This is a genomic window from Streptomyces sp. JLBG701 (genome assembly GCF_058544905.1).
In genome coordinates this window covers 220,623-451,308 of sequence record NZ_CM178588.1, presented here as the reverse complement: position 1 = coordinate 451,308, position 230,686 = coordinate 220,623, and the positions used below count along the sequence as shown (strand labels likewise).

Below are 230,686 nucleotides of genomic sequence, written 5' to 3'. Positions count from 1 at the left end.
ATGGCGTCCGTAGGCCGATCGGGGGACGGGCTCACCCGCCCCGGTGAGCGGCGGGAATCCCGCGTACCACCGGCGCACGACCGGCGTTGCCCCCGACATGAACCGAACCTCGCTCGTGCTGTGGCGCCCGCCGGGTCGTGCCGCGACGCCCTGTCTCTACGCCGAACTGACCAACGGGCCCTTGGCCCGTCCGCCGATCTACGCCCAGCTCGTCGCGGAGTGGAGGGCGAAGGGGCGTGCCGTTCCCGCGGACCCCGCCGTGCAGTGGGCGTCCTTCGCGGACCTTCCGGCGTGCATGGACGGGGCCACCGAGGACACCGACGACTCCTGAGGCCTCACTCGTCGCGCACCGGTGCCAGGACGGCCAGCATGCCGTTGGCCTGCCGCAGCGCCAGTTCCAGGGTCACCGGTGGGTGCAGCGCGCCGGTTCCGTCGGGCGGGATCAGCCATTCCAGGAAGCGCGCCGGCCGGTAGGGCGGGGGCACGGCGACCCAGTCTCCCCTGCTCGCGTACCGCAGGCCCGCCCCGACCCACCGGCCGGCCGGGTCGGGTGGCAGGAAGAAACCGATCCGTTGGGCGGCGGTGTCCACGAGCGTGGGGCCCGGCACGGGCAGCGACGGCTGCCACAGAATGTCCAGGGTGAGCAGGCCCAACTGCTCCGGAACGCTGAGCACGTCCCAGAACCGGCCCGCTCGCAGGAGCGCGATCCCGTCGCCCTGATCCCAATCCCGTTTGCACACCCGGGGATTCGGCGCGGCCGCGGCCAGCCACTCCACGCCTTGCGTCCACATCGCGTTCGTCATATACAGCTCCGTCGCGCGGGGGGTGCGCAGGGGGTTCGCACTCCAACCCGGCATATGCATGCTGGTAGATATTTCTACGCGGCGGAAGGGGTGGCGTGGGATGGCGTTTGCAGCCGGTTCGTTCGAACTCCGAGCGGGTGTGCGCTTCTTGCCTCCGGGCCGGGAGGTCACCCGTGGGAGACGGCCACCCTGCGTTCGGCGAGTTCAGTCACGACGGAGTCGTGCACGCCCTTCCTCTTGTGGGGGTCTCCCGGCATCCGCAGCCGTTGGAGGGCGGGCAGGCCGAGCAGCGTGTCGAAGGTCTCCAGGGCGGAGACCGTCGTGAAGCCGAGCCCGGTGAGAGTGGACAGGCCGGTCAGGGCTTGCGTCACGCTCTCGGAAGATGTGGAGGGCGCGGAGCATGGTGAGGTGCCGCAGGCCAACAAGCGAACTGCGGCGCTGAAACCGGAGATCGGTCCGGCCCTCCTGGCGGAAGGCGGGGGCGAGCAGGGAGGCACAGAACGCGTCCGGATCGGCGGCGCCCTCCCACAACCGCAGCAGGAAGTCGGAGGAGAGGTCGGCCATGAGGGCGTATCGGGCCGCCAGTTGAGGCGCTTCCCCGTCGTCGGCGACGAGGACAAGTTCCCGGATCGCCTTGCGGGCCCGGGCCTGCGTGGCTTTCTCCACGCCCGCGTGCAGCTCGGCCAGTAGCCGCCGGGTCCGACAAGACCGCAGCGGACGACGGTAGTTGACGGTGAAAAGCAATGGACGGCCGCCGAGACAGCCCCCTACTGTGTGACGCCACGCCCCAGGACCGGCGGAAGGAGGCGAGTCCCGTGAAGTTCACCCTCACCCAGCGCTCCCTCTGCCCTGCCCCGGCGTGCTTCGTCCGACCTGACCGGGAGCGCTCCACGCAGTAACGCCTCCCGGAGGAATCCATGACCGATCTGGTCATCCGCACGCTCGACGAGAGCGACGCCCGTCTCTTCGACGACATGCCCGACCCCCTTTCCGCCCGTGAAACGCACCGACTGACACGGCACCGCCCCGACTGGAAGAGGGTGGCGCTGCGCGACGGCACGGTCGTTGCCCGCGGCGCCTGGTGGGGCGGCCCCGACGACACCGAGCCGCTCAACATCAACTGGTTCGACGTGGCCGAAGGGGAGGAGGAAGCGGGCGCCGAGCTCTTGCGCACCGCCCCGTGGCGCGTGGGTCTTGAGCTGAACCTGCCTGCCGGATGGCGCGCCGAATCGGACCTCCGCGCTGCGGCTGAGACGCGCCTCACCGCCGTACGAGAAGCCGGATACGACCTTCTCGTCGAACGCTTCCTGTACCGGTGGACACCGGCGTGCGGGCTGCCCGAGCGCCCAGGTCGCCTCGTGTTCAGCGCCGAACCGGACGACGCGGTGTTCTTCGACGCGCTGCGCCGCATCCACTCCGTCACCCTGGACGCCCACGCGCTCAAGGCCATCGAGGAAGGGGGAGTCGACCAGGCCGCCCGCGAGGAGCTCGACTTCTTCCGGTGGTGTCCGTCCCCGCGCGAGTGGTGGCAGGTCGCACACACGCCCGACGGTGATCTCGTGGGCATGCACATCCCCGCCCACAACCCGTCCGGCCCGTGCATCGGCTTCATCGGCGTCCTGCCGCAGCACCGCGGACACGGCTATGCCTACGACCTGCTGACGGAGTGCACGCACTTCCTGGTCGAGCGAGGCGCCGAGTTCGTCGCGGGGGGCACGGACCAGGGGAACATCCCCATGGCCGCGCACTTCTCCAAGGTCGGATTCCCCGTCGTACGTGAACGCCTCAACTTCGAGGTGGCACGCCCCGCCTCCTGAACCGGCCGCCGCGGGCATCGGCGGACCTCACGGGGCTCATCCACGGGTCGCTACCCGTGGATGAGTCCCGTGGGTGCTGGGATGGACCCGGCAGAAGGGGATGGTGGTGGAAGGCAATCCGGACAGCGGGTCCGCAGTGGCGCCGGCGGAGCGTTTCGCTCTGGCGCAGCGTGCCGTCGCCGTGATCGGTACGACGCTCGACGAACGCAGGACGGCGGCGGAGTGCGCCGGCTTCCTGGTCGAGGAGTTGTGCGACGCCGCGGCCGTCGATCTCCTCACGCCTGAGGACTCACGGCACGCGGACCACGACTCGCTGCGCCCCGCGGCGGCAGCGGGGCGCCGCGAGCTGCTGGAGAGCCTGGAGATCGTGCCCCGGGGCGATGTCCTGGTGCGGGCGCTGGACGCGGGCCACCCGATCACCGCCTCCTTCACCTCCGCCCAGGGCACGCTGCTGGCGGCCCTGTCCGTCCCGTTGCTGGCGTGGGGGAGGGCGTACGGCGCGGTTCTCGCCGTACGCTCCGGCCGGACGTTCAGCGACGACGAGACCGCGATGGTGCACTACGTCGCCCGGTTGACCGCCGCCCATCTGCGGCACGCCGTGGAGCACCACCGGCTGGGCGCTACGGCGCTGCACCTGCAACAGGCCCTGCTCGCCGAACCCAGCCGCCCCCACCCCAACGTCGACATGGCCACCCGCTATCTGCCCGCCGGCAGCGACGCGGTGGTGGGCGGCGACTGGTTCGAGACCGTGCGCCTGCACTACGGCCGCACTCTTCTGGTCATCGGCGACGTCATAGGGCACGGCCTGGACGCGGCGGTCGACATGAACGCCTATCGCTCGATGCTGCGCTACGTCGCCTCCACCGACCTGCCTCCCCACCGGATCCTGCGCCGGATGGACGCGGCGATGTCCCAGGAGAGCAACCGCCGCCCCGCGACGTGCCTGCTGGCCCTCCTGGACCCCGCGCGGGGGACGGCCGCCTTCGCCGGCGCGGGTCATCTGCCGCCCGCCGTCTTCCACGGCGACGGCACATGCGAACTGATCGCCCTGCCCGTGGGGCCCCCGCTCGGCACGGGTCTGGCCGACTATGACATGACCACCGTCGACCTCACTCCCGAGGACACCCTGGTGATGTTCACCGACGGACTGGTCGAACGGCGCGACGAGGACATCGACGTCTCGCTCGACCGGCTGGCCCGTCTGCGGCTGCCCCCCGAACAGGACGTCACCCGGGTCCTCGACGAACTCCTGGTGCACCTTGGCGCCCATCGGGCGGATGACGACGTGGCCGTCATCACCGCGCGGCTGAGGCCTCGCCACGGCGGGGAGTTCACCGACTGATCCCGGCGCTCCTCACGGCAGCGGCTGCTCCGCCCAGATGATCTTGCCGTCGGGTGTGTAGCGGGTGCCCCACCGTTCCGTGAGCTGCGCGACGAGGAACAGGCCGCGCCCGCCCTCGTCCGTGGAGGCCGCATAGCGCAGGTGCGGGGCGGTGGTGCTGCTGTCGTACACCTCGCAGATCAGGTTCCGGTCGAGCAGCAGCCGGACCCGGATGGGCCCGCGGCCGTAGCGGATGGCGTTGGTGACCAGTTCGCTGAGGATCAGCTCCGTGGTGAACGTCAGCTCGTGCAGCCCCCACTTCGCCAGTTGCCGGGTGACATTGGCGCGCATCTCGGCGACGGCCGCAGGATCGGCCGGCACCTGCCAGTCGGCCACCCGGTCGGCGCCGAGGGTGCGGGTGCGGGCGACGAGCAGGGCGACGTCGTCGCTGGGCTTGGCCAGCAGCGGGGAGTCGAGGACGACCTGGCAGGTCTCCTCGGGCGACTCGCCGGCCCGTGCCAGGGTGGTGCGCAGCAGTTCCAGGCCGACGTCGATGTCCCGCTCCCGGTCCTCGACGAGCCCGTCGGTGTAGAGGACGAGCCGGCTGCCCTCGGCCAGCTCCAGCTCGGCCGTCTCGAACGGCAGACCGCCCACCCCCAGCGGAAGCCCGGCGGGCACCTCGGGGAACTCGACGCTGCCGTCCGGCCGGACCAGGGCCGGCGGCGGATGGCCGGCGCGGGCCAGGGTGCATTTCCGGGTCACCGGGTCGTAGATCGCGTACAGGCAGGTCGCTCCGGTGATCGCCGCGCTGCTGTCGTCCGCGGCCTCGTCCTGGTCGATACGGCCGACCAACTCGTCCAGGAGCCCCAGGAGTTCGTTCGGCGGCAGATCAAGGGCGGAGAAGTTGTGCACCGCCGTACGCAGCCGTCCCATCGTGGCCGCGGCGTGCAGCCCGTGGCCGACGACGTCGCCCACGACGAGCGCGACCCGGGCCCCGGACAGCGGCAGTACGTCGAACCAGTCGCCGCCCACCCCGGACTGTGCGGGAAGGTAGCGGTAGGCGAGGTCCAGGGCGCTCTGCTCGGGCAGGGTGCGCGGCAGCAGACTGCGCTGCAGTGTCTCGGCCATGCTGTGTTCGCGTGTGTAGCGGCGCGCGTTGTCGATGGAGATCGCGGCCCGGGCGACCAGTTCCTCGGCGAGGGCCAGTTCCTCCACGTCGAAGGGCTCCTGCTTCTCGGCGCGCCAGAAGCTGGCCACGCCCAGGACCAGGGCTCCCGCGCGCAGCGGGACGGTGATCAGTGAGTGGATGCCGTACTCCACGACCTGCGCCGAGCGTTCGAGGTCCTGCGCGCGCCAGCCGGGGGCCTCGCTGAGGCGGGGCTCGACGAGGGCCTGCCCGGTGTCGAGGCTGCGCGCCTGGGGCGAGGACGCGACGATGGCGATCCGCTTGCCCACCGGGTAGAGGGGAGCGTCGTCCCGGATGCCGCCGAAGGCCGTGCGGCGCAGTTCGGTCGCCGCCCGGGGTTCCTCGCCCTCCAGTACGGCGTCGAACAGGTCAACGGTCGCGAAGTCCGCGAATCGCGGCACGGCCAGCTCGGCGAGTTCCTCGGCGGTGCGGGTCACGTCGAGGCTCGTGCCGATGCCCACACCGGCGTCGTAGAGCATGTTGAGGCGCTCGCGCGCCACCTCGGCCCGGCCGGACAGGGCGCGCAGTTCGGTCGAGTCGCGGAGTGTGGCGACGCTGCCGGAGGGGCCGCCGCGTACGTCCGTGGCGCGCTGGTTGATGGCGAGGAGCCGGTCGCCGACGAGATGCACCTCGTCGGTGGCGACCCGTCCGGAGGCCAGCAGGCCGGCCGTGCCGGCGTCCAGGCCCAGTTCGAGGACCTTCCGCCCCTCGGCGTCGGCGGGCAGGCCGAGCAGCCGGTGTGCCTCGTCGTTGGCGAGCAGCAGGTCTCCCTCGTCGCCGACGATGATCACTCCCTCGCGGACGGAGTGCAGCACGGCGTCGTGATGCTCGTACATCCGCGTCATCTCGTGCGGGCCCAGGCCGTGCGTCTGGCGCAGCAGCCGTCTGCTCACGAGTGCGGTGCTCGCCGTGGCGAGGGCGAGCGCGGCCGCGGCGGCGACCAGCAGGAGCGGCAGCTGCCGGTCCGCGGTGCCGCCCACTTTCGCGGTGGTGATGCCGGCCGACACCAGGCCGACGACGGTGCCGTCGGGCGCCTTGACGGGAACGACGGCCTGGACCAGCGGTCCGATGGTGCCCGTGATCTCCTCGGTGACGGTGCCCCCGGCGAGCGCGGGGGCGATGTTCCCGACGAACTTCTTGCCGATGCGGTCCGGCTTGGGGTGGCTGTAGCGGATCCCCTCGGTGTTCATCACGACGATGAAGTCCACCTCGGACGCCTTGCGGGCCGCCTCCGCGCGCGGCTGGAGCACGGCCGAGGGGTCGGCGCTGCGCAGCGCCTCTACCGTGCCCGGCGCGTTGGCGAAGGCCTGGGCGACGGCGACCGAGCGGTTGCGGGCCTCCAACGTGGTGTCGTGCCGCACTTGGAGCACCTGGGCCACCGCCGCGGCCAGGACGAGCAGCAGCACGATCACCACTTGCAGGACGAACACCTGTCCCGCGACGCTGCGCCCGCCCAGCGCCGACCGCAGTCCCGCGATCGGCCGAGGCCGTCGTCCACCCGCGTCCGCCCGCCGGCGCTCGTACTGTTCGCGCACGCTTCGTTGCGCTCCGTGTCCGACGGTCCGTTGGGTGGGATCCTGTGTGCGCTGCGCGCCCGGACCGTCGCAGGGGCGGGTCGACCGGGCCCCCGATCGACCCCAGAGTCGGACCATGTGCCATGTCTACACTGCCGGGCCCCAGGAGGCGAGAGGCGTCACACACCGTGACGGGCGGGCGCTCGCGGGCCCGGGGGTTCAGGCCTGTTGCCCGTTCGGCGGGCGGCGTGCGGCGAGCAGCAGGGCGATGTCGTCGGGCCGGTCCGCGGCATGCCGGGCCTTCGCGATGAGCCGGTCGGCGACACTCCCGAGGGAGCGGCCGGCGCGGCCCGCGACGGGGGCGCAGGCCTTCGCCAGGGCGACGCGCAGGGCGGCGATGCCGTCGTCGATGTCGATGCCGGGCCGCTCGACCAGCCCGTCGGTGTAGAGCGCCAGGACGGCGCCGGGCTCGATCTCCAGCTCGGCCACCGGATAGTGGGCATGCGGATCCACCCCGAGCACGACGCCGCCGGGTATGTCCCAGACGCGGGTGTGCCCGTCGGGGTAGCGCAGGAGGGGCGGCGGATGCCCTGCCCGGGCGACCCGGGCCAGACCGGTGGCGGGATCCAGCCTGATGTAGCAGCAGCTGGCGAACTGGCCGGGGTCGAGGTCGATGAGCAGCAGGTTGGTGCCCGCCATCACCTCGTCCGGTGGACGGTCGCCGAGCGCGAACGCCCGTACCGCGCTGCGGAGTTGCCCCATGGTGGCCGCCGCCTGCACACCGTGCCCCTGGACGTCGCCGATGACCAGGGCCAGCCCGTCCCCGGCCTCGACCACGTCGTACCAGTCTCCGCCCACGTCCATGCCCTGCGTCCCGGGCAGATAGCGCCCGGCGGTCTCCACCCGCGGATGTGCCGACAGCCGGCGGGGGAGGAGGGCCTGCTGGAGTCCGCGGGCGAGGGCGGCCTCGGTGTCGTAGCGCTGGGCCTTCTCCATGGCATGGGCGATCAGCCCGGCGAGCGCGGTCAGCACGGACCGTTCCTCGGTGCTGAAGCCGCGGGGCCGGTCGAAGCCCAGGATGCAGGAGCCGACCGGACGCCCGGAGGCGATCAGGGGCAGGAAGGCCCGGGCCCCCTCGGTGGCGTCCAGGGCGATGCCGGGGTAGGCGGCCGCCAGTTGCTCCATCGAGTCGAAGAAGAGCGGGCGGCCACTGGTGAGCGTCTCCACGCCGGGCAGCCGGGCGTCCAGGCCCACCCCCTCGAAGGGGGCCAGGAACCCCTTGGGGAAGCCGGTTTCCCAGGACAGGTAGAGATGCCGCTCCTGGAGCAGATAGAGGGCGAGCCGGCCGCCGCCGAACGCGGGCAGCAGCTCCCGCATGACGACCTCGGACACCTGGCGGGCGGTGACGGCCTCGGTCAGCGCGATGGCCAGGACGATCGGGCGGTACAGCGGGGACATGGAGGTGATGCCGGGCGGCTGCTCGCCGAGTGCCGGGGCGGGTCCTGCCGGGGCGTCCGCGACACGGTTCGCCGGGCGGACCGTGCAGGTCAGCAGGGACGGACTCGGATGGACGGACATGGCGAGCCGGTCCCCGTCGGACGCGTGGGCCGCGGCGGCGGGCCGTCTGACGTGGAAGTGCACCGGGTCCGGTGACAGCAGGGCGCCGCGCAGATGGTCCTCGCACTCGGACTGGTTCAGCCAGGGCACGCCCTCCCACAGCGAACGGCCCAGGAGCCGGGTGCGCGGCACGCCCAGGAGCCGTGCGGCGCTCGGATTGGCGTAGACGACCAGGCCCAGCCGGTCCAGGCAGAACACGCCCTCCGGGAGCAGATCGGCGGCGCCGTCGGCCGCCGCTCCCGGTCCCGGATCGAGGACGACACCGCGCACCGCGAACGCGCCGGAGAGCCGGCCGGGCACGGCGCCCGCGTTCCAGAGGTCGATCAGCCGCAGGCCATCGTCCGCGGCCCGCACATACAGCGGCAGGGGCGGCGGACGCCCGCCGGCCGCCTCCCGCAGCGCTGCCAGGACCTCCCGCTCGTCACCGGGCGCCACGGCCCGCGCGAACGCCTCCACGCCCGTGGTGCACCGCTCCGAGTCCCCGCCCAGGAGGGCGTACAGGCCGTGGTCGGCGGTCAGCGCGTCCATCGCCGGATCCCAGGTGAAACGCGCGCTGTGCCCCGTGAGCGGGCGTTCGGCGGGCGGCCGTATGCACAGGGGTTCCCCGTCCCAGGCGATGGCCCGCTCGTCGTCGTGGGCCAGCTTGCGCAGGGCCGCGCTCAGATCGGCGGCCAGGCCCGCCATGCGGTCGCGCTCGGGCAGCAGCTCGATGGCGTCCGAGGCGGCGGGGCGCAGGACTGTCAGGACGCCGAACGGCTCCGACCCCTGCACCGCGACAGGCATGTACAGGGATCCGAAATGGAACGGCAGCCCCGCCGCGAACTGCGGATAGCGGCGCATCGTCTCCGTGGCGTTGGGGAGGACCACCTCGACGCCGAGCCGGTAGGCGTCGGCGACGGGGAACGGGCGGTTCACATGCATCCGCCACCAGGGACGGAACAGGCTCCCGGGCAGCCCCGCCAGCACGGCCAGCCGCAGCAGCCCCGGCGTGCCGGAGCGCAGATAGACGCCTCCGGCATGGCCTCCGGCCGCACGGATCGCCTCCGCCGAGGCGTCGGCCAGCAGCCCGGCCAGCCCGTCCGGCGTCCGGGTCTCACCCTCGGCTCTCCCAGTCATCGGCCCTACCTAGTCCGTGCGCCGCCACGCGCCCGACACAGCAAGAATGCGCCACTACGACCCCGGCCCGCACCTGCGCGATCAGCCGCCGGGCGTCCCGGGCGCCAGGACGTCACGGCCGCGACCCGGCCGGAGTGCCCCCATGATGCACGCTCGCCGGGCCCCGGTCGCCTCTCGCGTACCTTTCGCCTCCGGCTCGACGCCGCTGAGACGTATGAGTGTTGAGGGGCGTCTGGTTGCCGAAATGTTTCGGTTACTGGCCGTCAGATAGCCCAATTCCGTTAAATACCAAGGGTTATGCTGGCCCGGTCGAAAAGACTTGCTAGGTTGCTACTCGTTGGTAGCAAGCTGAACGGGGGCACGGGGAGCCGGTGCGCGCATGGCCGCGGACTCCTCGGGCGGGTTGGTCGGAGCGGACGGTCTGGCAAGGAAGCCAGACGGCCACGGCTTCACGACGTCATGCATCACGCGCCCTTCGGATTCAGCTTCCTCGCCCACTGATCCCGAACAGGTGAGACTCGTACATGGCTCGTTCCCTGGTCGATCTGCTGACCACGCACGCCACGCACCAGCCCGACCGGACCGCCTACCGCTACCTCGTCACGGGTGAGTGCGACGGCGAGGTCCAGGACATCACCTACGGGAGACTGGCCGGCCGGTCCCGAGCCGTCGCCGCCTGGCTCCAGGACCGCGGCCTGGCCGGCTCCCGCGCCATGCTGCTGTACCCGCCCGGCCTGGAGTTCATCTGCGGCTACCTGGGGTGCCTGTCCGCCGGGGTCGTCGCCGTACCGGGCGTGCCCCCGCAGGGCCGCTCGCAGAACCACCGCGCGCTGACCCGGATGAAGCGCCTGATAGCCGACGCGGACGCCAAGGTGATCCTGGGCGGCCGCGAGGTGATCGCCGCCCTGGGCGCGATGGCGGAGCACCTGCCCGAACTCGCCGACATCACCTGTGTCGCCACCGAGGACATCCCCGACGACGCGGCCGCCTCCTGGCGCGAACCCGACCTCACCGCCGACTCGGTCGCCTTCCTCCAGTACACCTCCGGCTCCACCTCCGCCCCGCGCGGCGTGATGGTCACCCACGGGAACCTGCTGGACAACGAGCGGGTCATCACCGAGCGGATGGGCCACACCCCGGATGCGATCGCGGAGTACGACCACGAACTCTTCGTCAGCTGGCTGCCCGTCTACCACGACATGGGCCTCATCGGCCCGGTCCTCAACTCGGTCTACCTCGGCACCACCGCCACTCTCTTCTCGCCCCTGCACTTCCTCCAGCGGCCACAGCGCTGGCTGACCGCCGTCAGCCACTACCGCCCGCACACCAGCGGAGGCCCCAACTTCGCCTACGAACTGGGCCTGAAGCACGCCACACCGGAACTCCTCGACGGCCTCGACCTGAGCAGTTGGAAGGTCGCCTTCAACGGCGCCGAACCGGTCCGGGCCGCCACCCTGCGCCGCTTCACCGAGACCTTCGCCGCGGCCGGCTTCCGCCGCGAGGCCCTCTACCCCTGCTACGGCCTCGCCGAAGCCACGCTGATCGTCACCGGCGGCTCGGTCCAGGCACCGCCCACCCTGATCGAGGCCGCCGAGAGCGGACCCCACGCCGGTGCGGCGGACGCGGCCGCCGTCGGCTCGGGCCAGGTCGGTCCCGGCACGACCGTGGTCATCGCCGACCCCGAGCGGCAGGAGGAGCTGCCCGAGGGCGAGGTCGGCGAGATCTGGGTCGCCGGCGCGAGCGTCGCCAAGGGCTACTGGCGCAACACCCTCGCCACCCGCGAGACGTTCCGGGCCACTCTCAATGACCGGGAGGGCCGCTTCCTGCGCACCGGAGACCTCGGATTCCTGCGCGACGGCGAACTCTTCGTCACCGGCCGCCTCAAGGACCTGATGGTCATCGACGGCCGCAACCACTATCCGCAGGACCTGGAGCTGTCCGCCGAGATGTCCCACCCGGCGCTGCGGCCCGGCTGCACCGCCGCGTTCTCCGTCGACGGGGGCGACGGGGGAGTGGAGGGCGAGCAGCCCGTCATCGTCGCCGAGACGGCCCCGGACGTCGTCGAGGAGGCCGAGAAGATCATCGGCCTGATCCGCAGCGCGATCGGCGAGTCCCACGGACTGTCGGTGCGCGACGTCGTGCTGGTCCACCCCGGCACCATCCCCAAGACGTCCAGCGGGAAGATCCAGCGCCGCGCCTCCCGCACGGCCTACCTCGACGGCACCCTCTCCGTGGTCGCCGCACCTGCCACGAGATGACGTCACCGGCCGGCGGCGCGCGCCTTGGCGTGCCGCCGTCGGCCGCGCCGGTCGGTCGCGGACCGGTCCTGCCGTCTTACGCCGCCCGGCCCCGGCCCGCGTCGGCCGTGTCGCTCCACCCACTGGGCGCACCAGCCGCTTTCCCACGCCTGAGCCCGAGTTCACGAGGACACCTGTCTAGATGCCTGCGAACGAGTCTCCGAAGCAGTTCTCCGGGAAATCCGTCACGACCCCCGAGGGGGTCCGGGCCTGGCTGACGTCGGCCGTCGCCGAGGAGACCGGCCTGGACCCGCTGGCCGTCGACCCCGACCGCCCGATCGCCGAATTCGGCCTGGGCTCACGCCAGTTGGTGACCCTGGCCGCGGGCCTGGCCGAGCGGACCGGCCGCGCCCTGGATCCGTCCTTCGTCTTCAACCACCCCACCATCGCGGCGATCGGCGAGGCGGTCTTCGACGACAGCCCCGCTGTCACGGTGGCGGCGGCGCAGGTCGAGACCTCCGTGCGGCCGGACGGTGACATCGCCATCATCTCGATGGCCTGCCGCTTCCCCGGTGGCGCGGACGACCCCGAAGCGCTGTGGCGGCTGCTGGCCGAGGGCGAGGACGCCATCGCCGAAGTACCGGCGGGCCGTTGGAACACCCAGGGGCTCTACGACCCCGACCCGGAGGCCACCGGCAAGGCCTACACGCTGCGCGGCGGCTTCCTCGACGGCATCGACCGCTTCGACGCGCCCTTCTTCGGTATCTCGCCGCGCGAGGCCGCCGCCATGGACCCCCAGCAGCGGCTCCTCCTCCAGACCACCTGGGAGACGATCGAACGCGCCGGGATCGTCCCCGACACGCTCAACGGCAGCTCCACCGGCGTCTATATCGGTCTCTACGACAGCGGATACCTTGCCTCCGCCGGGCTCGGCCAACTCGACGGACACGTCGGCACCGGTTCGGCGTCCAGCGTCGCCTCCGGGCGCATCGCCTACACCCTCGGCCTCCAGGGGCCGGCGGTGACCGTCGACACCGCCTGCTCCTCCTCCCTGGTCGCCCTGCACTTGGCCGCACGGGCGCTGGCGAGCGGCGAGTGCGACCTCGCGCTGGCGGGCGGTGCGACGCTGATGGTGACCCCGCGCGGGCACGTCGAGTTCAGCAGGTTGCGCGGGCTGTCGCCGTCCGGGCGGTGCAGCCCGTTCTCGACCGACGCGGACGGCGTGGTGTGGGCCGAGGGCTGCGGCCTCGTCCTGCTCAAGCGGCTCGCCGACGCACGCCGGGACGGCGATCGGATCCTCGCGGTCGTCAAGGGGTCGGCGATCAACCAGGACGGCCGCAGCCAGGGCCTGAGCGCCCCGAACGGCCCGGCACAGGAGCGGGTCCTGCGCGCCGCTCTTGACGACGCCGCTCTGCACCCCGACGACCTTGACTACGTCGAGGCGCACGGCACCGGCACTTGGCTCGGCGATCCCATCGAGGGCCGCGCCCTGGCCGCCGTCTTCGGACCGGGCCGCCCGGCCGAACGCCCGCTGGGCGTGGGCTCCTTGAAGTCCAACATCGGTCACACCCAGGCCGCGGCGGGCATCGCCGGCGTCATCAAGACCGTGCTCGCCCTCGGCCACGAAATGCTCCCCGCCTCGCTGCACGCCCAGATCCCGACCGAGCACGTCGACTGGACGGGCGGCAACCTGCGCGTGCACAGCGGCGCCCAGGCATGGCCGCGCGGCGGCGACCGGGTGCGGCGGGCCGGGGTGAGCGCGTTCGGGATCAGCGGGACGAACGCGCACGTGGTGCTGGAAGAAGCGCCGGACGATGTCGTGCAACAGACCGTCGAAGAACCCCGCACCAGCGGACCGACCCTCTTCCCGCTCTCCGCGCGCACCCTCCCCGCCCTCCAGGGCCAGGCGAGCCGCCTCCGCGAAGCCCTCGCGGCACAGCCGCACCTGCCGCTGCCCGCCGTGGCCGCGACGCTCACCCATCACCGCACCCACTTCGAGCACCGAGCGGTCATCCGGGCGAGCGACCACGACGAACTCCTGGCCGCGCTGCACGCCCTCGCCGAGCGGCAGCCCGACGCCGAGGCGGTCGTAGGCCCCGAACAGGCCCTTTCGCAGGGTAAGTTGGCGTTCGTCTTCCCCGGTCAGGGTGCCCAGTGGACCGGCATGGCCCGCGATCTGCTGGACCGCGACCCGGTGTTCGCCGACGAACTCGACCGCTGCGACGCCGCCCTGCGCCCCTACACGACCTGGTCGGTGACCTCCGTCCTGCGCGGCGACGACGGCGCCCCGTCGCTGGACCGCGTGGACGTCGTCCAGCCGGTCCTCTTCGCCGTGATGGTGTCCCTGGCCGCCGTGTGGCGAGCCCGTGGCATACGCCCGGACGCCGTGATCGGCCACAGCCAGGGTGAGGTCGCCGCGGCCTGCGTCGCCGGCGCGCTCAGCCTGAACGACGCGGCCGCGGTCGTCGCCCTGCGCAGCCAGGCCCTGACCCAGCTCTCCGGCACCGGCGCCATGGCCGTCGTCGCCCTTCCGCACACCGAGGTCGAGGCTCGCCTCGCCGACCTCGACGGCCGGGTTTCGGTCGCCGCCGTGAACAGTGGCCGCTCCACGGTGATCGCGGGGGATGTGGAGCCGCTGGAGGCGCTGCTCGCCGACCTCGACTCGCAGCAGGTGTTCGTGCGCCGACTCGATGTCGACTACGCGTCCCACAGCGCCCAGGTCGAGCCGGTCCGTACGACGATCCTCGACGAACTCGACGGCGTCACCACCTACCCGACGTCCGTCGCCTGGTACTCCACCGTCCACGGCGAGCCGGTCACCGAGGAGTTGGAAGCCGACTACTGGTACACCAACCTCCGTGAACCCGTCCGTTTCGCGCCCACCGTGGAACGCATGGTGGCTGACGGCTACCGCTACTTCGTCGAGCTGAGCCCCCACCCGTCCCTGCTCACCGCCGTACGTACCGTCGCCGAGGACTTGGGCCGCGACGACCTGGTCGCCGTCGGCTCGCTGCGCCGCGACGAGGACGGCCCCGCCTGTCTGGAGTTGGCCGCCGCCCAACTCCACGTCCACGGACGGCGGATCGACTGGCGCCGACTGGTCCCCGACATGGCACCGGCCGACCTGCCGACGTACGCCTGGGACCCGCAACGCCACTGGATCGAGCCCGAGTCCGCCGCCGGCGCCCCCGCCCTGTTCGACCGCGCCGCGCACCCGCTCCTTGGCATCCAGCTCCAGTCGGCCGACGAGACCCGCTGGACCTTCCGCAACGAGTGGTCCCCGGCCACCGCCGACTGGCTGCCCGACCATGCCGTGTTCGGGCGGACCGTGGTGTCGGGCACGACGCTGCTGGAACTGTGCCGAGCCGCACTCGCCGTGGCCCGCCCCGACGAGCCCGGCGACGTCACCGACCTGCTCCTCCTCACACCCCTCACGCTGCCCGACTCCGGCACGGTCGAGGTGTCCGTCGAGGTCGTCACCGCCGGTCCCGTACCGGAGGTCACCGTGCACAGCCGCCCGCGCGCCCAGGAGGCCACGGGCTGGACCCTGCACGCCACCGCGTCGGCGGCCGAGTCGGCGCCGGTGACGGTGGGGCCGCCGTCGGTGTGGCCGGAGGCCGCCGAGGAGGCCTGGAACGCGCAGACGTACGAGCGGCTGAGCGGCCTGGGCCTGGGCTACGGCCCGGCGTTCCAGGGCGTGCGGTCGGCCGTCATGACCGGCGCCGGAGAACTGCTGGCCCGGCTCTCGCTGCCGACCGAGGCCCGCGACACTGCCGACCCGTACCCGGTCCACCCGGCGCTGCTGGACGCCGCGCTGCAGGTGGCGGCCGCGTTCGAGGCGGCCGACGGCCGGGTGCTGCTGCCGGTCGCGTTCGCCCGTTGCGTGCTGCCGCCCGGCGGCGCGAGTGAACTCACCGCGTCTGTACGGCGATCCGGCGGCACCGGCACCGACCTCACGCTGGAAGTGACCCTGTGGGACACCGACGGACTCCCGGCGGGCCGACTGGAGGGCGTCCGCCTGAGGGCCGTGGACGCGGCCGACCTGAACAGCGGATCGGAGAACAGCCGACATCTGTACGAGGTCGCCTGGACGGCCGTGTCCGAGGTGCCCGCCGGGACGCCGGGCACCGGGTGGGCCGTCGTCGGTGAGGATGCGGACGCCGAGGTCGCGGATGTGGTGCGGGGTCTGGAGGCGGCCGGGGTCGAGATCCGCGAGTCGGGCGCGGACGTCGTTGTACGCTTCTGGCCGCGTCCGGCGCCGGAGGCCGAACTGGCCGCAGCGGCACAGGAGTTGGCGGCCGCGGCGCTGGCCGAGCTGCAGGCGCTGATCGCCCTGCCCGAGGGCGAGGCCCCCGCCCGGACCGTGTGGGTGACCCGTGGCGCGGTCGGCACCGGCGACGGGGACACGGTGCCCGGCCTGGCCCAGTCGGTGCTGTGGGGCCTGGCCCGCAGCACCCGCACGGAACACCCCGACCTCGGCCTGACCCTGCTCGACCTCGACGGCTCCGATGCCGCAGCTGCCCTGCTGTCCGCCGCGTCGCTCACCGACGAACCCGAACTCGCCCTGCGCGCGGGCACCTTGCTCGCCCCGCGCCTGGTACGGGCCCGCGCCGCCGACGAACTGCGGATTCCGGCCGAGGACCACTACGAGCTGGTCGGCCTCCCGGCGGACCCCGCCTTGCGTACGGCGGCCCCCCGGGCGTTGGCGCCCGGCGAGGTGAGGATCCAGGTGCACGCGGTGTCGCTGCACCCGAGGGCACCCCTTGTGAGCGGGGACGAGGTGCCGCGTTCCGTGTGCGCGGGTGTGCTGACCGAGGTCGGCGTCGATGGCGATGGACTCGCCCCCGGCGTGCGGGTCGTCGCCCTCGCCGACACGGCGCCCGGCTCTGAAGCCGTCGCCGACGCGGCTCTGGTCGTGGTGCTTCCCGACGAGGTGCCGTTCACGACCGGAGCCACCCTGCCCCTCGCGGATCTCCTGGGACGCGGCGCCGGACAAGACCGCGAACAGCTCGACGCGGCCCTGCGCGCGGCCGCAGCCGGACTGACGCGTCCCCAGGTGCTGCCCGTCACCGCCGCCCGCGAAGCCGTACGGCGGAGCGGGATCGCCACCGGCCGCCCCGTCGTCCTCGACCTGATCGGCCGCCCGACCCTGGTCCCGACCGACGGCACGGTTCTCATCACCGGCGGCCTGGGCGCGGTAGGCATGCACATCGCCCGGCTCCTGGCCGAACACGGCGTCCCCCGCCTGCTGCTGACATCTCGTCAGGGAACCGCCGATCCGCGCACCGCCGAGGTCACCGCCGAACTGGCCGCGCTCGGCGCCGAGGTCGAGGTGGCCGCGTGCGACGTCGCGGACGCCACGGCCGTGGCCGCCCTGCTCGACGGGATCGGCGACGAGTCGCCGCTGCGGGGCGTCGTGCACTGCGCCGGCATCCTCGCCGACGGGGTGATCACCGAACTGACACCGGAGCGCCTCGCCGAGGCACTGCGCCCCAAGGTCGACGGCGCCGCCCACCTGCACCGGCTCACCGCCGACACACCCCTCGACCTCTTCCTGCTGGTCTCCTCGGCAGCGGGCGTCATCGGCAACGCGGGCCAGGCCAACTACACGGCGGCCAACGTCTTCCTCGACCAACTCGCCCACCACCGGCGCGCCTTGGGACTGCCCGGCGTCTCCGTCTCCTTCGGCGCCTGGGCGGGCGAAGGCCTGGCCGTCGAACACGCCGACATGGAACGGATGGCCCGCCTCGGTCTCCGTGCCCTCACCCCCGACCAGGGTCGCGAACTCGTCGAACTCTCCTTGCGTCGCAGCGCACCCCATCTGGTCGCTTGGGCCCTGGACCTGGCCCGCCTGCGCGACAACACGGCGGCAACCGGCGGTACTTCGGCCGCGCTGTGGCGTTCTCTGCTGCCCGCGCCCCGCCCCGGCCAGGACGCCGGCGACGCCTTGGTCGACCGACTGGCCCGGCTGCCCGAGGCCGAACGTGCCGCACGCGTCCTGGCCCTGGTCCGCGAGGAGGCCTCCCGCGCCCTCGGCCTGCGCTCGGCGGAGTCCGTCCGCCCCGACCAGCCGCTGCGCGAACTCGGCATGGACTCCGTCACGGCCGTCGAACTCCGCAACCGCATCGGCACCCGCCTGGGCGCCAAACTCCCCGCCACCCTCCTCTTCGACCACCCCACCCCGGCCCGCCTCACCGACTACCTCCTTGCCGGCGTGCTCGCCGCAGGCGGTCACAGGACCACCCCCGCCGCGCAGCTGGGCCGCACCACGCGGGCGGCGACCGACGAGCCCCTCGCCGTGGTGGCCATGGCCTGCCGGCTCCCGGGCGGCGTGAACGACCCGGACGACCTGTGGCGGCTGCTCACCGAGGGCCGTGACGCGGTCGGTGCGTTCCCGGACAAGCGCTGGGACGTCGAGTCGCTGTACGACCCCGACCCGGAGGCGATGGGCAAGTCGTACGTCCGCGAAGGCGGCTTCCTGGACGACATCGAGTCGTTCGACGCGGGCTTCTTCGGGATCACCCCGAAGGAGGCGGCGGCCATGGACCCGCAGCAGCGGCTCCTGCTGGAGACGGCCTGGGAGGCGCTGGAGCGCGCCGGGATCGTGCCCGGTGACCTGGCGGGGAGCAGCACCGGCGTGTACGTCGGCATGTTCGGCAGCGACTACCTGGCGGGCTCCCGGCTCGACCAGCTCGACGGATACGTCGGAACGGGGTCGGCTCTCAGCGTCGCCTCGGGCCGCCTCGCCTACGCCCTGGGCCTCAACGGCCCGGCCATGACGGTGGACACCGCGTGCTCGTCGTCCCTGGTCGCCACGCACCTGGCGGCGCAGGCGCTGCGGTCGGGCGAGTGCGACCTGGCGCTGGCCGGCGGTGTGACGTTGATGGTGACCCCGCAGACCTTCGTGGAGTTCAGCAGGCTGCGCGGCCTGTCCCCGAGCGGCCGCTGCCGCTCCTTCTCCGACGACGCCGACGGCGCCATCTGGGCCGAGGGCGCGGGCATGCTCGTACTGAAGCGGCTGAGCGACGCGCGGCGCGACGGGGACGAGGTACTGGCCGTGCTGCGCGGCACGGCCGTCAACCAGGACGGCCGCAGCCAGGGCCTGTCCGCGCCGAACGGTCCGGCGCAGGAGCAGGTGATCCGGCGGGCGCTGGAGCGGTCCGGCCTCGAACCCGGCGACATCGACCACGTCGAGGCACACGGCACGGGCACCACCTTGGGCGACCCGATCGAGGCGAACGCCCTCGCGGCTGTCTTCGGCGACACCCGCCCCCAGGGCCGGCCCCTGTACCTGGGCTCGCTCAAGTCGAACATCGGTCACACGCAGGCGGCTTCGGGCGTGGCCGGTCTGATCAAGGTGGTGCAGTCGTTGCGCCACCGGACCCTGCCGCGCACCCTGCACGCCGACACACCCAGCCGCCACGTCGACTGGGACGACAGTGGTCTGGCGCTGCTCCAGGAGGACCAGGCCTGGCCGTCGACGGGGGAGCGGGTCCGACGCGCCGGCGTGAGTGCCTTCGGGATCAGCGGGACCAATGCCCACGTGATCGTGGAGGAGGCGCCGACCGCCGACGTGGTGGAGCCGACGGGTGAACTTCCGCCCGAGAAGCGGCTGTTCGTGTTGTCCGGGCGGGGCGAAGCCGCCCTGCGGAAACAGGCAGCCCGGCTGGCCCGGCACGTCGCCGACGGCGTGGCTCTGCCGGATGTCGCCCACACCCTGGCCCGCCACCGCAGCCACTTCGAGCGGCGCGCGGCGATCGTCGCGGACGACCGGAGTGAACTCCTCGACCGGCTGGGCGCGTTGGCGTCCGGACGGGCTCCCCTCGCACCGCTGCGCGAGGAGCAGACGGGCAAGGTGGCGTTCGTCTTCGCCGGGCACGGAGGTCAATGGGCGGGCATGGGCATCGAGTTGATGGCCGGCTCGGACGCGTTCCGCGAGGAACTGACCCGTATCGACGAGGCGATCCACCGGCACGCCGGCTGGTCGGTCCTCAACGTGCTGCGGGCGCCGGAGGAGTTCTCCCCGCTGGACCGCACCGAGTACCTTCAGCCGGTGCTGTTCGCGGTCAACGCCGCACTGGCCACCGCCTGGCGCGCCCTCGGGGTCACCGCGGATGCCGTGGTCGGACACAGCCTGGGTGAGATCGCCGCCGCGTACAGCGCGGGCGCCCTCACCCTGGACGACGCCGTGACCGTCGTGACCGGGCGCGCCCAGGCGGTCGTACCCCTGGTCGGGCACGGCGGCATGCTGTCCCTGGATCTCCCGCGCACGCAGGTCGAGGAACTGCTCGCCCCCTACCCGGACCGGCTGTTCGTCGCGGCGGTCAACAGCGCCCACTCCACAGCCGTCTCCGGTGACACCGACGCGCTCGGCGAACTGGTCCGCCACCTGGCCGAGCACCAGATCCGCGCCCGCCGCCTGTCGACACCGTTCGCCTCGCACACCCCCCTGATGGAACCGCTCCGCGGGGAGCTGCTGAGCGGCTTCTCCGGCGTCCGGGGCGCCCAGGCGCCGACCCCGCTGTACTCGGCGGTCACCTCCGAACCCGTGCCCGGGGACCGGCTGGACGCCGAGTACTGGTTCGCCAATCTCAGGCAGCCCGTCCGTTTCGCGGACACGATCCGACGCATGCTGGACGACGGCTTCCGCTACTTCGTCGAACCGAGCCCGCACCCCTCACTCACCGCCTCCATCGAGGCGGTGGCGGCCGAGGCCGGGATCGACGCGGTCGCCGTCGGCTCCCTGCGCAGGCAGCAGGACGGACGCGACGTCCTGCTGCGCAGGGTGGGCGAGCTGTATGCGGCCGGACACGCACCCGACTGGACGGCCCTGTTCCCGCAAGGCCGCCAAGTCGCCCTGCCCACCTACGCCTTCGCTCGCGAACGCCACTGGCTCGCCCCCGCCCCGTCCGGCGGAACCGCCGGCGGTTCCCCGGTGCTGGGCACGCACGTCGAGGCCAGCGACGAACCCGACCGGCACCTCTTCCAGAGCGACATCGACCTGCGCGACAGCCGCTTCGCCTACCTCACCGACCACCGGGTCACCGGCGAAGTCTGGCTGCCCGGCGCCGCCTTCCTGGACATGGCCCTCCAGGCCGCGTCCACGCTGACCGAGGGAGGCGAAGTCCACCTGGCCGACGTGCGGTTCCTCCAGCCACTGCGCCTGGACGAGGACCGCCCCGTACGGCTGCAACTGGTCCTGCTGCCCGAAGAGGACGGCCGGCGCACCTTCACCATCGCCTCCGCACCCACCGGCGAGCGGCGTCCGCGCTGGGAACGGCACGTCAGTGGACGCGTCACCACCGCTCCCGCCGAACCCGTCTCCACCACGGGCGAGTTGCCCGCCACGCTGCGCGAACGGTGCACGCAGGAGGCCGACCTGCCGGCGATCTACGCCCAACTCGGCTCCCTCGGCATCGAGTACGGCCCCGCGTTCCGCAACCTGCGCTCGGGCCACCGCACGGACACCGCCGCGCTCGCCCGGCTCGCCGACCGCTCCGCCGCCGGACATCTGCTGCACCCCACCCTCCTCGACTCCGCCTTCCACACGGCCGCCCTGCCCGGCAACGCCCCCCAGGGACGGGCGTTCGTGCCCGCCGGCTTCGGACAACTCCGGTTCACCGGGCTGCGTACGGCGCCCGCCTGGGTGACCTGTGAGCTGCGCTCCGTCCACGGCGACACCGCGATCCTCGACCTGCGGCTGTGGGACGAGCACGAGCAACTCATCCTGGAGGCCCGGGAGTTCGAGCTGGCCGCGCTGTCCCCGCTGGACGGCGCCCTCTTCGAGACCCGCTGGCAGCCCCGTCCGGCAGCGCAGGAACCACCCGCCGAGGGCAGCTGGCTGATCCTCGCGGACGAGACGGGCGTGGCCGCCGAACTGGGGGAGCGGCTCGGCTCGGAGACCCGGCACGTGATCGCCCGCAGGGGCGAGACGTTCGGTGCGGAGGGGCCTGGCCTGTACGTCCTCGACCCGGCCGACCCGCAGCACCTGACCCGCCTGTTCGACGCGGCATTCCCGGACGGGCCGCCCACTCGGGTGGTCCAGCTGTCCGCGCTCGACGCCCCGGCCGTCGAGGACGCCGCCACGGCCCGGGAGGCGGCGCGGCTGTGCTGCCTGAGCACCCTGCACCTGGTACGGACGCTCGCCGATCGCCCGCAGGGCCAAGCTCCCCGCCTGTTCACGGTGGTGCGCGGCAGCCAGGCCGCCGGTGACAGCACGCAGGTGACGGACCCGCAGCAGGCGCTCGCCTGGGGCTTCGGCCTTGCCGTGGCGCAGGAGCATCCCGAGCTGGCGGTCACCCTCGTGGATCTGCCGGCCGTGGGCGGTGTCGACGCCCTGTGGCAGCAGCTGCGGCACGCGGACGACGAACGCCTCGTCGCCCTGCGGGAATCGGGCCGACTCGTCCCGCGCCTGGCCCGTACCCGCGCCGACGACGACGCGAACACCGAGACGCCCGCGGACGGCGTCCACCTGATCACCGGCGGTCTCGGCGGCCTCGGCCGCGTCGTCGCCGAACGCCTGGTCCGCCGCGGCGCCCGCCGCCTCGCCCTGATGGGCCGGGGCACACCCGATGCGGCAACGGCAGCCTGGATCAAGGAACTTGAGCAGCGCGGTGTGAGCGTGCATCTCGCCCGCGCCGACGTCGCCGACCGTGACGGCCTGACGTCCGCCCTGGACGCCGTACGAGATGAAGCCGGACCGATCACCACCGTCGTCCACGCCGCCGGTGTCCTCGACGACGCCACGGTGGCGAATCTGACCGACGACCGTGTGCTGCGCGTGCTCGCCCCCAAGGTGCTGGGCACCGCCCTGCTCACCGAGTTGATCCCGGAGGCCGACAACCTGGTCCTGTTCGCCTCGGCGGCAGGCCTGCTCGGCTCGGCCGGACAGAGCCCCTACTCGGCCGCGAACGCCTTCCTGGACGCCTGGGCACACCACCTCTCCCGGACCGACCGGCGGGCGCTCAGCCTGGACTGGGGCGCCTGGGCCGGGGTGGGCATGGTGGCCGAGTCCGGTACTCGCGCCGCCGAGACCAGCCGGTCCGGCCTTGTGGCGTTCTCCCCGCAGGACGGCGGCGAACTCTTCGAGCGGGTCCTGGGCACCGCCCGGCGCCAACTCGCGCCGATCGCCCTGGACTGGGAGATGCTGTCGCTCGACCCGGACGCCGCACGCACCCGCCCCATCCTGGGCGACCTGGTCACCGCCCCGACCGGCACCGGCGACTCGGACGGCCTCGTCAAGAAGGTGTTCGAGGCGACGACGGACGCCGACCGAACCGCATGGCTCGAAGCCTACGTACGGGCCAGGGTCGGCGAGGTCTCCGGTGGCGTCGTGGACGTCTCCGCGGCCACGGCCCTGAAGGAACTCGGCCTGGACTCCCTGATGTTGGTGCGGCTGCGCAACGCCTTCGCCCGCGAACTCGGCGTCGAACTGCCCACCGCCGAGGTGTTCGCGGCCGCCGACATCCGCGCCCTGGCCCGCGCACTGGGCAACGCCCTGCCCGAACGGGCGGCCGGGACACAGGAACAACCGGTCGATCAGCGGCCCGAGTTGCCCGAGGTACCGGAAACCGAACTGCGGCCCGCGACCCGCGACGTCGTACGACTTCTCCGCAGCGCCCAGCCGGACATGCCCGACGCGGCACACGGAGTCGGCCTCGCCGTACGCCTCACCACACCCACCACCCGCGACACGCTCACCGACATCGTCACCCGCCTCACCGGCCGCCACGCCGCCCTGCGCACCGCCGTCGTCACCGGCACCGAAGGCGGCCGACAGCTGTGCGTGGACCGGGAGTTGACCACACCGATCCTGACCTGGACGGCGGTGGCCGCCGAGGACGAAATCGACCCCGCCGACCGGCTGCGGCAGCTGCTGGAAGTGCCGTTCGACCTGACGCGGCCGTCGCTGTGGCGCTTCGAACTCCTCGACGGCGGCACACGCGGCCAGACCCTGGTGTTCGGCGCCCACCACGCGGTGAGCGACCTCCAGTCCCTCCTGCTGGTGGCGGGGGAGATCGACGCCGAACTCTCCGGCACCGCACTGGGCTCCGAGGTCACCAACCGGGACATCGACCTCCTCATCCAGGCCCAGCAGACGGGCGGGGGAGTCGCGGCAACCGACTGGCGCGAAGCCTTCCACGGCAGTGAACGCCTCGACCTGACACTCGCCCGCCCGCGCCCGGCCACCCGCACCTACCGGGCCGGCAGCGTGACCGTGGCGATCCCGGACGGGCTCATGGAACAGGTGTCGACGGCCGCGAGCCGCCTCGCCATCACCCCTGCAGCCTTCTGCCTCGGCACCCTGACCGTGCTGCTGGCCCGCATGCGGGAGCGCGAGCGTTTCGTCCTCGCCGTCCCGGTGGACACCCGCATCCACGCCGACGCGTTCGACGCCGTGGGCTTCTACGGCGTACCCGTGCCGTTCCCCGCCGAGGCCCGCGCCGGTGAGCGGATCGAGGACGTGCTGCGCCGCACCGACGGCCGCCTGGAGCGGATCCTGGCCAAGGGCGCCATGTTCTCCGACGTCCTGGCCACCCTGGCCCGGCAAGGACTGCACCGGGCGAACGCGCCCCTGGTGGAGGTCTACTTCAACTTCGTCCGCTCCTCGCGCAGCCTGACCGGCTTGGAGATCCTGCCTGCGGGCACGGGCTACTCCGACCTCGACCTCATGGTCACCATGACGCCGGACGCGGGCCGTATCCGCCTCGACCACAACCTCGACATCCTGGACGCGGATACCGCCAGCGGACTGGGGGAGGAGTTCGTGCGGCTGCTCGCCGAGGGGGTGGAGGACGCGACGGCAGTGGTTCGTACGATCCCCGAGACCCTCCCGGCCACGACCGCGTCCCAGGCCACGGACCTGGTCCCGGCCACCTCCACCACCGATGACACTCCGAGCGCCTCGCCTGCCGACGAGCCCGCCATCCCTGCGCGCCGCACGCTCGCCCTCGCCGCCACCTTCGCCCTCGGCAACCTGCCGTTGATGTGCGAGGCAGCCGTCAACGACGGTGCGGAGGACGGCGGTTTGACCGTTGACGAGGCCCCGTACCACCAGGTGCTCGCGAGCCTGAGGGACCCCTCCGGCGTCTTCGCCGACCCCGCCACGGCGATGGGCGTGGTCCTGCTGCGCGCGGCGGACCTGGAACGCTTCGGCCCGGTGGACGACACGCTGCTCGCCGAGCTGCGCACCGAGTACCCGGCAGCGGTGCGGGCCCTCGTCGAACGGACCCGCAAGCCGCTGATCGTCGGCTTCCTGCCCACCGCTCGCGACAACGACCGTCTCGGGCGCTGGGAGCGCGAGATCGCCGCCGAACTCGCCGACTCACCCGGCATCGCGGTGCTCACCCCCGACGACTGGAGCGGGCACCACGCTGTCGACGAACCGTTCGACGAGCGGACCGAGCGGCTCGCCCACCTTCCCTTCACCCCGCGCTTCCAGGCGGTCGTCGCACTGCGCCTGGCCGAGCTCGTGCGGGCGGTGCGCCGCCCCACGCCGAAGGTGATCGCCGTGGACGGCGACGAGACCCTGTGGGGCGGAGTGGCCGGCGAGATCGGCCCCGAGGCGGTGGACCTGACCGGCCCGCGCACCCTGCTGGCACGCAGGCTGCTTCAGTGGCGTGCGGCGGGCGCACTGCTCGCACTGGTCAGCAACAACGACGAGGACACGGTCCGCGCCGTCCTCGACCGCCCGGACAGCCTGCTGAAGGCCGAGCACTTCAGCGTCCTGTCCGCCGCCTGGGGCCCGAAGCCGGCACGTCTGTCCGAGGCGGCCGACACGCTCAACCTCGGCGTGGACAGCTTCCTGTTCCTGGACGACAACCCGGCCGAAGTCGCCAAGATGCGCTCGGCGCTGCCGCAGGTGCTGTCGGTGACCTGCCCTCCCGCAGCGGAACTGGAGGCATTCCTGGGCCGGTTGTGGCCTTTGGTCCCGGCCGCGGCGACCGCCGAGGACGCGCTGCGGGCACGGTTCTACGAACAGGAACGTGAGCGGGACGCCGTACGCGAAGAGGCCGGATTCGAGGAGTTCCTGGCCCAACTGGGCCTGGAGGTCGACATCCGGGCCCTGGTCGAGGCCGACGTCGAGCGTGGTGAGCAACTGGTGTGCCGCACCAACCAGTTCACCCTGCGCGCCCGGTCGGCCGACGGCGGCGACCTCGCCCGCTGGCGGGAGCGCGGCGAGGTGTGGACGGCCGTCGCCCGGGACCGGTACGGCGACTACGGCCAGATCGGGCTGCTCGCCCTCCGCGCGGACGGCGACCAACTCGACCTGCTGGCCTGGATGATGAGCTGCCGGGCGCTCGGCCGGGGCGTCGAGGAACGCCTGCTCGCATGGCTGGCCGACCGCGCCGAACAACTCGGCTGCACAAAGGTCCGGTTGACGGCGGAGCGCACCGCGCGCAACGTTCCGGCCCGCCGTCTGCTGGCCGCGCTCGGCGGCGGCCACCACGACGACGAACGCCTCGAAGTCGTGGTCACGCCGGAACACCTGCGGGCCTTCCGCTCCTGGGAGAAGCAGTGACCGGGCCGGCCAAGGATGGTGGCGAGCCTCGGCCTCGGGCCGGGGCTGAAGGAAAGGACAGTGCACATCATGAAGGGCTCTCATGCGTGACGTGAACGAGGACGCGGCGGCACACGCCGGACAGCGGGCGGCGGCCGAGTCGATCGAGCGGGGCGGCATCGGGCTCGGCGTGGACGAGCTGCTGGCGAAGGTGATGGCGGCAGGCGGCGCCGAGCAGCCCGGTGCCACCTCCACCCCGCTCCCGGACGTGGACGGCCTGGCCGCCGCCATCGCCGCCGCGGCGGGCCGCTATCTGCCCGCCGGGCACCTGTCGCCCGACGCCGACTTCTTCGACGCCGGGGGCAGCTCCGTGCACGCCGTGGAACTCGTGGCGGAGCTGGAGGGCGAACTGGGCGTGGAGCTGGACCTGGACGACGTGTTCGCCGACGCCCGCCCGATCAGCCTCGCCCGACGCTGGCTGGCGGCAGCCGGGGCCGAGGTCGCACCGGTCGCCTCGGAGGTCCCGTCGCTCACCGCCGCGGCGTACTCGGCGGGTGCGGCGATCGCCCCGTCCGCATCCTCGACAGCCACCGCCTCACCGTCCTCGGGCGCCTCGTCGGCCATCACCTCGCAGGTCCCGGGCGCACTGCCGCTCTCCGCCGCGGGCACCCTCCCGGCCACCACCCCGAGCACCCTCCCCATCCCGGCCCCCCGCACCCCGCCGACGGTGACGACCGTCCACCTCCCCGACGACAGGAAGGCCCCCTACTCCACCGCCCGCCGCGAGGACCTCGACCAGATCCTGGCCGACCTCGCCCTCGCCGACCGGCTGCCCTTCACCGCCGCGCCCGAACCGCTCCCGCCCCGCCGGATCCTGCTCACCGGCGCCACCGGCTTCCTCGGCAGCCACATGCTCCTCGACCTGCTGCGGCACAGCGACGCCCACGTCTACTGCCTGGTCCGCGCCGCCGACGAGGAGACGGCCGTGGCCCGGCTCGGCGAGGCACTGCGCGGCTACCAGCTGCCCTGGTCGTCGGAGATCCGCCGCCGCGTGACGGTCCTCCCCGGCGACATGCGGCGCCCGCACCTGGGCCTGTCCGACGAGCTGTGGCACACCCTCGCCCACGAGGTGGACAGCATCGTCGGCGTGGCGGCGGCCGTGGACTTCCTGCGCGGCTACCAGTCCCTGCGCGCCGGCAACGTGCTCGGCGCGCTGACCCTGGCCGAACTCGCGGCCACCGGCCGCCCCAAGCCGCTGCACCACATCTCCTCGATCGCGGTGTTCAACGAGGTCGGCATCACCGCGATGGGCGAGGACGACCCGCTGGCCCACGCCGACCGCCTGATCGCGGGCTACGACCAGACCAAGTGGGCCGCCGAGGTCGCCCTGCGCCGCGCCCGCGACCACGGCCTGATCGTCTCGGCCCTGCGCCCCGGCGGCATCGGCGGCCACTCCAAGACCGGGGCGTACAACCCGCAGGACCTCAGCAGCGGCCTGATCTCCGCCTTCGGCCGCTTCCGCACGGTGCCCGCCTTCCGCTACCTGAACGCGGCGCCCGTGGACTGGGTGAGCCGGGTCGCGGTCGCAGTCGTCTGCGAACCGGACGCGTGGGGCTACGACTACAACCTGACCGGTGTGCCCAACACCCTCGACGACGTCGTACGCGACATGGCGTTCGGCGGTATGCACGTGCGCGTGCAGGACTGGGACGAGTGGCGCACCGACGCCGTGGCCCGCCTCGAAGCCGACCCGATACCCGAACTGGCCTTCCTTGCCCGGGTGTTGCAGAGCCCCACCGCCCTCAAACTGTGCGAGGCGACCCTGAAGGGTCCGGCGGCCACGGCCGACCGCACGGCCGCGCTCGTCGACGCGCTCGGACTGCGGCCCGCCGCCCGCTACGACGCGCAGGCGCAGCTCAGGACATTCGAGCGGCTGGCCGGCGACGGCCTGGCCCGGCTGCCGCACAAGGACGACCAGCCCTACCTCTGGTTCGCCGAGACGACCGAAGGCCACGTCGGCCCGGTCAACGCCCCCGCCGACACCCCCTGTTCGATGGCGCTGACCCTCTCCATCGCGAGCATGTACCAGCTGGTCAAGGAGCGCCGGGTGGACGTCACCGGAGAGGTCACCTGCACCGCCGTACACGCCCAGCCGCTGACCGTCGAACGCGGTGACGTCTGGATCCGCCCCGAGGAGGGCATCCCGCACCAGCACGGACTCAAGCACCAACTCCTGCGCTACCGGCTGTCGTTGCGCGACGCGGACGGAGGCCGCTGGTGGCTGGAGGGCCACAAGTACGCCCGGGCCCGCCGCGACCTGTGGCGCCAGACCCGCGCCCTGACCGTGGAGATCGGCCGCGAGGGCGAAGCGGCGAGCCTCGCGGGCGAGGTGATCGTGCCCGCCGACTCCTACGTCCGCGACCAGATCGACGGCATCAAGGTCGCCCCGCACCTGACCGGCCAGGAGAAGCGGGCCGCCAAACTGACCTGGCTCGCCTGGTTCGGCATGGAGATGGGCCGCGGCCTCCTCGGCCCGTTCACCCGGGCCGCCGCCGACCTCCTTGACCTGCGCCGCACCCCGACCCCGACGGAGCACCACCGATGATCTTCAGGACGACGCCCCCCAGGCAGGTCCGGCCGGCACTGCGCAAGGTCAGGACCACCACGGCCCTGCGCCCCCTGCACCACCGCCTCGACCCGGCCACCGTCGAGGAGATCCCCTTCCACGCCACAGACGGCGTCCGCCTCGGCCTGACCCGCATCGACACCGGCGCCACGGACCGGCCCGCCGTACTGATCCTGCACGGACACACCGCATCCGCCGACATGTTCCTGCTCCCCGAGACCCGCAACCTCGTCGACACCCTCCTCGACGACGGCTACGAACCCTGGCTCCTGGACTGGCGGGGCAGCTGCCGCCTGCCCTACAACGAGACGGGCCAGCGGTACACGTACGACGATGTCGCCCTCCACGACATCCCCGCCGCCGTCTCCCACATCCGCCAACGCATCGGCGACCGCCCCCTGTTCGTCGTCGCGCACTGCATCGGCTCCCTCGCCCTGTCACTGAGCATGACGGCGGGACTCGTCCCCGGCCTGGCGGGCGTGGTGTCGCAGGGCGTGTTCCTCACGCCGAAACTCGCGGGCCGCACGTCACTGATGATGACGGTGGCCGGGGAACTCCTGAAGACCCGGATCGACCACATCCCGGTCGACATCCGCAAGGTCGGCCTGTGGTCGAAGTACACCCCGCTGTTCGCGCTCGCCGCCCGCAAGGCGACCTGCCCGGACCCCACCTGCCAGATCCTGCACAACTCGGCCTGGGGCACCGGCGCCTCACTGTTCGTCCACGAACACCTGACGGAAGCGACCCACGACCGCCTCGCCCACCTGCTGGGCCCCGCCCCGCTGTGGATCCTGCCGCACCTGCGCCGCATCGAACTGGCCCGCAGCGTGGTCCGCTGGCACGACACCGACCACCGCTACCAGGCCCTCCCGCCCAACGCGCTGGACGCGGCGGGCCGCATCGACACCCCCGTCCTGCTCCTGGCCGGCAGCGAGAACGGCCTCTGGCTCGACTCCCAGAAGCTCTGCCACGACGTTCTCGCCCACCGCCAGCCCCAGTTGGACGTGACGTACACCGAGATCCCCGGCTACGGCCACCTGGACACGTTCCTCGGCAGGGGCGCCGCCCTCGACGTGTACGGACACATCCTCGACTTCCTCGGCAAACGGCGGTGACGGCGGCCTGCGAGGGCGGATACCGTACCCGGCAGTAACGGATCGCATCGCAGGAGGCCACCATGGCGCAGCTCGAAGTCGCCGGCGCAGCACTGACGTACGACGACGAGGGCCCCCGCGACAGCGAGGACGTGCCCCTGGTGTTCATCCACGGCTGGACGGCCAACCGCCACCGCTGGGACCACCAGACGGCACACTTCGCCGAGCGGCGCCGCGTCATACGGCTCGACCTGCGCGGGCACGGCGAGAGCAGCGGTGCGGGGGTCCGTACGATCGCCGAACTGGCCGACGACGTCCTCGCCCTCCTCGACCACCTGAAGATCGACCGCTTCATCCCGGTCGGCCACTCCATGGGCGGAATGATCGCCCAGACCCTCACCCTCGCCCACCCCGAGCGGGTGGAGCGCCTCGTGCTGGTGGACTCCATCAGCCGCATGACCTACAGCCGTGGCCGGGGCCTGCTGATGGGCGCGTCGACCCTCGTCCCCTTCAAACTGTTCGTCGCCGCGAACATCCAACGCGCCTTCGCACCCGGCTACCCGCGCGACGAGATCCGCGCCTACATCCGCGCCTCCGCGGACACCCCGCGCGAGGTCGTCATGACCCTCTACGGCGCCATGCGAGCCTTCGACGTCCTCGACCGGGTCGGTGAAATCACCACCCCCACCCTGATCATCCACGGCTACCACGACATCCAACTCCCGGTGAAGCAGATGCTGCGCATGGCGAAGGCCTACCCGAACGCGCTGGTCCGCATCATCGACGCCGGCCACGAACTCCCGGTGGAGAAGCCGGCCGAACTGACCGCGGCGCTTGAGGAGTTCGTGACCGGACGGGGTTGAGACGCGGACCGGCGCGGACTACTGAGAGGCGGGCTGCTGGGCCGCCGCCGTCCCATACGGCCCCTCGGTCGCCTTCAGCCACTGCATCGAGGTCAGCCGTACCGCGAAGTACACCGCGGCCGCCGCGGCGACGATCTCCAGGGCGTCGGCCGCCATGTACTGCGTCACGGCCGCCCGGATCTCCGCGACGCTCTCGGCGTCCTCGTAGCGCCCTCCGGCGAACCGGTCGAACACCGTGCCGGCGACGAACAGGCCCCACCACAGGTTCACCGGCCAGATCGACATCCGGTACGGCTCGCCGTCGCCCGGCAGCGGTGTGGCGGCCGTCCACATGTCGACGGCGACGCGGTACGGCATCCAGAGGTTCGCCAGGGGGATGAACCAGGCGCCGACGGCCCAGCCGGGACCGTTGCGGAAACGGTCCGGCGCCAGCAGCCCGGTGTTGCGGCGCATCCGGAAGAACCAGACGACAAAGAGGATCGCGCAGGGCAGATACACCATGCCTTGAAGCCTGCCGGCCGTCTCGTACAGCGAGTACGCGGCGTCCAGTTCCTCCTGCGGAGCGGTGAGAAAGCCCTGGTCGTCGTCGATGAGCGTGTAGATCCGCGCGCCGACGAACACGGCGAACAGATCGGTGAGGGCGACGGCCGCGAGCAGCGCCGACACGGAGACCAGAAGGGCGCGCGCGGAACGCGGCAGCCCGCCCGGAAGCAAGGGACGCGGACGGAGCTCACTGGACGCGGACATGATGATGGCCCCCCACGGGCGAGAAGACGGAACGGCCCGCGGAAGATCGCGCGCTGACGCACGATACGCAATGCCATGCGGTCCCGTCCATGACAATTCCGCAGGTCGGGGCGGAGCGGGATGCCATATATATCGGTGCTCCACGCCACGTTGCTCCACTACTGTGCGGGCAGCGAGCGATCCACGAGGAGTCGAGTCATGCCCGGTCGTCCCAGCGCGCGTTGACGTTCCAGGCCGTTGAACGGCCAGTCATCGCGTGCCGCCCTTGATGTTGTGGCACGGCGAGCCTTCCCCTGCCCGAACCGCGGGTGCGCCTCTCGCGCGCCGGGTGACGGGCCTCGTTGCCGGCAGTCCGAGGGATCCCGTGCCGTCCGCTTCCTCTTCTTCCCCTGTTTCCGATTCCGATCGACCTGCCCCGTCGAACCTCTGGCGAAATGGCGATTTCCGTCGGCTCTGGCTGAGCCAGACAGCCTCCCAACTCGGCGAACACACAAGCCTGTTGATCCTGCCGCTCTTCGCCGTCCTGACACTCGACGCCGGAGCCGACCAGTTGGGCGTCCTCCGCGCGGTGGGCCAGGCGCCGACCCTGTTGCTCTCGCTCTTCGTCGGCGCCTGGATGGACAGGTGGCGAACCCGCACGGTGATGGTGCTGACGGACGCCGGCCGCACCCTGGTACTGGGCGCCGCCGCCACGGCCGGCCTCCTCGGCTTCCTCGGTCTGCCGATGCTGCTCGTGGTCGCCTTCGCCGTCGGGGCCCTGTCCGTGTTCTTCGACGTGGCTTACCAGACGTCTCTCGTACGGCTGGTGAAACGCGACCAGTTGGTACAGGGCAACAGCGCGCTTGAGGGCAGCCGGTCCGCCGCACAGATCGCCGGCCCCGCGCTCGGCGGCGCGCTGGTGTCCCTGCTGTCGGCACCGATCGCCGCCGCCTCCAGCGCGCTGTTCTTCGCGCTGTCGTTCCTGTCGATACGACGGATCGGGCGCCGCGAAACGATCCCGCAGACCTCGGAAGGCCACCTCGGCTCCGGTATCCGGCGGCGGATCCAGGAGGGCGTGCGTTTCGTCGCCAGCGACACTTCACTGCGGACCGTGTGCCTGGCCTCGGCCGCCTTCCAGTTCTCCTTCGCGGCCCTGATGACCGTCTACCTGCTGTTCCTGCCGCGCCAACTGCACCTGTCCGGCACCGTCGTCGGACTGGCACTAGCGGCGATCGGACCGGGCGCGCTCCTCGGCTCCATGCTGGCTGCCCGCCTGCCGAGCCGGTTCGGCTACGGCGTGGTGCTCGTGGCCGCGGCGGCACTCGGCGACGGCGTGCTTCTGTGCGTGCCCGCGCTGCATGGCTCCTCGGCGGTGACGGTTTCCGCGCTCCTGGCGATCAACTTCGTGTTCGGGACCGCCGGCCAGTTGGTGAATGTCACGGTCATGGCGGTGCGACAGGCCGTCACCCCGGACGGGATGCAGGGCCGTGCGGCCGCGACGATCACGTTCGTCGGCATGGGGATGAGCCCGCTCGGCTCGCTGCTCGGCGGATTCCTCGCGGGGGAGTGGGGGTTGCGCGCCAGCCTGGTGGCGGCAGCAGCGGGCATGCTGCTGTCCCCAGTGGTGATGGTCCTGTCCCCACTGGCACGCCTGGGACGGACACTTCCGACCGCGCAGGACCCGCCATCGACGACCGCACACGACAGCCGGGCCATATGAGCGACCATTGTGCGGTGCGCACGCGATCCGCTACGTCTTTCGACGGCGTGCGCTGATCCGCCGGATCATGGCGGTCGCGGCGAACCCTCCCGTGGGAGGGTCGAGTAGATAGACGGGCAGGAGCGAGGAGGCGCCTGAGAGTAGGGCGGGGCCGAACTCGCGGGCGGGGTTGGCGACTCCACCGGAGAGGGTACCGAAGGCGATGATCTGGATACCGATCATGGTGCCGACAACCCATGGGGTGAACGGGCCGAGTCTGTGGCTGCGAATGCCGATACCGGCGGCGGCGACGATGACGGACATCGTGGCGGCCTCGACCGCGGCGACGGCGATCCAGGACCAGCCGGGGGCGGGCCGGATGACGGCGTAGTCCACGGCCGGAGCGGCGATCATCGGTCCCACACCAGTCGGCCGACCGCGACCCCGAGGACCGAGCCGACCAATATCGTGAATAATCCGCAAAGTATGCAGAGTGTGCAAGAGCTGACACCGTCGATATGATCAGTGCGGAGGCAGGGGTCTCGTCCCGCACGTTCTTCAACTGCTTCCCGAACAAGGAGGGCGGCCTGCTGCTGGGACCGACGGAGGTGCCACCGGCTTTGGCCGTGGAGTTCGTCGCGGCCGGCGCCGCGTCTCCCCGGGATGTGCTTGCCGACGTGACCCGGATGCTCTTGCGGGAAGTGACGGACAATCCGCCCGAGCGGACGCTCATGCGCGAGGTCTTCGCGCTGGCGGACAGTCATCCCCCCCCGTACTGGCCGCGATGTTGGGCCGTATCGACGGATTTCAGAGGTCGATCGCCGCCGCGGTCGCCCAACGGATGGGGCAACGGCCGGAGGACGAGATGCCGAGCCTGATCGCCGCACTCGCGCTGACCGCCGTGCGCACCGGCCTTGAACGCTGGTCGCGTGACGTTCCGCAAAGCACCGCGGACGACTCTCCGATCCCATACGTCGAGCGTGCCGCGGCACTCCTGCGCACCCTGTCGGCCGACTGAGCCCCGTCTGGCCGCGCAGAACGCTTTCCCGTCGAGTGACGTCGGCACCGCCACCTCGGCCAACAACTTCTGGAACCGGGGCAGCGGATCACGGCGGTCGCCTCGAACTCGACACCGCCCCCGGGCAAGGCTGCACCTTCCGCCTGGTCCTTCCCTCAGCCGACGCCTGACGGGAACGTCGCTGAGGAGCCGTATTTCGGGCGCTCGGCTGTGCGCAGAAGGACGGACTCCGGCACGTGGCGAGTGCGGGGTCGACTTCCTCAACGGAGGGGAGTGGAAGGGCTGGACGCGGGCAGCCGTCCTGTCAAGAGCAGTACGTCGACGGCGAACGGATCCTCGCCGGCGGCCAGGGCCCGTCTGGCACGGCGCCGTCCTGCCATGCTCCCTGCCCACCCCAGCAGGAAGGCCGCGGGCACGGAGACCATGGCGGGGTTGCTCTGGCCGAACCACGCGAAGTCGGCTGTCGGGACGAGCGCCGTCGGGCCACCCGACACGGCGGGGGAGAACAGGTACAGCCCAACTGTCAGCGACGTTCCGGTGTAGACCGTCCACAGCAGCCCTGTCCGGTTGAACCGGCTCCAGTAGAAGGTGTACAGGAGGGCCGGGGCCACGGTCGACGCGGCCACGGTCGTGGCGAGCTGGGCAAGGAAGCTGGCGGAGTGGCCCTGGGCGATCACCGCGAGAGCGATGCCCAGGGCGCCGAAGAGGGCCACGGCGACGCGGGCGGTGATGAGTTCGTTCGACGGGCCTGAGCGCCTGTTCCGCGCAATGTGGTGGTGGGCATCGCGGGCGAGGGCGCCGGCCGCGGCCAGTGTGGTGCCGCCGACGACCGACAGAATGCACAGGAACAGGGCACAGGCGACGGCGGTGAAGAGCAAACCGCCGAGGCCGTTGTCCGCACTCCCTGTCAGGCTGCGTGTCAGGAGCATCAGCGCGCCGTCACCGTTCGTCTGGTCGCCGAAGATCTCCCGAGCGCCGATCCGTGCCGCGGCGGCGAACCCCAGCAGCACCACGGCGGCGCACAAGAAGGCGACGACACCCGCTGCGTACCGAATGGAACGTCGTGCTGTGGCGGTGTCCTTCATCGCATAGACCCGGTTGAGGACATGCGGCATGCAGGCGCTGCCCAGAATCAGCGCGAGCTGACCTCCCACGAAGTCGAGGCGTGTGGTGCTCCCGATGCCGATCATGCCGCCACTGCGCAGGTAGTCGCTCGGGTGGGTGCTGCCTTTGGCAGCGGCGTCGATCAAGGCGTCGACGTCTCCGTGGAAGGTCCAGACGACGGAGGCGCAGAGCACGAGCATCGCCGCCCCGACCAGCGTCGCCGCCAGCACCTGCACCGAGGTGAGCCCCTTGGCGCCGCTGAGCACACCGCAGGTGACGACCAGACAGCCGATCAGCACGGTGCAGAGCTTCTGGATGCCGATACCTGTGAAGCCGAGCAGAGAGGCGGTGACACTGCCCGCGGCCATCAGCTGGACGATCAGGAACGGAGCCGTCACGGCGAGAGTGGCCACCGCGGCGGCGATCCGGGGGGCCGTTCCGGAAGCCCGCAGTGCGAAGAGGTCGCCCAAAGTGCAGGCGCCGCTCAGCCGGATGGGCCGCGCGAGGAGAAGGAGCATCCCGAGGGACAGGAACATGCTGGTCGCCAGGGTGATGCCGTCGAAACCCGTGGTCGCCACCACGCCGGTGACGGTGAGCAGCAGAGAGGTCGACGTGAAACTGCCGGCCAGCGCCAGTCCGCCTTTCCACGCCGGCAAAGTCCGGTCGCCGGTGTAGAACTCGCGCGCGGAGTGTTCGTCGAGGCTGGAGAAGACCGTCAGGAAGAGCGTCAGCATCATGAACAGCATGAATCCGAGCAGGACATGACTGTCCCCGGGCGCGGCCACGTGCAGGGTTCCGTGGGTCATCGCGCGACTCCCTTGGCTGACCCGCCGGCGTCGGTCACTCCTGTGTCGTATTGCGCGTACGCCCACTGCCAGGGGTCCAGCAGACGTGCGCAGCGACGATCGAAGCGGCGGGCCGTTCCCAGCAGGACGGCCGCTTGGGCGAGGTAGAGCAGCAGTCCCACGGTCACCTGCGTGGCGGGCAGCCGACGGGCCAGCAGATCGCCGGCCGTCGCGCCGAGGACGATCGTGACGGCGAGGACGATCGCGTTGGACGTCAGGAAGGCCCGGTCCAGTCGGAACGCCTGTTGCCGCGCTTGCCGGAGAGCCGGCGGGCCACCGTGCCGGTCGCGGTCATCCCCGGGCGCGGGTGGGCGGGGTCTGTGACGCATCGGTCTTCTCCTGGTCGGTGGACGAGTGAGCGCTGAACGGATGCCGAGTCGAACGCCCTCGGGCAATGACGGCGCAGAGCGGTGTCACGCGTCGATGACGGGCTGTTCTGCCTGGTCCGCCGCCGGGACAGCGGCAGGGCTCTCGTCCTTGGACGCGTCCGCGGTCTGGCCGGGACGTGGGTAGCGCGGCAGCGCGAACGTCAGCAGAAGGCCGAGCAGACCCACGCCGAGCAGGGCGAACAGCGTCACGTCGTACCCGCCGGTCTGTTCGGCCGTGCGCTGCGCCAGGACCGGGATCAGGCCGACGCCCACCAGAGTGACCAGGCCGAGCGTCATGCCCTGGATCTGTCCGAAGTCCCGCAGTCCGAAGTAACGGCCCACCAGATAGGGGCCGATGGTGGATTCGGCGCCGATCACCGCGCCGAGAAGTCCCATGGACAGGAACAGCGCCCACTGCCCTCCCCGGGCGGCGAAGACCACGGCGGTGCCCACCACGAGGCAGAGCACGAAGGGAGCGAAGGCACGCGGGGCCTTCGAACGGTCGAGGACCACACCGGCGAGGAGTTGTCCGGCGATCGACGCCACCAGCAGGACCGATACCGACAGGGACACGTCCGCGGCCGAGTAGCCGCGGTCGCCGAAGAGGGATACGGCGTTCAGTCGCACGCTCATCGCCACGCCGGCGACCAGGACGAGTACGGCGGCCAGGACCAGCCACGCTCGTGTGCGCAGGGCGGTGGTGAAGGGCACGCCGGGCAGTTCCTCACGCACGGGAGGCTGTTGCGTATCGGTTCCTCCGTCGGTCTCTCGCGGAGCCGGTACCGGTTCGGAGAGCAGGAAGAGCTGGGCCGGAAAGACGATCAGCAGGATGCTCGCCGCCAGCAGCAGATACGTCGTCCGCCAGCCGAGACCGTCGACGGAGAGCTGGCACAGCGGCGCGAGGACGGCGCCACCCAGGCTGGACGCGGCGCCGATGAACAGGGAGTAACCCGAACCGCGGTGCTCGGGGAACCACTCGGAGACGACCTTGTAGACGACGCCCAGAATGGCGACGTAGCCGAGGAGGGTGAACGCCAACAGCGCCAGGAGGAGTTGCGCGGTACTCGCTCCGACGACGGCGACGACCGCGGTGGCGAGGGCGTACAGCGCGGTGCCCGGTACGGCGATGCGGCGGGCGCCCCATCGGTCGACCCAGCGCCCGGCGAGGGGGAGGACGAGTGGCGCGAGCATGGTCGGGACATTGAAGATCGTCAAGGTCTGCGACTGTGACCAGCCGAAGTCCCGGGCGACGGGTTCGACGAGGAACGTGGTGGTCGTGACGAGGGCGGCCGGGCTGAGGGCCATGGCCAGAGTGCACGCCGCAGCCGCCTTCCAGGCCGATCGTGGGTAGCGGCGGACGGTCGCGAGGTAGTCACGCAAGGCTGTCTTCGCGGAAGCGGTGTCATCGACGGGCCGCAAGGGGTTCGGGCCGGACCGGGTAACGGACATCAGCGTCCCTCCTCGGGTGGGCTGGGGGCGCCCGCCGTCGGTCTGGAGCTCGGCTCAGGTCCTGGACGGCGGCGCGGCGGCACGGGGTGCGCCAGATGCTGCACTGTACGGTTCAGTACAGCCCGCGCGTCAATACCTCTGCGTCATGGTTCTTTCGCGAATCCGGCCGCAGCGACGGCTGGGTCGCCCGGAAGTCGAGGAGGAGTGAGTATGCGAGGGCGTGGCCCAAGAGCAGAGTGAGCCCAGGGCCGGCGTGGCCGGATGCGTCAGTGCGTCTCGGGCTGCGCGGTCCACGGAAAGACGTCGCCGGCCGCACGGAGCGGCGCGTCAGGCAAGGCGGCGGAGTCCTGGGAACGCAGGGCGCGCAGGAAGAGGGTCGTCGACCAGCGGGCGTGCGCGGCGAGCCGGGCGGAGTCGCGACAGGGCTCCGGGCTCAGGAGGGCGTCCATCTGCAGGCCGGCTGCCGCCGAGCGGACGAACAGCGCGGCGTACGCGTGGGCGTCCGGCAAGGTGTACCCGTGCCGCTGGCCGTCCTCCAGGAGTGTCGCGGCCACGACGTCGACGATGTGCGGTACGCCGAGCGCGCGCATCGCCTCGGCCAGTTCGGGACGCCGGGTCGTCTCGGTGGCCTGAACTCGGATCAGGGCGAGGTACTGCGGGGCGGTCGTCGCCTCGAGGAGCTTGGTGATGATGTGCGTCAGTCGCTCCTGCGGGTCGTCGACGGATGACAGCATCGCTTGATCCAGGTCGAAGTCCAGGGATGAACTGCCACGCTCGATCACGGCGCGGAAGAGTTCCACCTTGTCGCCGAAATGGGCGTAGACAGTGGTCTTCGAGACACCTGCCTGGGCTGCCACGACGTCCATCGACGTCTGGTCGAAGCCTCGGGCGAGGAATACCTCGACGGCCGCGTCGAGTACGGCCTCCCGCTTGCCCCGGGACCCCGTCGCCTTTCCGGGGCGTCCCTTGACCGCCATTTCACTCCTTCTCGGGCTCTGCCGACCCGGCAGGCGCCCGTATCGCTCTGCCTGTTGACCTCTGTGTGACCCTACCGTACGGTCAATAGTGTACTGGACGGTGCAGTGCAGTTAATTTCGGCTGAGTACACCAGCTACTGAACCCTCAAGGAGCAGCCCGATGAGTGACCAGCACCCGTTGTCTTCCGTGGTGTCGCGGCAGGTCGAGGCATCGCCGGGTGACCGCGGCCGGGTGATCCGGGACGCGGCGCGCGCTCTTGTGCCACTGCTGCGGCGCAACGCCCTGGAAGGAGAGGGGATCGGCGCGCTGACGCCCGAAACGCTGCAAGCCATGCACGAGGCCGATGTTTTCAAGATCATGCTTCCGCCGGAGCTCGGTGGGGACGCCCTCGGGGCGCGCGACACCGTTGAGGTGACCGCCGCCCTGGCTGAGGGGGACGGTGCGGCGGCGTGGACCGTGTTCGTGGCCGGCGGCATCCGCAATCTGCTCGGTTTCCCTGAGCAGACCGTCGAGGAGGTGTTCAAGGAAGTCGACACCTGGGTCGGGCCGTTGGCGGTGGGCGCCTCGGTGTTCTCGCCCGTCGTGGGATCGGCGCGAGCGGTGGAAGGGGGCTTCCTGGTCTCCGGCAAGTGGGCGTTCGGCAGCGGCTGCAAGCACGCCGCCTGGGCGGTCGTCGGCGTCGGATACGAGGACGCGAAGGGTCAACCCCGGCGTGCGATGGCGCTCTTGCGGCGCGAGCAGTACACGATCCTGGACGACTGGCATGTCATGGGATTGAAGGGCTCGTCGAGCAACGGCATCGCCGTCGAGGGGGAGGTGTTCGTCCCGGAGCACCGCTGCCTCGACATGGCAGATCTCCCCGCGACCATGAACCGCGTCCGCGAACGCTACTCGGGCATGGGGTTCCTCAACGGCGCGCGGGCACTGATGATCATCACCTGTCTGAGCAACGTCGCGATCGCTCTCGGGATGGCTCGGGGCACGCTGGACTGTTTCGCCGAGCAGGCACGGGCGCGCAAGCCGTTCAACCTGCCCTACCCCACGGTGGCGGACATGCCGTCCGCGCAGGTGGCCGCCGGCGCGGCCCGAGCGATGATCAACGCCGCCGACGCCGTGATTCTCCGGCACGCGGATGAAGTGGACCGTCGGGCGCTGGCCGGGGAGGAGTTCACGGCGGCGGAGGAGTCCGAGATCACCATGGACCTCGTCTACGCCGTCCGGCTGTGCGCGGAGGCCATCGACCGGCTCCAGCTCACCCTCGGTTCCTCCACCGTGAGCCTGAAGAACCCCATCCAGCGCTTCGTGCGCGACGTGCGGGTGCTGGCGACGCACGGTGCCATCCGGTTCGACCCGATGGCGGAGATCAGCGGCCGCCAAGTCCTGGGCCTGGAGCCCCTGTCCATGTTCGCCGGCGGACTGCCGCAGGTCGGCTGAGTCCGGTCCGTCCGCCGACAGGAAGGAAGTGATTTCGATGGTGAACAGTCAGCGCGATGACCGCCTGCTGAGGGGGGAGGCAGGTGGCATCGAGAGGCGACCGCAGCCGGCGGCGTCCCTGGACGAGAAGACACTGCGGGAGGCGTTCGGCTGCTTCCCCAGCGGGGTGATCGCGATCTGCGGGATGGACGGCGGCGATCCGGTGGGCATGGCCGTGAGTTCCTTCACCTCCGTGTCGCTGGCGCCCCCGCTGGTCTCGGTGTGCCTGCAGACGTCGTCGCGTACCTGGCCCAGGCTCAGGGCACTGCCCCGGCTGGGGCTGAGCGTGCTGGGCGAGGGGCAGGACGGCGTGTGCCGTGCGCTGGCGGGCAGGGACGAGGACCGTTTCACGGAGGTGCGCTGGGAGGAGGGGGAGCAGGGCGCGGTGTTCGTCGATGGGGCGGTCACTTGGTTCGACTGCACTCTGCGTGCCGAACTGCCCGCCGGCGACCACGCGATCGCCCTGCTGGAGGTGGGGCGCCTGTGGACGGTACCGGCGGCCGACCCGTTGGTCTTCCACGGCAGTCGGTTTCGGCGCCTGGACAGCGGTGAGCGGTCGGCAGTGCCTGCCTGACGTGGACTCTCCGGATGCCTCGGTGATGACCTTGACGAAAGCGAGCTCCCCCATGTCTCATTCACCCAATTCCGTAACCGCCGCCAGCAAGCGCCTGGTGACCGATTTCTTCACCACTGTCATCGCCGCTCGGAATGCCGACGCGGTCCATGAATACGTCGCCCCTGAACTGGTGCAGCACGGCGCGGACGTCCCGGACGGTGTGCAGGCCTACACCCAATACCTGAGGGCCTGCTTCCGGCGTGAGACCGGGACCTCGGGAGCGGATGGCGCCGCCCCGCCGCCGCAACCTGTCTTCACGATTGCCGACGACGATCTGGTCTGCGTCTGCCGCTACCTGCCGCAGCCCGATCCCGACATTTCCGGAGCCACGTTCGACTACTACACGTTCACCACCTTCCGAGTCCGCGACGGGCGGATCACCGAGCGATGGCCGTCCGTCAACAAGGTCGCCCTGCCGCAGCCGCCGGCACCGGACACACCATCACGTGCGGTCCTGGTGCGGACAGACCCCGAGAACGACACCGAGGCGAACAAACTCCTGGTGCGCGATTTCTACCGCTGCATCTTCGATGCGCAGAACCCCGGCGCGGTAAAGGACTTCGTCACGGAGGACTACCGGCAGCACACCTCCCTGTACCCCGCCGGCCGCGCGGGACTGGAGAAGTTCGTGCGCAATCAGTTCCCCAACGGGCCCCTGCCGACGCCGGCCGAGCCGCTCAACCCGCCGGTGCTGCTCCTCGCCGAGGGAGACATCGTCGTGTGCGCCGGGCTCATGCCCCAACCAGACCCCGACGTCAGCGCTGGGACGTATCCGTACTTCGTCTACGACGCCTTCCGGGTGCGAGGCGGGCTGCTCGCCGAGCACTGGAGCGGCGTCAGCAAGGCGGCTCCGCCCCGGCACCCCGTGCCGCCCCCACGCTCGCAGGACTGACCCCCCTTATTTCGCCTGTTTCCCGCTCCTCATCCATAGGAAAGGCTCCACCATGCCCAAACTGCACGTCGTGGTCGGCAGCACCCGTCCCGGCCGTCTCGCGCTGCCGATCGCACAGTGGGCTGCGAAGACCGCCGAGCAGCACGGAGGCTTCGACGTCGAACTCGTCGACCTGGCCGAGATCGGACTTCCGCTCCTCGATGAGCCCGCGCACCCGCGCACGGGGCAGTACGCCCACGAACACACCCGCGTCTGGAGCGCCACGGTGGACGAGGCGGACGCCTTCGTCTTCGTGACGCCCGAGTACAACTACGGCCCCCCGGCCGCACTGCTGAACGCGATCTCGTACCTGCACCGGGAGTGGCTGTACAAGCCGGCCGCCTTCGTCAGTTACGGCGGCGTGGCGGCCGGCCTGCGCTCGGTGCAGGTGCTCAAGCAGATACTGACGACGCTGAAGGTGATGCCGATCCCGGAGGCCGTCGCGATTCCCTTCGTGTTCCAGCTCATCCAGGACGGCCGCTTCCAGCCCACCCCGCCGCTGGAGACGGCGGCCACAGACATGCTCGACGAACTGCTGCGCTGGACCGAGCCACTGCAGATCTTGCGCAAGAGCGCTGCGGAGGCGCCGAGCAAGGTGGTTGCTCCGGCTGCTCCCTGATCCGGGCCCGCACATCGTTGAGGGGGCCGACGGCGGATTTCGCCGTCGGCCCCCTCGTCGTAGGCACGAAGTGTGTCAGTCGACATCCTCACCCAGCGCCGCGACCGCCTGGTCGAGGATCGCGTGGTCCGCCCAGTTGCCGTGGAAGCCGAACGGGACACGGCTGGGCAGCTTGACCCGGGCCAGTGGCGTGCGGACCAGGTCGGCGGCGTCGTGGATGAGGAGTTCGGACAGGCCCGTGAGGCGGTTCCACCACAGCGACAGCAGATAGCCATCGTCCTCGAAGCGGGCGTTCTCGCGGGCGACGAAGACCGGTTCGCCGGGGTTGGTCAGCCCTGCGGGGCCTTCCACGACGCTGGTGGTGCCGTGCAGGAAGTCGTGCTTGGCCAGCCCGTCACTCATGGTGTCCGCGGCCAGCGAGCGGGTGGTGACGAAGTAGCCGTAGCTGTGCTCCAGCCCGGTGTAGGCGTCGTTGATGCGGGGGAACTCGCCGGCGAGGCCGCTGAGCATCTCCTCAGTGGCCCTGCCGGTGGCCAGATCCACGCGCCAGCGGTGGGGGAGGGACGGCGGAAACCAGGAGTGGGAGGTGACCGGGGTGTCCAGCTGGTCGGCGGGGGTGCCCAGCCGGGTGATGCGGTGTCCGTCGACGACGACCTGCCCGTCGCGCTCGTAGGCGTTGTAGAAGTGGGTGTTGGCCCAGTGGCCGCCCACCTCGTGCCAGGTGACCTGATGGGTGGCGCGGTTCATGAGCACGATCTGCACACCGTGGGGAAGCGAGTCCTCGTCCCAGACGACACCCGGCTTGCCCTGCATGATGTGGTCCAGCCGGAACTGGGCCGGGGTGACGAAGAAGATCGCGTGGTTCTCGGTGACGGCGAAGTCGTGCATGAGCACGGGCACCTTGATGTCGAAGCTGTGGCTGTCGACGACGTTCCCGGTCTTCACGTCCGCCCGGTACCAGGTGATGGTCGGGCCGGTCGCGGCGAAGAACAGCATGTCGCCGGTGGCCGGGTCGGTCTTGAAGTGGGCCGTGCACAGTACGTCGATGCCGCCGTGGAAGTCGTAAGTGCCGTACGTCTCCAGTGTTTCCGGGTGCATGGAGTACGGCAGTCCGCCCTCGAAGTAGACCAGCAGGTGGTCGTCGAAGATGCCGACGTTGGTGTTGGCGACGTTCTTGGCGGGTGGAGCGCCGTGGGGGAGCGGCGCTGTGCTGCCGCCGTTGGCGAAACCGCTGTAGACGGCGTGGCCCTGTTCGACCTCGAACTTCATGGAGTCGGTCATCACCCAGCGGGTGCGGTAGGCGGCCCGGCCGTCGCGCAGGTAGATCCCGCACACCATGCCATCCCCCTCCCACCAGTGGTAGCGCTCCGGATCGCGCGGCTGGAAGCGGGGATTGGAGGAGATGCGGAACAACGCTCCCGCAAGATCCGCGGGGATCTGGCCGTCGATCTCCAGGTCGTAGGCGGCGTCTTCCTCCTTCCAGGGTGTGAAGGGCCCGCCGAGGAACTTGTTGCCGGGAGCCCAGCCGGCCGCGTCCTCGGCCCGGCGCGGGGCCGGCGGTGTGGCCGCGGCGCGCGGTGCGATCGTCATCGGGTCCGGCGGAACCAGGCCGGGCCGGGGGGTGGTTGTCCTCATGGATGTGTCCAATGCGGGTGGCGGGATGGGGTTCGGGACGGCGGACTCGGCACGGAGCGGTCGGGACCCCGGGGAAGGAGGAGCCCCGGCCGTTGGACGGGATCAGAAGGGGTAGCCGGGGATCTCACCACGGACCGTGACCCACTGCTGCTCGGTGAAGGCTTCGAGGTTGGCCGCGGCGCCTCCGTGGCGGGAGCCGTTGCCGGACTCGCCGACGCCTCCGAAGGGCACGGTGGCCTCGTCGTTGACGGTCTGGTCGTTGATGTGGACCAGCCCCGTGGGGATGCGGTCGGCCAGCGCCAGACCCCTGACCGGGTCGCCGGTCAGGATGCCGAGGGAGAGACCGTACGCGGTGTCGGTGGCGAGCCGAACGGCCTCGTCCAGATCCTGGAAGGCGACGACGGGGGCGACGGGGCCGAAGATCTCCTCGGCGTACGCACGCGCGGTCAGCGGTACGTCGGCAAGGACCGTGGGCCGGTAGATCAGCCCCTCGTACGTACCGCCTGCGGCCAGCCGCGCTCCGGCGGCCACGCTGTCGGTGACCACGGAGTGGGCAGCCTGCAGCTGCCTCTCGTCGATCATCGGGCCGACGGCGACCGTGTCGGTCGCCGGGTCTCCTGCGGGTGCGGCTTCGGCGCGCTCGGCGAGCCGTGCGGTGTACTCCTCGGCGATGGAGGCGTGCACCAGGTGCCGGCTGGAGGCCATGCAGATCTGCCCGGCGTGGTGGAACGAGCCGAACGCGCCCGCCGACACCGCCTTGTCCAGGTCGGCGTCCTCCAGCACGATCAGCGCCGAGTTGCCGCCCAGCTCCAGATGCACCCGCTTCAGGCGTTGCGCCGCGGCCGTGGCGATCGCCTTGCCGGCCCGGGTCGACCCGGTGAACGCGATGACCGGCACCCGGGGGTCGTCCACCAGCGCCGCGCCGACGTCGGCGCCGCCGGGCAGCACGTGCAACACGCCCTCGGGAAGGCCCGCCTCCTCGAAGACCCGGGCGATCGTGACACCCCCGCAGACCGCGGTGCGCGGATCGGGCTTGAGGACGACCGAGTTGCCCAGGGCCAGCGCCGGCGCCACCGCGCGCATGGCCAGCACCATCGGCGCGTTGAACGGTGAGATCACGCCTACGACGCCCACGGGCCTGCGTCGCGAGAAGGACAGCCGGTCCTCGACCGAGCGGAGCACCTCGCCGAAGGGAGCCGCCGCCAGGGCCGCGGCCTCGAAGCACTCCTCGGCGGCGCCGTTCGACGTCTGGAACTCGGCGAACGGGCGCAAGGCTCCGGACTCCCGCACGATCCAGTCGGCGATCTCGGCCTGGTGCTTCTCGAACAGTGCTCCGGCGCGCCGGAGCACCTTGGCACGCTCGCTGTACGACAGGGCCGACCACGAGCGCTGGGCCCGCGCGGCCTGTGCCACGGCTCGGTCCAGGTCGGCGGGCGTGGCCCCGCCTACCCGGCCCAGCACCTTGCCGGTGGCCGGCTCGATGGAGTCGTAGGGCTCGCCGGAGCCTTCGACCCACCCACCGGAAAAGATCTGCCCCTGCCAGTTGTGATCTTCGAGAAAGGCCATGATGCTCCATCCATAGATCTGAACTGCACCGTGCAGTTTAGTTGTGGCGTCGCGGCTTGCGCCAGGCTTGGGTCGGCATCGATGCCGTCCTGTTTAGCGGGACTGGATGCTCACGTCATAGGACACTCGCTCGGATTCGGGGTTGTCAAGAGGTGGCGAAGCTGCTTAATGTCTCGTCAAGCAGTACAACAGTCCTGTAAAAGGAGACAGTGTGGGTATCACGGGTCTGGGTCACACCGGCTTCTGGGTCGAAGACCTGGAGAAGATGCGTGACTTCTACGAGCGGGTCATGGGGCTGGCCGTCACCGACGAGGACGAGGAGCTGGGAATCGTCTTCTACTCGGCCCGCCCCGACGAAGAGCACCACGAGTTCGTGCTCCAACGGGGTCGGACGGCACCGGCCGGAGCCAAGCTCACCCACCAGGTGTCGTGGCGGGTCGACTCGCTGGAGACGATCATCGACTTCCACCGGCGTTTCCGCGCCGAGGGCATCGAGGTCCAGCAGGAAGTGACCCACGGCAACGCGATCGGGATCTACTTCTTCGACCCGGAGGGCAACCGCAACGAGGTCTACCTGCGGATCGAGCGCGACGTGCGCCAGCCCTTCCGCAAGACGATCGACCTAGATCAGGACCCCGAACAGATCCTCGCCCAGGCAGAGCGACTGCTGGCCGACGGCGGCCCGGTCTACCAGCCGGTGCAGTAGTCCCGCCACCCCTCGCCCAGCTCACCACTGCCGAAAGGGCCATCCATGGCTACACCACCCCCGGTGCCCATCGGCGACGAGCCCCAGGTGCTCGTCGTCGGCGCGGGGCCGGTCGGGCTGACAGCGGCCAATCTCTTGGGCGCACTTGGCGTACGCGTCCTGCTCGTCGAGCGGCACACGACCACGAGCGACGACGCCAAGGCGATCAGCCTGGACGACGAGTCGCTGCGCACGATGCAACTGGCCGGCCTGGACGAGGCCGTCTACCCGATCATCGTGCCCGGAACGGGCACCAGGTACTACGGAGTCGGCGGACGACCGCTGGTCCATGCCCGCGGCACCGGGGAGCGTCGTTTCGGGCATCCGTTCAAGAACCCCTTCGCCCAGCCCGATCTCGAGCGCGTCCTGCGCTCCGCCCTCGACCGGTTCCCGCACGTCGACGTTCGTTTCGGGACCCGCCTCGTGGAGCTGAGTCAGCTTCCCGACCGAGTGCGGGCGACCCTGGTATCCGGTGTCGGCGATGAAGTGACGCAGCGGATCGAGGCCGCCTACGTCCTGGGGTGCGACGGAGGCCGCAGCACCGTGCGCGAGCAACTGTCCATCCCTATGCGCGGACGCAGCTTCCCGGACGACGTCTGGCTTGTCGTCGACACCGTCGAAGATCCGCACGACGAGCGTTACGGCATGCACATCGGGGACCCCGCCCGACCCCTCGTCATCGTGCCCGGGCGGGAAGGGCGGTGTCGCTACGAGTTCCGGCTGCGGCCCGACGAGTGCGCCCCCGGAGACGCGGTGCCCTTCGCCTTGGTACGGGACTTGCTGCGCTCGCACCGCGACATCGCCCCGCATCAGGTGGAGCGCTCGGTCGTCTACACCTTCCACGCCTTGCTGGCGGACCGGCTGCGCGACGATCGCTGTTTCCTGCTCGGCGACGCCGCGCACATGATGCCTCCCTTCGCCGGCCAGGGGCTCAACTCGGGTGTCCGGGACGCTGCCAACCTCTGCTGGAAGGTGGCCGAGGTGCTCGCCGGGCGGGCCACGGACGCGCTGCTCGACACCTATGACACCGAGCGTCGTCCGCACGCCCAGGCCATGATCGAACTGTCTGTCCGGCTGGGCCGTGTGGTGATGACGACCGATCGCAGACGGGCCCGAGGGAGGGACCTGTGCGTTCGTGCGGCCATGCGGAGCCGACGTGGGCGTCGATACCTCACCGAGATGCGATATCGGCCCGACACACGGGTACGAGCCGGAGCGGTCGCACCGACCGACGGCCCTGGACGATCTCTGACCGGCACGTTCCTGCACCAGCCCGTTGTGCTGCACGGCCCCGCCTATACGGCCACCCGTCTCGACGATGTCCTCGGCTCGGGCTGGTGCCTGCTGGGCATCGGCCTGTCCGACGACGACTGGAAGGCCGTGGCGGCAACCGGCCTGCCCGAGGCGCCGCGCGTGGACGTGGTGCTCGGCGACCGCGGACCGCGTGCGCGCAACGGACGGGCCGCGGTTGCCGATGCGGACGGCGCGCTCGACGCGTACCTCGCGCCGTTCCTGGGCCATCTGCTGCTGGTCCGCCCCGACCGGCTGATAGCGGCCGCCTTCCCCCCGGGCCGGGTCGATGACGTCACTCGGGCTCTCGGCCGATTCCTGCCTCCGGACCGTCCCCGCTCGGCATCTCCGACCGAAGCCCGCCAGGAACGCGCAGGGTTCGGCGCTTCGGCGTCCCTCACTGGTCCGGCTCCGGCCGGCACCTCCACACCGGAAACCGACACGCAAGGAGTCCACAAGTGAGACTGAGCACGATCCGAAGTGCGGCCGACGAAGGCACCGTCGCCGTGCGCCACGAAGGCGACGAGCTGGTGCTGCTGCCCCACGCGGACGTCGCGGCCCTGCTGGCCTCGGGCGAGGACTGGGCCCGGCGCGCGGCCAAGGCCGACGGCCGACGTGTCGCGGCAGCCGAGGCGTGGTACGCCCCCGTGGTTCCCCACCCCAACAAGATCGTCTGCCTCGGCCTGAACTACGCCACGCACATCAAGGAGATGGGCCGTCAGACGCCCGCTCACCCCACACTGTTCGCCAAGTTCGACGGAGCGCTCGTCGGCGCCTACGACGACATCCACATGCCTGCGGTGAGCGACGACCTCGACTGGGAGGCCGAGCTGTGCGCGGTGATCGGCCGCCGCACCCGGCACGTCGCAGAGAAGGATGCCCTGGATGCCGTCGCCGGCTACACGATCCTCAACGACGTCACCGTCCGGGACTGGCAGCACCGCACCCGCGAGTTCCTCTCGGGCAAGACCTTCGAGGCCACGACCCCGGTGGGGCCCGCGCTGGTGACTTCGGACGAGCTTCCGCCCGGAGCGTCGGGCCTGGACATCGGATGCAGCGTCGACGGTCACGCCATGCAGGAGTCGAACACCGCCGACCTGCTCTTCGACGTGGCGCACATCGTGTCCTACGTCAGCACCATCATCACGTTGCAGCCCGGTGACCTGATCGCCACCGGCACCCCCGGCGGCGTCGGGGCGGGGCGCGACCCGAAGGTCTTCCTGCGTCCCGGGCAGAGACTGGTCACCCACATCGAGGGGATAGGCGAGACGAGTAACCGCGTGGTCAAGGACGATCCCGCGTGAGGTCGGCCAACGGCGCCGCCGGCCTGGACACAGTCCACTAGGGTGTCCCGCATGTCAGGAACAGCGTCCAGCAGTCGCACCTATCGTGAGCGCAACACGACCGCCGACCGGGCGCTCGACATCCTCACGATGTTCGACGAGACCGAGCTGGTCGTGTCCGCGACAGCGGTCGCCGAGCGGCTGGGGGTCGCGCGTTCGACCGCCTACCGGTATCTGCAGTCCCTCGTGTTGAGCCGGTTCCTGGAAGAGGCGCCGGGAGGCGGCTTCCGCCTCGGTCTGCGGGTGATGGAGATCGCCCGGCTGGCCCGACGCAGTTACGGACTGCCCGAGCTCGCGCTGCCCGCCATGGTGGCGCTGTCGGAGCGGACCGCGGAGACCGTACTCCTGACCCGCCGGGTGGGCGAGCTGGTGGTGTGTGTCGAGACCGCCGAACCCGGACAACGCCCCGTCCGTATCTCCTACGAACGGGGCAGCGCGTTGCCGATCAACGCCGGTGCCTCGGCGCATGTGCTGCTGGCCTGGAGCCCTCCGGACGACGTGCGCGACCTGCTGCGGGCCGCGACGCTGCATCGGTTCACACCCTCGACGCTCGTCGATGTCGACGAGCTGATGGAACGTCTGGAGGAGATCCGATCGGCCGGGCACGCGATCTCGCGCGCCGAGCTCGATCCCGACATTGTCGGTATCGCCGCGCCAGTCCGTGACGACACCGGACAGGTCGTTGCGGCCGTGAGTGTGGCCGCGCTGGCCTCGCGGGTCACGAGTGAGGCGGAAGCCGAAATCGTCGGCCATGTGTTGGCCGCGGCGCGGGAGATCACCGACCGGATGGTCGCCGTCGCCGGGTGACCGCCAGGTGCTGCCTCTGCGCGGCCACCCGGATTGCCTGACACGCCAGTCTCGTCACGTCCGCCCCGCCGCCGGGGCGTCCGACTCGCCGGACCTGCTCAGGAGCTGACGTTCGCTCGCCCTATGGCACGACCTTCAGCGGATCCGGTCCTTCCTCTTTACGAATATCTGGACTGGACCGTACAGTGCAGTATGTGAGGTGGTCGCAATGACGCTTGCGCCCACCGCTTGACGGCCTCGCCTGCCCGGTCGCATGGACACCTGGGCTCGGGCGGGCCGGCCGAGCCGATCGGCTGCCCGGCGGAGTCGCTGCCGATCAAAGAGCCGGACCATCAACACTGGAGTGAGTGGTTCCATGACTGATTTCACCGTTGCGGCTGGGGTCGCAACTATCACCGACCCGGATTTCTTCTCGAATTGGCCGGACCGCTCGGACTACTTCGAAGCGTTGGCGGCATCGCCCGATCCGGCGGTCACCGCGAAGAAGAGGCTGGTCATAGAATTCGAGGCCGCGCTGGCACGCCTGGTCGTCTCAGGCAGGATCGACAAGGAAATCGACGCTGTACTTGAGCGCTTCATCGCGGACGACTACATCCAGCACGATCCCAATTTCCCGGGCCACGGCCGGGCCGCGCTGGCCGCATCCTTTCGTGCGATGCCGACGCCGCCGGTGGCCGACGTGCCGGCTCCGCCAGTCAGCCTGATCGTCGAACAAGACCTGGTCTGTCTGCTCATGCAGAAGCCGCTGCCCGATCCGTCTGACCCCACCTCGACCTACGACTGGTTCATCCCGACAGTATTCCGGGTCCGGGACGGAAAGCTCACCGAGCACTGGGGAGCTTTCAAAAAGGGCGCACCGTAAAGGCTGTCTGCTCGAACTCCAGGCAGAGTATTCCGCTAAACATCGAGGAGCAGTATGTCCAACGACTTTCCGCCCGTTTCCGTTGACGCCGCACCCTGGGCAGGGGGAGGGGAGGAGCGTGAATCGGAGTTCCTGAGTCCGGCGGGGAAAAAGATCCGTGACGAGATCACGGGGATGATTCCCTTGCTCCGGCGCAACGCGCTGGAGGGCGAGGAGCTCGGAGCGCTGGCACCGGAGACGCTAGAGGCTCTGCACAACGCCGGCGTTTTCAAGATCACCCTTCCGGAGGAGGTAGGCGGCTACGCGCTGGGCGCGCGGGACATCGTCGAGGTCGTCACCGCGCTCGGAAAGGGAGACGGCGCGGCGGGGTGGACCGCCATCGTGTCGAGTGCCATCCGTAACTCTCTCGGATTTCCGCAGCAGGCCGTCGACGAGATTTTCGCCCTGCGCGACACCTGGGTGGGGCCGCTGATGTTCGGTGCGTCCGTGCTTTCCATGAGCGTGGGGTCGGGGCGCCGCGTGGACGGTGGCTTCATGGTCAGCGGCAAGTGGTCGTTCGGCAGCGGCTGCAAGCACGCCGCGTGGGGTGCGGTTGGCGTGGAGTACGAGGACGGCAACGGTCGGCCCCGCCGCGGAATGGCCGTTCTGTCGCGTGACCAGTTCCAGATCCTGGACGACTGGAAGGTCATGGGTCTCAAGGGCACCTCCAGCAACAGCGTCACCGTGGACGGTGAAGTCTTCGTCCCCGAACACCGCTTCGTGCACACTTCTGACCTGCCGAAGATCATGGACAGCCTGCGGAAGCGGTATGGCGGGCGGACCTTCGGCGGCGCGGTGGCCGTGATGGTGACCACGACGGCGAGCTTCGGCGCGCTGGCGCTGGGCATGGCGCAGGGCACCTTGGAGTGTTTCGTCGAGCAGGCCAAGGTCCGCAAGCCGTTCAACCTGCCCTATCCGACGGTCGCGGACATGCCGTCGGCTCAGGTCACCGCGGGCAGGGCGAGGGCGATGATCAACGCCGCCGCGGCCGTGGTTCACCTGCATGCGGACGAGGTGGACCGGCGAGTGCTGCGGGGACAGGACTTCAGCCCCGCGGAGGAACCCGAAATCACCATGGATCTCGTCCACGCCATGTACCAGTGCGGTCAGGTGGTCGACATGCTCCAGCTCGCGCTGGGGTCGTCCACGGTGGCTCTGAAGAATCCGATTCAGCGATTTGTACGCGATATGCGCGTCCTGGCCACACACGGTGCGCTCCGGATCGACCCCATGGCGGAGATCAACGGTCGGAACATTCTCGGGCTCGCGCCCTTCCCCCTGCTCGCAGCGTTCGAGCCGCCCACCGCCGGCTGACGGCGAACGACGAAAAGCAAGAGAGGACAATGATGTCCGATCACCCACCGAATCCGGAGCCGTCTAGCTTCGCCGCTTCCACCGCGCCGAGTCCGCGCTCAATATCCACGTACTTCTCGTCAATGCGCATGTACCCGAAGCAGGCATGGAAAGCCATGATCGCCTGCGGTGTCGCGATGATGCTGAGCCCCGCCGGGGTATTGGCCGCAACCACGACATTCTTCGTCGGTCCTATTTCCAAGGAATTCGGCTGGAAAGAGTCCGCGACCCTGACCCTGTTCTCGTTGCCGCTTCTGGTCGTGCCTTTCGTGCTGCCGTTCGGGGGCCGCTGGGTGGACCGATGGGGGGTGAAAAAGGTCGCTGTTCCGGCCGTTGTGTTCTACGGCTTCACCACGGCCGCGGCGGCTCTCGTGGGGGCGAGTCGACTCGCGTTGGGCGCGATCCTGGTCGTCTCGATGGTATTCGGCTACATAGGCTGCGTAGTCGTCGTCTTCAAGGTGGTGCTGGTGTGGTTCCCCCACCACAGGGGCATCGGGTTCGCCTCGGTCGGTGTGGTGGCGAGCTTGGCGGGCTCCATGTTCTCACCCCTGTCCGAGCAACTGATCAGCAGTGTCGGCTGGCGGGCCACCTTTGTCCTGCTGGGCGTGGTTATTCTCCTGGTCGTCGCGCCGGCCCAGATGTTCCTGCTGTCCGAACCGGACTCGGCCCAGCAGGAGAGCAACGTTCCTGCCTTTCCGGAGGGCGGGCGGGACGCCATGCCAGTGCCTGCCGAGTTGCCAGGTGTGCCTCTGCGCAAGGCCATCCGCAGTCGTGCGTGGTTGCTCAGTACGGTGATCTTCATGCTCGCAGGCGGCGCGGTGCTGAGCGTGTCGCAGAATGCCGTCTCGCTGCTCGGCGACCACGGATACTCCTCCGAGACCGTGTCCCTGTCGTTGTCGGCGCAGTTCATCTCGTCGGTCGTCGGTCTGATCCTCGCCGGAGTGATACTCGACCGCGCGAGGTCGCCGTGGGTGATCGTGCCGTTCGTCGCGTGTGTCCTGGTCGCTCTGGTGCTCGTGATCAGCGTCTATGACACGGTGCCGGTGCTGTTCCTCGCGATGTGCCTGCTCGGCGTGGTCAGGGGCGCTGAATCGACGATCGGCCCCTACCTGATCGCCCGGTACTTCGGCCCACGGGACTTCGCGCAGTTGCAGGGCCTGACCCTCGGGATCACCATCCTCGCGATGGGCGTGATACCCATCATCGTGCAGACGGCGGCGGAGCAGACATCGGGCTACAACGGCCCTCTCCTGGGCCTGATCGTCGCCTGTGCTGTCGCCCTCGCGATGGCCTTCTTCCTGCCCCGGTACCCCGTCCCCGACACCGAGCCGGCAGTACCTTCCGCCCACGGACTCGTCGCCGACCGCGTCCCGGACGCATGAACACCGGGTCCACGCCCTGCCGGTGAACCAGTCGACGAGGTCGGGGAGAGCGTGTGCGTGCATGGTCGCTCCGGCCTCGGACGACTACGAACCAGCGCGGTGCATCCTCAACCAAGACGTGGACGCGTCCGGACTCTGATCGGGTCCCAGTCGGTGAACGGCTGGGACCCGTCTCGTCAACCTCGTCGTGGCTCGCGCACCACCGCGATCTCTCCCGGTGCGAGCATCACCGAGCCCGGCGTCGGCTTACCTGTGAGAAGTTCGACCGCGTCCTCGGCGACGGTTACCTCCGCGCCGTTGCCGGCGTGGTCGATCAGGAACAGGTAGTCCGCGGACGGAGATCGGCGGCGTACGACCTCAACTCCTTCCGGCGCCGCGCGGACCGGTTCCACGCCTGCCTCGGTGCGGATGCAGGTCAGGAGGGACGTGAGGGTCGTGGCATCCGGACGGGTGGCCAGGTACCAGGCCGTGCCCCGGCCGAACGTGTGGCGTGTCACGGCGGGTACGTCCGTCAGTGGGCCTTCCGTATACGACATCACCGCCTCCGCGCCCTCCAGGCGCAGGCGTTCCGACCACAGCGACGCCGTGCCGCCCCCACTCAGGCTGAGTGACTGGCCCGCCGGGAGCGGGAAGTACTCGTCCGCCCTGATGCCCAGTGCCTCCCGGAAAGCCCCCGGGTAACCGCCGAGCCGTACATGGCAGTTCTCGTCGACGGCCCCGCTGTGGAAGCCCACCGCGAGCGTGCCGCCGCGCTCTGCGAAGCCGGTGAGGTTGGCGGCGCCCTCGTCGTCGACGAGGTACAGGCTGGGGACCAGGACCAGGCGGTACGACGACAGGTCGGCGTCCGGGCGTGCGAAGTCCACCGCGACGCCCGCCCGCCACAGCGGCTCGTACCAGGAGCGGACCAGGTCCTCGTAGCGGAGCTCGGCGCTCGGCTGGGCAGGGGTTTCCATGGCCCAGCGGGCGTTCCAGTCCCAGGCGATGGCCACCTCGGCGGTGCCGGTGCTGCCGCGCACCTCCGCGAGCGCCTTGAGGTCGGCGCCGAGGCGGACCACGTCCCGCCAGATCTGGCTGTCGGTGCCGGCGTGCGGGACCATCGCCGAGTGCCACTGCTCGGCGCCCGCCTTCGACTGCCGCCACTGGAAGTAGGCGATCCCGTCCGCGCCGTGCGCCACGTGGGCCAGCGCGTTGCGGCGCAACTCCCCTGGTTTCTTCGCCCTGTTGACGTGCTGCCAGTTCAGCGCTCCGGTGGAGTGTTCCATCAGGAACCAGGGACCGCGCGCCAGCGATCGCATCAGGTCGCCGTGGAGCGCGACGTCGATCTCGGGCTCGGGGTCGTCGTACATCAGGTAGTGGTCGTTGGCCACCACGTCCAGCTCCGGGGCCCAGCGCCAGTAGTCGGCCTTGTCGGCGCCCTGCATGACCATGAAGTTGGTGGTGGCGGGGATGGACGGGGCCGCCGCGCGCAGGACGTCCCGCTCGGCCCGGTACAGGGACAGCAGCTCGTCGCTGCAGAAGCGGCGCCAGTCCAGCAGCTGGGTCGGGTTGGGGCCGGCAAGAGACGCCCTCGGGGGCAGGATCTCGTCCCAGTCGTAGTACCACTGGCTCCAGAAGGTGGTGCCCCAGGCGTGGTTGAGCGCCGTCAGGTCCTGGTACTTGGTACGCAGCCAGCGGCGGAACGCCTCGGCACTGGTGTCGCAGTAGCAGGCGCTGTTGTGGCAGCCGTACTCGTTGTGGACGTGCCACATCACCACCGCCGGGTGGTCCGCGTACCGCTCGGCCAACGCGCCGGCGATGCGCTGGGCGGCCTCGCGGTAGGCGGGGCTCGAAGGACAGAACGTCTGGCGGCTGCCGTACGACAGCCGACGGCCGTCCTTGTCGACTGGCAGTGCCTCAGGGTGGGCCTTGAAGAACCAGGCCGGCGGCGCCGCGGTCGGGGTCGCGAGGTCGGCGGCGATGCCGTTCTCGTGCAGCAGGTCGAGGATCCGGTCCATCGTTGAGAAGTCGTACTCGCCCTCGCGCGGCTCCAGCAGGGCCCAGGAGAAGATTCCGACGCTGACGAAGTTGACCCCTGCCTCGCGCATCAGGCGTACGTCCTCGGCCCACACTTCCTCGGGCCACTGCTCGGGGTTGTAGTCGGCGCCGTAGGCGATGCCGGGGATGGAGAGGACGGGTTTGCTGGTCACGGGGTGGCTCCACAGGTGAGTAGGCGGCAGGTCGGTCACTTGAGTCCGGACGTGGCGGAGCTCGTGATGAAGCCGCGCTGCAGGATCAGGAAGAGCGCCAGTACGGGCACGATGTACATCACGGAGCCCGCCGCGATGAGGGTGTAGAGCCCGGTGCCGTGTTCGTTGACGTAGCCGGTGGCGATCTTGACGGAGAGCGTGGTGCGGTCGTCGTCCAGGAGCAGGGCGGGCGCGATGTAGTCGCCCCAGCTCCAGCTGAAGCTGAGGATCAGGCTGGTGGCGATGACGGGCCAGGACTGGGGGAGGAAGATCCGCCAGAAGATGCGGATCTGTCCGCAGCCGTCGATGATCGCGGCCTCTTCCAGTTCCTTGGGCATGTTGGTGAAGAACTGCCGGAAGAGGAAGATCAGATACGGTGCGCCGGCCAGTCCCCACAGCACCCACGGGATATAGGTGTTGACCAGGTCGGCCTTGGCGAACAGCAGGTAGGTCGGGATGAGGGTGATGATCTGTGGGGTCATCATCGTCGACAGCATGAGGCCGAACACGAGCTTCTTGCCGGGGCCGTTCAGCCGGGCGAAGCCGTATCCGGCCCAGGCCGAGGCCAGGGTGATCAACACCGAGTAGAGGCCGGCGATCGTCAGCGAGTTGCGGGCGTAGCCGAGGTAATCGAAGAGGGTCAGGGCCTGCTGGAAGTTGTCCAGGGTCGGTTGGTGCGGCCACCAGTGGATGGGGACGGCACGCAGTTCGGACTGGGCCTTGAACGCGGTGATCACGAGCCAGCCGAAGGGGCTCAGGAAGAGCACCAGGGCCGCGATCAGGAGCATGTAGACGACTTTGCGTCGGGCCAGCACCATCACTTGTCTCCGATCGTCCGCGTGCCGGCCTTCGCCTGTTCGGGATCCACGGAGTAGAAGACCGCACCCTTGCCGATGCGGAAGACGAGGAGGGTGACGAGCATGATGAACAGGAAAAGCACCCACAGCAGCGCGGAGGCGTAGCCGTAGCGGCCGTTGGCGAAGTACTGGGAGAAGACGTCGATCATGATCAGGTAGTTGCTCTCGGGTACGGCCCCCACGCCCTTGGGGGTGGGGTCGAGCGAGATGAGCAGCGGTACGAAGGTCTGCAGCGTCATGATGAGCTGGGTGACAAGTTGGAAGAACAGCACCGGGGAGAGGAGCGGCAGGATGATCCGGGTGAGGGACTGCCATTGGCTCGCCCCGTCCACCCGTGCCGCGTCGAGCAGCTCCCGGGGGATGTCCTGCAGTCCCGCCAGCGAGATGATCATGACGTTGCCCACGCCCCATACCGTCAGCATGATCAGCACGTAGCGGGCGTACGGATCCGCCAGCCAGGCCAGCCCGTTGACGCCGAAGAGGTCCAGCAGGCCGTTGGCCGATCCGGAGTCACGGTCGAAGATCAGCTTGAAGGTGAGGGCGGCACCGACCGGCGGGACGACGGCGGGCAGGTAGAGCAGGGTGCGGAACAGGCCGCGGGCCCGGATGGGCTGATTCAGCAGCAGCGCGAGGATCAGTCCCGCGATGATCGTCAGCGGCACCGTGATCGCGGCGAAGAGCCCGGTGCGCCCCAGGGACGCCAGGGTGTCCGGATCGGAGAAGACCTCCCGGTAGTTGGCCAGACCCACGAAGCGGGCGTTGGCGGAGAGGCCGTCGGAGTTGGTGAAGCTCAGCCACAGCGCGTAGCCCAGCGGGTAGGCCGTCAGGCCCAGGAAGCCCAGCACCCAGGGGCCGGTGAACAGGTAGAAGGCCCCGGCCCGGCGCGCCCGCAACGAGTGGAGTCGGGGTGCCCGGCGCGCGGCCGGCCGGCCGCCGGCCGGCCGCGCCGGGGAGGGCGCGGCCGGCTCGGCGTCCGGGCCGGTGAGTTGGTCGGTGCTCACCCCACCAGCTCCTTGCCCCGCGCGAGCTGCTCGTTCATACGAGAGTTCAGCGCGTCGGCGATCTTGCCGGTCTTGGTGTCGGACTTGATCGCGTCCGGCAGCACCTTGCTGAGTATCCCGTTCAGAGCGTCCACCTGCGCGTACGGGCTCACCGGCAGAACCGAGAAGTACGGCGTGTCCTGTTCCTGGACCTGGTAGGCCTGCTTCTGGAAGGCGCTGCTCCTGGGGATCATCGAGCGAAGCGAGTTCAGCGAGGGCAGGCCCCAACCCGAGGACGCCCGGTCCTTGGCGGGCTGGCCGGCGAAGTACCACTCGAAGAGCTTCCAGGCGGCGTCCTTGTTCTTGGCCTCCTTGGGCATCCAGAAGCCGGTGCCGCTGAAGCAGGGGCTGACGCGGTGGCTGCCGAACTGAGGCGCGGGCGCGAACCGGGAGACCGCGGCCAGCTTGGCGTCACCGCCGATCACTCCGCCGAACCAGAAGCCGTTGCAGCTCATTGCCATCCGGCCCGCCTGGTAGGTCGGCCCGTCCCAGCCGTCCGGGTTGGGGTTGGTGATGCTCGGGCCGATGTCGGCCTTCGTGTAGTCGACGTACCACTGCAGCGCCTTGAGTGCTTCGGGCGAGGAGAAGTCGACCGAGGCCATGTCGTCGGCGAACAGACTCCCGCCGGCCGATGCGGTCCACGACATGAGCTGGGAGAAGAGTCCCAGGCTTGTGGCGTTGAGGCCGTAGACCTTCACCTTGCCGAGCCTGCGCTTGGTGAGCCGCTTGCCGAGGTCGAGCCACTCGTCCATGGACAACGGCTCGGTGGCGCTGGGGAGGTCCAGTCCGGCCGCCTCGAACAGGTCCGTGCGGTACCAGAACATGGAGTCCTGCGAGTAGTCCTTGGCGAGGCCGTAGCGGGGGCCCGAGCCCTGCTTCTCGCCGTCGAAGCGCCACACGTCGTTGGCCGCGGCGAGGTCGGAGGGCTTGAGTACCTTGCTCTTGGCGAGGTACGGGTCCAGGTCGGACATGAGCCCGCGTGCGGCGAAGTAGGGTGCGTCCGTCGCGCCGATGCCGCGGACCACGTCCGGCGGGTTCTTGCTGGCAAGCATGGCGTTCAGCTTGGTGACGTCATAGGTGACGATCCGGAGCTTCACGTCCAGCAGCTTCTCGATGCTCTTCTGGGTCTTCGCGTCCCACTCGTTCACCAGCGTCATGACGGTGAGGGTTTTCCCGCTGCCCCCGGAGCCGCTGTCGGAGTCGACGGAGGCGGCGCAGCCGGGCAGGGCGGCGGCGGTGAATGCGGCACCGGCGGAGGCGGCGAGGAAGCGGCGCCGGTCGAGAGAGCCTCTGGATGAAACGGGCATGGCGGTGAAGCCTTTCGTGCGGGGTGCGTACGGGGAGGTGTGCAAAGACTGGTGAGGCGAGCAGGGCTGGGCATGGGAAGGGGAAGTACATGAGCAGGGGAGATGAAGCGCTGGTCCGCACTCGGCTGCCAGGGGTCTCCCACAGCGCTTCACCGCACGCCTCGCTCACCACGCGGTGCCGGCCGGCACGCAGGGGTGAGTGTCGAGGGTTGATGGACCGGTTCTTCGGCCGTGGCGTCGCGCCCCGAAACGCTCGCCTGCGGAAACCGGTCGTGAAAAACTTTGGCGAACGCTAAGTCGGGCCCGAGGGCGGTGTCAAGGGGTCGGAACGCCCGGTAGTCGCCGGTCGGTTCGCACGCCGAAGTCCGTCGACAAAACCTTGCCGCAACACTCTTGACGCATCCGGCGTCGTGATGGCAGCTTCGTTGTATCGCTACATTTGTATCGCTACAAGAAACCGGTTGTTAACCGTTCATGACGTCTCGACCGAGGCCGTCCATGGATGAGGTCCGCCGCACCATTCCCGCGTGCGCTCCGCAACCCAGCGTTCCGCAATCCAGCGCCCCGCGCCCCTCGCACACCCCTCATGACCAACCCATCCACGCAGGAGATCGTCCGTGCCCAACGCCACCGCGGTCATCAACCTCGACATCGAGGGCCCGAGGATCAGCCGCCATCTCTACGGCCACTTCGCCGAGCACCTGGGCCGCTGCATCTACGGCGGCTTCTGGGTCGGGGAGGACTCGCCGATACCCAACGAAGGAGGCATCCGGCTCGACGTCGTGCAGGCCCTGCGGGCCCTGAACATCCCCAACCTGCGCTGGCCCGGCGGCTGTTTCGCCGACGAGTACCACTGGAAGGACGGCATCGGCCCACGCGAGCAGCGCCCCCGGATGGTCAACACCCACTGGGGCGACGTAGAGGAGAACAACCACTTCGGCACCCACGAGTTCATGGCCCTGTGTGAACTCCTCGGCACCGAGCCCTACATCAGCGGCAACGTCGGTTCCGGCACCGTGCAGGAGATGAGCGAGTGGGTCGAGTACCTCACCCGCGACGGCGACAGCCCCATGGCCAGGCTGCGCCGGGCCAACGGCCGCGACGAGCCCTGGCGCGTGAGGTTCTGGGGCATCGGCAACGAGACCTGGGGCTGCGGCGGCAACATGCGCGCCCAGTACTCCGCCGACCTGGCCCGCCAGTACGCCACCTACTGCCGTGACCACGGCGACAACAAGCTCTACCGCATCGCCTCGGGCGCCTCCGACGACGACTACAAGTGGACCGAGACGCTGATGCAGCAGATCAGCTGCTTCGGTTGCGAGGCCACGCCGAAGAACTTCTTCCAGGGCCTGTCCGTGCACTACTACACGATGGCCGGCCCCTGGGAGGCGAAGGGCAGCGCCACCGACTTCGACACCGACGACTACTACCGCACGATGCTCCAGGCCCGCAGGATCGACCGCATCCTCACCGGCCACTCCACGGTCATGGACGTCTACGACCCCGGCCGCACGGTCGGGCTGGTCCTGGACGAGTGGGGCACGTGGTGGGACGTCGAGCCCGGCACCAACCCCGGGTTCCTGTTCCAGCAGAACAGCCTGCGCGACGCCCTCGTCGCCTCCACCCACTTCGACATCTTCCACAAGCACGCAGCACGCCTGCACATGGCCAACATCGCCCAGACCGTCAACGTCCTGCAGGCGATGATCCTCACCGACGGCGACGCACTCGTACTGACCCCGACCTACCACGTCTTCGAGATGAACAAGGGCCACCAGGACGCCACCTCGCTCCCCGTGCACCTGACCGGCGACGAGGCCCGACGTACGGTCGGGGACACCGCACTGGACACGCTGTCCGCCTCCGCCAGCGTCAAGGACGGGGTTGTGCTGATCTCGTTGTCCAACCTCGACGCCGAGGAATCCGTCGAGCTGACGCTTGACCTGCGCGGCGGCACCCTCGGCGAACCGGTCGCCCGTTTGCTGACGGCCGACAAGCTCCAGGCGCACAACACCCCCCAGGACCTGGCAGCGGTGACTCCGCGTCCGTTCGACGCCCTGACCGTCACCGACCGGGGCCTGACGCTCACCTTGCCGCCGCACTCCTTCCTCACCGTCCGGGCTCCGCTGGACTGACCTGCCCTTCGCGGCTCTCCGTGTGGGGCAAGGTCGGCCTTGCGGAGTGCCGGGGTTGGCAGCCCGCGGCCGACGGGACATGCGGTCGCCGCTCGCTCGGCCGAGCCGGTCGTTCTCTGAACGGTGTCGGTCGCCAAGCCGAATGGGCAGCTCTCTCAGCCGAGTTGGCCGCATTCCCCGCGGAGTCGGTCGCCCCTCAAACCCAATCCTCTGCTTCCTCAGCCGAATCAGCGGGGGTGGCCCGCTGGCCCCGCCCCCATATTCCAGACTCCCCCCACGCGGCTTCACCACCGGGACACCCAGCCGGGGTCCCTCCCACCAGGACTCACCAGGGCGTGCACAACGCCCCTCCCGAGTGGCCTCCCCGTAGTTCTCACCCGCACCCGCAAGGAGTCACGTATGTCTTCCTCCCTGTCCCGCCGTACCGCTCTCCAGGCAGTCGGCGCCACGGCTCTCGCCGTCGGACTCACCAACCTGACGGCCACGTCCGCCCGGGCCGACGAGACGGCCGACGCCCCCGCGCCCCAGGTGGTCACCTACCCGATTCCGTCCGGCGTGGCGACGCAGGCCAGCTTCAAGGTTCGGGTGCGCACCGCGCCCGATGGCGAGTGGCAGACGCTCGCCTGCTACGCGCCGGGTGCGAAGGAGATCAACCCCACCACCGGCTCCGGCAAGGTCTGGGGCTCGTCGATGGTGTACTTCGACTTCTGCGGCCCGGTCGAGCTGGAGGTCACCTACCTCAAGGGCGGCACGACCAAGGCGAGAGTGCGGCCGGACGCCCTGGACATCACACCCGAACTCCTCGGCGACACCCTGCGATTCACGCTCGACGAGCCGAAGGACGTCGTCGTCCAGATCAACGACGAGATCTTCGACTGTCTGCACGTCATCACCAACCGCGTCGAGAAGCAGGCCCCGTCCGCCGACGACCCGGACGTCCTCTACTACGGCCCCGGCCTGCACACCGTCACGGGCAACGTCCTCACCGTCCCCAGCGGCAAGACCGTCTACCTGGCCGGCGGCGCCGTCCTGAAGGCGGAGATCGACGTCAAGGGCGTCGAGCAGGTGACCGTCAAGGGACGCGGCCTGCTGCTGGCCCCGACCTCCACGGTCGGCGGCGTGCACATCGAACGCAGCAAGAACTGCCGGGTCGAGGACATCATCCTGTTCGGGGCCGGCGTGTTCCTCGGGGAAGCGGAGCACGTCCATGTCAAGAAGGCCCGGGTGTTCACGTGGGGAGCCTGGGGTGACGGCTTCACCATGTACTGCTCCAAGAACATCACCTTCGACGGCTGCTTCGGGCGCACCTCCGACGACGGCTTCTCCATCTACACGCACCGCAACGACTTCTACGGCGACACCCGCAACATCACCATCAAGAACTGCACCCTGTGGGCCGACGTCGCCCACGCGATCCAGGTCGGCACACACGGCAACAGCGACAACCCGGAGATGATCGAGAACCTCGTCATCAAGAACGTCGACATCCTCGACCACCGCGAGCCCCAGATGAACTACCAGGGCTGCATCTCCCTCAACGCCGGCGACTCCAACCTGATCAAGAACGTGCGCGTCGAGGACGTCCGGATCGAGGACTTCCGGTGGGGCCAGGTCCTCAACATGCGGGTCATGTACAACACGAAGTACAACACCTCGGTCGGCCGCGGCATCGAGGACGTCTACATCAAGAACCTCACCTATACCGGCACCCACGCCAACCCGTCACTCTTCCTCGGCTACGACGCCGACCACGCCATCAAGAACGTCACCTTCGAGAACCTCGTGGTCAACGGCGTGGTCATCGCCGACACGATGCGCAAGCCCAGGTGGTACTACACCACCGACACCGTGCAGTGGTACGCCAACGAGCACGTGATCAACATGACGTTCCTGACCACCGCCGAGGCCGAGGCGGCCGCCGCGTCATGATCACTCCCGCCACGAGCCGCCGGGGCTTCCTCGGCGGCGCCGTGGCCCTGCTGGCGGCGTCGGGTGTGAGCGGACTGCTCGTACCCGGCACCGCACGGGCCGCGGCACAGAATGTCACCGGTACCAGAACCTTCGCCCACCCGGGGCTCCTGCACAGCGCCGATGATCTCGCCCGGATGAAGGCCGCGGTTGCGGCGAAGGAGTCGCCGGTCCACGACGGTTACCTCGCCTTCGCGGCCCACGCCCGCTCGAAGTCGACGTACGCGGTCCAGAACACCGGGCAGATCACCTCCTGGGGCCGCGGCCCCACCAACTTCCAGAGCCAGGCCGTCGCCGACTCGGCCGCCGCCTACCAGAACGCCCTGATGTGGGCCGTCACCGGGAACCCCGCCCACGCCGACAAGGCCCGCGACATCCTCAACGCCTGGTCGGCGTCCCTGACGGTGATCACCGGGGCGGACGGGCCGCTCGGCGCCGGACTGCAGGCCTTCAAGTTCGCCAACGCGGCCGAACTGCTCCGCCACACCGGCTACGACGGCTGGGCGGACGCCGATATCGCGCGCTGCGAGGAGTCCTTCCTCGACGTCTGGTATCCGGCCGTGTCCGGTTACATGCTCTACGCCAACGGCAACTGGGACCTGACGGCCCTTCAGACCATCCTGGCCATCGGCGTGTTCTGCGAGGAGCGCACCCTCTTCACGGACGCCCTGGGCTTCGCCGCGGTCGGCGCCGGCAACGGCAGCATCGCCCACCGCATCGTCACCGCGGACGGCCAGGGCCAGGAGTCCGGCCGAGACCAGGGCCACGAACAGCTCGCGGTCGGGCTGATGGGCGACGCGGCGCAGGTCGCTTGGAACCAGGGCGTCGACCTGTGGGGCTTCGACGGCGACCGCCTGCTCGCCAACGCCGAATACGTCGCCCGTTACAACCTCGGGGGTGACGTCCCCTTCACACCGGACCTCGACCGCACCGGCAAGTACATCAAGACGGCCGTGTCGGCGACCTCGCGCGGCAACCTGCCCCCGGTCTACGAGATGTACTACGCCCACTACGCGGGCGTGCGCGGCCTCGACACCCCCTATACGAAAGCCGCGGTCTTTCGCGGCACCGGCGGTGCCCGGGTCGTCGAGGGCAGCAACGACGACCTGCCCGGCTGGGGCACTTTCACCTACGCCGGCACCACGGCTCCCTCACCGGCCGTGCCGACGGCTCCCGCGGGCGTCACGGCAGTGGGCGGCGAGCAAGCCGCCAGCGACCAAGCCGTCACCGTGAGCTGGCTCCCGTCGGCGTGGGCGAACACGTACACCGTCCAACGGGCGACCAGCCCCGGCGGCCCGTACGAGGAGATCGCCACCAGCCTCGACAAGCCGGCGTACACGGACGGCGACACGCACCGGGGCCGGACGTACTACTACACCGTCACCGCCGCCAACTCCCAGGGGACCAGCGCTACTTCGACTCCCGTCGCCGCCACCGCCGGTCTTCCGCAGCCCTGGTCGACACAGGACATCGGGGACGTGAAGATCCCCGGCTCGGCCGTCTTCGACGGTGAGCGGTTCGTGCTGGAGGCATCCGGAACCGCCGACACCTACCGCTTCGTCCATCTGCCGCTGCCCGGCGACGGCACGGTCACCGCGCGGATCGTGTGGCCGCTCAGCTCGCAGTACTCCAAGATCGGCGTCACCCTCCGCGCCTCCCTCGACGAGGACGCGGCGCACGCCGCCATGCTCATCCAGGGACTGCCGCTGCACACGTGGAGCGGGGTGTGGAGCGTCCGTCCGTCGCCCGCCGCGGAGATCTCCGCCACCGGCAGCACGCCCGTACCGCCCGCCCAGCAGCAGGCCATCACCACCAGCGCCGCCTTCCCGATCTCCGACCTCGGAGCCCTGCCCGAGTCGGCGACCCCGCTTCTGGCCCCGTACGTCGAGGGTGCCGGCGACGGATACCGACTGCGGGCGCCCTACTGGGTGCGGGTGACCCGTAAGGGCCGCCTCTGTACCGGCGCCATCTCCCCGGACGGCATCCGCTGGACCGAAGTCGGCACCACCGAGGTCGTGTTGGGGCACACGGCTTATGCCGGTCTCGTCCTCACCTCCTGCCTCGGCGTCGACGAGGAGTACGCCGAGACCGGCACCGGCGCCTTCGACAACGTCAGCGTGGACTCGTCCTCGTCCGGCGAGGTCTGGTCCGTGCGCCGCCCGACGCGGAGGGTCACCGACCTGCGGGCGGTCGCCGGTGCCGATGCCGTGGAGCTGGCCTGGACCGACCCGGATCCGTCCGCTCGCTACCGGGTGCTGCGGGCACCCGACGCGGACGGCCCGTACGCGACCGTCGCGACCGGCGTCGGCCCCGTCGGCTTCGGCACCCGCATCCGGTACGCGGACGCCACCGGCACACCCGGCACGACGTACCATTACGTCGTCGCCAAGGCGAACAGTGGCGGACGCGGCCCGTGGTCGGAGTCCGCATCCGCGCAGATGTCGACCCCGTCCGTGCCCCAACTCGCCTCCTCCACACCGTTGTTCACCAACCAGGGTGCCGAGTTCCGGTATCTGCTCCGCGCCTCGCACGAGCCGGTGCGGTTCACCGTGGGCGGACTGCCGGGCGGTCTCCGCGTCGACAGGCGCACGGGCCTGATCCACGGAATCCCCGACGAGACCGGCGAGTTCACCGTCACCACCACCGCGGGCAACGCGGCGGGCGACGGCACTGGAACCCTCACCCTCACGGTCGGCACACCCCCGCCCGCCCCCTGGACATACGGCGACCTCGGCGACACCGTCCTCGACGACCGGGAGTTCGGGACCCTCGGCGTCGTGGCGATCCGCACGCCGGGCAGCACCTCGTACACCGACGGGACGTTCACCGTGCGAGGTGCCGGGACCGACCTGAGCGTCAACAACCAGGGAATGACGGGCCAGTTCGTACGGCAGCCGGTCAGCGGCGACTGCGAGGTCACCGCCCGCCTGGTCTCCCGCAGCGGCGCCACCGCCGACCGGGTCGGGCTGCTGATGGCCAAGTCCCTGTCGCCGTTCGACCAGGCGGCCGGGACGATCGTCACCGGCGGGACCGCGGCGCAACTCATGCTGCGCACCACCGTCGCCGGAAGGTCCGCCTTCACGGGCAACGGCACGGTCAACGCCCCTTGCCTGCTGCGGCTGAAGCGCGCCGGGACCGCCTTCACCGCGTACGCCTCCACCGATGACGGCGTCACCTGGACCCCCCTCGCCTCGGGAGAGATCCCCGGCTTCGGCGACGCCCCCTACTACGTGGGTCTCGTGGTCTGCTCCCGCAGCCCGTCGGCCCTCGGCACCACGCAGTTCGATCAAGTCAGCATCACCCCCGACCAGAGCCGTTCGGACCGCACTTGATTGGAGATTAACCTCCGATGAGCCGCAACGATCTTCCCCCCACCACCCCCGGCGCACCGTCGTCCCCCCGTACCGGGCCGAGCCGACGGGGCGTGCTGCGCGTCGCCGGCGGGCTCACCCTCGCCGGGGCGCTCGGCGCCGCCACCGCGCCGTCCGTCGGCGCCGCGCCGACCGTCTGGAACCACCCCGGCGGGATCCACCACCCCGGCGACATCAACCGCGCCAAGGTCAGGGTGGCCGCGGGCCTCGACCCGTGGTACTCGGACTGGCAGGTACTGACCGCCAACGCCCACTCCGCGTCCACCTGGACGGCCAACCCGCAGGCCATCGTCTACCGGGGAGGGAGCTACACCCAGAACTACCCGATCCTCTACAACGACATCGCCGCCGCCTATCAGAACACCCTGCGCTGGCTGATCACCGGCGACACGGCCCACGCCGACTGCGCGGCAGCCATCTGCAATGCCTGGTCGAGCACCCTGACGGAGCTCAACGGCAACTCGGACGCCTGCCTGGCGGCCGGCATCTACGGCTGGCAGTTCGCGAACGTGGGTGAACTGCTGCGCGACTACGACGGCTTCGACCTCGCCGCCTTCCAGCAGATGATGCGATCCGTGTTCTACCCGTGGAACCACGGCTTCCTGCGGGACCACAACTTCACCTGCATCACCCACTACTGGGCCAACTGGGACCTGTGCAACGTGGCCTCCGTCATGGCCATCGGCATCCTGTGCGAGGACGGCGACAAGTTCGACGAGGCCGTCACGTACTTCCAGAGCGGCGCGGGCAACGGCGCCATCGGCAACGCCGTCCCGTACCTCTACACGGACGACGACGGCTACGCGCTCGGGCAGTGGCAGGAGTCCGGCCGCGATCAGGGCCACTGCGTCATGGGGATGGGCCAGATGGGCGCGATCTGCGAGATGGCCTACAACCAGGGCGTCGACCTGTACGGCTACGACGACAACCGGTTCTTCAAGGCGGCCCAGTACGTCGCCAAGTACAACATCGGCCTGGACGTGCCGTACACCACCTACAGCTGGGGCAGCGGCACCAACTGCGCGTACAACGAGCAGACCGCGATCTCCTCCGCGGGCCGCGGGAACATCCGGCCGGTGTGGGCGATGCTCCACTACCACTACCACCGGATCAAGGGCCTGGACGACAAGTACATCGCGGCGATGTCCAACGATCTCGTCGGCATCGAGGGCGGTGGTGGCAACTACGGCTCCACCAGTGGCGGCTACGACCAGCTCGGCTTCGGCCAGCTGATGTACGCGAAGTAGCCGTCGCCATGTAAGAGATAAGGAGAGTTGACGATCATGAGTGCATCCGGCCGCCCTGTCGAGACGGTCGTGGAGGTGGACACCCGGGCCCCGGGGACCGCCATCTCACCCGATCTGTTCGGCGTGTTCTTCGAGGACCTCAACTACGCGGCGGACGGCGGGCTCTACGCCGAACTCGTGCAGAACCGGTCCTTTGGGTACGGCCCCGCCGACCACCCCGACTGGCATGCCCTCACCGCGTGGGAGCTGTTGGAGCGGGACGGCGCGGCCGGATGGCTCACGGTCTCCACCGACGATCCGCTGCACCCGGCCAACCCGCACTACGCGGTCCTGCACACGGCCGCCACCGGTACGGCGGGTCTTGGGGCGGGCCTGCGCAACGAGGGCTTCGACGGCATACCCGTCCGGGCGGGCGAGGCGTACGACGTCGGCGTCTTCGCCCGGCTGGCCCATGGCACCCTGGACCGTCTGGTGGCACGGATCGAGAGCCGGGACGGCAGCCGGGTCCACGGCCGGGTGGAGTTGGGACCCGTGGAGGGGTCCTGGCAGCGGCACGCGGCGGTCATCGCCTGCGAGGTCACCGATCCGGACGCCCGGTTCACCCTCACCGCGACCGGGACCGGCACCGTCCACCTGGACCTGGCCTCTCTCTTCCCGCAGACCACGTTCAAGGGCCGGCCGAACGGTCTGCGCGCCGACCTGGCGCAGGCGATCGCGGATCTGAAGCCGAAGTTCGTCCGCTTCCCGGGCGGCTGCCTCGCCCACGGGCACGGGCTCGGCAACATGTACCGCTGGTCCGAGACGATCGGGCCGCTGCACCAGCGCCGGCAGCAGTTCAACATCTGGCGCTACCACCAGTCGATGGGCCTGGGCTATTACGAGTACTTCCAGTTCTGTGAGGACATCGGCGCCAAGCCGCTGCCCGTCGTCCCGGCCGGGGTCTGTTGCCAGAACAGTGCGGTGACCGGTCAAGTCGGCATCGCCGAGGAGGAGATGCCCGCCTACGTCACGGAGGTGCTGGCCCTGGTGGAGTGGGCCAACGGCCCCGTCGACTCGCCCTGGGGCGCCCAGCGAGCCGCGGCCGGACACCCCGAGCCGTTCGGCCTGGAGTACCTCGGCGTCGGCAACGAGGACACCATCACCGACACCTTCCGCGACCGGTTCTCCCGTATCCACGACGCCCTGCGCGAGCACCACCCCGAGATCACGGTCATCGGCACCCTCGGCCCGGCCCCCGCCGGCGAGGACTGGGAGAAGGGCTGGGCGTTCGCCCGCGAGAGGAGCGTCCCCGTCGTCGACGAGCACTCCTACAAGTCCCCGCGCTGGTTCCTGGAGAACACCCGCCGCTTCGACACCATGGACCGCGAGGGCCCGCACCTGTACATCGGCGAGTACGGCAGCTGGCGCAACGACGGCCGCAGCGCCGTCGCCGAGGCGGCCTACATGATCGCCATGGAGCGCAACGGCGACGTCGTGCGGCTGGCCTCCTACGCCCCGCTGCTCGCCAAGCGTGGCCACACCCAGTGGCTGCCCGACCTGATCTACTTCGACAACACCAACGTCTGGACCACCCTCAACTACCACGTCCAGCAGATGCATTCGGTGAACTCGGGCGACACCGCCCTGCCCGTCACGGTCACCGGAGCACCCCAGGAGCCGTGCGCTCCGGAGAGCCCGCGGCACACGGTCCACATCGGGACCGGTGCCGACACCCGTGCCGAGTTCACCGACGTGACCGTCGTCGGCGCCCTGGGCGGATCACTAGCCCCGGGGTTCGCCAACTGGCAAGCCAAGTCCGGCAGTTGGGAGCCGTACGGCGAGAGTCGTGTCCGGCAGACGGCGAGCGGAACGGATGCCACGCTGCTGCTGCCGGACGCGGTGGACGGAGCGTCGTACGCCTTCTCGGTGCGGGCCCGGAAGACGGACGGCGACGAGGGCTTCGTGCTGGGCTTCGCCGGGACGTCGCCCGGTAACTGGTGCCAGTGGACGCTCGGCGGCTGGGAGAACCGGTCGACGTGGCTCCAGCGGGTGGACGACGGCGTACCGGACGACCTCAGTGAGCGCGTGCCCGCGGGGGTCGAGACCGGCCGCTGGTACGACCTGCGGGTCGAGGTGGACGGTCGGCGCATCCGCTGCTACCGCGACGGCGAACTGGTCCACGACGTCGAGGACGTCCGACCGGACCCGGAGGTCTTCGCCGTCTCGGCCGTCCGCGACAGCTCCGCCGATGACGTGATCATCAAGATCGCGAACACCACGCCGGAACCTGTCCCGGTCCGTCTCCGACTGGCCGGGGTGGACGGCGACGCCGTTTTCGAGCGCACCACCCTCACCGTCACCCCGGACGCCACCAGCCGGTTCGGGCCCGCCCTGGCCGCCCCCCTCGACGACCGACTGACCGGGACGGCCTGCGACATCCCGCCCCACTCCTTCACCGTGCTGCGCACCCGCGCCGCACGTGACCGGCGATGAGCCGCCCCGCAGCGGGGGAGGGGTGCCGGCTTTCTGCGGAGCACGGCGCGGCCGAGAACGCGGGAATAGCATGCGAGTGGGTTCCGAACCGCAGACCAGGGGCGAGTGTGGCAACGATTCAGGACGTGGCGAAGGCGGCCGGAGTCTCGCCGATGACCGTGTCGAACGTGATCAACGACCATCCGAACGTGCGCAAGGCGACACGGGAGAAGGTTCTGGAGGCGATGGCCCGGCTCGACTACCGGGTCAACGTCGCGGCCCGCAACCTGCGCAAGGGCCGTACCGGAACCATCGGTCTCGCTGTCCCCGAGGTGAACAGCGCCTACTACGGGCGGCTGGCCGCCACCATCATCACCGCGGCCGAGCGGCACAACCTCCGGGTGGCCATCGAGCAGACCGCGTCGCGGGAGAACGAACTCGACGCACTGTCCTTGTCGCGCAACCATCTGTACGACGGGCTCATCCTCAGCGCCGCGGGCCTGGGACAGACCGACACCGAGCGCTTGAAGGTGGACCACCCGGTGGTCATCCTCGGTGACCGGATCTTCGGCGGCCCCGTGGACCACGTAGCGATGCCCAACTTCGACGCCTCCCGGGCGGCCACCCGGCACCTGATCGAGCGGGGCTGTCGCCGTATCGCGATCCTGTGCGGGGGCGTGGAGGAGGTCGACACCTCCAGCCTCCGGCTCACGGGCTACCGGCAGGCCCTGGAGGAGGCGGGCCTGCCTGCGGATCCCGCCCTGGTACAACAGGTCGGCAGGCTCGGCATGCGTGAGGGTGCGGAACGCGGCCGCGACATGGCGGCGAGCGGGCTCGACTTCGACGGCGTGTTCTGTGTGACCGACTCCCTGGCCATGGGTGTGCTGCGCGGCTTGGCCGACGCGGGGATACGGGTGCCTGAGCAGGTGAAGGTGATCGGCTTCGACAACGTCACGGAGAGCGAGTTCTTCATCCCCTCGCTGTCGACCGTCGATCCGGACCACGATGCCATGGCCGAGCACGCGGTCGATCTGCTGACAAGGCGCATCGAGCAGACCGAGTCCCCGGACCGGTACGAGGAGTACGTCGGTGATTTCTCGCTGGTGATCCGGGAGTCGACCGGCGGCTGAACCGGCCGCAAGCCGCCGGTCCCTCGTTCCCTCCCGCTGAACCCCGTCCGCACCCAACGGAGACTTCCGTGAACCCTGTGACCAGCGCGCCTCTCTTCCGCGACCCGATGCACGACGGCGCCGCCGACCCGGTCGCCGTCTTCAACCGCCAGAGCGGTGAATGGTGGCTCGTCTACACAAACCGCCGCACCACCGCTCCCGGCCCCGGCGTCACCTGGGTGCACGGCACTGACCTCGGCGTGGCCACGTCGGCCGACGGCGGCCGCACCTGGACCTACCGAGGCACCCTCACCGGCCTGGACACCGAGTGGGGGAGAAACACTTTCTGGGCGCCGGAGATCATCTGGCACGACGGGCTTTACCACATGTACGTCAGCTACCTCCGCGGCGTACCCGACTCCTGGACCGGTCCCGCCCGCATCCGCCACTACACCAGCCTCGACCTGCTGGACTGGACATACCACGGCGCGCTGGACCTCGGCTCCGACCGGATCATCGACGCGTGTGTGTTCCAACTGCCGGGCGGCGGCTGGCGGATGTGGTTCAAGGACGAGACCCGGGGCTCGCTCACCTACGCTGCCGACAGCTCCGACCTGTACCACTGGCGGCCCACCGGCCTGGCGGTCGGCCATCGCCCGCACGAGGGGCCCAACGTCTTCGCACTCGGCGGGTACTACTGGATGCTCGTCGACGAGTGGCAGGGCCAGGGCGTGCTGCGCTCCGACGACCTGACCACCTGGGAACACCATGGACTGATCCTGGACAAGCCGGGCAGCCGTCCCGACGACGGCACCATCGGCCTCCACGCCGACGTGGTCGTCCAGGGGGACACGGCGTACGTCTTCTACTTCACGCACCCGGGCCGCGTCGGCACCGCCGCCGAGGACGACACCTACGCCACCCGCCGCTCCTCACTCCAGGTCGCCGCCGCACGGGTCGTCGACGGCACGCTGCACTGCGACCGCGACGAGCCCGTCCGGCTGGATCTGGCCCCGGTGCTCCAGCCGGGTCGGCCACCCGCAGCTGCGACGAGCGGCGACGGCTCGGTCCAGGGTGAGCCTTCACCGGGTTCGCCTTCTACGCCATCTCCCTGATCACCACCCAGCTGGTGCAGGCGCCCAAGGGGCCCACGTACGGGCTCGGCCTCGACGTCCTGCAGACGGAGCTGGTCTGGTAAGTGGCTCCTGCCTACCTGTCTGTAGGCGAGCGACGACTTCAATTCGGGTCGGGGCCGCCGGCCGGTACGGGGACGGCTGAGTCGATCAGTTCGGTCACCCGGTGGGCGGGCACCGGGATTCCCGGTGTCTGGAAGAACCAGCGTCCACGCTCCTCGTGGGTGTGCAGGTCCTCGGGCCACGGCGGCAGATACGGCTGGACGTGCACCGGCGTGTTGGGTCCGGCACGCCAGCTGTCGGCGAGGGTGCCGATGTCGACCGCGTCGTAGCCGAGCGTGTCCAGCAGCCGGATCGCGTCCGTCTTCGCCTGGGCGCGGTCACCGGCGACGGGCAGGGCGCTGCGATCGGCGGCCCCGGTGGGCCGGGCGAGCGTGAGCAGGTGATGGAAGTCGATGTTGTTCAACGTCTTGACCACCGACGAGCCCGCGAGGTGACGTTGCACGAGCTCGCTGGACGTGAGTTTCCCGGCGTCCAACTCCGCGATACGGCCGTCGCGGTGCGGGTAGTAGACCATGGCGTCGATCACTGTCCGGCCGGCCAGGGCGATCGCGGGAAGCTGCCGATATGCGTTGAGCGGTACGGCCGCGAGGACGATGTCGCCGGCTTGCGCGGCTTCGTCGGGCGTGGCGGCTCGGGCGTGCGGGCCGAGTTCGGCGACCAGGTCGGCGAGCGTTTCGGAGCCTCGGGAGTTACTGAGCACCACCTTGAGGCCGGCGGCGACGGCGAGGCGGGCCACTGCGGCGCCGATGTTGCCGCTGCCGATGACTCCGAGGGTTTCGGTCATGGGAGGCATTCCTTCCTTGTGAGGATGTCGGGTTCTGGTGGACGTAATCGGTGACGCGCAGTCGGGGTGGCCCAAGTGAGTTGTCGGCAACGGCCGAGGCGGAGCACGGTCGGCGGCGGGGTCAGCTCATGGCGGGCAGGCCGAGCATGTCGGCGGTCGTCTCCCACAGCCGGGTCGCCAGGGCCGCGTCCTGGGCCTGCTTCGAGGTGGGGGCGTCCGGCTTGAGCCGGTCGAAGTACTGGCCGTTGACCCGCTGCGGGTCGGACAGACCAGCGAGAGCGATCAGTGGCTGGGCGCCCGCGTCGTTGTCCACGGCGCCGAACAGCCGGCGTCCGGCGCGGGTGTGGTAGACGAACTTGTTGAAGCCCTTGGCGTCACGGCTGAAGTCCGAGGTGACCGTGCCCGGATGGAAGGCGACGGAGGTGATGCCGGTCTCGTGCGCGCGGCTCGCCAGCTCTCGGCTGAACAGCAGATCGGCGAGCTTGGCGGCGGCGTAGGCCAGCCCCGCGACGTAGCGGCGCTTGTCGTACTCCAGGTCGTCCAGCCGGATCCGGCCGGAACGGTGCGCGGCGCTGCTGGTGACGACGACGTTGGCGCGAGAGGCGGTCAGCCGGTCGTGCAGCAGCGCCTGGAGCAGGTAAGGCGCCAGATAGTTCGTCTGCAACGTCATCTCGTGACCGTCTTCGGTGCGTTGCCGCCTGTTGACGACGCCACCGGCGTTGTGTACCAGGACATCGATGGCCGGGCAGCGGTCCAGCAGCTCGGCGGCGAGCCGACGCACATCGGTGAAGCGGGCGTAGTCGGCGACGAGTGTCTCGACCCCGAGTTGCTCGGACAGCGCGGCGGCCCGCTGCGCCGACCGCCCGACGGGAACGACGGTCGCGTCCTGCGCGATCAGGACCTGCGCGGCGGTCGCTCCGATGCCGGACGTGGCGCCGGTTATCACGATCGTCTTCCCTGCCAGGTTTCCGGCCATGGTCGCCGCCTCTCTTGGACGAGCACTGTGCCCGTTCAGCAAACGAATGAGTCTGTACGTCAGGAGTGCCGCAGGTCGTGTCCCCCCGCACTTCGCCGGCGGCGTCACTGTCACCGACAGGACGCTGCGCGCCGAGGCGTTCCGCCTCTGATCGCGGCTATGCGTCGAAGGTGACGACGATCTTTTCTGCCGCTCCGGGTGCGAGGTCGAGGTCGAAGGCTTCCTCGACCTGGGAGAAGGGGATGCGGTGGCTGATGAGCTTCGCGAAGCGCTCCTGATACTCGGCGAGTTCGTCGGTGACCTCGAAGATCTCCGTGGGGTACGCCTGGGACGCGATGAGGACGAGTTCGCTGGTGATCATGAGGCCGAGGTCGATCTCGGCCTTCTTCTGTACGGCGACCATGACCAGCTTGGCGCCCCATTTCGCGGAGGCGACGGTGGCCTCGAAGACGGCCGCGACTCCGGCGGCGTCGATGTAGATGTCGGTGCCGGCGCGGGGCTGGCCGATGGCGTCGGCGGCCTGGCCGTGCAGTTCGGTCAGCCGGGCGGTGACATCCTCGGTGGCGGAGTTGATGACGGCGCCCGCGCCGACGGCCAGCGCGGTCTCCAGGCGTCCGGGGATGATGTCGGCGACGACCACGTGCTTTACGCCCCGCAGCTTCAGCCAGATCGACACCCCGAGGCCGATGGGCCCGGCGCCGAAGACGACGACCTTGTCCGTGGGCCCGGCCTCGGAGCGGTTGACGCAGTGGCGGGCCACCGCCATGGGTTCGTTGAGCGAGGCGACGTCGAAGGGCACGTCGTCGGGGAAGACCGCGACGCTCCTGCCGACCTCGGCGTCCTCGATCAGCAGGTACTCGTCCAAGCCACCGAGCTGACTGCCGCAGCCGATGATCCCGGAGGGCACACCCTGCGGATTGACGACCACCCGGTCGCCGACCTTGAGGTCCGTGACGTCGGCGCCCACCTCGACGACCTCGCCGGCCGGTTCGTGGCCGAGGACCAGCGGGATGGGCGATCCGCCGGGGCCCAAGGGGATGCCGCCCGCGCGGACGAAGGTAACGTCGGTGCCGCAGATCCCACAGGCGCGCATGCGCAGCAGGGCGTCCTTGGGGCCGGGGACGGGGCGTTCGACGTCCACCACCTCGATCTTGTTCTGTTCGCCGGTCCGGACGGACTTCATCGTGGCCATGGGGGCTCACTTTCTCGCGGAAGTCACGGAGCACTTCTTGGGGGAGGGAGGGGCACCACGACGGGCGGGGCCCCTGGTCCTGGAAGGGGTTTCCCTCTCGTGTGCCTGGGTGTTACCAGGCGACCGGCAGTTCGTGGACGCCGTAGGTGCTCATGTCGTTGCGGAATGCCAGCTGGTCCAGCGGCACCGCGAGCCGGAGGTCGGGAAGCCGGCGCAGCAGCATCGGCAGCGCGATCTCCAGTTCCGCGCGCGCCAGGGCCTGTCCGAGGCACTGGTGGGTGCCGTAGCCGAAGGCCAGGTGGCCGCGGTTGTTGCGGTCGAGGTCGACGGTGTCGGGCTCGGTGGAGAAGGCCGTGTCACGGTTACCGGCGGGGAGGTTCATGATCAGGGCCTCGCCGGCCCGGACGAGCTGCCCGCCGACTGTGGTGTCCTCGGCGGCGACGCGCAGGACGGCGTCCTGCGCGATAGTCAGGTAACGCAGCAGTTCCTCAACGGCGTTGGCGACCAGACGGGGGTCGTCGGTGTCGCGGATCCGGGCAGCCTGGTCGGGGTTCTGCAGCAGGGTCAGTGTGCTCAGGGCGATCATGTTGGCCGTGGTCTCGTGGCCGGCGATCAGCAGGGCGAGAGCGTTCACCGTCACCGTCGCGTGGTCGGTCTCCCCGGCGGCGACCCGCTCATGAACCTGCCGGCTGATCATGTCGTCCCCCGGCTCGCGCTCCTTGCGCGCCACCAGCTCGTACAGGTAGCCGAACAGGGCCGCCGTGGCCGCCTCCCTGTCCTGGTCCGTCGCACCCGCCTCGACCATGGTGCCGCTGTGCTCCTGGAAGAACTCGTGCTCCTCGTACGGCACGCCGAGCAGCAGAGAGATCACCAGGGACGGGACCGGCAGCGCGAACGCCTGCACCAGATCCGCCGACTGCCCCTCGCTGATCATCCGGTCCAGGAAGCGGTCGACGATCTCCTCGATCTGCGGGCGCAGCCGCTGCACCCGCTTGACCGTGAACTCCCCGGTGAGCATCCGGCGGATCTGGGCGTGTTCCGGGTCGTCCATCCGTACGAACGACTGGGGCACCTCCTCTCCGGACGAGGACGGGACCGGGAAGCCGGGGACGCGGTCGTCGGAGCTGATCTTCGGATCGCTCAGGGCCGCGCGGATGTCGGCGTACCGGCTTACCACCCACACCGGCTTGCCGCGCCACAGCGCCCGGCGCAGGCCCTCGCCCTCGCGCCAGTCGGCGTACTCCTCCGGCGGGTCGAAGGGGCAGCGGGCGGGCCGCACTCCGGGGAAGGCGGGGAGGCCGGCGGCACCGGCCGTGTGGGTCGTGTCGGCAGTCGTGTTCATGGAGTACTCCTTGAGGTGAGCGCTTCGTCGTGGTCGCGCGGGTCGTGGACGACGGTGCGGGCCTGGCCGGTGGCCGCGGCTACCAGGGCATGACCAGACCGCCGTTGGGGCGGAGGATCTGGCCGGTCATGAAAGCCGAGGCCGTGGAGGCCAGGAAGAGCACGCTGCCCACGACGTCCTCGGGGAAGCCGACCCTGCGCAGTGGCGTTTCCTGCGCGAGCGGCTCCTCGTCCGCGTAGCCCCGGCCGTCCTCGCGGTGCGGGGCGGTCATGGGGGTGCGGATGTAGCTGGGTGCGACGGCGTTGGCGCGGATGCCGCACGGGCCCAGTTCGGTGGCGAGGACCCGGGTGAGCTGGACCACGGCCGCCTTGGAGACGCTGTAGCACAGCAGGCCCGCCGTGCCGACGTCGATGGCGCCGGACGCCATGGTCACGATGGAGCCGGAGCCCTGCTTCGTCATCGGGCGGGCGGCCTCGCGGGCGCAGTGGAGGACGCCCTTGAAGTTGACGTCCAGCACTCGGTCCAGGTCGGTGTCGTCGGTCTCCAGGACGGTGGAGGTGTGCAGGACCCCGGCGATCGAGGCCAGCACGTCGAGACTGCCGTACGCGGCCACCGTCTCGTCGACGGCGGCGGCGACGTCGGCGCGATCGGTGACATCGAGGACACGGGGCCGTGCGGTGCCGCCGGCCTCGGCGATCAGCTCTGCGGTCTGCTGGACGCCCGCCTCGTCCCGATCGGCGCAGGTGACTGAGGCTCCCGCGGCGGCGAGGGCGAGTGCGCTGGCCCGGCCGATGCCGCTCGCGGCGCCCGTGACGAGGGCGGCGCGGCCCGACAGGTCGTAGAGGTGGGTCGTTGTGCTCATGGATCACTCCGCAAGTTGTTGGGCGGCCTGGGAGGGCGGCTACGCGGCGGCCGTGTCGGTGACGGCCGCTTCCCAGGTGGCGCCGGAAGCGATGAGTGCCCGCCAGGCGCGCAGGACCTTGGGGGACTTGCCGGCGGCGAGAACGCCGGTGAGCCGGTCTCCACGGCGATAGGCGACGAGGAGCTGCCGCTCCGTCACGTCGCTCTCCAGGACGAGTGCTTCGTCGTGGTCGCGCAGGTATCCGTATGCCTGGACCTTGGTGTCGTACTGGTCGGACCAGAAGTACGGCACCGGTGCGAACGGCTTCCGGGCCTCGGGCCTGGTCAGGTTGTGGGCGACAGCGAGGGCCTGCTCTGCGGCGTTGGTGCGGTGCTCGACGCGCATCGCCGTGCCGAACAGCGGGTTGTGCCAGCTCGCCACGTCCCCCACCCCGTACACCTCGGGTGCGGCGGCGCAGTAGCGGTCGCACGCCAGTCCGTCGGTGACGGTGAGTCCGCTGCCGGCCAGCCATTCGGTGTTGGGCACCGAGCCGATGGCGACCAGCACGTCGTCGGCGGGGAGTACGCTTCCGTCGGCCAGGGCGACACCGGCGACCTCGCCATCCGCACTGAGCACCTCGGCCACCGCGGCACCCGTGTGCAACCGGACGCCGTGGTCGCGGTGGAGCTGCGACAGGAACCGTCCCGCCTCCTCACCGACGGCCTGCGCCATCGGGACCGGGCCCGCTTCCAGCAGCGTCACCTCCACCCCGAGTCCCCGCGAGACGGCGGCCACCTCGGCACCGAGGAACCCCGCGCCGACGACCACCAGCCGCCGCCCCGCGCGCAGCCGCGCCTTCAGCGCCAGCGCGTCGGCCAGGGTGCGCAGCGTGTGCACGCCGGTCACGCCCTCGGTGCCGGGCAGGCGGCGGGCCCGTACGCCGGTCGCCACGACCAGTGATGCGTACGGCAGTCGGGTGCCGTCCGCCAGGATGACCGTGCGCGCGGCAGTGTCCAGCCCGATTGCGGTCATTCCCAGTCGCAGGTCCAGGTCCAGCGCGTCGAGGTGCGCCCGGCCGCGCAGGGCGAGCCGGTCCGGCGCCCACTCCCCCGAGAGGATCTGCTTGGACAACGGCGGGCGGTCGTAAGGGAGTTCGGGTTCGTCTCCGACGAGCGTGATCACGCCGCGGTATCCCGCCCTGCGCAGCGCTTCCGCCGCGGCCAGTCCGCCCGCAGACGCGCCGACCAGCACCGTCCGGTTCACGACTCCACCAGCTGGATGGCGGCGGCCGGGCAGGCCATGGCTGCTTCGCGGACGGCCTCGTACAGGTCCGGCCCGGGTATCTCCGCCAGCAGCACCACGATGCCGTCCTCCTCGCGCTGGTCGAAGACGTCGGGCGCGATCAGCACGCACTGCCCGCAGGCCACGCACTTGGGCTCGTCCACGGTGACTTTCATGGCGGCTTCCTCTCTGACGGTGAGCGCACGAACCCGGCTCCACCTGTCGAACATCCGCAGGAAAACCTACAGCTGTAGGTTTCTTGGGTGGCAAGTTATCAGACACTCGTAGGAATACCTACAGATGTAGGTTGAGTTAGAGTGAGGCCATGGTCACGGCAAGACAGAGCAACCCGACAGCCGACAAGCGTGTGCGGCGCACTCACGCGGCGCTGCAGGGCGCACTGATGCAACTCGTCGAGGAGAAGGAGCTGGGGCAGATCAGCGTTGCGGACGTGGCCGAAGAGGCCGGTGTGAGCCGCTCGACGTTCTACGACCACTATGGGGACGTGCACGAGCTGGCCGAGGCCGCCTGCACCTCGATGATCGACAACCTGATCGAGTCGCTCCCCGCCCTCGACCCCACCGAGGACCCGGCCCAGGACCCTGACCGGTCACTGGTTGCCTTCTTCACCACCTTCGCCCAGCACGCCGGTCTCTACCGCAGCCTGCTGGGACCGCAGGGAAGCGCCCGCGTCATCGACCACATACGTCGCCGCACGACCGCAGCTGCCTACGTCGCCGTGCGTCTGGCCGCGGCCGACGACTCCGCGCCGGACGCCGCCACGGCGACCGCCATTCCCCACGACGTGCCCGCCGCCTTCACCGCCGGCGCGCTCATCGGAGTAGCCACCGACTGGCTCCAGCGTGGCTGCCCGAATACGCCGGCCGAGATGGCCACCCTGACCTGGCCGCTCTTGACCGCTCATTACCACGTTGACGCATAAGACGCGGAAGCCTGAGCCGAGAACGCGGCTTGGTTTTCAATCTGTGGCGGCTCGGTGGGCCGCGGTGTGAGCTCGCGTTCACGGCCGGCTGCGCAGACCCGCAGCCGGCCGTACTGTGCCTCGACGGAGGACGGTTGCTCCTCCTTGTCCATGGAGCAGCGCCGGTGTAGGTGCTCGGCGACGACCTGGAGGGTTCGAGGTACTCGCTGACGTCGGTGTCGGCGGCTCGCGCGCCCGCGGCGAACGCCTGGCCCGAACCGCGCAGATCGTCGTACTCCGTGACGACGGCAAGGCATCTGGACATGCCCGTCAGGTCGTGTCCCTCCACGGCTGCCGAATGCGCAGCAGTTCGGGAACGGTGGCGAGAGCGGGCAGCCGCGGTCCTGGGCGCGGGTGTCCTCGAGGGCGACGAAGCAGCCGTGCCGGTGTGGTCGGCCCTGGTACACGTCGTTGATCTTCGGGAACTCTCCGGCGACGTGCTGACCAATTCTTCCGTGGTCCGTCCGGCCGGACGGGCGGGAGGCCGGCGACCGGCTGTTCGTTGCGGCGGGGCGAGTCGGCGGTTCCGGGGCGTCACCGCCCTTCGGAAGCCGGCAGGCGCGTTGGCCGGGCGGCGTCTACGGCCGCGCGGCTCGCTCTACTCTCCGGGCATCCCCGTCGGCGGCTCCCAAGGGGATGCCCGGCCGCCTCAGCTGTCAGGCGTTGAGCGCGTCGATGAGGGCCTTGGTGACCTCCTCCGTGGACGCCGTTCCGCCGACGTCGCGGGTGAGGATGCCGGCGCCCGTGGTCGTCTCGATGGCCTTGTTGAGGCGGGCTGCCTGGTCGGGCAGTCCGAAGTGCTCCAGCATCAGCGCCGCGCTGCCGACCGCGCCGATCGGGTTGGCCAGGCCCTGCCCCGCGATGTCCGGCGCGGAACCGTGGACCGGCTCGAACATGCTGGGGAAGCGGCGCTCGGGGTTGAGGTTTGCGCTGGCAGCGAGGCCCAGGCTGCCAGCCAGGGCGCTGCCGAGGTCGGAGAGGATGTCGGCGTTGAGGTTGGAGGCGACGACGACCGAGAGGTCCTCCGGCTTCAGCACGAACTTCGCGGACATCGCGTCGACCAGGACGCTCTCGGTCTCCACGTCCGGGTAGTCCAGGGCGACGCGCTTGAACACGTCGTCCCACAGGACCATGCCGTACTGCTGCGCGTTGCTCTTGGTGACCGACGAGACCTTGCGACGGGCGCGCGTACGGGCCAGGTCGAAGGCGAACCGCATGATCCGCTCGCAGCCCACCTCGGTGAACAGGGCCGACTGGACGGCGACTTCACCACCCTGCCCGCGCCCGGAGAGGTTGCGGCCGCCCAGCCCGGCGTACTCGCCCTCGCTGTTCTCGCGGACGACGACCCAGTCCAGCTCGGTGTCGTCGGCCTTGCGCAGCGGGCTCTGGACGCCGGGCAGGAAGTGCACGGGGCGGACGTTGGCCCACTGGTCGAAGTTCTGGCAGATCTTCAGGCGCAGGCCCCACAGGCTGATGTGGTCGGGGACGTTCGGCCAGCCGACGGCGCCGAAGTAGATGGCGTCGAAGGGCTTGAGCTGCTCAAGGCCGTCGTCGTCCATCATCTTGCCGGTGCGCTCGTAGTACTCGCAGCCCCAGGGGAACTCCTGCCACTCGAAGGCGAACGCCCCCTGGGAGTCCGCGGCCAGCGCGTCCAGTACGGCGCGGCCCGCGGCCACGACCTCGGCGCCGACACCGTCGGCGGGGATGGCGGCGATACGGAAAGTGCGGGTTGCGGTCACGAGGAGCCTCCGGTGACGTCTGCTGCTTCGACGACTTCGAGTCAACCCAGTCGTGCCGTGTCCCGTCCAAGACCTGCTTTCGATACGACCCATAGGCGCAGCCGATCAGTTCATCGTCAGGTCGCGCGTGCCCGCCGCTGTGCCAGTGACCTGGTGAGCGTGAGGAAGGCCCGGGCGGCCGGGGTCAGGTGCGCGGGCAGGCTGACCATCGCCACATGGAGGTGGGCGGTCGGCTCGATGGGGGCCACCACGGCGCCGCAACGCCGGGCCAGCCGGGTCCAGGAGGAGGGCAGGACGGCGACGCCGACCCCGGTGAGGACCAGGGGCAGGATGGACGTGCGATGGTCCACGACGGTCACGATCTGCGTGCCGGTGCCGCCCGCGGTGATGTCGTCGACGATGCTGCGCATCAGACTGCCGGTGCGGGAGGCGATGAGCTTCTGGCCGGCGAGATCCCCGGGCCGTACGGCGGCCCCGTCTTCGATGTCCCCGCCGGGCGCGGCGACGACCACGAACGGCTGGTCCTCGACGTGCAGGACGTCCAGCCCGGACGGATTGACCGGGGCGGCGCTGCCCAGCAGGCCCAGTTCGCAGGCGCCGCTGCGGACCAGGGACACGACCTCGTCGGGGGTGAAGGCGGCCTGCGTGCTCACCGTGACGGACGGGTGGGCCTCGGTGAACCGGTGGATGAGCGTGGTGAGTGGTTCGATGCCCGGGGAGGGCATGGTGGCCACCTCGACGGTGCCGCCGTGCAGCCCGGCGAGGGAGGCGGCGGTGTCGCGTACGGCCGTCATGTCCCGCAGCACCCGCCGGCTCGGCTCCAGCAGCTCCGTGCCGGCCTCGCTCAGCACGACACCGCGGCCGACCCGGTGGAAGAGGGCCACCCCGAGATCGGCCTCCAGGTTCGCCATGGCCTGCGACAGCGACGGCTGGGCCACGTGCAGGGCGGCGGCCGCCTTGCTGAATCCGCCGTGCTCGACGATGGCGAGGAAGTACTCCAACTGCCGGGCGTCCACGGTGCCTCCCCGGGCGTTCCAGGTTGATACAGGGTCAACCTATCCGTCGTCCCATCGACGACCGGCCCGGCTCACCTGCTGGTTTCCACCCCTGTCTACGCGATCCAGTGGTCGGCGAGGGCCTGCCCGCACCCGGCGAGCAGCCGCGCGGACAGGGCGCTGTCGCTCGCGCAGTCCTGATCCGTCAGGTCCGTCAGCGCCTGCACGGAACGGAAGTAGGGGCCGGTCCGCTCGGCGGGCAGCGTGCACCGTCCGGCGACGGCGTGCACCGCGACGCCCTGTCGCCGGGCTCGCCGGGCGAGTGCGACCGGCAGCTTCCCCGACAGGGACTGCTCGTCGAGGCTCCCCTCGCCGGTCACGACGAAATCGCTGCGGGCCAGCAGCTCGTCGGCACCGAGCAGGGTCAGGAAGTAGTCGGCCCCCGAGCACACCCGCCCACCCAGCAGCATCCCCGCATATCCGAGCCCGCCGGCCGACCCGGCCCGCGGTGTCCGGGCGAGCCGGGCCGCATCCGCGACGCCCGCGGCCTCCAACCGCCGTACGAACAGGGCGAGGGCGTCGTCGAGTTCGCGTACGTCGCTCTCGGTCGCCCCCTTCTGGGGGCCGTAGTCGGCGGCCGTGCCCGTCGGTCCGAGGAGCGGGTTGTCCACGTCGGTGGCCAGGACGAGGTCGACACCCGCCAGTGCCGCACGGGCTTCCGTGAGGTCGACGGTGTGGAGGCCGGCGAGCCCTCGGCCGCCGGGGCCGACGGGCGTGCCGTCCTCGCGGGCCAGTACGGCGCCGAGGGACTGCAGCAGCCCCGCGCCGCCGTCGGTGGTGGCCACGCCGCCGAGGGCGAGGACGATCGTGTCCGCCTCGCCCGCGAGCGCGTACTGGACGGCCTGGCCGAGGCCACGGCTGGTGGCCGTGAGCGGTGCCCGGCGGCCGCCCGGCAGCACGCCGAGTCCGCAGACGGCCGCGGCCTCGATGAGGACGGTACGGCCGTGCACCGCGACGCGAGCCGTCAAGGGCTGCCCCGTCGGTCCGGTCACCGTGATCGTCTCGGGGCTGAACCGGCCCGAGCAGGCCGCCGCCACACTGCCCTCGCCGCCGTCCGCCAGCGCGAGCCTGCTGACCTGGGCGTGCGGGGCACCGTCCAGCAGTCCACGCTCCAGAGCGAGGGCGACGTCGTCGGCACTGAGGGAGCCCTTGAACTTGTCCGGGGCGATGAGCACGGACACCATCAGGGCGTCACCTCGGCAGGCTGAGGCTGAGGAGCGGATGTCACGGTGGCCGGTCGGCTCTGCCTCTCCTCGGCCTCGGCGGTCAGCGGTGGCTCTCCGGCCTTGCCCGCCAGCACCGCTCGAGCCCGCTCCAGGTCCAGGCCGTTCTCCCACTTGGCGACGAACAGGGTGGCGACGGCATTGCCGAAGAAGTTCACCAGGGCCCGGCACTCCGACATGAACTTGTCGATGCCGAAGATCAGCATGATGCCCGCGGCCGGGACGGAACCGACCGTCGACAGCGTCGCGGTGAGCGCGATGAATCCACCGCCGGCAACGCCCGCCGCACCCTTGGACGTCAGCAACATGACGGCCAGGAGCCCGAGTTGCTGACCGATGGACAGAGACGTGTCGGTGGCCTGGGCGATGTAGAGCGTGGCGAGCGAGAGGTAGATCGCCGCGCCGTCCAGGTTGAAGCTGTAGCCCGTCGGCACGACCAGGCCGACCGTGGACCGCTCCGCTCCCATGAACTGGAGCTTGCGCATCAGTCCCGGCAGCGCGGGCTCGGCGGTCGAGGTGCCGAGGATCAGCCAGAACTCCTCCTTGAAGTAGCGGAAGAGCTGGAAGATGTTCAGCCGCACATACAGGGCGAGCACTCCGCCGAGCACCACCACGACGAACAGGGCCGAGGTGACGTAGAAGAGGATGATCAGCGAGCCCAGGCTGGTCAGCGTGGACAGGCCGAACTTCCCGATGGCGTACGACATCGCGCCGAAGGCGCCCAGTGGTGCGGCCTTCATGACGAAGGACAGCACCTTGAAGACGACCTCGGTCAGGCGGCCCACGCTCGCGATGATCGGCTCACCCGCCTTCCCCACGAGCTTCAGTGCGATGCCGAAGACCACCGCCAGGAAGATCACCTGGAGGATGTTTCCCTCGACGAACGGGCCGAAGAAGCTGTTCGGCACGATGTTGGTGAGGAATTCCCACCAGTGCTGGTGCTCGCCGGTCTCGATGTACTGGCTCGCGTCGCCGGACGTCTGAAGCGTGGCCGGGTCGGCGTGGACGCCGTCGCCGAGCCGGAAGAGATTGATCGCGACGAGCCCGGTGAGCAGGGCGACGATGGTGCCGATCTGGAAATAGGTCAGCGCCTTGACGCCGGTCCGCCCGACCTTCCTCAGGTCGGCGACGCCGGCTATGCCGCCGATGATGGTCAGGAACACGATCGGCCCGATCAGCATCTTCATCGCGGTGATGAACGTCGTGCCGATCGGCTCCATGTCGGTGGCCAGATCCGGCCACCTCCAGCCCAGCACGATGCCGATCACGATCGCCACCAGCACCTGGACGTACAACTGCCGGTACCACGGCTTCGCCGCGATACGCGCGGCCTGCTCGGTTCGTGCCTTGTCCGGGGTATGCGTCATTGCAACCTCCCTGATCGCGCGATGCCGAGCCCGATCGGCACGCGCCAGCTTTGGGCCACAGTGAACCGGGCCGCCGTCAGGGGGTCCACGACCAAAAATCGATGCCCCGTATAGGCCGAACCTATGAGTTCCCCTCGCGAATGCCGACACCTGACGTTCAGGCTGCCGCCGGTGCAACTGGCCATGGACCACGCCCGCGACGGCCACACCTGGATCGCACTGCGTTCTAGCGCCACGGCGTGGCGTGTTTCCCGCTACCTCGGGCGGGTGTTGCCCCGCTGCACCGGAACATGCATCAGGTCCATGCCCAGGAGCACGCGGCCGCCGTAGTCGGACCGGTGTGCGCTGTCGCGCAGCAGTCGGCGCCAGGTGGCGTCGGAGACGGTGGCCGGGTCTCCCGGGCCGAGGTGGGTGGCGACAAGTGTGCCGGCGCCGGCCTCGGCCGCGATCCTGCCGAGCTCCGCGACGTCGGTGTGGGTGGTGAGGATGTGGTCGACGAGGGACTGCGGCAGGCCCAGGCTCGTCAGCCCGTCGGGATAGAGGGCTTCGTGGACCAGGACGTCCGTGTCCTTGGCGAACGCGATGATGTTGGGGGTGGGGGCGGTGTCGCCGGAGAAGACGACGCTGCCGTGGTCGGTGTCGAAGCGGTAGGCGTAGGCGGGGTACACCGCGCCGTGCGGGACGAGGATGGCGCTGACCTTGACGTCGTCGTTCTCCATGACGGTGAAGGGCCGCATGGCGGGCGCGGTGTTGGTCACGGAGGCGCCGGTCGCGGCCGGTGGCAGGACGTCGTGGACGTCCAGCAGGGTGGCCGGGTCGATGCCGGCGTGTTCGGTCATGAAGAAGGTCGGGGAGGCGGCGTACGCCTGCCCGGCCAGCCTGGTCATCTCGACGGTGCCCGGCACGGGGCCGGGGGCTCCGGTCACGGTGGACGGGATGCCGGCGGGGCCGGGGCCGTAGACAGCCACCGGCGTCCGGAACCCCTGAGCGCCGGAGGCCCCGGCCGCCAGCAGTGGGAAGGAGTAGTAGTCGACGATGTGGTCGGCGTGGAGGTGGGTGAGGAAGATGCCGGCCAGCGACGGCAGCGACAGCCCCGCGCGCAGGTACTGGGTCACCGCCCCGCGGCCGCAGTCGACGACGTACGTCTTGCCGTTGATGACCACGGCGGACGCGATGCCATAGCGGTTGGCCAGGGGCGGCGGCCCGGCGTTGGTGCCGAGCAGGACGAGCGACAAGGCCGCGCCGGAGAGGCCCGCAGGTGTCGCGGCCGCGGCCTGCGCCGCCCCGAGGAGCGGTGCGGCGACCGCCGCGGCCGCCACGGCGCCCAGTACCGCTCTGCGGGACGCGCGCGAGGACTCTTCCGGCGGCGGGCTCGGCTCCAGGTCCTCGACCGAGGGTTCGTTCTGTGCGGCTCGGCACATGATGGGCGGCTCCTCTGCGATGCGACCGCGATCACTCGGCGGGAATGCTGCCCGCCGCCACGCACGGGAGGGGAGTGCGCGTCACGCAAGCTAAGTTGGCGATTCGCTGGCCGCACAGGGAGTCGTACAAGGCGACTAGAACGATTTATCATTGCCTCTCGCAACCCGCACAAAATCGATTTAGTATCTCCCTCCCGCGGCGGGACGCGGGATCAAGGAGGTTGTCGCCGATGCCAACCGCAGAAACTGTCGCGCCCTCGCGGCCGGGACGCCGCGAGTCACCGGAGGGGCTGCCCAGACACGGCCGCTGTCTGGTGATGGGCATCCTGAACGTGACGCCGGACTCCTTCTCCGACGGCGGCCTGTACGCGGACACGCGGCGCGCCATCGACCGCGGGCTGGAGCTCGCCGTCCAGGGCGCGGACATCGTGGACGTGGGCGGCGAGTCCACCCGGCCGGGAGCGCGGCCCGTGTGCCTTGACGAGGAACTGGGCCGGACCGTGCCGGTGGTGCGCGAACTCGCCCGTGCTGGAGTGTGTGTGAGCGTCGACACCATGCACGCGCGCGTGGCCCGCGCCGCGGTCGAGGCGGGCGCGCGCCTGGTCAACGACGTCAGCGGCGGCCAGGCCGACCCGGCGATGGCACGGACCGTCGCCGCGGCCGACGTTCCCTACGTCGCCATGCACTGGCGAGCGCCCAGTCGCGAGATGGACCGTCACACGGACTACCGCGATGTCGTGGCCGACGTCATGGCCGAACTCGGCGCGCGCCTGCGGCGGTTGACGGAGGCAGGGGTCGATCCGGCCCGCATCGCCCTCGACCCGGGGCTCGGTTTCTCCAAGCGCCCCGAGCACGACTGGACGCTCCTGGCCGGTCTGGCGAGGCTGCGGGCGCTGGGTTTCCCGCTGATGGTCGGCGCGTCGAGAAAGCGCTTCATCGGTGCCGCCCTCGTGGCGGGCGGCGCCGGCGAGGTACCGCCCGCGGGGCGTGACGTGGCGACGGCCGCCGTCTCCGCGCTCGCGGCGGTCGGGGGCGCGTTCTGTGTGCGTGTGCACGACGTCCGGGCGAGCCTCGACGCGGTGCGCATGGCGGCGGCCTTTGTCGAGTGCGTCGACCGCACGTAATGAATGCGAAACCAGCGCCTCGCCCGAGCGGGGCCGCTCTGCTAGCTTTCGCTAGATCGTTTTAGTGGCGCCAACCCGTTGTCAGGTCAAGCCTGTTGGTCCACCGCCGGCGCGTACTAGAACGATTTAGTATCCACGGGACAGGAAGCGACGAAAGAGGAGCCGTTATGGCAACCCCCTCCCTCCAGGACGGCATCGACAAGGCCGGCTCGGCGATGAAGCTGCTGTGGCAGCCGGACGCCGAGCCGTGGACCCCCGAGGTCGTCGAGCGCGAGTACGCGGGCTGGCGTCAGGAACAGGCCGCATGGCGCGAGGGCGTGGCCCTGCTCAACCTCTCGCACCACATGTACGACATGTGGATCGAGGGCCCGGACGCGACGCGGGTGCTGGCCGACCACGGGGTCAACAACTTCGAGAAGTTCGCCATCGGACAGGCCAAGCAGTACGTGCCGGTCACCCGCCACGGCCACATCGTCACCGACGGGATCCTCGCCCGCGAGGGCGAGAACAAGTACTTGCTCAGCGGTATCCCCGCCGCCCAGCACTGGGTGCAGTACCACGCGGAGAAGGGCGGCTACGACGTCGGCTTCGTCACCGACCCCTCCTCCGCCTTCCGCCCCGGCGGCGGTGACCCCAAGCTGTTCCGCTACCAGATCCAGGGCCCGCTGGCCGCGGAACTCGTCGAGCGTGCCTTCGGCGGGCCGCTGCCGGAGACCAAGTTCTTCCACTCCACGGCGGTCACCCTGGACGGCTGCCCCCTGCGCGCCCTGCGCCACGGCATGGCCGGCCAGGCCGGCTTCGAGTTCATCGGCCCCTGGGAGCACGCCGCCTATGTCCACGAGACGTTCCTGAAGGTCGGCGAGCCGCTCGGTCTCGTCCGGGTCGGCGCCCTGGCCTACGCCACGCCCAGTGTGGAGAGCGGCTGGATCCCCTCGCCGGTGCCCGGCATCTACACCGACCCCGAGCTGGCGGAATACCGCGGGTATCTGCCCCTGTTCGGCATCGAGGGCAAGCGCCCGCTGAACGGCAGCTACTTCTCCGAGGACATCGAGGACTACTACGTCTCCCCGTACGAACTCGGCTACGGAAAGATGATCTCCTTCAACCACGACTTCGTGGGCCGGGACGCCCTGGCGAAGGCCAAGAGCGAGGTCCGCCGCACCAAGGTCACCCTCGTCCTGGACCCCGACGACGTCCGGACGGTCGTAGGCGAGGGCCAGGACCCGGGCTTCGTGCTCACCTACGCCCGCCACCGGGTGGAGACCGCCGCCGGTCTGGTCGGCGTCACGATGCAGAGCGCGTCGATCGACCCGGTGGGCACCGTCCTGGCGCAGACCCTGATCGACTCCGAGTACGCCGCCGCGGGCACCGAGGTGGCGGTCGTCTGGGGCGAGCACCCCGGTTCCGGCACCGACCCCGAGGCCGACCTCGGCTTCCCGCGCATCCGGGCCACCGTCCAGCCCTCCCCGTTCAACGAGCACGCGCGCACGTTCTATCGCCGCGACCGCTGACGAGACCACCTGCACGACACCGCTGTGGCCCCACGTGCCGTGCGACGCGCCCTCGCATCGCCGGCCCGCCGCGCCCCGGCGGTGCTGCGGGGGCCCGGAGGGCTGGGCCCCGCAGACGAGAAAGCGAGAGGAAAGACGATGAATCCCGCGAGCACGGCACGAACAGCGGTCGGCACCTCGCTCCTTGAGGACTTCTCCCTGGAGATGACCGGGAAGGACGTCCCCAAACTGGAGGAAGCGCGCGACACCATTCCCCAGGGCACCCGTATCAACGTCACCTTCCTCGGCAACGAGGACCTGCCGATGCGCCTGGAGGCGGCCCGCGCGGTCAAACGGCTCGGCTTCGTGCCCGTACCGCACATATCCGCCCGCCGCCTCGGATCGCGAGAGGACTTCGAGGAGTTTCTGGCCGGCCTGCACGCGAACGGCACCTCCGACAACGTGTTCCTCGTCGGGGGAGACCCGGCACACCCCGAGGGCCCCTACGCCGACTCCCTGTCCCTGATCGAGACGGGGCTGCTGGGGGAGTACGGCGTCCGGCATGTCGGCATTACCGGATACCCGGAAGGCCACCCCGCGATCGACGGCGGCACCCTCTGGTCCGCGCTTGAGGACAAGCACACGGCGCTCGCCGCCCAGCCTCTGGAGGGCGGTGTCATCACGCAGTTCGGGTTCGACGTCGCCTCGGTCCTCGCCTGGGTGGAAGAGGCCCGCGGCCGGGGCATCGGGCTCCCGATCAGGATCGGGGTGCCCGGCCCCGCCGGAGTGCGCCGCCTCGTGTCGTACGCGGCCCGCTTCGGCGTCGGGACCAGCGCGTCCGTCGTCAGGAAATACGGCTTCTCCCTGACCAACCTGATGGGCACCGCGGGTCCCGACCGCTTCCTGCGCGACCTCGCCGCGGCCCACGACCCCGCCCGCCACGGCGACCTGAAGATCCACTTCTATACGTTCGGCGGGCTCAAGGCCACCTCCGACTGGGCCGCCCGCTTCCGGAAGGAAAGCCTCGCATGACCCTCACGCAAGACGCCCCGGCCCACACCGCCACGGGCAAGCCCCCCGCCCCGCAGGCGTCGTTGATCGTGCAGGGCGCCGACGCCACGGGCATCGTCGCGGCCGTGACGAAGGTCCTCAGCGACCACGGCGCGAACATCGTCTCCCTCGACCAGTACTCCGACAACCCGCAGGGCGGCGCCTTCTTCCAGCGCACCGTCTTCGGCCTCGACGCCCTCCAGGCCGCGCTGCCCGCGCTGCGGGGCGACCTGGACAAGCACCTGGTGGACGAGTTCGACCTGAGCTACACCCTGCGTGACATGTCGGTGCCCAAACGGGTCGCGATCTTCGCCTCGAAGTCCGACCACTGCCTGCTCGACCTGCTGTGGCGCCACCGACAGGGCCAACTCCCCGTCACCGTCGCCATGGTGATCTCCAACCACCCCGACGTGGCCGAGGAGGTACGCGGCTTCGGCATCCCCTTCTTCCACGTCCCCTGCCAGGGCGCCGACAAGTCTGCCGCCGAGGCCGAACACCTGCGGCTGCTGAAGGGCAACGTCGACTTCGTCGTCCTCGCCCGCTACATGCAGATCCTCTCCGGCGACTTCATCGACAACGTCGGCGTACCGATCATCAACATCCACCACTCCTTCCTGCCCGCCTTCATCGGCGCGGGCCCCTACGCCAAGGCCAAGGAGCGGGGCGTGAAACTGGTCGGCGCCACCGCCCACTACGTCACCCAGGACCTCGACGAGGGCCCGATCATCGAACAGGACGTCGTCCGCGTCACCCACGCCCACACCGCGACCGACCTCACCCGCCGTGGCGCCGACGTGGAACGCGCCGTGCTCTCCCGTGCCGTGCTCTGGCACGCCGAGGACCGGGTCATCCGCGACGGCAACCACACCATCGTCTTCGGCTGACGGAGCACTGTTCTCCGGCACGCACAACCGCCCGGTGCGGGGAGGAAACGGTCTTGTCGTGCGCCACCCCTGTGACCGAGCCGTCCGGCGCCGACGGCGACCCGAGGCCGCCCCGGTCACGGCGCCGTATAGCCGCAGGAACTGGGGTGGCGCACGCGGCACACCCCTCACACCCGGGCGAATCGTTCGTCACGACAAGAAAGCGGTTCGCCAGCATGACAACCACGATCGACGGCACCAGGATCGCCCGGCGCATCCGTGCACAGGTCGCCGAGGAGGTCGCCGCAGCCACGGGTTCGGGCAGAGTCCCCGGCCTCGCGACCATCCTCGTCGGCGACGATCCGGCCAGCGCCGTGTACGTCACCGCCAAACGACGCGCCATCAGGGAAGCCGGCATGCGCGACTTCCACCGCCAACTGCCCCCGCACGCCACCCAGGGCGACGTGGCCTCGGTGATCGACGAGCTGGCCGCCGACCCGCACGTCTCCGGCATCCTGCTCCAACTCCCGCTGCCCCGGCAGCTGGACGCGCCCGCCCTGATCGACCGCATCCCCGTCACCAAGGATGTCGACGGCCTCACCACCGCCAGCGCCGGCCTCCTCGCCCGAGGGGAACGCGGGCTGCGTCCCTGTACACCCAGCGGCGTCATCGAACTCCTCGACGCCGAGGGCATTCCGCTCAAGGGCGCCCAGGTCGCCGTGGTCGGCTGGGGCGAACTGGTGGGACGGCCTCTCGCCCAACTCCTGCTGCGGCGCGGCGCGACCGTGTCCGTCGCGCACGAATTCACCACCGACCTCGCGGCCGTCACCCGGCCTGCCGACATCGTCGTGGTCGCCACCGGCGTCCGCGGACTCATCGGTCCCGAACACGTCAGCCTCGGAGCCGTCGTCATCGACGTCGGCATCCACCGCACCCCTTCCGGGCTGACCGGCGACGTCCGCTCCGCCGAACTCGACGGCATCGCCGACCGCATCACCCCCGTCCCCGGAGGCGTGGGCCCCATGACCATCGCCATGCTCATGGTCAACACCCTGCGCGCCGCCCAATGGAGTGCCGAACGCGAGGCCGTCGCGGCGTAGGCGCCCCCTGAGCGGGAGCAGCATTCTCTGTCGACACCGCAACGGTGGGCAATGCTGAATACGCTGCGCCGACAGGTCGAGGTGGCGGATGGAGGGATCACGTGGATGTGGCTGAGCGCGAACTGACCGAACCCTGGGAAGGCGTACTCGTCGCTCCCGCCCGCGGCAGTGACGTCGGTGTCCTGGTCCTGGCGGGATCCAGCGGGCGCATCGAACGGGAGAGGGCCCGCATCCTTGCCCGGCAGGGAATGACGGCCTTGTCGATCCGCTGGTTCGGCGGGCCGGGGCAGTCCCCGGGGATCTGTGAGATCCCCCTGGAGACCTTCACGGCCGCCGTCGACTTCCTCCGGTCGAACGGGGCGCGACGTATCGGCATCCTGGGCACTTCCAAAGGGGCTGAGGCGGCGCTGCTCACAGCAGTGCACGATCCGCGCGTGGACATTGTCGTCGGGATGTCGCCCACGTCCCGGATCTGGTGCAACGTCGGCCCAGGGCGCGACGGAGCACGACACCCATATCGATCGTCCTGGACCTGGCGGGAGCAGGCGCTGCCTTTCGTCCCGCTGGACGATTCCTGGACTCCCGCGGAGACGGACGGCGGGCCCGTCGCCATCCGAGGGTGGTACGAACTCAGCGAGCGGACCTTCGCTGATCTGCTCTCCGCGGCGGAGATCCCCGTGGACAGGGCGCGAGCCGATCTGCTGCTGGTCGCAGGCGGCGACGACGCGATGTGGCCGTCTCTTCCCTTCGCCGAACAACTGGCCCAACGCCGGCGCTCGGTCGAGGCCCCGGTGCGTCTGATCGCCCGCGCCGATGCCGGCCACCGCCCACGCTTTCCCGGCGAGACCCCGGCGCCGGCATCCCCACGCTTCCGGTACGGAGGCACCCCCGAAGCTGACGCCCTCTTGGGGAAGGCTGCCTGGCCCCACGTCCTCGACACGCTCCGCAGCGGGAGCTGATACGACGAAGCCCTCACCCTGCGCACCTTGTCCGGACCACTACGGGTCTACGACTCTCCCCCAGGCCCCGCCAATCAGTCCACTGTGTTGCGACTGGACCTGTCCTCGCCACGCGGACGCCCGTTGGGATGGGACCTGCTTCCGCCGACGGGCGGACGCGCAGGATCTGTTGCACCCGCCACCGAAAGGCCGTGATGACCATGCCGCGCACACGCTCGTTCGTGCAGGTCGACGTGTTTTCCACGAGCCCCTTCTCCGGCAACCCGGTCGCGGTCGTCCTGGACGGGACGGACCTGACCGATGAGGAGATGCAGCGCCTGGCGCGTTGGACGAATCTGTCCGAGACCACGTTCGTGCTGCCCCCCACCGTCCCGGAGGCGGACTACCGGTTGCGGATCTTCACTCCCCAGGGTGAGCTGCCGTTCGCCGGGCACCCCACCCTCGGCTCCGCGCGCGCCTGGCTGGAGGGCGGCGGCACACCCCAGCACGCCGACCGCATCGTGCAGGAGTGCGCCGCCGGTCTGGTGACCGTGCGCCGTGGCGAGGACACTCTGTCCTTCGCCGCCCCGCCTCGTGTGCGTGAGGGAGCGCTCGACGACGATGATCTGCACCGGATCGTGGCCGCATTCGGCATCACGCGCGACCGAGTCGTGGCCCACCAGTGGGTCGACAACGGTCCCGGCTGGGCCGTGGTCCAACTGCCCACAGCCAAGGAGGTCCTCGCCCTCGAACCCGACCTCTCCCTCATCCCGGACGCGATGGTGGGCGCGATCGGGTTCTACCCCCACGGGTCTCCGCACCACTTCGAGATGCGCACCTTCGCCCCCGGCGCCGGGGTGCCCGAGGACCCCGCGTGCGGCAGCATGAACGCCTCCGTCGGTCAGTGGCTCACCTCCACCGGGGCCGCACCCTCCTCCTACCGGGTCTCCCAGGGCACAAGACTGGGACGGGCCGCGAACATCGAGATCACCGCGGATACGGACGGCACCGTCTGGGTCAGCGGCGCCGCCACCGTCTGCATCCAGGGCACCATCACTGTCTGACCGCCCCACCGGGGTCGGGACGGGACCGTCAGGTGGTGTCGGGGGAGAGTGTCTTCATGGTGACGTAGCTGGTCACCGTGGCCACGCCGGGCAGGCTGGCCAACTGGTTGGCGTGGAAGTCCTCGTAGGCGGGCAGGTCGGCCACCTCGACCTGGAGCAGGTAGTCGAAGTTGCCGGTGATGTGGTGGCAGGCGACCACCTCGGGCAGTCGGGTGACCGCGCCCTCGAACGCGACCACGTCCGCGCGGGTGTGCCGCATCAGCCGCACACCGGCGAACACCCGCAGGCTGCGGCCGACCGCGGCGGGATCGATCAGCGCCCGGTAACCGCGGATGACCCCGGCTTCCTCCAGCTGGCGCACGCGCCGCAGGCAGGGTGACGGAGACAGCCCGACCCGCGCGGCGAGCTCGCTGTTGCTGATGCGGCCGTCCTGTTCGAGCACGGCCAGAATCGACCGGTCCACCTCATCCATGGCGGCAGATTATTGCTCCCAAGGCCTGACTACCACAATCGTACGCCAGCTCTGAGCGCAATTTGCTGCCAAAGTTGCCGAGATCCGCTCACAACGGAGCACCGGTCGGCCACGCTTCATGGAGTCACACCGACGGTCCAGGGAAGGGCAGCCATGCCGGGCAAGAGCACCATCACCGTTCACGCCGATCGCGATGTCCATCCCAGCCGGGCCGTGGCACCGCCCATCTACCAGACGGCGGCGTTCTGGGCCGAGGACGGGGAGACGTTCGCGCAGGGCGCCGTCGCTCCCCGGGGCAAGGACTTCTACACCCGCTTCGGCAACCCGAACCACGCACAGGTCGCGGCCGTCGTCGCCGAACTGGAGGGCACCGAGGCGGCCATGGTCACCGCGTCCGGGATGGCCGCGCTCACCACGGCCGTGCTGGCCCTGGTGTCCGCCGGTGACCACGTCATCGGGCAGAAGTCCACCTACGGGGGCACGGCGTCGGTGCTGCTGAACCTGCTGCCGCGCCTCGGGGTGTCGACCACCCTGGTGGACCAGACCGACCCGGAGGCGTTCGCGAAGGCACTGACCCCGCGGACCCGCCTGATCCTGGTGGAATCCCCGAGCAATCCGCTGCTGCAGATCACCGACCTGCGCGCCGTCGCGGACCTGGCCCGCGCGCACAACGTACTGACCATGGCGGACAACACCTTCGCCACTCCGCTGAACCAGCGACCGACGGACCTCGGCATCGATCTGGCCTGGCACAGCGCGACCAAGTACCTGAACGGCCATTCGGACGTCTCCGCCGGAGTGCTGGCCGGACCGGCGAAGATCCTGGACCGAATCTGGGACGTCGGTCTGCTCACCGGTGCCACGCTCGGCCCGATCGACGCGTGGCTGCTGCTGCGCGGCATACGCACCCTGCCGCTGCGGGTGCCACGGCACAACGCCAACGGCCAGGCGCTCGCGGAGGCGCTGAACGAGCATCCAGCAGTGGCGAAGGTGCACTATCCCGGCCTGGCGACCCACCCGCAACACAAGCTGGCCGTCGACCAGATGAGCGGTTTCGGCGGGGTGCTCGGCATCGAGTTCGCCGGTGGTTTCGAGATGGCCGACGCCTTCCTCGGCCGGCTGCGCTACCCCCGCCGGTCGGCCAGCCTCGGCGGCGTGGAATCGCTGGCCGTGCATCCGGCGTCCATGTGGCGCGGGATGCTCAGCGAGGAACAGATCGCGGAATCGGTCCCGCTGGGCCTGGTCCGGCTGGCCGCGGGCACGGAGGACACGGCCGACCTGGTCGCCGACGCGCTCGCCGCGGCCGACGCGGTGCTCTGCGAGGCTCCGACAGCCTGAACGACCTGACCCGAGCCGACCTGTTCGCACTAAGTCGCGGCTGCGTCGCCGTTGCGTGCCCGCCGACCGCACTCTCTCGTGGGCTCGAGTACCTGCGCCCGCCGCTGATCCGCATGGCCGCGAGCAGAACCGTGGCGGCCGCCACAACATGATCTTGAACAATCCGAAAGTGTCCGTGAAGGAGTCCCTCCGATGAAGACGAAGACCCTGCTCACTGGTGGCACCGTGGTCAGCATGGACCCGGCTGTCGGCGATCTCGTCCGCGGTGATGTGTTGATCGAGGACGGCGTGATCGTCGAGGTGGCCGAGCGCGTCGACGCGCCGGACGCCGAGGTGATCGACGCGACCGACCGGATCGTCATGCCCGGCTTCGTCGACAACCACCGCCACTCCTGGCAGACCGCGTTCCGAGGCGTCGGCGCGGACTGGACGTTCCCCGAGTGGGCGGTGGCCATGCACGGCACGGTCAAACCCCACTACCAGCCCGAGGACGTCTACGCGGGCACCCTGCTCGGCCGCCTTGAGGCCCTGCACTCCGGCGTGACCACGATGCTGGACTGGTACCACGTCGCGCAGAACCACGAGCACGAGGACGCCGCCGTAGCCGCGCTGCGAGACGCGCCGGGACGGTCGATCTTCTGCCTCGGTGCCGGATGGGGCACCCCTGACCCCGTCGACGCCGAGATCCGCCGCGTCCGTTCCGACCTGGCCAGGGACGGCCTGGTCACCATGGCCCTGGGGTTGCGCGGCCCCGAGGACACCAGCATGGACACCGTCGCCCGGGAGCTGAAACTGGCGGCCGAACTCGGCCTGCGCACCAGCCTGCACATCGCCTCCGACGGGACGCAGCGCCCGGTCGCCGATTTGCGCGAGCACGGTCTGCTGCGCGACACCACCACGTTCGTGCACGCCAACGGGATCAGCGACGAAGAGCTGCGGATGCTCGCCGACGCGGGCAGCTCGGTGTCGATCAGCCCGGACGTCGAGCTGAAGATGGGGTTCGGATCGCCGATGACCGGCCGGGCGTTGGCCGCCGGCCTGCGCCCGACGCTGTCCATCGACGACGTCCCGTCGGTCGGCGGCGACATGTTCTCCACGATGCGTACCGCCTTCGCCGTGCAGCGCGGCCTGGACGGCGGCCTGCGCTCCCGGGACCTGCTGGAGTTCACCACCGTCGATGCCGCCCAGTCGTGCGGGCTCGACGCCCGAACGGGCAGCATCACGCCCGGCAAGGACGCCGACATCATCCTTCTACGGGCCGACGACCTGACCGTGTTCCCGGTCACCGACCCGGTCGCCACCATCGTCAGCGCCGGCCATCCCGGCCTGGTGGACACCGTTCTTGTCGTCGGCCGCGTCGTCAAACGCGACGGCGTGCTGGTGGGTGTGGACCTGTCGGCGCTGAGGACCCGACTGCTCGAATCACGCAACCGGATCGCGGCGGCCGCCGGCATCCCGCTCGACGGCACATGGCGCCCAGGGCCGGAATCGGAGTAGCAGGACGTGACTGTGAGCGTCCGCCCGTGTGCAGCGTTCCCGGGTAACGAACCCCCTGGTGGCTAGGCACTCTCGCTCACTGCTGCATCCTCGGGCAACCACGATCCGTACTTCGACACCGCCTCACGAAGAAGCTGATTCTGGAGTTCCGGGGAACGCCAGCCGCTGTTGGCGTAGAACTTGACGCCGTCGTCAGCGGCATCTGTCGCCGCTTCGAGCAGGGGGCCTGGAGCAGATCCGGGTCGAGGTTGGCCACACCGGGATACCCGTCATCAAAGACTGTCACGCCGTCAGGGAGGGTGCCGTCAGCCCCGAATCCGGCGGGTTGTCAGTCGTGCTGATGGTGGGATTCGAGTCATTCCGCCAGTGAAGGCAGGGCGGTGTTGCCAGCACGTATGTGGTTTTCGATACGCCGACGATATGCGTCGGCTCGTAGCATCGAGAGCATGCGTGTGTTGATCGTCGAGGACGAACCCTATCTGGCAGAAGCCGTCCGCGATGGCCTACGCCTGGAAGCGATCGCCGCCGACATCGCCAGTGACGGCGACACCGCTCTGGAACTGCTGAGCATCAACGCCTACGACATCGCGGTCCTCGACCGCGACATCCCAGGCCCTTCCGGTGACGAGATCGCCAAACGCATCGTCGTCTCCGGCAGCGGCATGCCGATCCTCATGCTCACCGCTGCCGACCGTCTCGACGACAAGGCCACCGGTTTCGAGCTCGGCGCCGACGACTACCTCACGAAGCCCTTCGACCTCCAAGAACTCGTGCTCAGGCTCAGAGCACTCGACCGCAGGCGCGCCCACCACAGGCCACCTGTGCGGGAGATCGCGGGCCTGCGGCTGGACCCGTTCCGCAGAGAGGTCCACCGGGACGGCCGCTACGTCGCGCTGACCCGGAAGCAGTTCGCCGTGCTCGAAGTCCTCGGCGCTGCCGAAGGCGGGGTCGTCAGCGCCGAAGAACTCCTGGAACGCGCGTGGGATGAGAACGCCAACCCGTTCACCAACGCCGTGCGCATCACGGTCTCCGCGCTGCGCAAACGGCTCGGCGAACCCTGGATCATCGCCACGGTGCCAGGCGTCGGATATCGCATCGACACGGGACCAGAGGCCGGACACGAGGGAGGCGAGCGTGGATAGAGCACCCGGGGTGAGCGTTCGCCTCAAACTCACCCTCAGCTACGCCGGGTTCCTCATGGTGGCCGGCGCCCTGCTGCTCACGGCCGTGTGGGTGTTCCTCCTGCGTTACGTCCCCGAGCGCGCGCTCCTCGTCTCCTCTGACACCACCACTCACGGTGTTTTTCCCGTTCGGTCCAGCCTTCTGCGCGTTTTCGCCCCGAGGGCAGCCGCAGTGATGGCATTCCTGCTGCTGTTCGGCCTCGTGGGCGGGTGGATCCTCGCCGGCCGGATGCTCGCCCCGCTGACCCGCATCACCGACGCGACCCGTCTGGCCTCGAACGGATCGCTCTCTCACCGAATCCGGATACCGGGCCGCAAAGATGAGTTCCGCGAACTCGCCGACGCCTTCGACGGCATGCTCGCACGGCTCGAAGCGCACGTCGCCGAACAGCAGAGATTCGCAGCCAACGCCTCTCACGAGTTGCGCACCCCGCTGGCGATTTCAAAGACACTTCTCGACGTGGCCCGCACCGATCCGACACACGACACCGGCGAAATCATCGACCGCCTCCACGCCGTCAACACCCGAGCGATCGACCTCACTGAAGCATTGCTCCTGCTCAGCCGCGCCAACCAGCGGACCTTCACCCGAGAATACGTCGACCTGTCTCTCCTGGCGGAAGAGGCCACCGAAACACTCCTGCCCCTGGCAGAAAAGCTTGGTGTCACCGTAGAAACCTCCGGCGACATCACCCCCACCATCGGCTCACACGCGCTCCTTCTCCAGCTGACCACGAACCTCGTGCAGAACGCGATCGTCCACAACCTGCCTGAACAAGGCACCGTGTGGGTCAATACCGGCGTCCGCCCCGAGACGGTGGTGCTCACCGTCGAAAACACCGGCGAGAAGCTCACCCCACAGCGGGTCTCCACACTCACCGAACCATTCCAACGCGGCACCGAACGCCTGCACACCGACCACGCAGGCATCGGCCTAGGCCTGGCAATCGTCAAAACCATCACCCACGCACACGACGGAACACTCACCCTCACCCCGCGCTCTGCGGGTGGGATCCGCATCACCGTGGAACTACCCGCGATAGCCCCGCACACCGACAGGTGAAGAACGGAAATCCCCACAGGAGCTACGTCATCATTTCGAGAATGTCGAATTCCTTCGGACGTCGCCCCCAGCCTTGACTGACCTACGACGGGCTGCGGGCCGCCGCCGTTCAGCGCCCCGGTACCGCAGCCGATCGAGGTCGGTCCGACGACGCTTCGGCCGTAGTGCGCCACCAAGGGTGCGACGCCAGCGCGGCCAGTCCGGCGCCGGCGGCGTTGAGCAGTACGTCGTCCACAGAGGACACCCGGTTCAGCTGAAGGACGTACTGCGAGGTCTCGACGAGGATCGAGCAGCCCGCCGCCAGCGCCAGGATCCGCGGTACCGACGCAAGCGCCGCGAACCGGATCGGGGCGAAGAACCCCAGCGCCGCGAACACCAGCAGGTTGCCGACGACTTGGTCCGGCGCCATCGTGAGCAGGTCCCGCAGCGGTACCAGGCTGACGGCGCCGGCCTGGCCGCCCGCCATCATGATCATCCAGACCCACGGCACGGTCCCGTAGACGACGCCGACCTCGGCCAGCGACATGCGCCACGCCCACGCCGCCGTGGCGCCGGTGACCCTCCGACGGCGTGCCAGAGCCCACACCGTCAGCGCGGCCAACGGCAGTGCGATCACCGTGATGAGTGCCACGCCATTGACCGTAGTGACCCAAACGTGCCAATCCGGCCTGCGCAGCGGCATGGACAAGATCCTCAGTACCGCCTTGACCGGGCCGAATACGGCGATCGCCGCACCGAGGATCGCCAGACTGACGATCACGATCCTGCGCGTACGACGGGCCGGGTCTGGCACTGATGCGTTGTGGTCCATGCCTCCATCTCAGACGGAAGGCTGTTTCGCGGGCGTATGCGATTTTCGATACGCCCGCGATATGCGGAGTCCCCGGCATCGGGGAAGCGGCGCAAGCCTGGACCGGCACCCACCGTGCGGTCAGAACCAGTGCAGGCAGTGCGGGGAGCGCTCGGCGTGGAAGAGGGCGTCGGCGAGGGTGGCCGCGCCCGGGCGGTGGGCCCGGATGTGTCCGGCACGTACGAGCGTGCTCGGGGTGGTGCCGCCGAGGTAGATCGAGCCCAGGTCACTCACGTCCAGGGACAGATCGGGCTCCCGGTCCGTCGGGACACAGTCGGCCTTGTTGTCCTGGACGGTCAGCAGGTAGCGGCCGTGCTCGCCGAGGAACGGGTCGTCGACGTCGAGGACGAGCTCGCCGTCCATGAACCAGCCGCGCGCGGTCAGCGCACGCGGGACATCCAGCAGCCGCACCCAGAGCCAGTCGGTGTCGCCGCTCACCTGACCGGCACGGAAGTCCGCAAGCTGCCAGCGCAGCGGGTGCCCGGGCGGGAAGTGCTTGAACACGACCTGACTGACCAGGTCGTGTCCGAGCACGAACCGGGCCAGGGCCGTGAAGACGGTGTCGTCGGTGGCGATGGTCTCGTCGACCGTCAAGGTGTTGGACTCGCCGAGCGAGTAGCTGGCGTACCCGTCCGGGACGCCGTCGGCGTCACGGTGGACGGCGATGTAGCGCGGCGTCGGCGAGATCGGGGGCTGCCCGGCGCGCAAGGCCCACCAGCGGTGCGGCCGGGACAGCGCGCCGGGCTGTGCGCGGCGGTAACGGTCGTAGACCTCTTCCAGGATCTCGCCGCACTCGGCACGCCGCAGCACCTCGATCGTCCCGGTGTCCGAGTTGGTCGCCAGGGAGTCGACCGTTCCGCGCGCCCGGGGGAGGGCGAGGGCGGCTTGGTGGCGCGGCACCGTCAGCTGCTGCGTGTAGGTCGCCGGTCCGTAGCCGAACCTGCGGTAGATCAGGGCCTCGGTGCACAGCAGTACGGAGAGGAACTCCCCTCGGGCGCGCAGCTCGGTGAGCTGATGCCGCATCATCGCTCTGAGCACGCCCTGGCGTCGGTGCGAGGGCAGGACGCCGACGGCGGTCACCCCGGCGGCCGGGACGAGGGTCTCACCGGGCAGGGTGAGCTCGAAGGAGTGCGCTGCGGCGGTGCCGACGGGCCGCCCGTCCGCCGTCATGGCGAGCAGGCCGCGCTCCATTTCCAGCGCCGACCACCAGAGCCCGCCGCCGCCCTCGGCCGGGGTTTCCGGGAAGCGCCCGAACGCGGCATGGACTGTGTCGACGAAGACGTCGAGGTCCTGGTCGGTCGTGGAACGGATCTCCATCGCTGCCCTTGCCTCTCCGGGATGCCGGCACCACGACTCGTGGTGTCCCGCCACAGTGCAGCGTCAACTCGTGGGCGGGTCAAGCGGATTACGGCCGGCCCCGCGGCCGGTCACAACACAGCACAGCGAAGCGGACGGTTACAGAAGGCGTCCGCAAGGAAATGCCACGGAACTGAGAGACGCGAGCCGCGAGAACCTGCATCTCCGCCTCGCCCGTTCACGTGCGAACCCAGCGGTGGTAGGCCTCCAGGTCGACGTTGCCGCCGCAGATGATGGTGGCCACGTGGCGGTCGGCGAAGCGGCTACGGTCTTCCAGGACGGCCGCGACGCCGAGGGCTGCCGAGGGTTCGACGACCAGGCCCGCGCACTCCAGGAGCAGCCGCATGCCCGTGACGATGGACGTCTCGTGGACCAGGACGGCGTCGTCGGCCACCGCGAGGAGGTCGTCCAGGACTTCGGGGATGGGATACCGGCCGGCGACGCCGTCGGCGATGGTGTCGGTCGAGTCGGTGGTGACGACCCGGCGCTGGTGCCAGGAGCGGGTCATCGCGGGTGCACCGAGAGGCTGCACGCAGATCACCTCGACGTCCGGCGCAAGGTTCTTCAGGACGTAGCCCACGCCGGTGGCCATCGCGCCGCCGCCCAGGGCGATCAGGACAGTGTCGAAGGAGGACGCCCCGCCCGCCAGTTCCAGGCCGATGGTCGCCGCGCCCTCGCAGGTCTCGATGTCGAGGCTGTCCTCGACCAGTCGGATGCCGCGCTGTTGCGCGATACGCACGGCCCGTTCGCGGGCCATCTCGAAGTCACCGTCGACCAGCTCCAACTCCGTACCCAGCGCGCGGATCCGATCGAGCTTGGCAGCGGGCGCCCTGTGTGATGCCACGACCGTCACGTCGAGGCCACGGCGGCGACCGGACCAACCGAGTGCCTGGCCGAGGTTGCCGGCGCTGGCGCACACGGCGGCTGTACGGCCCTGGTCCGTCAGCAGGCTCGCGACAAGTTCGGTACCGCGGGCCTTGAAGCTGCGCACCGGGTTCGCCGTCTCCAGCTTGATGCTCACCGTGCAGCCGAGCTCGCGTCCCAACGCGTCGCACCGGTACAGCGGAGTATCCAGATAGACCGGGTCGATAACCCGGCGGGCCGCGCGGATCCGCGCGAGATCAAGGCGCGTCGTGAGCACGACAGGAACGTACCGCACCACCCAACCCACCGACGTGCCCAATATCGGGGCCTGGCTCTACCAAGCGGACTGGATCGATCTAGCCGCGTAGGCTAACCCCAGTGCTTAATCGTTCTAGAGACTGGACGCCACTGCTCGTGGCACCGCTCGTGGGCGGGCGCACGCAGTCCGACGGAGAGGGAGTGGGGCCGGCATGGGCCGTTCTGGCCGGGTGACGCTGAGCGACGTGGCCAAGGCGTCCGGCGTGTCGCGGGCGACGGTGAGCTTCGTGCTGAACGACGACCCACGGCAGACGATCTCCGCGGCGACCCGGGAGCGGGTCCTGGAGGCCGCCAACGACCTGGGCTACGTCCCGCACGGCATCGCCCGCGCGTTGCGCGAGGGGTCTTCGCGCATCGTCGTGCTCAACGTGGACTGGGGCATGGAGGGCAACTTCTCCCGCAGCTACGTCCGGGGCCTGGACGAGGAACTCGCCGAGCACGACCACGTCCTCCTCGTCCGGCATGGCCACTCGGCGCCCGAGGCCACGCAGAAGATCCTCGACGCCATCGTGCCGCGGGCGGTGTTCAGGCTGGGCGAGGTCTACATGCAGGGACACGCGCCCAGCGAGGAGGACTGGGAGAACGGGTTCGCCGCCAACGCCGCCCTGCAGATCGGCCACCTCGCCGAACGCGGGCACAGCAGGATCGCGATGGCCATGCCCGACCATGACTTCCCGCTGACCGAGGCCCGCCTCGGATTCGCCCGGGAGGCCGCCCGGCGCCTGGGGCTTCCGCCCCTGGAGCGCGTTGTCGTGGCGCGTCCCCGGGAGGCCGGCGCGGCCGCCGTCGAGACGTTTCTGGCAGCGCACCCGGACGTCACAGCCCTGGCCGCCTTCGACGACGACATCGCCCTGCGCAGCCTGACCGCCCTGCGCGACCTCGGGCGGCGTGTGCCCGAGGACGTGGCCGTGATCGGCTTCGACGAGACCGAGTACGGCTCCCTGTCGACGCCTGCGCTGACCACCGTGCACATCGACGCCGAGGTCCTGGGACGGCTCGCCGCCCGAAGTGCCCTCGGTATCGACCCGGAGGGACTGGCCCCCGTCCCTGGCCGGATCGTGGTCCGAGCGTCGGTGTGACCGCAGCGCCCTGTCGCGAATCGCCGTTTCCGGCGGCGCCAGGGGCTTCTCGTGCGCAATCGATGCTTGCGAGGTCAGCACCAGGCGCCGCCGCCTGAATGTGCCTTGCCGCCCTGAGCAGCCGCGACCTGCTCATGTCGCGCTCGGGTGCCCCACAAGCCTGGGGAAATGATCTCCATCCGGCCCGTCCCCGCTGCCGGAATCGTCTGCTACGTTCTCCGCTTAACCGATCTAGTAGCAGCTTCTTCGTGACTGGACGCACGAAGAAGTCTCCGCATGATTCAGATGGTTGCGACCGGTCCACCGTCTCGCCCCGCACGCCCGTCGGACATCCACCGGCGGGTCGTTCCGTGCCGCGTACCTGCCCATGGCCGGACCGGGCGGGCCGGGCCGCCGGAGCCGTCGAAAGAGCCCATGAGCAGGAGGACCACCCGTGGACATGACCGAGGTGCAACGCAGCACGTACGAAGCGGTCCAGCGGCTGAAGGACGCCCCCTTCATCGCCCAGCGTCCGGCGCTCTTCAGCCCGGCCGCGGCGGCCCAGGACGAGAGCAACACCCTGGGCGCCTTCGGCCACTTCGCCCAGACCCTGTTGCCTCTCGAATACACGAGCTGGATCGAGGAGTGTGCCGCGCACGTCACCTCCTGCTACCTCGGCGACTGGTCCAGCCTGCACAAGGTCGTGGTCCGGGGGCGAGAAGCGCTGGACTTCCTCGCCTGGCTGGGCATGAGGGACCTGTCACGCTTCGAGCACGGCCAGATCAAGCACCATGTCCAGCTCGACGCGAACGGCTGGGTGGCGTCCGAGGGGATCCTGTGCCGCCTGGACGAGGAGGAATTCCTGTACACGGCCGGCAGCGGGGACTGGCTGATGTGGCAGCTGAGCCAGGGGAGTTGGGACGCCGAGGTCCACGACGTCAGTCCCGACCGCTTCATCTTCGGCATCCAGGGCCCGGCCGCCCTGGACACCCTGGAGAAGCTGACCGGCGAAAGCCTGCGTGACATCGCCTTCAGCCGGAGCCGGATGTCCCGGATCGGCGGAGTCCCCGTGCGGGTCCTGCGTACGGGGATCTCGGGCGAGCTGGGCTACGAACTCCACGGCCCCACAGGGCACGCCGGCGAGATCTGGTCGGCCACCGTCGAGAGCGGCGGGCAGTTCGGGATCCGCCAGCTGGGACTGCGGTCCCAGCCGGTCCAGCACATCGAGGCGGGCATCGCCACGAACGGCCTCGACTACCTGCCTGCCTCCATCCTCACCCCGGGCGCGCCCACGCAGTTCAGAAGGGGAACCGCCGGTGGCAGCTTCGTACCGGAGAACGGCATCACGGACTACTTCCGCAAGCCCGCCGAACTGGGCTGGGGCTTCCGCAAAGGCGTCCCCGGCCGCGACTTCCTGGGCCGCGACGCGCTAATCGCAGACGTCGCCAAGGGCGAGCCGGAGCGGACACTCACGGGACTGTGGTGGAACGCCGAGGACGTCGCCGGCATCCTCACCGCGCCGCTGGGCGAGGGCGACCTGCCCGACCCGATGGAACTCCCGCGCAGCCGTGGCCCCGTCTTCGACCAGGTCCTCGTCGGCGGACAGCACGCGGGCGTGTCCACCGGCCGGACCGTGAGCGTGAACCTGCGCTCCACCATCTCCCTCTGCGTGATGGACCAGATCCACGCGGCGCCGGGGACCGAAGTGGTGGTGCTGTGGGGCAGGCCGGGTACCTCGCAGCGTGACATCAGGGCGACGGTGACCACACTGCCCTTCAAGCCGGACCGGCGGCGAACCGATGTCTCCGCGCAGTGAGTTGAGGTCGGCCGACCGAGAGACCGGGCCCGTGCGCACGGCCGGCGGAGCACCGGCGCGGAACGCCACCTCCGCCCCCGGCAAGGAGACCTGCCCGCCAATCGGGTTGGATGGCAAGGTGGCGTGACAGCCAGGAGCAAGGGGGGAAGGGATTGTTCACGTTCCTTGTGTTGGGCTTGGTGCTGGTCGCCCTGGCCATCATCTGGGCCGTCATCGGGGTGCACGCTCTGCTCCTCGGTCGTATGCCCGGCCAATGGCTCCAGCAGCGAGTGCGGCAACAGGACTCTGGGGAGCGGGAGCGATCCTGATGCTGATCAGCGGGGACCAGCGCTCCCCATCCCTTCTGGCTGTAGGTGTCGGCCTCGTCGCGCTGGGGCGTGTGGTGAAGTCCCCTCGATGACGCGGGCCGGCCCAGTCACAGACCGTCAGTGGCCTTGTGGGGTCGGCGAGGACTTGCGGGCCCGCCACAGGTCGCGGAGCAGCGCGATCTCGGCCATGTGGTGGATGAATTCGAGGTTGGCCCCCGACAGCACGTCGATGAATGGGTCGTCGGGGTCGGAGCCGTACGGGTACTGAGAGAAGCCGACCGTGTCGAGCTGTTCGTCGGTGGCGGCGGCGACGCTGTCGCGCCAGCGGTCGATCACTGGCCAGAACCGTTCGAGGGTGAAGGCGGCGGAGGGGCTGAAGTCGACCATCAGTTTCGGATCGTGCCGTCGTTCGCCGAAGGCCCACTCCCATGCGCCCGCGAACTGGAAGTGCAGGTGTCCCAGGCGCCATGCGATGGTCGTGATCGGCGTCGCGTCGGGCTCCGGCTCACCGGTGTGGGCGAGGATCTGCTCGACCCGCTCGACGCTCACGCTCCAGTCCTCGGCGATCTTGTCGACGGTCATGCCGTCGGCGGCCTGCCGGGCGACCTCGGCGTACTCGTTCGCCGGGATGTCCGCGGCGCCCAGGTCCATCACCCACTCGCCCGGCCCGAACGCCCTGGGTGTGGTCGCCTCGCTCCGGCGCCGGAGCGACCAGCAATCGGGCACCGGCTCCCACAGGTACTCCTCGTCACCGAGCCCTGTCAGCCGTACCTGGGCCATCTCCCTGGCCCGGTCGAACTGTTCGAGCAGCAATCCCAAACGGTCGGTCCGCGCGCCCTCGATCCCCATGCCTGGCTCCCCTCGCCGCCGCGTCGCGTACCTCGCTGCGCTCGGACGGAAGCTAGCGGCTCAACTCACAGGGTGCGACCGATTTTCCTCGGGGTCCTTCCGCCGGACGAAGACCTCGGTGCTGGGCCGGCGTTCAGAGAACCAGCCCGACAGAGACACCTCCCGCAGGAGTGGACGCAGGTCTGCCTCGAAGGTGTCGCGGCGTGTGCCGAACAGGTGTCGGGCCGGGAACGACATGCCGTTGGGGACCGGTGGATTCCGCCCGAGCGAACATCTCCGCCTCACTCACTTCGCGAATTCCCGAACGGGAATGGGTGAGCGGGGTAACCCGCACAACTCCATTGCAGACCTGCGAAATCGTCAATTTCCGGCCGGATTCCGCCGAGACTTCCTGGAGCCTTGAACCGGTGCGGTCACGTCTGCTTGGGTAGTGAACCGAGAGCTGCTCGGCGGTTCGGGGTGGAATGGTCCGGGGCGGTGAAGTAACGGGGGATGACAGGGGAATTGCCACCAAAGACGTCCTGAGATTCTGCGCCGCCGCATCGTTTTTCGAACGGCAGGCCCCGGCCCGAGAACCCGGCGATTCGATCGTTCAGGCAAACCAGAGGACGGTGCATGCGGAATTTCCGGCTGCTCGTGGTCGGCAACGGAATCTCGGCTTACGGCAGTTACCTGAACATGGTGGCGTTGAACGTCTTCATCTACGACGTCACGGACAGCGCGCTGGCCGCCGGACTCTTCATGGCCGTCCGCCTCGGGACCAGCGTCGTGTCCGGCGTCGTCAGTGGCCGCTTGGTCTCCGCCCTCGACCGCAAGCGCCTGATGATCGGCGCCGACCTCTGCCAGGCCGTGGCGCTGCTGACGCTGCTGGTGGTCCCCGACCAGGCGCGGGTCGGCCTGCTCTACGTCCTCGCTCTGGTCACCGGCGGCTGCTCGACCCTCAGCCAGGTCGCCCTGCGCAGCAGCATCCCGGTCATCGTCGGTGTCGAGCAGCGGACCCGCGCCAACGGCCTGCTGGTCACGGGCCGTTCGCTTGCCATGATCGCGGGCTTCGCCACCTCGGGCGTGGTGGTGTCCCAGCTCGGCTACTCCGCGGCGTTCGCGTTGGATGCCGTGAGCTTCGTGGTCTCCGCGTCGGTCCTGTTCCTGTTGCCGCTGCGGACCAGGGCGAGCGCGCCGGCGGAAGCCGTGGACGGCGGTTCGGCGAAGGGCTCGGCGAAGTCCTCCTTCGACGGCGCGCGGTGGACGGCGAGGACACTGCTGCGCACCGCTCCGCTGCTGATGGCGATGATCGCCGTACGGGCGGTGGACGGGCTGGGCTCCTCGTCCCACAACGTCGCCCTGCCCGTCTACTCCGCCGGCCTCGACCCCGACCACCCGGCCACGTTCATCAGCCAGTTCTGGGCGACGTGGGCGATCGGCAACATCGTCGCCCAGCAGGTGATCGGCCGGATCACCAAGAGGGCCGGGCGGACGCCGGGAGAGCGGGCGTTCGCCCTGGGGGCCATCGTGATGTCGGCGGCGTTCATCGTGGTCTTCAGCGGACTGCCCACCGTGCCGGCCATCGCGGTCGCCCTTATCGCCGGGGCCGCCGACGGATTCACCGAGATCGTGTACGTATCGCGGCTGCAGACCGCCCCCGACGAACAGCGCGGCCGCCTCTTCGGGCTGTCCGCCTCGGCCGAGAACGCGGGCTTCGGCCTGGGAATGCTCGTCAGCGGGGCGCTGCTGGAGTCCTTCTCGCCCTTGCAAGTGGTCGCGTCGCTGCACGGCCTCGCCATCATCCTGTGCGCTGTCCTGCTCGCGTTGCTTCTCCGGCACGGCCGACGGGCCGGCACGCCGCCCGCCCGGCCCGGTGAGGAACAGGCCGACCGGGATCTGCCCACGGCGACGGAGGGGCGCGGCTGATGACCACGAGCGAACCCGACCCGCGGATGGCCGTCATCGGCATGGCCTTCCGCCTGCCGGGCGCCGACACCCCCGACGCGTTCTGGCGGATCATCCGCGACGGCGCCGACCGCATCACCCGCTTCACGCAAGATGAACTGGCCGCCGGAGGTGTCCCCGCCGAGCAGTATCGGGCGGCGGACTTCGTCGGTGCCTCCGGCCTGCTGGACGACATCGCCGGATTCGACGCCCAGCACTTCGGGATGAGCACCCGCGAGGCCCGCATCACCGACCCCCAGCAGCGCATGTTGCTGGAATGCGCCCAACACGCCCTGGAGAACGCCGGATACCCGGATGAGCGGGACGGCCTGCGCACCGGCGTCTTCGCCAGCGCGGGCTACCACCTGTACACCCTGCAGAACTACCTCCTCAACAATGTCCTGCCCAGCCAGGCCGTCACCGACTGGACGACCGGAATACAGATCACGGTCGGCAACTACAACGACTTCACGGCCACCCGCATCGCCTACCGGCTCGGCCTCACCGGCCCCGCCGTCAGCGTCCAGACCGGCTGCTCCAGCTCCCTGGTCGGCGTGCAACTCGCCACCCAGGCACTGCTCATGGGCGACTGCGACATCGCCCTTGCCGCAGCCACCGCCGTCCACGTCCCCCAAGTGCTCGGCTACCGCTACGTGAAGGGCTCGATCCTCTCCAAGTCCGGCCGTCTGCGGCCCTTCGACGCCGGCGCGGACGGCACCGTCGGTGGTACCGGCGTGGTGGCCGTCGTACTGAAACGGCTGGAGCGGGCCGTCGACGACGGCGACACCATCCACGGAGTCATCCGCTCCTGGGGCATCAGCAACGACGGCGCCGACAAGAAGGCCTTCGCCGCCCCCAGCCCGCACGGCCAGCGCGTCGCCATCCGCCGGGCTCTGCGACGTGCGGGCGTCGGCGCGGACACCATCGGCTACCTCGAGACCCACGGCACCGGCACGCTCAAGGGCGACCCGATCGAGTTCGAAGGAGCCACCGCCGCCTACCGCGAGGACACCGACCGCACCGGCTACTGCGCCCTGGGCGCGACCAAGTCCAACATCGGCCATCTCGACGCCGCCTCCGGACTGGCCGGACTCGTCAAGACCCTGCTGGTCCTCCAGCACGGCGTCATCCCGCCGATGGCGAACTTCAGCGAGCCCAACCCCCTCCTGGACCTGGACGACAGCCCGTTCCACATCCCCCGGACAGCCCGGCCCTGGCCCGCGAGCGACTTACCGCGCCGCGCCGGCCTCACCTCCCTCGGCATCGGCGGCACCAACGTCCACCTCGTCCTCGAACAGGCTCCGGAACCCGGACCCCGGACGGGGACCGCCTCACCGCCGGACGTGCTGCTGGTCTCCGCGACGAGCAAGGACGCCCTGACCGACAACGCCCGCGCCTTCCGCGACCGGCTGCGCCGACGCCCCGCGCCACACCTCGCGGACCTCGTCACCACCGCGGCCCTCGGCCGCTCCCACGGCCACCACCGGCTCGCCGCGCGGGGTAGCACCCCGACCGCTCTCGCCGACGCCCTCGACGCCTGGCTCGCGGGCAGCGAGCCGACGGAGGTGACCAGCGCACAGGCGCCTCGCGACGGCTCGGCGCGTGTCGTGTTCCAGTGCACCGGGCAGGGCAGCCCGTATCCCGGCATGGCCGATGCCCTCTACGAGCGCTTCGCCGCCGTACGCGACGTGCTCGACACCTGCGAGCGTCGCCACCACGACCTCACCGGCGACTCGCTGCTCGCCGGACTCCTCACGGACCGTGCGCTGGACGAGCCGTTGTGGCGGACGGACACCGCGCAGCCCGCCCTGTTCGCGTTGCAGTGCGCTCTCGTGCGGTTGTGGCAGGAGGCCGGTGTCACCCCGGAGGCGGTGATGGGGCACAGCGTCGGCGAGTACGCGGCCCTGTACGCGGCCGGAGCCCTCACCCTCGACGAGGGGCTGCGCCTGACCGCGGCACGCGGTCGGCTGATGCAGCAGCGTTGCGCCCCCGGTGCGATGGCCGCGGTGGCGCTCGACGGGGACACCGCCCTGGCCATGGTCGCGGAGGTGCCCGGCTGGAGCTGTGCGTGACGAACGGGGAGCGCGCGCAGGTGCTCGGTGGGCCCGTCACGGCCGTGGACCGACTGTGCGCCCTGCTGGACGAGCGCGGCACACCGTGCACCCGGCTGCCGGTGGAACGCGCCTTCCACACCGCTCTGATGGAGCCGATGCTCGACGAATTCCGTGCGGTGCTGGGCGAGGTGGCCTTCGAACCGGTGCGGATCCCGTTCGTCAGCGGGCTCGACGGCATCACCCGCCCACCCGGCTGGACGCCGGACGCCGACTACTTCGTCCGGCACACGCGTGAACCGGTCCGTTTCGACGAGGCGTTGCGCGGCATCGGCGAACACCGCGTCGACGCGCTGCTGGAGATCGGGCCGCACTCCACCCTCAGCTCCCTTGCGCGCCAGGGACTGCCGGATGTGCGGGCGTTGGCGTCACTGCGGCGCGGAAGCGGGCTGAGCGCCCTGTGGGGTGCCGCAGCCGAACTGCACTGCGCGGGGGCGGACATGGACTGGCGGGTGCTCCTGGAGGGCTGCGGCGGCCGGAGGATCCCGCTGCCCGGCTACCGCTTCCAGCACAGGGACTACTGGACGGGGCCGGAACTGACGGCCGTGGGAACCGGAACAGAGTTGAGAAGAGGAGCTGAAGTGGCACAGCGTGAGGCAGAGATCGGGCGAATACTCCACAGCGTCGTCGAGTCGACGGCCCGGCACCTCAACGACGATCCCTCGGCGATCACCGGCGAGACGCCCTTCTTCGACCTCGGCGCCGACTCGCTGCAGATGATCAGCGTGTTACGTGAGCTGGAGCAGGAGTACCAGGTCAAGGTGAGCATGCGGGAGCTGTTCGAGGAGTCGGGCACCCCGCGGCAGCTCGCGGAGTTCATCGCCGCCCGGCTGCCGGGAGCGGAGGCCGCGCCGCCGGAGCCGGTCCCGCAGCCCGTTGCCGTGCCGGATCCCGTTGCTCCGCAGCCCGCTGCCCTCACGCAGCCCGCCGTACCGGAGACCCCGACTGCCGCAGTGCCCGAGCCTGCCGCCGCCGCTCCTGAGTACGCCACCCGCGAGGAACTGGAGGATCTTGCCCGCAAGCTCCACCAGATGTCGCAGATACAGCTCCAGATGATGTCCCAGCTGTCCCAGTTGCTCGCGCTCCAGACCACCTCGGCGTCGCTCCACCTCAACGGCAAGGCGACGAAGTGACCACGCTGAACGGCATCTCCGCGGCCCTGGACCAGGACCTGGCCGCCATGACCGAACTCTCGCAGCGCATCGCCGAACAGATGAACGACGAGCCCCCGGCCGCACAACAGCCCGCCGGGGCGCAGCGCGTGCACGGCCCCCGGGTGACGGTCGAGCGCACCTCGGGCATGGTCAAGGACGGCTCCCCACGTGCGCAGCAGGACCACCTGGAGGACCTGGTACGCCGCTACACCGCCAAAACCCCGACGTCCAAGCGCACGGCCCAGCGCTACCGCCGCGTCCTGGCCGACAGTCGCGCGGTCGTCGGCTTCCGGGGCGCCACCAAGGAGATGCTCTACCCCATCGCGGGCCGCCGGGCGAGCGGGGCCCGCCTTGAGGACGTCGACGGCAACGAGTACGTCGACATCACCATGGGCTTCGGCGTGCTGCTCTTCGGCCACGAGCCCGCGTTCGTCACCGAGGCGGTGCGCGAGCACCTGTCCCGGGGCGTCCAGCTCGGCCCCCGCGCCACCGAGACCGGTGAGGCGGCCGAGCTGCTGGCCGAACTGACCGGCCTGGAGCGGGTGGCGTTCGCGAACTCCGGTACCGAGGCGAACGCCGCGGCGATCCGCCTCGCCCGCGCCGCCACCGGCCGCGACAAGATAGTCACCTTCCTGGGCGCGTATCACGGCCATGCCGACAGCGTCCTCGGCCGTCCGTCGGGAAGCGGGGCGGACCGGATCACGGTGCCGCTGTCCCGGGGCATCCCGCGCAGCGCCGTCGCCGATCTGCTCGTACTCGACTACGGCAGTGAGGCCGCCCTGGAGGCGATCGAGCGGGATGCCGCACAGATCGCCGCGGTCGTGGTGGAGCCCGTACAGAGCAGGCATCCCTCGCTGCAGCCAGTGGAGTTCGTGCGCAGACTGCGGGAGCTGACCCGGCGTCACGGGATCGTGCTGCTCTTCGACGAGATGCTGACGGGCTTTCGTCCCGCGCCGCGCGGAGCGCAGGAACTCTACGGCGTGACACCGGACCTGGCCACGTACGGCAAGCTGCTCGGCGGCGGGTTCCCCATCGGGGCGATCGCGGGCCGGGCCGACATCATGGACGGCGTCGACGGCGGCTGGTGGACGTACGGCGACAACAGCTACCCGCCCGCCGACACCACCTTCTTCGGCGGTACGTACATCCAGCACCCGGTGTCGATGGTCGCCGCGCGCGCTGTGCTGACGCACCTCAAGGAGCACAGCCCGCGCCTCCAGGAGCGGCTGAACGCGCGCACCGCCGAGCTGGCAGCGACGCTCAACGGCTTCTTCGAGGCCGAGGAATTCCCGCTGCGCATGAGCCACTTCGGCTCCCAGTTCCGCTTCGAGCACCGCGCCGACATGGAACTGCTCTACCACCACCTGATGCTGCGTGGCGTTCACGTGTGGGAGTGGCGCAACTTCTTCCTGTCCACGGCTCACTCGGACGGCGACATCGAGTTCGTCGCGGACGCCGTGCGGGACGCGCTGCGCGAACTGAGGTCGGCCGGCTTCTTCCCAGGCAGCAGGCCCCCGGTCCCGAGCCCACCGACACCGACGGCGGCGACAGCGCCACCCGCCCGAGTGACCTCCATAGCGGTGAACACGGCCGCGGTGGCCGGATCGCGCACGGCCTCCGTGGACCGGACCGGCGCGCGCACCCCCGACTTCAGCGTCTACTTCTTCGGCGACTACCCGCAGGACACCGACGCGCACCGGCACGGGAAATACGAACTCCTGATGGAGACGGCCCGCTTCGCCGACCAGCACGGCTTCCACGCGCTGTGGATGCCCGAGCGCCACTTCCACTCCTTCGGCGGCCTGTTTCCCAACCCGGCGGTCCTGGCCGCCGCGCTGTCCCGCGAGACGCGGCGCATCCGGCTCAACGCCGGCTCCGTCGTACTGCCGCTCCACGACCCGATCCGGGTCGCCGAGGAATGGTCGATGGTCGACAACCTCTCCGGCGGACGGGTCGGCATCGGCGTCGCAGGCGGCTGGAACGCCAACGACTTCGTCTTCTTCCCCGACCGCTTCGGCCGGCACAAGGAGGCGATGTACGAACAACTGGAGCAGGTACGGAGGTTGTGGCGGGGGGAGGGGCTGCGGCGCAGAACAGGTGACGGCGAGGGCGAGGTACGGCTGTACCCCCGGCCCGTGCAGGACGCGCCGCCCCTGTACACGGCGGTGGTCTCCAACCCGGCCTCGTACGAACTGGCCGCGCGTCACGACCTGGGCATCGTCACCAACCTGATGACCCAGAGCGTCGAGCAGCTCCGGGAGAACATCGCCCGATACCGCCGGGTGCGGGCCGAGTGCGGCCTGGACCCGGACGCGGGGCGGGTGGCCGTCCTGCTGCACACCTACCTCGCGGCGGACGGCGACAGGGCGCGCACCGAGGCCTACGGGCCGCTGTCGCGTTACATGCGCGCGTCGCTGTCGCTGTTCAGCGGCGTCACCAACAGCCTCGGACACAGCGTGGACCTGGCCGCGCTCAGTGACGACGACCTGGAGACGGTGTTCTCCCGTGCGTACGGCCGTTACTGCGACCAGCGGGCTCTGATCGGCTCGGTCGACAGTGTCTGCTCGGTGGTGGACGAGGTGAGCGCGGCGGGCGCCGACGAGATCGTGGCGCTGGTCGACTTCGGCGTCGCGCCCGACGAACTGCGCGCGAGCCTCCCGCACCTCGACGCCCTGCGCCGCCGCTACCGTGAGAAGGCCGACGCCCCGCCGCCTTCCGCACCGACCGCGCCTGCGCCCGTGCTGCCGTCGGTCGCCGGGCCCGCAGTTCCCGAACCCGCCTCCGGTGACGCACCGCTGTCGCCGGGTCAGCAGCGGATCTACTTCCTGGAGCGCCTGTTCCCGGGGCGCACCGCCTACAACGAGATCAAGGCGATCCGCCTCGACGGCCCCCTCGACGTGCCGGCTCTGCGCGCCGCCGTGCGCCGTCTCGTCGCCCGCCACGAGGGGCTGCGTACCGTCTTCGTCGAGACCGCAGAAGAGGTGCGGCAGGTCGTGCGGGCCTCGCCCGAACCGGACTTCGAGACCGTGGACGGCACCAGCGGTGGTGAAGGGGTGCTCCGGGAGGTCCTGGCGGCACAGAGCGCGCGTCGCTTCGATCTGGCGAACGGCCCGCTGTTCGTCACCCGGCTGATCAGGCTCGCCGACGAAGAACACGTTCTCGTCCTGGGCTTCCACCACATCGTGGTCGACGCGGCGTCCGCCACCGTCCTGGCCCGTGACCTGTCCGCCTTCTACCGTGCCGAACGCGACGGGACGACGCCCGGCCTGCCCGAGCCGACCTGGAGTTACGCGGACTACGCCCGGCAGCGGGCGGCGTCGGGGGACGGCCCGGGGGCTGCCGAGGACCTGGAGTACTGGCTGCGTACGCTCGACGGCGACCTGCCGGTCCTGGAGCTGCCCGCCGACCGCCCGCGCCCCGCGGTCATGACCTCCAACGGCCGCGCCGTTTTCTACTCGCTCGACGCGGAGCTGTCCGAGCGACTGCGGGAGCTGAGCCGCACCCACCGCTGCACGCTGTTCATGACGTTGCTGGCCGGATACGCGGCGATGCTGCACCGAATGACCGGTCAGGAGGACATCATCATCGGCACGCCGGTCTCGGACCGGCCACAGCGGGCCGAGAACCTGCTCGGGTTCTTCGTCAACACCCTGGCCCTGCGCTTCGACCTCTCCGAGGACCCCACGTTCGCCACGCTGCTGGAGCGGGTGCGCGGCGTCGCCTTCGATGCCTACGACCATGCCGGCGTCGCGTTCGAGACGGTGGTGCGTGAGCTGGCCCCGCCGAGGGCGGCCGACCGGACCCCGGTGTTCCAGGTGATGGCCGAGTTCCAGCGCGCCGAACCGTTCCGTTTCGACCTGCCGGACATCGAGGCCACCCCGCTGGACGCGGGCGCGGACAAGGCGTTGACGGATCTGACGGTGTACTTCACGGACGGACCGCAGGGCATCCGCTGCCATCTCGAATACAGCACCGACCTGTTCGACCCGGACACCGTCGAGCGGTTCTTCACCACCCTCCTGGACCTGCTCACGGACGCGGTCGCCGCACCGCGGACACCCCTGTCCCGGCTCGCCGCACCGACCGTCGCCGGCGGGGAGGCCGTACCGGAGCCATGGCAGCGAGGCCCGTCCCGGGTGCGCACGGCTGCCACGGTCCACGAACTGGTCGCCCGACAAGCCACCGCGCACCCCGCCCGCACGGCCGTCATCAGCGCACAGACCGTGCTGAGCTACGGCGACCTGAACGAACGCGCGGAGCGACTGGCCGCCGTCCTCCAGGACCGGCACACGGGCGACCTTGCGGGCGCCCCCGTCGCCGTCTGGCTGCCACGCTCCGCCGACCTCGTCGTGGCCATGCTGGCGGTCCTCAAGGCCGGATGCGCCTATGTGCCCCTCGATCCGTCCCTGGGTCGCACCCGCGCCCAGCAGATCATCGCCGAGTGCGGCGCACGGACCGTGGTGTCCTCGAAGGCCGAGGCCACTGCCCTGACGCTGCCGGTCACGGTGACCGTGGTGACCTCCGACACCGCTTCAGGGCACGACATACCGCACACCCCGCGCCCCGCCGCGGACTCCGGCCCCGACTCCATGTGCTGTGTCATCTACACCTCCGGCAGCACCGGCACACCCAAGGGCGTCGCACTGCCCCACCGGGCCGTTGTCGACCTGTGCGAGTGGCACCACCGGCGGTTCGGCTTCACGCCCGCCGACCGCAGCGCCATGGTGTGCAGCCAGAGCTTCGACGCCTCGATCCTGGAGATCTGGCCGGCGCTGACGGTCGGCGCGTCGGTCACCGTCGCCGAGGACACGGTGCGCAGGGACCCGCCGGCGCTGGCCCGCTGGTACGCCGAGCAGGACGTCACCTTCTCGATCCTGCCCACCGCCCTGGGCGAGGAGGTACTGCGGCTGCCGCCCGGTGACCAGCCGCCGCTACGGCACCTGCTGCTGGGCGGCGACGTCCTGCGCACCCGGCCTCGGCCCGAGGCGACGTACGAGACGGTGAACGTGTACGGGCCCACCGAGGTGACGGTGTTGTGCACGGTGGAGACCGTGACGGCCCGTCAGGCGGGTCCGGGCGGGGACGGGGAGGGGATCGCGATCGGCCGGCCGGTCGACAACGTGCACGCGCGCGTGAGGGACGGGGCGGGCAAGGCGGTGCCGGTCGGCACGGTGGGGGAGTTGTACGTCGGTGGACCTGGCGTGGCCCTGGGTTACCTGCATCGCCCCGAACTCACCAGGGAGCGTTTCCTGCCGGACCCGGACGGCGGCCCCGGCGCCCGTATGTACCGTACGGGCGACCTGGTGCGCTGGAGGGCGGACGGAAGGCTGGAGTTCTGCGGCCGGATCGACGATCAGGTGAAGATCCGCGGGTTCCGGGTCGAGCCGGAGGAGGCCGCCCGTGTGCTGGGCGGTCTGGACGGCGTGCGGGAAGCGGTGGTGCTGGCCCGCCGCAACGACCGGGGCGAGGCGTACTTGTGCGCCTACGTGGTTCCGGCCGGCCCGGCGGACGCCGACGGTGGGGGCGAGCAGGCGTTCGCCGACCTGATGGCTGAACGACTGGCGGCCCTGCTGCCGGAGTACCTGGTGCCGCGTGCCTGGCGGATCCTGGCCGTCCTGCCCCGGACGGGCAACGGCAAGCCGGACCGCGCGGCGCTGCCGTTGCCGGACCTCGTGACCGCGGCCCCACGCCCTCGACCACGTGCCATGGGCGTGGAGTCGGCGTCCGGTGGGGGCACGGATATCGGGCGGCGGGTACGGGAGTTGTGGGCGGCCGAGTTCGCTTTCGGCGCGGGCGCCGAGGCGATGGGGGACGGTGTCTCGTTCTTCGACCTGGGTGGTCACTCGATCACGGCGATGCGACTGCTCAACCGGGTCCGCGAGGAGTTCGCCACCGAGTACCCGATGGTGCGCTTCTATCAGGAACCGACGTTGGCCGCGATGACGGAGTATCTGTCCGAGGCCGCGGGAGGGGAGGAGAGCGGACGACCCGGTGACGGCGGCGGCCGGGGCACGGTCGAGCGCCGGGCGCCCGCCACCGAACAACAGGCCCGCTTCGCCACGGTCCACGCCCGCTACCCTCTCCCGCAAGTCCTCAACGTCGCCCTGCGGATCACTCTCACCGGATCCCTGGACGCGGCAGCACTGCGCACCGCCCTGACGCGGCTCGTCGAGCGGCACGAGGGCCTGCGGACCCGTCTGGCCAGGGACGGTGACGGCTGGCAGCAGGAGGTGTTGTGGCCCCAGCCAGTGGACCTGCCCGTCGAAGACCTCACGGCGCGCCCGCCGCTGGACCGGGAAACGGCCATGGAGCAGGCCAGCACCGAGGCGGCGGAGACGCCGCTCGATCCCACCGGCGGAATCCCGGTGGCCCTGCGCCTGCTGCGCACCAGCGAGAACACCTGGGTGCTGCTGCTCGCCATGCACCACTGCGTGTGCGACGGATGGGCCGTCACCCTGCTGCTGAAGGAACTGGCAGCGTTCTACGGCTCGGCCGTCACAGGCACCCCGCACACTCTGCAGCCCGCGCCGTATCAGCCCGCCGCCTACGCGCAATGGCAACGGGACCACGCCGACGCGGCCGCCGACACGCGAAAAATCGAGTTCTGGCTGCGCGAACTGGACGGCGTGCCCTTCACGGTCGACCTGCCGCTGGACCGGCCGCGGCCGAAGACGGCGAGCGGGCGGGGCGGCACGGTCGTCTTCACCGTGCCGGCGAAGGTCCGTACCGTCGTGGACCAGCTGGCCAGACAGCAGGGCACGACGCCCTTCGTGGTCACGGCCGCAGCCTGGGGCCGACTGCTGTCGCGTAGATCCGGGCAGCCGGACGTCGCGTTGAACATCTCCTACGCCAACCGCGGGCGCCGTGAGTTCGAGTCACTGGTGGCCTGTACGGCCACGGGGTTCGCGTTGCGGGTGCGTGACGCGGCGTCGGGTTCGATGGCCGCATTGACGGACCGCGTCGCCCGGAGCGCGGCGGAGTGCCTGGACCACGTCATGCCGGTGCGTCAGGTCGCTCCGGTGATACGCGAGCGCACGGGCATCGCGGTGCCGGATCAACTGGCTGTCGGGTTCGCCTACCAGAGCTCGCTGGAGACCGATGTTGATCTGCCCGGTCTGACCACGGCCGTGGAGGATCTCGCTCCCGCCGCGGCCCGCGCCGACCTCATCCTCGGCCTGGTTCCGGCCGGCGACGAACTGACCGGCTTCGTGGAGTACTCGGCCGACCTGTGGGATCGGGCGACGATCGAGGACTGGGCCCGCGACTACGTCGATCTGCTGAGCACGGAGTCCCTCTAGGAGGCGGCAACCTTTTCCCTCCCGGCGGCCACTGAACAGCGCGACATTGATTCGATCCTCTGAACGGATGGGCATGATGGCAACGAGGCAGGCCGCGCGTCTGCGCAGGCGCCGGCTCAGGCTGATGGTGGGCACCCCCTTGGCACTGGCAGCCGCAGGCGTTCTCGCCTGCCTGGTGGTGGCCTTTCTCCCTGACCGCGAGGTGGATGCGGGGCAGGTGGCGGCCAAGCCCGGCGAAAGCACCCGGGCGATCGTCCCGTCCAGATCGCAGTCCCCGACCACGGCGAGGACTCCCACAGCGACAAGTACCCCTGCCAAGGCGGCGACTTCGAGCGCGGCGGCTGCTGCGACGACCGCGGCGCCGAAGCCGTCGGCCACGCGCACCTCGCGGTCGACGTCCACCACGGCATCGCTGGCGGGACGGATCCGGCCCGGAACCACCTACAGCGGAGTCGCCACCACCTACGACATCGGCACCGGCGACGGAGCCTGTTCGTTCGGTCCCACCGACGACGTCATGATCGCCGCGATGAACACCGCCGACTACGAGTCGTCGAAGGCGTGCGGTGCGTATGTGCTCGTCCGCGCGGCCAACGGCGCCTCCGTCACGGTGCGGATCGTCAACGAATGCCCGGCACCCTGCACAGCCGGGCAACTCGACCTCAGCGCACAGGCCTTCACGAAACTCGCCGACCTCTCGGCCGGGAAGATACCGATCACCTGGAAGCTGCTGAGCCCCAGCACGTCCGACACCATCTCCATCCGGTACAAGACCGGGTCCAGCCGCTACTGGTGCGCCATCCAGGCGATCGGCCACCGCAACCCGGTGGCGCGGCTGGAGGTCCGCACCAGTAGCGGCTGGCAGCGGCTTGCCCGCGCCGAGTACAACTACTTCCTTTCCGAGAATGGCAGTGGGTGCGGCGGCGCGATCAGAATCACTGACATCTATGGAGAGCAACTGACGGTCAACGGGGCCGCGTTGCGCCCGGACGTCGTGCAGCCGACCGGGGTTCAGTTCGCGCGGCATTGACCCCGCTTCAGGCGGCCGGCTTGTCCAGGGGGCGTAGTTCGTCGGCGTACGAGACGGAGATGCGGCGCATCAGACCGTCGTCGTCGATGTCGTACTGGCCCAGGCGCCAGAGCGGCGGCGAGTACGCGTGGATCGAGACCGTGTCGTCGGTGGCGCCGGTGAGGCGGTGTATGTGTTCGGGGCCGAAGCAGAAGGAACCGTCGGCGCCGACCGTGACGGACAGATGGCTGCCGCCGATGCGCGGGTTTGACTCGTTGAGCGCGCCCTGCACGACATGGACCGCGCCGGCGGAGATGTCGTGGTCGTGCCAGCCGGTGTCGTTCTGCCGGGTCCAGCACAGCAGCCAGACGTCCACGTACTCGTCGCGGTACAGGGAGGCGTAGTGCCGCTCCTCGTCCGAGAAGGCGATCTGCTCGCGCCACAGAGCGGGGCGGGCGGCGAGATCCGCGACGAGTGCCTGGAGTTCGCGCTTGTCGAGGGTACGGTCCGGCAGGGACTCGTAGGGCATGAGTGGCTCCCTTCTGGGGGTGTGCGCCGGCACGGTTCAGCTGCGGCCGTGCAGCAGGCGGGCCGGGTTGGTGGTGCGCAGGGCGTGGACGGCGGCGTCCGCGCCGAGGTCGGGGATGGCGGGTGACGCGTACGGACGGTCGCTGCCGCTGACGATCACATCGATGCCGACGGCCCGGACGACGGCGTCCACGGCGCGCGTTCCGTAGGACGAGGTGTCGTAGAAGACGTCGAAGTCGACCTTGCCGCGCCCTCCGCCCCGGGAGGCCAGCCGTTCGCCGTGCAAGGGGGCGAGGCCGGCGAGCGCGGCGAAGCAGACACGCAGGCGCGGATGGCGCGCGCGGCCGAAGGCGCGGAACGCGAACCAGGACGCGTGCATCTGGTGGATGTAGGGGACCAGTGCGGGCCACCAGGGTGGAGTGTCCGGGGCGGACCGTGCGGGGCCGGGGTGGATGAACAGGGGTTTGTCGAGGCGGGTGAGGACGTCCAGCAGGGGTGCGCTTTCGTCCCAGCCCGCGGCGTCCAGGAGTGCGGTGGCCGGGAGTTGGAGGCCCACGCAGCCGCGGGACAGTTCCTTTTCGACGGACTCGGGGTCCGGCGCGGACAGACAGGGGGATGCCCAGACGCCGAAGGGGGCCGGGAGCATGAGGGCGCCGTCGTGGAACGCCGTGAGGAGCGGGGCGGCCTCGGTGGGCGGCAGGTACTCGATGCCCAGGGGGCTGGAGAGCGAGACCAGGGCCAGGCTCAGGCCGTCCGTGGCAGCGACGCGGGCGCGGGCGGAGAGGTCGTGATCGGCCGGCTCGACCTTGTAGGGCGGTTCGCCTGCCACGTGCAGGGTCCAGCCGTCCAGGTACGGCGGCGCGGTGCGGGCGCGCAGCAGTTCGATGAAGGCGGGCGGCCAGATGTGCTGGTGGACGTCTGTGAGCACGCTGATGAGTTCCTCGGGAAGCCCGCGAAGGGGCGACAGGAGAGGTATGGGGTAGAGGTTAATCGCTTCAGTGATGCGCTTAACTTAAGCGCTTAACGAGAAGTCGTGTCAAGGGTGCGCCCACCGTACGGACAGCGCCCGGTAGGCTTCCCGGCATGGCCAGGCCGAACAAGCGCACCACCCTCCGCGAGGTGGCCGAGGCCACGGGCCTCTCCACCGCAGCCGTCTCCTACGCCCTACGCGGCAAACAGGTCTCCAAGGAGACCGAGGAACGAGTGCGCAAGGCCGCGGCCGAACTCGGCTACGAGGCCGACCCCATCGCCCGCGCCCTGGCCAGCGGCCGCACCAGCACGGTCGGAGTCCTCGCCGGCGACCTGCAGGACCTCTGGCAGCAACAGCTGATGGCGGCCATCGGCCGGGAACTGCTGCTCAGCGACCACTACGCACTGATCCTGGACGCGGGCGGCGATCCCGACCGGGAGTTGGCGCTGGCCAAGCAACTGCGCGACCAGCGGGTCGACGCCCTGCTGGTGTCCGCCGTGAACCCCGCGGCGAAGGGCTGGGCCGCGATCGCCGACACACTGCCGGTCGTCGCGGTCGGCGACTCGCTCAGCCGCGCCCACACCGCCGGACAGGTCATCTTCGACAACCGGGCCGGCATCGACGCCGTACTGGAGTATCTGCACTCCCTTGGCCACCGCCGTGTGACCGTACTGACCCCGACCCGGCCGAGCACACCCGACCGGCCCGCCGACGTGTACGTCCGCGAGGCGGCCGACCGGCTTGGACTGTGGGTCGAACTGGTGCCGTGCCCCCAGGAGTTGGGCGAGGCGACAGCAGTGGCCCGGCGCGTCCTGGACGGCGGGTGGTCGGCGACCGCCGTGTTCTGCTTCTCCGACTCCCTGGCGTACGGGGTGTACGGGGCGGCGGCCGAGGCCTCGCTGGAGGTGGGCCGGGACGTGTCCGTGGTCGGATTCGACGACCACCCGGTGTCGCGGGTCCTCACGCCGCCGCTGACCACGGTGGACTGGGGGCTGGCCGAGATCGCCGTGGAGGCGGCCCGGCTGACCGTCGCGGCGATCGAGGGCAAGCGGGTGCGCAGGAAGCGGATCCTGTGCGCGCCGCGGTTGAGCGAGCGGGGCTCGGCCGTACGAGTGTGACCGGGCGGCCCGCGATGGTGAGCGGTGCCGCCCGGCCGATGAGGGATCACCCAGGCTGGTTCGCCGGATCGGTGGCCCATCCGGTGTTGGGCTGTTCTGCCAGCCGGAAGGCGAGGGTGCCGCCGGAGAGCGTCAGACCGGGGCCGGTCCAGGATGTTTCGTGCGGACGCCCGCCGAGCCGTACGGAGTCGACGTACCGGTGTGTGTCATCGGCCTCCGGCGCCTGGATGATGATGTCGGTGCCGTGCGGCCGGTCCAGCACGGCCTTGGTGAACACGGGAGCCCCCAGCAGCAGGTCGGCGCTGCCGGGTGTCCGCGGATACAGGCCCAGGCTGGAGAAGACGTACCAGGCGGACATGGTCCCGAGATCGTCGTTGCCGGGCAGGCCCGAGGGACCGGTGCCGTACACCGTGTCGAGGATCTGACGGACCGTCGCCTGCGTCTTCCAGGGCTGTCCCAGGGCGTTGTAGAGCCAAGGCGCGTGGATGCCGGGCTCGTTGGTGGGGTCGTAGCGCAGCGGGTCGCCGCCGCGCACCGACCAGGAGCCGTCCGCGGTGTGGAAGAAGGCGTCCAGCCTGGCGGCCGCCGTCTCGCGGCCCCCCATCGCCTCGGCCAGCCCCTGGACGTCCTGCGGCACCATCCACGTGTAGGTGGCGCTGGTGCCCTGCGCGAAGCCGGTGTCGCTGCCCGGAGCGAAGGGGGTGACCCAGGAGCCGTCGAGCCTGCGGGCCTGGATGTAGCCGCCGGCCGTGGTGGCGCCGGGGTTGAAGACGTTGCGCCACCACAACCCGCGTTCCCGGAAGACCTCGGCTTCCGTATCCCGCCCCAGCAGCGTCGCCCAGCGGGCCAGCGCGGAGTCGGCCACGGCGTCCTCCAGCGTCTCCGCGGCGCCGCCCCAGCAGTGGCACACGTCCTGCGCGGCGTAGTGCGAGTCCAAGTACTGGGCGAGGTTGGGTCGTTGGCCCTCGCACTGGCCCGGGCAGCCGGCGTCCGACAGCCCGTCGGGGTGGGGCACGGTGGCCTGCTGGACGAGGGAGTCGAAGGCGCCCTCGTAGTCGAAGTTGCGCACCCCCATGGCGTAGAAGGTGGCCAGCGTCGCCGCGGACGGGTCACCGGTCATGACGTGGGTGGCGCCGCTGATGTGCACCCAGCGGTCCCAGACTCCGCCGTTCTGCCGGGCGAAGTTGTACAGCGACTGCGCGAAGTCCCCGGCCACGGAGGGCTTGAGCAGGGCGAGCAACTGGATGTGCGCCCGGTACTGGTCCCAGCCGGAGAAATTGCTGTACTGGGCGCGTTGCCCCCGCGCCAGTCGGTGCACGGCCTGGTCCATTCCCCAGTACCGGCCGTCGCTGTCGCTGATCAGGTTCGGCTGCATGAAGGAGTGGTAGAGCGCCGTGTAGAAGGCCGTACGCCGCGCCGGCGTGCTGCCTTCCACGCGTACGGTGTCCAGCTCGCGGTCCCACGCACGGGCGCCCGCCTCGGCCACGCGGTCGACGTCGGCGTGCGGCGGGATCTCCGCCCGCAGGTTGTTCTCGGCGCCGCCGACGCTGACGTAGGAGATGCCGATCCGCATGCGGACATCGTTGTCGGACTGCGTGTCGAAGCCGACCCAGCCGCCGGAGCCGCGCCCCGCGCGCTCGGATCCCGTCGCGTATCCCTCACCGCCGGACGCGGAGGTGGCGCCGGGGGAGAGGGTGGCGTCCTTCCAGGTGCCGGTCGTGGAGAAGGCGCGGTCGAAGGAGGCGCTGAAGTACAGCTTGTAGTAGCTCTTGCGGTTGTTCACCCCGCCGTTGGCGCGGCGGCCGCAGAAGGCGCCGGTCAGCACCCAGCCGGTCACCTTGCGGTGGGCGGCGTCGATGTCGATGTGCGCGTCCTCGCTCCCGTTGAGGGAGTTGGAGACGCGGAACAGCAGGTTGGCGGGGCGGTCGCTGGGGAAGCTGAAGTCCGCGACGCCCGCGCGCTCGCTGACGGCGAGGTCCGCGGCGGCGCCGGAGGCCAGGCCGAGCGTGTAGCGGCCGGGCGTGGCCTTCTCGTCGGCGTGGGTGAAGTCCGAGGCATAGACGGCGTCCTTGGTGTCCGCGGAGGGCGAGGACGTGACGTCCCCGACGAACGGCATGATCGGTACGTCCCCTGCCGCGCCGGGGTTGCAGCCGGCGCCGTTGACGTGGGTGAGGCTCAGGCCCCGGATGCGGGTGGCGTTGTACTGGTAGCCGTTGGCCGCTCCCGTGCTGGTCTGATCGCCGGTGGTGCTCGTCGGCGACCAGGCCATCATCCCGAACGGGAGGGTGGCGCCGGGATAGGTGTTGCCACCGTTCGCGGATCCGATCAGCGGGTCCACGAGCGAGGACAGCCGTTGTACGTCCTGGTCGGCGGCCTGGGCCGGGACGGCGGCGGCGCTGACGAGGAGGGCCGTGCTGATCAGGGCGGCCGCGGTGCGTCTGCCGGTGCGTCTTGGTGTGCGCGATCCATGTCGTCGCATCAGGGGCGTCAACCTTTCGGGAGGGGACGTCGAGCGCGGATGGCGGAGCGGCGCAAGGCTAGGGACTCGCCCGGTGGGAGGGTCGTGACGACAGCGTCGTACGGATGAAAGTGACGTGAACGGTGGGGTGTTGGGGGCGGGCGGTCCGGAAGGGCTCGCGGGACGGGTTCCAGGACGCCGCCCGCGAAAGGGCGGCCGGATCTGGTGTTCTTCCCCCAGTCGTCATGCCTTGGTTGTTTTGCCCTGTGCATGACCTGTTGTGACGGTCCGTTCGACCGTACACTGTCAACTCCCGGTGATGCGGGCGGTGTTGAGCGGGGGGAGCTGACATGTCCGGGGATCAATACGGTGCTGCGCAGGGGTTTGTCGTCCCGCCGATGCCATCGGCCCCACCACCCGCGCCGCCCGACGGACCAAGAGCCGTCGCGGTGGGCGTGCTCAACCTCAGCGGGCTCGGACTCGGCTACGCGCTCGTAGGCCGCCGGGTCCTGATGGTGGTGTGCTGGGCCGCGACCGCCCTGCTGCTCCTGGTGGCGCTGCCGGCCGATGCGGATGGCGTCCCGGGCGTGGCCCTCGCTCTCTACGCGGTCTTCCTTGTCCTCGCAGCCGTCCACGGTGCGTTCATCGGTCTGCGCACCAGACTGGCGTGGCCGGCGCGCTCAAGCCTCGCACTCCCGCTGGGTCTGCTGCTCCTCGTCGTACCGGCCGGGGGAGCGGTGCTGTACGACGGGGCCCGCGACGAAGCTGTGGAGCAGATGCTGCTCGACCGGCTGGAACGGGCCGACCGACTCGTGCTGGGCGCCAAGGAGCAGGCTTTCAGCGTCGCCCAGCGCGACTACCGCAGGGCGCTGGGCGTGTACGACAACCTGAGCTCCGACCATGCCGGTTCGCGTGCGGCCGACCGTGTGCCCGACCGGCTGAAGACCTTCTACACGACGGTCGCGACGTCCTATGACCAGCAGGAGTACTGCGTCGCGATCGCGCCGCTGAAATACCTGCGTACGGTCCCGCGCACCATCGACAAGCGGCAACTCGGGGACCTGGCCACCTGGCCCGACGACCGGCTGGCCACCTCGCTGTACGAGTGTGCGTCGGACGCGCTGGCAGGCGGCACTGACACGGACTGGACGACGTACTTCGGCGATCTCCTGACCACGTTTCCCCGGTCGGCTCAGGCGGCGGAGGTGGAACCGGCCGTGAGGGCGGCCGTCGCCGAGGCCGCGAAGGACGTGCACGGCGCTGAACCCTGCGCGGCCGTCGAGCGGTTGGAGGGTCTCGCCTCCCGGATCACCAGCCTGCCGGGGGAGCGGGCAGGCGTGGCCGCGGCCCTCACCGAGGATGCCGGCCGGGCCACCGGGAGCGCTGCCTCGGGCACGTACAACTGCGGGATCGACCAGTACAAGGACGGCGACTTCGACGCTGCCCTGGCGACGATGAAGGACTTCATCGCCGACAACGACCATGACGGGAACCGGAGTATGGCCCGGAAGGTCGCGATCGCGGCGGAGGTCGCACAGACCGTCCCCGCCGCGGGCAAGCGCCTGCCCACGAACGCGTCCGGCGGCAGCATCACCGTCACCGTCAAGAACGACAGCCCCGAGGAGATCACGGTCCTGTACACCGGTCCGGTGACCGGAAGCTTCAAGCTCGCGGGCTGTGGCAGCTGCACGACGTACAGCTTCGGCATCACAGCGATCTCGGGGTTCGAGCCGTGCAGCAGCGGCACGAACTACCCGCAGAAGACGATCAGTCTGCCGCCGGGCACCACGTACTTCGTCCACAGGCCGGACAGCGGTAGCGCCAAGTACCCCGCGTCGGACACGGCCAAGCTCAGGTCCGGCTACATCTACACGGAGTGCGCGTACACGACCACGTCACTCTTCGGCGGCTGACGAGTCGGGGGTGATGCCCGCCGCGACGCTTCAGGGCCGGGCGGCGGGCATCTCCTTGAGGACCTGTTCGAGGAAGGACACCGCCTCGTCGCTCGTGGTCGCCACCAAGCTGAGGCGGTCCATGACGGCGAGGTAGTTGTCGACGTCCTCCGGCTTGTCCAAGTACAGGGCGCTGGAGAGCTGTTCGAGATAGATGACGTCGGGCAGGTCCGACACCGGGAAGCGCAGCACGGTGATGGGGCCGCCCGCGGCCGCGTGGCCGCCGACGTGGAACGGCAGTACCTGCAGGGTGATGTTCGGTCGGGCGGCCGCCTCGATGAGGTGCTGGATCTGGTCGCGCATCACCTCGACCCCGCCGAGCGGACGGCGCAGCGCCGCTTCGTCCACCACGACCCAAAGCCGTGGCGCGTCGGGCTTGTCCAGCAGCCCTTGCCGGGTCATGCGCAGTCCGACCCGGCGGCGTATCACCTCGTCGGACGCGGTGGGGTAGCCGAGCCGGATGACCGCTTCGGCGTAGGCGGGGGTCTGTAACAGGCCCGGTACGAACTGGACTTCATAGGTGCGGATGAGGCAGGCGGCTTCTTCGAGGCCCAGGTGCTGTTCGAACCAGCTGGGCAGGATGTCGCCGTACTGGCGCCACCAGCCGGGTGTGTTGGCCTGCCGGACCGAGTCGAGCAACTCCTGGCGTGTGTCGGGGTCGTGGACGCCGTAGAGGGTCAACAGGTCTGCGACGTCACGCTCCTTGAAGCCGACGCGTCCCAGCTCCATCCGGCAGAGCTTGGCGTCCGAGGCGCGGATCGACGAAGCGGCCGCGTCACGGGTGATGTTGAGGGACTCGCGCAGGCGGCGCAGACGGGTCCCGAGCAGGATGCGCTGGACGGTCGGTCCGCCGCGCTGGATGCTGAGAACCTCGGAACCGGAGGGGCCGTGTGCGGGTTGAGCTGCCGTCATGTTCATCCCCTCGGCCGCCGTGTCGGCGCAATCTGCACGTGCTCGGGACTCAACTCAGCAGACTAGCACCGGAGAACAGCTCGACCACCGACGGTTGAGGGGCCGGAAGGCGGCAGTTGCCGCCTTCCGGCCGTCCGCGGGATGTGCCCTACCTCAGCGGCCGGGGAGTAGGCCGTCGAAGTCGCCGTCCTTCACCCCGCGGACGAAGGCGGAGATCTCGGCGCCGGTGTAGACGAGCGCCGGACCATCGGGATGACGGGAGTTGCGCACGGCGATGCTGCCGTCCGGGAGGGCTGCCAGCTCGACGCAGTTGCCCTCGGGGTTGCTGTGGTGGCTCTTGCGCCAGACCGCGCCCGTCAGCAGGGTCGCCGGCATGCCGTTGCTCACGTGCTGCATCTGAAGCCTCTTTGAGATGAAGTCGCAGGCGGCTGGCCCGCCGGGGGCCGCGCCCAAGTGCCGTCCCGAGTCTCGGATCCGCCCACCGGAGATCGTCTGCAATTGCATCCTCAATTGCGTTCTCTGGTGGCGCATGAGGACGATAGCGGCAGCGCGTGTCCGTCGCAAGATCGTCTGCAATTGCAGCGGTAATTGCCGATGCGCTTGCATTCGAACGGTCGAACCCAGCACGATACTTCGTACGGGGGAGCACGGTCGTTCCGTTCGACGGGAATACAGGGGTCGCGATGTCCGCGGAGCAAGTCGCACCATCGATCGACACTCCGCGCCACGTCACCTGGGAGTGGCTGTGCCAGGCCGTGGACGAGATCGGTCCACCCGGCCCGGGGCAGGGATTCACCCTTCACCCCTCACCCGCGGACAGGCGCAGCCCCACCCGGTGTTCGGTGCTCGCGTTGTCGCCAAGACCTGAATCCGCCCGCACCGCACGCCACTTCACCCGCAAGGCCGCAGGCGAGCTGGTGCCGGACGGCATCGTCGACGACATGGCGGTCACCGTGTCAGAACTCGTGAGCAACGCCCTGCGCCACGGCCAGACCTCCGCCACGGACCTGGCGCCGCAGCTGTCGCTCTGGATCGCCTGCTGGGCTCACTCGTCCCGCGTGGTCTGCGCGGTCACCGACGCCACCGATGAGGTCATCATGGCCCCGCGGGCCGATGAGTTCGCGGAGTCCGGTCGCGGCCTGCAGGTCGTCTCGGCGCTGAGCGAAATGTGGGGCTGGCACCCGCGGACGGGCGGCGGGAAGGTCGTCTGGGCTCTCTTCGTGGCCTGACGGTCAAATACGAACCAGGGCCAACTACGGACTGCCGAAAGGGAGTCACGTGGCCACGGCCGCCAAGGCGCGTTGAACCCAAGTCGATTGGGGTCGGCCGGTGGGGCAGGTGCGGTGAGCGGACGGCCGACGGCGTTGCGCACACCGTCGGCCGCCTCCGCCGACTCTCAAGCCCCTCGGATCCTCAGGCCCCCAAGACCCTCAGGCCTTGCGGCCGATTCCACATATCGCGTCCACCTCGGACAGGGAACGGCCCACGTCGATGGGCTCGGGGTGCCACTGGGAGGTGGGGACGATGCCGGGTTCGACCAGTTCCAGACCCTCGAAGAAGGCCGCGATCCGGTCGGGGCCGCGCAGATGGTAGGAGCTGGCCGAGTTGGCGTTGTAGACCGCGATCGCCTGGTTGAGCGCCTCGTTGGTGTCCGTGCCGTCGCTCAGCGCGAGATAGCTGCCCGCGGGAAGCGCGTCGAGAAGGCGCGTCACGATCGCCGCGGGCTCGTCGGAGTCGGGGATCTGGCCCAGAATGCCGAGCATGGTCAGCGCGATCGGCCGGTCGAAGTCCAGCGTGCGCGCCGCCGCCTCCAGGATGCGCTCGGGGTCACGCACATCGGCGTCGAGATACGCGCACGCGCCCTCCGGGGTGCTGGTGAGCAGCGCCTGCGCGTGCACCAGCACGAGCGGGTCGTTGTCGACGTACACGATCCGGCTCTCGGGGGCCGCGCGTTGGGCGACCTCATGGGTGTTGTCCACGGTGGGCAGGCCGGTACCGATGTCCAGGAACTGGCGGATGCCCGCCTCGGTGACGAGATGGCGCACGGCCCGTGCGAGGAAACGCCGTTGAAGGCGTGCCAGCAGCGCGATGTCCGGGAACATTTTCAGAATCATCTCGCCGGCCTGCCGGTCGGCGGCGTAGTTGTCCTTGCCGCCCAGCAGGAAGTTCCACACACGGGCGGAGTGCGGCCGGTCGAGCTGGAGCCGGTCGGCCAACGGGTCTTCGGAGGTCATGGGCAAAGCCTCACATGACGTGCCCGCTGCTGTCCGCCAATTCGCCCGCAGAACCGGCCCGTTGAGAGGAGAGCCCGCCCATATGCCATGGCGTTCCAGGCTGGATGGCCGAGGTTACGGACAGGGACCGGTCGCCGTCGCCAGCCTCGTCCTGATGGCGTCGGCCTCGGGCATGCCGAGTTCGGTGTAGAGGGCGAGCGCACGCTCGTAGCGGCGAACGGCGGGAGCGATGTCGCCGAGAACGTGGTGGGCGTCGCCGAGTCCGCCGTGGGCGCGGGCTTCCTCGCCCGGGCTGCCGATGTCCTCGGCGATGGCGAGGGCGTCGGTGTGGTGGGTGAGGGCGTCGCCGGGCCGGCCGGCGGCACGGGCGGCCTCACCGAGGCCGTTGAGCGCCCTGGCCTCGCCGTCCCGGTCGCCGTTCTGGCGGTAGAGGGCGAGCGCCTGCCGATGGCATTCGGCGGCCTGCGCGTGCTGTTCGCGCCGTGTGTGCAGGATGCCGAGGCTGTGCAGCACTCCGGCTTCGCCGTACCGGTCGCCGACCTCCCGGTTCAGAGTCAGGGCTTGCTCCTGGTGGCGGGCGGCCGAGTCGAGAAGGCCGAGTCGCGTCTCGACCGTGCCCAGGTCGTGGAGCGCATGGGCTTCCAGGTATCGGTTGCCGGTCAGGCGGAGCAGGGTCAGGGCCTGCCGGAGGTGGTCGGCGGCCAGTCCGTAGCGGCCCAACTGCCCCTCGATGTGGGCGAGGTCCTTGAGGGCGGTCGCCTCGCCCGACCGGTTGTCGACGCTCCGGTACAGCGCCAGAGCCTGTTCGAGGTACTCGACCGCCGGCAGGAAGCGGCCCAGCCGTTCGTCGAGGAGGCCGAGGTTGACCAGGGCGCGGGCCTGGCCGGTCGGGTCGCCGGCCTGCCGGAACAGCGTCAGCGCCTCCTGGAGATGCCGGCGTGCCGGTTCGTGCCGGGCCAGTTGCCAGTAGGTGGTGCCGAGGCCGAGCAGCGCCCGGGCCTCGCTCACCGGGTCGGCGATCCGGCGGGCGGCGTCCCGGGCGTGGCCGTGCATCGTGAGGCCGTCGGTGTGATGGCCGGTGATGAGGTGGCGGTACAGGGTGAGGGAGAGCCGGATGGCGTGGGTGGGCCGGCCGTGGGTGGCGGTGTGGGCGGACACCGCCGTCAGACACGTTCGCTCGGTGTTCAGCCAGGCGCGCGCGGCGTCGGGATCGGACAGGTCGGGAACGGGGGCGGTGGGCTCGGGAGTGGCGGGCCGTAAGTGGGCCTCGGCCGGGTGGAGGCAGTTCATGGCGGCGGACGCGGCGGCGAGGTAGTGGTCGAAGAGCCGGTCGAGCGCCGCCTCGCGGGCCTTCGGCCCGTCCTCGTCCGTGGCCAGGCGAGTGGCGTAGGCGCGTAACAGGTCGTGCATGCCGTACCGGGCGGACTCCACGCGCTGGACCAGATGGGCGCGGGCGAGGACGTCCAGGGCGCGACGGGTGTCCGCCAGGCCGCTGCCGGTCAGCGCGGCGGCGGCGTGGGCGTCGAGGTCGGGGCCGGGATGCAGACCGAGCAGCCGGAAGGTACGCACCGCGTTTGCCGGCAGATGGCGCAGCGACCAGGAGAACACCACGGCGACGGCGGCCCGGGGGTCGCCGTCCGCGTCGAGCAGATCCAACCGCCGCTGCTGGTCAGCGAGTTCGGCGACGAGATCGGTCAGCAGCGTGTCGGGACGGGCGGCGGCGAGCTCCGCGGCGACCCGCAACGCCAGGGGCAGCCGGGCGCACTGCGCGGCGAGGGCGTCGACGGCGTCGGGTTCGGCCTCGGCGCGGGGGCCGACGAGCCGGCGCAGCAGGGTGCGGGCGGCGTCGGCGGGCAGCAGGTCGAGGTCGAGACGGTGGGCGCCCTCCCGCGCGACCAGCCCGGCCAGGCTGTCGCGGCTGGTCACCAGCACCGCACAGGAGCCGGTGCCGGGCAGCAGCGGACGGACCTGCTCGACGGTGGCGGCGTTGTCGAGCACGATCAGCATGCGCCGGCCCGCGACCTCGGTGCGGTAGCGCGCGGCGCGCTCGTCCGCCTCCAGCGGGATGTCCTGCCCGGACACCCCGAGCGCGGTCAGGAACCGGACCAGCGCGTCGGGGGCGGTCATGGGCCGGTCGGGATCGTAGCCGCGCAGATTCACATACAACTGACCGTCCGGGAACCGGTCCCGGGCCCGGTGCGCCCAGTGCACCGCCAGAGCCGTCTTGCCCACGCCCGCCGTCCCGGACACCGCCGAGACCACCACCGCGGTCGGCCGCTCCGCAGCCGCGCCCAGGACCTTCTCCAGCCGGGCCAGTTCCTCCTCGCGGCCGGTGAACCCCGCTGCCTCCATGGGGAGTTGGGCGGGAACGACTCCGGCACGCTCGGTGCTGGTGCTGGTGCTGGTGCTGGTGCTGGTGCTGGTGGCGGGCGGTGTGCGATGGACAGCCGGTGCGGCGGCTTTCCCGCTCAGGATCGCCTGGTGTTCCCGCCGAGCCTCGGCTCCCGGGCCGGCGCCGAGTTCGTCGGCCAGCCGCTTGCGCAGGGCGGCGTAGCAGGCGAGCGCCTCCGGGGCTCGCCCGGCGGCGTGCAGCGCCCGCATCAGCGCCACGGCGAGCGGCTCGACCAGCGGGTGCTCGGCGATGAGAACGGACAGCGTGTCGACCACCACGACCTGGCCGCCGACGCGGAGTTCGGCGTCCGCCCAGGCCAGGACGGCGTCGATACGTTGGTGCAGCCAGCTCTCTCGGGTACGTGCCGCCCAGTCACCGGGCAGTCCCGCCAGCGGCGTGCCCTGCCACAGGCCCATGGCCTCCCGCAGCGTCGCCACCCGCACCGCGTCGGAGCCGTCGGCCTGACGGGCATCCGCGACCAGGCTCCGGAATCGGTGCACGTCGACCAGTTCGGGCGCGATGTCGAACCGGTAGCCTCCCGAGCCGCGCAGCAACGACGGCACGGCGTGCGGGCCGTCGGCGCCGCGGGAGAGGTGCGGGGCCGTGTCCGCGAGGACACGCCGGATACGGGCGATGTGGGCGTAGAGCGTGGCGCGCACCCGCGCGGGCGGGTCCTCGCCCCAGACCCGGTCGATCAGCGTCTCGGACGCCACCCAGCGGCCCGCGTCCACCAACAGCGCCGCCAGGACCGTACGCCGCTTGGCGGGACCGAGATCCACCCGGCCGCCCGACACCCATAACTCCACGGGCCCCAGCAGCCGAAATCCCGTCACACCGCCTCCCCCGCCCCACCCCACGTGCTTCACATCTTCTTCACCGGGCGTCACCCAACCACCCGGCCACCTGCGAGGCAAGATTCACGCAAGCTTCTCAGCCACCTCCCTCCTCCACGGTGTTCACGGCAACCCGCCGCGCCACGGGCAACTTCCGTCCCGTGGGCGGCCCCCGAGTGATGGAGAACACTGAGAATGAAGCGGATCCTGGCCAAGGCCGGCATCGCCCTGGGAAGCGTGGCCCTGGCCACCACTGGCGCACTCATCACCGCTGCCCCCGCGAACGCGGCGTTGTCGGACTGTCCCGCCGGAGGACTGTGCGCCTACCTCGGCGTCAATGGCGCGGGCGACCCCGGCGTGGTCTACGGCGACAACACGAACCTGCTGCAGTACAACAAGTTCAACAACGCCGAGTCCCTGTACAACAACGGCAACAGCTGCAACGTCCGCATCTACTCGGGCACGGGCTACACCGGCTCCAGCTACGTGCTCGCCCGCGGCTACTACAACGGCTCCCTGGCGAACACCGTGTACTGGCACAACGTCGCCTCGAACGACTGGTGCGTGTGAGCACAACCACGGCGCGACGGACACTCCTCACGGTGCTCCTTGTGCTGACCGCGGCCGGCTGCTCCCTCAAGGGGGAGCCCGGCCGCGGGCCCGTGGCACTCGACGTCCGACCCCTGTCGGGTGCCACCGCGTTCAGCCACGCCGATGCCGTACGCCTGCACGACCGTGAGGAACGTGCCGTCGCCGCCTGCATGCGCTCCCGCGACCAGACGTACACGGCACAGCCCCGGACCGCGTCCGCGCGCAGCGAGGAGACCAACCCCTACGGGCTGCTCACCCCGGAGAAGGCAACCCAGGACGGCTACGGCATCGTCGGTGAGTACCTGTACCAGCGGTCCACCCCTGTTCCGGCCGACGAACCCCGCAAGACGGCCTGGCAGCAGGCCCTCACCGGCACACCGGCGCACCGGGTGAGCCTGCGGCTGCCCGACGGCGTCAGCCTGGAGTACTCCACCGACGGCTGTGTCGCCCGGGCACGCGCCGAGGTGTACGGGGCGGACTGGAACACGGTGGAGCCCGTCACCGTCGGACTGGCGAATCGTGTGATCGGCGCGGTCGAAGCGGACTCCGGCTACCGTGCCGCTGTCCGACGCTGGTCCTCGTGCATGACGAAAGCGGGGCATCCGGCGAAGGATCTCCAGTCCCCTCGCAAGGCCATCGACTCCCGCCTGCGGAAGGCCACGTCGGATGAGGAGGCCCTGCGTGCGCTCGGCCATGACGAGATCCGAACGGCGCGCGCCGACGCGGACTGCCAGGTCGAGACGGGGCTGTCCGAAGCCGTCAGGGACGTGCAACGGGCAGTCGAGAAGCGCCTGCTGACGGCAAGTGAAAGAAAGACCGTGGCGAGCTACGTGGCGGACAAACACAGGGCCCTGACCACCGGACTCGCATGAGCGACCGGCCTCCCCAGAGGCCGGCGTTCCTCCGTGCCGCTGTCTTCGATCGGGGCGGCGGGCACCGCGTCGTCAGGGCAGGATCGAGTCGACGTATCCTCCGTCGACCCGCAGGGCGCCGCCCGTCGCGGCAACCGAAGCCTGGTCGGAGCTGAGGTAGACGACCATGTGGGCGATCTCCTCGGGCTCGATCAGCCGCTGCAGGAGGGACTGCGGCCGGTGCTTCCGCATGAATTCGCGCTGGGCCTCGTCCCAGGGCAGGTCGCGGTCGACGAGTTCGTAGACGAAGTCCTCGACGCCGCCGGTATGGGTGGGGCCGGCGATGACCGAGTTGACCGTCACCCCCGTGCCCGCCGCCTGCTTCGCGATGCCGCGGCCGACGGCGAGGAGCGCGGTCTTGGACATGCCGTAGTGGATCATCTCGGCCGGGATGACGATCGCCGAGTCGCTGGCGATGTTCAGGATCCGGCCCCAGCCGCGCTCCGTCATGCCCGGCAGATACATGCGGGACAGCCGCACCGCTGCCAGCACGTTCACCTCGAAATAACGCCGCCACTCCTCGTCGCTGATCTCCAGCGGGTCGGCGGAGCCGAAGATGCCGAGGTTGTTGACGAGGATGTCCACCTCCGGCAGCACCTCCAGGACGCGCTGCGCGCCCTCCTCGTTCGCCACGTCGGCGGCCACGGGCACAAAGGAACCACCAGGCACCTCCGCCACCAGCCGCGCCACGCCCTCCGCGACCCGCTGCCCGTCCCGGCCGTTCACCCCCACACGGGCACCCGATCGCGCGAGCCCGGCAGCGATCGCCGCACCGATGCCCTGCGTCGAGCCCGTCACCAGGGCGGAACGTCCCGCCAGGTCGATCCGCATGTGGAACCAGTCCCCTTGTGCGTCTGTCCGTTCTGCATACCGGTACGTCTGCCGTCAGCCTGGCCGCAGCACGATCAGCCCGCCACTCCGGGCACTGGCTCTCACCTACGAGGCGAGTGCGGCGACCAGCAAGTCGTATGCCTGCTGGTCAAAGGCCACGAGCCTGACCTGTTCAACGCGTGCCGAGGAGAACCGGAGGGTTGTGACGGCGATTTGCGCTGCATGCATTGCCGGGAACCCGTAAACGCCGGTGGCGATCGCTGGAAAGGCGATGGACTTGGCGCCCACTTCGTCCGCGACTTCAAGGCAGCGCCGGTAGCAGGAGGCAAGGACCTCAGCCTCGCCGTACTCGCCGCCTTCCCAGACCGGACCGACGGTGTGGATGACGTGCTTGACCGGCGGGTCGAGGTCGAAGGCCGGCGTCGCCACAGCGTCACCAGGCTCACACGGACCGATCGCGGCGCCCGCGACCGCGAGCCGTCGACCAGCTGCCCGGTGGATGGCGCCGTCCACGCCGCCCCCGCCCATCAGCGACTCGTTCGCGGCGGTGACGATGGCGTCCGTGTCCTGAAGCGTGATGTCGCCCTGAACGACCTCGATCGCAGCCATGCCCTGATGATGCCACCAGTGCCGAACGCATACCGGCGGTCGTACGGCTGTGGGCCGGTGCTCAGGCGGTGGTGTCGTCGTGGGCGAGGTTGCCGCCGAGTTCGCGGGAGGCTTCGGCCTGGGCGAGGAGTTCGTTGGCCTTGGCCTTGACGCCTTCGATGGCGTCGGCGCCGGCGACGAAGCGCTGCAGAGGCTTGTCCTGGTCGGCGATGGCGAGCAGAGCGCGAGCGAGCTTGGCGGGGGCGCCGGTCTGTTGGCCGGTGCTCGCGCAGGACGGGCAGCTACGGAGGCGTGGCGGGGACGGGTGACCATGTAGGCGCCGTCAGCGACGTCGTCGGGGGCCAGGACCTCGGTCGTCTCGTAGAAAGGGGTGATCATCGCGCCCTGGATCTCGGGCTTGTTGTGCGAGCCCAGCTCGGTGTCCACGCCGCCCGGCTCCAGGACGCCGACGCGGACATGCCGCCGGGTGACCTCCTGACGCAGGGACTCGGTGAACCCGTTCACGCCGAACTTGGTGAGGTTGTGGACGCCGTAGCCGTTCCAGGCGACACGGCCGGCGATCGAGCTGATGTTGACGATGTCGGCGACCCGGCGCGGACTGTCCTCGGCCGCCTTCAGCAGGCGTTGTCCTTGACCACCTGCGCGGTCAGCGCCGATCCGTCACTGAAGGTCACACCGGATCTCAGGTGGAAGGTGAACGTCGTCGTGTCCGCGCTGATGTCCCAGCTCTTGGCCAGCCACGGCACGATCCTGCCGGTCTTGGGGTCCTCGTCGGTCAGGGAGTCCACGATCTGACGCAGCGAGTAGATGGTGTCGTTGCTGCCCACCTGCTGCGGATCCACGCAGCCGGCGTCGGAACCCACCGCGAAGGTCAGGGTGCCACCGGACCGGGGCTGGGAGTCGCCGTTGCCCGAGCCTGCGCTGCTGCTCGACGAGCAGGCGCTCAGCAGGAGGCTGCCGGTCACCAGGGCGGCGAGTGCCGACCATCGGGCGGGTCGGAAATCCGGATGTGACATCACGGAAGGGGTTCTCCTACGTCAAAGTCACCGCACACGTGCTGGTGCAGGGCGCGGCGATGCGTGGAAGGCGCCGACCGGGGACGGGTCGACACCGTTCAAAGGGGAAAGGTTGCGCCGATGACGGCGTGACGGTGACTGCGCCTACCAGGGCCGGGAGCGAACGCCGGCCGGCAAGGGGGTGTCGTCAGCCGCTACACAGGCAACTGGTGAAGCGCTGCAGATCGATGTGGCGTCGCCGCGAGAATCCGGAGAACGTCACCGCAGCCGCGATCGAGGCACTCAGACTGCCGCCGGTGTGCCGCACGCTGGTCCTCCCCGTCTCAGGCCCGATCACCGGGCCACGCGTTTGCGGGATCGGTGACCCCGCCGGGCTTTCACCTGGAGCACCCCACCGCGGAGGAGGGTTGCCGATCAGCGAGCCAGGGCTTGACGCTGACACTCAATGCCGCTCGCGATCTTACGGAGCGGCTTCTCTATCCGTCAATATCGCAATCGAATCGGACAACTCGCGGCAATCAAAGGACAGTTGCGAAGTCACGGGGACGGCTGAGAGTGCCCCTCCCCGGCTTGACCTTGACGTGTGCGTCAACTCCTAACGTCGGTGGGCGCCGCACGTGGTGTGCGGTCCTCCTCCGACCGGTCAGGAGCCCGTTGATGTCCGCATCGCCCATCCCCGCCACTCACCGCGAGGTCCGCCTCGCCTCCCGTCCCGAAGGCGCCCTCAGCCCCGACCACTTCACCGTGACGGAGGTCCCCGTCCCCGAGCCGGCACCCGGACAGGTGCTGGTGCGCAATCGGATGATGAGCGTTGCCGCCTCACTGCGCACTCTGATGAAGGAGGACGCCGGGATGCCGCTGCCGTCGTTCGAAGTGGGCCGGCCACTGTCGGCTCCGGCCCTCGGCGAGGTGGTGACGGCTCCCGGCGGGGAACTGCGCCCCGGTGACCTGGTGTCGCACTGGTCGGGGTTCCGCGAGTACGCGGTCGTGGACATGAGCACCGTGCAGCCCGTCGACCTGGCGGCTCTGCCGGACCTGGTGGCGCATCTGTCGCAGGGGCCGTCCGCGTGGATCGGCGTCGTCCGGGGAGCCGAGGTGCGGGAGGGGGACACGGTGTTCGTCTCCGGCGCGGCAGGCGGACTCGGCACCCTGGCCGGGCAGTTCGCCCGCCTCCGCGGGGCCGCGCGCGTCATCGGCAGCACCAGCTCACAACACAAGGCCGACTACCTGGTCGAGACACTGGGGTATGACGCGGTCGTGCTCCGCGGAGCCGGTCCGATCGAGGAGCAGCTGCGCAAAGCGGCCCCCGAGGGCATCGACGCGGTCGTGGACAACGTCGGCGGGGAGCAGCTCCAGGCCGCGCTGGCCCTCGCCCGCCCGGGTGCCCGGGTGGGCCTGGTCGGAGCGCTCTCCGCACAAGTGCTGGGCGAGGTCACGGCATCCGTCGAGATCGACACCTACTCGCTCATCCTGCGGGGCGTCCGGATCCGCGGCATCAACGGCACCCACCACCGGGACGCACTGGCGGAATACCCGGAGGTGTTCGCCCGTTCCCTCCGCGAGGGCACGATCACCATTCCGCACACCCGCCTGTCGGGAATCGACCAGGCGCCCCGCGCGCTCATGGAACTCCTCGAAGGGCGCCACATCGGCACGGTGGTGGTGGAGCTGTAGCCGCTGGACACCTGCCCCTGGAGGATGGAATGCGCATCGGCGACGCGGCCGCGGCCTTGGGCGTCACCCCTCGTACCCTGCGCTACTACGAGCAGCGCGGCCTGCTCACGGCACGGCGAACGTCGTCAGGACAGCGTGAGTACGGAGAGGAGGACGTACGCCGTCTGCGCGCCGTCCGCGAACTGCTGGACTCCGGCCTCACCATCGGCGATGTACGAATCCTCGTCGACATCCTCGACGCACTGCCCGACGGCCCGCCGGTGCCCCCGCCCCGCGTCGACACCGACTCGGACACGTGCCTCGTCCCCCAGGTGGCCCTGCGGCGACTGGCCGAACTCGATGCGCGGATCCGCCGGCTGACGGACCTGCGCGACCGCCTCGCCGGCCAGCTCGACGAACGGTTCGGCGCCCTGGTCGGCGAACTCATCGGCCCTGTCCCCGAGGACGGCAGGACACAGTGCTCCTAGGGAGCTTGTGACTGCCGTCGCGGACGGTTCATCGTCCCGCTCGGTAGTACACCGCGCCGGACGGCGCGAGCGGCTGCCTGCCGCATATCCGGTCCGCGATCTTCTCGGCCATCATCATCACAGGGGCGTTCAGGTTCCCGGTGACGACCTTGGGCATGATCGACGCGTCGGCGATGCGGAGGCCGGATACCGCGTTCATCCTGCCCTCGCTGTCCACGACGGCCTCGGCGTCGACGCCCATGCGGCAGGTGCCGGACGGGTGGTACGAGGTGCCGGTGGCCCTGCGGATCCACGCTTCGAGGTCGCGGTCGCCGCTCACGTCCGGGCCCGGGTTGAGCTGTTGCGGCCGGAACTTCTGCATGGCGGACTGGCCGACCACCCGGTCCCGCATCAGCCGTACGCCGTCGATCATGTCCTTCAGGTCCCGGCGGGCCACGTAGTGGTGGAAGACGGTGAGCGGCGCGTCGGCCGGGTTCTTCGACCGCAGCTTGACGTAGCCGCGGCTCTCGGGGCGCGAGAGGTCCATCCAGACCTGGAAACCGGGCACCGGGACGAGCTTGCCGTTCACCAGCTTCCGGGTGAGCGGCAGGAATTCGTACTGCATGTTGGGGAAGTCGAGGTCGTCGCGGGTGGACAGGAACGCGCCGGCCTCGAAGAAGTTGGTGGCGCCCAGGCCCCTGCGCAGCAGCAGCCACTCGGCGCCCAGTCTGGCCCGGCCGAACAGGTTGAGCTGGGCGGTGAGCGAGTCCTCGTGCGCGGTGCCGAACTGGATGTCCACGCCGGGGTGGTTCTGGAGGTTGCGGCCCACGCCGGGCACGTCCGCCACGACGTCGACGCCGACCTCACGCAGGTCGTCGGCGGGCCCGATGCCGGAGAGCAGCAGTAGTTTGGGCGTGTTGACGGCGCCCGCGCACAGGATCACCTCGCGTTCGCAGGTGGCGCGGCGCGGACCGTCTGGGCCCGCCAACTCGACACCGGTGGTGGCGCCGTTCTCCACGAGGACTCGCGTCACCAGGGTCTTGGGCAGCACGGTGAGGTTGGGGCGCCGCATCGCGGAGCCCAGGTAGGCGCGCGGGGCGCTCCAGCGGACGCCGTCGTGGATGAAGGACTGGGCGATGTGCATGCCCTCCTGCCGGTAGCCGTTGTGGTCCGGCGTGACCTCGAAGCCGCTCTGCTCACCGGCGCGCAGGAACGCGTCGTACAGCTTGTGCTCGGCCTTGGCCCGGCTGATGTGCAGCGGGCCGTCGCCGCCGCGGAACTCGTCCGGGCCGTCCTCGAACGTCTCCATCCTGCGGAAGTACGGCAGACAGTGGGCGTAGTCCCAGTCCTTGAGGCCGTCGGCCGCCCAACCGTCGTAGTCCATGGGGTTGCCGCGGTTGAAGATCATGGCGTTGATCGACGACGAGCCGCCGATGACCTTGCCGGCCTTCTCGTCGATCAACTTGCCGTGCAGGTGCGGCTCGGGGCCGGACTGGTAGCCCCAGCCGATCCGCTTGTTCTGGTACACGAACGGCAGGCCGCCCGGCATGGTGATGAAGAGGTGGCGATCGGAGCCACCGGCCTCCACCAGCAGTACCTTCACCGAGGGGTCCTCCGTGAGGCGGGCGGCCACGATACAGCCGGAGGAGCCGGCGCCGACGACGATGTAGTCGAACTTCACGTCCACTGACTCCATGGCTCCTTAGATGATTCCCTGTTCGGGGAGGGGCGCGCCGTCTGTGAGGCGCTGCCAGCCGAAGCGGGTGAGGTCGATGGTCTGGTACGACCCCTTCACCAGCAGCTCCGCCATCGCGCGGCCGCAGCCGGGCGCGTGCATCAGGCCGTGGCCGGAGAAGCCGGCGACCAGGTGGAAGTTGGCGAGACCGTCGGCGCCGGGGCCGATGATGACGTTGCCGTCGAAGTCGTTCTGGTCGTACAGGCCCGGCAGCGTGCTGGTGCAGCGGGTCCGCTCGAACTGTGGGAAGCGGTGGGCCAGGGCGGGCCACACGGCGTTCTCGAAGTAGCCGCGGTCGACATCGAAGTTGTAGCCGCGCGGCTCCGCGAGCGTCGGCACGCCGCCGGAGTAGCCGCCCCCCTCGGGGCGGAAGGCGAGGCGCTGGGTGTCCTTGAGGTAGGGCAGCGGCTCGATCGGGTCCTGGGACTCGAAGTAGTGCTCGAAGCGCCGTAGCGGTTCGATGGGCACCTTGATGCCGAGCATCGCGCAGACGTCCTTCGCCCAGGCACCGGCGGCGTTGACGAACTGGGCGGCGTCGATCCGCCGCCCGGACTTCAATACGGCGGTCGTGACCTGGCTGCCCTCGCGGACCAGGCCGGTCACCTCGTCCGCCACGAAGTGGGCGCCGAGCGACTTGGCCTTGTTGCGGAAGCCCATCAGCACGCTGTGCGGATCGAGCCAGCCGTCGTCCGGGGAGAACACGGCGCACCCCAGATCGTCGACGTACATGGACGGGAACTTCTGCTTCAGCTCGTCCGGTTCGAGCCAGACGACGTTGCAGCCCGCCGCCCGCTGAATGTCGAAGTTCCTTTGCAGGGGGGCGCGTTCGGAGGGCGGGACGATGAACAGGTAGCCGTTCTTCTTGAAGCCGATGTCGGCCTCGACCCCGTCGACCGCCATGGTTTCGGGGAACTCCTCGAAGAAGTCGATGCTGTACTTCGACAGCTCGATGTTCTCCGGGAGGTGGAACAGCCGCCGCACCCCGCCGGACGCGCGGGGAGTCGACGCCAGGTCGTAGTGGGGGTCGCGTTCCACGACGGTGATCTCGGCGCTCGGGTCGAGGAGTTTCGTGTAGTAGGCGACGGCCGCACCGATCGCCCCTCCGCCGATGACGACGATGTCGGTTCTCATGCCAGCCGACGCTAGGCCGGGTCGTCCGGCGGCCGCATCCACGGCAGAGAGGAGAGATTTCCAGGGCGTTCGACATCTGTCGAATCCGTGGCGAGGCCCGTGGCGCTGTCGATGACGAACCCGGGCGCCCTATTCCTCGACGCTGCGATAGGCGGCCAGCCACAGGGCCAGTTGCAGGCTGGTCCGGCCGGCCCCGGAGCGCAGGTCGACGCCGGTCAGTTCGCTGATCCGGTTCAGGCGGTAGTAGAGCGTGGTGCGGTGGACGTGCAGTTCCTCGGCCGCGGCGGCGACCTCTCCGCCGTGGTCGAGGACGACGCGGGCCGTCGTCATCAGGTCGTCGCGCGACTGTTCGAGGAGTGTCTCGGCGCCCGGGTGCACCTGCGCGACGGTCAGGGAGTCGGGGGCCTCCACGATGAACCGCCAGGCGCCCAGCTGGTCCCACGACACCCTGTCCAGCCGCGCGCCGGCGGCGAGGGCACGGCGGGTGGCCGCCGCCCGGCGGACCGCCTCACCGAGGTCGGCCAACGGCACCGCGCCGCCGCTCGTCGCGTTCCGCACGCGGCCGCCCACGACATGGGCGCTCATGGCACCGGGCAGCGGCCAGCCGCCCGCCGCCGGCGGGGCCTCGACCTGCACACACGCGTCGGACGGCAGATTCTCCAGCCGGGTGAGTTCACGCGCGGCGTCCTGGTCCGGGCCGCGCAGCAGGCGGTCGATCAGCTCGCCGCGCTGCCGGTGCCGCTGCTCGGCCGAACTGCGGGTCTTCGCCATCGCTTCGGCGGCGAGTTCCGCGCAGTCCACCAGCGCGGGAAGGTCTGCCTCGGTCAGGGCGTCGTCGGGGTCGAGGACCCACAGGAAGCCGATCGCCCGGCCCTCGTAGCGGACCGGCATGCACCATCGCGCCCACATGTCGGCCTCGGGGATCGCGGGCGTGTGCACCGGCTTCGTCGCCTGGGTGAGCCTGAGCCGCTGCACCACGGCGGCGGCGGGCGGCTCCACCCGGCGGTCGAGGATCGTCCTCATCCGGGTGCCGTCGACCGCACCGCGGGTGCTCCACCAGACGGGATGCTGGTCGATGTCCTCGATGAGTACCGACAGGCCGACCGTGGACGCCAGATCGTCCACCACGGCCTGCATGTCGACCGGCTCCATCAGAGGTTCCCCTTCGCTGCCGTCGGCCCGCGCCCGGGCTCGTAAGGCGAGGACCTGGCCGGTTCGACAAGTGTATGAAGGGCGGTCGAAGATTCCACACCGCCTCCGAAGCCCGCAGGCAAGGACGCTCCTAGGGTCGAGTCACACCGGATCGACACCGCCATCGGAGCCCTGCCATGACCGAACTCGCCGCGGCGCTCGCCGAGGTCCGCACCGCCGCCCACGACGTGCCCAACCTCATCGGAGGCCGTGAGGTCCGTACCGGCCGCACCCTGCCCATCGTCACCCCGCACGAGCACGCCGTCCGGCTCGGGCAGGTCCACCACGCCTCCACCGAGCACGTGGCCGAGGCCGTCGCGGCGGCGACCGACGCCTCCCGCCGGTGGGGCCGGCTCGGCCGGGAGGAGCGCGCGGCACCGTTCCTGCGGGCGGCCGAGATGCTGGAGAACGGCGGGCCGTGGCGCGAGCGGCTCACCGCCGCGGCGATGCTCGAACTGTCCAAGACCCAGGGGCAGGCCGAGGGCGACGCGGTCGCCGAGACGGTCGAGCTGATCCGGGCCAACGTCGCGAACATGCGGGCGATGTACGACGTACAGCCCTTCTCGCCGGAGGGCGTCCGCAATCACGTCGAGTACCGGCCCCTGGAGGGTTTCGTCCTCGCGGTCTCGCCGTTCAACTTCGTCTCCACGAACAACCTTGCGTTCGCGCCCGCCCTCCTGGGCAACACGGTGGTGTGGAAGCCCGCCGAGAGCGCCGCGCTGACCGCGCACCTGTCCCTGCAGTTGCTGCGCGAGGCCGGCCTGCCCGACGGGGTCGTCAACATCGTCCACGGCGGCGGCGCCGAGCTCGGCCCGGCCGCCCTCACCCACCGCGACCTCGCCGGCGTCCACTTCACGGGCTCCACCGCCACGTTCCGGCAGATCCTGCGCACCGTGGGCGAGAACGCCGACGGCTACCGCAACTACCCGCGCGTGGCCGGGGAGACCGGCGGCAAGGACTTCATCGTCGCCCACCCCTCGGCCGACCTGGACGCCCTCGCGGTGGCCTGCGTGCACGGCGCGTTCGACTACCAGGGGCAGAAGTGCTCCGCGCCGTCGCGGCTGTACATCCCGCGCAGCCTGTGGCCCGCCCTCAAGGAACGGCTCGTCGAGCTGACCCGGCGCCTCGTGGTCGGCGACCCGACCCTGCCGGGGACCCACATCGGCGCCGTTATCAGCGCCCGCCAGCACGCCAAACACGCCGGGGCTCTGGCGAGGGCACGGGCCGAGAACCTGGTCGTCGTGGGCGGCACCACCGACGACTCGGTGGGCTGGTTCGTCGACCCCACCCTCCTCGAAGTGACCGACCCGCACTCGCCGTTCATGACCGAGGAACTGTTCGCCCCCGTCACGGCCGCGTACGTGTACGAGGACGCCGACTGGGAGAAGACCCTGCGCCTCGTGGACGAGTCCACCGCCTACGGCCTCACCGGCGCGGTCTTCGCCGTCGACGAGGAGGCGATCACCCAGACCTGCGATGCTCTGAGGTACACGGCCGGCAACTTCCACATCAACGACCGGCCGACCGGTGCGGTGGTCGGGCAGCAGCCGTTCGGCGGCTCCCGCGCTTCGGGCACCAACGACAAGGTGGGCACGGTGTGGAACCTGATCCGGTTCACCAGCCCCCTGACTGTCAAGCGCCCCGAGCGGCCGGAGCGTACGCCGTGGCCGGCGGCCTGATCGGCTGACGCGGCTGCAGGGGAGGACCGGGTCACGGCGCGGCCGCGCCCTGGGCTCGGATGACGTACCCAAGCACCTCGCGCGAGCAGCGGCCGGCCTCGGCGCCCCGCGCTCCCTCGCGAAACTGGGCGTCACCGAGCACGACTTCGACGCGATCACCGCCCAGGCACAGGCGCAGCCCTACGCCAACCCACGCCCGGTCACTGAAGGAGCCCTCCGCTTCCTCCTTACGGACGCCCTGGGCGGAACGCTCGCGCTTTGACGGCTCGAATGCTCCGCACCGCTCGGCGTTCAGAAGGGAACCGCACAGCGCAGGATGCCGAAGGACGGTCGGCGCCACCCGTCGATCGTCCCCCTGTGCTCGCCAGGGTGACCGTGCGCGGGCCGCCGACCAACCGCGCTCGGTGACCGGCGCACAGTGATGTCGCCGATGAGCGGGCTTCCGGTGGCTGGGTCGACGACGCCCAGACCGACGGAGTCGGGTTGGCGGCTGGGGGCGGTGCGGGCCCGGACGACGTGGCCGCCGATCTCGATCGCGACCTTCCACGATGTCCGGCTCATCGTGCCGTCTCAGTTGCGTGCCGCTCGGTCCAGGGAAGGGCCAGGCCGCCGCGTGCGGTGCGTGGGACCAGGTGGCCGTGGGCGTGTTCTTCGCGACTCAGCTGTCTCATGAGGCAACGGGAAGCGGCCGTTGACTGCACTCGAAGGAGTGAGCCAACGGCCGCTCTGGGCAGGAGGGTTCAGCGTGCTGCTGCCTCGGCGGGGGCTGAGAGAGCTACCGACGAAATGCGGTTCGCGGGGTGACGGGATGAGGCGGGCATCAGTTGGTGGGGCGGCCATGGGCATGTCGTCGGTGGCCCGGCAAGGGCCGGGTTGCTCGGCGCTGACCGGCCGCACCCCCTGGATCTCAGCGGATGGCCCGCATCCGCGTGTGAGGCGGCGGTGCGCCCGGGGAATGAGCACCCCTCTGAGGCCTGGAGGCTGGTTGGGTCACGGCACGATGGGCAGGAACGCGCGGGAGTCGAATCGTCCGCCGGTGCGGATCGTGTGGTTGCCGGCGTTTCGGGTGGGCAGCTCGGTCGTGAAACCGGCCTGGCCCGTCCGCGCTGCCGTTATCGGCCCCGCGAAGTGCCCCGCGATTTCGAGGACGAGGTTCTCACCGGGGTGGATGAGCATCCCGGTCGGCCACAGTCCCAGGTCGAGTTGGACGGGTACCCCGGGTTCGACGAGGTCCTCCTGCTGGTGGGAGAGGTACGGCTCCAGCGTCGTCGACCTCTGCTGGTCGAGGGCCCGGTGGGAGGCGCGGATCCGCCCGAGCGGACCGGGGTAGGCGAGCGCGGACGGAAGCTTGCCGTCCTGCTCGAGGGACAGCACCATCTCCTTCAGCGCGGGGAACACGAAGTGGAAGAGCGGCTTTCCGTCGGCGTCGGTCTTGTACAGGGCGGCGAAGAGGTCGAGGTCGTTTCCTTCGCTGGTCTCGATCCAGAACCGGACGTTGAGCGGACCGAGCAGTTCCGTCTCCTCTTCGACGGTGTACCGGAACGTCGCGGACGCCGTGGGATCGGTCGCCGCGTAGGAGACGGACGACTCGGCGGCGGGCTCGTCCTTCGTGAGCCGGCCACTGGCTGCGTCGAGATAGAGCGTCGTCGGTGTGACGGCCACCGGAGGCCAGGAGTCCGCGATCCGGTGCGTGTCGTCCTTGCCTCCCGGATCGAGCACGGCGTACCGGACGCGCGGAGTGGCCTCCCAGCCGTTGTCCTCGTCCTTGAGGTAGCGGTCGAAGAAGCGCCTGAGGTCCTCGACGCTCTCCGGAGCGACGAGGTCGAGCCACTCATGGTTGTTGTGCAGCCGAAGCCACTTGTCGTCGGTCCCCAGCTGGTTGAACGCGTTGAGCGTGCCGCGGGGGTGGAGGGGATTGGTCCAGCTCGCCACCAGGTAGACCGGGATGTCCACGACGGACAGATCGGCCCGCTTGTCGGCCCAGTACGCGTCGTAGGTCGGGTGGTGGCGCAGCATCTCGGTGAAGTCCTCGAAGCGGCCCGTTCCGTGGAGGCAGCCGAGGATGTCCTCGTCGTGGAACACCGTGTCGGGGATGCCGCCGCGCGCGACGACGTCACGGTAGACGTCGGTCCCGCCCTCCCACGGTGCGATCGCCGTCAGATGCGGCGGCCGGGCGGCCGCCGCCGCCCACTGTGCCATGGCGAGCTGGGAGTTGCCGGCCATCGCGACCTTGCCCGTCGCCCATTCCTGGGCGGCGATCCACTCGACCGTGTCGTACACGTCCCTGCCGAGCGCGGTGCTCGGGAAGATGAAGTCGCCTTCCGAGTGGCCGGTGCCGCGCGAGTCGACCACGACCACCGCGTAGTCGTGCTCACACCAGTAGCCCGGGTCGGGGGCCTCGAAGGACTGAAGTCCGGAGACAGAGTCGGCGGGTGCTCCGAAGTTGGTGACCGCCATGTTGGTGTTCCACAGCCCGCCGCGCTTGCTGTACGGGGTGTAGACCAGGATCACCGGGACCGGTCCAGCGCCGGCCGGCCGGTAGACGTCTCCGTACAGCGTCGCCCCGTCGCGCAGCGGGATCGCCACGTCCTCCAGGACCTCGATATTGACCGGGACGGGGCGCGCACCCTCTGCGTTGACGCTGCCGGCCGGGACGATCCGGGTCCCCGGGGCGAGGTCCGGGATCGGGGGATTGGACCGGTCCAGTGGGGTGGCCGGCCTGTAGTGCACCTCGAAGTCGAGGTTGTCGTGCTTGCGTACGTCCATGACTGCATCACCTTCGGTTCCGTGGCCGACCACCTGACGGGTGCGTCCGGGGGTCACTCACTCAACCAAAACATGGCGCATATTTTCTCGTCAACACAAAATGGTGACCCATATTGACCTCGGGCTCCGTACGATCTCTGCATGAGCGCATCATTCGAGGACGAGACCTCGCCCTCCCCTGTGCTCCGAGAACTCGTGCTGGACTTCCTCGGTCTGCACGTACTCGGCCGGGCGCAGCCCAGGGGCAAGACGGGGTAGCCGGTTCCGATCCAGGCGTTCGCGGCCGTGCTGGGCGCGCTGGGCGTCTCCGGCTCGGCCATGCACACGACCCTGAAACGCATGGCCGCCCGCGGCCTGCTCGCCAGGCACAAGCAGGGCCGCACCAGCTCCTTCGAACCGACCGAGGACGCCCGGCGCTGCTGCGTCGGGGCCGGGACCGGATGTTCTCGCTCGCGCCGTTCGATCACGCCGAGGCCATCTGGACGGTCCTGAACCGTCCTGTTCCGGAGAGCCTGCGCAACGTGCGCTACCAGGTTCAACACCGGCTCTCCTGGGCGGGCTTCGGAACAGTCCAGGCCAACCTCTGGGTCGCACCGGGCCGGATCGACGTCGAGGAACTGCTGGGCGACATCCTCCCCGGGGAGGCGCTCGGCCTGATGCAGGCCTTCCACGGCACCCCCACCTCGCCCAGCAGCCCTGGGCAACTGGTGTACGCGGCCTGGGATTTGGAGGCCCTGCGTACCGCGCACCTCGGCTTCCTGGCCCGCTGGGAAACCACGGACCCCCCGGTCCACCGAAGCCCTCTCCCAGCTGCTACTGCTCAACAATGACTGGGGGCGGCTGCTGCGCACCGACCCCGGACTGCCCGCCGCCTGCCTGGACAGGGACTGGCCTGCGGAACGCTCCACCCGGACATTCCAGCGGCTTGAGGCACAACTCGGCCCGCGCGCAGACGAACAGCTGTAGAGGCTGATGGGTACTGGAGCGGACGGCTGACCAGCTCAATTCCACCATCGGGCGCCGACGGAACGGTCATATCGGCCTGACGGCGGAATGGCATAACGATGTGCGCGCACAAGTTCAGCAGTGATCCGCTCCATCGAGTCTCCGAATACCAGACGGTCGCCGTCAATGCCCGGATCCAGATCCACGCGGTCGTAGCGGCCGCAGGTCTGAGTGCTGAGGCCCGCCGATGAGCTCATGTGCGCCATGCGCCCCGGCGCCGTCGCCGGGGCGCAGTGCCAGGTGATCGAGTGGGACGGGTCGGCTCCCTCCGAGCGGGCGCGGTCTACGGCGAGGGCTGGCACGACGGTGGAGCCGCCGCCGAAAGCGGCAGGCGCCGGCTCGGTGCCGACGCGACCAGGCTCACTGTGCGGACGCGAGGCGACCGGACGGGTCTGGGCGCGGGATGATTCGCCGGAACTCGGCGGACTTCCGCCGGGTCGACCGGAGTTGGGGTGCTCGAGTCGCTGCCGGGTCAGGCCCGCGAGGAGAGCGAGCGACCGCCGGGATCATTCGCTCCAGTGCTCCAGGACGCGTCGCTGGATCTCCTGCGGGAAGATGAACCGGAAGGAGCTGCGGCCCTCACGGCCCTCCTCCACCGAGGGGACCAGGGCATCGTAGGTGACCTTCGGGCCCTTGGAGACGCGCCGCTCCTCGGGCGTGTACATGTGCAGCAGCGGAAGGACCATGCCCTCGCGCACGATGCGCCGTCCGGTGGGGTGCACCCGGGTCGCGAGCGCCCACGTCAGCTCGCGGACGTCCGAGGCGTCGACGTCGTCGTCGAGGACGAAGGTGCGCGGTAGGTGGATCGCGATGCGCTGGGCGTCGATGACGTCGGTGATGCGCTGGGCGAACTCGCCGCTGGAGACGCCGGGGAGCTTGTCGCGCCAGTCCGCGGCCACACTGACCACCAGGTTGTGGGTGGCGGCCTCGAAGGGCATCCACGCGGAGGTGACGGGCAGGCCTGCCGCGCGCAGCACAGCCAGCAGCTCGGCGGAGATGGTGACGCCGCAGGCCGTGTGGTACTCGTCGACCGGTTCGCCCTCGACTACGGTGGGCCAGATGGGATCGTCGCGGTGGGTGATGGCCTCGATGGTGTAGACGGGCTGCATGGAGGTCCTGTCCGGGCGGTAGCCGGCGAACTCGCCCATCGGTCCCTCGGCACCGGTGCGCTCGACGGACAGGTGCCCTTCGATGACGATCTCTGCGCTCGCGGGGACCTGCAGGTCCAAGGTCTCGCACTGGACCAGTTCCATCGGCTCGCCGAGCAGCGCACCGAGGTAGCCGGCCTCTTCGACGCCGTCCGGCAGCGGCATGCCGGAGATGAAGGGCAGGGCCGGATCGCCGCCCTGGACCAGGGCGAACGGCATCGGCTCGCCGCGTTCCGCCCACTGCTGCCACACGTAGGCGATGTGCTGGGGGTGCTCCACCAGGCCGGTCATGTGCTTGCTGTCGATCATCATGATGCGGGCGATGGCCCAGTTGGTGAAGGAGCCGTCCGGGGTGCGGCAGATGATGGTGCCCCAGGTGTTGACGTAGGGGCCGCCGTCGCCCTCGTGTAGCAGGGGGGTGGGGAACCGGTCGAGTGAGGCGTCCTCGCCGAGCAGGATGTTCTGCTTGCAGGGCCCGCTGTCGACCAGCACGGGTTCGATGGGTTCGCGGGTGCGAGCGTCTGCGAGGGCGTCGACGATCTCGCGGGCGCCGGCGTCGGCGTCCAGGCCGAGGGAGAGTGCGATACGGGCCAGGGGGCGGCCGGGGGTGGAGCTGAGGGCGGCGGGGGCGCCGAGCAGCCGGTAGCCGGGGGCGGTGCCCTTGATGTTGGTGAACAGGGGGGCCGGGGCGACGGTTTCGTAGGAGTGGCGGATGATCGCGCCGATCTCCAGGTCCGGGTCGACGAGCCGGTCCACGGTGCGCAGGTCGCCCAGTTCCTCCAGGACTTCGAGGTAGGCGCGGAGATCCTTCGGGTGGGGCATGGGAGTTCCTTTCAAAGGGGCGGGCCAGGCATGCTGAGGCGCGGGGCGTGGGGCGCGGGACATGGCGGGTTGTGCCGTCCCTGCCGGGGTCCGGCAGTGGTTCAGCCAGCCGCCTGGCCGGGGGCGGTGCCGTCGAGGGCGGTGAGCGGTCGGGGCCGGTCGGCGCGGGCGGTGACGGGTCCCGACCAGCGGACCGCGCGCTCGCTGTCGAGGCCGAACTGGTCCATCATCCGGGCGACGATGTGGTCGACCACGTCGTCGACGCTCGCGGGCCGGTTGTAGAAGGCCGGCATGGGAGGCAGCAGGCTGACGCCCATCCTGGACAGAGCCAGCATGTTCTCCAGGTGGATGCTCGACAGCGGGGTCTCCCGCACCACCAGGACCAGCCGCCGCTGTTCCTTCAGGTGGACGTCGGCCGCGCGGGCGATCAGGTCGCTGCCGTACCCGGCCCGGATCGCGGCGAGCGTCTTGGCGCTGCAGGGGGTGATGACCATGCCGTCGGTGCGGAACGATCCGCTGGAGATCGACGCCGCCTGGTCGTCCGGTCCGTGTACGACGTCGGCGAGCCGGGCCACCTCGCGTGCCGTCCAGTCGGTCTCCAGCTCGATGGTGGCGCGGGCCCAGCGGCTCATCACCAGGTGGGTCTCCACATCGGGCTGTTGACGCAGTTCCTGGAGCAGTCGGATGCCGAGCACGGCTCCCGTGGCACCCGTCATTCCCACGACCAGCCGTCGCATGACCTTCTCCTATCGTGTACGAATGGTTCGTGTACGAAGATATTACTCTGACGGCTGTCAGAATCAACCCCGACGACAATGTCCCCCGTCACCCGCACCCGCCGTGCCGATCTCAGGAGACCGCCATCGCCGAGCACCGTTCGCCGCAGACCCTGCAGAGGTCGACGCTGCACATGCTGCGCCGCGCCCTGCAGAGCTACACCGCCATCTGGCATGAAATCGTGGGCGACATCACGCCGCCGCAGTTCGCGGTTCTGCAGGTCGTCCGTGAGCGTCCCGGGATCGATCAGTCCCGGCTCGGCGAGACCACCGGAATCGACCCCGCGACCCTGGCCCCCCTGGTGCACCGCCTGGAGCAGCGAGGTCTGCTCGCCCGCGAGGTCGACCCGGGCAACCGCCGCCGCAAGCTGCTCTCGCTCACTGGCGAAGGTGTCGCCACCGTGACGCGGCTCCGTCCATTGGCCGACGAGGTCGACGAGACCGCCCTTCAGGGGCTGTCGAGTCCGGAGGGCGATGCGCTCCTGGAGGCCCTGCGGCACATCAGTGGCGCCGGCCGGGATGGCCGCCGAGGTCCGCGCCGGGCCTGACGGCGCCGACGTCCCAGGCGGACGGGATGTCGGCGCCGTCAGACCCGCTGCGGCACGTACTCGGTCCGTCCGCCACGCCCTGCCTGCGGGGAGCGGCACGGGTGGAGAGCGGGGGCGGCCGTGGGGCGGTGGCGGTGGTTACCGACTGCCCGTCACCGCGTGGGACTTCGCGTTCAGGAGATCACGGAACTGTTGTTCGGCAAGGGGGACGAGGAGGTTTCGGAGGCGCTGGAACGTCCGCGTCGAGCGGTGGGCCGGCCAGTCCTCCTCCAGGTAGATTGCGGGGAGCCCCGGATCGGCGCGCACGAGGCGGCTCCAGTCGTCGAGGACCAGAAGAAACTGTGCCAAAGCGTCGGCGAGGGGTGGCTCCGCGGCTTCCCAGCACGCCAGGAACTCGAGGTGGCCGGCGCGCACTGATTCCAGGTCCCAGGCTTCGCGCACCAGCCGCGCGGGACTGGCGGGCGGGGCCGGGGCGCCGTAGAACGCCTGTACGGGACTAAGGGCTTCCGGTGTGAGGAGGTCGCCGAGCAGTTCCTCTACGTCCACCTGTCCGGGGGCGATCCAGACATTGGGGTGGACGACGCCGAAGCCCGCCCAGGACAGCCGGACTTGGAGGTTGTAGCGCACGTTGCGCAGGGTCTCCGGGACGGGGCAGCTCAGGACGGTCCACATGTCCCCGGCGTGCTCGAACGGGGTCGGCGACAACGCCCGGTCCCGGCCCCGGCGCAGCACCGCCTGCGCCGCCTCGGTCGGGTGGAACAGGCTGGCACGTCCCTGCTTCTGACTGGTGAGAAGCCCGCGGCGAACCATGCGGTTCAGGGTCGCGCGCGTGGCCGTTTCGGATATCCCCAGCCGGCTCAGTACCGACAGGAACACATGCGTGGGAACCGGCTGCGCCTCCTCTCGTCGGCCGTCGCCGAACACGTAAAGGATCAGACCGAAGAAGCCCAGCAGCAGGTCCTGGGGCATAGCCGACCTGCTCTCCTTGTCCACCTCTCGCATGCGGCGATGCTACGCGAGCACCTCTTGAAGGTATGCAGAATTTAGAGTTGACGCGAATATATGCCTCATGTTTCGGTGGGTGCGTGGCGCAGAGCGCATCCGCCGGATGTGCCGGTCACCTGATCGAGAGGGACGTGACGATGGACGTACACGAGCAGGACAACCTTGGTGTCGAGGTGCGCTATCGGCCGGCGACTCCGCTGGAGGCCGCGGATCCGCCTCTGACCCCGTTCCAGCCCGGCACCACGGTGCTGCCCGAGGGGTCGGTGCACGCCGAGGGCGCCATGCCGCTGCCCTGCGACATCCGGCTTGACCGTGACGAGGCCATCACACTGCGCGACGGCACGGTGATCTACGGCGACATCTACCGGCCCACCGGCGACGAACAGGTCCCGGTGATCCTGATCTGGACCCCGTACAGCAAGGCCGGGGGCTGGTGGAATCACCACATGTACCCGACCAACTTCGGCGTGCCGGCCGGCAACCTGTCGGGCCTGCAGGCGTTCGAGGCGCTCGACCCCGCCTACTGGTGCAACCACGGCTACGCGATCGCCGTCGTCGACGTCCGCGGCACCGGCCACTCCGGCGGCGACATGGTGATCTGGGGCAAGGCCGGCGGGCGGGACGTGTACGACACCGTCGAGTGGCTCGCCGAGCAGGACTGGTGCACCGGCAAGGTCTCCATGGCCGGCAACTCCCAGCTGTCCATCATGCAGTGGTTCGGCGCCGCGGCACGCCCCCCGCACCTGGCGGCCATCGCCCCCTGGGAGGGCATGTTCGACATGTACCGCGACAACAGCGTGCGCGGCGGCATCCCCGACATGGACTTCCACAACCGCGACATCCTCGCGTTCCTCTACGGCCAGAACCGCTTCGAGGACGTCAAGGCCATGCTCGACGAGTACCCGCTGATCAACCGCTTCTGGGAGGACAAGCGCGCCCGGGTCGAGCGGATCGACGTGCCCGTCTACGTCGTCGCCAGCTGGACCAACTGCCTGCACACGCGCGGCACCATGGCGGCGTTCCAGTCGATCGCCTCGACGGACAAGTGGCTGCGCGTCAGTAACCAGCAGGAGTGGGTCGACATCGCCGACCCCGACAACATCGACGACCTGCGCCGCTTCTACGACCGCTACCTCAAGGACATCGACAACGGCTGGGAGGACACCCCCAGGGTCCGCCTCTCGGTGCTCGACCCGGGCCCGGACCGCACCGACGTGGTCGGCCGGCCGGAGAACGAGTGGCCCCTGGCGCGGCAGCAGTGGCGCACCCTCTACCTCGACGCGGCCGGCAACACCCTGTCCGAGAAGCTGCCGGAACAGGAATCCGTCGCCCGCTACCAGGGTGACGACCTCACCTCCTCCGTCACCTTCACGCTGCCCATCGACGAGGACACCGAGATCACCGGCCACCTCAACCTGCACCTGTGGGTGGAGGCGGAGGCCGCGGAGGACATGGACCTCTTCGCCGCCGTGTACAAGGTCGACGGCGAGGGCAAGCGGCTGTACCACTGGGAGGTGCCGGGCGAGGAGCTGCGAACCGCCCTCATGACCATGGGTCCGAACGGCAACCCGCCCGCGGGACTCTCCTACTCCGGCCCCAACGGCCGCCTGCGGGTTTCCCACCGCGCCCTGGACCCCGAGCGCTCCACCCCCTCCGTGCCCTTCCTGACCCACGCTGAGGAGCAGTTGCTCGCACCCGGCGAGTGCGTCCCCGTCGAGCTCGAGCTGTGGCCCACCTCCATGCTCGTCCGCGCAGGCGAGACCCTGGTCGTCGAGATCGCCGGCCACGCCGTCGGCGACCTCGCCGCTCCGCCCCTGCCCGGCGGCAACCTCGACATCCGCACCCGCAACAAGGGAGGCCACCTCATCCGTACGGGCGGCGGCTACGACTCCCACCTGCTCCTGCCCGTCGTCCCGCAGGCGGACTGACGCCGCTGACGGCACGTCACCGCACCGCGGTACGCGCATCGCCGACTCGCCCCGATGCCGCGTCCAAGCCCGTTGCTGCAGCGACGGCCGCCTGCAGGAGACGGAACCTGCCGAACGACGGTGACGACGCAGCGAGGTGTGTTGGCAGATCACCGGGCGACTTGCCTCGCACCGCCCCACGACACGGACCCACTGCTGTTCAGGTGGGTCCGTGTCGTGGCGTGCTCGGTCAGGACGCGATTCTGACGCTGGACGTCGAGGTCCCGTCGGCAGCCGACAGCATTGATCTGTCGTCCTGGTGGGGGTTGGTGGCACCCGCGGTTCTGGAGGTTCCCATCGGCCGCTCATACCGTCCAGCGGAAACTTCCTCGCTGGATATTGCGCCCCGCATTGACCCGACCCTCATCCTTGAAGCGGCCCTGGAGTACGGCGCCGACGTCCGGTTCAGGGCGAGGTCATCGCGATCGAGGACATGCCTTCGCGGCGGCCGGGTCCGCGATGGTAGTCCGTGTGCTGGTTCGGCTCCTGTCGCGGTCGGCTGCGGCAGCGGGTGTGGCCGGCACTCCGGAGACGACCCGGGTACACCCGGCGGCCACGGCCGGATTCGGCATTACCGACATCGCCGACCACATCGGCCTGCCGGCCCAGCCGCTCGTGGTCGGCCACGCCCCTACGGCGGCCTGACGGCACAGAACCTGCTGGGCCGTGACTTGGTCGCCGCCGCGGTCGCCATCGAGCAGTTCCTCGACCTGAACGAGCACGTGGGCGGTGTCGACGACGCCAAGCTCACACCGCGGCGCACTGTCGCCGACTTGACCGCGGTGCGCAATGTGTACCGCACCGGGCGGATGCTCGACGGCGGCGCGGGCCTCGTGACCATGCCCATCATCGACTACCGGGCGTATGCCGACCGCCTGCCCAGGTGGGAACAAGAGTTGGGTTCGCTCGATGGCCGGGACGCCCGGGCGCGGACACTCCCGGCGTGCAAACCGGTCACCTCACCCGGCTTGACGGTGAAGCTCAGGTGGTCGACCACGTCTTGTCCCCGTACCGCTTCGTCAGCTCGCGCGCTTCGGTCGTGAAGTGGGCCTTCCTCGCCTCGAACCGGCCGCGGACGCACCGCGACCCTGCGTTCGAAGCTACGAGGGTGGCCGGTCGAAACTCTGGGACCACGGGGGACACTTCGGTGTCCGAGTGGTACCGCGGTACCACTCGGACGGGCTCCGCCGACAGGGGATTGACGCCGGCGGGCCGGCCGACCGCGCCACATCCGGTCTGCGGGATCGGCCACGCCCGTGTACTGCGGCCGTGGCCGACGCCTACTGGTCGGTCGCGTCGGCCCGGGCCGCGGCGGACGCTTTGCGCTGATGGGCCAGGAGGCCGAAGAATCCGGCGGTGAAACCGCTGATGAGGCCGCTCAGGGCGTGATTGACGGCGTTGGCCGCCGGGCTGTCCGGCACGCCGACGAACGCGTAGTTGGCGAGTCCGCTCAACACCGCCCCGATGAGCCCGCCGAGGAGGCCGGGGATCAGCGCGGCGCGCACAGCGGACGGCGGTTTGGTGACGGGCACGGGTGTACTGGACGTGGTCATGGTCGACTGCTCCTTTCTGATGCGACTGCGATCGGATGGCACAGCACTTCGCCTACTGACTCGCCGGGCACACGACGAAGTTGGCGAAGCCGCCCGCTCCGCTGCTGTCGACCTGGGAGATCGCCTCGTTGGCCGCGTCGAGGGGGTGCCGGCGGTGTTCGGGCACCGACAGGTCCAGCGCGCGGACGGCGGCCAACTCGGACATGGCCTGCCCTCGCTGGGGGTGAACCACAGCGATCCGATGAGCGGCTGCTGCTGGTCCATCATGGAGTGGACGTAGACGGGTACCTCACCGGCGATCGCACCGATCTTGACCGCACGCCCGCCGCGGGCCAGGGACCGTAGTCCACCGAGGAGGGTGCTGTGCGGCGCCCCGGGGCCGAGGGCGTCGATGTACATGTCGACTCCGTGTCCGCCGTTGTCGCCCAGACCAGCGACACGGCGAAACCCGGTATGTGCCGGCTGTGCGACGTGCGCGGCGGCTCGCCGTCCTGGACGACGACCGGTCGGCCCTGCTCGATCGCCGCGGTGACCACGCTTCGGATCATGAGGACCTCTTTGTCCGGGGTGTCCGTGCTGTGTGCGGGGATGTCTGCGGTTCAGGATTCGACCGGGTTGGATTCCCGGTCGTAGGCGCCAAGACCGGGCCGGTAGGACTTCTCGTCGAGGAACTGCTCCAGCCCGGCCTGGCGGCCGCGCTCGCGGTCGAGGAACTGCGACTGCTCGAGCTTGGCGTAGAGGTAGTCGTCGGCCAGCTCCCAGGACATCAGCCGGGACTTGCGGAAACCGATCTTCGCGGCGCGCAGGACGACCGGGTTCTTATCCTTGAGGTCATTGGCCAGTTCGACCACCGCGTCCCGCAACTGGGCGCGTGGTACGGCGGTGTTGACCAGCCGCATCTTCTCTGCGGTCGTGCCGTCGAAGGTCCGGCCGGTCATGATGTAGTACAGGGCGTCGCGGCTGGGCACGGTCTCCGCCAGCGCGCGGCTGACGACACTGCCGGGCGGGATGCCCCAGTTGATCTCGGAGAGGCCGAAGACCGCGTCGTCCGCCGCGATCGCGAGGTCGCAGCTCACGAGCGGGACGAGCGCGCCGCCGAAGCACCAGCCGTTGACCATGGCGATCGTCGGCTTCGAGTAGTCCATGAGGTGCTTCCACTGCCATTCGGCGTTGACCCGGCGGACGTGGATCTGCACCGACGGATGTGCCTTGTCGACGTCCCGGAAGTACTCCTGCAGGTCCATCCCGGCCGAGAACGCTTCGCCCACTCCCGTGAGGACGACGACCTGGGCCTTGTCGTCGCCTTCCAGTTCGATCAGCGCGTTGCGCATGTCCTCGTTGAGGGACGGGCTCATGGCGTTGCGCTTGTCCGGCCGGTTGAGTGCCACCCAGGCGATTCCGTCGGAGATCTCCACGAGGACGTTCTCGTAGTCGTAGGTGGGTTCGGACATGTTCTGTCGCCTCCTGTTTATCAAGTAGCTTGATATAAGGATTAGCAAGCTACTTGATGTAAAGTCAATGGTTGTGGAGTCGGAAACGGAGCGTTCGCCTGCTCGGGTCACCTACCTCGTCAAGCAGGTCGAGCGAGGGGTTCGTTCGGTGCTGGATGAGACCGTGCGGGGATTCGGGCTGACCACGCCGCAGTACGCGGCCCTGAGCGTCCTCGCCCGGCGGGGCGGCCTCTCGTCGGCGCAGCTGGCGCGGCGCGCTTTCGTCACGCCGCAGGCCATGAACCAGATCGTCGCCCAGCTCGAAGCCGAAGCATTGATCACGCGGGCGCCCGACCCGACGAACGGGCGGATCCTGCGCGCTTCACTCACTCGGGAAGGGGAGCGCCGCCTCGCGGCCTGTGAGTCGGAGGTCGACCGTATCGAGGCCCGGATGCTGAATGTGCTGGACCCGGAATCGGTGGACCGGCTGCGCGAGGGGCTGCTGGCTTGCGCTGCTGCGCTTCGGGGCCTGTCCGAGTCGGCCGGCTCCGAGTAGCGGCTCAGTCGCCCCTGTGTGGGGGCGCTGCGCCTGCGTCCTGCCTGCCGGCGCTCAGGCGTTCTGGTCGTCGACTCGCGCGAGCACGAGGTCGATGTGCAGGTGGCGGTAAGGGACCGGCAGGCCGTAGCGCTGGGCGATGCCCGGATCGTCGCCCTGCTTCACCTCCTTGATCAGGCTCTGCTTGACCGCGAAGACGGCGTCGGAGTCCAGGTAGGGGCTGCCCTCGATGAACACGTGCGTCGTGACCGGCTCGTACCCGGGAGCTTCGGCGATGAAGTGGATGTGGGCGGGGCGATACGGGTGCCTGTCGGTGGCCTTCAGCAGTGCCCCGACGGGACCGTCGGTGGGGATCGGGTACGGGCTCGGGACGACTGTCCGGAAATGGAAGTCGCCGCCGGATCCAGTGGTGAACAGCCCGCGGCCGTTGCCGGAGGGCTGGGCGTCGGGCTGCTGTACGTCGTAGAAGCCGTTCATGTCGGCCTGCCAGACGTCGACGGCGGCGCCCGGCAGGGGTTTGCCGTCGGTGTCGAGGACCCGGCCGGTGACCAGGCACTGGTCCTTCGGATCGGCCTGGGAGATCAGGTTCCCGTGCCGGCGTGGCGGTGACTCGACCATGTGGAAGGGGCCGAGGACGGTGGCTTCGGTGGCATCCGGCAGTTCACTGTCGTTGAGGGTCTCGACCAGTGCGGAGACTCCGAGCACGTCGGAGAGCAGGACGAACTCCTGGCGCACGTCGGAGCACTTCTGCCCGGTGGTGGTGAGGAAGTCGATCGCCGTCTCCCACTCGGCGACCGTCGGCTTGAGTTCGTGGATCGCGGCGTGCAGGTGACGGGTCAGTACGTCGAGACAGTGGCGCAGACGCGCGTCGGGCGTCCGGGCGAAGCTGTCTACGACGGCCTCGGTGTGGGGCGCCGACGAAGGGCCCGCAACCATCGCGTTGCTGGTCATGGAGAGTCCTTTCGTTTGGCGACCATCGTTCCCGCCGCCGCAGGGCCCGCCGCCAGTGCCGTCCCGCTGGACGGCAAGCGAACGTGGTTCGCGTGCCGCGCCGGACGCCCGGGGGCGCTCCACCTCGGGTCATCCCTGCCGTCCCGGTCCCCGCGCAGCGCGCGGCCTATGCCGAATGCGGCCGTGCGGACCGCGGCCGCGAGCAGTGCCACATCCTGGTCGGCGGTGACCACTACGGAGACCGACGCCACGGTCGACGATTCCGGAGTCGAGATCGGTGCGGCGCAGGAGACCGCACCGACCGTGAGCTCCTGGTGGCAGTACGCGGTGCGATCCCGTCTGATCTGGGCGAGCACCGCGCGCAGCTCTCTCGGCGAGGTCACGGTGTGCGGGGTGTACCGGTCGAGCGGACCTGCGAGAACCCGTTCCTGCAGTTCCTGGTCGGCGTGGGCGAGTATCGCTTTGCCCACGCCACTGGCGTGCAGCGGCAGGCGCCCTCCGGCGCGCCCCACGGTGGGCGCGGCTCGCGGGCCGGAGATCTTCTCGACGATCAGTGCCTGGTCGCCGTCGAGGACCGCGAGTTGGACGTGCTGCTGGGTGGCTTCGTACAGGTTCTGCAGGAACGGCATCGCCACTTCGCGCAGCCCGGGGCCGCGCACAGATCGCGCGGCGATCTCCCAGAGCCGCAGCCCGATCCGGTAGTCGCCGCGTGGTGAGCGCTCAAGAATGCCCTCGCGCAGCAGGTCCTGGGCGAGGCGATGAGCCGTGGATGCCGGAAGGCCGGTTCGGCGGCGGAGTTCGGCCAGGGAGAGCTCGCTGCTGTCCCCGGCGAACGCCGCGAGGACCTGGACCACCTTGCTGGCCACCGTGCGCCCGGGCGTGGCGTGATTGCCGGCCATCTCCTACCCCTCGTTGGGAAATCAAGGAGCTTGATAACAAGCTGCTTGATGCAGAGTATGCCGTCCAGTGGGATGCATGGTGCTTCCCGCGGCCGAACATGCGGACACTTCGATCCACGCCAATGGGGCGCCAACGGAGCACAGGAGGCCGGTGGCATGACACGGGATGTGGATCGGCGGGTGCAGGTCGCCGTGATCGGCGGCGGTATCGGCGGGCTCGCCGCGGCGGCCTTCATGCGCCGCGCCGGTTTGTCCGTCGAGGTTTTCGAGCAGGCGTGTGAGCTGCGGGAGGTCGGAGCCGGCTTGGTCGTGGCCCCCAACGCGGCACGGCTGCTGCGTCGGCTCGACCCACCGACCACACTCGACGACGTCGGTGTCGCGCTGCGCCGCGGCTGGGAGTTCCGACGCTGGGCCGACGGCAGGGAGCTGTTCTCCCAGGAACTCGGCGAGACGTGCCGGCAGCTCTACGGCGAGCACACCTGGACACTGCACCGTGCCGACCTGCTCGAGATCCTGCGGTCGGCGCTGCCCGCGGACCTGATCCATCTCGGCCGGCGCTGTGTCGGGTTCACGCAGGACGACGACGGCGCCACCGCGGAGTTCGCCGACGGCTCGGCCGTCCGCGCCGACGTCGTCGTCGCAGCCGACGGGATTCATTCGATTCTTCGGGGACATGTCACGGCCCCGGCAGAGCCGCAGCAATCGGGGGTGTGCGCCTGGCGTGCAATGGTCGACGTGGACGCCGTTCCGGAGCTGGCCCGTCGGCCCGTGCAGACCTTGTGGCTGGGGCACGGCCGCCATTTCGTCCACTACCCGGTATCGGGTGGGCGGCTGGTGAACATCGTGGCGTTCAGTCCCGTGCAGGCGGGTGACGTGGAGTCGTGGTCCGCCGAAGGGCGGGTCGAGGATTTCGCCGCGGAGTTCGCCGGATGGGATCCCCGGCTGAAGTCGTTGATCGCGGCCGCCGAGCGGGTCGGACGGTGGTCGGTCCTCGACCGTGCTCCCCTGACGACCTGGGTCCGCGGCCGTCTGGTCCTGCTCGGGGACGCTGCCCACCCCATGCTGCCCTTCTTCGCCCAGGGCGCCGGCCAGGCCATCGAGGACGCCGCCGTGCTGGCCGCCTGCCTGGCCCACAGGACCATGGATCTGCCCTCGGCGCTGGCGGCCTACGAGCGCATACGCCTGCCCCGGGCGACGCGGGTGCAGGATGCCAGCCGGGGCAGGCTCGCCGACAACCACCTACCCGACGGTCCCGAACAGCGCGAACGCGACCGGGCTTTCGCCACTGAGGACCCCCTGGGGCACAACGACTGGCTGTACTCCTACGACGCCGAACAAGCCGTACCAGCGTCCCTGGCCTGAGAGTGGAGAAGTCCGCGTGAACCACTACCGCAGCAACGTTCGCGACACCGTGTTCGTCCTGCGCGAGCTCCTCGGCCGCGACACGCTCTTCGACGCCGAGCCCTTCGACGACCTCGATCCGGACCTCGCCAGGACCATGCTGACCGAGGCCGAACGCTTCGCCACCGAAGTCCTGGCTCCCTCCTTTCCCGACAGCAGCCGGGAACCCTTGCACTTCGACCCCGTATCCCACAGCGTCACCATGCCGGCCCCCTTTCGGGAGGCCTTCGCCGCCTACCTCAAGTCCGGATGGCTGGACCCCGAGCTGCCGGCCGACATCACCGGGCAGCACGTCCCACCGTCACTGCGCCTGGCCATCCTGGAAGTCATGCTGGGGGCCAATCCGTCGATCCCGATGGGGGCATACGTCGTTCCCCAGATCGTGCGGCTCCTCCACGAATTCGGCACCCCCGACCAGCAGCGCCTGGCCGAACTCATCGTGGACGGGCACTGGATGGTCACCATGGTGCTGACCGAGCCCGACGCCGGCTCCGATGTCGGCGCGGCGCGCACGTTTGCTCATCCGCAGCCCGACGGCAGCTGGCACCTGGAGGGCGTCAAACGCTTCATCACCTACGGAGACCACGACATCACCGACAACATCGTGCACGTCGTCCTGGCGCGGCCGATCGGAGTCGCAGGAGCGGGTGGGCCCGGTTCCAAGGGGCTGTCCCTGTTCGTGGTCCCCAAGTTCCACGTCGACCTCGACAGCGGTGCCCTCGGCAACCGCAACGGAGTCGTGGTGACCGGCCTTGAACACAAGATGGGACTCACCCCCAACCCGACGTGTGAGCTCACCTTCGGTGGTAACGCGCCGGCCGTCGGATGGCTGCTCGGCGACCGGCACGACGGCATCCGGCAGATGTTCGAGATCATCAAGGCGATCCGCATGCTGGTCGGCGTCAAATCCATGGCCACCCTGTCGAGCGGATACCTCAACGCCCGCGACTACGCGGCCGAGCGCATCCAGGGCCGATCGCTGTCCGGCGACGCGCCCCGGGACCCCGTCGCGATCATCGAACATCCCGACGTCCGCCGCTCTTTGATGACGCAGAAGGCCCACGCCGAAGGCATGCGGGCGCTGATCCTCTACGCCGGTTCCGTGCAGGACCGCCTCGTGATCTCCCAGTGGGCCGGGGCACCGGACAAGCTCGCCGACGCGACGCACCAGCTGCTCCTGCCCATCATCAAGGGCTACTGCTCGGAAACGGGCTGGCGGCTCCTTGGCCAGGAGTCGCTGCAGGTGCTGGGCGGCTCCGGCTACCTGCGGGACTATCCGCTGGAGCAGTACGTCCGCGACACCAAGGTCGACACCCTCTACGAGGGCACCACCGGGATCCAGGGGCTGGATCTGTTCAGCCGCAAGATCCTCCGCGACGAGGGCGCGACGCTGGACGCCCTCCTCGCCGAGGTCGCCGCGACCGCTTCGCCGCGTACGGGCGAGGGCGCCGAGCGCGACGAGTTCGCCGTCGAACGCGACCAACTCGGCCAGGCCCTGCAGGCGTTCCGCGTCCTCATCGGCCTTCTTGAGCGGCGTTGGGAGGACGAGGAACCGCACGGGCGGGCGCGCGCGGCACAGGACACCACCCGGCTCCTGCTCGCCGCGGGCGACCTGCTCTGCGGCTGGCTGCTCCTGCGCAGCGCCGAGACCGCCGCGAAGGCACTCGCCGTCGACGGCCTGACCGAGGCCGACGCCTTGTTCTACGCCGGCAAGGTCGCCACAGGCCGGTTCTTCGCCCGGACGGTGCTGCCCCGCATCTCCGCCGACCTCGTCACGGCCGGACACACCGACGACACCCTGCTCAACCTGCCCAACGCCGCTTTCTGACCACGACGCGGCCAACACAAGCCCAGCCCACAGACGCCCCCGTAAGGAGCCGACATGACCTCGACCGCTTCCCCGGCACAGACGACCAACGCGTACGACGCCCGCCTGCTCGTCGCCGGGAAATGGACGGACGCAGAGACCGGGCGGACCACGGTCGTGCCCTCACCGCTCGGCCAGCAGTACGAGGCCGAGGTCGCGGCAGCCTCGGTCGGCGACGCGATCCGGGCGGTCGAGGCCGCCCAGGACGCCGCGCAGACCTGGGGCAGTTGGGCACCCGCACGCCGCCGCGAGGTCCTGCACACCGCCGCAGGACTGCTCCTCGAACGCAGCGAAGAGATCTGCGCCGTGATGACCCGCGAGATGGGGGCCACCGCCCCCTGGGCCGGATTCAATGTCCACGTCGCCCACGGCATGCTGGTCGAAGCCGCGGCCCAGGCCTATGCCGCGGTCGGCGAGGTCATCCCCTCCGACGTCCCCGGCCTGACCGCGCTCGGCGTACGCCAGCCCGCCGGAGTCGTTGTGGGCATCGCCCCCTGGAACGCCCCGCTGATCCTCGGCGTCCGCGCACTCGCCATGCCCCTCGCTTACGGCAACACCGTCGTCCTCAAGGCCTCGGAACAAGCCCCCCGCACACAGGCGGCCATCGTCGCGGCCCTGCACGACGCGGGCATCCCGGCAGGTGCGATCAACCTGATCAGCAACGCGCCGGAGGACGCCGCCGAGATCGTCGAGACCCTCATCGCGCAACCGGCTGTCACCCGCGTCAACTTCACCGGCTCGACCCGCGTCGGCCGGATCATCGCCGAGCACGCCGCCCGCCACGTGACCCGCGCCGTACTCGAACTCGGCGGCAAGGCCCCCATGCTCGTACTCGCCGACGCCGACCTCGACGCCGCGGTAGACGCGGCCTGTTTCGGCTCGTTCATGAACCAGGGCCAGATCTGCATGTCGACAGAGCGGATCGTCGTCGACCGGAGCATCGCGGACGAGTTCTCCACCCGGCTGGCCGAGCGGGCCGCCGCCCTGGTGGTCGGCGCCCCGCAGGATCCAGGGACTCAGATCGGGCCGCTCGTCAACGCGGCCGCGGCCGAACGCGTCGGCGCGCTCGTCGAGGACGCCGTCGCCGCCGGGGCGCAGCGACTGGCCGGCGGACCCTGCGAGGGTCTGTACTTCCCCCCGACCGTGCTGCGCGGAGTCACCCGGGCCATGCGCATCTACTCGGAGGAATCCTTCGGACCCGTCGCTTCCATCGTCGAGGTCGACGGCACTGAGGAGGCCATCACGGTCGCCAACGACACCGAGTACGGACTGTCCGCCGCCGTATTCAGCCGGGACGCGACCACCGCCCTGCAGATCGCGCAGCAGATCCGGTCCGGAATCTGCCACGTCAACGGAGCCACCGTCCACGACGAACCCCAGATGCCCTTCGGGGGAGTGGGAGCCAGCGGATGGGGACGGTTCGGGTCCCGCGCCGCGCTCGAGGAGTTCACCGAACTGCGCTGGATCACCGTCCAGGCAGGCGCCCGCCACTACCCGATCTGACCCGTACGACGGCTTACCAAGGCGACCACCCAGGAGGAACACCCATGCCGGTGGATCCCACCAGAGTCCCCGGAATCCGGTACGGAGAACTCGTCGAACGGCGCGCGGCCCGCCAGCCCGACCAGCCCGCGATCCGGTTCGAGGGCACGACAATGACGTACCGGGAACTTCGCGGGCGGATCAACGGCTTCCACGCCGCACTACTGGACTGGGGCGTGCGCCCCGGCGACCGCGTGCTGTGCATGTCCGGCAACCGGCCCGAGATCCTGATCGCGCTCTTCGCCACCGCACGGTGCGGCGCGATCTTCGTCCCCGTCAACCCGGCAGCCCCGGCTGTTGAGATCGCCGGCCTGCTGCGGGACGCCACGCCGGCCGTCGCCCTTGCCGAGGACACGACGCGCGGCGTGCTCAAACAGGCGGTGGACCTGTCCGCCCAGAGCGAGGGTGTCCTGCCCGCACGGCTGCACTCCATCGACACCCCGCACCCCACGCCCGACACAGCACCCGACCCCCACCCGGTCGGTCCCGACGATCCGGCCCAGATCGTTTACACCTCGGGCACGACCGGCACGCCCAAAGGCGTCGTCCTCACCCACGGCGCCCTGTTCTGGAACCAGATCAACACGCTGCTCGGCCTCGACGTGTGCAGCAACGACGTGACGCTGGTCAATACCCCCATGTTCCACGTCGCCGGCCTCAACACCCTCGCCATCGCGACACTGCACAGAGGCGGCACGGTCGTCCTCCACCGCGGCTTCGACCCGGTGGCCTGCCTTCAAGCCGTGCGGGAACACCGCGTGACGACCATGTTCGCCGTACCCACGATGCTCGGTCTGCTGAGCCGCCACGAGACCTTCGGCACAGCCGACCTGTCCAGCCTGCGCTGGATGCTCGTCGGCGGGGCCGCACTCTCACCCGACACTGTCACCACCTGGTCGCGCCTGGGCGTCCCCCTGCTCGCCAGCTACGGACTTAGCGAGGCCGGGCCCTCGGTGTCATTCCGCACCCCGGCACAGGCCGCCACCAAGGCCACTTCCTCCGGCCCGCCCGGCCTTCTGACCGACCTCACCGTCGTCAGCCCGGACGGTGACGCGCTCGACACGGGGGAAATCGGTGAACTCGTCGTCCGAGGACCCCACTTGGCCAGGGGCTACTGGAACCGGCCACGTGCCACCGACGAGGTTTTCCGAAGTGACGGCCTGCACTCCGGAGACCGAGGTCTGATCGAGGCCGACGGGGCCGTCGTCATCACCGGCCGCCAGAAGGACGTGATCATCACCGGAGGGGAAAACGTCGACCCCGTTGAGGTCGAACACGCGGTAGCCGCCCACCCCGGGGTCGCCGAAGCCGTGGTGACCGGCGTCGACGACCCGCTATGGGGCGAATGCGTGGCCGTCGTCATCGTCCCCGCCGGCCCCAACCCGCCCACTCTCCCCGAGCTCCAGGAATTCCTCTCCTCCCGCCTCGCCCGCTACAAGATCCCCCGGCGGTTGCAGACCGCCGACGCGTTGCCGCGCACCTCCGTGGGCAAGATCCGCCGCCTCGACGTCCGGCAGATGCTGCATGACCAAACGACCGCCTCGCCGACGGGAACCCCATGAACGACAACCCCCCAGCCGACCACGAACAGTTCGTCTACAACGGACTGCCGTACCGCGTCGTGTTCGGCCCCGGCACCCGAGCCCAACTGCCCGAGGAGATCGAGAAGTTGGGCTGCCGCCGAGCACTGTTGATCGCCACACCGGGCATGGACGACGTGATCGACAGCGTACGAAGCCGACTCGGGCCGTACGACCGCGGTCTGTTCGACGGCGCCGCGATGCACACGCCGGTGGAGGTCACCGAGAAGGCGGTGGAGGCGGTCCGCAACCAGGTGGCCGACTGCACGGTGGCCGTGGGCGGCGGCTCCGCTGTCGGACTGGGCAAAGCCATCGCCCTGCGCACCGGGCTGCCGCAGATCGTGCTGCCCACCACCTACGCAGGCTCCGAGGTCACCCCGGTCATCGGAGAGACCCACGAAGGACGCAAGACCACCCAGCGCACCCTTGACGTGCTGCCGGAAACCGTGATCTACGACGTCGAACTCACCCTCGGACTACCGGCACGGGTGTCGGCGGCCAGCGGCGTGAACGCGATGGCCCACGCCGCCGAGGCACTGTGGAGCCCGGACCGCAATCCACTCACCTCGGCCCTGGCCCGGCAATCGCTGCAAGCCCTGTCACGGGCACTGCCGAAGATCCTCGCGGCGCCGGACGAGCTCGGCGCCCGTACTGACGCGCTCTACGGTGCCTGGCTGGCCGGAACTTGTCTCGCCACCGTGGGCATGGCTCTGCACCACAAGCTGTGCCACGTCCTGGGCGGCATGTTCGACCTCCCGCACGCCCTCACCCATGCCGTCGTCCTGCCACACGTCGTCGCCTTCAACGCCCCCGCGGCCCCGGCCGCCGTCAGCCGCATCGCCGACGCGCTCGACACCCGCGCTCCCGACGCCGCCTCGACTCTGTTGCACTTCACGGAAAGGCTCGGCCTCCCCACGTCATTGTGTGAGCTCGGCATGCCGGAAAACGGAATCGACGGCGTCACCGAGCAACTCCGCGACAGCCCCTACGCCAACCCCCGGCCTCTGGAGTTCGAGCCGCTGCGTACTCTCGTCACCGACATCTGGTCCGGCGCCGTCCCCCGAGCCTGGTGAGCCGGCGCGCTTCCCGGCGGCGGGCCGGTTCGGAGTTGCTATCGCTCACCGGTCGGCGGGCCGGGGTCGGGGTGCAGAAGTGCTGTGAGTTGTCGGTCTGCTTCGGGACCGAGGAGTGTCTGGAGTCGCTGGAAGGTCTGGGCGGAGCGGGGGGCAGGCCAGTTCTCGTCCAGGTAGGTGGCGGGCAACCCGGGGTCGGCGCGCAGGAGGCGGCCCCAGTCGTCGAGGAGCAGCAGGATCTGCGTCAGGGCGTCGGTGGGGGCGGGTTCGGTGTCCTGCCAGCGTGTGAGGAACCCGAGATGGGCGGCGCGCAGGGCGTCGAGGTCCCATGCTTTGCGGACCAGTTGATCGGGCCGGCTGGGACCGGCCGGTGTGCCGTGGAAGGCCTGTACGAGATCGAATGCGCCCGGTGTGGGCAGATCGCTCAGCAGTTCCTCGACGTCCACCCGCCCGGGTGCGACCCACAGGTTGGGGTGGACTAGGCCGAACCCGGCCCAGGACAGCCGGCCCTGGAGGTGATAGCGCAGGTTGCGCAGGCTTTCCGGGACGGGACAGCTCAACACGGTCCACGTACCCTCGGCGTGCTCGAACGGCGTGGGTGAGAACATCCGGTCCCGGCCCCGGCGCAGCAGGGGCTTCGCTTCCTCGGTCGGTTGGAAGGTGCTGGTACGGCCCTGCTTGTGACGGGTGAGCAGGCCTCGGTGAGCCATGCGGTTCAGCGTGCTGCGCGTGGCTGTCTCGGAGATCCCCACCTTGCTCAGCACGGACAGGAGCACCTGCGTCGCAACCGGCCGGGCCTCCTCCCGCTCTCCTTCCCCCCTGCCGAACATGTACAGGCCGAAGAAGCCCAGCACCAGGTCTTGCGGCATGGCAGGCCGGCTCTTCTCTTCGTCTTCCCGCGCAGGCATGCGGCGATCGTACGCGATCACCGGGCAGAGCGTGACGCATGACTTCGTGTTAACACGGATAATTGCGTAATATTCCTCTCGATGCGTGGCCCCAGGACGTATCCGCTTCCCCCAGTCATGCTCTTGCCCGCGCCCGGAGTCCAGACGGCAGGACGCGGTGCACTGGAGTGAAGCCGAAGCGCTCCAGCCGACCACGCTGCCGCTGCTCATCTGCCCCTGACAACGCATCGTACGAGGATCCTGGCGCCGTGCTGTCGAAAAGTGGGGCACCGTCTGGCGAGCAGAACCAGCATCGGGCGATCAGAACGGGTAGTGCGCGTGCTGGGCGGCCACGTCATCCAGCACGCGTTGCCCAACGGCTCAATGCCTCTGACCGCACCGGGCTGTCATCGAGTGTGCCGCCTGGCCCGCGTCCGCTTCAAAAGGGTGCGGGCCGCGCGAAGGGGAGCACGCCATGCTGTTCACCGATCTGTTCACGGTGCTCGCCAGCGGCGACGAAACCGAGGGCCAGTTCGGCATGTTCACCGGCGAGGTGCCGAGAGGGCAGCTGATCCCGGCGCACTCCCGTCGTCTTCCTCGCCATCTTCCTCGACCGCGTCACCGGCGCCCTGGCCGCGCCGAGGCGACGCCGGAGCCGCAAGAACCGCACCCGCCCCGCCCTGGCCGTCGACGCCACCTCCGCTCCCGTCCCCGAACCCGCCGTCGCCGCTTCGGCGTGAAGACTGCCTCAGAACAGGAAAACCGCTTATGAACCGCACCTCACGCCGCTCCCGCGGCTCGCTCCTCCTCGGCTGTGTCGCCGCCGCACTCACTCTGGTCACCACCGCGTGCAGCGGAGAGACCGCAAGCGTGGACTCCGGCTCCGGCCAGGGGAGCGGCGACTCGAAAACGGTGAAGATCGCCGTCGTCGAGGGCTGGGACGAGGGCACCTACGCCACATACCTGTGGAAGGAGATCCTCGAAGACCGCGGTTACAAGGTCGACGTGCAGTCACTGGACCTCGCCAGCACCTTCACCGGCGTCGCGAATAAGCAAGTCGATCTCTATCTCGACGCCTGGCTGCCCAGCACCCACGAGCCGACCTCAATCTGACCGTCCCCACGTACGTCAAGGACGTCAACTCGATCGCCGACCTCAAGACGCATGGCTCCGAGTTCGGCGGCCAGATCGTCGGCATCGAGGCGGACTCCGGCCTGATGCGGCTCACGCGTGAGAGTGTCATGCCCGCCTACGATCTCAAGGACGACTACCAGCTCACCGAAAGCAGCAGCTCCGCCCTGCTCTCCGCGCTGCAGACCGAGATCGAGAAGAAGAAGCCGATCGTGTCACCCTGTGGCGACCGCACTGGGCCTACGCCAAGTTGCCGCTGAAGGTCCTCAAGGGCCCTGAGGGCGCATACGGCGACCTCGACAAGGTCCAGGCCATCGCTCCCAAGGGCTTCGCCGCCGACCACCCCGAACTGGCCGGCCGACTCAAGAACTTCAAGCTCACCTCGGCCCAAGTGGGCAGCCTCGAACTGCTGCTCCAGAAGAAGGGGACGGGCCATGAGCAGGAAGCCGCCAAGGAGTGGATCGACGAGAACAAGACGCTGGTCGGCTCCTGGCTGAGGTGAGCCGCACAGGCAGACCGTGACGGGTGGTTCGGACCGGTCTTCCTGAAGGGAGAACAGTGGGAAGAACTCGCGTTTGTTGCCAAGGACAAGGGCCGCCGTCCTCGTCACCGGCCATGGCTGCCTGGAAAGACTCGAGTACCGGACGGACGCAGAGGTTCCTCGGATCGGATGGTATTCGAAGGCGGTCACCTCTGAGACCAGCTGGGGCGGCTCTCACGTACACACCGAGCCGCGGGCTACGGCACCGTCTACTTCGTCTCCGACAGGCAAGTAGATCAAGGAAGTACACCGCGGCCGGATCGAAGCGCAGACCATGACCAGGGCTCGGTACGAGGGCGGGTCCGTTTGGGACGTACCGTGCTCGACCGCGCTGCCCCGGGCCACCCAGAACGAACTCGACGAGCAGGCGGCGCGGACCCTGCCGACCGGGGGAGGGCGGTCAACGCCGGCGGCGTGGCCCCTCGCACTGGAGGTTCGGCACACAGCCATCCGTAACACGTGGACCTTCGGGGACACTGACCGGCGGCTCACAACCATCATGGTTTGCGTCCACGCGACCGCCGATGAGGCGGGGCCTGGGCAACCTCCCACTCGCGCCAGGTCCGTCACCTGCGACTTCAGGATGGAAAATCGCTATTGGCCTTGCCGTGCCTCCGGCTTCCATCCAACGATGACAACACCGGGGCGGCCGGGCGGTGTGCTCCGCCCGGCCGCGGCGGCCCGGGAGTGTTGACCAGCGACGGATGCCGGTCCGGTGGCTCCCCGGGCAGCCGTGCCCGTGGTGCGGGGAGGCGGCGCTCACCGTGCGGCCGGGTGGTTCAGCGCTTCCAGTTGCCCGGCATCTCGACGTAGTTCTTGCCGGTGACGTGCTTGCCCTGGTAGGTGCCGGTGAAGGAGGCCGTGCTCTCGATGCGGGCGCCCAAGCCGCCGGTGAGTTCCTGGGCGTCGGTGCCGGTGATGCGGACGTTGAGGTGGGTCTTGAGCGAGGGGATTTCGACGTGCCAGCGGGTGGGGTAGGAGTTGCCACTGGTGGGGCTGGTCCAGAACCTGCTCGCGCCGTCGGCGAGGGGCCTGACCGCAGCCAGCTCGTAGGAGCCGTCCGGGTGCAGGACCGTGGCCCAGGAGTTCTCCTCCTTGCTGTTGACGGTGTCCCAGATGGCGAGCTTGTCGCCGTTCGGGAGGCTGAGGTTCATCCAGGTCCACCGGAAGGCGGGATCGGTCGAGGTAATCGGGCCCCACTGCCTGTCCAGCCAGCTTTCCCCTGCGACCTTGTGGGTCCTGCCCTGGACGGTCATGGTGCCGGTGGTCTGCATGGACGGGAGGGCGAACTCGTAGTTCGGGTCACCGAGCAAGGGGAATGCGCCGGTGCCGGCGTACTTCATGACCGGGCCCTTGGCCTTGAGCTGGACGTCGAGGGAGCCCCACGGGGTCGTGGTCCTGACCGACATCCTCTGTGCGTTGCCCGTCCAGGTCAGGTCGGGCGTCTTGATGTCGAGGCCCTTCGTGCTCCAGGTGTAGTCGTCCTTGTCGTAGGTGGTCTCGTAGTTCTTGTACCAGCCGGTGGTCTCGTCCGTGACGGAGACGGCCAGTGTCCGCTTGTCGAGGTTGGGGAAGTTCATCGTGTGCACCAGCAGTCCGAACTCGTGGCCGCCGGCCTTCACCTCACTGGTGAAGTAGATCGAGTCGTTCCACCCGGCCTCGGGGCCGGGGGTGTGGCCTGCCAGATCGGTGGCGGGGTCGACCGCCGACGGAATCCCCGTGTCGACGCTGATCGACGCGGCGGAGCGGTCCTGGTCCGCTGCTTGGGCGGCCGGTATGACAGCCGCGCCGAGAAGTGCCGTGGCGGCGGTGGCGGCGGTGGCGATGCCCAGCCTGGTGCGCGTGGTCGTCTTCATGGGAGCTCTCCTACGTGAGTGACAGCTGTCGAGCACCGATTCGCTCAATGGCTGTAGAGTCAATGTAGGCAGGCGCAAGCGTCTCGCTCAACATGTGTTTAGCGAAAGGGGATGTGATGCCGGACACTTCGGCTGCCACCAGGGCGCAGCGCCGTGCCCGCACACGCGCGGCGATCCTGGACGCCGCGCGCCAGGAGTTCGCCGAGCGTGGCTACCAGAAGGCGACGATTCGAGCCGTGGCCGAGCGGGCGGGGTGCGATCCGTCGTTGGTGATGCAGCACTTCGGCAACAAGCAGCAGCTGTTCCGGGCTGCGGCGGAGCTGGACCTGGACATGGCGGCGGTGTCGGCGGGGCCGGCCGAGGGGCTCAGCGAGCGGCTGATCCGCGTGGTGTTCGAGCACATGGACGAGCGACCGGAAGCCACCGCTTCCACGCTTCGGTCGATGCTCACTCACGACGAGAGCGCCGAGGAGGCGCTGAAGCTGTTCAACCTGGAGGAGATGGTCCAGCGCGCCTCTGCTGCCGACGTGTCCGACGACGAACTGGCCGAGTTGCGCGGTCAGTTGATCGGAGCGTTGACGCTGGGCGCCGCCATCACGCGCTACGTGCTGAAGTTCTCCGCCGTCGACCAGGCCAGCGTCGATGATCTGGTCGCGTGTCTGCGACCAGCCGTCGAGTCGCTACTGCCGGGCCGCGGAGAGAGGGGCGATCACGGGGCTGGATGAGGCGTTGAGTCCGACGGCCGAGCCGGCGCAGCCACGGCACGATGTCGTCGCGGTACAGGAGCAGGTTGCCGAACGCGGGCGGGCTGTCGGGGGACACCGCCGCCGAGCCGCCGATCATCGTCAGGCCGACCCCGCCCCGCGCCTTCTCCAGGTGGCGGGCCCGGTAGCGGTCCTTCGGCACATAGCGCCGCTCGCGGGCCACCGGGACGAGGACACTGCCACCACGTATCTGCAAGAAGGAAGTCCTCGAAAACGCGCATCTGGCCACACCCGCTCCGGAATCACTTCGCAGGTACCGCAAGGGCGTTGGTCAAGGCCGTTCGGTAGCAGTCGTGGTCGTCCTCGCTCATTCCTTCCGAGGGTGCGGTCGCCGCCGACGGGGCGGAGGCCGTGCAACCCACGTAGTCGGCGAAGGCCGTGTTCAGCTCGTCGACGGAGGCCAGGGGGCCACCCAGCCGGTGGTAGGCCCGATGCGCGGTGTGCAAGAGCAGCGTGGGATAACTCGCCACGTTCAGACGGCGCGCGGCGCGCAGTTCGGCCTGGACCCTCACGCGGGTGGCTGGCGCCGCGTACGCGTCGACCACGGCTTGAGGGTCCAGATCGAGTTCGGTGGCGACCTCTCGGTAGGTCTCCGCGTTCGACAGGCTCCGGCCGTCGACGAACCAGGCTTCCTGCATGGCTTCGACCGCGCGCAGCGGGTCGGCCACGGGCTGGGTGAGCAGGGCCACCAACCCAGTGGCGGCATCGGTCGAATCCACCACCGTGACACCCTCGGCGAGCGTTCGCCGATATCCCGCGCCGAAGACAGCGCCGGTCAGTTCCGCGACGCGGATGCTCTCGTTCAGCAGGCTCGGGTACGCCGAGACGGGCAGTGCACGCGCTCCCGTGTACAGCCCGCCCGGCAGGACGCGCAGGTCGACGACATCCGCGTGTGTGTCGACGAAAGCGCGCAGGGTCGGCGCGAAGCCGTGGCACCAACCGCAGTGCGCGTCGAAGACGTACGCCAGCCGGACCTGCCCTCCCCTGGTCATCGGCACTCGCCGTCCTTTCCGATTTCTGCCGCTGAGGCACCTTGCTTGCGCAACGACTCCACCAACGTACGAGGAGAGCATCGGGTGAGCCGGATACAGTTCCGACTGATGATGGCCAAAAACCGACAGATTTCCTCGCGGGAGATTCCCGAGATCCCGTTCGCCGCACCCGCGGGTACTCCCGCTGGTGTCGAGGTCATGCCGCTGGCCGACCTGTGCAGGCGCGCACCGGAACACACCCTCACCCGCCCCCAACGCCCCGACTTCCATCACCTGCTAACCCTCACGGCAGGCGACCTCTGGCACACCGTGGATTTCACCGGCTACGCCCTCCGGCCGGGCTCCTGGCTGTGGGTTCGCCCCGGCCAGGTGCACCAGTGGGGCGATGTCACGAAAGCCGAGGGCACGCTGATCCTCTTCCAGCAGGACGTCCTCGATGCGGCCACCGCGACGGCCGCCCGCCTCGACGACCCGCACGCACCCGTCGTCAGCACCCCCATCGCCGACGACGCTGACGCCCTGAACCTTGCCGCAGAGCACCTGAGCCGCGAGTTCCACGCGCTCGGCCACCTGCCTCTGGAGGTGCACATGGCGGCCCTGCGCCACCTCCTGGCGGTCCTCGTGCTGCGTCTGGCCCACCTCACGGTCCCCGTCGGCAGCCCCGCGCCGGACCCGGACGAGACGTACCTGCGGTTCCGAGACGCGGTCGAACGACACTTCACCCGCACCCGGCGCGTGGGGGACTACGCCGACATGCTCGGCTATTCCGCGCGCACGCTCGCCCGGGCCACTCTGGCCACTGCCGGGCTCAGCGCCAAGGAGTTCGTCGACCGCCGGGTCGTCCTGGAGGCCAAGCGTCTGCTGGCGCACAGCGACCAGACTGCGGCCCAGATCTCGGATCAACTCGGCTTCGCCAATCCGTCCCAGTTCAGCAAGTACTTCATGCACCGGGTCGACCAGTCCCCGATCGACTTCCGCACCGCGGTCCGCGGGCGCGCCGAGGAGCACACGTCGTCAGCTGCCAACGACTAGCAGTCGCTGATGATGTCGCTTTTTGACCACTCTCCTGCTGGTTCAGGCCTCGCGGAGTCCATCTGGCCTGCGCAGGATTGATGCAGTTCAAGCCGCTGAGAAGGGCCTACATGTGAGGCCTTGGGTAGCGGTGATCGTCAATCCGCATGCAGGAAAAGGAAAGGCCACTTTGCCGATGAACCGCTCACTCCGTATGGCTCTGCCCGCGGCCGCCGTCGCGCTCGCCGCCGGTGCCGTGATCGCTCCGAACGCGCTGGCCACGCCCGAGGATGGAACGTCGACGCGCTCGACGGGCCACCTGTCCCCTCAGGAGCTGCGGAACCAGAAGGCCGCCGTCGCCCTCCTGGACGGAGCCTTCAACCAGCACGATCCGCAGAAGGCGGCCGAGAAGTACATCAGCGCCGACACCTACATCCAGCACAACCCGAACTTCGGCAACGGGCGCGACGCCTTCATCGCCGGTGCGACGGCGTACGTCCAGCAGTACCAGGACCTCTCGCTGGAGTTCAAGCGGACCGTCTCCCAGGGCGACCTCGTCGTCGTGCAGGGCCTGTCGAAGCTGAACGCCGACGACCGCGGCACCGTCGAGGTGGACACCTTCCGCTTCGACAAGCAGGGCAAGATCGTCGAACACTGGGACGCTCTGCAGCCGGTCGCCGAGAAGAGCGCCAACGGCAATCCCCAGGTCTGAGGCACGAGGCCGCAAGAGCGCCCACACCCGTTGTAGGGGTGTGGGCGCTCTCGCGGGTCGCCGGCATGGACGGTCAGAACGGGTAGTGCGCCTGCTGGGTCGCGATGGTCACCCAGCGGGTGTTGGAGAACGCCTCGATGCCCCACCGTCCGCCGAACCGGCCGTAGCCGGAGGCCTTGACGCCGCCGAAGGGCGCGTGCGGCTCGTCGGCCACGGACTGGTCGTTGACGTGCACGATGCCGGTGCGGACGCGGCGGGCGACGGACAGACCGTGGGTGGCGTTCTCGGTGATGACGCCGCAGGTCAGGCCGTTCTCGGTGTCGTTGGCGACGTCTATCGCGTTGTCGTCGTCGGAGAACGTCTCGACGACACAGACCGGGCCGAAGGCCTCGGCGTAGTACAGGTCGGCGTTCTTGGGGGACGTCGGTGAGCACGGTTGCCGGGTGCACGGCGCCCTCCGGCCGGCCGCCGCCCGCGAGAACGGTGGCGCCCTTGGCGACCGCGTCCTGAACCAGTGTGGCGACGCGCTGCGCGGCGGACGCGGTGACCAGCGGGCCCACCACCGTGTGAGGGTGCGTCGGGTCGCCGGCCTGAAGCGTGGCGACCTTGGCGCAGAACTTCTGCGTGAACTCCTCGGCGAGCGACTCGTGGATGAGGACGCGGTCCGCCGACATGCAGATCTGCCCGGAGTTCATGAACACGCTGAAGGTGACGGCGTCGACGGCGTAGTCCACGTCGGCGTCGTCGAGGACGATCACCGCGTTCTTCCCGCCGAGTTCGAGCACGGCCGACTTGAGATGCCGCGCGGCGTGTGTGCCGATGATCCGGCCGACGTTCGTGGAACCGGTGAAGTTCACCGCACGTACCCGGGGATCCGCGATCAGCGCCTCCGCGATTTCGGCGGCGTCCTCACGGGCGTTGGTGACCACGTTGAGCACGCCGGCGGGCAGCCCGGCCTCACGGAACACCTCGGCGACGAGCAGTCCGCAGGCGATCGGCGCGTCCTCGCTCGGCTTGACGACGACTGTGTTGCCTGCGGCCAGCGGTGCCGCGACCGCCCGCACGCCGAGGATGACGGGCGCGTTCCACGGCGCGAACGCAGCCACCACGCCCAACGGCTCCCCCACGGCGAGCCCCAGGGCGCCTTCCTCCTGGGCGCTGAGCACCTCACCGCGCGGAGCGGTGATCGCGGCGGCCGCCTCGCGCAGGATGTTCGCGGCGAGTCCCACGTTGAAGTAGGCCCACGGTCGGGTGCCGCCCGCCTCGTGGGCCATGAGCTCGGCCACCTGCTCCGCACGCGAGTCCAGCAGGTCGGCGGCCTTGAGGAAGATCGCGCGTCGCGCGAAGGGGGTGAACGCGGCCCACTCGGCGAAGGCTGTGTCGGCGGCGTCCACGGCCCGGGTCACGTCCTGTGGGCCGGCCGCGGCGACGGTGGCGTAGAGCTCGCCGGTGTAGGGGTTGATGTCCTTGGCAGTGCGGCCGGAGAGGGCGGGCACGTTTTCCGCCGATGAGAAGTTCATGGGCGAGGGGCATGAGGGCGTCTCGTCTTCTTTCCGTACGGAGCAGCCGTGAGCGGTCGCCGGGTTGTGCGGGATTCAAGCGGGCATGCGTGATTCCGGCGGAGTAGTGCTCGCAGCCCGCGGGAAGGCGCGGCGGGAGTGGGGCCGGGTATGTGCCTGTCTCCCTCCGCGACCTGGTCCAAAAAGGCCTGGGACGGTCAGATCTCTTCGAGGGTGCCGGTGTGCAGTTCGCCGACCCGGCCGTCGGGGGTCTCGTAGGTCCAGAAGGCGTGGACCGAGTTGGTGTTGAGGTTCATCGCGTGGGTGACGGTCATGCCGGACTTCTCCGTCCAGCCGACCAGGAAGACCCCGGGTACGACTTCGGCGGCGTGCAGGTGGACGTCCTCGCTCGCACCGGTGGTAGGGCCGGCGACGGCTTCGTAGTGCAGCGCGGTGCCGTCGGCGGCGTAGGTGCTGTGGAAGACGACGCCGTTGTCGACGCTGAACTTGTACGTCTTCCCGGCATAGGTCAGCCCGCTCATGTCCTCTGCTCTCTCGGTGTGCTCGTTGCCTTGGGTGATGTGCGGGTGGGTCAGAACAGACCGTTGCCGTGCGGAAGTTCGGCGGGCACCGGTGCGATGACGTCCCAGTGCTCGACGATCTTGCCGTCCGCCACCCGGAACAGGTCGTAGTAGGCGACCGGCACACCGAACTCGCCCGCGGACTGCGTCAGGACGAAGTCGCCCTCCGCGATGACCTTGTGGATCTTCTTGTAGACGAGGTTCTTGCCCTGCTCGGCCCACTTGGCCGCGGCGGCGCCGAAGCCGTCCAGGCCGTCGGCGGCCTCGGTGTTGTGCTGGTGGTAGGTCTCGGTGGAGATGTAGTCGGTCAGGACCGAGTAGTCGGCGCCGACAAGTACCTTCTGAGCGAACTCCGTCACCAGGACACGGTTGGCCTCGGTCTTGTCGACGTCGGTGATCTCGGCGGGCCCGTCGGTCTGGGAGCGGCCCGACACGGTGTCCTTGACCTGCGGAGTTAGGGCGTCCCAGTGCTCGGCCAGCTTGCTGTCGGCGTCGACGCGGAAGATGTCGAAGCCCACGAGCGGATCCGGGCCGAAGCCGTAGTAGGTGCCGTGCAGGGCGACCAGGTCGCCGTCGGCGATGACCCGGGCACCTTCGTAGCGGAAGTCGGCACCGAGGCTGCTGACCAACTGGCGCAGTGCCTCGGGACCGTCGGCCGCGAGGGCGCTGTGCTGCTTGTAGTCGGCGGCGACCCAGCGGTCGACGGCGGAGGGGTCCTTGTCGCCGAACAGCTCGGTGGCGGCCTTGAGGACAGCGCTCTTGGTGGTGCTCATGATTCTTTTCCCTGGAGTTGTGGGGTAACGGATACATGTCGAAACTAGGTCGAGGAAGCGGCGGTTTAGGGGGCTCCCCGCGACAGATGATGGTCAAAAGCTGACAAGCGACGGTTCAGCTTCACCGGTGGTCGGGCCAGCCGCTCTTCGTCTGTACGCCGGTCGGGTTGCAGTTGGCGACGAGTTCTACGAGCGTGCCGTCCTCGATCTTGAAGATCTCCGCAACGGCGAAAGACTTGCCCTCGACGCCCGGGGTGGAGGGATTGACGGTGTGGAACATCCCGATGCCGACGACGATGCCGCGGGCCGGGTCCGTGACGTAGTAGCGGCGGTTGTCCACCTTCCAGCGCCAGTCGGGGTCGGAGAACCCACCCACGCAGCTGTCCGCCAGCTGGTTGGGCCCGTTGGTGGTGAACGAGCCGATCTCGCGACGCTGGCAGGAAGGGCTGAAGGGGGTCTTCCAGCCCCGGTCGGCGTCGGTGCTCTGGATGCTGTCCCAGTACTGGTCGGCGATCTTGATCAGTTCCCGAGGACTGGACCGGTCCTCGGGCGGTACGGGGGGCGTGAAGGAGGGGATCGAGGGCGTACTCGTCCTTGATCTCGGAGCCGAAGCCGGTCTGGGGCGCCTGGTATTCGATCTCCTCGATCTCGGAGATCTTCCCGCCCTGGAAGGCGAGCCGGAGTTCGTACCACCACCAGGTGTGAGACGCCTTGTCGGCCGCCGGCCGAAGAACACCGTCGACTGGGTCTTGGGGTCGGCGAAGGTCTCCCGCAGCTGGAAGCGGGCGGCCTTGCCCCACAGCGCTCCCTTGCCGACGGCCACGGTGTCGCCGAGGTCGGTGGCTCGGGCGTTCTTCGCGAGCGGCAGCTTGGAGGGGGCGTTCGCCAGCAGGGCCTCCAGGTAGTGGCTGGTTCCCAGCAGCAGTTCCTTCTTGGTGGCGGCCTTGTGGTGCTGAGCGGTAGGGGTGTCCGGGTGGGCCGCGGCGACCGTGGTGGCCCCGATGACTGCGAGCGCGGACGCAACCGCTCCCAGCGTGGCCTTGGTACGACGGCTAGGTATGGGCAAGGGGATGCCCCTATCCGGTGGCAGGTGGGCATACCGGACGTTGCTGCTCCGGTGGTAGGTGGGCCGAGCGGACGCTGCTGCCCGCCTGCGGCTGAGTTGTCCTGATCGTCAGGCGGTGATGCGCAGTACGGGCTTGAGCACCTTCCCGCTCGCGGCGTCGGCCGCGCCTTCGTTGATCTGGTCGGGCGAGTAGACGCGGATCATGCGGTCGAAGGGCAGGCGTCCAGCCCGGTGCAGGCCGACCAGGGCGGGGACGAAGCCGAGCAGGTCGCTGTCGCCCTCGGTGACGCCGCGGATGGCACGCCCGTTGAGCAGGAAGTTGACGTCGAAGGTGCCGTCGGTGCCGACCGGCGGGGCCCCGACCACGGCCAGGGTGCCGCGCACGGCGAGTGAGTCGGCGGCCTGGCGCAGGAGGGCGGGTACGCCGCTGCTCTCCACGGCGTGGGTGACGCCTCGACCACGGGTGATCTTTTCCAGGCGAGCCGGAACGTCCTCCTGCTTGCCGTTGATGACGTCGGTGGCCCCCAGTTCGCGGGCGAGGTCGAGGCGAGAGGGCACGATGTCGATGGCGACGACGTGCGTGGCCGACGACAGCGCGGCTGCCATCACCGTCGACAGGCCCACCGCCCCCGCGCCGAAGACGGCCACGGTGTCCCCGGGGCCGGGGTGCAGTTCGTTGAGCACGGCGCCCGCACCGGTCTGGACGCTGCAGCCGATGGGGGCAAGCAGGGCCAGTTCGTCCTCGTCGGCCGCCTCCACCGGTACGACGCTGCGCTCGTCGACCACGGCGTGCCGGGCGAAGGAGGACTGGCCGAAGAAGCGCCCGCCGAGCGCGGTGCCGTCGGCGGTGTGGAGCGGTGTACTGCCGTCGGGCCGGGTGCCGGCGAAGTTGCGGGGGATGAACGTGTCGCAGTAGCCGGGGTGGCCGTGGTCGCAGGCGGTGCAGTGGCCGCAGGAGCTGAAGGACAGCAGCACCTTGTCGCCGACGCGAGCCCGGGTGACGTTCTCGCCGACGGCTTCCACCACGCCGGCCCCCTCGTGGCCCAGGACGGCGGGCAACGGGGTGTGCAGTTTGCCGTCCCGGACGGCCAGATCGGTGTGACAGATGCCCACGCCGACGATCCGTACCAGGACCTCGTCCGGCCGGGGCTCCTCCAGCCGGACGTCCTCCCAGACGAAGGTCCCGGTACCGGGGTGAGCTATGGCTGCTTGCGTCTCGATCACGCTCGTGCCTTTCTGCCTGCTGGGGAGCCGGGGCGGTGCGAGGTCAGCCCTGGGGGGCGCGGACGACGTCGATGAGGGGTGTCGCGGGGTGGCCGGTGAGGCGGGGCACCGCGTCGCTGACGCCGTCGAGTTGGCCGGCCGCGATGGCCGTGTAGGTGGACACCCAGGCGTCGAGTTGCCACTGCGGGGCGCCGTAGGAGGCGCGGGAGGCGTACGCCTCCTCGACCGTCTCGGGCTCGTAGGTGACGGTGTGGCCGAGCACCTCGGACAGGATGGCCGCTGACTCGTCCAGCGACAGGGACACGGGGCCGGTGAGGTCGTAGGCGATTCCGGCGTGGTCGGCGGGGCGGGTCAGGATCGCGGTGGCGGCGTCGGCGATGTCGTCCTGGGCGACGAAGGCGGCACGTCCCTGCCCGGCCGGGCCGCGGATGACGCCGTCCTCGCCGACCAGGTCGGGGACGAACTCCGCGTAGAAGTTGTCGCGCAGGAAGGTGTGCGCCAGACCGCTGGCGCGGATGTGCTCCTCGGTGTGGAAGTGATCGCGAGCCAGAGTGAACGCGGCATCGGGCGCGGCACCGAAGAAGGACACGTACACCAGGTGCTCGACGCCCGCCTCCGCGGCGGCGTCCACGAAGGCCTTGTGCTGGTCGAGCCGGTCGGCGCTCTCGGAGGCGGACACCATGAACACGGTCTCCGCGCCGCTCAGGCCGCGGACTACGGCCTCGTGATCGCTGTAACTGCCGCCGATCGCCGTGGCGCCGGGCAGGTCGGGCGCCTGCTCGGGGTTACGCACCAGCAGCCGCTGCGTCATGCCGCGCTCGACCAAGCGGCGGGCGACGCGCCCACCCAGGCGTCCTGTGGCCCCGGTGACCACCACAGTTGATTGGGGCAAATCTGTCATTACTGGCATCACTTCCGGTTGTGTCGGTGTGCGGGGTGAGGTGTATCCCGTCAGGGAGCGCCGTTTGTCTCGCGGTGAGCGCCGTGAGAAGGGGTGCGGCGGAGGGCGTGCTCGGCGGTCGGGAGGTCACGCCGGGTGCATTGAAACCGCTTCCGATCTCCAGGACGGGCAGGCGGTACCGCTGGGCGCGTCGCCGAGCCGCGTCAGCAGCCGGTCCCCGGTCGGCAAGGCCACCTCCTCGTGCCGTCCTTGCCGGTTTCGCTGTGGTGGGAAGGCCTGATCAAAGCTGCATTCCCAACTTAGGAGCCAAGCTGGTCAGGACGAGGCTGGATTGTGACTGGGAATGGTCAGAATTCGACAGTGTGCGGTGAGCGGACCTGCTCTCGCGGCGGCGGATCCGCCACCTTTCCTGGTTTCCGGCACGTTCCGCCTGATCCTTCGCCCTCGGGATGCCGACGCCCCGCGCGAGCACCTCCCCTGCGAGCAGGAGGCAGGCGCTGCGGACGTCGGCCGGCGGTCGTCGGTATCAGGACTCCGTGTCGTCCCAGGCGAAGAGGAGTTCGGCGGCGGGTGCCAGGCCGCCACCGACGAAGGAGCCGAAGCGCGGGCCCCACCAGGCGGTGAAGTCGTCCTGGTAGGTCACGATGCTCTTCTGGAAATCCTGCGGATCCACATCATCGTTGAGGTCGAGGTATACGACGAGGAACGAGCTCTCTTCACCGGTCTGCAGGAACATACGCTCTCGGTGGTAGCCCGCGTGGCGTGCGCGGCGGGCGAGACCGGCGGTTTTTTCAGGCTTGTTGAGGTCTGCGAGCAACTCACGCAGTTCCTCCACGCGCTCGCTGGGGATCTGAAGGGTGAAGCCGAGACTTGTCGCCATGGCGGTTCCCTCTTTCTGTTGTGCACGGTGGGCAGGTCAGCTGAGAAATTCCCTGCGCAGATGCTGGTCGAAGAAGTGTTGGACGAGGACGGAGGCGAGGACGCCCGGCCGGCTTGCGGCCGGAGCGTCAGGCCGAGTGGTGTGCGCAATCGTTTTGAGGGGCGGTGTCTGCTTGAGTGCGCCCCTTCCCCGAAGTGGTGTCGACTTCCGTGGTGGGAGAGGCCGCCAGGGCCTCATGACTGCGGCGGTTTGAGATAGATGCGGTACGGCCGGGATTTCACATGTGCACGACGGGTGCCGCGTCGGGGTCGGTGGCCGGCACGCCACGCCGGTAGAGGATCACGCTGATGATCAGACCGGCGGCGAAGAAGACGGCCGACCACCAGTACGCGGTGGAGTAGCCTTCCAGGCCGGCCTGGGCGAGGACGGCGGGGTCCTTGGGGTTCCTGCCGTCCAGGTAGTCGGTGACGGCGCTGGAGAAGAGGGTGTTGAGCAGGGCGGTGCCCAGGGAGCCGCCGACCTGCTGCATGGTGTTGACGGCGGCGGAGGCCACACCGGCGTCCTTGGGACCCACGCCCGCGGTGGCCAGGCTCATGGCGGGGGCCATCACCAGGCCGAAGCCGAGACCGGCCACGATCAGCGGCGGCATGACCTCCGTGGTGTAGCCGCTGCTGAGGTCGAGGCCGGTGAGCCAGACCATGGCCGCGGCGGCGAGGCCCATGCCCAGCGGCACGATCGGCTTGGGGCCGATGCGGGGGACGAGCACGTTGGTGGCGAGGGTGGCGGTGAGCATGAGTGCGGCGGTCATGGGCAGGAAGGCGAGACCGGTCTTGACGGGCGTGTAGCCCAGGCTCTGCTGCAGGTAGTAGGTGAGGAAGAGGAAGACTCCGAACATGCCGGCGCCGCTGATCAGGATGGAGATGAAGGAGGCGCCGCGGTTGCGGTCGAGCAGGACGCGCAGGGGCAGCAGGGGGTGGCTGGAGCGGGTCTGCCACCAGGTGAACGCGGCGAGCAGGACGGCGCCGGCGAGCAGGAAGCCCCAGGTTTCCACGGAGCTCCAGTCGTGGCTTTCGGCGTTGGAGAAGCCGTAGACGACGCAGAACAGTCCGGCGGAGACGAGGAGGGCGCCGGGGATATCGATGGTGGCGTTCTTGTCGCGGGTGGTGCGCTGCAGCAGGATGACGCCGCCGACGAAGGCGACCGTGGCGAAGGCGAGGTTGACGTACATCGTCCAGCGCCAGTCGAGGTATTCGGTGAGGACGCCGCCGAGGAGGAGCCCGATGGCGCCGCCGGCGCCGGCAATGGCGCCGTAGACGCCGAAGGCCTTGGCGCGTTCCTTGGCGTCGGTGAAGGTCGTGGTCAGCAGGGACAGGGCGGCTGGGGCGAGCAGGGCGCCGAACAGGCCCTGCGCGGCACGCGCGACGATGAGCACCTCGAAGCTCCCCGCGGCGCCGCCCAGGGCGGAGGCGCCGGCGAAGCCGACGAGGCCGACCAGGAAGGTCATCTTGCGGCCGAAGAGGTCGGCGATGCGGCCGCCGAGCAGGAGCAGGCTGCCGAAGGCGAGTGCGTAGGCGGTGACGACCCACTGCCGGTCGCCGTCGGAGAAGCCCAGGTCCTTCTGGGCCGAGGGCAGGGCGATGTTCACGATCGTGGCGTCCAGTACGACCATGAGCTGGGCCAGGCCGATGACGACGAGGATCCACCAGCGGTGACGCGGTGGCGCGTCGGCGGAGGGGAGTGAGGACACGGTGGCCTCATGAGACGTATCGGTGGAGGTCTTGGGCATGACGAAACTCCTGAAAACGGGACAAGCGGATGGGGCGTTCGGTGGTGCGATGCCGGACGGCTGCGTCGATGGAGCTCGTCACGTGGTCGGGCCGGTGAGCCGGCCGGTTCTTCGCGTTGCACGGCACGCTCGGCGCACCTGGCCGAGCGGGTGGCCTCGGGTTCGATCAGCGGGATCGCGTCAGCGTCGTGGGCTGACGTTCACTGCTTGGTGGGTTCGAGGCGACGCGGAAGCTGTGGGGGGCATGCCTTCTCGGAGTCGGCTGCCGTTGGCCGCTGATCGCGGCAGGGGTGAGGATCAGGCCGCCGGGGTACGTGAGCGACCGGCTCCTGCGTTCTGCTGAAAAGCGATGTTGAGAGGAAGGACGACCGTGATCGGCTCGGGTTCGGCCCTCTCGAGCGCCTGTCGGCGAGCTGCGTGGGCCGAGGCGGGGGAGAAGGTCTGCCAGTACCGGGCCTGGCGGTTGAGTGTGCTGATCAGCGGCATGAGATCGGTCGCAGCGGGAGCGGGGATGCCCAGGCGGTCGCCCAACTCCTGCCCGAAGGTCCGCCGGAGCACGCTGTGGATGAGCGCGCGCAGCTGATTCTCGGACAGCGCGGCGCCCGGTGCGCCGGCCATCGCACGGGCCTGTGCGTCGACCACGGCGGCGGACAGCGCACGCGAGTTGTCGTCGGGTGCGGCTGTAGTGGAGTCCAGCAGGTCGTGCAGGCGAAGGGCGCCGCCGCGGCCGGCCACGTCCCTGTAGAGGCTCTCATCGAGACCCAGGAGATGGGCGACGTACGACCAGTACTGGTAGAGGTAGCGCTCCTCCTCGGGACTGAACTCGATGCCGACGGCCGCCAGGGCCTGGAAGGGGACGAGGGTGAGGCCGAGCCAGGTGCGGGCCAGGCCGGCCTGGCTGATGGGCAGCCCCCAGACGTTCGTGTCCCAGCCCCGCTCGAGTGCGGTGATCCGCATACGGGCATGGAGTAGCCGGAGGTGAACGGTGGCCATGTATCCCGGGGCTCCGCGCAGCAGTCCTCCAGGTCGTATGGTCTGCCGCGCCCACACCCCGGTCTCTGCGAGCCGACGCGTGGCCATGCCCGTCGGTGTGCCTGTTCGGGTCAGCAGCCGTGCGAGGGCCGGGGACGCGTAGGTGTGAGCGAGTGCGCTGGTGATCGAGCAGAGCCCGAACCACATGGGGGGCACGGACAGGCTTACGACGTCGCCCCGATGAAGCATCAAGGGGTCTACCCGGGAAGGGGTGGTCTCCAGCTGCTCCAACAGCGCGGCGATGGCTTCGGGTGGCCGCTCGTACAGACCGGCCAGGCCTTTCCGCAGACCGGCGTCGAGGGCCTGCCGTGCCGGTGCGCCGTAGAGGTCCAGCTCGGCGATGACGGCATCGGCGAGCGGATCCGCGGCGGTGAGCAGGGCCACCATGTGGTCGTCCTTCGCGCCGCGCCGATGGCGCGCCGCGTCCAGGTCGACCACGCGTTCCGGGGACGCGGGGGGCGGATGGATGGCACTCATGTGGCTCTCACTTCCGAGAGGGTGCGGCCGGGCCAGGCACATGCCGTGCCTGGTCCAGCCGCGCGGTGATGCGGGAGGGAGATTCGCTGATCCGCGCGGGGTCAGCCCTGCGGGTCAGCTGATCATGCAGACCTCCTTGCGGAAACTGTCTGACGACTGTCAGATTAGCTTGAATCTGACGAGTGTCAAGTAAGCTGTTCGTGGGTCCATAAGATGGGCCCAGGGCAGTCCGCGTCGCAGGGGAAGGGGCGCTCTTCGGGCGGAGCGCGACGACTCGCCAGAGAACACCTGCGGACTACGCGGCACGCAGGCACGAACAAGCAGCACATACGGAGGCAATCGTGGGAGCAAGAGTCGAATCCGCTCGACGGCCGGGGCGTCCCGGCGCGAACACTCCCGCGGTGCCCGAGGAGGAGAGCATCCTGCTGCGCGGGCTCGAGGCCTTCGCGGAGCTGGGGTACGACCATGCCTCCGCACGCGAACTGGCCCGCCGTCTGGGCGTCAGTCACAACTTCATCAACGACCGGTACGGGTCCAAGGCGGCGTTCTGGCGGGCGGTGGTGGACCATGCGCTGGGGGCACAGCTGGCGCGACTGCCGCAGGGGGATCCCTCGGTCGACGAGGCCGAGCGGCTGCGGCAGATCATCACCGGCTTCTACCGGACCGCGGTGGACACGCCCCTGATCGGACGGATCTTCGTCAACGAATTCGCCCGGGACACCGAGCGGTTGGACTACCTGTACGAGCACTACATCGCTCCGACCCTCCAGCTCATGGTGCCCAGCATCGAGCGGCTCGTGGCCTCCGGACGCATGGCACCGGTCCCGATGGACGTGTTGTTCTTCGCCGTCATCCCTCCCGTATCGGGAATGGTGGAGGTGCCCCTGGCGCGGCGCCTCGGCAGGCCCGACGCCGCCTCACCGGAACAGCTCACGGCCACGGCAGAAAGGTTGGCGACGCTGGTGGTCAACGGACTGCTCGCGACAGGTTCGGATAATTGCCGCTGAGCTCGTTCCCCCCTGCCTGGGCGGTTCCTCGGGCCGGGGTGCTCCAGAGGCGGGCGCCGCTCCCCTGCGCCCACGGCGACGACACCCGCCTCCCGCCTCAGGCGCCGCCCGTCCGCCCGTCCGTCGCGACGAGTTGGCAGGCCCGCGCCGCGATCTGCCGCAGCCATACGGCGGCGCGAACTCCCTGTTCACCGCCGTAACGGACCGGCGGGTCCGTGCCGTTGTCAGCATCCCGCCGGTCAGCGGCTGGAGTGCGCGGGAGCTCCAGCCCGCCCACCCTCGCCGAGATCATTTCCCGTACCGCCGCGTGGCTCGCCCGGACCCTCTGAGCTACTGACCTCAGAAGGCGGACAGTGGCCGCGTCGCCCGTTCGAGCGGCGCGGCTTCTGCGTACGGCCCGGCCGGGGGGCCGTGGGGGAGGAGGCCGGAACTGTTCCGCAGCCGCTGCCTGTTTGGCCGACGTCCGGTGCCCGTGCGCTTCTGGGGACTTCCTGAGAAACGGGCCGGCACTTCGGCTGCTGGCGCCCCGTGACCTGCGTCGCCCTCCCGTCGGCTCTCAGAAACCTCCCAGAACCTCTCCGGAACGTGGCACCTGAGGCCGCCAGTCTGAGCGGGCCCACGGCACCCGGCGTCTATCTCCCTCGATTCGGCGCCGCGGGCCTCACCGCGAGCGGAGCGGAGTCTTCCCCACATGTCTGGCATCACGTCCCGTCACCACACCGCGCGCGGTTCCAGTCCGCGGCCCGGAGCGCGCGGCCCCGCCATGCCCGTGCGGCCGGGCCCGATCGGCCCGTGGCGCAACGCCCTGGAAGGGGCGGCGGCAGCGCTGTGCGCGGTGGTCGCCATGATGGCCGTCTCCATGCTGGCGCTGGTCCTGCTCGATGCGGAGTCCGCCGGATCGCTGTGGTCGCTGGCGATGGCACTGACAGCCATGGCCGTCGGCGCCTCGGTGAGCGCGGGTTCGGGCGTGTCGGGAGACACGGGGTCGGGCTCCGGGCTGGCCGGTCTGTTCGGCGGCGGTGGTGGCATGGGGCCGTCGATGAGCGGTACGGCCGATGTCGTACCGCTCGGAGTGACGCTGGTCGGCACCGTCGTCCTGTGGTTCGCGTTCTCCCGGCGGCTGAGGCAGCGGCGTTTCGACGCCGGTGAACTGGCTGCGCGGGCGGCCGGCGCGGGGGCTGCGGCTTTGCTCGCCCTCATGGTCGTGGCCGGCCTCGCGCAGGGGACGGTCACCATGCCCATGTCGGCGATGAGCGGACTCGGCGGCGGCCAGGACGCCGGGGGGTTCGGGGGTGGTTTCGGTGGGAGCGACGGTGACCCGTTGGGCGGTCTCTTCGGCGGCGGTGGTGGTGGTACGTCGGACCAGTCGGCGATGACGTACCAAGCGCACGTGGGGTCGGCCGCCTTGGGCGCGGTGCTGTGGGTGGCTGTCGCTCTCGCCGTGGGATGTGTGATCAGCCGCCGGGTGCGCCTGCCACTGGGTGGTGTGATGGACCGGCTGCGGCCCGGCTGGGCTCAGAGCCTCTCGGTCGTCGTCCGTACGATCCTCGTCCTGGCGGTCGTACCGCTGGTGCCGTTGGTGGTGGTCGGGATGGCCGTGGGCGGCCGGGCCGGGACGGCAGCGGGTGCCGCCCTGTTGCTTGTCCCGAACGCCCTGGCGGTGTTCCTGACGCTGGGCGTCGGCGCCCCCTGGACGGCCGGGGCGCACCCGGTGCAGAGCGAAGGCGGCAACCCGCTCGCCGACCTGATGGGTGCGCTGGGCGGAATGGGCGGCGGACAACAGCCCACCGCGCAGCCCGACCGCACTGAGCACCTCAGGTCCCTGTCGGCAGGCGGATGGCCACTGTGGCTCGCGGCCCTCACGGTGACCGGCATCGTCCTGCTCGGCTGCGCCCACGCCGCCGCCCGGGCGACGGGACCGGCCCACACGGCTCCGCTGCATTCCTACCGGGGCCCGCTGGCCCGGCACATCGGCATGGCCGAGCGGTTCGGCATCGTCACGGCCGTCGTCCTGGGCGGGGCGGCCTGGATGGCGGGAGCGTCCGGGCACTTCGGCATCAGCATGTTCGGCAGCGCGATGGGGGGAACGCGGGCCGAGCTCAGCGGCAGCGTGCTGTGGACGGTCGTACTCGGGCTGCTCGTCGGGGGGCTGGCCGGGCTCGGAGGAAGCCTGTTGTCCGCGAGTCGCGGTGACCGTGGGCTTTACGCGGCGAAGACACGCCGCTTTCGTATCCTGCCCCGCAGAATCCCGGCCGCCGTTTCTGTCGTCTCCCCGGCCGAGGCGGGGCGGGGAGCGGATTCAGGCCGCCTGGAGGCACCTTTTGACAGCCGTTGAACACCCTCCCCTGCGCGGCGCCGGGGTCCGACACGACCCCGGCGTGCCGACCACCCCGGGCGTGAACCTGCTGGTGGTGGACGACGAGCCGACCGTGCGGGAACTGCTGTGCGCGGCCCTGCGGCACGCCGGTTTCACCGTCGCCGCGGCCGGCACGGGCCAGGAGGCACTGGACCGTGCGCAGGAGGTCTCGCCCGACCTGGTCCTGCTGGACGTCATGCTCCCCGACCTGCACGGCTTCGAGGTGATCCGCCGACTGCGCGAACAGCATCGCCCCGCCTCGGTGTCCCGTGCCGGGCATATCCCCGTCGTGTTCCTCACCGCCCGCGACGCCACCCAGGACAAGATCGAGGGTCTGGTCCTGGGCGGCGACGACTACGTCACCAAGCCGTTCGACCTCCAGGAACTGATCGCCCGCATCCGTGCCGTGCTGCGACGCACCAGCGGCGACCCCACCGCCCTGCTGTGCGTGGCCGACCTGGAACTCGATCCCGACGGCGTCCACACGACCCGCGCGGGTGAGCCGATACGCCTGTCACCCACCGAGTTCCGGCTGCTGCACTACCTGATGACCAACGCCGGGCGCACGGTCTCCAAGCCGCAGATCCTCCAGCGCGTATGGGACTACGACTTCAACGGCGACACCGGAATCGTCGACACCTACATCAGCTACCTGCGCCGCAAGATCGACAACGGCGGACCGAAACTCATCCACACCGTGCACGGCGTCGGCTACGTACTGCGCGGACCGAAGGCATGACCGGGCCCCGCATCCGCACCGTGTGGGCGCGGGCGTCACTGCGCAGCCGGGTGCTGCTGCTGGCCGTGGCGCTGCTGGCGACCGGGTTCACGGCGTTCAGCCTGGTCACCGGCAACGCCCTGCGCGGCTACATGGAGAACCGCGTCGACGCCCAACTCCGGGCCGCTGCCCAGGTGTTCGTCCTGCTTCCGCCCACGGTGGCCGAGAACGGAGCCCAACGGAAGCCGCCGAACGGGCTGGCCGACTTCAGTACGGACGTCCTCGGCAACCCCGTCATCACGTACGTCACCCGAGACGGCGGCGTCGAGAGCAGTATCGACTCCCTCGCGGGACCGAACCGGGCGGGGGACGCGCGGGGCCCAGCGCTTCCCCGGCTGGACGCGGCCACAGTCGCCGCACGCGACGGGCATCCGTTCACCGTCGGAAGCACGCAGGGCGACGCACGCTGGCGGGTGATCGCCGTGCCCAGGGAGCCCCGCGCCCAGCTGCCGGGGACCACGATGCCGACGTCGGCTGCCTCCGGCAGTGTGATCGTGGCCACGTCGATGGCTCAGGTGGACGGCACGGTGGACCGCATGTGGCAGAGCTACCAGGCCACCGGACTCGCCCTGCTCGCGCTGTTGGCCGCAGCAGGGTGGTTCGCGGTCCGGTCCGGACTGCGTCCGCTGTCCCGCGTCGAGCAGACCGCCGCCGAGATCGCGGCCGGCGATCTCTCCCGGCGCGTTCCCGAACTGGCCGGTCCGAATACGGAGTTGGGGCGTCTCGCCGCCGCGCTGAACGGCATGCTGGGCCAGCTGGAGACCGCCTTCGCCGCCCGCGCCGAGTCCGAGGCGCGGATGAGCCGGTTCGTCGCCGACGCCAGCCACGAGTTGCGCACACCGCTCGCCGGTATCAAGGGCCTGACCGATCTTCACCGTATGGGTGCCCTCAACGGAAGCGAGGGCATCGACGCCACGATGTCGCGCATCGCCCGCGAGTCCGAACGCCTCACTCGGCTCGTCGAGGACATGCTCCTGCTGGCCCGCCTCGACGAACACGCGCTCAGGACCACGGGACAGCCGACCGGTTCCCCCGCGATCGGCTCCCCGCCCAGCCTCGACCTGGCCCCCGCCGACCTGCGCACCCTCGCCGCCGATGCTCTCCATGACGTACGCGCCCTGGACCCGGCCCGCGTCGTCACCCTGACCGGCCCGGGCGGCGGCGGACCGCCCGCCTCCGCACCCTGCCTCGCCGACGAGGCCCGGCTGCGCCAGGTCGTCACCAATCTGGTCGGCAACGCGGTCACCCACACACCCTCCGGCACACCCATCCGCGTCGGCGTCGGCACGGTCGGCGGCCATGCCGTCCTGGAGGTCGCCGACCAGGGCCCGGGCCTCACCCCGGAGCAGGGCAGCCGCATCTTCGAACGCTTCTACCGCGCCGACACCTCCCGCGCTCGCACCACCGGCGGCGCCGGCCTCGGCCTCGCCATCGTCCACTCCCTCATCACCGCCCACGCGGGACACGTCACGGTCGACTCGGTCCCCGGACAGGGGGCCACCTTCCGCCTCCTCCTCCCTCGCCTCACCGACCAGGGCACGTCGGCGCGCCCGCCGCAACCTGCAGCTTTCCAGAGGTGACCGGCGGTACCGCAGAAGGAACGCATGGCGTTGACCAGAACTGTCGCGTGCGGCACACCCGGTGTCAGGCCGCCGGCCGAACCAGACCGGACTCATAGGCGAAAGCCACCGCCTGGACGCGGGCGCGGGCGCCGATCTTGGCGAGGATGTGGCTGACGTGCGACTTGACGGTGGTCGGGGCGATGCAGAGCCATTCGGCGATCTCGGCGTTGGACCAGCCTGACGCGACAGCGGTGAGGACGTCCCGTTCGCGTCCGGTGAGACTGCGGGGGTCGATGTCATGTTGGAAAGAGCGGCTAAGGGGCTGGTGGCGGACGGTGTCGATGAGTGCGCGGGTCAGGGCGGGGGTGATCACGGCGTCTCCGGCGGCCACGACGCGGATGGCTGCGGTCAGTTCTTCCGGGGCGGCGTTGTGGAGGAGGAATCCGGCGGCTCCGGCGCGCAGGGCGGCATAGGTGTATGCCTCCTGGCTGGTCGGGGTCAGAACCAGTACGTGGGGAGCGAGCCCTCTGGCGTCGGCGGATTGGTGGGCCTGGGGCAGGCGTGAGGGCTGTGCGATGCGTCGAGTGGCCTCGATCCCGTCCTCGGAAGAGCGGCCGGCTATCAGAACAACATCGGGACCCAGGGCGGCGCTCATGTGGACCGCTTCGGCCGCGCTCGCCGCTTCGCCGACGACGGTCAGGTCGGACTCGGCGGTCAGGAGCACCCGCAGGGCGAGGCGCTGCAGGGACTGGTCGTTGACGATGAGTACGGAGACCATGCCTGTCTTCTCCTGCTGGATGGGGGGGAACGTGGACGCGGTCGTGTGGCTCTCACGTCCGAAACGGTGCGGCTGGGGCGGGCGTACGTCCTCCTCGCCGGGCGCGAAGCCAAGGGAGGGGGACCTGTGTCGACCCATGCGGGTCAGCCCTGCGAACCGCGGGTGGTCATGCTTCTCACCTCGCGCCAGAAGCCACTCTGACACCTGTCAGATTAGCGTCAATCTGACAGGTGTCAAGTATGCTGTTGATGGGTCGCTGGACGGCCGCCGGACGACCGGACCGCCGGGGGAAGGCTGGACGCGCCCCGGACAGTGCCCGACGAGTCGCCAGTCAGGACGCCTGTGGAGCACGGCACGCAGGCGTCAGTAACCAATGGAGGCAAGGGTGGGAACGCGAGCCAAATCCGCGCGACGGCCGGGACGCCCGGGCGCGGGCACTTCTGCGGTGCCCGCGGAGGAGAGCATCCTGCTGAGAGGCCTCGAAGCCTTCGCGGAGCTGGGGTACGACCGGGCCTCCGCCCGCGAACTGGCCCGCCGTCTGGGCGTCAGCCACAACTTCATCAACGACCGGTACGGATCCAAGGCGGCGTTCTGGCGTGCGGTGGTGGACTCCGCCATGAGGGCGCAGATGGGGCGCATGCCGCATGTCGAGCCCGCGGCCGACGACGCCGAGCAGCTGAGGCAGATCATTACCGGCCTCTACCGGACCTCGGTGGTCAGGCCGCAGCTCGGACGGGTTTTCGTCGACGAGTTCTCCCGGGACACCGGGCGGTTGGACTACGTGTACGAGCGCTACATCGCCCCGACCTTGCAGACCATGGTGCCCAGCATCGAGCGGCTCGTCGCCGCCGGACGCATGGCGCCCATCCCGATGGACGAGCTGTTCTTCGTCATCATCGGTCCCGTATCGGGCATGCTGGAGATGCCTCTGGCGCGGCGCCTGGGCAGGCGCGAGCCCGTCTCACCGGAACAACTCACGGCCACGGCGGAATCGTTGGCGGCGCTCGTGATCAACGGACTGCTCGCGACCGCGGCGGCGGGTCGCTCCGGCGCCTGATGCGGTTGCCCGGAGAGTTCCTCGGGGGTCTGGCACCCGCGTACGTGGACATGGGCCGACGGGCCCACACAGGTGGGCTACGGCTTCGCCCTGACCAACCCGGCGTCGTACGCCAGGATGACGGCCTGGATGCGGTCGCGTGCCCCGATCTTGGCGAGGACACGGCCGACGTGCTTCTTGACCGTGGACTCGGTGAGGACGAGCCGTTCGGCGATCTCCGTGTTCGTCCAGCCCTGGCCGATGGCGACCAGTACCTCGCGTTCGCGGTCGCTGAGCGTCTGCAGCCGGGGGTCCACCGGCGCCGTGGCGCCCGCCGGTGCGAGGACCTGGTGGGCGTAGGCGTCCAGCAGACGCCGGGTCAGGCGCGGAGCCACGACGGCGTCGCCGGTCGCGACCGCGCGGATGCCCGCCACGAGTTCCTCGGGGCGGGCATCCTTGAGCAGGAAGCCACTGGCGCCGGCCCGCAGACCCTCGTACGCGTACTCGTCGAGATCGAACGTGGTCACGATGAGCACGCGGGTACGGCCGCCGGCGGCGACGATCCGGCGCGTCGCCTCGAGACCGTCCATGCCGGGCATACGGATGTCCATCAGGACTACGTCGGGGCGCAGTTGGGCGGCCAGGCGGACGGCCTCGGCCCCGTTCTCGGCCTCGCCGACCGGGCTCAGGCCGGGGGTGCCTTCCAGGAGCATGCGGAAGCCCATGCGCTGCAGCGGCTGGTCGTCGGCGATCAACACGGTGGTCATGGCAGAGGCTCCGCCGAGACCGACGGGGCGGGGGTGGAGGGCACGTTGAGTACGACGTCCACGATCCAGCCGTGGCCCGTCGCGCGAGGGCCGATGGTGACGGCACCGCCGTACATGGCGGCCCGCTGGCGGATGCCGATCAGGCCGTGCCCGGCGTCGCCGGTCCGCGGCTCCGACTGCGCCGGTCTGCGTGCGCCTTGCGGTACGCCGGTGTCGGCGACCTGTATCCGCACCTTGCCGGCGTCGACTGCCACGGCGACCTCGGCGGCGGAGCCCGTACCCGCGTGCTTGAGGGTGTTGGTCAGCGCTTCCTGGACGATGCGGTACACGGTGAGCTGAACGCCGCTGCCCAGTGAGTCGAGCTCGCCCACGGACCGGTAGGTCACCGCCAGCCCCGCCGCGCGAACCCGCGCCAGCAAGGGGTCCAGATCACGGACCCCTGGCTGCGGACTGAGCAGCCGTACGTCGTCCTGCTCCTCGCGCAGAACGCCCAGAACGCGGCGCAGTTCGCCCATGGCCTGCCGACCGGTGTCGCCCAGGATGCGCAGGGCCTCGGCGGACTGCTCGTTCCTGTTGGCGGCCAGGGTCGCGGCGCCGTCCGCGAGACCGACCATGACCGAGAGGTTGTGGCCGACGATGTCGTGCATCTCGCGCGCTACCCGGGAACGCTCGGCCGCGGCCGTGAGCTGGACGCGTTGGTCGTGCTCGATCTCGAGGCGTCTGGCGCGGTCCTCCAGCGCTGCCAGATACATCCGGCGGATACGGAGCGTCAGGCCGACGGCGACGGCCGCAGTCGCCGTGCCCAGCAGGAAGAAGAGGCTGAGCAGCGGATGGTCGACAGGTAGCAGGACACAGACCGACAGAGCCACTTCGACGACGGTCAGCGCTGCAGCCCAGCCCAGCACCCGCAACGAACCGTGCAGTGCCAGGGTGTACAGGGCGATGAGCGTGCTGATTCCGGCCTGCTGCCAGATGCCCACCGACCACTGGACGAGGGACACCAGCGCGATCACGAAGAACGTGACGCCCGGGGCCCTGCGTCGCCACCACAGCGGAATGACGAGTGCGGCAGCGAAGACGAAGGGGACGCCGGACGGCAGATCGCCGCGGGAGGCCGTTTCCCCGAAGGGGCCATTGCGGTCGCTGGAGATCAGGTCGGGCAGGCTGACGAGGGCGACGGTCAGCACCACCGCGGTGTCGAGCAGCCATGGATGCCGTCGGTCCAGCCGCTGCTTGTGGCTCTGCCCGCGCAGCAGTCGTCCCAGCAGGGGATGCGCCCAGGCGGCGTCGAGCCCGGGGGACGGCGGGAGGGCCGTCCCCCGGATGGTGTCCGCGGCGGCTGCCGCCCGTTCCGGACTCATGGGCCCCATTGTCGTCGGTGCGCTGGTCACGCGTCGGTACGGGCCAGTCGGTATGCCGCTCCGGCGAGTGTCAGCGCCACCCAGCCGGCGAAGACCGCGAGCCCCGCCCCGGGCGAGAGGGCGTCCGAGGACTCGTGCAGGGTGTAGACGGCCGATCCCGCGTTGCTGGGGAAGTAGGGGTTGATCGTGTCGTACCACGAGTCGGGCAGCAGCGAGGCCAGTCCGGGGAGGATGAGCAGGATGCCGACCAGTGCCGCGATGGCCCCGGCGGAGGAGCGGAGCAGCACTCCCAGAGCCACGCCGAACACGGCCACCAAGCCGAGGTAGGCGCCGGCCCCGGCCAGGCTGCGCAGCACGCCGTCGTCGCCCAGGGAGAGCGCGATCTTCTCACCGTCCAGGCCCAGAGTGCCCAGCTGGAACGCGGCCAGCGCGGCGATCGTGGTGAGGACCCACGCGATGGGCCCGATCACGGCGCTCTTCGACCACAGGACCGGCAGCCGTCGCGGAACCGCGGCGAGCGTGGACCGGATCATGCCGGTGGTGTACTCGCCCGCGGACAGCAGCACCCCGAGCACGCCCACGGCCAGCGACGCGAAGGTCACGCCGGTCAGCGCCAGGCTGACCGCGTCGCTGTCGCCGCCGGAACCCGGACCGGGCGGCCCGTCACTCGCGGGGGCGTCCGGACTGTAGGTGGCGGAGGCGATCGCCCCGAAAACGATCAGCAGGACCAGGGCGACGCCCAGGGTGATCCAACTGGAGCGCAGCGACCAGAACTTGGCCCACTCCGAACGCAGCACCCGGCGGCCGGTCACCTTCCGAACCGTCGTGTGAGCGGGCGCCGCGGAAAGGGTGTCGGTAGTCATCAGGCGGCCTTTCGTTCGGTGTCGGCGGGAGCGCTGGGAGCGCTGTGGTATTCGACGGCGTCGCGGGTGAGTTCCATGAAGGCCTCCTCCAGCGAGACCGACTGCGGGGTGAGTTCGTACAGCGCCAGCCCGTGCTGAGCGGCGATCGCCCCGATCTCACGGGCGCTACGTCCGGAGACCAGCAGTTCCTCGGCGGAGGAGGAGCTGATCGTGACATCCGGGCCGGCCAGCAGCGAACGCAGCTTCCCGGCCTGGGTGGTGGAGACCTTGACGCCCCCGCCGCCGGCCTCCCGGACGAAGTCGTCCACCGTGGTGTCCGTGAGCAGCCGACCGCGCCCGATGATCACCAGGTGATCGGCGATCAACGCGGTCTCGCCCATCAGGTGCGAGGAGAGCATCACAGCTCGGCCCTCGTCGGCCAGCCCGCGCAGGAGGTTGCGCACCCACAGCACGCCCTCGGGGTCGAGGCCGTTGACGGGTTCGTCGAGCATGACGATCGCCGGGTCGCCGAGGAGGGCCGCGGCGATGCCGAGCCGCTGGCCCATGCCGAGAGAGAAGGCGCCCACGCGCTTGCCGGCCACGCTGCCCAGCCCGGCCAGCTCGATGACCTCGTCCACCCGGCGGCGCGAAATGCCGTGGGTGTGCGCGAGCGCCATCAGGTGGTTGAACGCGGTACGCCCGGGGTGGACGGACTTGGCCTCCAGCAGGGTGCCGATCTCGTGCAGCGGTGCGGGCTGCTCGGCGTAGGAACGACCGTTGACGGTGACCGAGCCCTTGGTGGGGGAGTCCAGGCCGATGATCATGCGCATGGTCGTGGACTTGCCCGCGCCGTTGGGACCCAGAAAGCCGGTCACCTCACCCGGCTTCACGGTGAAGCTCAAGTGGTCGACGACCGTTTTGTCCCCGTACCGCTTCGTCAACTCACGCGCTTCGATCATGGAGTAGGCCTTCCTCACCTCGAACCGGCCGCGGACGCACCGCGACATCTGTGTTCGAAGCTACGAGGGCGGGTGGTCGAAACTGTGGGACCACGGGGGACACTTTGGCGTCCGAGTGGTACCGCGGTACCACTCGGACGGGCTCCACCGGCAGGGGCATTGTTCCTCCTGGAAGGAGCGTCCGATCATTGAGCACGGTGCAACATGAAGTTTGCATGTCGCGGGTCTGGTGTGAGGGACGGGCGGGATACTCACGCTGGTCGTCAGCCAGTGTCCACGGTGAAGATCGTCCGGCTCGTCGGCCGGAGCCGTTGCCGGGTTCTGCTGCGCCGACTGCCGTGCCGCTCTTACGATCCGTCACCGGGCCGGTACGCCGGGAGGGCGTGGGGATGCTGGAGCTGGAGCGGATCACGGCTCGCCGGATTGAACTCGACGCGCTCGCCGAGGAGTTGGCCAAGCAGTTGCAGGAGGTCCAGGCCGAGCGGGAGGAGCTGGTGATCGCCGAGCGGTCCTGAACCGGCTGGCTGAGCAGGACCGGGCCGTGGCACAGGCTGCCGCGGCCGTTGGCCCGGCTCCCGCCCGGGTGGCGGGGCGGGCGGTCCTGTTGATCCCGCACCGCAGCGACACTCCTGACGAGTGGTACCGCCGTTCAGTCCCGCACGACTCCACGACTCCACGGCATCCGTCATCACGTCCTCGCGGTGCTTGCTGACCTGGCCACTGGCGATACCTCCGTGGACATCGAGCCGGGATGGCTCGCCGCGTACGGCGACCACCTCACCGAAGACGAGGCCGTAATGCTCCGGCGGGCGGCCGGAAAGCCGAGGCGCCTGGACGCGTTGCTGCACTTGAACGACCTGTACGCAATCCTCGACATGGATGCCGAGGAAGATGATGAGCATGATGCGGACGCAGTCGCCGAGGGCGCCGACGCACACCCGCTGGTCAAGCTCGCTGACGCGTACCGTGATGCAGTCCTCGACTTGGTGCAACCCTCCAGTGCCACTGCGACAACCGTCGATAGGCCGGTGCCTGACGATGAAAGCCGAGACAGTGAGCTCCTTCAGCGGGGCCACTGATCGGGTGACGGGATCGGTGTCCGCAACGCACAAGGCTCCCGTGCCGTTGAGGGAGGTGTTCGACGTCTCAACTCATTGGCGCAGGAGCCCAATGCCGCGAAGTCAGAGGGGAACCTGCCCACGTCAAGTGGGTTGGCGGTATTGGTGGTTGAGCCGGACGACGCAACGGGACCTCTGATAGCCAGGAGTGATCCGTCAAGATCAATCCGAGCGCCGAGGTCCTGTTGCTCCGCCAGTCTGCCACCAGCACTCTCACGAGAACCCTGACCGTCGCCCATGGCATCTTCGCTCCTGGCCATCTGGGCGAGTTGACTAAGAACTCCTAACGAAATGATCTTCGAGGTGGTTGGATCACTCCGAGACTGTTGATCCGGGGGTGCGGGGTGGCTCGGCCGAAGCCGTGGGAAGTTGATGACGAGTTGTGGGCGATGGTTGAGCTGCTGTTGCCCACGGTCGAGCGCCGAACTCGGCACCCGGGACGCAAGCGGCATCCGGACCGACTGGTGTTCCAGGGCATCTTGTTTGTGCTGCACACCGGGATCTCCTGGGAACACCTGCCGCAGGAACTCGGCTTCGGCTCGGGCATGACGTGCTGGCGCCGCCTGGCCGAGTGGACCGAGGCCGGCGTATGGCCCCAGCTGCACGAGGTCCTGCTCGCTGAACTCCGCGGCGCGAACGCCCTGGACTTCTCCCGGGCGGCCGTCGACGGCTCCCACATCCGGGCGCTAAAGGGGGACCCAAGACGGGACGAAGCCCTGTCGACCGGGGCAAGACGGGCAGCAAGCGCCATCTGATCACCGATGCCACCGGCATCCCCCTCGCCGCCACCTTGACAGGCGGCAACCGCAACGACGTCACCCAGCTCATCCCACTGCTCCAGGCCGTGCCGTGCCGCCCGTGCGCGGCGAGTGCGGCCGGCCTCGGCGCCGCCCGGACGTCGTGCTGGGCGACCGCGGTTACGACCACGACAAGTACTGCCGACTGGTCTGGGACCTCGGCGTGAAGCCGCTGATCGCCCGCCGCGGCACCGCGCACGGTTCCGGCCTGGGGGCTCAACGGTGGGTGGTCGAGCGCGCGTTCGCCCACCTGCACTGGTTCCGCCGACTTCGGATCCGTTGGGAGATACGCGACGACATCCACGAGGCGTTCCTCATCCTCGGCTGCGCTCTGATCTGTTGGCGGCGCCTGAAATCGCTGCGGTAGCACTTCCCACCGGCGGTCGAAGTCAGCTTCGTCTCAGTCCCGTTCGGTCGTTTCGGAGCGGGCCTGAGGCCAGGCCTGTGAGCCCCACGCCGACGAGCATGACGGCACAGGCGACGACGATGACGGTGGCGCCCTGAAGATCGACAAGCGCGCCAAGCACGTTGTTCATGAGCAACAGGGCCACGCTCTGCACGAGTACCAGCACCGCCTGGATCCGCGACAAGTGGGAGTCGGGTGATGATGCGAGAACCAGCGGCGCGATGTGCGCGGAGAAGGTCCCGTTACCGACGCCGATGACCAGGCCGGCGGCGACGGCTACGGTCGCGCTGGGGGAGAGACCGAGCGCGAGGACGCCCCCACCCGCCAGGACCAGCGCGCTCGCCGCCATCAGACCAGGCCGCCCCAGCGGCCCGCGCTTCACCACGACAAGGGTGACCGCCACCATGCCCACGCCCTGCGCTCCGAGCACCAGCCCGGCAGTTCCCGCGCCCCACTCCTCCTCGCGTGCGAGCAGGGGGACCAGCAGGGACAGCACGGGCAGCAGGAAACCGGCCGCTGCCCCGGTGAGCCAGAGTCCCGGGCGCAGCACAGGATGGGAGAAGGCTACTTTCACCCCGCTCAAGGCTTCCTTGAGGAGACCATCCGTCTTCGGGGTCGGAGGCACGTCGTGCTGGGGGCGGACGACGGTCAGGACAACCAGGGTGAAGGCGAAGGTGACCGCGTTGACGAAAGCGGCACCCGCGAACCCGGCCAGGCCGACCAGCACACCGGCCAGCGGACCGCCTCCCATGTTGATCACCTGGCCGCCGACCTGTCTGAGGGACAACGCGCGAGGCAACTGGGCCTTGGCTACCAGTCGGCGGGGCATGGAGCCCGAGGCCGGCAGATAGAACGCGTCGACGACACCGACCGCAATGCCAGTTGCAATGAGCAACAAGGGCGGGGCTCCCAGGGAGTAGGCGACGGCCGAGAGCGTGAGCGAGAAAATCAGCATCGCCGCGTCGCCGGTGATCAGCACGCGTCGTGCGCTGACGCGGTCGCTGACCGCTCCTCCGACGAGGAGGAGCAGGACGCGGGGCAGCGTGATCGCGCTCAGGGCCAGCCCCGCGATGCTCCCGCCGTACTCGCTGGCCGCCCAGCCGAGGGCAAAGTAGAAGACAGCATTGCCCACGAGCGACACCAGGATGCCGACGAGCCACAACTTGTAGGCCCGAGGCAGCCTGTCTTGGCCTTGCCTCTCATCGCACGCCTCCGGGACCGGGAGGCCACTGGCTTCCACAGTCTCCTCGGCCGCCTCGTCACTGGCCGCCATTGGGCACCCCCCGATTGATTCGACTGATGACGGTGATCACGGCACCGACGGTGCCACACGGCACTGACATCGAGCCCGCTCGTCGTGGTGCCAGCCTCGGGGGAACTGCTGTAGACCGCTGGAGCTTTACTCGCTCCGGTCAACCATCAGGTCTATTTCGTTAGGAGTTCTAAGTACATTCCTTTCGAGCTGGTCGACGCCGTGCTGGCGGAGACCGGGTCCGTCCAGCGCCGGCTACGGGTCCTGCCCTCCCGGGTGGGCGTGTATTTCCTGCTCGCGCTCGGCCTGTTCCCTCATCTGGGCTACGCGATGGTCTGGGACAAGCTGGTCGCCGGTCTGGTCGGACTGCCAGTCGCGACTCCCTCGGAAAAGGCGCTGCGTGACCTGCGGCGCCGTCTGGGACCGGTTCCGCTGAAGGCACTGTTCGAGGTGGTGGCCGGGCCGCTGGCGCAGCCGCGTACGCCCGGAGCACGCTCCTCCGGGCCCGCGCCCCGGTCAGTCTGGTAAGGCGCCAGGTCGGCCCACGAGGGGATGTCGTTCTCAGGTCAGCGTTCGATGAGAATGTTCGTGGCCACCGCGTCGTGCGTGACCCCCGACGGCTGATCCGGGTCGGAGGGCCACCAAGGGGCCGTGACCGCCGCCCACAGTGCGGCGCCGACGTCGTCGGACCTGCTTGGCTTGGCGTCGGCCGGCAGAGCGAGGCGGATCCGCACGGTCCGCGATTCCCCGGGCTTGAGCTCGAACTCGTCCGTCTCCACGTGTGTTTGGCCTGTCAGGTCAGCCCAGCGGCCCTCGCGGTTGATCGACCAGTGCACTTGTCGCATGGATCGGCCGATCTCTCCGGGGGCGAGGGAGATCGCGATGCGGAGGTGGGAGCGAGTGAGCTTGCCCGCGGCGTTGCGCACCCGCACATACCACTCCACCGGCGTCCCGCCCTCGGTCGCCCGGAGTATCTGCGGGACCTTGACGGTGAGATGCGTGGGGTCGACGGAAAAGCGCAGGCGCGTCGCGGATGCTGCCGGGTGGATATCCGCATAACGGGCATCCTTGGACATCTCCGCGGCCACCGTGGTGGTCGCGGCAGGAACCTTGCCATCTATGTCGTCGATGCGCTGGTCAGCGGTGAACAGCCGGAAGTCGAGCTCCGTCCGTGCCTTGCCGCGATACGACAGCGGCACGATGGCGGCGAACTCTCCGTTGTCGTCCTGCTCGTTGGTCCACTGGAACGGCACATCGTGCCAGGAACCGTTCTCGCGGATCTGGAGTTCGTTGGGGACGGTCCCGATGTAGAGCGCCACATGGCGTCGCTCGGCCTGCCCGGCGGTGAGGCCCGTGACGGAGAGGTGGAGGGGGAGGGGCGGGCCGCCGGGGACCAGGGTGTTGCCGTCCGCACTGAGATGAATGACCGGGTGAGGTGCGGGTGTGGGCCCGCTCGCCGACGGGCTCTTTACCGCCGGCGCGGACTTCTGCTCCCCGCACCCGGCGAGCGCCGTCATCGCGACAACCGAGGCAGCCAACATGAGCGCTACAGCCGGTCTGGGTATTCGTGTCACGGTCAGTCCTCCGCGGCGGACTCTATCGGCGGCAGCGACCGGTAGGTAGGCCATCAGAGAATACGGGCGGACGCGGGGACCGTGGCACCGCGGACCAGGTGCCAGACCGTCAGACGCTCAGACCGACAGCGAGACCTCGTGGATCTCGTCGGCCTTGTGGCCCGCGCGTTCGTGGTCACGCCGGATCGCCGCGTACAGCTCGACCTTCGACATCCGCGGCATGACCAGCACCTTTCACCACGAGCATCCCGATGCTGCCCTGGCAAGAACCTCAGTGCCTCCCCAACTCGTCGACAAGAGCTATCGTCAAGACCTGTGGATCAAGATCTTTTAATGCGTTGGTCGCCTGGGTGATCTGGCGGTCAAAGATCGTGGATGTCGGGGCGGGAGATGGCGGCTTCGACGAACAGTCGGCGATAGAAGGGGCCAAGGCCGTTGGGGATGGTCAGGGACTGGAACGTCTTCGCCGCCGGCAGGAGGCGGCGGTGAGCCATCTCGAAGCGTGGATCCCACGGAGCCAGGCGCACTTCTGCTCGCCACATCGACCGGACCAGCACCAGCCCTTCCTGCGGACCCCGCACGCACACGCCCCGGCTGAACCCGAGGAGCCGGCAATCGAGCACCTCGGCGCAGGCTTCCTCACAGACCTCGCGGCGCATCGTGTCGACCCACTGCTCATGTCCCTCGGGGCGACCGGCGGGCAGGCCCCACCGCTGTCCGTCTTCGCTGACCACGACAATCCGATCGCCGGTGACGCACACCGCCTCCGCGCCGTGTGGCGTACCCGACGGTGGGTCAGGAGGCGGATACCACGCAACGTGCCATTCCTGGCTGTTGATCGATGCGGTGAAGTCGACGCCATTCCCGGCGATGTCGTTCATAGTTTCGCTCCAGCGAGGATCAAGCGGCTGTGGGGACAGGGTCTTCGCAGGGCCGTTCGACGAGGTGGCCGCGTTCGAAGCGGGCTCCGGCTCGGACGAGGGTGACGAGGTGGGGTGCGTTCACGGCTCGCCAGCGGGCCTGGGCAGACTCGACGAGCTTGAAGACCATCGCCAGGGCGGCGGCGCGGGACCCGGCTCCCTTGGTGACCCTGGTCCGCAGCCGGACGGTCGCGAAGGTCGACTCGATGGGTTTCGTGGTCCGCAGGTGGATCCAGTGCTCGGCGGGGAACTCGTAGAACGCCAGCAGCTCGTCCTCGTCATCGACGATCTTCTTGACGGCTTTGGGAACTTCGCGCCGTACTGCTTGGCGAACACCTTGATGGCCTTGGCCGCGTGCTCCTTGTCCTCGGCGCTATAGATGTCCTGGATAGCCTTCTTCGCCGCGGGCTGGGCCGACTTCGGGAGACTGTCCAGGCAGTTGGCCGTTTCAGAAGCCGTATCCCTATCGATCATGAGGGCGGTTCTGATCGAAGGGGATCCCTGGTCGGGTGATCCTGGCTGGGTGGGCGCATGAAGGCAGGACCTCCGGTGCAGCACGAGGGTTGCGAAGCCAACTCGAGTGCAGGGAGGTCCTGTTGTCCCAGTCTTGCGTGACGGTCCTGGTCCCGTCCAACTCCCGCGTGTCGTCGTGCGATTGCCTCGCGCACCGGTTCGGGAACGCGGCCGACCGTCCGAACAGGGTGCGCAGGTATCCGTCGGACATGACGGACGCGGAGTGGGCGGTGGTGCGCGACGCGCTGCCGGTTCCTGCCTGGCTGGAGGGCCGGGGCGGGCAGCCCGAGGGCTACTGCCACCGGCAGATGCTCGACCAATGCCACGAAGTTAAGGGCCTGTTGGTGGTGTCAAGGCATCAGGGAGAGTGATGTTGTAGGTGTTCGGCGCGGTTCGGATGAGTCGCCCGCTGCGGGCCCAGTAGCAGAGTTGCGCGGTGAGGCTGCTGAGAGGGCGCCCCGAGGTGGGGAGCCCGAGATGCCGCGCGATGTCCCGGGTGTGCATGGCGTGGTTGGAGTTCGCGGCCAAGAGCTGGCAGACCTGGCCCCAGCGGCCGGAGAGGGCCCGGCTCGGGTCCTGCGCGCTGGGCAGAGCTGGTGGGTGCACGGTGATCTCGATGGCGGTGATCGGGGTGCTGTCGCGTGGACGCCCGTCGCGGTTCCAGACTCGTGGGATGTCGCACACACCGAGGTATCAGGAATAAGCACGTCCGGCAGCGACCCCATCAAGTCGGGGTCGAAGAGGGGTTGGACGTCACCCCAAAGCAAGTCGGCCGGCCCACCATCCTGCCCGTCAGCCTCCCCCAACGACGACAATTACCTTAGCCAAGGTCGTGAGGCATCCCCATGTCTCATGAGACACATCAAAGTCTGGAGAACGATGGTCACCGGACCGTGCTGTGGCGGACCGAGAACGGCGTCCGGCTGCAGTCCCGTACCGGCCGCGACGTCACCGCGCTCTGGATGGACCTGGCCATGGCCGCCATGAGCCGGCCGCCCGGCCTGATCCTGGACGGGGTTATGTGACCTGTGGGGGTGTCTCAGCCCCAAGGTGTCTCAGGCGGCGCAGCTCCCAAAAATGAGACGTGGCGGGCGTCGCGGCCACGTTCCGCAGCGTCGGTTGCCGCTCACAGGTGGCCGTCCAGGAACTTCCGTACCTCGGCGATGGTCATAGGCCCCGTGCCGTGCGCCACCGCCTCTCCCTCCTTCAGCAGGACGTAGGACGGGGCTCCGGTGATCCCGTATCGCTCGGTTGCGGCCGGACAACGCGTGATGTCGGCGCGGACGGCCGTCAGGCGGCCCGTGTAGTCGTCGGCGATGCCACCCACGACGAGGTCCATCACCCGGCAGGGCTCGATTGCCTTGGGCCATGTCCCGGTGAAGTATGCGAGGACCGGAACTTTGCTCATCCCGAGGATGAATTTGAACTCCGCGTCCTCACGGGGTCGGTGAACCCGCTTCGTCATGGAAGCTCCTGCCCTCACGTTCCGTCATTCCATCCCCATCATCCCTCGCGCGGTGTGCCAGGCCGGCCCGGTCGGTTGTCCGGTGGACCTGTCGGAAGGGAGGCACGGGGCCGTCGCAGAACCACGGTGGTCCCCGGCGCGAGCGGCCCGCACCCCCGGCCCTGGTGACCCGGCCTGGCCGCCACGCCGGTCACCCGGCTGCAGCCCGCCGTGCGCCCGTGGGTCAGCTCGTGCCAGGACAGTGCCCCCCGCGACGACCTGAAAGCCGTTTTCCAGGGCATAGCTGCCCAGATCTCCGACCGGATGCTCGATGAGCTCGTCGACGAGCGGGCCGGTGCGCATCGTCCATCGGATCCAGTCGACCAGACAGCGCCCCCGACGGGCTTCCCGGGGCCTTGTCTGGTCTTCACCTCAACCCCCGGTCTCAGCTGGCTCATACGGCTCTTCCCCGGGCCGCATGAGCCAGCTGATGGCACCGAGAACGAGGCACGATTCCTGGACGCTCGCGGACGCGGGCGTGGACGGTCGAAATACGCGTCAGCTGACCCGAAGACCGACCGCCAGCGTCAGTTCGAGGACCCGCTGTGGCGATGCGAGATCCGGAAACAGCTCCCGCAGCTGAGACATCCGGTACCGGACCGTCTGGGGATGGACGAACAACGCCGCCGCCACCTCGTCCCGCCTGCCCTGGTGCAGCAGCCACGCCCGCAACGTCTCCTCCAGCCGCCGTGCGGTCGCGACAGGCAAGGTCCGCAACGGTGCGAGGGCTCGGGCACGCAGGTCTGCGAACGCGTCCGCGTCGGCGCTCAGCACCAGCTCGGGCAGGTGGTCCTCGGTGTCGCGAATATCAGAGGAGAGGGAGCGTGCGCGTACGGCTCGTGCGTACGAGGCGGACGCACGAGTCCATGGCCGGGCCGGGCCGACCACGGCGGTGCGGTCGGTCAGCTGCCGCAAGAGATGTGATCGGTCGGCATCGGGGACGAGCAGCACACCGGTGGCGTCCGGCAGATCGTCCAGGACGAGGGTGCTCGGGTCGAGCGCGCGGTAGGCAGGCCGGGCCTGGGCGGCGGGCAGCAGGACCGCGGTCAGCGAAACCGGAGGCTGCCACGCGGCCCGTTGAGCAGAGGCAAGCAGCACGTCCGGGCTCGCGCCGGCGAGGAGGTCGCGGGCCAGGTGTTCCAGGTGGCGCTCCTGGTCCCTGCCCCGCGCGGCCAGTTCGTCGGCGTGGCCCGCGGCGCTCGCGGCGGAGAGCTCGTCGATGTAGGCGAAGGTCAGCTCGGCGAACTTGGCGACCTCGGCGGCGGGCAGACCTGCGGGTACGGCACCCGCTGCCAGGCATCGCCAGGCCACGCGGGCGCCGACACGGTAGGCGCTGAGCAGGGCGTCCATCGAACGGCCGTCGCGCACCTCGCCGCGGCCCAGCTCGTAGGCCGCGTCACCGGCGTCGCCGCCTGTGGCGTTCCCGCTCGCGAGGTCCAGGTAGTGCCCCAGGGCGGTCCGGACGGCTCGGCGGATGGTGGCGCCCATGGGGCCCGTAAGGGCGCCTGCGTAGGGAGGGACCTCGTCGATGATCGCCTGGACGACCTCGTCGGCGGTGCTCTTCAGCGCGGCCCGAAGTGCGGTGACCGTCGTCTCATCCAGGGCCAGTTCGCCGGCCCTCCGGATTGCATGGCTCACGTTTTTGTTCCCTGCGAACAATTCAGCCGACCAGATTCACGCCCTACGGACAGGACTTTACGCCTTCAGGCGCAGCAGGCTGGAGTCATGACGAGTACAGCCCTCCGCAGCAGGGCGTGGAAACTGCTGGAGATGGTCACGACGCCGCTGCTGCCGTCGGACTACCTCGACCTGGTCAGCCCGCTGCGTGCGGGCGCTGACCTGCGTGGGCGCATCGAGGCCGTGCACCCCGAGACGGGTGACGCCGCGACCATCGTGATCAGGCCGGGACGGGGCTGGCGCGGCCACACGGCCGGTCAGTACGTGCGCATCGGGGTCGACGTCGACGGGGTGCGCCTGTGGCGTGCCTACTCCCTCACCTCGCCGACAAACCGCCCAGACGGCCGCGTCACGATCACCGTGAAGGCGATCCCGGACGGCAAGGTCAGCAACCACCTGGTCCGCAGGGCGAAACCGGGCACGCTGATCCAGCTCGACCAGCCGACCGGTGACTTCGTGCTGCCGCAGACCAAGCCCGCCAAGGTGCTCTACCTGACGGCCGGCAGCGGCATCACGCCCGTGATGGGCATGCTGCGCGACACCGAGTTCGACGACGCCGTCATGATCCACAGCGCGCCACAGCCGCACGACGTGATCTTCCGCGACGAACTGCACGACCTGGTCGCGGACAAAAAACTGCGGCTCACCGAGGTGCACACCGACACAGGCGGCATGCTCGACATCGCCCGTCTCGACGAACTCGTGCCCGACTGGGCCGAGCGCGAGACCTGGGCCTGCGGGCCCGCGGGCCTGCTCGACGCCGCCGAAGAGCACTGGAGTGAGCACGGCGTACAAGAGCGCCTGCACACCGAACGCTTCCGCCCCAGCATCGTCGTCGCCGGCGACGGCGGCGAGGTCACGTTCAGCGCCACCGGCAAGACCGTCGACGCGGACGGCGCCACGCCGTTGCTGGACGTCGGCGAGGAGGCCGGCGTGCTCATGCCCTCCGGGTGCCGCATGGGCATCTGCTTCGGCTGCGTCACGCCGCTCAAGGCGGGCGCCGTCCGCGACCTGCGCACCGGCGAGATCACCGAGGCCGAGCCGGGCGTCCTCATCCAGACCTGCGTGTCCGCCGCGGCGGGCCCCTGCGACATCGAACGGTAGGAGCACCTTGACCGCCACCGACCCCACCGCCCACCTGACCGCGGAGCAGATCGAGGAACTCGGCCGCGAGCTGGACGCGATCCGCGACGAGGTGATCGCCGGCCGCGGCGAGAAAGACGCCGCCTACATCCGCAAGGTCATCTCGGCGCAGCGCAAGCTCGAGCTGGTCAGCAGGGGCGTGCTGCTGTTCTCGATCTTCCCGCCCGCGTGGCTGATCGGCACCGCCGGACTGTCCGTGGCGAAGATCATGGACAACATGGAGATCGGCCACAACATCCTGCACGGCCAATGGGACTGGATGCGAGACCCGAAGATCCACTCCACCACCTGGGAGTGGGATCACGTCTCGCCGTCCGAGCAGTGGAAGCACTCCCACAACGAGCTGCACCACACGTACACCAACGTGATCGGCAAGGACAACGACCTCGGCTACGGCATCATGCGCGTCGACGAGGACCAGAGGTGGCACCCGTTCCACCTCGGCCAGCCGCTGTGGAACTTCATCAACGCCTGCTTCTTCGAGTACGGCATCGCAGCGTACGACCTGGAGCTCGGCAAGAACCTGAGCAAGCGCCGCCGCAAGAACCCGGAGTTCCGCGCGCGGGCCAAGGCCGTGGGCCGCAAGATCCGCAAGCAGGTGCTCAAGGACTACGTGATCCACCCGCTGCTGTCGGGACCGTCGTTCCTCCCCACGCTCGCCGCCACGTTCACCGCGAACCTGGTCCGCAACATCTGGTCCCACTCGGTGATCATGTGCGGGCACTTCCCCGAGGGCGTACAGGTCTTCGAACGCCGGTCGATCAAGGACGAGACGCGCGGCCAGTGGTACCTGCGCCAGATGATGGGCTCGGCGAACATCAGCGGCAGCAAGGCCATGCACTTCATGACCGGCAACCTCTCCCACCAGATCGAGCACCACCTGTTCCCGGACCTGCCGAGCAACCGGTACGCCGAGGTCGCGGTGAAGGTGCGCGCGCTGTTCGATAAGTACGAGCTGGAGTACGTCGCCGGGCCGCTGCCCAAGCAGGTGTTCTCCGCGTGGCACAAGGTCTTCCGGCTCTCGCTGCCGAACAAGAAGCCCAAGGTCAAGACGCCGGACCGCGAGCAGGAGCTCGTCGCGGCCTGATCCCGGTATTGGTTCAGATCCTTCGGCCGTACCGGAGGCACCGCCCGGTTCGGTGAGATCCGTTGCGGACGATGGGCGGCCGCGACATCAGCCCGTACGACACGGGACCCGGGCAGCCCGGTGTCCGGCTGCGCTGCCTGGACGTGCGCCAGGAGCTCAGCACACAGCCCCCGGCGAGGTGTTGTAGTGCGCTGACCTGCCATGGTCGGGCCGGTCGTCGGGTGCGTACGCGTACTCGGTTTGCCGACGGGCAGGCTGGGTGGAAGGCATGCGCTGTGACGCGGACCCGGCCGTCGGGGTCGAGTCCCGCACGGTCCGCACCGGACCGGCCCACGCCCTGCTGGATGCCACGCGCGAGTCCGCCGTCGTCGTCATCGGCGCCCACCGCCGCGCGGGCCGGCTCGGACCCGTCGCGCACACCCTGCTGCACCGCGCCCACTGCCCTGTGGTGCTGGTACCGACGATCGGATGAGCGGCAGAGGGCCTGGTCCGGGATTCCGCTCCCCGCACCGGCGCAGGACCGGACGGCTCCGGCAGCGATGGTGACGAGCGCGGTCCCGCTGGGTGTTGTGCACGCAGGGGAGCAACAGTCGCACGCCTACGAGCCGTTCGCGATGGTGCCGACGGCCGACTCAGGCCTCGGTGGGGGTGAGCCGGACTCCGGTGACGAGGTCGGGGTGGATGCGGACCGCGTAGTCCATGGCCTGCCCCACCCAGGGATGCAGAATCTCCTGGTATCGGGTCAGATCACGGGCGTCGGTCACCAGGTGGGCGTAACCGGTGACCACCACGCTCCAGCCGAGGTGCGTGTCCGGGTCGATGGCGTCGGCCTCGTACGCCACGACCACGCCCGGCGCGCCGGCCTGCCGGGTCCGTGAGGTCAGGGCGGCGCCCTCGTGCGTGCGGATGACGATGTCGCCGTTGTCCAGGACATGGTTGACCGGGCGGATCGTCGGCAGTGCGTGCTGGGTGAAGACGACCCGCCCGAAGGACACGCTGCCCAGGAGTCGCAGCGCCTCGGCGCTGTCGAGGTCGATGCTCCGGCGCGGTCCAGTGGCGGTCGACCGGCCGTTGTCGAGGGCCATGGCGGGCTTCCGTGTCTGTTCGTCTCTCACTGCTTCATGTCTCCGACCGGCTCCCCCGGGTCCGTCACGTGGCGCGGGGCCCGATGGACGGCCGGTGAGGGGGCGAGGCATCTTCGTCGCGGCTTCGTTCGATCAGATCATTCGAACTGCGGCGGAGGTCATGGCGCTAGGGCCGTTCGGCCCCTGCCCGTGGCCGGGCGACCCTTTCACGGGTGATCGGTGGCCGGGGCGGGGTGCGGTGTCCGGACTCCGCGGGACCAGACGTTGTGGACGGCCGGTGCCTACCAGGTGCCGGGCCTTGTGAGGAACCGGCCTCGGGCGTCGGCCCCGCGGTGTCGCCGCACGGGAACAGGTGCCGTTTCCGGTCCTGCCGTCTCCTGCTTCCCGGCGCGGGTTTCTCTCACGAGGCGGGTGCCGGATCGCCGGGCCCGTCCTGACCCTCCTGCTCCTCCGCCCGGCCCCCGCGCCACGGCGGCGGTGTGGCCGACCTGCAGGTCGCGTCGTCGCGGTGCGTGGCGCGGTCGGCCTGGCCGCGCAGCCGGTCCTGCAGGCGGTCCGCGAGCTCGTGTGCGGTCGCCTCACGGGCGTGCACGATCACGAGAACGCCGCCCACCCGAATCTCGGCCGCCGCGGACCACGGCTGCTCGACGTGCTGCGCCGTGGCCCTGGTGACCCGCACCTCGCCGCTGACGTCCGGAAGCCCCGGACGGTCGAGGGCCGCTTCGACCTTGGTCCGGATGTACGCGAGCGCTTCCTCGTCCACGTCGCCCGCCGCGCGCACGCGTACGCCGACGGTGTCGGGAACACGGATGTCCCTGGCAGTCATGTGCCCCACTCCTTCTGATCGTTCGTCAGCGGCTCCACCCTGCTCCGGGGAGCGGCTCCGGTCCCAGGGCCACCCGGCCCCGGGACCGGGCCATGGGTCCCGCGTGTCCGCCCGTCGCCGGACGCTGCGGATCCGGATCGAGGGCCGACCGGACCTGGCCCGACAGCCCGGCACAGCCCGATCTGGGTCTAGCTGCTGGACGACCACGAAGTGGTACGGCGGGGCATGCACGACCTGCTCGATGACGAATCGGACATTCTGTGAACGGCGAGGCAGGAAGCTCTGCCGGGCCTGACCAGCAGGGAACGGGAGCCTGGTTGCCGGCAGGGCCACTGAGGCCCGCCGCGACGGACGGTGGGGCCGGACGTCCCGTACCTCACCCCCGTACGGCCCCTCCCGAACGGGTTGCGCGCGCCGGAGACCGGCGGCGCACCGGAACCACCGGACACCGATCGGGAGGACGAGCGACATGACCGTGCGCGTGGGAATCAACGGCTTCGGGCGCATCGGGCGCAACTACCTGCGCTGTGTGCTGGAGCGCGCGGAAACAGCGGCCGGCACGTCGGTCGAGGTGGTGGCGGTCAATGACCTGACCTCCCCGGCGGCCCTCGCTCATCTGCTGGAGTACGACTCGACGTACGGCAGGCTGCGCCGCGCGGTCGAGCACGACGACACCTCGATCACCGTCGACGGCCACCGTATCGCCGTGACCGCCGAACGCGACCCGGCCACCCTGGACTGGGCCGGCCTCGGCGTCGACGTCGTCGTCGAGTCCACCGGACGCTTCCGCAGCCGCGAGGACGCCGGGCTGCACCTCAAGGGCGGGGCCTGCAAGGTGTTGCTGTCCGTGCCGGGCAAGGGAGTCGACGCCACCGTGGTCATGGGCGTCAACGAGGGCACCTACGACCCGGACAGCGACCACGTCATCTCGAACGCCTCGTGCACCACCAACTGCGTGGCGCCGATGGTGAAGGTCCTCGACGACGCATTCGGGATCGACAAGGGCCTGATGACCACCATCCATGGCTACACCAACGACCAGGTGGTCCTGGACGGCCCGCACAAGGACACGCGCCGCGGGCGTACCGCCGCCGTGAACATCATCCCGACCAGCACCGGAGCGGCCCGCACCGTGGGCCCGGTGCTGCCGGAGCCGGCCGGCACCCTCGACGGTCTCGCGGTCCGGGTCCCCGTCGAGGACGGCTCCCTCACCGACCTGACCCTCGTACTCGGCCGGGAGGTGACCGTCGACGAGATCAACTCCGCCTTCGGGGAGGCCGCCGCCGGGCCGCTGAAGGGTGTCCTGCGGGTGTCCGACGCCCCGATCGTCTCCCGGGACATCGTCGGCGATCCCGCCTCCTGCGTCTTCGACGCCCCGCTGACCCAGGCCCACGGGGACCTGGTGAAGGTCTTCGGCTGGTACGACAACGAGTGGGGATACACCAACCGGCTCCTCGACCTCACGGAGCATGTCGCCGCCCGGCTTCCACGCAATTGACGGAGGCACCTGCCACCGCTCCCGTACCGTCCTCCGTCCGCGACGGATACCGTTGTACCTGACCGCAACGGTCGGCTGCGGGTGTGTCGAGCGGACGTGGAGGATCACCGGTGGGAAGCCAGGAGCGGGCCGGTCAGGCCCGCGTACGGCTGCCGCATCTGAAGCTGGACGAGCTGCTGGAGGAACTGCAGGCCCGCCTCGACACGGCCCGCGGCACGCGCGACCGGGTGAACAGCCTCCTGGAGGCGGTGCTCTCGGTCGGCCGGGAGCTCGACCTGGAGCAGGCCCTGCGCAGCATCGTGGAGGCCGCCGCGGTGCTGGTCGACGCCGAGTACGCCGCCCTCGGCGTGATCGGGGCGGACGGCAAGCGGCTGTCCGCCTTTCACACGGTCGGGGTCACCGAGGAGCAGATCGCCCGCATCGGGCCCTACCCCGAGGGCCACGGCATCCTCGGCGAGTTGATCACCAACCCTGTGTCCCTGCGGCTGGCCAGGATCTCCGACCATCCTTCCTCGTACGGCTTCCCGCCCCACCACCCGCCGATGAACAGCTTCCTCGGCGTTCCCATCCGGGTGCGCGACCAGGTGTTCGGCAACCTCTACCTGACCGAGAAGCGCGGTGGAGCGCAGTTCGACGACGAGGACGAGTCGGTCCTGTCCACCCTGGCGGTGGCGGCCGGCGTCGCGATCGACAACGCCCGCCTGTACGAGGAGTCCCGGTTGCGGGAACGCTGGCTGCGGGCCACCGCGGAGATCACACACAGCCTGATGTCCGGCAGCGAGCGCGGCGAGGCCCTCGGCCTGATCGCCGAGCGGGCCCTGCAGATCACCGGCGCGGCCCTCGCCGTGGTCGCCATGCCCCTGGAGGACACCGACTCGCTGCGGGTGGAACTGGCCGTCGGAAAGGGCGCCGACGCACACCGCGGGCTCGTCCTGCCCGTGGACGACAGCCTCATCGGCCGGGCCTTCGCCGACGCCGCACCCGTCATCAGCCCGGACGTCTCCCGAGACGAGCGCAGCGAGATGGGGGGCGCGGGGAGGGTGCCGTCCGCCGCGACGCGCTTCCCCGGGCTCGGGGCTGCTGTGGCCGTGCCCATCGGGACGGGGGAGGGCGTACGAGGTGTCGTGCTGCTCGTGCGCGAGGAGGGCCGGACGGTGTTCTCCGAGCAGGAGACCGAGCCGTTGCAGGGCTTCGCCGCTCAGGCCGCGATCGCGATGGAGCTGGCCGAGCGGCGCCGGGACGCCGAGGAGGTCGCGGTGCTCAAGGACCGCGACCGCATCGCCCGGGACCTGCACGACCTGGCGATCCAACGGTTGTTCGCGACCGGCATGACGCTGCAGAGCGCGGGCCGCTTCATCGAGCACCAGGAGGCCTCGGAGCGCGTGGCGCGCGCGGTGGACGACCTCGACGAGACCATCAAGATCATCCGGTCGACCATCTTCGGCCTGCGCTCGCACGAGGGCACCGCCGGGCCCGGACTGCGGGCCCGGGCCGTACGGGTGGCCGGCGAGGCGGCACCCGTGCTGGGCTTCGCGCCCAGCATGCGCATGGAGGGCCTGGTGGACACGGACGTGCCGAGAGAGGTCGCCGACCATGTGGTGGCCGTGCTCTCCGAGAGCCTGACCAACATTGCCCGGCACGCTCGTGCCGACCGCGCCGATGTGGTGCTGAAGACCGACGGTCGCGAGGTGCGGCTGACGGTCTCCGACAACGGCGTGGGCATTCCGCCCGAGGGGCGCCGCAGCGGCCTGGACAACATGGCCGAGCGGGCCCGGCAGCTGGGTGGCGAGCTTCAGGTGATCACTCCAGAGGGTGGGGGCAGCACGCTGGTGTGGCGGGTGCCGGTGCCGGCGGCGGAGTAGCGGGAGGCCCTGGCACTGGGACCGGTCGGGACCCGTCTCCGGGCCCTTCGGTTCCGTCGGGCCGTGGTGTGCGGTGCGAGACTGAAGCCGAGCCCGTGGGGTGGACCGGTGGATGGGGAACGCCTCGTGCGGCCTCTCGGGAAGGGCAGGGCGGCAACACCTCCCCGGATCGGTGCCCGCACACCTCCGGCGGACCCCTGCAATATCAGTATCCCCGCTCGGGCACCGGCACCGACAGAGGCCACCGCTGCGAGCAACAGCAGTCCCAACCCGTACGGCTCGCAGGCGCCGTTGAACGAGCCCATAACCAGCGGCGGCACGAGGCCGCCTAGGCCGCCCGCAGGCCCCGACGACGCCGGTGACCGAGCCGGTCCGCATCGGCGGCGTCGGCATGGCCACGAAGGCGAACGTCGCCCCGCTGCCGGCGCCCAGCGCCGCCGCCCTGAGAGCCATGGAGAACCGGCGCCCGGCCATACCCGGTGTACCGGCGGCGCAGCGTGCCGACACGCCCCGAGCAGGGGGCCGCTCGGCCCTACCGGCGGGCGGACACCGCCGGGTTCACTGCTGCCGACAGATCGTGAAGGTGAGGACCAGGAATGTCCGGTGGGGAGAGGCGATGATCGTCGTGGTGGGGCATGCGGATCTGACCGTGCCCACACTGGAGTTGGTGGAGGCCGAGCTGCGGGACTGCCTGGGGCGTCTCTCCGAGGGCGCCGTCGGCCTCGTGCGCGTCGGGGCGGGGCTGCCCGTGGCATTCGGGCGGGCGGTGAGCGCGGCGGGACGGAAGCTGGTGGTTCTGCTGCCCACGAAGCGATCGGTGCCCGCCGTCCTGCCGGAGCCCGACCGGTCAGGGGCGGCGGAACTGCTGATGCTGGCCGAGCAGGTACGGCTGCTGGGCTTCGACCCCGCCGACCGGGGCGCCTGCATCGGCGCCGACGAACGACTCGTCGCGGCGAGTCGGAAGGTCCTGGCAGTCTGGGACGGTTCACCGACCGACGGCACGGACGCCACCGCCCACCTCGTGGCCTTCGCCCGGGCCCGGGGCATCCCGGTCGAGGTGGTGTGGCCCAGGGGTGCCTCACGCACCTCCCGTCCGGCCGTCACAACCTGAGCGTGAACCAGGTCGCCTTGCCGTCGTCGGTGGGGCGCACGCCCCAGTTGTCGGCCAGTGCACGGACGCGGATCAGGCCCCGGCCGGACTCCTCGTCCTCGGCCGCCAGCCGGGGCTGGGGCAGATGCGGGCTGCGGTCGGTGACCTCGACGGTGAGGTCGGTGGCCGTGCGGCGCAGCTGCAGGGCGAGGGGGCCCTCGGCATGCTGGACGGCGTTGGTCAGGGTCTCCGACAGCAGCAGGAGCGCGTCGTCCGTGGGCGCGGGACAGTCCCAGGCGATGAGTGCCTTGTGGAGGAAGGCACGGCCCTCGGGCACGGAGGTCGCGACGGCGGGCAGGTCGGTCGTCAGGGATGCCAGCGGCGCGGCCGGGATCTGGGCCAACAGGAGTGTCACGTCGTCGTCGTGGCTGTCCGCGTCGGGCAGCAGGCTCGCCAGCACATGGTCTGCTGCGGCCTCCAGGCATGGGGTGTCCGCGAAGAACTTGTCGAGGACGACGGTGAGTTCGTCGATGCGACCCTCGATGTCGCTGCCGGGTGTCTCGACCAGGCCGTCGATGTAGAGGACGAGCGTGGCACCGGGCGGGATGGCCGTACAGGACTGCAGGTAGAGGATGTCACCGACGCCGAGGGCGCGTTGACCGGGGACTCCAGGTTGCGCACGCCGTCGCCGGGCGAGGCGACGAGGGTCGGCAGATGACCGGCCGAGCAGGTGGTCACGGTCCCGGTGTCCGGGGCGACGGCCAGGTAGCAGCAGGTGACGAGTTGGTCGCAGACGTCCAGGTCGGCCACACAGGTGTCCAGGGCCTGCATCAACTGCCGGGGCTGCATACCGGTCTTGGCGAGCGCGTGCGCGGCCGAGCGCAACTGCCCCATCAAGGCGGCGGCCTCCAGGCCCCTGCCCATGACGTCCCCCATGAGTACGCCGACCCGGTCGGCACCCAGCGGGATCAGGTCGAACCAGTCGCCGCCCACGCCGGCGCCCTGGGTGGCGGGCCGATAGCAGCTCGCCACGGCAAGACCGGGTATGGCCGGCGGGGTGCCCATGAGGCTGCGCTGCAGGGTGAGCGCGATGTGCCGCTGCTGCTCGTACAGGGTGGTGAGTTCGGCTTCCGCGCGCTTGCGGTCGACCGCGGGCACGGCCGCCCTGAGCCCCGAGCCGTTCCTCGCGGCACGCTCCATCCAGGAATCCGTCGACATCAGCCGCGCCGGCGGACCGGCCGTCATCGTGTCGGCGTCCGGCATGGCCACCGGGGGCCGCGTCCTGCACCATCTGCGACGGCTGCTGCCCGACCCGCGCAACACCGTCGTGGTGGTGGGCTTCGCGGCACAGGGCACCCGTGCCCGCGACCTCGTCGACGGTGTCAAGGCGCTGAAGATGTTCGGAGAGTACGTGCCGGTGCGCGCCCAGGTCGCGAACGTGCCCCACTTCTCCGCACACGCCGACGCCGCGCAGATCATCGACTGGCTGCGCGACGCCGAGGCCCCGCACGCCACCTACCTGGTGCACGGCGAGCCGGAAGCCGCCGAAGCGCTGCGGGACCGCATCGACAAGACCCTGGGCTGGACGGCGGTCGTGCCGCGTTCCGGGGAACGGGTCCTCGTCCGCTGACGGGGGTCAGTAGGGGAGGGACCGCCCGGAGGGCGTGCGCAGGTCGGGGGGCTCGGGCCGCCGCGGGGGCCGAGGGAGTTTGGTCTCGTAGGTCCGTTTCATGATCGTCACCTCCAGGCCCCTTCCGGACGGTGTGCCATCGACTCCGGCACCGCGTGTACCCCGAGCCTCGTCCATGATCCCGCGCATCGCAATGAGCCCACCGACCCCGATGCATGGGCCGAGCGGCCCAGGGGATGTCCGTCCGGGGCGCAAGGGCCGTCCCAGCCCTCTGTTCGGGCCGGTCGGCTCACGCGTCGTGACCTGGATCGGAGTTCGATGACAGTGAGATGAACGGAACACGTCGGAGGGGAGTGAGGGCAGTGGGTACGAGTCTCACACCGGAGTTCTGGGAGCGGTTCGTCGTGTTGCTGGTGGCGGCCATGGGCGTGACGATCGTGCTCACCGCCGCACTGGACGCCCTGGCTCTGCGAGTGGCGCGCCGCCGCGCACACCGGCCGACCGCGCAGACGCCGCCCCGGCCGACCAGCACGGATCACCGCACCACGGTCAGTTGTTGACGGGGCGCCCGACAGGCCCTATGCGGCGCCGCTCCGGACGACACCGAGCGGTGCCGCGGCCTTGTCCGCGAGCGGCACTGTCACCACCCCAACCGTTGCATGCCGCAGGCGCTCGCGGCCCACCGCCCCGATCGCGGTCGGTTCGTACACCCCATGAGCCTTGCGCCCCAGGGCGAGCAGCAGTGTCCCGCGCGCCTGGTCAAGCAGCACCCGAACGGGCGGACCCTCCACCAGCACGGCACGCAAGGCATTGTCGATCCGCGGTCCGAAGACCTCGCGGACCGTCGAAGGGGGTCTTTTGGTCGTCTTCCTCCACACGAGTACAAGAACGTCCCGCATGACACGGCGCTGCGGCCACGCGCGGAGCCCTCGTCGTGTTCAGCGATCACGGCCAACGCCTGGGGGGCCACGGCCGTCGGACAGGACGTCTTCACTCGTGAAGCGAGCGAACGCCCGTGTGAGACGCACGCGGGACACGGATCCGAGTGTCCATTCGCGGCAGCAGGAGTGAAGGCCCGGTCGCTGGCCGAAAGCGCGGCCACGGAGCCGAGCCCGGCGGCCACCGCCGCCGGGCTGCGCCCGCCGAGCCGGTAAGGGCAAGGGCCGGGACACGGAGCCCTGAGCGCCGACCCCAGGGCGTCGGGTCATGCCGCCGTCAGGCGATGGTGATGCCGTCGTCGAGGTAGACGTCCTGGACGGCGTGGAGGAGTTCGATGCCCTCGCCGGTGGGCCGCTGGAAGGCTTTGCGGCCGGTGATGAGACCGGTGCCGCCGGCCCGCTTGTTGATCACTGCGGTTCGGACCGCTTGCGCGAGGTCCCCCTGGCCGGCCGATGCACCGCCGCTGTTGATCAGCCCGACCCGGCCCATGTAGCAGTTGGCCACCTGCCAGCGGGTGAGGTCGATCGGATGGTCCGTGGCGAGCCTGCCGTACAGGAGCTGGTCGGTCCTGCCGAAGTCCAGCGCGCGATAGCCGCCGTTGTTCTCCGCCTGCTTCTGCTTGACGATGTCGGCCTCGATGGTCACCCCGAGGTGGTTGGCCTGTCCGGTGAGGTCGGCCGACGCAGAGTAGTCCACGCCGTCCTTCTTAAACGCTGGGTTGCGCAGGTAGCACCACAGCACCGTGAACATGCCCAGTTCGTGGGCCCGTGCGAAGACCTCGCTGACCTCCTGCAACTGGCGGTCCGACTGCTCCGAGCCGAAGTAGACCGTGGCGCCAACCCCGACCGCGCCCAGGTCGAAGCACTGCTCGACTCTCCTGTCACCCGGAATACCGAAGGAGGGAGCCACGGAGGTTCGCATGGCCGCCTCGCCGGTTCACTGTCCAACATGCGGCGCGGCGTGATGGCTCGGCAGAGCCCGTTGGGCCCTTCACGGAGGTCGAACGGCCCCCATGGGGACGGAACGCGGTGAAGACGCGGGGACCGTGGTCCGTTCCCGCGGTGGAGCGGGGCAGCGGGCCGGGCGGCCCCCTGGCCGGGACCTTCGAGGCCCGCCGTGGAACAGCGGAAGAGGGGTCAAGGAGGTCGTGGGGCGAGCCTGAGGAGGCGCACGGCGGGCGAAGGAGGACGCGATGAGTCACCCGGTGCTGGCAGGCATCGACGGATCCGCACGCAGCCTGGTCGAAGCCGACTGGGCTGTGCGGGAAGCGGCGCTGCGTCTCGTGCACGCCTCTCCACCGCTTCCTGGCGATGCCGTCCCGGTCCCAGCCATGGAAAAGTCGCATCATGTGGGGGAGCGCAGGCTCCAGCGGGCGATCGCCGACCTTGACGCCCGCTGTCCGGATCTCCAGGTGCGGGGCGAGCAGGCCACAGACGCCCCGGACGTGGCACTCCTTGCCGCGGCGCACAGCGCCGGGTCCTGGTGGTCGGTGCACGAGGCTCGGGCGGCTTCGACTAACTCATGGTCGGTTCGGTGGCCCTTCGTGTGGCGGCGGCAGCCGCTTGCCCGGTCGTGCTGGTGCCCGAACCGTCGGCAGGGGGCTTGGGAGACGGGGTACGAGCGGCAGGCGGTGCCGCCCAGGTCGTGGTGGGTTCGACGCACACCGTCCGGTCGAGGAGGTGGCGGACTTCGCCTTCGCAGCCGCTGAGGCGCGCGGAGCGCGGCTGCGGGTGCTACAGGCGTGGGCTTTTCCCGCTGAGGCCGTGTCTTCCCAGACGCTGTTCGTGACGGGGGAGGACCGGGCCACTTGTGCGGACTAGGACGTCCTGCGGCTGCCCGACGCCCTGCGCACTCGGCAGGAGAAGTATCCGGAGGCAACGGTCAACAGCGACGTGCTCCTGCCACACACCGCGCAGGCGCTCGTGAACGCGTCTCGGGGAGCGGACCTGCTGGTCGTGGGCCGCCGCACCGGCCCGCAGGCCTCCGAGGGCCGACTGGGACCGGTGCCCCACGCCGTAGTGGAGATGCTCAGCCGTAAAACACCTCGAACTCGTCGTACAGCGAAGGATCGACCTTCTTGGTCTGCGCTGTGGCCTCGCTGAGGGGCAGACGGATGATCTGGGTGCCGCGCAGGGCCACCATCGCGCCGAAGGCACCGTCCTTGAGCGCGTCGACGGCGTGCAGCCGGAAACGGGTGGCCAGCCACCGGTCGTAGGCGCCCGGGGTGCCGCGGCGCTGGACATGGCCGAGGACCGTGGTGCGGGCATCCTGGCCCGTGCGTTCCGAGATCACCTGGGCCAGCCACTCGCCGATTCCGGACAGTCGCACATGACCGAATTCGTCGAGCGTCTGGTCCCGGAGAGCCATCTGTCCCCCTTTGGGAACGGCCCCTTCAGCGCCCACGACGACCGGCGCATAGTTGATCTTGAATCTGCTCTCCACCTGCTCACACACTTCATCAATGTCGAACGGCCGCCCCGGGATGAGGATCACGTTGGCGCCGCTCGCGACTCCGGCGTGCAGGGCGATCCATCCGGAGTGCCGCCCCATCACCTCCACCACCAGAGCTCGCATGTGTGACTCGGCCGTGGTGTGGAGGCGGTCGATGGCCTCCGTCGCGATGCCGACGGCGGTGTCGAGACCGAAGGTGTAGTCGGTGCCGGACACGGCGTTGTCGATGGTCTTCGCCGCCGATCACGATGAGCGCGTCGATGCCGTACGTGGCAAGGGTGTCCCGCACGCGCCGCAGCCCGTCCTCGTGTTGGAACGGGTTGGTGCGGGACGAACCGAGGATGGTCCCGCCGCGCGGGAGATGCCCCGCACGCTGGGAATGTCCAGCGGCACGACATCGCCCTGGAGCGCACCGAGCCAGCCGTCTCGCAGCCGGACGAAGTCGACTGCGTATTCCTGGACGCCTTTGCGGACGACGCTGCGGATCACGGCATTGAGGCCGGGACAGTCACCGCCGCCAGTCAGCACTCCGACCTTCATGGCCGTCTCCTTTCCACTGGTTCCCCCGCCTGGTCGCTGCTTCTCGGTCATCAAAACCGCTGTCGGGGTGGTCACTGCGGATCAGATGGAGGGGGGCTGGGGAGAGCCGATCCATACCCCGATCGAGTCTCTTCCCGCAGCCGGGTCGCGGAAGGGCCGTTCGGGCTCCTTCTGGGCTGAGACGACGACGCCATTGGCCTGTCGGCTGCTGCGTGCCGATGGCACCGAGGGTCTCGCCGGCCCGACTTCGACGCCTGTCCGGGCGGGAGCAGGCATCGCCGGCCGGGCGCCGGGCCTCAGGGGACGAGGTCACCCACGTCTCGGGACAGACGTACGCGGGCTTCGTGCTCCGTCACCGGCAGACCGTCGACCTCGCGATGGTGTCCCGTCTGGTGGCGTCGCTGTCCGTACGCATGGGTTGCGGGACTGCGTGTCCGGCGACCGGGGCAGGGTTCTCCTCGTTCCCGGTCGCTTTCGGGCCGTGGTGGTGTCAGAGGTGTGGGATCAAGGTCACGGGGCAGGTCGCGTGGCGTACGGCGGCGTGGGCGACCGCGCCGAGGCGGGGTCCGGCTGCGGGAGCTACACGGTGGCCGAGCACGGCGAGGCCGGCGTGGTGGGTGGCTGCGGTCACGGCTCCGGCGGGGACGTCTTCCAGACAGACCTCCTCCACCCGTACGTCGGGGAACTTGAGCCGCCAGGGCATCAGGACTTCGGTCAGCCGCGTCTCGGCGTGGCGGGCGCGGGGCGAGTGGGCGTGCTGCCGGGGCGCGAGCGGATAGGTGGGGAGGAGGCCGGGCGGCAGCCAGGCGTAAAGGGCGCGCAGCGGGACCCCGCGCATCGCCGCCTCCTCGAAGGCGAAGCCGATGACTACGTCCTGCGGGTGGTGCTCGGCGTCGAGGGCGAGCAGGACCGGTCCGGCGGGCAGGTCGCCGGGGTGGGGTGCCGGGCGGACGAGGGTGACCGGGAAGTCGGCCCGGGCGGCGATGTGCGCGCCGGTGGAGCCCAGCAGAAGTGCGGACATGCCGCCCAGCCCGCAGGAGCCGAGGACCAGGAGTTCCGCGTCTCCGCCGGCGGTCAGCAGGGCTTCGCACGACGGGGCGTTCAGCAGGTGGGCACAGATGGCCAGGGAGGGGTGGCGGTTGCGGAGTCGGTCCAGGGCCAGGTCGAGGGAGTGGACGGCCCAGTGGCGGCTCGCGTCCGCCTGAGGTGCATCGGGCGCGGCGTCGTCCGGGACGTGCCAGGCGGCCACCAGATGGAGTGCGGTGTCGCGGAGTACGGCTTCGCGGGCGGCCCAGGCAGCGGCCGCGAAGCTGGCGGCGCTGCCGTCGATCCCGGCGATGACGGGGCGGGACATGAACACACACCTCCGATAGAGCAGGGGGGGGAGTGGTCCGGGGACCGGGGACCGGCGGGTCCCTTCACCCTGGCTTGGAGGCGTCCGGCGGCGCGAGGGCTTCTCGGTTCCGATGTGGGGCCGAACGGCCCCTCCCGCTCCCACGTCGCCGGGCGGTTGGCCCGAAGTCCGGCTCGAAACCGCACGGAGGCCGGCGCACATCCGCGAGGCGGGCGGGGACGAGGAGGCGTGCGAGGCCCCGCAGAGCCCCTGTCCAGCGTCGGCGGGCGGTCCCAGAGTGGCCGATGCTCCAGACCCCGGCCGCCTCGGGCGGGGACATGCGCCGGTGGCCGGCCGTCGTCTCTGTTCCGGCCTGGTCGCCGGCCTGACCGTTCGACTCCACCGGTGGGGGTGAGTGGATGAACATCCTGGTGAGCTACGCGAGTCGGCATGGATCCACCCGGAGCGTCGCCGAGCAGATCGCCGCCAGGCTCACCTGGCAGGGGCTGGCCGCCCGGGCGCGGTCGCTCAACTCGTCGCCCGGGGCGAGCGGGTACGACGCGTTCGTGCTGGGCAGCGCGATCCACGACACCGCCTGGCTGCCGGATGCCGTCGCCTTCGCGCGGCGACATCCGAGCGCCCTGTCGGCCCGGCCCCGTGTGGCTGTTCAGTACGGGGCAGCCGGTGCGGACGGTGGGGTGCTGGTTCCAGAACGGGGCGCGGGGGCCGTGACAGATCGCCGAGTTCGCATGCTCATCCACTCGATCGAGTACGGGCTGTTCGCGGGCGCCTTTCACCGCGAGCACACGTCGATGTTCGGCCATCTGTTGTTCAGGGGGACCGGGGGCGTGTGCGGCGACTACCGCGACTGGGCGCAAATCGATGCCTGGGCCGACCGGATCGCGCGCAGTCTGCGCGCCGAGGTGCCGCTCGGGCGGTCACGCCGCGACCGATCAGGCGCCGCGCCCTGCCGACCGGGATCTCCAGGCGGTCGGTCACGGTGAAGGCGTCGGCCAGCCCCGCCAGCCGCAGCAGCCGTGAGAAGCGCGGGTCGTGGCTGACCAGGAGCAGCCGTTGGTGACGCGGCGGAGCCTGCCGGCGGACAGCGCACAGCAGCGCCAGGCCGCTTGCGTCGACGAAGGTCACCCGGCGCAGGTCCAGGACCAGGACCATGTCATGGTGACGTGACCTGGCCACGGCGGTCAGACGGGTGGACAGGTTCTGGGCGGCCAGGATGTCCAGCTCGCCCCACAGTTCGATCACCAGCGTCCCGCCCGGCTTCCGCACGCGGAAACCGAAGGCGGTGGCGTCCTCGGCCATGACTCCCCCTCGCGATGCTGGCCTACAACCCCGGGGTGTGAGGGTGCCGCGACGTCCGAGACCAGTGGGGGGTGCAGCGATCCGGGCGTGGACGGGCGCCCACATGGCGCGCGGGTGCCCGCGCTGTTGCTGTGACCACCAGGGTCCTGGGTGGTGGTGTGGTGCCGGAGGAGTACCCGGTGTTCCGGGCCGTCATGCAAGGCCCGTGCCGCGAGCGGAAGTTGTCCGGAACTGTGCGCTTCCCGCGCGAGGGCGCCGACGAGTCCGCTGGTGGCATACGGGTGTCGGTGCCTGCCAAGAGATGCCGGTTCGTGCTCAGGTGTGGCCTGGCCTGGGACGCAAAGCTGTTGGCGGGTTCGGGCGGGGAGAGCGCGGCGACTGCTCAGGTCCGGTGCCGGGCGGCTGTGGTGTGCCAGGCCAGGGCGCGGGTGATGTCGGCGAGGGTGGCGATGCCGATGAGGTGGCCGTCGTCGAGGACAAGGGCCCTGCGGTCCCTGCTCGCCTCCAGGCGGGGCAGCAGGTCCACGACCAGGCCGTCCGGGGCGGCCGTGGTCACGTCGGACAGGGGGCGCATCACGTCGCCGATCGATGTGGTGGAACGGGACTGGATCGGGATCCGGTTGATGAGCCTGACCGTGACCAGTCCAGCCACTGTGCCGTCCGGGGCGAGCACAGGGAAGGCGGAGTGGTGGTAGCGGCCGAAGGGGCCTTCGGCCAGGAACGAGGCGAGGGTCGCGGTGGCGGGAACGGTGACCGGGGCGCGGATCATCAGATGGCTGACGGGCATCTCGCCCAGGACGCCGCGCAGTTGCGCCTGCCGCTGTTCGGCGGTGGCGGCGGTGATCAGGAACCAGCCGATCAGCGCCGGCCACAGCCCGGACAGATCGCCAGCGAAGATCATCACCACGAACCCGGTCACCACCATGAGCCGGCCCAGCCCCCGGCCTGCGTCCGACACGCTGCGGGTTGCCCGGACCCGGTCGCCGGTTCGGTGCCAGAGGAACGCGTGCAGCAGCCGTCCGCCGTCCAGCGGGGCGACGGGCAGGGTGTTGACGACGGCGAGCGCGAAGTTGAGCGCGGCCGGCCAGGCGACGGCCTGCACCACAAGTCCGGAGGCGTGCAGGGCGTGCAGCCCCAGGGCGAACCCCGTACACAGTCCGCCGGCCACCGCGCTGGCCGGAGGTCCCACCACGGCGATGCGCAGCTCCGCGCGGGGCGTGGACGGCTGGCTGCGCAGCCGGGCGATGCCGCCGAGCATCCACAGCGTGGTCCCCTCGACCCGGACGCCGCCTCGCCGGGCCGCGACGGCGTGGGCGAGTTCGTGGGCCAGCAGGGAGGCCAGGAACAACACGGTGGCGAGCAGGGAGGCCAGCAGTATCACGGCGGCCTGCAGCGTCAGCGCCCCATAGGCCCACTCCGGGTGGTCGGGACGGGGCCGGGAGAGGCGGCCGACCGCGAGCATGACGGTCATCAGGACCACGACGACCAGCACACTCCAGTGCAGGCCGACCCGCATGCCAGCGGCCCGGCCCAGGGGCAGCGTCTCCTCCACCGGATGCTCCAGTTTTCCGGGTCCGGCCCAGTCCGGAGTCCGTCACGGCGGCCTGAGCCGGGCGCCTTCCTCGGTACGGTCTTCCGTCTGATCTCACGAGGCGCGTCGCACGTGGTCGAACGCCTCGGCCTCACGGCACACCCCGCAGGTGACACGACGCGCGAGCTTGCGCCCGTCACTCGGGCCCGGGCCGACCACGTGTGGCGCCAGTTGCCCGGAGACGTGAGCGTGCCGCACGCACCCCCCGCGCCCACAGCGGTCACAGATCACGATCGCGGGTGATGCTGTGTTCTCGACTGTGCCGTCGTGGCAGTTGACGACGCGCCTCCTCTCGCCGTGTTCCGCACTTTCATCGTCGCGTACGGGGCGGTGGCTCGGGACGGGTCACTCGGGCCATTCCAGGGGGCGACCGGCCCGCTTGTGATTCGCCGTTGTGCGGCAAACTGGTGGCGCTGGCGAAAGCCTCACGGCAGGACAGGTACGAGCCATCACGCGCGTACAACGGCCGCTACTTCGGCTGCGATTGGGAAGATCGGGGCGACGGCGCGCGGTCGGCCGACGCATGTAGTCCAGGTCGCCGCGGTGATCAGACAGCAGGGCTTTACCAGGAACGGGTGACCAGCGCGTCACATACCATCGCCGTAATCATCAGCCGTAACCTGATCTGGGCGTAGTCGGTGACCCTCGCGAGGGTCGTCGGTCCGTTTCACCGCCGGGCTCGCATGCGGGACGCGGGTGGACGGTCCTCTCGTGGGGATCGTGCGGGCGGGCCGGGGAAGCGGTGTTTGAGGTAGCCGGGGTCGCGGGGGAGCAGGGCGGCACCACGCCATCCCCAGGCGCGCATGTCGCCGTAGAGGTGTTGGGGCGGGGTTCCCAAGACGGAGGCGGCCAGGTGCTGGTTGAAGGCGCGCCGGAAGGCGTTGTTGCCCTGGAGGTATTCCGGGATGGTGCCGCACAGGGCGACGTAGGGGAGGTCGAGGGCGTCGAGGATCGCGGCGATGCCGACGGCGAAGAGCTGTCCGTAGAGCTTCATCAGCCGTTCGAGGAAGTGTTGGAGTGCGGGATCGGCGGTGAGCACGCTGCGCGTGGGGTCGCTCAGCGCACGCAGGACGTGGAGGAGGATCACACCCGCGATCTCCTCGGAGTCACCGCTCAGCCTGCGCAGCACGTCCTGGTGCCGGGTGTCGGCACGGTAGGCGTCCAGCACTGCTGTGAGGCTGCGGCTGTCCAGAACGTCGGCCAGATGACCGAGGCCGCCGATGCCGACCAGCGACTCGAAGTGATAGCCGTGCTTCCCGCAGGAGCAGTGGCGGGGCTGCAGGGTCATGCCGCCCAGTTCGAGTTTGTCGCCCATGTTGAGTTCGACGTGCCCCACTTCGCCCGCGCGGAACGTGGCGCCGTAGGAGATGTGCCGGTCGAAGACGAGTCCGGAGCCCACTCCGGTGCCGGCGAAGACACAGACGAAGTCGGTCCACTTGGGTCCCTGCTCGGTGATCAGCCAGCGGGCGGCACAGCGCGCGTCGTTGTCGAGATGGATGATCGCTTGCAGACCTTCCTCGTCGTCGACCTTGAAGACCCGCTGCAGCAGATCCGGACGACAGATCCGCTTCAGGGTTGCGATGACCGCGCCGGCCACGTCCTCGCCGGCTTCGATGGGGACACCGCCCACCGCCTTGTCGAACCGGCCGCGTTCGGGAATCACCCCGCCCGGTACGGCGATGCCGATCGAGGCGACCGTGAGGTTCCGTTGGTCGGCCTGCTCGATCAGCGTGCGCAGGGTGTTGCCGAGGGCCTCGTACATTTCGCTCTGCCCGAACCGGCCGTGTGGTGGCGGGGGGACGCGGATCTCGTCCGGCTCACGTACGGGGCCGATGCCGTCGGCTTCCGGCAGGGCGGTGGTCGGCCCGGTTACATGGAGCAGCCCGCATTCCAGTCGGCGGCGGCCGATGCGGCAGCCGATGTGATGACCACCCGGCATCGGAAGCGGCTGCTGCTGGGCGCTGCCGATGATCTTGCCGCTGGCGGAGAGGACGAGCAGCCCTGCGATCAGCAGGGCGACGACCGCGGCCAGTCCGAAGGCGAGCAACGGGGCCCATACGGTCAACCCCTCGGCCACGGGTCCCACGCCCACCGCCCAGATGACGGCGGCGACCGTGCTGATGAAAGCCAGCCGGACCAGGTGCCTCGCCTTCTCCGGGCGCACCTCGTCGGCGAGACGTACGAATCGGTCGAGCCAGTCGAGCATGACGCCCCCCGTCATGTACCTACCTTCGTCCGTTCCCTGCCCGCCAGGGACCCGGGCCAGAAGGCGGTCATCTCAACAACGTAGTGACGGGCGGCAGTTGGCGGTATGCCCCGAACGAGGGACCGTATGGCCCCTCGTCCGCCGGCCGCCTGTTCGGCAAAGTGAGGGGAGAGGGCATGGGGCGAACGCCTGTTCCCTGTTGTGTCGTTCAAGCAGGCGTGAGGAGCGGAGATGGATACGAGCCCGTGGTACATCGTCGGTCTCGACAACGGCGGTACCGCCAACAACGCCACTGTTCTCGACGAGGAGGGGCACTTCCTCGTGCCGGCGATGGCCGAGTCACCGAGCCAGGTCGGCGAAGGGCCGTCCGCGGCGTTGCGGGCGCTCGGCGCCGCTTTCGATGATGTCCTCGAACGCGTCGGCGTGGACCGGCGGGCCGTGGTCGGCGTCGGGCTCGACACCCCGGGGCCGGCCAGCGCCGATGGTGTCATCTCGGCGAAGGGGGCGACGAACTTCATTCACCCCGACTGGGCGGGCTTCGACGTCCGCTCCGCGCTCGAAGGCCTGTTGGGTGTCCCCGTCGTCTACAGCAACGACGCCAACGCCGCGGCTCTGTACGCCCATCACACCCACTTCGGCGCTGAGGCCGTACGCCGCTCCTCCGTCTCCGCGATCGTCGGCACCGGCCTGGGCGGTGGGGTGGTCGAATCCGGGCGGGTGGTCCGTGGCGCGTGCGGCATGGCCGGCGAGCTGGGGCACATTCGCATTCCCCTCGAAGAGCTGCTCGAGGAAGGGCAGCCGCTGCCGCGCTGCAACTGCGGTAAGACCGGGGACGTCGAGAGCATCGTCTCGCTGACCGCGATCGAGCGGAATCTGCTGCCGTACTGGCTGTGCCGGTTCCCGGGGCATCCGCTGTCGGCGCACCCTTTGCCCGAGGCGGCGAAGCTGCTCCGCTCGTACGCCGAGCGCGGGGACCCCATGGCGCTGGCAGTCTTCGACCAGCAGGCAAAGGCGCTCGGCCTGCTGTTCGCCGTGGCCGCGGATTTCACCGACCCGCACGCGTACTTCCTCGGCGGCGGTGTGGTGGAGGCGGCTCCGCGGTTCCGGGACTGGCTGCTGTCGCGCGTGCGCATGCACACGGCGCTGCGCACCGAGCAGGCCGGCGGCGAGATTTTCTCCCTCGTCCCCGATCTCGACATGGCGGGTGCCCGGGGCGCGGCGATCGCGGCACGCGACACCCTGCGTGCGGCAGGAGTCGTGGCTCCTGGATTCTGAGGTGCTGCGGGGGACAGCTCACAACGCGGCGGACTCCTAAGCCAGGGACAGGAACAGCTTCTCCAGGCGGGCGCGCATCTGCTGGGCGTCCTCGCCGTTCTTGCGGCCGGATTCGAGGTCGGTCATGCACTGCTGCATGCCGGTCGCGATGATCGCGAAACCGGCACGGTCGAGAGCGCGTGAAGCGGCGGCGAGCTGCGTGACGACGTCCTCGCAGTCCCGTCCCTCCTCGATCATCCGGATCACACCGGAGATCTGACCCTGCGCGCGGCGCAGCCGGTTCAGCACGGACTTCAGGTCCGCACCCTCAAGTTCCAGTTCCACGATCACTCCTCATAAATACCCCTAGGGGTATTGTATGTCCCGGTTCGGGACGGCGTCGACCATTAAGGATCACACCTGACCTCCTTGTGGTGTACGCCTCCGGCGTGCGCTCCGAGATCGCCTACAAGTTGCTGGCCGAGCGGGGTGTCACCACCGCCACCCTTGCCGGCGGCACCGGCACCTGGGCCGCCGAGGGGTACGACCTGCACACACCGGCCGCCTGCGACACGAGGGCGGGCTGGAGCATGCAACGCCAGGTCCGCTTCACCGCCGGAAGCCTGGTCCTGCTCAGCCTCCTCCTGGGTCTGCTCGTGAACC

General features: G+C 70.1%; 181 protein-coding genes, 11 pseudogenes and 1 riboswitch (1 of these 193 running past the window's edge). Of the genes and pseudogenes, 98 read left to right on the top strand and 94 right to left on the bottom strand.

Going from position 1 to position 230,686, the window contains the following annotated elements:
• Positions 1-97 precede the first annotated feature (97 nt).
• Entirely contained in the window at positions 98-331 is a 234-nt protein-coding gene (locus AC5DRG_RS02105; protein ID WP_491807614.1) for a hypothetical protein, read from the top strand.
• Positions 332-335: 4 nt separating this feature from the next.
• On the opposite strand, the gene AC5DRG_RS02100 is transcribed toward AC5DRG_RS02105, so the two are convergent.
• Together AC5DRG_RS02100 and AC5DRG_RS02095 are read right to left on the bottom strand one after the other, a co-directional pair.
• Positions 336-803, bottom strand: coding sequence for a hypothetical protein (locus AC5DRG_RS02100; protein WP_491807613.1), 468 nt, complete (start codon positions 801-803; stop codon positions 336-338).
• A gap of 167 nt (positions 804-970) precedes the next feature.
• Positions 971-1,174, bottom strand: a complete 204-nt coding sequence (locus AC5DRG_RS02095; RefSeq protein ID WP_491807612.1) for a hypothetical protein — start codon at positions 1,172-1,174, stop codon at positions 971-973.
• A 37-nt stretch (positions 1,175-1,211) separates the two neighbouring features.
• Between AC5DRG_RS02095 and AC5DRG_RS02090 the strand changes: the two genes are divergently transcribed.
• The 3 genes from AC5DRG_RS02090 (at position 1,212) to AC5DRG_RS02080 (ending at position 3,962) form a co-directional block, all read left to right on the top strand.
• The gene (locus AC5DRG_RS02090; RefSeq protein WP_491807611.1) at positions 1,212-1,493 is read left to right on the top strand and encodes a hypothetical protein; all 282 of its coding nucleotides are present in this window, start codon (positions 1,212-1,214) and stop codon (positions 1,491-1,493) included.
• 227 nt (positions 1,494-1,720) lie between these two features.
• Positions 1,721-2,620, top strand: a complete 900-nt coding sequence (locus AC5DRG_RS02085) for a GNAT family N-acetyltransferase (protein ID WP_491807610.1) — start codon at positions 1,721-1,723, stop codon at positions 2,618-2,620.
• A gap of 73 nt (positions 2,621-2,693) precedes the next feature.
• Positions 2,694-3,962, top strand: a complete 1,269-nt coding sequence (locus tag AC5DRG_RS02080; RefSeq protein ID WP_491807609.1) for a PP2C family protein-serine/threonine phosphatase — start codon at positions 2,694-2,696, stop codon at positions 3,960-3,962.
• A gap of 12 nt (positions 3,963-3,974) precedes the next feature.
• Here the strand turns inward: AC5DRG_RS02080 and AC5DRG_RS02075 are convergent, their stop codons facing one another.
• Both AC5DRG_RS02075 and AC5DRG_RS02070 read right to left on the bottom strand, forming a co-directional pair.
• Positions 3,975-6,779, bottom strand: a complete 2,805-nt coding sequence (locus tag AC5DRG_RS02075; protein WP_491807608.1) for a SpoIIE family protein phosphatase — start codon at positions 6,777-6,779, stop codon at positions 3,975-3,977.
• Between the two features lie 81 nt (positions 6,780-6,860).
• Entirely contained in the window at positions 6,861-9,374 is a 2,514-nt protein-coding gene (locus AC5DRG_RS02070; RefSeq protein WP_491807607.1) for a PP2C family protein-serine/threonine phosphatase, read from the bottom strand.
• 524 nt (positions 9,375-9,898) lie between these two features.
• On the opposite strand from AC5DRG_RS02070, the gene AC5DRG_RS02065 reads away from it, so the two are divergent.
• The 5 genes from AC5DRG_RS02065 (at position 9,899) to AC5DRG_RS02045 (ending at position 30,694) form a co-directional block, all read left to right on the top strand.
• Positions 9,899-11,632, top strand: coding sequence for a fatty acyl-AMP ligase (locus AC5DRG_RS02065; protein ID WP_491807606.1), 1,734 nt, complete (start codon positions 9,899-9,901; stop codon positions 11,630-11,632).
• A gap of 181 nt (positions 11,633-11,813) precedes the next feature.
• Positions 11,814-26,132 (top strand): SDR family NAD(P)-dependent oxidoreductase, encoded by a 14,319-nt coding sequence (locus AC5DRG_RS02060; RefSeq protein ID WP_491807605.1) that lies wholly within the window; start codon positions 11,814-11,816, stop codon positions 26,130-26,132.
• 82 nt (positions 26,133-26,214) lie between these two features.
• A complete protein-coding gene (locus tag AC5DRG_RS02055) occupies positions 26,215-28,716 on the top strand; it encodes a thioester reductase domain-containing protein (protein ID WP_491807604.1) in 2,502 nt (833 codons plus the stop codon).
• A complete protein-coding gene (locus AC5DRG_RS02050) occupies positions 28,713-29,852 on the top strand; it encodes an alpha/beta hydrolase (protein ID WP_491807602.1) in 1,140 nt (379 codons plus the stop codon). The genes AC5DRG_RS02055 and AC5DRG_RS02050 overlap by 4 nt, the downstream gene beginning before the upstream one ends.
• A gap of 62 nt (positions 29,853-29,914) precedes the next feature.
• Positions 29,915-30,694, top strand: a complete 780-nt coding sequence (locus AC5DRG_RS02045) for an alpha/beta fold hydrolase (RefSeq protein ID WP_491807601.1) — start codon at positions 29,915-29,917, stop codon at positions 30,692-30,694.
• Positions 30,695-30,712: 18 nt separating this feature from the next.
• On the opposite strand, the gene AC5DRG_RS02040 is transcribed toward AC5DRG_RS02045, so the two are convergent.
• Positions 30,713-31,441 carry a DUF4328 domain-containing protein gene (locus tag AC5DRG_RS02040; RefSeq protein WP_491807600.1) on the bottom strand — a complete coding sequence of 243 codons (729 nt, stop codon included), beginning with the start codon at positions 31,439-31,441 and terminating at the stop codon, positions 30,713-30,715.
• Positions 31,442-31,805: 364 nt separating this feature from the next.
• Here AC5DRG_RS02040 and AC5DRG_RS02035 point away from each other — a divergent pair, with 364 nt between their 5' ends.
• Positions 31,806-33,140 (top strand): MFS transporter, encoded by a 1,335-nt coding sequence (locus AC5DRG_RS02035; RefSeq protein ID WP_491807599.1) that lies wholly within the window; start codon positions 31,806-31,808, stop codon positions 33,138-33,140.
• Between the two features lie 30 nt (positions 33,141-33,170).
• Here AC5DRG_RS02035 and AC5DRG_RS02030 read toward each other — a convergent pair whose 3' ends face one another.
• On the bottom strand, positions 33,171-33,533 hold the full coding sequence (locus AC5DRG_RS02030) for an aquaporin (protein ID WP_491807598.1): 363 nt from the start codon (positions 33,531-33,533) through the stop codon (positions 33,171-33,173).
• 148 nt (positions 33,534-33,681) lie between these two features.
• Here AC5DRG_RS02030 and AC5DRG_RS02025 point away from each other — a divergent pair, with 148 nt between their 5' ends.
• Positions 33,682-34,137 (top strand): acyl-CoA-like ligand-binding transcription factor, encoded by a 456-nt coding sequence (locus tag AC5DRG_RS02025; RefSeq protein ID WP_491812944.1) that lies wholly within the window; start codon positions 33,682-33,684, stop codon positions 34,135-34,137.
• Positions 34,138-34,397: 260 nt separating this feature from the next.
• Here AC5DRG_RS02025 and AC5DRG_RS02020 read toward each other — a convergent pair whose 3' ends face one another.
• The 4 genes from AC5DRG_RS02020 to AC5DRG_RS02005 form a co-directional block, all read right to left on the bottom strand.
• Positions 34,398-36,047, bottom strand: coding sequence for a sodium:solute symporter family transporter (locus tag AC5DRG_RS02020; protein ID WP_491807597.1), 1,650 nt, complete (start codon positions 36,045-36,047; stop codon positions 34,398-34,400).
• On the bottom strand, positions 36,044-36,415 hold the full coding sequence (locus tag AC5DRG_RS02015) for a hypothetical protein (protein WP_491807596.1): 372 nt from the start codon (positions 36,413-36,415) through the stop codon (positions 36,044-36,046). Before AC5DRG_RS02015 ends, AC5DRG_RS02020 begins: the two co-directional genes overlap by 4 nt.
• Positions 36,416-36,499: 84 nt before the next feature.
• Positions 36,500-37,903 (bottom strand): MFS transporter, encoded by a 1,404-nt coding sequence (locus AC5DRG_RS02010; protein ID WP_491807594.1) that lies wholly within the window; start codon positions 37,901-37,903, stop codon positions 36,500-36,502.
• Between the two features lie 266 nt (positions 37,904-38,169).
• A complete protein-coding gene (locus tag AC5DRG_RS02005; protein WP_491807593.1) occupies positions 38,170-38,880 on the bottom strand; it encodes a TetR/AcrR family transcriptional regulator in 711 nt (236 codons plus the stop codon).
• A gap of 160 nt (positions 38,881-39,040) precedes the next feature.
• Between AC5DRG_RS02005 and AC5DRG_RS02000 the strand changes: the two genes are divergently transcribed.
• The 4 genes from AC5DRG_RS02000 (at position 39,041) to AC5DRG_RS01985 (ending at position 42,520) form a co-directional block, all read left to right on the top strand.
• Positions 39,041-40,315: an acyl-CoA dehydrogenase family protein gene (locus AC5DRG_RS02000; RefSeq protein ID WP_491807592.1), complete on the top strand. Its 1,275-nt coding sequence runs from the start codon at positions 39,041-39,043 to the stop codon at positions 40,313-40,315.
• Positions 40,316-40,352: 37 nt separating this feature from the next.
• Positions 40,353-40,928, top strand: coding sequence for a flavin reductase family protein (locus AC5DRG_RS01995; protein WP_491807590.1), 576 nt, complete (start codon positions 40,353-40,355; stop codon positions 40,926-40,928).
• A 97-nt stretch (positions 40,929-41,025) separates the two neighbouring features.
• Entirely contained in the window at positions 41,026-41,862 is an 837-nt protein-coding gene (locus tag AC5DRG_RS01990) for a nuclear transport factor 2 family protein (protein ID WP_491807589.1), read from the top strand.
• A 52-nt stretch (positions 41,863-41,914) separates the two neighbouring features.
• Positions 41,915-42,520 (top strand): NADPH-dependent FMN reductase, encoded by a 606-nt coding sequence (locus AC5DRG_RS01985; RefSeq protein WP_491807588.1) that lies wholly within the window; start codon positions 41,915-41,917, stop codon positions 42,518-42,520.
• Positions 42,521-42,595: 75 nt separating this feature from the next.
• Here the strand turns inward: AC5DRG_RS01985 and AC5DRG_RS01980 are convergent, their stop codons facing one another.
• Complete coding sequence (locus AC5DRG_RS01980) at positions 42,596-44,155, bottom strand: carotenoid oxygenase family protein (RefSeq protein ID WP_491807586.1); 1,560 nt, start codon at positions 44,153-44,155, stop codon at positions 42,596-42,598.
• Between the two features lie 102 nt (positions 44,156-44,257).
• Complete coding sequence (locus AC5DRG_RS01975) at positions 44,258-45,721, bottom strand: aldehyde dehydrogenase family protein (protein ID WP_491807585.1); 1,464 nt, start codon at positions 45,719-45,721, stop codon at positions 44,258-44,260.
• A gap of 211 nt (positions 45,722-45,932) precedes the next feature.
• Between AC5DRG_RS01975 and AC5DRG_RS01970 the strand changes: the two genes are divergently transcribed.
• From AC5DRG_RS01970 to AC5DRG_RS01940, 7 genes are all read left to right on the top strand, one after another.
• Positions 45,933-46,427 (top strand): VOC family protein, encoded by a 495-nt coding sequence (locus tag AC5DRG_RS01970; protein ID WP_491807583.1) that lies wholly within the window; start codon positions 45,933-45,935, stop codon positions 46,425-46,427.
• Between the two features lie 45 nt (positions 46,428-46,472).
• On the top strand, positions 46,473-48,218 hold the full coding sequence (locus tag AC5DRG_RS01965) for a bifunctional 3-(3-hydroxy-phenyl)propionate/3-hydroxycinnamic acid hydroxylase (RefSeq protein ID WP_491807581.1): 1,746 nt from the start codon (positions 46,473-46,475) through the stop codon (positions 48,216-48,218).
• Positions 48,215-49,060, top strand: coding sequence for a fumarylacetoacetate hydrolase family protein (locus AC5DRG_RS01960; RefSeq protein WP_491807580.1), 846 nt, complete (start codon positions 48,215-48,217; stop codon positions 49,058-49,060). Before AC5DRG_RS01965 ends, AC5DRG_RS01960 begins: the two co-directional genes overlap by 4 nt.
• Before the next feature lie 51 nt (positions 49,061-49,111).
• Positions 49,112-49,906 carry an IclR family transcriptional regulator gene (locus AC5DRG_RS01955; protein WP_491807579.1) on the top strand — a complete coding sequence of 265 codons (795 nt, stop codon included), beginning with the start codon at positions 49,112-49,114 and terminating at the stop codon, positions 49,904-49,906.
• A 355-nt stretch (positions 49,907-50,261) separates the two neighbouring features.
• Positions 50,262-50,768, top strand: coding sequence for a nuclear transport factor 2 family protein (locus tag AC5DRG_RS01950; protein ID WP_491807578.1), 507 nt, complete (start codon positions 50,262-50,264; stop codon positions 50,766-50,768).
• Positions 50,769-50,822: 54 nt separating this feature from the next.
• A complete protein-coding gene (locus AC5DRG_RS01945) occupies positions 50,823-52,121 on the top strand; it encodes an acyl-CoA dehydrogenase family protein (protein ID WP_491807577.1) in 1,299 nt (432 codons plus the stop codon).
• A gap of 128 nt (positions 52,122-52,249) precedes the next feature.
• Positions 52,250-53,542, top strand: a complete 1,293-nt coding sequence (locus tag AC5DRG_RS01940; protein WP_491807576.1) for an MFS transporter — start codon at positions 52,250-52,252, stop codon at positions 53,540-53,542.
• Positions 53,543-53,718: 176 nt separating this feature from the next.
• Here AC5DRG_RS01940 and AC5DRG_RS01935 read toward each other — a convergent pair whose 3' ends face one another.
• From AC5DRG_RS01935 to AC5DRG_RS01920, 4 genes are read right to left on the bottom strand one after another with little or no spacing between them, the layout of a single operon-like run.
• Positions 53,719-55,728 (bottom strand): beta-galactosidase, encoded by a 2,010-nt coding sequence (locus tag AC5DRG_RS01935; RefSeq protein ID WP_491807575.1) that lies wholly within the window; start codon positions 55,726-55,728, stop codon positions 53,719-53,721.
• A gap of 35 nt (positions 55,729-55,763) precedes the next feature.
• Positions 55,764-56,585, bottom strand: a complete 822-nt coding sequence (locus tag AC5DRG_RS01930; RefSeq protein WP_491807574.1) for a carbohydrate ABC transporter permease — start codon at positions 56,583-56,585, stop codon at positions 55,764-55,766.
• Positions 56,585-57,625, bottom strand: coding sequence for a carbohydrate ABC transporter permease (locus AC5DRG_RS01925; protein WP_491807573.1), 1,041 nt, complete (start codon positions 57,623-57,625; stop codon positions 56,585-56,587). Before AC5DRG_RS01925 ends, AC5DRG_RS01930 begins: the two co-directional genes overlap by 1 nt.
• Complete coding sequence (locus tag AC5DRG_RS01920) at positions 57,622-58,971, bottom strand: extracellular solute-binding protein (RefSeq protein WP_491807571.1); 1,350 nt, start codon at positions 58,969-58,971, stop codon at positions 57,622-57,624. Before AC5DRG_RS01920 ends, AC5DRG_RS01925 begins: the two co-directional genes overlap by 4 nt.
• Positions 58,972-59,588: 617 nt before the next feature.
• On the opposite strand from AC5DRG_RS01920, the gene AC5DRG_RS01915 reads away from it, so the two are divergent.
• From AC5DRG_RS01915 to AC5DRG_RS01885, 7 genes are all read left to right on the top strand, one after another.
• Complete coding sequence (locus AC5DRG_RS01915; RefSeq protein ID WP_491807570.1) at positions 59,589-61,106, top strand: alpha-N-arabinofuranosidase; 1,518 nt, start codon at positions 59,589-59,591, stop codon at positions 61,104-61,106.
• A 399-nt stretch (positions 61,107-61,505) separates the two neighbouring features.
• Positions 61,506-63,035: a glycosyl hydrolase family 28 protein gene (locus tag AC5DRG_RS01910; protein WP_491807568.1), complete on the top strand. Its 1,530-nt coding sequence runs from the start codon at positions 61,506-61,508 to the stop codon at positions 63,033-63,035.
• A complete protein-coding gene (locus AC5DRG_RS01905) occupies positions 63,032-66,406 on the top strand; it encodes an alginate lyase family protein (protein ID WP_491807566.1) in 3,375 nt (1,124 codons plus the stop codon). The genes AC5DRG_RS01910 and AC5DRG_RS01905 overlap by 4 nt, the downstream gene beginning before the upstream one ends.
• A gap of 17 nt (positions 66,407-66,423) precedes the next feature.
• On the top strand, positions 66,424-67,692 hold the full coding sequence (locus AC5DRG_RS01900) for an alginate lyase family protein (protein WP_491807565.1): 1,269 nt from the start codon (positions 66,424-66,426) through the stop codon (positions 67,690-67,692).
• 36 nt (positions 67,693-67,728) lie between these two features.
• Complete coding sequence (locus AC5DRG_RS01895) at positions 67,729-70,164, top strand: alpha-L-arabinofuranosidase family protein (RefSeq protein WP_491807564.1); 2,436 nt, start codon at positions 67,729-67,731, stop codon at positions 70,162-70,164.
• 107 nt (positions 70,165-70,271) lie between these two features.
• Positions 70,272-71,273 carry a LacI family DNA-binding transcriptional regulator gene (locus AC5DRG_RS01890; protein ID WP_491807563.1) on the top strand — a complete coding sequence of 334 codons (1,002 nt, stop codon included), beginning with the start codon at positions 70,272-70,274 and terminating at the stop codon, positions 71,271-71,273.
• 68 nt (positions 71,274-71,341) lie between these two features.
• Positions 71,342-72,367 (top strand): glycosyl hydrolase, encoded by a 1,026-nt coding sequence (locus AC5DRG_RS01885; protein WP_491807562.1) that lies wholly within the window; start codon positions 71,342-71,344, stop codon positions 72,365-72,367.
• A gap of 121 nt (positions 72,368-72,488) precedes the next feature.
• Here AC5DRG_RS01885 and AC5DRG_RS01880 read toward each other — a convergent pair whose 3' ends face one another.
• From AC5DRG_RS01880 to AC5DRG_RS01850, 7 genes are all read right to left on the bottom strand, one after another.
• Positions 72,489-73,241, bottom strand: a complete 753-nt coding sequence (locus AC5DRG_RS01880) for an NADPH-dependent F420 reductase (protein WP_491807561.1) — start codon at positions 73,239-73,241, stop codon at positions 72,489-72,491.
• A gap of 112 nt (positions 73,242-73,353) precedes the next feature.
• Positions 73,354-74,208, bottom strand: a complete 855-nt coding sequence (locus AC5DRG_RS01875) for an SDR family NAD(P)-dependent oxidoreductase (RefSeq protein WP_491807560.1) — start codon at positions 74,206-74,208, stop codon at positions 73,354-73,356.
• Between the two features lie 157 nt (positions 74,209-74,365).
• Positions 74,366-75,400, bottom strand: a complete 1,035-nt coding sequence (locus tag AC5DRG_RS01870) for a zinc-dependent alcohol dehydrogenase (protein WP_491807559.1) — start codon at positions 75,398-75,400, stop codon at positions 74,366-74,368.
• Positions 75,401-75,512: 112 nt separating this feature from the next.
• Positions 75,513-76,742 (bottom strand): cytochrome P450, encoded by a 1,230-nt coding sequence (locus AC5DRG_RS01865; protein ID WP_491807558.1) that lies wholly within the window; start codon positions 76,740-76,742, stop codon positions 75,513-75,515.
• A 79-nt stretch (positions 76,743-76,821) separates the two neighbouring features.
• A complete protein-coding gene (locus AC5DRG_RS01860; RefSeq protein ID WP_491807557.1) occupies positions 76,822-77,604 on the bottom strand; it encodes an SDR family NAD(P)-dependent oxidoreductase in 783 nt (260 codons plus the stop codon).
• A gap of 39 nt (positions 77,605-77,643) precedes the next feature.
• Positions 77,644-78,846 carry an NAD(P)/FAD-dependent oxidoreductase gene (locus AC5DRG_RS01855; RefSeq protein ID WP_491807556.1) on the bottom strand — a complete coding sequence of 401 codons (1,203 nt, stop codon included), beginning with the start codon at positions 78,844-78,846 and terminating at the stop codon, positions 77,644-77,646.
• Positions 78,843-79,040 (bottom strand): ferredoxin, encoded by a 198-nt coding sequence (locus AC5DRG_RS01850; protein WP_491807555.1) that lies wholly within the window; start codon positions 79,038-79,040, stop codon positions 78,843-78,845. Before AC5DRG_RS01850 ends, AC5DRG_RS01855 begins: the two co-directional genes overlap by 4 nt.
• Positions 79,041-79,189: 149 nt before the next feature.
• Between AC5DRG_RS01850 and AC5DRG_RS01845 the strand changes: the two genes are divergently transcribed.
• Entirely contained in the window at positions 79,190-79,807 is a 618-nt protein-coding gene (locus AC5DRG_RS01845; protein WP_491807554.1) for a TetR/AcrR family transcriptional regulator, read from the top strand.
• A 695-nt stretch (positions 79,808-80,502) separates the two neighbouring features.
• On the opposite strand, the gene AC5DRG_RS01840 is transcribed toward AC5DRG_RS01845, so the two are convergent.
• The 5 genes from AC5DRG_RS01840 to AC5DRG_RS01820 all read right to left on the bottom strand — a co-directional run bounded on the left by AC5DRG_RS01840 (position 80,503) and on the right by AC5DRG_RS01820 (position 86,651).
• Positions 80,503-81,585, bottom strand: a complete 1,083-nt coding sequence (locus AC5DRG_RS01840) for a tartrate dehydrogenase (RefSeq protein ID WP_491807553.1) — start codon at positions 81,583-81,585, stop codon at positions 80,503-80,505.
• A 116-nt stretch (positions 81,586-81,701) separates the two neighbouring features.
• Positions 81,702-82,601, bottom strand: a complete 900-nt coding sequence (locus AC5DRG_RS01835; RefSeq protein WP_491807552.1) for a LysR family transcriptional regulator — start codon at positions 82,599-82,601, stop codon at positions 81,702-81,704.
• A 95-nt stretch (positions 82,602-82,696) separates the two neighbouring features.
• Positions 82,697-83,824: a glycerate kinase gene (locus AC5DRG_RS01830; RefSeq protein WP_491807551.1), complete on the bottom strand. Its 1,128-nt coding sequence runs from the start codon at positions 83,822-83,824 to the stop codon at positions 82,697-82,699.
• Positions 83,824-85,230, bottom strand: coding sequence for a C4-dicarboxylate transporter DctA (dctA, locus tag AC5DRG_RS01825; protein ID WP_491807550.1), 1,407 nt, complete (start codon positions 85,228-85,230; stop codon positions 83,824-83,826). Before dctA ends, AC5DRG_RS01830 begins: the two co-directional genes overlap by 1 nt.
• A 254-nt stretch (positions 85,231-85,484) precedes the next feature.
• Positions 85,485-86,651: an MBL fold metallo-hydrolase gene (locus tag AC5DRG_RS01820; RefSeq protein ID WP_491807549.1), complete on the bottom strand. Its 1,167-nt coding sequence runs from the start codon at positions 86,649-86,651 to the stop codon at positions 85,485-85,487.
• A gap of 230 nt (positions 86,652-86,881) precedes the next feature.
• Between AC5DRG_RS01820 and folP the strand changes: the two genes are divergently transcribed.
• The 7 genes from folP (at position 86,882) to AC5DRG_RS01785 (ending at position 94,280) form a co-directional block, all read left to right on the top strand.
• On the top strand, positions 86,882-87,775 hold the full coding sequence (gene folP, locus AC5DRG_RS01815; RefSeq protein WP_491807548.1) for a dihydropteroate synthase: 894 nt from the start codon (positions 86,882-86,884) through the stop codon (positions 87,773-87,775).
• Positions 87,776-87,942: 167 nt separating this feature from the next.
• Positions 87,943-89,286 (top strand): aminomethyl transferase family protein, encoded by a 1,344-nt coding sequence (locus AC5DRG_RS01810; protein WP_491807547.1) that lies wholly within the window; start codon positions 87,943-87,945, stop codon positions 89,284-89,286.
• Positions 89,287-89,424: 138 nt separating this feature from the next.
• The gene (locus AC5DRG_RS01805; protein WP_491807546.1) at positions 89,425-90,297 is read left to right on the top strand and encodes a methylenetetrahydrofolate reductase; all 873 of its coding nucleotides are present in this window, start codon (positions 89,425-89,427) and stop codon (positions 90,295-90,297) included.
• Complete coding sequence (gene purU, locus AC5DRG_RS01800) at positions 90,294-91,199, top strand: formyltetrahydrofolate deformylase (protein ID WP_491807545.1); 906 nt, start codon at positions 90,294-90,296, stop codon at positions 91,197-91,199. The genes AC5DRG_RS01805 and purU overlap by 4 nt, the downstream gene beginning before the upstream one ends.
• 215 nt (positions 91,200-91,414) lie before the next feature.
• Positions 91,415-92,278 carry a bifunctional 5,10-methylenetetrahydrofolate dehydrogenase/5,10-methenyltetrahydrofolate cyclohydrolase gene (locus AC5DRG_RS01795; protein WP_491807544.1) on the top strand — a complete coding sequence of 288 codons (864 nt, stop codon included), beginning with the start codon at positions 91,415-91,417 and terminating at the stop codon, positions 92,276-92,278.
• A gap of 101 nt (positions 92,279-92,379) precedes the next feature.
• A complete protein-coding gene (locus AC5DRG_RS01790) occupies positions 92,380-93,237 on the top strand; it encodes an acyl-CoA thioester hydrolase/BAAT C-terminal domain-containing protein (RefSeq protein WP_491807543.1) in 858 nt (285 codons plus the stop codon).
• A 200-nt stretch (positions 93,238-93,437) separates the two neighbouring features.
• Positions 93,438-94,280: a PhzF family phenazine biosynthesis protein gene (locus AC5DRG_RS01785; protein WP_491807542.1), complete on the top strand. Its 843-nt coding sequence runs from the start codon at positions 93,438-93,440 to the stop codon at positions 94,278-94,280.
• Positions 94,281-94,308: 28 nt separating this feature from the next.
• Here AC5DRG_RS01785 and AC5DRG_RS01780 read toward each other — a convergent pair whose 3' ends face one another.
• Positions 94,309-94,752 (bottom strand): Lrp/AsnC family transcriptional regulator, encoded by a 444-nt coding sequence (locus tag AC5DRG_RS01780; protein ID WP_491807541.1) that lies wholly within the window; start codon positions 94,750-94,752, stop codon positions 94,309-94,311.
• Between the two features lie 153 nt (positions 94,753-94,905).
• On the opposite strand from AC5DRG_RS01780, the gene AC5DRG_RS01775 reads away from it, so the two are divergent.
• The 4 genes from AC5DRG_RS01775 (at position 94,906) to AC5DRG_RS01760 (ending at position 99,831) form a co-directional block, all read left to right on the top strand.
• Positions 94,906-96,090 (top strand): trans-sulfuration enzyme family protein, encoded by a 1,185-nt coding sequence (locus AC5DRG_RS01775; RefSeq protein ID WP_491807540.1) that lies wholly within the window; start codon positions 94,906-94,908, stop codon positions 96,088-96,090.
• A gap of 192 nt (positions 96,091-96,282) precedes the next feature.
• Positions 96,283-97,587 (top strand): amidohydrolase family protein, encoded by a 1,305-nt coding sequence (locus AC5DRG_RS01770; RefSeq protein ID WP_491807539.1) that lies wholly within the window; start codon positions 96,283-96,285, stop codon positions 97,585-97,587.
• A gap of 446 nt (positions 97,588-98,033) precedes the next feature.
• A complete protein-coding gene (locus AC5DRG_RS01765; RefSeq protein ID WP_491807538.1) occupies positions 98,034-98,729 on the top strand; it encodes a response regulator transcription factor in 696 nt (231 codons plus the stop codon).
• Positions 98,730-98,739: 10 nt separating this feature from the next.
• Positions 98,740-99,831: a sensor histidine kinase gene (locus AC5DRG_RS01760; RefSeq protein ID WP_491807537.1), complete on the top strand. Its 1,092-nt coding sequence runs from the start codon at positions 98,740-98,742 to the stop codon at positions 99,829-99,831.
• A 109-nt stretch (positions 99,832-99,940) separates the two neighbouring features.
• Here AC5DRG_RS01760 and AC5DRG_RS01755 read toward each other — a convergent pair whose 3' ends face one another.
• The 3 genes from AC5DRG_RS01755 to AC5DRG_RS01745 form a co-directional block, all read right to left on the bottom strand.
• Entirely contained in the window at positions 99,941-100,642 is a 702-nt protein-coding gene (locus AC5DRG_RS01755) for a VanZ family protein (protein WP_491807536.1), read from the bottom strand.
• 120 nt (positions 100,643-100,762) lie between these two features.
• The gene (locus tag AC5DRG_RS01750; RefSeq protein ID WP_491807535.1) at positions 100,763-101,998 is read right to left on the bottom strand and encodes a GNAT family N-acetyltransferase; all 1,236 of its coding nucleotides are present in this window, start codon (positions 101,996-101,998) and stop codon (positions 100,763-100,765) included.
• Positions 101,999-102,215: 217 nt separating this feature from the next.
• Entirely contained in the window at positions 102,216-103,178 is a 963-nt protein-coding gene (locus AC5DRG_RS01745; protein ID WP_491807534.1) for a threonine ammonia-lyase, read from the bottom strand.
• Between the two features lie 193 nt (positions 103,179-103,371).
• Here AC5DRG_RS01745 and AC5DRG_RS01740 point away from each other — a divergent pair, with 193 nt between their 5' ends.
• The 3 genes from AC5DRG_RS01740 (at position 103,372) to AC5DRG_RS01730 (ending at position 106,401) form a co-directional block, all read left to right on the top strand.
• Entirely contained in the window at positions 103,372-104,298 is a 927-nt protein-coding gene (locus AC5DRG_RS01740) for a LacI family DNA-binding transcriptional regulator (protein ID WP_491807533.1), read from the top strand.
• A 439-nt stretch (positions 104,299-104,737) separates the two neighbouring features.
• The gene (locus tag AC5DRG_RS01735) at positions 104,738-106,093 is read left to right on the top strand and encodes an aminomethyl transferase family protein (protein WP_491807532.1); all 1,356 of its coding nucleotides are present in this window, start codon (positions 104,738-104,740) and stop codon (positions 106,091-106,093) included.
• A 152-nt stretch (positions 106,094-106,245) separates the two neighbouring features.
• A complete protein-coding gene (locus AC5DRG_RS01730; protein ID WP_491807531.1) occupies positions 106,246-106,401 on the top strand; it encodes a hypothetical protein in 156 nt (51 codons plus the stop codon).
• A gap of 117 nt (positions 106,402-106,518) precedes the next feature.
• Here AC5DRG_RS01730 and AC5DRG_RS01725 read toward each other — a convergent pair whose 3' ends face one another.
• On the bottom strand, positions 106,519-107,250 hold the full coding sequence (locus tag AC5DRG_RS01725; protein ID WP_491807530.1) for a DinB family protein: 732 nt from the start codon (positions 107,248-107,250) through the stop codon (positions 106,519-106,521).
• Positions 107,251-107,865: 615 nt separating this feature from the next.
• Between AC5DRG_RS01725 and AC5DRG_RS01720 the strand changes: the two genes are divergently transcribed.
• From AC5DRG_RS01720 to AC5DRG_RS01700, 5 genes are all read left to right on the top strand, one after another.
• Positions 107,866-109,158, top strand: coding sequence for an MFS transporter (locus AC5DRG_RS01720; protein WP_491807529.1), 1,293 nt, complete (start codon positions 107,866-107,868; stop codon positions 109,156-109,158).
• A complete protein-coding gene (locus AC5DRG_RS01715) occupies positions 109,158-111,248 on the top strand; it encodes a type I polyketide synthase (RefSeq protein WP_491807527.1) in 2,091 nt (696 codons plus the stop codon). The genes AC5DRG_RS01720 and AC5DRG_RS01715 overlap by 1 nt, the downstream gene beginning before the upstream one ends.
• Positions 111,245-112,420, top strand: a complete 1,176-nt coding sequence (locus AC5DRG_RS01710; protein WP_491807526.1) for a phosphopantetheine-binding protein — start codon at positions 111,245-111,247, stop codon at positions 112,418-112,420. Before AC5DRG_RS01715 ends, AC5DRG_RS01710 begins: the two co-directional genes overlap by 4 nt.
• Entirely contained in the window at positions 112,417-119,739 is a 7,323-nt protein-coding gene (locus AC5DRG_RS01705) for a MupA/Atu3671 family FMN-dependent luciferase-like monooxygenase (protein WP_491807525.1), read from the top strand. The genes AC5DRG_RS01710 and AC5DRG_RS01705 overlap by 4 nt, the downstream gene beginning before the upstream one ends.
• Positions 119,740-119,815: 76 nt before the next feature.
• The gene (locus AC5DRG_RS01700; RefSeq protein WP_491807524.1) at positions 119,816-120,769 is read left to right on the top strand and encodes an expansin EXLX1 family cellulose-binding protein; all 954 of its coding nucleotides are present in this window, start codon (positions 119,816-119,818) and stop codon (positions 120,767-120,769) included.
• A 7-nt stretch (positions 120,770-120,776) separates the two neighbouring features.
• On the opposite strand, the gene AC5DRG_RS01695 is transcribed toward AC5DRG_RS01700, so the two are convergent.
• Positions 120,777-121,277, bottom strand: coding sequence for a cysteine dioxygenase (locus AC5DRG_RS01695; RefSeq protein ID WP_491807523.1), 501 nt, complete (start codon positions 121,275-121,277; stop codon positions 120,777-120,779).
• Positions 121,278-121,313: 36 nt separating this feature from the next.
• Positions 121,314-122,204 carry an amidohydrolase family protein gene (locus AC5DRG_RS01690; protein WP_491807521.1) on the bottom strand — a complete coding sequence of 297 codons (891 nt, stop codon included), beginning with the start codon at positions 122,202-122,204 and terminating at the stop codon, positions 121,314-121,316.
• Between the two features lie 155 nt (positions 122,205-122,359).
• Here AC5DRG_RS01690 and AC5DRG_RS01685 point away from each other — a divergent pair, with 155 nt between their 5' ends.
• Positions 122,360-123,364 carry a LacI family DNA-binding transcriptional regulator gene (locus AC5DRG_RS01685; RefSeq protein WP_491807520.1) on the top strand — a complete coding sequence of 335 codons (1,005 nt, stop codon included), beginning with the start codon at positions 122,360-122,362 and terminating at the stop codon, positions 123,362-123,364.
• 46 nt (positions 123,365-123,410) lie between these two features.
• Here the strand turns inward: AC5DRG_RS01685 and AC5DRG_RS01680 are convergent, their stop codons facing one another.
• Positions 123,411-125,843, bottom strand: coding sequence for a GH92 family glycosyl hydrolase (locus AC5DRG_RS01680; RefSeq protein ID WP_491807519.1), 2,433 nt, complete (start codon positions 125,841-125,843; stop codon positions 123,411-123,413).
• A 377-nt stretch (positions 125,844-126,220) separates the two neighbouring features.
• On the opposite strand from AC5DRG_RS01680, the gene AC5DRG_RS01675 reads away from it, so the two are divergent.
• Complete coding sequence (locus AC5DRG_RS01675; protein WP_491807518.1) at positions 126,221-127,735, top strand: hypothetical protein; 1,515 nt, start codon at positions 126,221-126,223, stop codon at positions 127,733-127,735.
• A 30-nt stretch (positions 127,736-127,765) separates the two neighbouring features.
• Here AC5DRG_RS01675 and AC5DRG_RS01670 read toward each other — a convergent pair whose 3' ends face one another.
• Both AC5DRG_RS01670 and AC5DRG_RS01665 read right to left on the bottom strand, forming a co-directional pair.
• A complete protein-coding gene (locus AC5DRG_RS01670) occupies positions 127,766-128,686 on the bottom strand; it encodes a Sco1979 family transcriptional regulator (RefSeq protein WP_491807516.1) in 921 nt (306 codons plus the stop codon).
• 153 nt (positions 128,687-128,839) lie between these two features.
• Positions 128,840-129,082: a DUF397 domain-containing protein gene (locus AC5DRG_RS01665; RefSeq protein WP_491807515.1), complete on the bottom strand. Its 243-nt coding sequence runs from the start codon at positions 129,080-129,082 to the stop codon at positions 128,840-128,842.
• A 287-nt stretch (positions 129,083-129,369) separates the two neighbouring features.
• On the opposite strand from AC5DRG_RS01665, the gene AC5DRG_RS01660 reads away from it, so the two are divergent.
• Complete coding sequence (locus AC5DRG_RS01660; RefSeq protein ID WP_491807514.1) at positions 129,370-129,915, top strand: ATP-binding protein; 546 nt, start codon at positions 129,370-129,372, stop codon at positions 129,913-129,915.
• 201 nt (positions 129,916-130,116) lie between these two features.
• On the opposite strand, the gene AC5DRG_RS01655 is transcribed toward AC5DRG_RS01660, so the two are convergent.
• On the bottom strand, positions 130,117-130,920 hold the full coding sequence (locus tag AC5DRG_RS01655; RefSeq protein WP_491807513.1) for an SAM-dependent methyltransferase: 804 nt from the start codon (positions 130,918-130,920) through the stop codon (positions 130,117-130,119).
• Positions 130,921-131,034: 114 nt separating this feature from the next.
• A complete protein-coding gene (locus AC5DRG_RS01650) occupies positions 131,035-134,145 on the bottom strand; it encodes an AfsR/SARP family transcriptional regulator (protein ID WP_491807511.1) in 3,111 nt (1,036 codons plus the stop codon).
• Between the two features lie 195 nt (positions 134,146-134,340).
• Here AC5DRG_RS01650 and AC5DRG_RS01645 point away from each other — a divergent pair, with 195 nt between their 5' ends.
• Complete coding sequence (locus AC5DRG_RS01645) at positions 134,341-134,715, top strand: peptidase inhibitor family I36 protein (protein ID WP_491807510.1); 375 nt, start codon at positions 134,341-134,343, stop codon at positions 134,713-134,715.
• On the top strand, positions 134,712-135,608 hold the full coding sequence (locus tag AC5DRG_RS01640) for a hypothetical protein (RefSeq protein ID WP_491807509.1): 897 nt from the start codon (positions 134,712-134,714) through the stop codon (positions 135,606-135,608). The genes AC5DRG_RS01645 and AC5DRG_RS01640 overlap by 4 nt, the downstream gene beginning before the upstream one ends.
• Positions 135,609-135,680: 72 nt before the next feature.
• Here the strand turns inward: AC5DRG_RS01640 and AC5DRG_RS01635 are convergent, their stop codons facing one another.
• The gene (locus tag AC5DRG_RS01635) at positions 135,681-136,478 is read right to left on the bottom strand and encodes an SDR family NAD(P)-dependent oxidoreductase (RefSeq protein WP_491807508.1); all 798 of its coding nucleotides are present in this window, start codon (positions 136,476-136,478) and stop codon (positions 135,681-135,683) included.
• A 105-nt stretch (positions 136,479-136,583) separates the two neighbouring features.
• Positions 136,584-137,087 carry a macro domain-containing protein gene (locus tag AC5DRG_RS01630; RefSeq protein WP_491807506.1) on the bottom strand — a complete coding sequence of 168 codons (504 nt, stop codon included), beginning with the start codon at positions 137,085-137,087 and terminating at the stop codon, positions 136,584-136,586.
• Positions 137,088-137,166: 79 nt separating this feature from the next.
• Here AC5DRG_RS01630 and AC5DRG_RS01625 point away from each other — a divergent pair, with 79 nt between their 5' ends.
• Positions 137,167-137,403, top strand: a complete 237-nt coding sequence (locus AC5DRG_RS01625; protein ID WP_491807505.1) for a hypothetical protein — start codon at positions 137,167-137,169, stop codon at positions 137,401-137,403.
• A 53-nt stretch (positions 137,404-137,456) separates the two neighbouring features.
• Here AC5DRG_RS01625 and AC5DRG_RS01620 read toward each other — a convergent pair.
• From AC5DRG_RS01620 to AC5DRG_RS01610, 3 genes and pseudogenes are all read right to left on the bottom strand, one after another.
• Positions 137,457-137,648: pseudogene (locus AC5DRG_RS01620) on the bottom strand (SDR family NAD(P)-dependent oxidoreductase); the annotation flags it as partial.
• A gap of 53 nt (positions 137,649-137,701) precedes the next feature.
• A complete protein-coding gene (locus AC5DRG_RS01615) occupies positions 137,702-138,103 on the bottom strand; it encodes an ABC transporter substrate-binding protein (protein WP_491807504.1) in 402 nt (133 codons plus the stop codon).
• Positions 138,104-138,290: 187 nt separating this feature from the next.
• Positions 138,291-138,365, bottom strand: a complete 75-nt coding sequence (locus tag AC5DRG_RS01610) for a putative leader peptide (protein WP_491812943.1) — start codon at positions 138,363-138,365, stop codon at positions 138,291-138,293.
• Positions 138,366-138,443: 78 nt separating this feature from the next.
• Positions 138,444-138,553, bottom strand: a riboswitch (SAM riboswitch).
• A 207-nt stretch (positions 138,554-138,760) separates the two neighbouring features.
• Here AC5DRG_RS01610 and AC5DRG_RS01605 point away from each other — a divergent pair.
• Positions 138,761-139,777 carry an MDR family NADP-dependent oxidoreductase gene (locus AC5DRG_RS01605; RefSeq protein ID WP_491807502.1) on the top strand — a complete coding sequence of 339 codons (1,017 nt, stop codon included), beginning with the start codon at positions 138,761-138,763 and terminating at the stop codon, positions 139,775-139,777.
• 29 nt (positions 139,778-139,806) lie between these two features.
• The gene (locus tag AC5DRG_RS01600) at positions 139,807-140,244 is read left to right on the top strand and encodes a MerR family transcriptional regulator (RefSeq protein ID WP_491807501.1); all 438 of its coding nucleotides are present in this window, start codon (positions 139,807-139,809) and stop codon (positions 140,242-140,244) included.
• A 28-nt stretch (positions 140,245-140,272) separates the two neighbouring features.
• Here AC5DRG_RS01600 and AC5DRG_RS01595 read toward each other — a convergent pair whose 3' ends face one another.
• The 3 genes from AC5DRG_RS01595 to AC5DRG_RS01585 all read right to left on the bottom strand — a co-directional run bounded on the left by AC5DRG_RS01595 (position 140,273) and on the right by AC5DRG_RS01585 (position 144,241).
• Positions 140,273-141,919: a choline dehydrogenase gene (locus tag AC5DRG_RS01595; protein ID WP_491807500.1), complete on the bottom strand. Its 1,647-nt coding sequence runs from the start codon at positions 141,917-141,919 to the stop codon at positions 140,273-140,275.
• Positions 141,920-141,925: 6 nt separating this feature from the next.
• Positions 141,926-143,089, bottom strand: a complete 1,164-nt coding sequence (locus AC5DRG_RS01590; RefSeq protein WP_491807498.1) for an NAD(P)/FAD-dependent oxidoreductase — start codon at positions 143,087-143,089, stop codon at positions 141,926-141,928.
• Positions 143,090-143,218: 129 nt separating this feature from the next.
• Positions 143,219-144,241, bottom strand: coding sequence for a PucR family transcriptional regulator (locus AC5DRG_RS01585; RefSeq protein WP_491807497.1), 1,023 nt, complete (start codon positions 144,239-144,241; stop codon positions 143,219-143,221).
• 176 nt (positions 144,242-144,417) lie between these two features.
• Here AC5DRG_RS01585 and AC5DRG_RS01580 point away from each other — a divergent pair, with 176 nt between their 5' ends.
• Positions 144,418-145,959 carry an aldehyde dehydrogenase family protein gene (locus tag AC5DRG_RS01580; protein WP_491807496.1) on the top strand — a complete coding sequence of 514 codons (1,542 nt, stop codon included), beginning with the start codon at positions 144,418-144,420 and terminating at the stop codon, positions 145,957-145,959.
• Positions 145,960-146,250: 291 nt separating this feature from the next.
• Here the strand turns inward: AC5DRG_RS01580 and AC5DRG_RS01575 are convergent, their stop codons facing one another.
• A complete protein-coding gene (locus AC5DRG_RS01575) occupies positions 146,251-146,520 on the bottom strand; it encodes a hypothetical protein (protein WP_491807495.1) in 270 nt (89 codons plus the stop codon).
• Positions 146,521-146,949: 429 nt separating this feature from the next.
• Positions 146,950-148,725, bottom strand: a complete 1,776-nt coding sequence (locus tag AC5DRG_RS01570; protein WP_491807494.1) for a CocE/NonD family hydrolase — start codon at positions 148,723-148,725, stop codon at positions 146,950-146,952.
• A gap of 267 nt (positions 148,726-148,992) precedes the next feature.
• Here AC5DRG_RS01570 and AC5DRG_RS01565 point away from each other — a divergent pair, with 267 nt between their 5' ends.
• Genes AC5DRG_RS01565 through AC5DRG_RS01555 form a run of 3 tightly spaced genes read left to right on the top strand, consistent with a single transcriptional unit; the run spans position 148,993 to position 149,691 of the window.
• Positions 148,993-149,217 (top strand): hypothetical protein, encoded by a 225-nt coding sequence (locus AC5DRG_RS01565; RefSeq protein ID WP_491813394.1) that lies wholly within the window; start codon positions 148,993-148,995, stop codon positions 149,215-149,217.
• Entirely contained in the window at positions 149,166-149,555 is a 390-nt protein-coding gene (locus AC5DRG_RS01560; RefSeq protein WP_491807493.1) for a hypothetical protein, read from the top strand. Before AC5DRG_RS01565 ends, AC5DRG_RS01560 begins: the two co-directional genes overlap by 52 nt.
• Positions 149,449-149,691 (top strand): PaaX family transcriptional regulator C-terminal domain-containing protein, encoded by a 243-nt coding sequence (locus AC5DRG_RS01555; RefSeq protein ID WP_491813393.1) that lies wholly within the window; start codon positions 149,449-149,451, stop codon positions 149,689-149,691. Before AC5DRG_RS01560 ends, AC5DRG_RS01555 begins: the two co-directional genes overlap by 107 nt.
• 545 nt (positions 149,692-150,236) lie before the next feature.
• On the opposite strand, the gene AC5DRG_RS01550 is transcribed toward AC5DRG_RS01555, so the two are convergent.
• Together AC5DRG_RS01550 and AC5DRG_RS01545 are read right to left on the bottom strand one after the other, a co-directional pair.
• Positions 150,237-151,700 (bottom strand): UbiD family decarboxylase, encoded by a 1,464-nt coding sequence (locus tag AC5DRG_RS01550; RefSeq protein ID WP_491807492.1) that lies wholly within the window; start codon positions 151,698-151,700, stop codon positions 150,237-150,239.
• A 101-nt stretch (positions 151,701-151,801) separates the two neighbouring features.
• Positions 151,802-152,437 carry a non-oxidative hydroxyarylic acid decarboxylases subunit B gene (locus tag AC5DRG_RS01545; protein ID WP_491807491.1) on the bottom strand — a complete coding sequence of 212 codons (636 nt, stop codon included), beginning with the start codon at positions 152,435-152,437 and terminating at the stop codon, positions 151,802-151,804.
• Between the two features lie 29 nt (positions 152,438-152,466).
• On the opposite strand from AC5DRG_RS01545, the gene AC5DRG_RS01540 reads away from it, so the two are divergent.
• Positions 152,467-153,024, top strand: a complete 558-nt coding sequence (locus AC5DRG_RS01540; RefSeq protein ID WP_491807490.1) for a MarR family winged helix-turn-helix transcriptional regulator — start codon at positions 152,467-152,469, stop codon at positions 153,022-153,024.
• A 138-nt stretch (positions 153,025-153,162) separates the two neighbouring features.
• On the opposite strand, the gene AC5DRG_RS01535 is transcribed toward AC5DRG_RS01540, so the two are convergent.
• The gene (locus AC5DRG_RS01535; RefSeq protein ID WP_491807489.1) at positions 153,163-154,026 is read right to left on the bottom strand and encodes a PaaX family transcriptional regulator; all 864 of its coding nucleotides are present in this window, start codon (positions 154,024-154,026) and stop codon (positions 153,163-153,165) included.
• 140 nt (positions 154,027-154,166) lie between these two features.
• Between AC5DRG_RS01535 and AC5DRG_RS01530 the strand changes: the two genes are divergently transcribed.
• The 3 genes from AC5DRG_RS01530 (at position 154,167) to AC5DRG_RS01520 (ending at position 157,039) form a co-directional block, all read left to right on the top strand.
• Complete coding sequence (locus AC5DRG_RS01530) at positions 154,167-155,957, top strand: CocE/NonD family hydrolase (protein WP_491807488.1); 1,791 nt, start codon at positions 154,167-154,169, stop codon at positions 155,955-155,957.
• 510 nt (positions 155,958-156,467) lie between these two features.
• Positions 156,468-156,641 (top strand): hypothetical protein, encoded by a 174-nt coding sequence (locus tag AC5DRG_RS01525; protein ID WP_491807486.1) that lies wholly within the window; start codon positions 156,468-156,470, stop codon positions 156,639-156,641.
• Positions 156,642-156,667: 26 nt separating this feature from the next.
• Positions 156,668-157,039 carry a DUF6351 family protein gene (locus tag AC5DRG_RS01520; protein ID WP_491807485.1) on the top strand — a complete coding sequence of 124 codons (372 nt, stop codon included), beginning with the start codon at positions 156,668-156,670 and terminating at the stop codon, positions 157,037-157,039.
• A 237-nt stretch (positions 157,040-157,276) separates the two neighbouring features.
• Here the strand turns inward: AC5DRG_RS01520 and AC5DRG_RS01515 are convergent, their stop codons facing one another.
• The 3 genes from AC5DRG_RS01515 to AC5DRG_RS01505 form a co-directional block, all read right to left on the bottom strand.
• Positions 157,277-157,549, bottom strand: a complete 273-nt coding sequence (locus AC5DRG_RS01515) for a hypothetical protein (RefSeq protein WP_491807484.1) — start codon at positions 157,547-157,549, stop codon at positions 157,277-157,279.
• A 52-nt stretch (positions 157,550-157,601) separates the two neighbouring features.
• Positions 157,602-157,754 (bottom strand): hypothetical protein, encoded by a 153-nt coding sequence (locus AC5DRG_RS01510; RefSeq protein ID WP_491807483.1) that lies wholly within the window; start codon positions 157,752-157,754, stop codon positions 157,602-157,604.
• Positions 157,755-158,148: 394 nt separating this feature from the next.
• Entirely contained in the window at positions 158,149-159,000 is an 852-nt protein-coding gene (locus AC5DRG_RS01505; protein WP_491807482.1) for a p-hydroxycinnamoyl CoA hydratase/lyase, read from the bottom strand.
• A 73-nt stretch (positions 159,001-159,073) separates the two neighbouring features.
• On the opposite strand from AC5DRG_RS01505, the gene AC5DRG_RS01500 reads away from it, so the two are divergent.
• Complete coding sequence (locus AC5DRG_RS01500; RefSeq protein ID WP_491807481.1) at positions 159,074-159,535, top strand: MarR family winged helix-turn-helix transcriptional regulator; 462 nt, start codon at positions 159,074-159,076, stop codon at positions 159,533-159,535.
• A gap of 54 nt (positions 159,536-159,589) precedes the next feature.
• Here AC5DRG_RS01500 and AC5DRG_RS01495 read toward each other — a convergent pair whose 3' ends face one another.
• Both AC5DRG_RS01495 and AC5DRG_RS01490 read right to left on the bottom strand, forming a co-directional pair.
• Positions 159,590-160,486: a dioxygenase family protein gene (locus AC5DRG_RS01495; protein ID WP_491807480.1), complete on the bottom strand. Its 897-nt coding sequence runs from the start codon at positions 160,484-160,486 to the stop codon at positions 159,590-159,592.
• Positions 160,483-161,385, bottom strand: coding sequence for an IclR family transcriptional regulator (locus tag AC5DRG_RS01490; RefSeq protein ID WP_491807479.1), 903 nt, complete (start codon positions 161,383-161,385; stop codon positions 160,483-160,485). The genes AC5DRG_RS01495 and AC5DRG_RS01490 overlap by 4 nt, the downstream gene beginning before the upstream one ends.
• 156 nt (positions 161,386-161,541) lie before the next feature.
• Here AC5DRG_RS01490 and AC5DRG_RS01485 point away from each other — a divergent pair, with 156 nt between their 5' ends.
• From AC5DRG_RS01485 to AC5DRG_RS01465, 5 genes are read left to right on the top strand one after another with little or no spacing between them, the layout of a single operon-like run.
• Complete coding sequence (locus tag AC5DRG_RS01485) at positions 161,542-162,747, top strand: FAD-dependent monooxygenase (protein WP_491807478.1); 1,206 nt, start codon at positions 161,542-161,544, stop codon at positions 162,745-162,747.
• 16 nt (positions 162,748-162,763) lie between these two features.
• Positions 162,764-164,614, top strand: a complete 1,851-nt coding sequence (locus tag AC5DRG_RS01480) for an acyl-CoA dehydrogenase (RefSeq protein ID WP_491807477.1) — start codon at positions 162,764-162,766, stop codon at positions 164,612-164,614.
• Between the two features lie 54 nt (positions 164,615-164,668).
• A complete protein-coding gene (locus AC5DRG_RS01475) occupies positions 164,669-166,156 on the top strand; it encodes an aldehyde dehydrogenase (RefSeq protein WP_491807476.1) in 1,488 nt (495 codons plus the stop codon).
• Between the two features lie 50 nt (positions 166,157-166,206).
• Positions 166,207-167,757 carry a class I adenylate-forming enzyme family protein gene (locus AC5DRG_RS01470; protein WP_491807475.1) on the top strand — a complete coding sequence of 517 codons (1,551 nt, stop codon included), beginning with the start codon at positions 166,207-166,209 and terminating at the stop codon, positions 167,755-167,757.
• Positions 167,754-168,848 carry a maleylacetate reductase gene (locus tag AC5DRG_RS01465; protein ID WP_491807474.1) on the top strand — a complete coding sequence of 365 codons (1,095 nt, stop codon included), beginning with the start codon at positions 167,754-167,756 and terminating at the stop codon, positions 168,846-168,848. The genes AC5DRG_RS01470 and AC5DRG_RS01465 overlap by 4 nt, the downstream gene beginning before the upstream one ends.
• 38 nt (positions 168,849-168,886) lie before the next feature.
• On the opposite strand, the gene AC5DRG_RS01460 is transcribed toward AC5DRG_RS01465, so the two are convergent.
• Positions 168,887-169,756: a PaaX family transcriptional regulator gene (locus tag AC5DRG_RS01460; RefSeq protein ID WP_491807473.1), complete on the bottom strand. Its 870-nt coding sequence runs from the start codon at positions 169,754-169,756 to the stop codon at positions 168,887-168,889.
• Between the two features lie 454 nt (positions 169,757-170,210).
• On the opposite strand from AC5DRG_RS01460, the gene AC5DRG_RS01455 reads away from it, so the two are divergent.
• Together AC5DRG_RS01455 and AC5DRG_RS01450 are read left to right on the top strand one after the other, a co-directional pair.
• Positions 170,211-170,507, top strand: a complete 297-nt coding sequence (locus AC5DRG_RS01455) for a hypothetical protein (RefSeq protein WP_491807472.1) — start codon at positions 170,211-170,213, stop codon at positions 170,505-170,507.
• Positions 170,504-171,368, top strand: a pseudogene (locus tag AC5DRG_RS01450) (glycine betaine ABC transporter substrate-binding protein). Before AC5DRG_RS01455 ends, AC5DRG_RS01450 begins: the two are co-directional and overlap by 4 nt.
• A gap of 818 nt (positions 171,369-172,186) precedes the next feature.
• On the opposite strand, the gene AC5DRG_RS01445 reads toward AC5DRG_RS01450, so the two are convergent.
• Entirely contained in the window at positions 172,187-173,263 is a 1,077-nt protein-coding gene (locus AC5DRG_RS01445; protein ID WP_491807471.1) for a lipocalin-like domain-containing protein, read from the bottom strand.
• Positions 173,264-173,379: 116 nt separating this feature from the next.
• Here AC5DRG_RS01445 and AC5DRG_RS01440 point away from each other — a divergent pair, with 116 nt between their 5' ends.
• Complete coding sequence (locus AC5DRG_RS01440) at positions 173,380-173,988, top strand: TetR/AcrR family transcriptional regulator (RefSeq protein ID WP_491807470.1); 609 nt, start codon at positions 173,380-173,382, stop codon at positions 173,986-173,988.
• Between the two features lie 281 nt (positions 173,989-174,269).
• On the opposite strand, the gene AC5DRG_RS01435 is transcribed toward AC5DRG_RS01440, so the two are convergent.
• Positions 174,270-175,019 carry a DsbA family protein gene (locus tag AC5DRG_RS01435; RefSeq protein WP_491807469.1) on the bottom strand — a complete coding sequence of 250 codons (750 nt, stop codon included), beginning with the start codon at positions 175,017-175,019 and terminating at the stop codon, positions 174,270-174,272.
• A 108-nt stretch (positions 175,020-175,127) separates the two neighbouring features.
• Between AC5DRG_RS01435 and AC5DRG_RS01430 the strand changes: the two genes are divergently transcribed.
• Both AC5DRG_RS01430 and AC5DRG_RS01425 read left to right on the top strand, forming a co-directional pair.
• Positions 175,128-176,051 (top strand): helix-turn-helix domain-containing protein, encoded by a 924-nt coding sequence (locus AC5DRG_RS01430; protein ID WP_491813392.1) that lies wholly within the window; start codon positions 175,128-175,130, stop codon positions 176,049-176,051.
• Positions 176,052-176,226: 175 nt separating this feature from the next.
• A complete protein-coding gene (locus AC5DRG_RS01425; RefSeq protein WP_491807468.1) occupies positions 176,227-176,742 on the top strand; it encodes a nuclear transport factor 2 family protein in 516 nt (171 codons plus the stop codon).
• Between the two features lie 73 nt (positions 176,743-176,815).
• Here AC5DRG_RS01425 and AC5DRG_RS01420 read toward each other — a convergent pair.
• The 9 genes and pseudogenes from AC5DRG_RS01420 to AC5DRG_RS01380 form a co-directional block, all read right to left on the bottom strand.
• Positions 176,816-178,275 (bottom strand): annotated as a pseudogene (locus AC5DRG_RS01420) (aldehyde dehydrogenase family protein).
• A 184-nt stretch (positions 178,276-178,459) separates the two neighbouring features.
• Positions 178,460-178,783, bottom strand: a complete 324-nt coding sequence (locus AC5DRG_RS01415; protein WP_491807467.1) for a MoaF-related domain-containing protein — start codon at positions 178,781-178,783, stop codon at positions 178,460-178,462.
• A 50-nt stretch (positions 178,784-178,833) separates the two neighbouring features.
• Complete coding sequence (locus AC5DRG_RS01410; RefSeq protein WP_491807466.1) at positions 178,834-179,595, bottom strand: nuclear transport factor 2 family protein; 762 nt, start codon at positions 179,593-179,595, stop codon at positions 178,834-178,836.
• 121 nt (positions 179,596-179,716) lie between these two features.
• Positions 179,717-180,661 carry a DUF8021 domain-containing protein gene (locus AC5DRG_RS01405; RefSeq protein WP_491807465.1) on the bottom strand — a complete coding sequence of 315 codons (945 nt, stop codon included), beginning with the start codon at positions 180,659-180,661 and terminating at the stop codon, positions 179,717-179,719.
• A 108-nt stretch (positions 180,662-180,769) separates the two neighbouring features.
• Positions 180,770-181,885: an NAD(P)-dependent alcohol dehydrogenase gene (locus AC5DRG_RS01400; protein WP_491807463.1), complete on the bottom strand. Its 1,116-nt coding sequence runs from the start codon at positions 181,883-181,885 to the stop codon at positions 180,770-180,772.
• A gap of 43 nt (positions 181,886-181,928) precedes the next feature.
• Complete coding sequence (locus AC5DRG_RS01395) at positions 181,929-182,795, bottom strand: SDR family oxidoreductase (RefSeq protein ID WP_491807462.1); 867 nt, start codon at positions 182,793-182,795, stop codon at positions 181,929-181,931.
• A gap of 517 nt (positions 182,796-183,312) precedes the next feature.
• Positions 183,313-183,666, bottom strand: a complete 354-nt coding sequence (locus AC5DRG_RS01390; RefSeq protein ID WP_491807461.1) for a hypothetical protein — start codon at positions 183,664-183,666, stop codon at positions 183,313-183,315.
• 277 nt (positions 183,667-183,943) lie between these two features.
• Positions 183,944-185,452 carry an MFS transporter gene (locus AC5DRG_RS01385; protein WP_491807460.1) on the bottom strand — a complete coding sequence of 503 codons (1,509 nt, stop codon included), beginning with the start codon at positions 185,450-185,452 and terminating at the stop codon, positions 183,944-183,946.
• 297 nt (positions 185,453-185,749) lie between these two features.
• On the bottom strand, positions 185,750-186,961 hold the full coding sequence (locus AC5DRG_RS01380; protein ID WP_491807459.1) for an oxygenase MpaB family protein: 1,212 nt from the start codon (positions 186,959-186,961) through the stop codon (positions 185,750-185,752).
• A gap of 401 nt (positions 186,962-187,362) precedes the next feature.
• Here AC5DRG_RS01380 and AC5DRG_RS01375 point away from each other — a divergent pair, with 401 nt between their 5' ends.
• Entirely contained in the window at positions 187,363-187,968 is a 606-nt protein-coding gene (locus AC5DRG_RS01375; protein WP_491807458.1) for a TetR/AcrR family transcriptional regulator, read from the top strand.
• 97 nt (positions 187,969-188,065) lie between these two features.
• Here the strand turns inward: AC5DRG_RS01375 and AC5DRG_RS01370 are convergent, their stop codons facing one another.
• Complete coding sequence (locus tag AC5DRG_RS01370) at positions 188,066-188,260, bottom strand: hypothetical protein (protein ID WP_491807457.1); 195 nt, start codon at positions 188,258-188,260, stop codon at positions 188,066-188,068.
• Positions 188,261-188,659: 399 nt separating this feature from the next.
• Here AC5DRG_RS01370 and AC5DRG_RS01365 point away from each other — a divergent pair, with 399 nt between their 5' ends.
• The 3 genes from AC5DRG_RS01365 to AC5DRG_RS01355 are packed head-to-tail and all read left to right on the top strand — an operon-like array spanning position 188,660 to position 192,682.
• Positions 188,660-190,303 carry a streptophobe family protein gene (locus AC5DRG_RS01365; protein WP_491807456.1) on the top strand — a complete coding sequence of 548 codons (1,644 nt, stop codon included), beginning with the start codon at positions 188,660-188,662 and terminating at the stop codon, positions 190,301-190,303.
• A 43-nt stretch (positions 190,304-190,346) separates the two neighbouring features.
• Complete coding sequence (locus AC5DRG_RS01360; protein WP_491807455.1) at positions 190,347-191,063, top strand: response regulator transcription factor; 717 nt, start codon at positions 190,347-190,349, stop codon at positions 191,061-191,063.
• Positions 191,060-192,682: a sensor histidine kinase gene (locus tag AC5DRG_RS01355; protein ID WP_491807454.1), complete on the top strand. Its 1,623-nt coding sequence runs from the start codon at positions 191,060-191,062 to the stop codon at positions 192,680-192,682. Before AC5DRG_RS01360 ends, AC5DRG_RS01355 begins: the two co-directional genes overlap by 4 nt.
• 64 nt (positions 192,683-192,746) lie before the next feature.
• Here the strand turns inward: AC5DRG_RS01355 and AC5DRG_RS01350 are convergent, their stop codons facing one another.
• A complete protein-coding gene (locus AC5DRG_RS01350) occupies positions 192,747-193,442 on the bottom strand; it encodes a LuxR C-terminal-related transcriptional regulator (protein ID WP_491807453.1) in 696 nt (231 codons plus the stop codon).
• 445 nt (positions 193,443-193,887) lie between these two features.
• Between AC5DRG_RS01350 and AC5DRG_RS01345 the strand changes: the two genes are divergently transcribed.
• Positions 193,888-194,499 (top strand): TetR/AcrR family transcriptional regulator, encoded by a 612-nt coding sequence (locus AC5DRG_RS01345; RefSeq protein WP_491807452.1) that lies wholly within the window; start codon positions 193,888-193,890, stop codon positions 194,497-194,499.
• 77 nt (positions 194,500-194,576) lie between these two features.
• Here the strand turns inward: AC5DRG_RS01345 and AC5DRG_RS01340 are convergent, their stop codons facing one another.
• Genes AC5DRG_RS01340 through AC5DRG_RS01325 form a run of 4 tightly spaced genes read right to left on the bottom strand, consistent with a single transcriptional unit; the run spans position 194,577 to position 198,407 of the window.
• Positions 194,577-195,245 (bottom strand): response regulator, encoded by a 669-nt coding sequence (locus AC5DRG_RS01340; RefSeq protein ID WP_491807451.1) that lies wholly within the window; start codon positions 195,243-195,245, stop codon positions 194,577-194,579.
• Complete coding sequence (locus AC5DRG_RS01335) at positions 195,242-196,606, bottom strand: sensor histidine kinase (RefSeq protein WP_491807450.1); 1,365 nt, start codon at positions 196,604-196,606, stop codon at positions 195,242-195,244. Before AC5DRG_RS01335 ends, AC5DRG_RS01340 begins: the two co-directional genes overlap by 4 nt.
• Before the next feature lie 26 nt (positions 196,607-196,632).
• Positions 196,633-197,469, bottom strand: a complete 837-nt coding sequence (locus tag AC5DRG_RS01330; RefSeq protein WP_491807449.1) for an ABC transporter permease — start codon at positions 197,467-197,469, stop codon at positions 196,633-196,635.
• On the bottom strand, positions 197,469-198,407 hold the full coding sequence (locus AC5DRG_RS01325; protein WP_491807448.1) for an ABC transporter ATP-binding protein: 939 nt from the start codon (positions 198,405-198,407) through the stop codon (positions 197,469-197,471). The genes AC5DRG_RS01330 and AC5DRG_RS01325 overlap by 1 nt, the downstream gene beginning before the upstream one ends.
• 338 nt (positions 198,408-198,745) lie before the next feature.
• Here AC5DRG_RS01325 and AC5DRG_RS01320 point away from each other — a divergent pair, with 338 nt between their 5' ends.
• The 3 genes and pseudogenes from AC5DRG_RS01320 to AC5DRG_RS01310 all read left to right on the top strand — a co-directional run bounded on the left by AC5DRG_RS01320 (position 198,746) and on the right by AC5DRG_RS01310 (position 200,689).
• Positions 198,746-198,922, top strand: coding sequence for a hypothetical protein (locus AC5DRG_RS01320; RefSeq protein ID WP_491807447.1), 177 nt, complete (start codon positions 198,746-198,748; stop codon positions 198,920-198,922).
• A 219-nt stretch (positions 198,923-199,141) separates the two neighbouring features.
• Complete coding sequence (locus tag AC5DRG_RS01315; protein WP_491807446.1) at positions 199,142-199,486, top strand: hypothetical protein; 345 nt, start codon at positions 199,142-199,144, stop codon at positions 199,484-199,486.
• A gap of 428 nt (positions 199,487-199,914) precedes the next feature.
• Positions 199,915-200,689 (top strand): annotated as a pseudogene (locus tag AC5DRG_RS01310) (IS5 family transposase).
• A 22-nt stretch (positions 200,690-200,711) separates the two neighbouring features.
• Here the strand turns inward: AC5DRG_RS01310 and AC5DRG_RS01305 are convergent.
• Positions 200,712-202,001 (bottom strand): MFS transporter, encoded by a 1,290-nt coding sequence (locus AC5DRG_RS01305; protein ID WP_491807445.1) that lies wholly within the window; start codon positions 201,999-202,001, stop codon positions 200,712-200,714.
• Between the two features lie 177 nt (positions 202,002-202,178).
• Here AC5DRG_RS01305 and AC5DRG_RS01300 point away from each other — a divergent pair.
• Positions 202,179-202,475: pseudogene (locus AC5DRG_RS01300) on the top strand (transposase domain-containing protein); the annotation flags it as partial.
• Positions 202,476-202,546: 71 nt separating this feature from the next.
• On the opposite strand, the gene AC5DRG_RS01295 reads toward AC5DRG_RS01300, so the two are convergent.
• From AC5DRG_RS01295 to AC5DRG_RS01285, 3 genes and pseudogenes are all read right to left on the bottom strand, one after another.
• Positions 202,547-203,497 carry a hypothetical protein gene (locus tag AC5DRG_RS01295; RefSeq protein WP_491807444.1) on the bottom strand — a complete coding sequence of 317 codons (951 nt, stop codon included), beginning with the start codon at positions 203,495-203,497 and terminating at the stop codon, positions 202,547-202,549.
• A 419-nt stretch (positions 203,498-203,916) separates the two neighbouring features.
• A complete protein-coding gene (locus AC5DRG_RS01290; RefSeq protein WP_491807443.1) occupies positions 203,917-204,435 on the bottom strand; it encodes an NUDIX domain-containing protein in 519 nt (172 codons plus the stop codon).
• Positions 204,436-204,454: 19 nt separating this feature from the next.
• Positions 204,455-204,918: pseudogene (locus AC5DRG_RS01285) on the bottom strand (transposase); the annotation flags it as partial.
• A gap of 278 nt (positions 204,919-205,196) precedes the next feature.
• Between AC5DRG_RS01285 and AC5DRG_RS01280 the strand changes: the two are divergent.
• Positions 205,197-205,358 (top strand): hypothetical protein, encoded by a 162-nt coding sequence (locus AC5DRG_RS01280; protein WP_491807442.1) that lies wholly within the window; start codon positions 205,197-205,199, stop codon positions 205,356-205,358.
• 474 nt (positions 205,359-205,832) lie between these two features.
• Positions 205,833-206,012, top strand: a complete 180-nt coding sequence (locus AC5DRG_RS01275) for a hypothetical protein (RefSeq protein WP_491807440.1) — start codon at positions 205,833-205,835, stop codon at positions 206,010-206,012.
• A gap of 101 nt (positions 206,013-206,113) precedes the next feature.
• Here AC5DRG_RS01275 and AC5DRG_RS01270 read toward each other — a convergent pair whose 3' ends face one another.
• Positions 206,114-206,452, bottom strand: a complete 339-nt coding sequence (locus AC5DRG_RS01270) for a thioredoxin family protein (RefSeq protein ID WP_491807439.1) — start codon at positions 206,450-206,452, stop codon at positions 206,114-206,116.
• Positions 206,453-206,989: 537 nt separating this feature from the next.
• Positions 206,990-208,129, bottom strand: a complete 1,140-nt coding sequence (locus AC5DRG_RS01265; RefSeq protein ID WP_491807438.1) for a PucR family transcriptional regulator — start codon at positions 208,127-208,129, stop codon at positions 206,990-206,992.
• A gap of 87 nt (positions 208,130-208,216) precedes the next feature.
• On the opposite strand from AC5DRG_RS01265, the gene AC5DRG_RS01260 reads away from it, so the two are divergent.
• The 3 genes and pseudogenes from AC5DRG_RS01260 to AC5DRG_RS01250 form a co-directional block, all read left to right on the top strand.
• Entirely contained in the window at positions 208,217-209,272 is a 1,056-nt protein-coding gene (locus AC5DRG_RS01260; RefSeq protein WP_491807437.1) for a ferredoxin reductase, read from the top strand.
• 7 nt (positions 209,273-209,279) lie between these two features.
• A complete protein-coding gene (locus AC5DRG_RS01255) occupies positions 209,280-210,398 on the top strand; it encodes a fatty acid desaturase family protein (protein WP_491807436.1) in 1,119 nt (372 codons plus the stop codon).
• Between the two features lie 286 nt (positions 210,399-210,684).
• Positions 210,685-210,870: pseudogene (locus tag AC5DRG_RS01250) on the top strand (universal stress protein); the annotation flags it as partial.
• Between the two features lie 160 nt (positions 210,871-211,030).
• On the opposite strand, the gene AC5DRG_RS01245 reads toward AC5DRG_RS01250, so the two are convergent.
• Entirely contained in the window at positions 211,031-211,483 is a 453-nt protein-coding gene (locus tag AC5DRG_RS01245) for a pyridoxamine 5'-phosphate oxidase family protein (RefSeq protein WP_491807435.1), read from the bottom strand.
• A 400-nt stretch (positions 211,484-211,883) separates the two neighbouring features.
• Positions 211,884-212,309 (bottom strand): hypothetical protein, encoded by a 426-nt coding sequence (locus AC5DRG_RS01240; RefSeq protein WP_491807434.1) that lies wholly within the window; start codon positions 212,307-212,309, stop codon positions 211,884-211,886.
• A gap of 469 nt (positions 212,310-212,778) precedes the next feature.
• On the opposite strand from AC5DRG_RS01240, the gene gap reads away from it, so the two are divergent.
• The 3 genes from gap to AC5DRG_RS01225 all read left to right on the top strand — a co-directional run bounded on the left by gap (position 212,779) and on the right by AC5DRG_RS01225 (position 216,780).
• On the top strand, positions 212,779-213,807 hold the full coding sequence (gene gap / locus AC5DRG_RS01235; protein ID WP_491807433.1) for a type I glyceraldehyde-3-phosphate dehydrogenase: 1,029 nt from the start codon (positions 212,779-212,781) through the stop codon (positions 213,805-213,807).
• Between the two features lie 110 nt (positions 213,808-213,917).
• Positions 213,918-215,669: a GAF domain-containing sensor histidine kinase gene (locus tag AC5DRG_RS01230; RefSeq protein ID WP_491807432.1), complete on the top strand. Its 1,752-nt coding sequence runs from the start codon at positions 213,918-213,920 to the stop codon at positions 215,667-215,669.
• 616 nt (positions 215,670-216,285) lie between these two features.
• Positions 216,286-216,780, top strand: a complete 495-nt coding sequence (locus AC5DRG_RS01225) for a hypothetical protein (protein ID WP_491813391.1) — start codon at positions 216,286-216,288, stop codon at positions 216,778-216,780.
• Here AC5DRG_RS01225 and AC5DRG_RS01220 read toward each other — a convergent pair.
• Positions 216,770-217,174 carry an ATP-binding protein gene (locus AC5DRG_RS01220; RefSeq protein ID WP_491813390.1) on the bottom strand — a complete coding sequence of 135 codons (405 nt, stop codon included), beginning with the start codon at positions 217,172-217,174 and terminating at the stop codon, positions 216,770-216,772. The two genes, AC5DRG_RS01225 and AC5DRG_RS01220, sit on opposite strands and share 11 nt — an antisense overlap.
• Before the next feature lie 36 nt (positions 217,175-217,210).
• A pseudogene (locus tag AC5DRG_RS01215) lies at positions 217,211-217,683 on the bottom strand (PP2C family protein-serine/threonine phosphatase); the annotation flags it as partial.
• Between the two features lie 214 nt (positions 217,684-217,897).
• On the opposite strand from AC5DRG_RS01215, the gene AC5DRG_RS01210 reads away from it, so the two are divergent.
• Positions 217,898-218,389: an MBL fold metallo-hydrolase RNA specificity domain-containing protein gene (locus AC5DRG_RS01210; protein WP_491807431.1), complete on the top strand. Its 492-nt coding sequence runs from the start codon at positions 217,898-217,900 to the stop codon at positions 218,387-218,389.
• A 362-nt stretch (positions 218,390-218,751) separates the two neighbouring features.
• Positions 218,752-218,949, top strand: a complete 198-nt coding sequence (locus AC5DRG_RS01205) for a hypothetical protein (RefSeq protein WP_491807430.1) — start codon at positions 218,752-218,754, stop codon at positions 218,947-218,949.
• An 18-nt stretch (positions 218,950-218,967) separates the two neighbouring features.
• Here the strand turns inward: AC5DRG_RS01205 and AC5DRG_RS01200 are convergent, their stop codons facing one another.
• The 4 genes and pseudogenes from AC5DRG_RS01200 to AC5DRG_RS01185 form a co-directional block, all read right to left on the bottom strand.
• Positions 218,968-219,288, bottom strand: a complete 321-nt coding sequence (locus AC5DRG_RS01200) for an adenine nucleotide alpha hydrolase family protein (RefSeq protein WP_491807429.1) — start codon at positions 219,286-219,288, stop codon at positions 218,968-218,970.
• Between the two features lie 316 nt (positions 219,289-219,604).
• A complete protein-coding gene (locus tag AC5DRG_RS01195; protein WP_491807428.1) occupies positions 219,605-220,237 on the bottom strand; it encodes a class I fructose-bisphosphate aldolase in 633 nt (210 codons plus the stop codon).
• 1,119 nt (positions 220,238-221,356) lie between these two features.
• Positions 221,357-222,319: pseudogene (locus AC5DRG_RS01190) on the bottom strand (6-phosphofructokinase).
• Between the two features lie 490 nt (positions 222,320-222,809).
• Positions 222,810-223,673, bottom strand: a complete 864-nt coding sequence (locus AC5DRG_RS01185; protein ID WP_491807427.1) for a universal stress protein — start codon at positions 223,671-223,673, stop codon at positions 222,810-222,812.
• 398 nt (positions 223,674-224,071) lie between these two features.
• Here AC5DRG_RS01185 and AC5DRG_RS01180 point away from each other — a divergent pair.
• Positions 224,072-224,266, top strand: a pseudogene (locus AC5DRG_RS01180) (flavodoxin domain-containing protein); the annotation flags it as partial.
• Between the two features lie 217 nt (positions 224,267-224,483).
• Here AC5DRG_RS01180 and AC5DRG_RS01175 read toward each other — a convergent pair.
• From AC5DRG_RS01175 to AC5DRG_RS01165, 3 genes are all read right to left on the bottom strand, one after another.
• On the bottom strand, positions 224,484-224,972 hold the full coding sequence (locus AC5DRG_RS01175; RefSeq protein WP_491807426.1) for an STAS domain-containing protein: 489 nt from the start codon (positions 224,970-224,972) through the stop codon (positions 224,484-224,486).
• 382 nt (positions 224,973-225,354) lie between these two features.
• Entirely contained in the window at positions 225,355-226,524 is a 1,170-nt protein-coding gene (locus AC5DRG_RS01170) for a site-2 protease family protein (RefSeq protein WP_491807425.1), read from the bottom strand.
• Positions 226,525-227,230: 706 nt separating this feature from the next.
• Positions 227,231-228,784: an ROK family protein gene (locus AC5DRG_RS01165; protein WP_491807423.1), complete on the bottom strand. Its 1,554-nt coding sequence runs from the start codon at positions 228,782-228,784 to the stop codon at positions 227,231-227,233.
• A gap of 216 nt (positions 228,785-229,000) precedes the next feature.
• On the opposite strand from AC5DRG_RS01165, the gene AC5DRG_RS01160 reads away from it, so the two are divergent.
• Positions 229,001-230,044: an ROK family protein gene (locus tag AC5DRG_RS01160; protein WP_491807422.1), complete on the top strand. Its 1,044-nt coding sequence runs from the start codon at positions 229,001-229,003 to the stop codon at positions 230,042-230,044.
• A 36-nt stretch (positions 230,045-230,080) separates the two neighbouring features.
• Here AC5DRG_RS01160 and AC5DRG_RS01155 read toward each other — a convergent pair whose 3' ends face one another.
• The gene (locus tag AC5DRG_RS01155; RefSeq protein ID WP_491807421.1) at positions 230,081-230,368 is read right to left on the bottom strand and encodes a metal-sensitive transcriptional regulator; all 288 of its coding nucleotides are present in this window, start codon (positions 230,366-230,368) and stop codon (positions 230,081-230,083) included.
• A gap of 77 nt (positions 230,369-230,445) precedes the next feature.
• Between AC5DRG_RS01155 and AC5DRG_RS01150 the strand changes: the two are divergent.
• Positions 230,446-230,686 (top strand): annotated as a pseudogene (locus AC5DRG_RS01150) (rhodanese-like domain-containing protein); its annotated part runs 119 nt beyond the window's last position; the annotation flags it as partial.

Excerpts from the sequence above, each read along its gene's own strand:
- AC5DRG_RS02105 (WP_491807614.1), top strand. The coding sequence starts at position 98 with ATGAACCGAACCTCGCTCGTGCTGTGGCGCCCGCCGGGTCGTGCCGCG.
- AC5DRG_RS02100 (WP_491807613.1), bottom strand. The coding sequence starts at position 803 with ATGACGAACGCGATGTGGACGCAAGGCGTGGAGTGGCTGGCCGCGGCC.
- AC5DRG_RS02085 (WP_491807610.1), top strand. The coding sequence starts at position 1,721 with ATGACCGATCTGGTCATCCGCACGCTCGACGAGAGCGACGCCCGTCTC.
- AC5DRG_RS02075 (WP_491807608.1), bottom strand. The coding sequence starts at position 6,779 with ATGGTCCGACTCTGGGGTCGATCGGGGGCCCGGTCGACCCGCCCCTGC.
- AC5DRG_RS02070 (WP_491807607.1), bottom strand. The coding sequence starts at position 9,374 with ATGACTGGGAGAGCCGAGGGTGAGACCCGGACGCCGGACGGGCTGGCC.
- AC5DRG_RS02065 (WP_491807606.1), top strand. The coding sequence starts at position 9,899 with ATGGCTCGTTCCCTGGTCGATCTGCTGACCACGCACGCCACGCACCAG.
- AC5DRG_RS02060 (WP_491807605.1), top strand. The coding sequence starts at position 11,814 with ATGCCTGCGAACGAGTCTCCGAAGCAGTTCTCCGGGAAATCCGTCACG.
- AC5DRG_RS02055 (WP_491807604.1), top strand. The coding sequence starts at position 26,215 with ATGCGTGACGTGAACGAGGACGCGGCGGCACACGCCGGACAGCGGGCG.
- AC5DRG_RS02050 (WP_491807602.1), top strand. The coding sequence starts at position 28,713 with ATGATCTTCAGGACGACGCCCCCCAGGCAGGTCCGGCCGGCACTGCGC.
- AC5DRG_RS02045 (WP_491807601.1), top strand. The coding sequence starts at position 29,915 with ATGGCGCAGCTCGAAGTCGCCGGCGCAGCACTGACGTACGACGACGAG.
- AC5DRG_RS02040 (WP_491807600.1), bottom strand. The coding sequence starts at position 31,441 with ATGTCCGCGTCCAGTGAGCTCCGTCCGCGTCCCTTGCTTCCGGGCGGG.
- AC5DRG_RS02030 (WP_491807598.1), bottom strand. The coding sequence starts at position 33,533 with ATGATCGCCGCTCCGGCCGTGGACTACGCCGTCATCCGGCCCGCCCCC.
- AC5DRG_RS02020 (WP_491807597.1), bottom strand. The coding sequence starts at position 36,047 with ATGACCCACGGAACCCTGCACGTGGCCGCGCCCGGGGACAGTCATGTC.
- AC5DRG_RS02015 (WP_491807596.1), bottom strand. The coding sequence starts at position 36,415 with ATGCGTCACAGACCCCGCCCACCCGCGCCCGGGGATGACCGCGACCGG.
- AC5DRG_RS02010 (WP_491807594.1), bottom strand. The coding sequence starts at position 37,903 with ATGTCCGTTACCCGGTCCGGCCCGAACCCCTTGCGGCCCGTCGATGAC.
- AC5DRG_RS02005 (WP_491807593.1), bottom strand. The coding sequence starts at position 38,880 with ATGGCGGTCAAGGGACGCCCCGGAAAGGCGACGGGGTCCCGGGGCAAG.
- AC5DRG_RS02000 (WP_491807592.1), top strand. The coding sequence starts at position 39,041 with ATGAGTGACCAGCACCCGTTGTCTTCCGTGGTGTCGCGGCAGGTCGAG.
- AC5DRG_RS01995 (WP_491807590.1), top strand. The coding sequence starts at position 40,353 with ATGGTGAACAGTCAGCGCGATGACCGCCTGCTGAGGGGGGAGGCAGGT.
- AC5DRG_RS01985 (WP_491807588.1), top strand. The coding sequence starts at position 41,915 with ATGCCCAAACTGCACGTCGTGGTCGGCAGCACCCGTCCCGGCCGTCTC.
- AC5DRG_RS01980 (WP_491807586.1), bottom strand. The coding sequence starts at position 44,155 with ATGAGGACAACCACCCCCCGGCCCGGCCTGGTTCCGCCGGACCCGATG.
- AC5DRG_RS01975 (WP_491807585.1), bottom strand. The coding sequence starts at position 45,721 with ATGGCCTTTCTCGAAGATCACAACTGGCAGGGGCAGATCTTTTCCGGT.
- AC5DRG_RS01965 (WP_491807581.1), top strand. The coding sequence starts at position 46,473 with ATGGCTACACCACCCCCGGTGCCCATCGGCGACGAGCCCCAGGTGCTC.
- AC5DRG_RS01955 (WP_491807579.1), top strand. The coding sequence starts at position 49,112 with ATGTCAGGAACAGCGTCCAGCAGTCGCACCTATCGTGAGCGCAACACG.
- AC5DRG_RS01950 (WP_491807578.1), top strand. The coding sequence starts at position 50,262 with ATGACTGATTTCACCGTTGCGGCTGGGGTCGCAACTATCACCGACCCG.
- AC5DRG_RS01945 (WP_491807577.1), top strand. The coding sequence starts at position 50,823 with ATGTCCAACGACTTTCCGCCCGTTTCCGTTGACGCCGCACCCTGGGCA.
- AC5DRG_RS01940 (WP_491807576.1), top strand. The coding sequence starts at position 52,250 with ATGTACCCGAAGCAGGCATGGAAAGCCATGATCGCCTGCGGTGTCGCG.
- AC5DRG_RS01930 (WP_491807574.1), bottom strand. The coding sequence starts at position 56,585 with ATGGTGCTGGCCCGACGCAAAGTCGTCTACATGCTCCTGATCGCGGCC.
- AC5DRG_RS01920 (WP_491807571.1), bottom strand. The coding sequence starts at position 58,971 with ATGCCCGTTTCATCCAGAGGCTCTCTCGACCGGCGCCGCTTCCTCGCC.
- AC5DRG_RS01910 (WP_491807568.1), top strand. The coding sequence starts at position 61,506 with ATGTCTTCCTCCCTGTCCCGCCGTACCGCTCTCCAGGCAGTCGGCGCC.
- AC5DRG_RS01905 (WP_491807566.1), top strand. The coding sequence starts at position 63,032 with ATGATCACTCCCGCCACGAGCCGCCGGGGCTTCCTCGGCGGCGCCGTG.
- AC5DRG_RS01900 (WP_491807565.1), top strand. The coding sequence starts at position 66,424 with ATGAGCCGCAACGATCTTCCCCCCACCACCCCCGGCGCACCGTCGTCC.
- AC5DRG_RS01895 (WP_491807564.1), top strand. The coding sequence starts at position 67,729 with ATGAGTGCATCCGGCCGCCCTGTCGAGACGGTCGTGGAGGTGGACACC.
- AC5DRG_RS01880 (WP_491807561.1), bottom strand. The coding sequence starts at position 73,241 with ATGCCTCCCATGACCGAAACCCTCGGAGTCATCGGCAGCGGCAACATC.
- AC5DRG_RS01875 (WP_491807560.1), bottom strand. The coding sequence starts at position 74,208 with ATGGCCGGAAACCTGGCAGGGAAGACGATCGTGATAACCGGCGCCACG.
- AC5DRG_RS01870 (WP_491807559.1), bottom strand. The coding sequence starts at position 75,400 with ATGGCCACGATGAAGTCCGTCCGGACCGGCGAACAGAACAAGATCGAG.
- AC5DRG_RS01865 (WP_491807558.1), bottom strand. The coding sequence starts at position 76,742 with ATGAACACGACTGCCGACACGACCCACACGGCCGGTGCCGCCGGCCTC.
- AC5DRG_RS01860 (WP_491807557.1), bottom strand. The coding sequence starts at position 77,604 with ATGAGCACAACGACCCACCTCTACGACCTGTCGGGCCGCGCCGCCCTC.
- AC5DRG_RS01850 (WP_491807555.1), bottom strand. The coding sequence starts at position 79,040 with ATGAAAGTCACCGTGGACGAGCCCAAGTGCGTGGCCTGCGGGCAGTGC.
- AC5DRG_RS01845 (WP_491807554.1), top strand. The coding sequence starts at position 79,190 with ATGGTCACGGCAAGACAGAGCAACCCGACAGCCGACAAGCGTGTGCGG.
- AC5DRG_RS01830 (WP_491807551.1), bottom strand. The coding sequence starts at position 83,824 with ATGGTGTCCGTGCTCATCGCCCCGGACAAGTTCAAGGGCTCCCTCAGT.
- dctA (WP_491807550.1), bottom strand. The coding sequence starts at position 85,230 with ATGACGCATACCCCGGACAAGGCACGAACCGAGCAGGCCGCGCGTATC.
- AC5DRG_RS01820 (WP_491807549.1), bottom strand. The coding sequence starts at position 86,651 with ATGTGCCGAGCCGCACAGAACGAACCCTCGGTCGAGGACCTGGAGCCG.
- folP (WP_491807548.1), top strand. The coding sequence starts at position 86,882 with ATGCCAACCGCAGAAACTGTCGCGCCCTCGCGGCCGGGACGCCGCGAG.
- AC5DRG_RS01810 (WP_491807547.1), top strand. The coding sequence starts at position 87,943 with ATGGCAACCCCCTCCCTCCAGGACGGCATCGACAAGGCCGGCTCGGCG.
- AC5DRG_RS01805 (WP_491807546.1), top strand. The coding sequence starts at position 89,425 with ATGAATCCCGCGAGCACGGCACGAACAGCGGTCGGCACCTCGCTCCTT.
- purU (WP_491807545.1), top strand. The coding sequence starts at position 90,294 with ATGACCCTCACGCAAGACGCCCCGGCCCACACCGCCACGGGCAAGCCC.
- AC5DRG_RS01795 (WP_491807544.1), top strand. The coding sequence starts at position 91,415 with ATGACAACCACGATCGACGGCACCAGGATCGCCCGGCGCATCCGTGCA.
- AC5DRG_RS01785 (WP_491807542.1), top strand. The coding sequence starts at position 93,438 with ATGCCGCGCACACGCTCGTTCGTGCAGGTCGACGTGTTTTCCACGAGC.
- AC5DRG_RS01780 (WP_491807541.1), bottom strand. The coding sequence starts at position 94,752 with ATGGATGAGGTGGACCGGTCGATTCTGGCCGTGCTCGAACAGGACGGC.
- AC5DRG_RS01775 (WP_491807540.1), top strand. The coding sequence starts at position 94,906 with ATGCCGGGCAAGAGCACCATCACCGTTCACGCCGATCGCGATGTCCAT.
- AC5DRG_RS01770 (WP_491807539.1), top strand. The coding sequence starts at position 96,283 with ATGAAGACGAAGACCCTGCTCACTGGTGGCACCGTGGTCAGCATGGAC.
- AC5DRG_RS01765 (WP_491807538.1), top strand. The coding sequence starts at position 98,034 with ATGCGTGTGTTGATCGTCGAGGACGAACCCTATCTGGCAGAAGCCGTC.
- AC5DRG_RS01755 (WP_491807536.1), bottom strand. The coding sequence starts at position 100,642 with ATGGACCACAACGCATCAGTGCCAGACCCGGCCCGTCGTACGCGCAGG.
- AC5DRG_RS01750 (WP_491807535.1), bottom strand. The coding sequence starts at position 101,998 with ATGGAGATCCGTTCCACGACCGACCAGGACCTCGACGTCTTCGTCGAC.
- AC5DRG_RS01740 (WP_491807533.1), top strand. The coding sequence starts at position 103,372 with ATGGGCCGTTCTGGCCGGGTGACGCTGAGCGACGTGGCCAAGGCGTCC.
- AC5DRG_RS01735 (WP_491807532.1), top strand. The coding sequence starts at position 104,738 with ATGACCGAGGTGCAACGCAGCACGTACGAAGCGGTCCAGCGGCTGAAG.
- AC5DRG_RS01725 (WP_491807530.1), bottom strand. The coding sequence starts at position 107,250 with ATGGGGATCGAGGGCGCGCGGACCGACCGTTTGGGATTGCTGCTCGAA.
- AC5DRG_RS01720 (WP_491807529.1), top strand. The coding sequence starts at position 107,866 with ATGCGGAATTTCCGGCTGCTCGTGGTCGGCAACGGAATCTCGGCTTAC.
- AC5DRG_RS01715 (WP_491807527.1), top strand. The coding sequence starts at position 109,158 with ATGACCACGAGCGAACCCGACCCGCGGATGGCCGTCATCGGCATGGCC.
- AC5DRG_RS01700 (WP_491807524.1), top strand. The coding sequence starts at position 119,816 with ATGGCAACGAGGCAGGCCGCGCGTCTGCGCAGGCGCCGGCTCAGGCTG.
- AC5DRG_RS01695 (WP_491807523.1), bottom strand. The coding sequence starts at position 121,277 with ATGCCCTACGAGTCCCTGCCGGACCGTACCCTCGACAAGCGCGAACTC.
- AC5DRG_RS01685 (WP_491807520.1), top strand. The coding sequence starts at position 122,360 with ATGGCCAGGCCGAACAAGCGCACCACCCTCCGCGAGGTGGCCGAGGCC.
- AC5DRG_RS01680 (WP_491807519.1), bottom strand. The coding sequence starts at position 125,843 with ATGCGACGACATGGATCGCGCACACCAAGACGCACCGGCAGACGCACC.
- AC5DRG_RS01675 (WP_491807518.1), top strand. The coding sequence starts at position 126,221 with ATGCCATCGGCCCCACCACCCGCGCCGCCCGACGGACCAAGAGCCGTC.
- AC5DRG_RS01670 (WP_491807516.1), bottom strand. The coding sequence starts at position 128,686 with ATGACGGCAGCTCAACCCGCACACGGCCCCTCCGGTTCCGAGGTTCTC.
- AC5DRG_RS01665 (WP_491807515.1), bottom strand. The coding sequence starts at position 129,082 with ATGCAGCACGTGAGCAACGGCATGCCGGCGACCCTGCTGACGGGCGCG.
- AC5DRG_RS01660 (WP_491807514.1), top strand. The coding sequence starts at position 129,370 with ATGTCCGCGGAGCAAGTCGCACCATCGATCGACACTCCGCGCCACGTC.
- AC5DRG_RS01655 (WP_491807513.1), bottom strand. The coding sequence starts at position 130,920 with ATGACCTCCGAAGACCCGTTGGCCGACCGGCTCCAGCTCGACCGGCCG.
- AC5DRG_RS01645 (WP_491807510.1), top strand. The coding sequence starts at position 134,341 with ATGAAGCGGATCCTGGCCAAGGCCGGCATCGCCCTGGGAAGCGTGGCC.
- AC5DRG_RS01635 (WP_491807508.1), bottom strand. The coding sequence starts at position 136,478 with ATGCGGATCGACCTGGCGGGACGTTCCGCCCTGGTGACGGGCTCGACG.
- AC5DRG_RS01630 (WP_491807506.1), bottom strand. The coding sequence starts at position 137,087 with ATGGCTGCGATCGAGGTCGTTCAGGGCGACATCACGCTTCAGGACACG.
- AC5DRG_RS01615 (WP_491807504.1), bottom strand. The coding sequence starts at position 138,103 with ATGTCACATCCGGATTTCCGACCCGCCCGATGGTCGGCACTCGCCGCC.
- AC5DRG_RS01605 (WP_491807502.1), top strand. The coding sequence starts at position 138,761 with ATGTCCGCATCGCCCATCCCCGCCACTCACCGCGAGGTCCGCCTCGCC.
- AC5DRG_RS01600 (WP_491807501.1), top strand. The coding sequence starts at position 139,807 with ATGCGCATCGGCGACGCGGCCGCGGCCTTGGGCGTCACCCCTCGTACC.
- AC5DRG_RS01595 (WP_491807500.1), bottom strand. The coding sequence starts at position 141,919 with ATGGAGTCAGTGGACGTGAAGTTCGACTACATCGTCGTCGGCGCCGGC.
- AC5DRG_RS01590 (WP_491807498.1), bottom strand. The coding sequence starts at position 143,089 with ATGAGAACCGACATCGTCGTCATCGGCGGAGGGGCGATCGGTGCGGCC.
- AC5DRG_RS01585 (WP_491807497.1), bottom strand. The coding sequence starts at position 144,241 with ATGGAGCCGGTCGACATGCAGGCCGTGGTGGACGATCTGGCGTCCACG.
- AC5DRG_RS01580 (WP_491807496.1), top strand. The coding sequence starts at position 144,418 with ATGACCGAACTCGCCGCGGCGCTCGCCGAGGTCCGCACCGCCGCCCAC.
- AC5DRG_RS01575 (WP_491807495.1), bottom strand. The coding sequence starts at position 146,520 with ATGAGCCGGACATCGTGGAAGGTCGCGATCGAGATCGGCGGCCACGTC.
- AC5DRG_RS01570 (WP_491807494.1), bottom strand. The coding sequence starts at position 148,725 with ATGGACGTACGCAAGCACGACAACCTCGACTTCGAGGTGCACTACAGG.
- AC5DRG_RS01560 (WP_491807493.1), top strand. The coding sequence starts at position 149,166 with ATGTTCTCGCTCGCGCCGTTCGATCACGCCGAGGCCATCTGGACGGTC.
- AC5DRG_RS01550 (WP_491807492.1), bottom strand. The coding sequence starts at position 151,700 with ATGCCCCACCCGAAGGATCTCCGCGCCTACCTCGAAGTCCTGGAGGAA.
- AC5DRG_RS01545 (WP_491807491.1), bottom strand. The coding sequence starts at position 152,437 with ATGCGACGGCTGGTCGTGGGAATGACGGGTGCCACGGGAGCCGTGCTC.
- AC5DRG_RS01535 (WP_491807489.1), bottom strand. The coding sequence starts at position 154,026 with ATGCGAGAGGTGGACAAGGAGAGCAGGTCGGCTATGCCCCAGGACCTG.
- AC5DRG_RS01530 (WP_491807488.1), top strand. The coding sequence starts at position 154,167 with ATGGACGTACACGAGCAGGACAACCTTGGTGTCGAGGTGCGCTATCGG.
- AC5DRG_RS01515 (WP_491807484.1), bottom strand. The coding sequence starts at position 157,549 with ATGACCACGTCCAGTACACCCGTGCCCGTCACCAAACCGCCGTCCGCT.
- AC5DRG_RS01510 (WP_491807483.1), bottom strand. The coding sequence starts at position 157,754 with ATGTCCGAGTTGGCCGCCGTCCGCGCGCTGGACCTGTCGGTGCCCGAA.
- AC5DRG_RS01505 (WP_491807482.1), bottom strand. The coding sequence starts at position 159,000 with ATGTCCGAACCCACCTACGACTACGAGAACGTCCTCGTGGAGATCTCC.
- AC5DRG_RS01495 (WP_491807480.1), bottom strand. The coding sequence starts at position 160,486 with ATGACCAGCAACGCGATGGTTGCGGGCCCTTCGTCGGCGCCCCACACC.
- AC5DRG_RS01490 (WP_491807479.1), bottom strand. The coding sequence starts at position 161,385 with ATGGCCGGCAATCACGCCACGCCCGGGCGCACGGTGGCCAGCAAGGTG.
- AC5DRG_RS01485 (WP_491807478.1), top strand. The coding sequence starts at position 161,542 with ATGACACGGGATGTGGATCGGCGGGTGCAGGTCGCCGTGATCGGCGGC.
- AC5DRG_RS01475 (WP_491807476.1), top strand. The coding sequence starts at position 164,669 with ATGACCTCGACCGCTTCCCCGGCACAGACGACCAACGCGTACGACGCC.
- AC5DRG_RS01465 (WP_491807474.1), top strand. The coding sequence starts at position 167,754 with ATGAACGACAACCCCCCAGCCGACCACGAACAGTTCGTCTACAACGGA.
- AC5DRG_RS01460 (WP_491807473.1), bottom strand. The coding sequence starts at position 169,756 with ATGCCTGCGCGGGAAGACGAAGAGAAGAGCCGGCCTGCCATGCCGCAA.
- AC5DRG_RS01455 (WP_491807472.1), top strand. The coding sequence starts at position 170,211 with ATGCTGTTCACCGATCTGTTCACGGTGCTCGCCAGCGGCGACGAAACC.
- AC5DRG_RS01445 (WP_491807471.1), bottom strand. The coding sequence starts at position 173,263 with ATGAAGACGACCACGCGCACCAGGCTGGGCATCGCCACCGCCGCCACC.
- AC5DRG_RS01440 (WP_491807470.1), top strand. The coding sequence starts at position 173,380 with ATGCCGGACACTTCGGCTGCCACCAGGGCGCAGCGCCGTGCCCGCACA.
- AC5DRG_RS01435 (WP_491807469.1), bottom strand. The coding sequence starts at position 175,019 with ATGACCAGGGGAGGGCAGGTCCGGCTGGCGTACGTCTTCGACGCGCAC.
- AC5DRG_RS01430 (WP_491813392.1), top strand. The coding sequence starts at position 175,128 with ATGATGGCCAAAAACCGACAGATTTCCTCGCGGGAGATTCCCGAGATC.
- AC5DRG_RS01425 (WP_491807468.1), top strand. The coding sequence starts at position 176,227 with ATGAACCGCTCACTCCGTATGGCTCTGCCCGCGGCCGCCGTCGCGCTC.
- AC5DRG_RS01415 (WP_491807467.1), bottom strand. The coding sequence starts at position 178,783 with ATGAGCGGGCTGACCTATGCCGGGAAGACGTACAAGTTCAGCGTCGAC.
- AC5DRG_RS01410 (WP_491807466.1), bottom strand. The coding sequence starts at position 179,595 with ATGAGCACCACCAAGAGCGCTGTCCTCAAGGCCGCCACCGAGCTGTTC.
- AC5DRG_RS01395 (WP_491807462.1), bottom strand. The coding sequence starts at position 182,795 with ATGCCAGTAATGACAGATTTGCCCCAATCAACTGTGGTGGTCACCGGG.
- AC5DRG_RS01390 (WP_491807461.1), bottom strand. The coding sequence starts at position 183,666 with ATGGCGACAAGTCTCGGCTTCACCCTTCAGATCCCCAGCGAGCGCGTG.
- AC5DRG_RS01385 (WP_491807460.1), bottom strand. The coding sequence starts at position 185,452 with ATGCCCAAGACCTCCACCGATACGTCTCATGAGGCCACCGTGTCCTCA.
- AC5DRG_RS01380 (WP_491807459.1), bottom strand. The coding sequence starts at position 186,961 with ATGAGTGCCATCCATCCGCCCCCCGCGTCCCCGGAACGCGTGGTCGAC.
- AC5DRG_RS01370 (WP_491807457.1), bottom strand. The coding sequence starts at position 188,260 with ATGATCTCGGCGAGGGTGGGCGGGCTGGAGCTCCCGCGCACTCCAGCC.
- AC5DRG_RS01365 (WP_491807456.1), top strand. The coding sequence starts at position 188,660 with ATGTCTGGCATCACGTCCCGTCACCACACCGCGCGCGGTTCCAGTCCG.
- AC5DRG_RS01355 (WP_491807454.1), top strand. The coding sequence starts at position 191,060 with ATGACCGGGCCCCGCATCCGCACCGTGTGGGCGCGGGCGTCACTGCGC.
- AC5DRG_RS01350 (WP_491807453.1), bottom strand. The coding sequence starts at position 193,442 with ATGGTCTCCGTACTCATCGTCAACGACCAGTCCCTGCAGCGCCTCGCC.
- AC5DRG_RS01340 (WP_491807451.1), bottom strand. The coding sequence starts at position 195,245 with ATGACCACCGTGTTGATCGCCGACGACCAGCCGCTGCAGCGCATGGGC.
- AC5DRG_RS01335 (WP_491807450.1), bottom strand. The coding sequence starts at position 196,606 with ATGAGTCCGGAACGGGCGGCAGCCGCCGCGGACACCATCCGGGGGACG.
- AC5DRG_RS01330 (WP_491807449.1), bottom strand. The coding sequence starts at position 197,469 with ATGACTACCGACACCCTTTCCGCGGCGCCCGCTCACACGACGGTTCGG.
- AC5DRG_RS01325 (WP_491807448.1), bottom strand. The coding sequence starts at position 198,407 with ATGATCGAAGCGCGTGAGTTGACGAAGCGGTACGGGGACAAAACGGTC.
- AC5DRG_RS01305 (WP_491807445.1), bottom strand. The coding sequence starts at position 202,001 with ATGGCGGCCAGTGACGAGGCGGCCGAGGAGACTGTGGAAGCCAGTGGC.
- AC5DRG_RS01295 (WP_491807444.1), bottom strand. The coding sequence starts at position 203,497 with ATGACGGCGCTCGCCGGGTGCGGGGAGCAGAAGTCCGCGCCGGCGGTA.
- AC5DRG_RS01290 (WP_491807443.1), bottom strand. The coding sequence starts at position 204,435 with ATGAACGACATCGCCGGGAATGGCGTCGACTTCACCGCATCGATCAAC.
- AC5DRG_RS01280 (WP_491807442.1), top strand. The coding sequence starts at position 205,197 with ATGACGGACGCGGAGTGGGCGGTGGTGCGCGACGCGCTGCCGGTTCCT.
- AC5DRG_RS01275 (WP_491807440.1), top strand. The coding sequence starts at position 205,833 with ATGTCTCATGAGACACATCAAAGTCTGGAGAACGATGGTCACCGGACC.
- AC5DRG_RS01270 (WP_491807439.1), bottom strand. The coding sequence starts at position 206,452 with ATGACGAAGCGGGTTCACCGACCCCGTGAGGACGCGGAGTTCAAATTC.
- AC5DRG_RS01260 (WP_491807437.1), top strand. The coding sequence starts at position 208,217 with ATGACGAGTACAGCCCTCCGCAGCAGGGCGTGGAAACTGCTGGAGATG.
- AC5DRG_RS01245 (WP_491807435.1), bottom strand. The coding sequence starts at position 211,483 with ATGGCCCTCGACAACGGCCGGTCGACCGCCACTGGACCGCGCCGGAGC.
- AC5DRG_RS01240 (WP_491807434.1), bottom strand. The coding sequence starts at position 212,309 with ATGACTGCCAGGGACATCCGTGTTCCCGACACCGTCGGCGTACGCGTG.
- gap (WP_491807433.1), top strand. The coding sequence starts at position 212,779 with ATGACCGTGCGCGTGGGAATCAACGGCTTCGGGCGCATCGGGCGCAAC.
- AC5DRG_RS01225 (WP_491813391.1), top strand. The coding sequence starts at position 216,286 with ATGATCGTCGTGGTGGGGCATGCGGATCTGACCGTGCCCACACTGGAG.
- AC5DRG_RS01200 (WP_491807429.1), bottom strand. The coding sequence starts at position 219,288 with ATGCGGGACGTTCTTGTACTCGTGTGGAGGAAGACGACCAAAAGACCC.
- AC5DRG_RS01185 (WP_491807427.1), bottom strand. The coding sequence starts at position 223,673 with ATGTCCCGCCCCGTCATCGCCGGGATCGACGGCAGCGCCGCCAGCTTC.
- AC5DRG_RS01175 (WP_491807426.1), bottom strand. The coding sequence starts at position 224,972 with ATGGCCGAGGACGCCACCGCCTTCGGTTTCCGCGTGCGGAAGCCGGGC.
- AC5DRG_RS01165 (WP_491807423.1), bottom strand. The coding sequence starts at position 228,784 with ATGACGGGGGGCGTCATGCTCGACTGGCTCGACCGATTCGTACGTCTC.
- AC5DRG_RS01160 (WP_491807422.1), top strand. The coding sequence starts at position 229,001 with ATGGATACGAGCCCGTGGTACATCGTCGGTCTCGACAACGGCGGTACC.